The sequence below is a fragment of the Paraburkholderia adhaesiva genome (genome assembly GCF_021390575.1).
Classification (GTDB): Bacteria; Pseudomonadota; Gammaproteobacteria; order Burkholderiales; family Burkholderiaceae; genus Paraburkholderia; species Paraburkholderia adhaesiva.
In genome coordinates, this window is the sequence record NZ_JAJEJQ010000001.1 from 1,148,566 (window position 1) to 1,376,248 (window position 227,683).

Consider the following 227,683-nt stretch of genomic DNA (forward strand, 5'->3'; position numbering starts at 1 on the left):
ACGTGGCGCGCCCTGGATCGAATCGGCGACTTCGCCGTAGACCATCACCGTCGCGCCATTTTGCGCGAGCAGGTCGAGATGCTTGTCCACGGCGGCGATTTCCTCTTCGACGCTGCGGCGCGCAAGCATCCCCGAATACCAACCCGATACGAGCGCAAGCCCGTATTGCGCGAGCAGGGCCTTGAGCGCCTCGGGCTCGCGCGGAAACTTGTTGCCGAGTTCGAACCCCTCGTAGCCGATCTCACGGCCTTCGGTGAGGGCCACGGCCAGCGGTGTTTCGCCGCCGAGCGAAGGCAGGTCGTCGTTCATCCACGAAAGCGGATTGACGCCGATGCGTACTTCAAATGCGCTCATGTGGGCTCCTCGTTGCCAGGATCGTCTTGCGCCGCGTCGGCTGCGTCGTCCTCCGTACGCGTGGCTTCGTCAGCGCCATGCGCATGCTTGCGGCCCCCGCGCGCGGCGAGCGCCTCGTCGTAGCGCTCGCGTGCCACGCGCACCGTGGCGCGCGACGAGACTTCGGGCACTGCGACTTCCCACCACCAGCCACCGTCCTCGGTCGTGCGCGCCGGATCGGTGTCGATGCTGATGAGGTAGGTGCGCGTCGAGGCACGCGCGCGCTGCATCGCGATTTCGAGTTCCGCGATGTTGCCGACGTGCTCGGCCTGCGCCCCGAGGGAACGCGCGTGCGACGCGAAGTCGATGCGTGGCGCGCCGAGCGGGCCCTGTGCGCAGTCGTCGAAGAGGTTGTTGAACGGTGCGCCGCCGCACGCCTGCTGCAGGCGGTTGATGCACCCATAGCCGCGGTTGTCGAGCACGACGATGATGAGCTTCGCGCCGAGCATCACCGAAGTCGCAATTTCGCTGTTCATCATCAGATAGCTGCCGTCACCCACCATCACGATGACTTCGCGATCGGGCCGCGCGAGTTTCGCACCGAGCCCTCCCGCGATTTCGTAGCCCATGCACGAGTAGCCGTATTCGACGTGATACGCGCCCGGCCGGCCCGGGCGCCAGAGCTTGTGCAACTCTGCAGGCAGCGTGCCCGCGGCGCACACGACGATGTCGTCGGTCGGCGAGCGGCTCGACGAGCGTTGCACCGCGCCAATCACATCGGCGTCGTACGGCAGGCAGTTGCGGTCCTGCGGTGCGTGCGTCAAACGCTCGACGCCCTCGCGCCACGTGCTCGCGAGTTGCAGCGCGCGTGCGGTCCAGTTCGCGTCCGCGCGCCAGTTGCCGAGCTCGCTGCCGAGCACAACGAGCGCGAGACGCGCGTCGGCCTCGACGGCCAGGCCATCGTGCTTGATCGCATCGAAGCCGTTGGCGTTCACGCCCATCACGTGCGCGTGCCGGAACAGCGAATTCGAACCTGTCGTGAAGTCCTGCAGCCGCGTGCCGATCGCGAGAATGCAATCGGCGTCGGCGGCGAGCGCGTTGGCGGCGGGGGAGCCCGTCACGCCGATCGCGCCTACGTTAAGCGGATCGTCCCATGCAAGCGAGCCCTTGCCCGCCTGCGTTTCGGCGACCGGAATGCCGCGTGCGGCGGCGAGTGCCTGGAGCGCTTCCGATGCGCGCGAATACAGCACACCGCCGCCCGCAATGATCAGCGGACGTTTCGCGCGGAAGAGCTGCACGAGCGCGGCGTCGATGTCGGTCTGCGCCGGCGCGGCCGCGCGAGCGTTCACGAGGCGCGGTGTGAAGAAGCTGGCGGGGTAGTCCCACGCGGTTGCCTGCACGTCCTGCGGCAGCGCCAGCGTGACGGGGCCGCACAGCGCGGCGTCGGTCAGGACGCGCACCGCGCGCGGCAGCGCAGTGAGAAGCTGCGCGGGATGGACGATGCGGTCGAAGTAGCGCGACACGGGCTTAAGCGCGTCGTTGGCCGAGACGCCGCCGTCGTGCATGTCCTCGACCTGCTGCAACACCGGATCGGGTTCGCGCGAAACGAAGATGTCGCCCGGCAGGAGCAGGAGCGGCAGGCGGTTCACGTGCGCGAGTGCCGCGGCCGTAACGAGGTTCGTCGCGCCGGGTCCGATCGACGTGGTCACGGCCATCATGCGACGGCGCAAATGCGCCTTCGCAAAGGCGATCGCGCTGTGGGCCATCGCCTGTTCATTGTGCGCGCGCAGCGTGGGCAATTCGTGACGCCAGTGGTAGAGCGCCTCGCCGAGCCCGGCGACGTTGCCATGGCCGAAGATCGCGAAAACACCGCCGAAGAGCGGTTCGGTGCGGCCCGAACCGTCTTCGCAGGTGACGCGTTGTGCCGCGAGATAGCGCACCAGGGCCTGCGCAGCCGTGAGGCGCACGGTGGCTCCGTGTGCAGCGGCTGGCTGGTTTTCGTTCGCAGCGGGGGCAATGCGCTGGTTCATGCTGCTTTCTCCTCGTGCGCGTGCGTTGCGGCATCGCCCGCTTCGGGTGGCCGTGCATTGGCGCGCGCGGCGCGCCAGGCGGCGATCAGCGTTTCGAATGTGCGGCGCACGCGGGCGATCAGTTCGTCGTCGTCGATCTCGCCTGCCAGCCAGGCGAGGCTCGGATCGTGGTGGATCGTGCGGCCCACGGTGAAGCCACGGCAGGTGGACGATTGCGCCGCGTTGTGAAAGCCCTCCAGCAGTTGCTCGACGCTTGCAGCAAGGCCCAGCAGCACGACGCCGCGGCAGTACGGGTCGCGCTCGGCGATCAGTGCGTCGATGGCGCGCCATTGCGCGGCGTCCATCGGTTCGAGCTTCCACCACTCAGGATAGATGCCGATGTTGTAAATGCGCTTGAGTGCTCTGTAGACCGTATCGGGCGCGTTCGGTACGCCGCCCAGTTTCGGCGGGATCACTTCGAGCAGCAGTTCGTGGCCGCTCGCCTGCACCGTGTCGTAAAGCGCGTGCAATTGCGATTCCTGCTCGATGCGCTGTTCGACGGGTTCGTCGGGATGGAACTGCACGAGGCACTTCACGATGTGATCGCGAGGCCAGCTTGCGAGCGTCGTGCCGACGGACCGGCCATGATCAAACACTAGCGGAACCGAGCCTGGCAGTTCGACAGGGCGACCGATCCACCATCCGCGCCCGGTCGCGGCATTCAATGCGTCCTGTCCGTAGCGGTCATCGATCAGGATACCGATGCGTCCCTGCAGACCGCGTTCGCGTTCGGTCTGCGCGACGGCCTCGACGAAGAGATTCTTGAGCCGGACGATGCGCGACTCATCGGCGCCTGTCTGCTGGGCGAGTTCGAAGAACGGGTTGCGGTGGTCGAACGCGAAACCGAGCACTTCGTCGCGCGGTGTACGTGCGGGCGTGACGCGATGCAGGCGTGCGAGCGTCGCGTCGCGGTCCGGGCGACTCATGCGCACGGGATCGGCGGTGGCTTCACGCAGGAAGTAGTCGAGTTCGGCGGGTGTAGGCATGGCCGGTGCGCAGCCATGGCGCGATACGACGAGCGCGCCGCACGCGTTGGCGGCGCGCGCGCAGTCTTCGAGCGGCGCGTCGCGCAGCCAGCCCGAGAGGAACCCCGAGGCGAATGCATCGCCTGCGCCGAGCACGTTGAGCACTTCCACTTCGACCCCGCGTTGCATCGATAGCGCTTCGAGCGATGCGGGCACCGCGCCCTCGATGATCTGGCAGCCGAGCGGCCCGCGCTTGACGACAAGCGTGGCTTGCGTGACTTCGCGCACACGCGCGAGCGAATCGATCAGCGATGCGTTACCGCCTGCAATACGGAATTCCTCCTCGGTGCCGATCACGAGATCGAAGAGCGGCAGGATGCGCTGCAGATGCGCGGAAACACCTTCGCTCGCGACGAAGCGTGTTTCGCCATCGGCCTTGCCGGTGAGGCCCCAGAGCACCGGGCGATAGTCGATATCCAGCACCGTTCGCACATCGTTGCGGCGCGCGTAGTCGAGCGCGGTGAGGCTCGTGCGGTTGACCTGTTCGGTGGAGAAGTGCGTGCCGGTGATCAGGAGCGCTTTCGATGAAGCGATGAACGCCTCGTCGAAGTCGTGTGGATCGACGGCCATGTCGGCGCAGTTCTCGCGATAGAAGATGAGCGGGAACGTATCGCGGTCCCTGATGCCGAGCAGCACGAGCGCGGTGAGTCGCGCGGGGTCCACGCGCACGTGGCTCGTGTCGCAGCCTTCTTTCGCGAGCGTTTCGACGAGAAAACGGCCCATGTGGTCGTCGCCGACGCGCGTGAGCATTGCCGCGTCGAGCCCGAGCCGCGCGCAGCCGAACGCGATATTCGCCGACGAGCCGCCCAGATACTTCGCGAATGTCGAGACGTCTTCGAGTCGTGCGCCCACCTGTTGCGCGTAGAGGTCCACACCGAGGCGCCCGAGGCAGACGATGTCGCGCCGCTTGTCCGCAGCGAAGCGGGAGGCCGTGGCCGAAGGGGAACGGGTCATTGCCATATACATTCCTCGTGAATTCGATGCCTGCGTCTGAACGCGATCAGATAGTTGCGCCGTCGAGTTCCGCGATCAACTTTTGCATTTCTGCGCCGCCCGCCATCATGTCGAGTACCTCGTTCTTGCTGATGGTCTCTTTGGTGAAGGTGCCGAGCGAGCGTCCGCGATTGAGCAGCGTGAACGAATCGCCGATGGGGTAGGCATGGTGGACGTTGTGCGTGATGAAAATCACCGAGATGCCCTTCGCGCGCGCGTTGTGGATCAGCTTGAGCACGTTGAAGCTCTGCTTGACGCCGAGCGCGGCGGTCGGTTCGTCGAGGATCAGCACGCGCGCACCGAAGTGGATCGCGCGCGCAATCGCGAGACACTGGCGCTCGCCGCCCGACATCGTGCCGATGGCCTGATGCGGATCGCGAACGTTGATGCCCATTTCGGAGAGACGATCCTTCGCGATCGTCGCGCATGAATCGAGATCCATGACGTTCAGGAAACCGAACAGCTTTTTCTGCGGCTCACGGCCCATAAAGAAATTGCGCGCGACGGAAAGGAGCGGCACGAGCGCGAGATCCTGATAGACGGTCGCGATGCCGAGATCGAGCGCGTCTTTCGGCGATTCGAACTGCACGGGCTGGCCGTCCACCAAATACTGACCTGAGGAAGGCGCGTGCACGCCAGCGAGCGTTTTGATGAGCGTGGATTTGCCCGCGCCGTTGTCGCCCAGCAGGCAGTGCACTTCGCCGCGCTTCAGGCGCATCGTGACGCCGCTCAGCGCGATGACCTTGCCGAAAAACTTGCTGACGTTTTCGAGTGCGAGGATCGTGTCGGCGCCTTTATCGATGATCGGTTCTGACATGACAGTCTCCCGGTTACGACTGCGCGACGCGGCGGCGCACGTAGTGGTTGAACAGCACGGCCATCAGCAGCATCACGCCGAGGAATACGCGGAACCAGTCCGAGTCGATGTTCGTGTAGGTGATACCGATCTGCACGACGCCGAAGATCAGCGCGCCAAACGCGGCACCGATCACCGAGCCATAGCCGCCCGTGAGCAACGTGCCGCCGATCACTGCGGCGATGATCGCCTCGAATTCCTTCTGGATGCCACGGTCGGCGGCGGCCGAGCCGATGTCGCAGACCTGCAGCACGGCGAAGAGGCAGGAGCAGAACGCGGTCAGCATGAAGAGCGAGATCTTGACGCGCTTCACAGGTACGCCGACGTTCTTCGCGGCATTCGCATCGCCGCCCACGGCGAGAATCCAGTTGCCGTAGCGTGTTCTCGCGAGCACGAACGCGCCGATCGCGGTGAGCCCGAACCACCAGAGGATCACCTTCGGCACGCCGGGGACGAGCGGTTGGCCGTTGTCGAGCATCCTGCCGATGCCCATGTGCGCGAGCGCGACGAAGAGGCTCCTGAACGCGGTGCCGTGAAAGAGCAGGTTGGTGAGCCAGTCGGCTCGCGCGACGTCGCCGACGCCGGAGACGATCGTGCGGTTGGCGAACATGACCGACAAGGCGAGCGTGAGGCCGCGCAGGATGAAGAGGAACGCAAGCGTGACGATGAACGACGGCAGCCGCGTGCGCATCACGAGATAGCCGTTGAGCGCGCCGAGCGCGACACAGCACACGAACGCGAAGAGGATCGAGAGCCAGATCGGCAAGTGGAAGTACATGGTCGGGATCGCGACCATCATGCCCGCGAAGCCGATCATCGAGCCGATGGAGAGGTCGAACTCGCCGGCGATCATCAGAAGACACGCGCCCATGGCGAGGATGCCGAGGTAGGCTGCGACCTGCGACCAGTTCATCACGCCGTCGAGATCGAACATGCCGGAGCCGCCCGCGCCGATGGCGAACACGGCGAAGACGAGCACGGTGCCGGAAATCGCTGCGAATTCGGGGCGGCCGAGCAGATGCCCGAACCGCGATTCGCGGCGCACGCGTTCGTCGGCGGAGCCGGCTCCGGTCGGAGCCTGTGGTGCGGCGCTTGGGTCTTGCGCGTTGCCGTCGTGTCCGTGCGAGGGAAAGTGTTTGCCAGCTACACCCATGATGTCTCCTTACTTCGGTCCTGTCCCACTACGGATGCCCAATCCACACCGTGCGCGCGACAGCAACGTGGCACGCACGGCGGCAACGCACCAGTGAGTAACGCGCGGCGCGGTGGGCGAGGGGCGAAGCGGTGATCGCAAGGAGCGAACCGTCGCCGCGTGTCGGCCCGAGTTAGTGCTTTAGCACTTACTCGGGCCCCATGCAGAGCAGTCGGCCCGAGTTAATGCTTTACGGGCTCCATGCAGGGCACTCGGCATTGAGTCAGCGCTTCAGCACTCACTCAGGCCCCATGCAAAGCTGGTTGACGAAAACCAGCGAATCAGCGGTACTGACCCGCGTACTTCACGACCTTGTCGATGTTCTCCTTCGTGATGAAGCCCGGGCCCGATCGAATATCACGAGGCCCATACGACGGCTGCAGCCCATACGTCTCGAGCCGCTGCTTGAACTTCGGATTCGCCTCGAGGATCTGGCGGATCTTCACCGGATCGGTCGTGTGCTCCTTCCTCACGATCGCGAGCACGGCCACGGGGATGTACCCCTGCAGATACGGTTGCTGGTCGATCGCGAACTGGATCGTGCCCGCGCGGATCCCGCTCGCAATGTCCTCGGAAAAGTCGAACGTATAAAAGCGGATCTTGCCCGCGAGGCCCATCTGCTGCACGGCCTTCAGGGTCGGCGCGGCCGACAGCGGTCCGAGCGTGAGGATCGCATCGGTGTTCGGGTGATTGCGTAGATAGGCGCTGACCTTCGACTGGATCTCGGTCGGGTCGGTCCCGCTGTCGATCGTCGAGGTCTTGAAGTCGACGCCGATGGCCTCCGCGAAGCCGCGGCAGCGTTCGAACGACGCCGCGTTGGTCGCGTAGTGGTTCACGCACACGAACGATTTCACGCCCGCCGCCTTGGCCTTCTCGCCGGCCGCCTGTCCAGCGACGAATTCGGGCTGTCCGACGTGCATGATCGCGCCGAGCTTCGCGCTCTGCTCCTCGGTGCCGGAGTTCAGCGTGACGAGCGGAATCTTCTTTTCGGTGACCTTGCCGATGGAACTCTTGAGCACATCGAAGTCGGCGATTGTCGTGGCGACGCCGTCGTAGTTGCGTGCGGCGGCCTGTTCGATCAGGCGGGCCATATCGGCGATGTCGCCGTTCGGCGGATTGCGGTAATCGGTCTGGACGTTGAAGTCTTCGTCCGCTTGTTTGATGGCGTTCTTGATGGTGTTCCACCACGAATCCGAATCCGGCGCGTGGCTGATGAGTACGAAGTGCGCGTCGGCGGCCTGTGCCGCCGGCATGGCCAGCGAGCCCAGCCCGGCAGCGAGCGCGAGCGTCGCGGCGAACCGCCGGAGCGTTGCCTTGCCCTTGCGTTCAGTCATTGTCTCCACCTTTCTCGGTCTGTCGTTTTTGGGGATGAACCGGACGGTTTCGCGTTTTTCATGCCGTCCCGCTCATCGTCAAGAGTAGGTCACGGTCGCGCGACATGCAATGGATATTTCACCGTAAATAAAAATGGAAAATATGTTCCATTCACGCGTGGACCTTCCTATAATCGGCAGCGTCGGCATGTTCCGGATCCCTTGCCCGGCAAGGGTTTGCGGCACTGCGGCAACCAGCAAGGAAATGAGGCCATGGTGGAAGAGACAACGGATGCCGTTGCGGGCGTCGACGAATTGATGCAGCGCATCGCCCACGACTACGAGGCGTTGCCGCGGCAGTTGAAAAGCGTCGCGAGCTACATCGAACAGCACCGCGCGAGCGTGATGATGGACCGAACGAGCGACATTGCCGCGAGCTGCGGCGTGCATCCTTCGGCGGTGGTGCGCTTTGCGCAGCGTTTCGGCTTTTCGGGCTTCTCCGACCTGCAGGCCGTGTTTCGTCAGGCGTATGCGGGTCAGGGCGCCTCGGCGACGAGCTACCAGCAACGCATCCGCCAACTGATCGACGCGAAAGAAGGCAAGACGAGCCCGGAACTCGGCGGTGCGGTGGCTCGCGAGTTCATCGGCGCGTGCCGAAGCGGGCTCGACGAACTCGAAGCGGGACTCGACGACGCGCAGTTCGACGAAGCGGTAAAGATGCTGGAGCAGGCCGACAACATCTACGTGATCGGCGTGCGGCGCTCGTTTCCCGTGGCGAGCTACATCGTCTACGCGCTCCAGCACACGAGAAAGCGCGTGCATCTCGTCTCGGGGCTCGGCGGCATGTATCACGAGCAGATCCGAAGCGTGAAAAAGGGCGACGTGGTCATCGCGATCAGCTTTGCGCCCTATGGCAAGGAAACGCAATATTGCCTGCGCCTCGCGCAGCAGCATCACGCGAAGACGCTCGTCATCACGGACAGCCAGCTTTCGCCGCTCGCGCGCCACGCGAATGCGCAGCTCTACGTGAAAGAGGGGAGCGCGTTCGCGTTCCGCTCGCTCACCAGCACTTTCTGCCTGTGCCAGGCGCTCTTTATTGCGCTCGCGTACCGGCTCGAATTGAACGTCGAAGAATCGACCGACACTGGAGGATACGATGTCTGAAAAGTTGTCTGAAAGCGCAGGCAAGACGCTGGATGTCGCGGTATTCGGCGCGGGACGCATCGGCCGCATCCATGCGGCGAATCTCGCGCGCGCGAGCGGCGTGCGCCTCAAGTATGTGATCGACGTGAACCGCGAGGCCGCCGCTGCGCTCGCCGCGCAGCACGGCGCGCAGGTGGCCGACATCGACGTTGCGCTAGGCGACGCATCGATCGGCGCGACCATGATCTGTTCCAGCACCGATACGCACTCCGAACTGATCCTCAAATCGGCGGCGGCGGGCAAGCATATCTTCTGCGAAAAACCCGTGGATCTCACGCTCGACCGCGCACGCGAGTGCGCGCAGGCCGTGGAGCGTGCGGGCGTGGTCGCGATGATCGGATTCCAGCGCCGTTACGATCCCACGTTCGCGGCGCTCAAGGCGCGTCTCGATGCGGGCGAGATCGGCACGCCTGAGATGCTCGTCGTGACGAGCCGCGATCCGGGGGCGCCTCCCGTCGAGTACATCCGGCGCTCGGGCGGCATCTTCAAGGACATGCTGATCCACGACTTCGACATCTTCCGCTGGATCCTCGACGACGAAGCCGACACCGTGCACGCCACGGGCAGTTGCCTCTCCGATCCAGCGATCGCAGAAGCGGGCGACATCGATTCGACGGCGGTGACGATCCGCACGAAGCGCGGGCGTCTTTGCCAGATAAACACGGCGCGTCGTGCGGCCTATGGCTATGACCAGCGTTTCGAGATTCTCGGCAGCGACGGCATGTTCCAGGCGGGCAATATGAAGCCCACTGAAGTGGTCGCGTGGTCGAAGAACGCCGTGTCGCAGGACGTGCCGGAGGCGTTCTTCCTTGAACGCTACCGGGCGGCGTATGCGGCCGAGATGGCGCATTTCCACGACGCGGTGACAAACGGCACGCCGGTGCGCACGACGGTTGCGGACGGGTTGAAGGCGCTCGAACTCGCGGAGGCGGCGGCGTTGTCGTGGCGTGAAGGGCGCGTGGTGAAGCTCGGCGAGTGAGCCGGCGCCCACAAAAAACGCGACAGGGATCGCACAGACGACTCTTGCAGCAAAGGCAGCACGGGAAGGAGGCGAACGATGCAAACGACTGAAGGAGCCCGGCCGTTGCGCGTGGGCGTGGCGGGACTCGGGCGGCTTGGGCGGCGGCACGCGAAGAATCTCGCATACCGCGTGCCGGGCGCGACGCTAGCGGCGGCGTGCAGCCCGCTCGAAGACGATCTCGCATGGGCACGCGATGCATTGCCCGGCGCACGCCTGTACACGGACTACACGCAAATGCTGGCCGACGATGCGCTCGATGCCGTCTGGCTCGTCACGCCTTCGTCACTGCACGCGCAGCAGATCATCGACGCGTTGCGCGCGGGCAAGCACGTGTTCTGCGAAAAACCGCTTTCGCTCGACGTCGCCGAGTGCGAGCGCGTGGTGGCCGAGTCGCGCCGCTACGAGGGCCAGCAGGTAACGATCGGCTTCATGCGCCGCTTCGATCCGAGCTACCAGGACGCATTCGCGAAAGTGCAGGCGGGCGCGATTGGTCGTCCGTTCCTGGTGCGCTCCCAGACCAGCGACCTCAACGATCCGGAAGGCTTTTTTGTACGCTTCGCGCCCACCTCGGGCGGCCTCTTCCTCGACTGCACCGTGCACGACATCGACGTCGCGCGGTGGCTCCTCGGCAAGCCCCGCGCGACGCGCGTCTTTGCTAGCGGGACAATCGCGCTGCACGAAGGCCTGCGAGCGGCGGGCGACGTCGATAACGGCGTCGCGATCTGCGAATTCGAGGGCGGCGCGCTCGCGATGTTCTACGCGTCGCGCACGATGGCGCACGGCAACGATACGTCGAGCGAGGTGATCGGCACGGCAGGCGCGCTCGCGATCGGACATATTCCGCGCGCGAACCGCGTCGAGATCTACGATGCGCACGGCGTGCGCAGTGAATGCACGCCCACTTTCTTCGACCGCTTCGAGGAGGCGTTTCTCATCGAGGCCCACGCGTTCGTGGCGGCGGTGCGTGAGCGCATGGGCGAAGGCGCTGGCATGGTTGGGCAGGACGCGACGCTGGAAGACGCGCTGGAGGCGACGCGCATCGGCCAGGCGCTGCGCGAGTCGATGCACGCGGGGCAGGCCGTCGTACTGTGACCATCGTGCCGCAGAAAGCGGCGCGCGCCTGCGGTAAAATTGAGACTATTGTGTGCGCCGTGCCTGGCGTGCCACCCGAAGGATCCTACCCCGATGCAGATTCAGATTCACAAGGAAGTCGATGCGCGCGGGCTGAAGTGCCCGCTGCCGATCCTGCGCGCCAAGAAGGCGCTTGCCGATATGGAAAGCGGCCAGATTCTCAAGGTCAGTGCGACCGACCCCGGCTCGCAGCGCGATTTCGCCGCGTTCGCGAAGCAGACGGGCAACGAGATCGTCGAAAGCTCCCGGCAGGATGAGACGTTTGTATTCCTGATGCGCAGGCGCTGAAAGGCGCAGCGCCGCCGCTGCTTCGTCACCGTAAAAGCGGCACACAAAAAAATGGCCCGCGTTCATCGCGGGCCATTTTGCTTGCAGCGCTTGCCGAGCAATGCGCGGTGTTTAGCCTTCCATCACCGGCTTGCGCGTATGCAGATACTCGGAGAATTCGGTCCCCACTTCAGGGTGGCGCAGCGCGAATTCGACGGTCGCCTTCAGATAGCCGAGCTTGCTGCCGCAGTCGAAACGCGTGCCGTGGTACTTGTACGCGAGCACCTGCTCGTCGGCGAGCAGCGACTGGATTGCGTCCGTGAGCTGGATCTCACCACCGGCGCCGGGCTTGATCGAGCGCAGGTGATTGAAGATGCGCGGCTTGAGCACATACCGGCCGACCACACCGAGGTTCGACGGCGCGTCTTCCGGCGCCGGTTTCTCAACGATGCCCGAGAGCTTGACGATCGAATCTTCCCACTCCTTGCCTTCGACGATGCCGTACGAGCGCGTCTCCGACGGCGGAATCTCTTCCACGCCGAGCACCGAGCTATGGTAGTGGTCGAACACCTCCACCATCTGCTTCATGACGGGCGGCGTGCCATAGAGCAGGTCGTCGGCGAGGATCACAGCGAACGGATTGTCGCCCACGAGCTTCTCGGCGCAGAGCACCGCGTGGCCGAGGCCGAGTGCTTCCGGCTGGCGCACATAGAAGCAATCTACGTTGTGCGGCTTGATGCTGCGGACCACCTCGAGCAGTTTCGCCTTGCCGCGTGCTTCGAGTTCCGCTTCGATCTCGTAGGACTTGTCGAAATGGTCCTCGATCGCGCGCTTGCTGCGTCCGGTCACGAAGATCATTTCGGTGATTCCGGCCGCTACGGCCTCCTCAACGGCGTACTGGATCAGCGGCTTGTCAACGACCGGCAGCATCTCCTTCGGGCTGGCCTTCGTGGCCGGAAGAAAGCGCGTGCCGAGGCCCGCCACCGGAAATACCGCTTTTGTAACTTTTAGCATGTCTTTAGTCCTGGTCCTGGCGGCAGCGCGGTTCCCGCCTGGTTTCCTGCTTCGGTAGCCGCGCGTCGCATCCTGTTTGCCGGATTGGCTCTCAGGCCGGCAGCCGCTCGAGCTGCGCGGTCAGCTTGTCCAACGTAACCTTGAATTCTGCCAGTCTTTTCTGCTCCTGCTCAACGACCGCAGCGGGTGCCTTTGCGACGAAACTGTCGTTGCTCAGCTTGGCGGTGCATTTTGACACCTCGTTTGTCAGACGTGCGATCTCTTTTGACAATCTCTCACGTTCAGCGGCGACGTCGATTTCGACCTTCAGCACGAGCTTGTCCGTCCCGACGATCGCGACCGGTGCACCTTCCGATGCCGCGTCGAGCGTCGCTTCGTCGGCGATGATCTGGACTTCTGACAGACGCGCGAGCGCTTGTGCATACGGCGCGAAGGTGGCGAGCCGTGCGGCGTTTCCGGTAGCGAGCAGCGGCACCTTCGTGGCGGGCGAGAGGTTCATTTCGCCACGCAGGTTGCGGCACGCATCGATAACAGCCTTCAGGTCCGCGGCCCACGTTTCGGCGGCTTCGTCGATCTTCTTCGGCTGAGCGACAGGATACGCCTGCACCATGATCGACGCTTCGCCGGCGGCCACGTTCTGCGGATACGCATCGGTCAGCGGTGCGACCTTTTGCCAGAGCGCTTCCGTGATGAACGGAATGACCGGATGCGCGAGGCGCAACACCGTCTCCAGCACACGCAACAGCGTGCGGCGCGTGGCGCGCTGTTGCGCCGGCGTGCCGCTCTGGATCTGCACCTTCGCGAGTTCCAGATACCAGTCACAGTATTCGTCCCAGACGAACTTGTACAGGGCGTTGGCCACATTGTCGAAGCGATAGTCGGCGAAACCCTTCGCGACTTCCATTTCCACGCGCTGCAGCAGCGAGACGATCCAGCGGTCGGCCTGCGAGAAGTCCGTGTAGTCGCCCGGAGCGCAGTCGCCCGGCTCGCACGGACCGGGCTTCGAGAAGCCGCAGTCGTGACCTTCGCAGTTCATCAGCACGAAGCGCGTGGCGTTCCACAACTTGTTGCAGAAGTTGCGGTAGCCCTCGCAACGCGCGAGATCGAAATTGACATTGCGTCCGAGCGTGGCCATCGACGCCATCGTGAAGCGCAGCGCATCGGTGCCGAACGCGGCGATGCCGTCCGGGAACTCCTTGCGCGTCTTCTTTTCGATGGTGGCGGCCTGCTTCGGGTTCATGAGGCCCGTGGTGCGCTTGGCGACCAGCGCTTCGAGGTCGATGCCGTCGACGATATCGATCGGGTCGAGCGTGTTGCCCTTGCTCTTCGACATCTTCTGGCCTTCGGCGTCGCGCACGAGGCCGTGCACGTACACCGTCTCGAACGGCACCTTGCCGGTGAAGTGCGTGGTCATCATGACCATGCGCGCGACCCAGAAGAAGATGATGTCGAAGCCCGTCACGAGCACGGAGGAGGGCAGGAACGCCTTCAGTTCGGGCGTCTCGGCAGGCCAGCCCAGCGACGAGAACGGCACGAGCGCCGACGAGAACCACGTGTCGAGCACGTCTTCGTCGCGCTTCAGTGCGCCCTTGTAACCCTTGGCGTCGGCTTGCGCGCGGGCCTCTTCCTCGGTCTTCGCGACGAAGATCTCGCCGTTTTCGCCGTACCACGCCGGAATTTGATGGCCCCACCAGAGCTGGCGCGAGATGCACCAGTCCTGGATGTTTTCGAGCCACTGGTAGTAGGTCGTCGTCCAGTTTTCCGGCACGAATTTGATCTGACCGTTGCGCACGACGTCGAGTGCGGTTTCGGCGATCGACTTGCCTGGGTTGAACGTGCCTTCGGGCGCCGGCTTGCTCATCGCGACGAACCACTGGTCCGTCAGCATCGGCTCGATCACGACGCCCGTGCGGTCGCCGCGCGGCACCATCAGCTTGTGGGGCTGCACCGATTCGAGGAGGCCAAGCGCCTCGAAGTCGGCGACCACCTGCTTGCGTGCCTCGAAGCGATCGAGGCCGCGGTACTTTTGCGGCGCGTTGTTGTTGATCTTCGCGTCGAGCGTGAGGATCTCGATCATCGGCAGGCCATGGCGCTGGCCCACCTGGTAGTCGTTAAAGTCGTGCGCCGGCGTGACCTTCACGACGCCCGTGCCGAATTCGCGGTCGACGTATTCGTCGGCGATGATGGGGATCTCGCGGTCCGTCAGCGGCAGCTTCACCATCTTGCCGATCAGATGCGCGTAACGCTCGTCTTCGGGATGGACCATCACGGCCGTATCGCCGAGCATCGTTTCCGGACGCGTCGTCGCAACCGTAAGATGACCCGAGCCGTCCGCGAGCGGATAGCTCAGGTGCCACAGGTTGCCGTTTTCTTCTTCGCTCGCGACTTCGAGGTCCGAGACGGCGGTGAGCAGCACCGGGTCCCAGTTCACGAGGCGCTTGCCGCGGTAGATCAGGCCCTGTTCATAGAGGCGCACGAACACGTCGCGCACGGCGGCCGACATCTTGTCGTCCATCGTGAAGTACTCGCGCGACCAGTCGATCGACGCGCCGAGGCGGCGGACCTGGCCCGTAATCGTCGAGCCCGACTGCTGCTTCCATTCCCACACGCGTTCGACGAACTTCTCGCGGCCGAGGTCGTGGCGCGAAATCTTCTGCGCGTCGAGCTGGCGCTCCACGACGATTTGCGTCGCGATGCCCGCGTGGTCGGTGCCCGGAACCCACAGCGTGTTCTCGCCGAGCATGCGGTGATAGCGCGCGAGACCGTCCATGATCGTCTGGTTGAACGCGTGCCCCATGTGCAGCGTGCCGGTGACGTTGGGCGGCGGCAACTGGATCGAGAAGTTGTTGCGGCCGGGCGTGAAGGTCGCGGCGGCGTAGCCGCGGCGCTCCCATTCGGGGCCCCATTGGGCCTCGATCGTCTGGGGCTCGAAGCTTTTCGCTAGCGTGCTGTCGCTCATGGGTGGAATCTGCCGAAAAAGAATGCGGAAACCTTCGATTATAAGGGGAATGCCGCTCGCCTCGATGGTGGTGGCCGGTGCGCGAAGCGCCCGGTGTGGCGGATGAGGCGGACAACGGCGGCCGAACCCACCGCGCGGCAATGCGTCCGGAGCGGGCATTCGAGATACGGCGACGGTGCGGCGGCCGTGGGCGTGGCGGCCCGGGTGCGCGCGGCGTCGGCGACAGGCGGGACTTATAATGGCGCTCGGCCTTTCATCGGCGCGCGCTTCATTTACCCGCGCGCGCATCCTAACCGCCCGCGCCACATGCCCGATCTGCTTGCAAACCTGAACCCCGAACAACTGGCCGCCGTCACGTTGCCGAACGAACCGGCGCTGATCCTCGCCGGGGCCGGCAGCGGCAAGACGCGCGTCCTGATCACGCGCATTGCGTGGCTGATCCAGCAGGGGCTCGCGTCGCCCGCCACAATTCTCGCCGTGACCTTCACGAACAAGGCCGCGCGCGAAATGATGGGGCGTCTGCAGGCGCTTCTGCCCATCGACACGCGCGGCATGTGGATCGGCACCTTCCACGGCCTGTGCAACCGCATGCTGCGTGCGCATTTCCGTGACGCGGGCCTGCCGCAGACCTTCCAGATCCTCGACACGGCCGATCAGCTTTCCGCCATCAAGCGCCTGATGAAGGGCCTGAACGTCGACGACGAGAAGTACCCGCCGAAGAACCTCCAGTACTTCATCAACAACGCGAAAGAGCAGGGCTTGCGACCGAAGGACGTCGACGTCACGGACAACTTCAACCGCAAGTTCGTCGAACTCTACGAAGCCTACGACCAGCAGTGTCAGCGCGAGGGTGTCGTCGATTTTGCGGAGCTGCTGCTGCGCTGCTACGAACTGCTCGCGCACAATCCACCGCTGCGCGCGCACTATCAGGCGCGCTTTCGCGACATCCTCGTGGACGAGTTTCAGGACACCAACAAGCTCCAGTACGCGTGGCTGAAGCTGCTGGCGGGCGCGAACAACGCGATCTTCGCCGTGGGCGACGACGACCAGTCGATCTACGCGTTCCGCGGTGCGAATGTCGGCAACATGCGCGACTTCGAGAACGAGTTCCGCGTGAAGCACATGATCAAGCTCGAGCAGAACTACCGCTCGCACGGCCACATCCTCGACGCCGCGAACCATCTGATCGCGCATAACTCGCGCCGCCTCGGCAAGAACCTGCGCACCGACGCGGGCCACGGCGAGCCGGTGCGCGTCTACGAGGCGGCGACCGATTCGCAGGAAGCGGGCTGGATCGTTGAGGAAATTCGCGCGCTCATCAACCAGGGCCTCGCGCGCAACGAGGTCGCGGTGCTTTATCGCAGCAACGCCCAGTCGCGCACGATCGAGCACACGCTCGTGAATGCGGGCGTTCCGTACAAGGTGTACGGCGGCCTGCGCTTCTTCGAGCGTCAGGAAGTCAAGCACGCGCTCGCGTATCTGCGCCTCATCGACAACCCGAACGACGACACCGCGTTCGCGCGCGTCGTGAACTTCCCGACGCGTGGCATCGGCGCGCGCTCGATTGAACAGCTCGCCGACGCGGCGCGGCTCTACAACTGCTCGATGGCCTCGGCGATTCCGTATGTCACGGGCAAGGCCGGATCGAGCCTCGCGTCGTTCGCGAATCTCATCGCGAAGATGCGTGCGGAAACGGCGCAGATGAGCCTGCCGGAGACGGTCGAGTACACGGTGCGCATGAGCAGTCTCGCCGATTTCTATCAGAACGAGCGCGAAGGCCAGGACCGGCTGGAGAACCTGCAGGAACTCGTCAATGCGGCCACCGCATTTGTGAGCGAAGAGGGCTATGGGCTCGACACGCCTGCACGTTCGATTCCGCTGCGTCCGGGTGCATCGTCCGTGCCCGAGATCGTGTCGCAGGACGGCGAAATCGAAGTGCTCGACGCACCCGCCATCACGGATCCCGCGCAGAATCCCGACGTCATGACGCCGCTTGCGGGCTTTCTCTCGCACGCGTCGCTCGAAGCGGGCGACAACCAGGCGCAGGCGGGCCAGGACGCCGTTCAGCTGATGACCGTGCACGCGGCCAAGGGCCTTGAGTTCTCTGCTGTGTTCATCACCGGGCTCGAAGAGGGGCTTTTCCCGCACGAGAACAGCGCGATGGAAGCAGACGGCCTCGAAGAAGAGCGTCGCCTGATGTATGTCGCGATCACGCGCGCGAAGGAGCGGCTCTATCTCTCGTTTGCGCAGAGTCGCATGCTGCACGGCCAGACGCGCTACAACGTGCGCTCGCGCTTCTTCGACGAACTGCCGCAGGAGACGCTCAAGTGGCTCACGCCGAAGGTCGAGGCGGGCGCACGCTGGGGCGGCCGCTCCGACAACGCGGGCTGGGGTCGCGACTGGTTCGCGCGTCAGGGTGGGGGCAATGGCGGTGGTCGCGAGCGCGACGCCTACGTCGCGGACAACACGCCGTTGCCGTCGTTCGCCAACGAACAGCGTGCGGCCGAGACGGGCTTTCGCGTCGGTCAGCAGGTCTTCCACACGAAATTCGGCGAAGGTACGATCACGGCACTCGAAGGCAGCGGCACCGACGCGAAGGCGCAGGTCCGCTTCAAGCGCCACGGCGAGAAGTGGCTCGCGCTAGCAGTGGCGAAGCTGCAGCCGGTGGAATGACCGGGCATGGCCAGAACGCTCTGGCCTGACTGAATCTCACGGAAAAATACAACGATGAATACAACGTCCCGCGCCCCGGTGCGCTCGCTCGGTGTGCTCGCCGCACTGCCCCAGGAGCTCGGCGATCTCCTCGCTACGATGCAGGCCGGATCGGGTGTCGTGACGCGTACGCTCGGACAGCGCGACTATCACGTCGGCACCGTGCACGGTGTGCCCTGCGTCGTGACGCTCGCACGCGTCGGAAAGGTTGCGGCCGCGGCCACGGCGAGCGCGCTAATCCATGCATTCGATGTCGAGGCGATTGTGTTCACGGGCGTGGCGGGTGGTGTCGGGTCGTCGGTGCATATCGGCGACATCGTGGTCGGCGAGACGCTTTTGCAGCACGACATGAACGCCGAGCCGCTCTTCCCGCGCTTCGAAATCCCGTTGCTCGGGCGTTCGAACTTCGACGCGGACCGCGCGCTCGCAGCGATGCTCGCTGACGCGTGTGAGCGCTTCGTCGCCGAAGAGGGCACGGCGCTGGCGGCGCACTTCCGGACGGCGATGCCGCGCGTGCATCGCGGGCTTGTGATCAGCGGCGACCAGTTCGTTGCCAGTGCGCAGGCAGTGGGCACACTGCGCGAGGCACACCCCGAAGCGCTCGCGGTCGAAATGGAAGGGGCGGCGATCGCGCAGGTCTGTCACGAGTACGGCGTGCCGTGCACGGTGGTGCGCACGATTTCCGACACGGCAGATGAACACGCGAGCACCTCGTTCACGACGTTCCTCACCGATATCGCCGGTACCTATTCCACGGGCATTCTCAAGCGTTTCCTGGCTGCGTACGCGGCTCAGTCGCGCTGATCCGGCAGCGCCGCGTGAAGCCCTGAAGGGCGAAGCGGCGGGAACCGGTTGAAGCACCGACTGAGCGTCGCGAACGTGCGACGCTCAGCCGGCATTCAAGCGCAGATTAGGCCGCGCGATTCGCGACGGCTTCCCGGATCTGCTCCAGCGCCGAAGCGTCTTCGATCGTCGGCAGATCGCCCGGATCATGACCTTCGGCGAGTGCCGCGATCGCACGGCGCAGCAGCTTGCCCGAGCGGGTCTTCGGCAGCATCGCGACGAAGTGCACGCGTGCGGGCCGCCCGATGGCGCCGAGATTGCGATCGACGGTCGCCGCGATCGACGCTTCAAGCGTTTTGGCCGCTGCCGGATCGGCGGCGGCATTCGCATCGCGCAACACGACGAACGCCAGCGCCGCCTGGCCTTTCAGCGCGTCCTCCACGCCCACCACGGCCACTTCCGCGACCGACGCATGCGATGAAATCGCTTCCTCGATCTCGCGCGTGCCGAGGCGGTGACCGGCGACGTTGATGACGTCATCGGTGCGGCCGAGGATCGTCACGTAACCCTCGGTGTCCTGCACGCCCCAGTCGAACGTCGAGTAGACCTGATGGCCCGGCACGCTTTCCCAGTACGTCTTCACGAAACGCGCGTCGTCGCCCCAGACCGTCTGCATGCAGCCCGGCGGCAATGGGTAATCGATCGTGATCACACCTTTTTCGCCCGTCGCGCACGGCTCGCCTGTGTTCTCGTCGCGCAGCGTGAGCCCGTAGCCGTAGACGGGCACGCCCGGCGAGCCGAGCTTTTGCGGCAGCGCCTCGACACCGCGTTGAATCGCGAGCATCGGCCAGCCGGTTTCGGTCTGCCAGTAGTTATCGACAACGGGCTTGCCGAGCGCGTCCGAGATCCACGAGGCCGTCGGTTCGTCGAGCGGTTCGCCAGCAAGGAACAGCGTGCGCAGGCTCGACAGATCGGCGGCACGCAAGAGAGCCGGGTCCTGTTTCTTGAGCACGCGGATCGCCGTGGGCGCGGTGAACATGAGGTTGATGCGGTACTGCTCGACGAGACGCCACCAGATGCCGCCGTCGGGGCGGATCGGCGTGCCTTCGTACATGACGGTCGTCATGCCCGCGAGGAGCGGCGCATAGATGATGTAGCTGTGCCCGACCACCCAGCCGATATCCGATGCGGTGAACATTGTGTCGCCGGCGCGGCCTTCGAAGATGTATTCCATCGATGCCGCGAGCGCGACCGCATAGCCGCCGACGTCGCGCTGCACGCCCTTGGGCTTGCCGGTCGTGCCCGAGGTGTAGAGGATGTACGACGGTTCGTTCGATTCGAGCCATTCGCACGGGATCTGCGCGTCGGAATACTGCTCGCGCAGCGGTTCGTAATCGACGAAATAGCTCGCTTTCACGCGATTGGGCGCGAGCTTCCGGTCGATCAGCAGCACCTTCTGCGGGGCGTGTTGTGCGCGCGACATGGCTTCGTCGACGAGCGGCGTGTAGTCGATGACCCGGCCGCCGCGCGCGCCGGCGTCGGCGCTTACGATCAGCACGGGTTTCGCGTCGTCGATGCGCGCGGCAAGCGACGGCGCCGCAAACCCGCCGAACACCACCGAATGGATCGCGCCGAGCCGCGCGCACGCGAGCATGGCGAACACGGCTTCGGGGATCATCGGCAGATAGATCAGCACACGCTCGCCGCGTTTCACGCCGAGCGAGCGCATCACGGCAGCCATGCGATTCACTTCGGCGTGGAGTTCGGCGTAGGTGTACTGACTCTCGATGCCGGTCTCGGTCGAGACGTAGACGAGTGCGTTTTGCTGCGCACGCGTGGCGAGATGGCGATCGACCGCGTTGTAGCACAGGTTCGTGCGACCGCCGCAGAACCAGCGCGCGAAGGGCGGATTCGACCGGTCGAGCACAGTGTCGAACGGCGTTTCCCAATGGATGCGCGACGCTTCTCGCCGCCAGAAGTCTTCTGGGGCGTCAATCGATTCGCGGTGAAAGTCGCGGTAACTGCGCATGAAAACACTCCTCCTGTTGCCCGCACCTGGCGCTTCGGCGCCTGGTGCTGTCCCATGTAAAACGCGTGCGGCTGTATCGCCGTCGTGAATTTTTCAGGATAGTGCAGTGCAACGCAGGCGGACAACGCGGGTTCTCCATGATGCGCCCCGTATTTGTTTGACGTCGATCTATTCGACGTCAAACTCGGCGCATGAGGCCGCGGTGGGGGCTAGGCGGCGGTGCGCACGCCGGGCATCGGTGCTTCGCGCCGACGCGGGGCGGCTCGCCAGCGCCGTAACTGGCGGCAGGCCGCTTCGACGGCCGGCTCCAGCTTCGCACGCACGACGGGACCGAGGTCGGCGCCATAGGCGTCGAGTTTGAGCGGCTGTACGCCGATCAGCACGACCTGGCGCGGTGCGCGGCCCTTGAGTTGCGCGCAGGCAAGCACATCGGCGAAATCCATCAGACGTGGGCACACGCCGCGTGCGCGCAAGTGTTCAAGTGCGGTGTCGTTGATGCATAGACGCAGCGTGCCCGGTGCGACGTCGAAATCCGCGGTACTAAACACGATCAGCCTGTCGGCGGCTTCGACGAGCGGCAGCAATGCGCGCCCCTGCGTGCCGCCATCGACGACGTCAACGTTCGCCGCGCATTGCCAGTCCGCCTTGAGGCGCTCGACGGCGCGCACGCCGAAGCCCGCATCGCCCCACTGCGTGTTGCCGATGCCAAGGACGACGATGCGCTCGCGCGTGGGCGAGGCGGTGCGCCAGGCTACGTGGATACGGTTCAGGTTCACGCTGGAGGATCGGCATCGGATTCGGAAATGAGAATAATCTTGGGTCACTCCGAATTTAGGCTTGATTTAAATCAAATTTAAAGGGACTTAAAGATTATTTGAAGCATCCTGGCATTGCCTGTATTTGTTCTGTCGGGACAAGTTTGGCTGAAATTAAAAAAGAGCGCCCGAAGGCGCTCTTTGTCTTATTGCTGGTAGCCCCATCGCGTTTTGGGCGGCGCGTCAGGTTCCCGGTTTCACGATCACCGTGCAGGTCGTGCCCGCCGCGAGGATCATGTCGTCCGGCACCTTGTCGATGTGGATGCGCACCGGCACGCGCTGCGCGAGTCGCACCCAGTTGAACGTCGGGTTCACATCGGCCAGCAGTTCTCGGCTTTGCGGATTGTCGCGGTCGTAGATGCCGCGCGAGATGCTCTCGACGTGGCCCTCGAGCGTGCCGCCGCTCATCAGCTTGATCTCGGCCTTGTTGCCCAGCTTCACGTGCGGCAGCTTGGTTTCCTCGAAGTAGCCGTAGACCCAGAACGAGTGGCTGTCCACCACGGCAAGCTTCGCCTGGCCCGCGACTGCGTAGTCGCCCTTGAATACCTGGAGGTTCGTCACGTAGCCGTCCACGGGGGAGACGACGCGCGTGCGTTGCAGATTGAGCTTCGCGGCGTCGAGTGCAGCGAGTGCCTGCTGGTACTGCGCCTGCGCGGCGTTCGCGGTGTGCGACGCGTTTTCGCGGTTTTCCTTCGAGACGACGAGGCTGTCCATGTCGGCGCGGCGCTTCGCATCGTCCTGGCGCATCGTCAGTTCTGCCTTGCGCGCGGCCACGGCCGCCTGCGCTTCTTCCACGGCGATCTGGTAGTGCGATGGGTCGATCTGCATCAGCAGGTCGCCTTTGTGGACGAACTGATTGTCCTGCGCGGGCAAGTCGACCACCGCACCGGAGACGTCGGGCGCGATGTTGACCACTTCGGCGCGCACGCGGCCGTCGCGGGTCCACGGTTCGTCCATGTAGTGGACCCACAGCACGCGCCCGATCAGGATGGCGACGATGAAGATAATCGCCGTCGCGATAAAGCCAATGATGTTTCGGAGTGTCATGATTGTTCGGACTACTGGGCGGTTCAACGGTAGACGGCGAGGCCGAGCACGCAGCAGACGATCACGAGCAGGCTCACACGAAAGAGGGAGGGGTGCCAGACGACGCGGTAAATGCCCGTGCGGGCCAGTACGGAGTCGAGCACCCAGGTGATCGCCGAGCCGAGGATGAACAGCAGGACGATCGCCGGAATGTAGGCGTCGAGGAACGCGACGTCACGCGGCATGGTTGGCTCCTTGCGGCGCGCCTTCGTTCGCCGTGCGTGCCGGGTGTGCCTGTTGCGGCGACAGCGGCGATTGCGGGTCGATGAGCGCGGTACGGATGAAATGCAGATGGCTGAGAATGCGCTGCAGTTGATGGCGTTCTTCGCGTGGCGCTTCAATGCTTTGAAGCAACGCCTGGGCTGCGCCGATGGCCGCGTCGGTGGCGGCAAGCGCTTTCCGATAGCTGCGCTCGCCAGGGCGCGCGAAAAGCGCGCTCACTGCGCCGAGCATCGCGCGGATCGCTTCGCGCCATGCCGTGCCCGCTGCGTAGCAAGGTTGCGCCGGCAGCGTGGAGAGTTCGTTGCGCAGATCGATCACGGCGTTGCCCACTTCGAGCACCGAAAAGAGCCAGCGCAGCGTGTCGCGCTTGAGCGAGTGGTCGGCGCCCGCTAAAGCGTTGATCTGGTACATCAGATCGCGCGCGCCGCTCTCGAAGTGGTTGCGCAGGCCTTTCAGCCGCGTGCGGCAGGCATGCACGACCTGGCTGCGCAAATCCGCGAAGAGACGGTTTCGCAGCCACGGCGTGGAGGGCGGAAGGAACACGGCGAAGGCCGCTGCCGAAACTGCGATCCCCGCGACGAGTGCGAGCGCGTCGTTCATGTAGCTCATCGGGTTGTACTGGATCACGTTGTCCGGGCCCGCGAGAAAGCACAGGAAGATGCAGTAGCCCATGCCGATGCCCGCGTACTTGGGGCGCGTCGTGAGGAATACGCCGAACGCGAGCGCGGGCGCCAGCACGAGCGCCAGCAGCGGGAAGCCGTCGATGTGCGGAAACACGCCGAACGTGAGGACCATGCCGACGAACGAGGCGAGCACGGTGCCCACGGCCATCTGGTTCGCAGTGCGCGCCGGGAAAGGCGACGCCGCCGCTAGTGCGCTCGTTGCCGCCGCGTTGAGGACGAGATTCGTGCCGCTCGGCCAGGCTGTGGCGATCCAGAACGCGCCGAGCAGCATCATTACGACCGCCGCGCGCAGTCCTGCGACGCCCGCCGCGATCCAGTTCGTCTTCGGCACGTAGCGCGCGATCCACTTTTCGCGTGCGTGGGAGTCGACGGCGAGCGATGCGTAGGTCTCCGTGTACTCGTGCATCTCGTGGATGAAGCGATAGAGCAGCTCAGTCGCCGTGTCGAATTCGAGGAGATTCGCGGCGCCGTTCGCAACGAGCCCGGCGCGCGTGGCGCGCACTCGCTTGGGGAGCGTCGCGCGCCATGTTTCGAGCTGCTGCGAAACGTGCACGGCATCGGCGGCCGAGAGCACCGGCTCGCCGCCCCTCGCGAGCAGTGGCGGGATCTCATGGAAGTACGGCTCGAGCGCTTCGACAGTCGACGATGCGTTTTCGCCGCGCAGCCGGTTCATCAGTTGATGAAGCGCATGAAAACGCGTGGAAGCGGTCATGAACTCGCTGTTCAGGCGTGCAAATCGACCGGCCCTGCCGCGCGATTCGGGCGACTCGAAAATGGCGCCGCTGCGCGTTGCCTCGAAGTTGACCACGTCCGCGACGAAGCGCGCGTTGGTCGCCTCGATCTGCGAGCGCTGGACGCGTCCTGCGAGCACCCCCGACACGTAATCGACGAACGACGAGAAACGCTGGCGCACCGTCGAGCGCAGCAGGTTGCCCGAGTATTGCGGAAACACGACGGCGCTGACGAGGCCCGAGCACAGAATGCCGAGCGAGATTTCAGCGACGCGTGTGAGGGCCGACATGAACGCGGTGTCGGGATGCTGCGAGGCCGGGATGCCGATCAACGCGGCGGTGTAGCCCGCGAGCACGAAGCCATAAGAGCGGAAGTTACGGTTGCGCGCGGCGCCGGCCGTGCAGATGCCGACCCACAGCGCAGTCGATACGATGAACAGCTCCGGCTGCTGCGCGAACAGACCGATCAGCGCGAGCATCACGACGAGGCCGACGAGCGTGCCGCAGATCCGCCACGTGCTCTTCGCGAACACCATGCCGCTTTGCGGCTGCATCACGATGAAGACGGTGGTCATCGCGGTGCGCGGTTGCGGCAAGTCGAGCTTCATCGCGATCCAGAGCGCAAGTAGCGCCGCGATGATCGCCTTGAACAGATAGATCCAGACGAGACCGTCGGTGCGCGCCCAGTCGGCGACGGCAGTGGCAAAACGCGGGCCGGACGCACGCGTGGATGTCGAGGAGGAAGACTGCATGCGCGTGGCCTTACTCGTCGCGCTGGACCGGGCGACTGGACGGCGCGTCGGCGGCGGGGAGTCTCGGCGCGAGCAGTGCGGCGGGCGCGAGCGGCACGTCGCGTGTCTTTTTGCCGTGTGCCGGCAGTTGTTCGGCGTCGGTCGGCCCGAGCGCTGCAGGGCCATCCGACGGTGCGATCGCGCCGCCGCCCAGCGCCGCCACCAGCGTGGCCTGGGCGGTGAGGCGTTCCGCGCCGATGCGTGCGAGGCCTTCCTGCGCGCGCAACAACTGCGTCTGCGCGATCAGCACATTCACATAGTCGGTGAGACCGCGGCGAAAGCCTTCCCTCGCGAGATCGAAGTTGCGCTGTGCAGCCGCGACCGAACGATGCGCGTCGTCGTCCTGGGTCGCCAGCGACCGCATGCGCACGACCTGGTCGGCGATTTCCTTGAGCGCGGTGACGATGGTCTGGTTGTACTGTTCGACGGCGATATCGTAGGCCGCCGACTGCGCGCCGAGTTGCGCGCGCAGACGCCCGCCGTCGAAGATCGGCAGCGAGAACGCGGGGCCAGCGGTGTAGCCGCCGCTCATCGACTTGAGGAACTGGAACAGCGGGCCCGCTGCGGCATAGCCGCCCATCGAGAGGAGCAGGTTCACGTTCGGATAGAACCCGGCTTTCGCGACGTCGATACCGCGCGCCTGCGCGGCCACGACCCAGCGCGCCGCGACGATGTCGGGGCGATGGCCGATCAGCTCGGCAGGCAACGCCGAGGGAAGGCCCGCCGGGCTCGCGAGCGAGAGCGCCGGGCGCGTGATCGACTCGCCTGCGCCGGGTCCCTTTCCCGCGAGCGCGGCAAGCTGGTTCTTGCCGAGCGCGATCGCTTCTTCGAGCGCATCGACCTGGCGCTCGTATTCGGGCAGCGGCGTTTGCGCCTGACTGACTTCGAGCTGTGTGCCGATGCCACCCGCAAGGCGCTTTTGCGCGAGGGCGAGGATGTTCTGTTGCTCGCGAAGTGTTTGCTGCGCGATATCGAGCAACGCGTAGTTCATCGAGAGTTCGATGTACGCGCGCGTCACGTTGACTTCGAGTTCCAGCCGGGCAGCACGTGCATCGGCGGCGCTCGCGTGTGCGAGGTCGAGCGCGCGCTCGGCGCTGTTTTTGTCCTGACCCCACAGGTCAAGGTGGTAGGAGAGGCCGAGCGTTGCGGTGTTGTTCCAGGTATTCGTGCCGGCGAGCGGACCCGGGCCGTAGAAGACGTTATCGGGCCATTGCTTGCGCTCGATCGACATGTCGCCGTTGATCTGCGGAAGGAGGCCCGCTGCGGCGACGCCCGCCATCGAGCGCGCCTCGCGCACGCGCGCCTGCGCGGCTGCGAGCGATGGATTTCCGGCGACCGATGCGTCGATCCAGGCGTTGAGTTGCGGGTCGTTATAGCTTCGCCACCAGTCGCTGACGGGCCACTGGGCGTCGGTGTCGGCCGCGCGGATGGCGGAGCCGGCGTCGAGTTGCGACGCGTTGGTCCGCGTGGCCTGCGGGGCAATGCCCCCGGTACTGGCGCAACCCGCGATTATCAACGAGAACGTAAGAACTCCCCATGCTACGAGTCCTTGCGATGTCGAAGGGCGCACAATTTACTCCCGATCTTAACTATAGAACAATGAGCGCCATTATATTTTTTGATCTATTCCCGAATAACCGGTAAGAATGCAAGGCATTCTTGCCACAACTGAGACAATTGACCTTGCAAAATATGTAACAATCCTTCTATCAAAAAAGGATTGGTATGGACACGCTCCAAAACATGCGGGTATTTGTTCGGGTGGTCGAGGCGGGCAGCTTCACGGGCGCCGCGCAACACCTGAATACAACGACTGCATATGCTTCGCGCGCGGTGTCGGATCTGGAGGCGCATCTGCGCACGCGTCTTCTGAACCGTACGACACGCCGGATCGCGCTCACGGAGGCGGGGGAGCGCTACCTGCAGCGCTGCGAGCAGATCCTCGCGTATGTTGACGAGGCGGAAGCGGAAGCGGGTCACGCCCAGGCGCAGCCCGCGGGCAAGCTGAAGATCCACGCGATGACGAGCTTCGGCCAGCACTATGTCGTCCCGGCGGTGGGAGCGTACCAGCAGGTCTACCCGGACGTGAACGTGGAGCTGACGCTCGCGCAGCGCATGCCGGACCTGCTCGACGAGGGCTACGACGTGGCGCTCGTTCTCGCAACCGACCTGCCCGATTCGGGATTCGTCTCGCAGCGCATCGCGAGCGCGTTCAGTATCGCGTGCGCGTCGCCTGCGTATCTGGAGCGCCGCGGTGTGCCGAAGACACCCAGCGATCTCGCCAATCACACCTGCCTGCAACTCGTGACGCCGGTTTTCCCGACCTCGCAATGGCAGTTCAGCGGCCCCAAGGGCGAAGAGACGGTGAACCTCGGCACGGCAACGTTCCAGGTGAACGTCGCCGAGGCAATGGCGGTGGCGGTGCGCGAGGGCATGGGCGTCGGCCTCTTGCCGATCTATTCGGCTATCGGCGGGCTGCGAAGCGGCGAACTCGTCTGGATCCTGCCCGAATACAAGTCGCAGGAGATGAATGTGTACGCGATGTACCCGTCGCGTCAGTATCTTGACGCGAAGATCCGTACCTGGGTCGAACTGCTGCGCGAGAGACTGCCCGTCACTTTCGCGAACGATCAGACCGAACTGCGCAAGTTCGCGCGGACCTGAACCTGAACGCGGTGCCAGTGTGCGTGCCGGCGGTTCGGGCTGCTTCACAGGCTACCGGACTTGTGACAGGCCGTTACAGGCGATGCGTATCGCAACACTTCCTTACGCCCGGGCTTCCGGCGCTTTGCTAACGTAGCGGGACTCTTTGCCGCCAACGTTCAATTCGCCAGACCCGGAGGATTTCCATGGATACGCATCTGATGATCGGCATCGCCGTGATGATGGGCCTGATCGGCATCGCCGCGTCACGCGATCTTCTGAGCATGCGCCGCTCGCGGCTTCAGCCGGTGTCGCTGCGCGCACGGCGCGCAGACGATGCGCCGGCACGGTCGCGAGGCTTGCGCTGAGCGTGTCGCTGGCTCGGCGCGTTTCATTCGCGTGACGGCGGGAAGTACGGTGTCCGAAGCTTCACCCTGACACGCGCCAACATTCTTCTTTCTTTCAGCGAGCGTGGCTCGCACAGTGCGCTAACTCGATCAACGCGGATTTTCCGGTGGGTTCCCGCCCTGGTGGCGCCGACCCGCTGCGTCTGCGCCCGTCAAATCTCCACGACCTTGTCCCACGCGAACGCGGGGTTCTCCGGCAGCCCGGTGCGGCGGTCGCGATAGCCGCGCGGATTGCACACGACGCGTGTGCCGTTGATCGCGTAGTCGAAGCACGAGTGTGTGTGGCCGTGCACCCATAGCGCAACGGGTGCTCGAACCAGCGCATCGAGGTCGCTCACGAAGCCCGCCGACACCAGATCATCCGCGTAGCGCTCAGCCAGGCTCTGCCGGTGAGGCGCGTGGTGCGAGACGACAATCGTCTTGCCCGCGAACGGCTTCGCAAGCTCCTCTTTCAGCCACGCGAGTGCGTGCGCGTGCAGCGCGAGCGTGTCCTGCGGCGTGAAGTCGTGCGCAAGTGCCCCAGGGCTGTCCGGCCACGATACCTGGATCAATCCGCGAAAGTCGAGCATCACGCGCTGCGCGGCGGCAATCGACTTCGCGCGCGCCTCTTCGTCGGCGCCATAGAGCGCGAAGTCCGTCCACAGCGTCGTGCCGAGCACGCGCCAGCCGCCTGCCGGATCGACGAGCGTCGAGTTATTCAGGAAGTGGACGTGGTCGACGGTGGATGCGGCATCGCGCATCGCCGTTTCCAGCGCGCCGAACTCGCCGTCGTAGTACTCGTGGTTGCCCGGTACGTAGACGACCGGCACCTGCGGATCGAATGTTTCAGCCGCCCAGCGCAAGCCGAGCGCGTGGTTGTGGATGTCCCCCGCGAGCACGACGAGATCGGCCTCGGCATGCGGGATCGTGTCAGGCTCGTCGTTCTCGAGATGCAGGTCGGACAGCACGCGGATCTTCACGATGTCGTCTCCAGATTGACTCCACCAGCGCGCGCAATCAACGCAGCACCTTGCCCGGATTCATGAGGTTCAGCGGATCGAGCGCCGTTTTGATCGCACGCATCAACTTCAGTTCGACCGCGCTCTTGTAGTGCGCTGCCTCGTCGACTTTCAACTGCCCGAGGCCGTGTTCCGCGCTGATCGTTCCGCGATGGCGCTGCACGCTGTCGTAGACGATGCGGTTCAAGGTTTTCTCGTTTTCCGCGAGGAAACGCTTCGGATCGCCGCCTTCGGGCGCCTGTACGTTGTAGTGCAGGTTGCCGTCGCCGAGGTGGCCGAAGGTCACCATGCGGGCACCTGGCACCTCACGTGCGATCTCGGCGTCCGTCTCTTCGATGAACTGGCCGATACGCGAGATCGGCACGCCGACGTCGTGCTTCACGTTCAGCCCTTCCTGCGACTGGGCGAGAGAAATGTGTTCGCGCAGGTCCCAGAACGCCTGCGATTGCGCGAGGCTTTCGGCGACCACGGCGTCTTCCACAAGGCCCTCTTCGAGCGCCGTTTCCATCAGGCGCTCGAAGAGCGTGCGCGCGTGTTCCTCGCTCTCGTTGTCGGAGAGTTCGAGTAGCACGACCTGCGCATGCCGCGTCTGGAACGGATAGCGCAGCTGCGGGAAATGGCGCCCGACGAGCTGCATGCAGAAGTCCGACATCAGCTCGAAACCGGTCAGTAGCGGCCCGGCGTGGCGTTGTGCGAGCGCGAGGAAATCGAGCGCGGCGTACGCAGAGCCGAGTCCGGCGAGCGCGGTGACGCGCGCGGCCGGCTGCGGATGCAGTTTCATCACGGCGGCAGTGATGACGCCAAGCGTCCCTTCGGCGCCGATGAACAGGTCGCGCAGATCGTAGCCGGTGTTGTCCTTGCGCAGACCGCGCAGGCCGTCCCAGATCTCGCCTTCCGGCGTGACGACTTCGAGTCCGAGGCACAGCTCGCGCGTGTTGCCGTAGCGCAGTACGCCCGTGCCCCCGGCGTTCGTCGAGAGGTTGCCGCCGATCGTGCAACTGCCCTCCGACGCGAGCGACAGCGGGAACAGACGCCCGGTTTCGGCCGCGCGCGTCTGGACGTCGGCGAGGATCACGCCGGCTTCCGCGGTGATGGTGTTGTTGTGGGGATCGATCTCGCGTACGCGGTTCAGGCGCCGCAGGCTCAGCACGGCTTGCTGGCCGGACGCGTCGGGTGTCGCGCCGCCCGCGAGGCCGGTATTGCCGCCTTGCGGCACCAGCGCCACGCGGTGCTCGCGAGCGAGCTTCACGATGGCCGCGACTTCGCCGGTGTCAGCCGGGCACAGCACCGCGCGCGCTGCGCCTTGATAGCGGCGGCGCCAGTCGCCGAGGTAGGGCGCCGCGTCGTCGGCGTCGGTCAGGACGTGCTGCGTGCCGATCGCGGCGGCGCAGGCTTCGAGAAAGGCGGTGTTGCTCATGATGTCGGGGTGTGGGCGCGGGCGGGGAAACGCGAGCGTCGCTCGTAACTTTGGGCAGATGTTTCAGTGTGACACGGCTGACGTGACCGCGGTGCGCTCGCTCTCAGGCGGCTGCTGTGGCGTGACGGCGTCTGGGCGGTGTCGGCGGCGCGATCTGTGCGCCGCCTCGCCGGTTGGCGCGGCGGCCGTGCAGCTGACACACGTTTATGCCGCTTCCCGCTTGCGCCGCCGCGCCGCGCGCTTGAACGGCGCGACGTAGGCGAGTGCACACGCGAAGAAGCCGATCGCGAGTGCGACTTCGACCCACCCGAGCCGGTTGCCCGGCATCGGATCGGTCATGCCGCGCACGATGCCTTCCGCGAGATAGAGCAGCACCAGCATCGACGCCCACTGCAGCGTATAGATGCGCCGGCGCAGCACACCCGGCAGAGCGATGATGAGCGGTAGCGCCTTCAGCACGAGCGCGCTACCACCTGGGCGGAGCGGGGCAAGCCGCCATTCCCAGGCGACGCAAAAAAGTGCAAGTGCCGCGAGCGTGACGAAAGCGCCGAGCGCGGCGCGGCGGTTTGGCGTGATGGTGTCGGACATTTGGGTAGCGTCGCGCGTCGATTGCGTGGCGTGGGGTGCGGTGGCCGCGCGCGGCGAGTCGGCCGCAGGGGCGTCGTCGGGCGCGTATGTGTCGCCGCGCCCGCTCACGGTTGCTCACCCAGCGCGGTCGCCGTGCGCGCGAGCCGTGCACCGAGCGCGAACGCAAGCGCTTTTTCGTCGGCGGACAGGCCGTGGCCATGGCCGTCGGCGCGCGCGTGGTGCGACGCGCCGTAGGGCGTGCCGCCGCTTTGCGTGGTCGTGAGAGCGCTCTCGGTATAAGGGATGCCAAGGAGCAGCATGCCGTGATGCAGGAGCGGCAGCATCATCGAAAGCAGCGTGCTCTCCTGGCCGCCGTGGAGGCTTCCCGTCGACGTGAACACGCAGGCCGGCTTGCCCGCGAGCGCGCCGGAGAGCCACTGCGGCGTGGTGCCGTCGAGGAAGTACTTGAGCGGCGCGGCCATGTTGCCGAAGCGCGTCGGCGAGCCGAGCGCGAGGCCCGCGCATTCTTCGAGGTCGCGCAGTTCGGCGTAGGGCGGGCCATCGTCGGGGATATCGGGCTGGGTGGCTTCGCAGACCGTCGAAACGGGGGGCACGGTCCGCACGCGGGCCTCGGCGCCGGGGATGCTGTCGATGCCCTGGGCAATCGCGCGCGCCAGGTCGAGGGTCGCGCCGTGCCGGCTGTAATAAAGCACAAGGATGGGTTTCATAGGCCTCGTCGGTGGTCGCGATATTATATAAGGCTGGGTTGGCCGCTCATGCGGCGCATCGTTTCGGGAAGGTGGGCAGATGGACGTGTTGTCGAGAATTCGCATCGATCTGGACATCGTGAAGCGGCTCGCGCGCTTCGCCGTGCGGCGCAGCCGTGAAGATCGCATTCCGCAGGTCGCGGGCAGCCTCACGTTCACGACGATGCTCTCGATCGTGCCGCTCGCGACAGTCGCGTTCGCGCTTTTCACGGCGTTTCCGGACTTCGCGTCGTTCCAGAATTCACTGCAGGCTTTTCTGGCCGATCACCTGATGCCTGCGCAGATCAACAGCCAGATCTTCCGGTACCTCAATCAGTTCGCGTCGAAGGCCAAGGGCCTGACGACGATGGGCATGATCGTGCTGTTCGTCACGTCGGTGATGACGATGATGACGGTCGAGTCGGCGTTCAACCTGATCTGGCGCGTGCGCAAGTCGCGGCCTTTCGCGCAGCGCGTGCTCGTCTACTGGTCGATTCTCACGCTCGGTCCGATCCTCATCGGCGTGAGTCTCTCGATCTCGTCTTACTTCTTTACGCGTTCGCTCGCCATCGCGACCGAGCAGCACGTCTCCGGACTGATCGACTGGGTGCTGGCAATCGCGACGCTGCCGCTCACCGCCCTTGCGTTCACGATGCTCTATGTCTATATGCCGAACTGCCGCGTCGCGTGGCGCGATGCGCTGGTGGGCGGCATCGGCGCGGCCGTCGCGTTCGAATTCGCGAAGCGCGGCTTCGGCTTTTACGTGCGGCGCATTCCGACCTATACCGCTGTCTACGGCGCGTTTGCGGCCGCGCCGATGTTCCTGATCTGGATGTATCTGAGCTGGTTCATCACGCTCGTGGGCGCGATGATCACATCGGCCCTGCCGGAGATCCGCACGGGGCGCTTCGACCGTCCGCGCTTTGCCGGCAGTGACCTGCTCGATGCGCTCGAACTGCTGGCGCAACTTGCCCACTCGCGCGAGGCGGGGCAGCCCGGGCGTACGGCAGAGCAGCTTGCGCAGGTGCTACGGCGCGACCTCGCGACCGTGACGCGGCTCATCGACCGCATGGAGCAGGACTTGCTCGTCGGGCGTCTGGAAAATGACGGGGCGAAACCGCAGTACCTGCTGATCGCGAATCCCGCGGCCATTCCGGTGTCGAGACTCTTCGAGCGCTTCGTGATCGATCGAAAGGAACTCGCGTATCAGCTCAAGGCGAAGTCGAGCGGCCTCGATGCGCGCACGCTGCTCGACGCACTCGACAACGATAAGCTCGCAGTCTCGCTAGCCACGTTGCTGGCAGCATCGCGCGCCGAGGCGGACAGCGCGGTAGAGGAGAGTGGGCAACCGCGTCCATCGATGCCGCATCAGGCGGCTTGATGCGATTGCGGCGGTTGCGCGGCCGCAGTGCTTGCGGCCTGTCGATCTAGAGCGAAATCTTTCCGCGGCAGATATCCGCGAACATCACCCAGTCGCCCATCAAACTGTAGATGGGGTGACGAAAGGTGGCCGGGCGGTTCTTCTCGAACGCGAAGTGGCCCACCCAGGCGAACCCGTAGCCGCAAATGACTGCCGCCGGGAGCCAGAACCACATGCCGGTGGCGATGGCCATGGCAATGCAGCCGATCACGCCCAGCGAGCCGACGAAGTGCAGGCGCCGCGACGTGAGATTGCTATGTTCGCTCAGATAGTACGGATAGAACTCCGCAAAATTCGCGAAGTGCTCGGTGTGGGTTGCGTGGTTCATCGTCTCCTCCTTTGTTCGGTGGCGTGCTTCGCGCGCTGTCCAGACGCCGCGGCAACCGTCTTGTAAGGCAATCCCATTTTCCGGCGATCTGTCAGGCGGCGCAACCTGACCTGGCGGCTTGCTCGCCCCCATGTTTTCCCGCGTTTGACGGCCTATGGCTGCACGGCAAACGCGTAGAGCGCGTCGAGCGTCGCGTCCGGCTGCTCGGTCATCAGCGCGTGGCCTGCGTCGACCGTCACCGTGTCTACCGGTACGCCGGCTTGTTTGAGCGCATCGGCGAGCGCGCGCGTTGCGCGCGGCGGCGTCATCGCGTCGTTCCGTCCCACCACGAACCGCACCGGGCAGCGCACCTTCGCTGCGCTCGCGAGTCCGTCCGCGTAATCGTTGCAGGCCGCGAAATCGATATGGAAGAGTTGCGGCTCGCCACGCGCCGAAACGCGCTCCATCAGCCGCTGGTTCACGCCGCGCAGCCAGAAGCCCGGACCCGGACTCGATGGCTTCGCAGCAAGCGTCGAATGCGACCACTGGTTCACGAGCGCGATCGCTTCGGGCTCGCGCTCGCGGGCCGCGTCGAGCAGCATCGGCGATACCGTCATCGGGAACGCGGTGGCGAGTAGCGCCACGCGGCGCGCGCGCTCCGGATGGCGTGCCGCGAATTCGAGCGCGATGAGCGAGCCCATGCTGTGTCCCGCGACGAACGCCTCGCGCACGCCGAGCGCATCGAGCAGCGCGGCGAGCCAGTCGGCAAGCGCACCGATGCTCGCGAGCGCGGGACCCGCGCTGCGCATGTGGCCGGGCAGATCGACAGCGAGTACGGAAAAGCCGTGATGCGCGAAGTAGCGCGATTGCAGGCCCCAGACGCTGTGATCGTGCTCGGCGCCGTGGACGAACACGGCGACAGGCCGCGCCGGATCGAATGCTCGCGTGCCGGTGTAGGCGTAGACCGGCTTGCCTTGCACGTCGACGATCATGACGCCTCCTTGCCAGCCGTCTTCGCGCGAGCACCGGATGCGGCCTTTTGCGACGCCTTGAGCGCGCGTTTGAGGTCGTCGATGAGGTCGTCGGGATCTTCGAGGCCGATCGAGAGGCGGATCGTACCTTCCGTGATGCCTGCGGCAGCGAGGGCGGTCGCGTCCATGCGGAAATGCGTCGTCGAGGCGGGATGGATCACGAGCGAGCGCGCGTCGCCGACGTTCGCGAGATGCGAGAAAAGCGACAGCGATTCGATGAAGCGTTTGCCCGCTTCGCGTGTGCCACGCAGGTTGAAGCTGAACACTGCGCCCGCGCCGCGCGGCAGCAGACGTTGTGCGAGCGCGTGATCGGGGTGGTCGGGCAATTCCGGATACGCGACCGATTCGACGGCCTCGTTCGCGACGAGAAACTCGACGATGCGTCGCGTATTGGCGATGTGCCGTTCCATGCGCAGCGGCAGCGTCTCGATGCCCTGCAGCAATTGCCACGCCGCCTGCGGATGCAGGCACGCGCCGAAGTCGCGCAAGCCCTCGCGGCGCGCGCGCAGCAAGAAAGGCGCGACCGTGCTCTCTTCGGCGAAAACCATGCCGTGAAAGCCTGCGTACGGTTCGGTGAACTCCGGGAATCGACCCGACGCCTCGAAGTCGAACGTGCCGCCGTCCACGAGCACGCCGCCGATCGTCGTGCCGTGGCCGCCGAGGAATTTCGTCGCCGAGTGATAGACGAAGTCCGCCCCGTGTTCGAAGGGGCGCAGCAGCCAGGGTGTCGTGAACGTGGAATCGACGAGAAGCGGCACGCGATGATCGTGCGCGATCTGCGCGACGGCGGCGATGTCGAGCACGTCGAGGCCCGGATTGCCGAGCGTCTCGCCGAAGAGAAGCCGCGTGTTGGGCCGCAGCGCAGCGCGCCATGCGTCGAGATCGCCGGGTTTGACGAAGGTCGTCTCGATGCCGAAGCGTCGCAGCGTGTAGTCGAGCAGGTTGTGCGAGCCGCCGTACAGCGCCGCCGACGCGACGATATGCGAACCAGCGCCCATCAACGTGGCAATCGCGAGATGCAGCGCGGCCTGACCGCTCGCGGTGCCGATCGCGCCCGCGCCGCCTTCGAGCGCAGCGACGCGCTCCTCGAAAACGGCGACCGTGGGGTTCGAGATCCGCGAATAGACATGGCCCGCGCGCTCCATGTTGAAGAGGGCGGCGGCGTGATCGGTATCGCGGAAGCTGAACGAGGTGGTCTGGTAGATCGGCGTCGCACGGGCGCCGGTGGCGGGGTCGGGTGCCGCGCCGGCATGCAGCGCGAGCGTATCGAAACGGGTATCGGGCATCGTGGCAGCGCGGCCGGCGTGTGGCCGGCGTCGGAGATCAGGTAAGGCAATCGTAGCATTGCCGGGGGCGCGGCCAGGGGCTTTCCTCGCGCGGCGGCCCGCAGATGGGTTCCACTTGGCGGTTTTTTCGGGACGGATGGGCTCGTAGCGCGGTCCCGGATGCGTTTTGGGCTTGTTCCGGGCGCGGTTCTGATCGGGCTTGCATGCCGCAGTCCGTTTGCTTTCCTTTTGGCGGCCTTTCCGCTAGGATCGAAAACAGGTAGGTATCTATTCGGCATCTCCCCCCATATACGCGGCATTTTCAGGAGACACATCATGCGCGTGAGCGACATCCTCAAGGTCAAGGGCAACGCGCTCTTTACCGTCACGCCCGACACCTTGTTGAAGGACGCAGCCACGACCATGGCCGAGCATGACATCGGCTCGCTGGTCGTGATGGAGTATGGCGATCTTGTCGGCATGCTGACATTCCGCGAGGTTATCCTCACGTTGCGTACGAACGACGGCAGCGTCGGCACCTCGACGATCCGCAAGGTCATGGACGATCATCCCATCTCCTGCACGCCGGAAACCGATGTCGACGAAGTCCGCCGCATCATGCTCGAGCATCACGTGCGCTATCTGCCGGTGATGGAGAGCCGTACGCTGATGGGCGTGATTTCGTTTTACGATGTCGCGAAGGCGGTGGTGGAGGCGCAGGACTTCGAGAATCGTCTGCTGAAGGCGTATATTCGCGACTGGCCCGAGGAGGAGCGCCACGTGGCGCGATAATCGGCGTCAAGCGTCGACGTGAAGCGTTCTTCGCTTCGAACAGGAAAAAGCGCGCGTCAGGCGCGCTTTTTCGCGTCTGGACCCCTTAACCTCTGTCAGATCCGGGCTGCTTCCGATGAATGATCGTCCGATCCCTGCAACGAGCGACGCCGCGCGCGAACACACCGGTCATGCGTCGCAGTTCACGCTGCTGCGCGAGCGGCGCTTCGCGCCTTTCTTCTGGACACTGTTCCTCGGCGCGATGAACGACAACGTGTTCAAGATTGGTTTCACGTCCCTCGTCACGTATCAGGCGGCGCGATTTTCCGGCGTCGATCCGAAAACCGTCGCATTCCTCATTTCGGCGATCTTCATCACCCCATTCGTGCTCTTTTCCGCCACCGCGGGCCAGTTCGCCGACAAGTACGACAAAGCGATGCTCGCGCGCTGGGTCAAGACGTTCGAGATCGCCGTGATGCTGGTCGGCGCAACGGGTTTCTGGCTGCACAGTGCGCCGCTTCTCTACGTCTGCACGTTCCTGATGGGCGTCCATTCGACCGTGTTCGGGCCCGTCAAGTATGCGTATCTTCCGCAGAATCTCAGCACGGAGGAACTTGTCGGCGGCAACGGACTCGTTGAAATGGGCACGTTCGTCGCGATACTGATTGGGACGATTATCGGTGGCGTGTCGGCCGGAATCGGCGCGACGGATGCGGTCGCTGGCGGCGGCACACCCGCAGGTGCCGTGTGGCTGGGTGCGGTGTGCATCGCCGTGGCGCTCGTCGGGCGCGTGGCGTCGGCATTCGTGCCACCCTGCGCGCCTTCGCAGCCTGAACTGCGCATCAACTGGAATCCGGTCTCCGAAACCTGGCGTAACCTGCGGCTCGCCCACGGCAACCGCACGGTGTTTCTGAGCCTCCTCGGTATCTCGTGGCTGTGGTTCGTCGGCGCGACGTTTCTCTCGTCGTTCTTCAATTTCGCGAAGGACGTGTTGTCGGCCGACCCCGACGTCGTGACGGTGCTGCTCGCCATGTTCTCGCTGGGCATCGGCTTCGGCTCGCTGCTCTGCGAGCGGCTCTCGCGGCGGCGCATCGAGATCGGGCTCGTGCCGCTCGGGTCGATCGGCATGAGCGTGTTCGGCATCGATCTTTATTTCGCGAGTCATGCGGTGCCCGCGGCGCCGCATCTGCTGTCGGTCGGCGAATTTCTCGGCGTGGCGGCGCACTGGCGCGTGCTCGCGGATCTGTTCCTGCTCGCGATGTTCGGCGGCTTCTACAGCGTGCCGCTCTACGCGCTGATCCAGAGCCGCAGCGAGCCGAGCCATCGCGCACGCATCATCGCCGCGAACAACATTCTCAACGCGCTCTTCATGATCGTGTCCGCGCTCATGGCGATGACGCTCAGCAACGCGGGCGTCGGCATTCCGGGCATCTTTCTCACGACGGCGCTTCTGAACATCGTCGTCGCGGCGTATATCTACACGCTCGTGCCGGAGTTCCTGCTGCGCTTCATCGCGTGGGTGCTCGTGCATACGTTCTATCGCGTGCGGCTCGTTCACGTCGAGCGCATTCCTGTCACGGGTCCGGCCGTGCTGGTCTGCAATCACGTGAGCTACGTCGATGCGATCGTCATCATGGCCGAAAGCCCGCGTCCGATCCGCTTCGTGATGGATCACCAGATTTTCCGGAACCCGTTCCTCGGCTGGGTGTTCCGGCATGCAAAGGCAATTCCGATCGCGCCCGCGCACGAGGACGCCGCGAAACTCTCGGCCGCCTATGACGCGTGCGCTGCGGCACTAGCCGACGGTGACCTCGTCTGCATCTTTCCCGAGGGCAAGCTCACGAAGACGGGCGACATGAACCCGTTCCGCCATGGTGTGACGGAGATACTCAGGCGCTCGCCGGTGCCCGTCGTGCCGATGGCGCTGCGCGGGCTGTGGGGCAGCGTGTTTTCGCGCGAGGCGGGTTCGGGACAGCCGCCACCTGCGCGGCGCGCTTTGGCTAGCCGCCTCACGCTGGCCGTGGGCGAGCCGATTGCACCCGACGAGGTGACGCTCGACCGATTGCAGGAAACCGTCGCCGAATTGCGCGGGGCGCGGCGGTAGGGGGCTCAAGCGCCTTATGCCCGGACGGCGTGCGACTCGGGCTGGCATAATGTCAGATTCCCGAATTTTCTTTGGACGACTGCCATGTCCGGCAACACGCTCGGTACGCTTTTCACCGTCACCACCTTTGGCGAATCCCACGGTCCGGCCATCGGCTGCGTCATCGACGGCTGCCCGCCCGGCATGGCGCTAACCGAGGCCGACATCCAGCACGACCTGGACCGTCGCCGCCCCGGCACGTCGCGCCATGTCACGCAGCGTCAGGAAGAGGACAAGGTCGAGATCCTGTCGGGCGTGTTCGAAGGCACGACGACCGGTACGCCCATCGCGCTGGTGATCCGCAACACGGACCAGCGCAGTAAGGACTACGGCAATATCGTCGAAACCTTCCGGCCCGGCCACGCGGACTACACCTATTGGCAGAAGTACGGCATTCGCGACTATCGCGGCGGCGGCCGCTCGTCGGCGCGCCTGACGGCGCCGACCGTCGCGGCGGGCGCCGTGGCGAAGAAGTGGCTGCGCGAGCGCTTTGGCGTCGAAGTGCGTGGCTACATGGCGGCGCTCGGCGAAATCGACGTGCCGTTCGTTGACTGGAAGCACGTGCCCGAGAACCCGTTTTTCGTGCCGAATGCCGACATCGTTCCGCAGCTCGAAGACTACATGGACGCATTGCGCAAGGACGGCGATTCGATCGGCGCGCGCATTAACGTGGTGGCATCGGGCGTGCCGGTGGGCTGGGGCGAGCCGCTATTCGACCGCCTCGACGCCGACATCGCACACGCGATGATGGGCATTAACGCCGTGAAGGGCGTCGAGATTGGCGCAGGCTTTGCGAGCGTCGCGCAGCGCGGCTCGGTTCATGGCGACGAACTCACGCCGAACGGCTTCCACGGCAATCATGCCGGCGGCGTGCTCGGCGGCATTTCGACGGGGCAGGACATCACCGTATCGATCGCAATCAAGCCGACGTCGAGCATTCGCACGCCGCGTCGCTCGATCGACAAGGCGGGTACGGCTGCGACCGTCGAGACGTTCGGCCGCCACGATCCATGCGTGGGCATTCGTGCGACGCCGATCGCCGAGGCCATGCTCGCGCTCGTACTGATCGACCACGCGTTGCGCCATCGTGCGCAGTGCGGCGATGTCGTCGTGACGACGCCGAAGATCGCGGCCAGCGACGAATGAGTCGCGCTTGAGCCGATAATAAAAAAACGCCGCGTAATGCGGCGTTTTTTTTAGGGCATCGCGAAAGCGTCGATGCCTAAACTGCGGGCGAATTACATGTTCGGGTAGTTCGGCCCGCCACCGCCTTCCGGCGTGACCCACACGATGTTCTGTGTCGGGTCCTTGATATCGCACGTCTTGCAGTGCACGCAGTTCTGCGCGTTGATCTGCAGACGGTCGCTGCCGTCGTCGTTCTTCACGAACTCATACACCGCCGCCGGGCAGAATCGTGCCTCGGGGCCCGCATACGTGCGCAGGTTCACATCGACCGGCACGCTCGCATCCTTCAGCGTCAGGTGTGCGGGCTGGTTTTCCTCGTGATTCGTATTGGAAATGAATACCGAGGACAGGCGATCGAAGGTGAGCTTGCCATCAGGCTTCGGATACTCGATCGGCTTGCACTGCGAGGCCGGTTTCAGCATCTCGTTGTCGCGATGCTGGTGATGCAGCGTCCAGGGCACCTTGCCGCCGAACAGCTTCTGCTCGATGCCCACCATCAGCGTGCCGAGGTACAGGCCCTTGCTCATCCACTGCTTGAAGTTGCGCGCCTTGTACAGCTCTTCGTGCAGCCACGACTGCCTGAACGCTTCGGGGTACGCCGTGAGTTCATCGTTCTGGCGGCCGGCCTGCACGGCGTCGAACGCGGCCTCGGCGGCCAGCATGCCGGTCTTGATCGCGGCGTGGCTGCCCTTGATGCGCGAGGCGTTCAGGAAGCCCGCATCGTCACCGACGAGCGCGCCACCCGGGAACGTGAGCTTCGGCAGAGACATCAAGCCGCCTGCCGTGATCGCGCGCGCACCATAGGAAACGCGCTTGCCGCCTTCGAGGTACTTGCGGATTTCCGGGTGCGTCTTGTAGCGCTGGAATTCTTCGAACGGCGAGAGGTACGGATTCGTATACGCGAGGCCGACGACGAAACCGACCATCACCTGGTTGTTGTCGATGTGATAGAGGAACGAGCCGCCGTACGTGTCCGATTCCAGCGGCCAGCCTGCGGTGTGGACCACGAGGCCCGGCTGGTGCTTCGCCGGATCGATTTCCCAGAGTTCCTTGATACCGATGCCGTAGACCTGCGGATCGGAATCCTTGCCGAGCTTGAGCTTTTCGTTGAGCTGCCGGCCCAGATGTCCGCGGCAGCCTTCGCAGAACAGCGTGTACTTGGCGTGCAGTTCCATGCCGAGCTGGAAATTCTCGGTCGGCTCGCCGTCTTTGCCGATGCCCATGTTGCCGGTGGCGACACCCTTGACCGAGCCGTCGTCGTTATAGAGCACCTCGGCGGCCGGGAAGCCCGGGAAAATCTCCACGCCCAGCGCCTCGGCCTGCTGGCCCAGCCAGCGGGTAACGTTCGCGAGGCTGATGACGTAGTTGCCGTGGTTCTTGAAGTTCTCCGGCAGCGCCCAGTTGGGCACCGATTTCGCGCCGGTTTCCGAAAGGAAGAGGAACTTGTCTTCGGTCACCGGCACGTTCAGCGGTGCGCCCTGTTCCTTCCAGTCGGGGATCAGTTCGTTGAGCGCGCGCGGGTCCATGACCGCGCCGGAGAGGATATGCGCCCCGATTTCCGAGCCTTTTTCCAGGACACAGACGCCGATCTCGACGCCTTTTTCCTGAGCCAGCTGCTTCAGGCGGATCGCCGCCGACAGGCCCGCCGGGCCGCCGCCTACGATCACCACGTCGTATTCCATCGAGTCGCGCGGGCCGTATTGCTCCAAAAGACTTGCGGGGGTCATCAGTGCTCCTCTTCCCATTAGAATGCTTTTTTCGGGTTCGTATTGTCGGGTAAGGCACCCCGGGCTGCAACCGAATATACTGACATTAGCACGACCGTTCTATTTTTTCCAGAATCGCCCGCCTGGCGTCAGTAGCTGGCAAGGGCGTTTCTTCATACTTGAACAGGAATCGCAAATGGGCCGTTCGATCAATCTGGAAGGCAAGGTGGCGATGATCACCGGGGCGTCGAGTGGGCTCGGCAAGCGTTTTGCCCGGGTGCTCTCGCAAGCGGGCGCGAAGGTTGTGCTGGCGAGTCGGCGCGTCGAGCGGCTCAAGGAGCTACGCGCCGAGATCGAGGCGGACGGCGGTGCCGCGCACGTCGTTTCGCTCGACGTGACGGACTACCAGAGCATCCGGTCGGCCGTCGCGCACGCGGAGACCGAGGCGGGGACCATCGACATCCTCGTCAACAATTCCGGCGTCTCGACCACGCAGAAGCTGGCGGACGTGACGCCCGCCGATTTCGAGTACGTGTTCGATACGAATACCCGCGGCGCATTTTTCGTCGCGCAGGAAGTGGCGAAGCGCATGATCATGCGCGGTAACGTCGGCGGCCCGAAGCCGGCGTACCGGATCATCAATATCGCGTCCGTGGCGGGGTTGCGTGTGCTGCCGCAGATCGGGCTCTATTCGATCAGCAAGGCTGCTGTCGTGCATATGACGAAGTCGATGGCCCTCGAATGGGGCCGCTACGGGATCAACGTGAACGCGATCTGCCCCGGCTACATCGACACCGAAATCAACCATCATCACTGGGCGACCGAGCAGGGCCAGAAGCTCATCTCGATGCTGCCGCGTCATCGCGTCGGCATGCCCGAAGATCTGGACGGCCTGCTGCTGTTACTGGCCGCCGACGAGTCCTCTTTCATGAACGGCTCGATCATCACCGCCGACGACGGCTTCGGGCTCGCCTGACGAGCGAGCCCGGCGCCGGAATTCGGCGCCTCGTATTGACGCAAGAAGAAGTGCAATGAGTAATTACCACCCCGTTTTTGAAATGACCATGCCGATCCGCTGGGGCGACATGGATGCCTTCGGTCACGTGAACAACACCGTCTATTTTCGCTACATGGAGCAGGTGCGGATTTCGTGGTTCGAGCAGCTGGACATGGCCGGCCCCGACGCCAAAGGGCAGGGGCCAGTGATCGTCAATGCGTCGATGGAGTTTTTGAGGCAATTGCACTATCCGGGCGACATCGTTTGCACGATGACGGTCGGCGAGCCGGGCCGCAGCAGCTTCGACACCGGTTTCGAACTACGCCGCGCCGACGATCCCGAAACGCTCTACGCGCGAGGCAATGCGCGTTGCGTATGGATCGACTACGCGGCCGGCAAATCCGTGCCGATTCCCGACACGCTGCGCGTCACGATCGAGCAGGCTCCGCTCGTCAAGGCCAGCCGACCCGGCTGAGCCTCGCGGGCTGCGTTCACCGGCCGTCATTGGCCGAGCAGCCGTTGCAACAGTTCGGTTGCGTTGCCGGTGTCGTACTTGCGCATCAGCCGCGCACGGTAGACATCCACCGTGCGCGAGCTGATGTCGAGAATCCGGCCGATCTGCTTGCTCGTTTTTCCCGTCACCAGTTGCGCCGCGATTTCGCGCTCGCGCGGCGTCAATTCGATTGCTACGCGTCGTGTCGCGCTCAGATCCTCGAACGTCCAGATACCCGCCGCATGCGGCGTCGCGCGGTCGAGCGAGCGGCCGGTCACGTGGCACCAGAACAGGTCGCCGTCGGCCCGTTTCATGATGCGGTCGTCGGCGTAGCTGCCCTGGGCAGTCATGATCGGCAAAATTCGCGCGCCAATACGTTCGAATTCGTCCGCCGACGGATACAGCACCTGAAAGGACTGTCCGATCAGCGCTTCGCGCGGGCAGCGGAAGATTGCTGCGACCTGGTCGTTGCAGTCTTCGATCGTACGGTCGCGCGATAGCACGAGGCCGATCGGTGCAAGATGGAACGCGGTCTGGTAGTCGAGCGCAGAGTGGGCAGGGGTGTCGGACATGGCGGCGGTGCGGGTATTGCTTTATGTAGTTTTGCGTATTGTGCCGCATCAGCCCACCGGCGTACGCTTTGCACCCATCAGAGGGCCGGTTGCACGATCGTCCGGGGCGAACCGCTTGACAGCAGCGCCATCGGCACGTGGCTAAAATGAGGCTTTCCCGGGACCTGACGGGCACCCCCGCGCAAGACCGGAACAAGCTGCAACAAGCACCGGAATCCGGATTTCCATTCGAGGAAGGGACACACTGATGAACAAGGTCTATGGAAGCGCGGCTGCCGCGCTCGAAGGCATCGTCAAGGACGGCCAGACGTTTGCAGTCGGCGGTTTCGGGCTGTGCGGCATTCCCGAGGCGCTGATCGGCGCGCTGCGTGACACCGGCGTAAAGGGCATCACCTGCATCAGCAACAACGCGGGCGTGGACGGTTTCGGTCTCGGCCTGCTGCTCGAGACACGCCAGATCAAGAAGATGATTTCGTCCTATGTGGGCGAGAACAAGGAATTCGAGCGCCAGTACCTCTCGGGCGAACTCGAACTTGAATTCACGCCGCAGGGCACGCTGGCCGAGAAATTGCGCGCGGGCGGCGCCGGCATTCCGGCGTTCTTCACCAATACGGGTTACGGCACGCTGATCGCCGAAGGCAAGGAAACGCGCCAGTTCGGCGAGAACCACTACGTGCTTGAGCACTCGTTGACGGCCGATGTCGCGCTCGTCAAGGCGTGGAAGGCCGACAAGTCGGGCAACCTCATCTACCGCCGCACGGCGCGCAACTTCAATCCGATGTGCGCGATGGCGGGCAAGATCACGGTCGCCGAGGTCGAGGAGATCGTCGAGAACGGCGAACTCGATCCGGATGCAATCCATACGCCGGGCATCTTCGTGCAGCGCATCGTGCTCAATGCGCACCCGGAGAAGCGTATCGAACAACGTACCGTGCGCGCTGCAGCACGCGCCTGAGGGAGACCGATCATGGCATGGAATCGTGACGAAATGGCTGCGCGCGCGGCGCGGGAATTGAAGGACGGCTTTTATGTGAACCTCGGCATCGGCTTGCCGACACTCGTGGCCAATCACGTGCCCGCGGGCATGGAAGTGTGGCTGCAGTCGGAGAACGGCCTGCTGGGCATCGGTCCGTTCCCGACCGAAGACGAGGTCGACGCGGACATGATCAACGCCGGCAAGCAGACCGTGACGACGCTGCCGGGTTCGTCGATTTTCTCGTCGGCGGACTCGTTCGCGATGATTCGCGGCGGCCACATCAATCTCGCGATCCTCGGCGCGATGCAGGTGAGCGAAAAGGGCGACCTCGCGAACTGGATGATCCCGGGCAAGATGATCAAGGGCATGGGCGGCGCGATGGACCTCGTGGCGGGTGTCAAGCGCGTGGTCGTGCTCATGGAGCACGTCGCGAAGGGGGATCAGCACAAGATTCTCGATGCGTGCACGCTGCCGCTCACGGGTGTGGGCGTAGTGGACGTCATCATCACCGACCTTGGCGTGATCGAGGTGACGGACGCGGGCCTCGTGGTGACCGAACTGGCACCGGGGGTGACCGTGGACGAAATCAAGGCGAAGACGGGCGCGGCTCTCGATGTGAGCGCTGTCAACTGATCGCTGTAGCTGATTGAGCATGACCTGGGCGGGCGGGACTTCGGTCTCGCCCGTTTTGTTTGGGTACGTGTGCATTTTCGCGTTTCGCGGCGCGGCTGAAACGTCGTCCGGGCGGCATAGGCCGAAACGCCAGGTTTCGTACGTGCGCCGCCTTGCTGTGCGTGGTTTTCGGCTGCGTGCAGTGGATTGCCGGCACCGCAACGCCGCGCGGCGCGTGGCTATCCCGCAGCGCAAAGCCGATTACAATCGCCGGACAACCTTCCACGAGGAACCAGCGATGAGCCTGCCGTCCGCCGTGCCACGTCAACACTACGTTCAGTGTGTCAGCCCCTCGGGCCTGCATCGCATCGCTTACACCGAGTGGGGTGACGCTGGCAATCCGCGCGTACTCGTTTGCGTGCACGGGCTCACGCGTTCGGGCCGCGACTTCGACCGGCTCGCCGCCGCGTTGTCGGACACGTATCGCGTTGTATGTCCCGATGTCGTCGGACGGGGGCTGTCGTCGTGGCTCGTCGACTCTCGCGGCTATGGTGCCGCGCAGTATGTCGCCGATATGGTCACGCTGATCGCACGTACCGGTGTCGAGAAGGTGGACTGGTTCGGAACGTCAATGGGCGGGCTGATCGGCATGTCGCTCGCAGGTTTGCCCGATGCGCCGATTGGCCGCATGGTGGTGAATGACGTTGGCCCGCATATCGAGCCAGGTGCTCTCGCACGCATCGGCGATTACGTCGGGCGCGACGATCGATTCCCGTCGCTGCAGGCGGGCGTCGATTGTGCGGCTCGGCTCGCTGCCTCGTTCGGGGCACTCACGGATGACGAGTGGCGTGAGATCAACACGCCACTTCTGCGCGAAGTGGATGGCGAGTGGCGTTTCCGCTATGACCCGCGTATCGGCGAGCCGTTCAAGGCGGTCACGCCCGAACAGAGCGAACTGGGCGAGCAATTTTTGTGGCGTTCGCTGGCGGCGTTCAGGGGGCCGGTGCTTGTTGTGCGCGGCGAGCAATCGGACCTGCTTTCGCGCGAGACGGTCAGCAAAATGGTCAAAGCGGGGCATGACGTGTCGAGCGTCGAAATCCCGGGTGTTGGCCATGCGCCGGCGTTTCTGTCTGACGACCAGATCTCATTGGCACGGCGTTTCCTCTGCGCTCGGGACGGCGACGCGTCATAATATGAGATTGCCCGACGCGACTTGGCCAATGCCCGCGTCCAACTTCTACAGGAATCTTCATGGCAGTCATTCGTCACCACGTTGGTCCGCGCCTTTCGGAGATCGCAGTCCACAATGGCACGGTCTATCTCGCTGGCCAGATCGCGGACGACACGAAGCAGGACATCACGGGTCAGACGCGCGAAGTCCTCGGCCACATCGACCGTCTGCTCGGCGAAGCGAACAGCGACAAGTCGCTGATGCTCTCCGTGCAGATCTATCTGGCGGACATGAAAGATTTCCCCGGCATGAACGCCGTTTGGGATACGTGGGTCGTGCAGGGCGCCACGCCGCCGCGTGCGACGGTCGAAGCGAGGCTCGCGAATCCGGAATGCCTCGTCGAAATCGTCGTGGTGGCTGCCCAGCGCAGCTAACCCTCTGCAACGCGCCCAACGATTGTTTATTCCGTTTTGTTGTAGCCCGTCCGGCGCGCCGGCGGGCACCGTCTCATGAGTAACGAAAGCCCACCCTTGCCCGCCGTACCGGTTACGTTGCCGTCGATCGACGACACGCTTGCGTTCGTGCGCGAGCACGCGGGCGATGCGCGCCTGTCTACGGGCGAGATGCTCATCGAGCACGCGCAGGGCACGGCAGCGATCATGGGCGGACTGAACGTCGATCCGCCCGCGGTGCTTGCGGCGGCGCTCTTCAATATCGCGCCGCATCTCGACGACCCCGAAACGACGCTCGAAGCGCGATTCGGCCCGGATGTGACGAAGCTCGTCTTCGATGTGCGCAAGCTCCTGCGCCTTGGCACAGTGAGCCTGCGCGCGGCCCAGCACGCGGCGGTCGATACGGGCCGCGACGCGCAATCCGAGCGCCGCGCGCAGGTCGAATCGCTGCGCAAGATGCTGCTCGCGTTTGCTCACGATATTCGCGTCGTGCTGATCCGGCTCGCATCGCGGGTGCAGTCGCTGCGTTACTACGCTGCCGCGAAAATCACGCCCGCGCCGGAAGTGTCGCGTGAGACGCTCGAGATCTATGCGCCACTCGCCAACCGGCTCGGTATCTGGCAACTCAAGTGGGAGCTAGAAGACCTCGCATTTCGCTTCGAGGAACCCGTCACGTACAAGCGCATCGCGAAGCTCCTTGACGAGAAGCGCGCCGAGCGCGAGTCCTACGTTTCGTCGGCGATCGCGCGGCTGCAGAGCGAGATCGCGGCAGCACACATCGAGGCGGAAGTCAGCGGGCGGCCGAAGCACATCTACAGCATCTGGAAGAAGATGCGGGGCAAGGACCTCGACTTCTCCGAACTGTATGACGTTCGCGCGTTCCGCGTCATCGTGCCGGACATCAAGGATTGCTACACAGTGCTCGGCATCGTGCACAACCTGTGGCAACCGGTGCCGAAGGAATTCGATGACTACATCTCGCGGCCGAAGCCCAATGGCTACCGGTCGTTGCACACGGTCGTGATCGGCGATGACGCTCGCGCTTTCGAAGTGCAGATCCGTACGCGGGAGATGCACCAGTTCGCAGAGTACGGCGTGGCCGCTCACTGGCGTTACAAGGAAGCCGGGTCGAAGGGTTACGGCGGGCAGTTCAGTGCAAGCGGCAGCTATGACGAGAAGATCGCGTGGTTGAGGCAGTTGCTCGCATGGAAGGACGACGTTGCGGACAACCGCGAGCCTTGGGAGCAACTGCGCCAGACCACGCTCGACGACGACCACATCTACGTGTTGACGCCACAGGCGCGCGTGATCGCGCTGCCTGTGGGTGCGACGCCGCTCGACTTCGCCTATCACCTGCACAGTGAACTGGGGCATCGCTGTCGCGGAGCACGTGTGGACGGCGCGATGGTGCCGCTCAACACGCAGTTGCGTAACGGCCAGACCGTCGAGGTGGTCGCGGTGAAAGAGGGCGGTCCGTCGCGCGACTGGCTCAATCCGCAGCTCGGCTATCTGCAAAGCCACCGCGCGCGGCAGAAGGTGCGTGCGTGGTTCAACGCGATCGATGCGCAGGAAAACATCGCGAACGGCCGGGCGATGGTCGAAAAGACCTTGCAGCGCGAGGGCCGCACGTCGGTCAGCCTCGATCAGCTTGCGGCAAGGCTCGGCTTCAAGACGCCTGACGAACTCTTCGCGGTGGTGGGCAAGGAAGAGTTCAGCTTGCGCCAGGTCGAGCAGGCGTTGCATGACGCGCCCGCCGTCGAGCCGGAAGAAGAGACGCCCGAGCAGCTCACCAAGCGCGCGAGCGGGGCGAACGTGGCGCACGGGGCGTCGTCGGGTGTGCTGGTCGTGGGCGTCGATGCGCTTCTCACGCAGCTCGCACGCTGCTGTCGCCCGGCGCCACCGGATGAAATCAGCGGATTCATCACGCGCGGCAAGGGCATGTCGATCCATCGCAGCGACTGTCCAACGTTCCTGCGCATGGCGGGCCGCTCGCCCGAACGTGTGCTGCAGACCACCTGGTCCGCCGACGTAATCGGCGGGCGCGGACGGTCGGTCTACCCGGTGGACATCTCGATCGAGGCTACCGACCGCCAGGGACTTCTCCGAGATATTTCGGAGGTGTTCGCTCGCGAGAAGATGAACGTGATCGGTGTGAAGACGCAATCGCGGCGCAATGCGGCGTACATGATGTTTACGGTCGAGGTCTCGTCTTCCGCCCAGATCCAGCGCGCCTGTGTGCTGCTGGGCGAGGTGGGCGGTGTGGTGAAGGCGTCACGCAAGGCCTGACCCGGGCTTATTCGCGCAGCGTTTTTCCGCGCCGCAAAAAAACCGCTTGCCAAGTCAGCGAGTGCATCATACAATCTTGCTTCTTCAGGCTCGTAGCTCAGCTGGTTAGAGCACCACCTTGACATGGTGGGGGTCGTTGGTTCGAGTCCAATCGAGCCTACCAACGAAATCGAAGTTTGGGTGATGCTCTGGCATTGCCGAGGCTTCAAATGCAGTAAGGGCGCAAAGCGCTATAAGGCGAATACGGTTATGACACCGCGAACGTTCACCGAGACTACTCCGGAACGACGCTAGTCGAGGACCACTTTCGCCCTGCTGTCTGGTTTGATCATGTGAATGCGGCCCCTCGAAAGCGGGGCCGCATTTTTTTTCGCCGCAAGTTCGTCGCAAGCGCCGCGGGCTTGGGACGAGGGTCTGTTTGTACGACGTGCGACTGGCTCACATCGAGCCAGCCTCTTATGGAGAATGCAATGGTTGCGATACGTCTGCCTGACGGTTCGGTTCGACAGTACGATCATCCCGTGACGGTCGCCGAAGTGGCGGCCTCGATTGGCCCGGGTCTCGCCAAGGCGGCGCTCGGCGGCAAGCTCGACGGCGAACTGGTCGATACGTCGACGCTGATCGATCACGACGCATCGCTCGCCATCGTCACCGACAAGGACGCAGACGGCCTCGACATCATCCGTCACTCGACGGCGCACTTGCTCGCGTACGCGGTGAAGGATCTGTATCCGGAAGCGCAGGTCACGATCGGACCGGTCATCGACAACGGTTTCTACTACGACTTCGCCTACAGCCGTCCCTTTACGCCCGAAGATCTCGAAAAGATCGAAAAGCGCATGCAGGATCTCGCGAAGAAGGACGAGCTGGTCACGCGTCGCGTTGTCTCGCGCGGCGAGGCGGTCGATTATTTCCTGAGCATCGGCGAGAAGTACAAGGCCGAGATCATCGAGTCGATTCCCGGCGCGGAAGATATCAAGCTGTATGCGCACGGCGGTTTCACGGATCTGTGCCGCGGGCCGCACGTACCGTCGACGGGCAAGCTCAAGGTCTTCAAGCTGATGAAGGTCGCGGGCGCCTACTGGCGCGGCGATTCGAAGAACGAGCAGCTTCAGCGCATCTACGGTACGGCCTGGACGAAGAAGGAAGATCAGGACGCCTACCTGCACATGCTCGAAGAGGCGGAAAAGCGCGACCACCGCAAGCTCGGCAAGCAACTCGACCTGTTCCACATGCAGGACGAGTCGCCGGGCATGGTGTTCTGGCACCCGAAGGGCTGGACGCTCTGGCAGCAGGTCGAGCAGTACATGCGCGGCCGTCTGCGCGAAGCCGGCTACGACGAGATCAAGACGCCGATGATCATGGATCGCTCCCTCTGGGAAGCGTCGGGTCACTGGCAGAACTACCGTGAAAACATGTTCACGACGGAGTCGGAAAAGCGCGACTACGCCGTCAAGCCGATGAACTGCCCTGGCCACGTCCAGGTGTTCAACCACGGCCTGCGTTCGTACCGCGATCTGCCCCTGCGCTATGCGGAGTTCGGTTCGTGCCATCGCAACGAAGCGTCGGGCGCGCTGCACGGCCTGATGCGCGTGCGCGGCTTCGTCCAGGATGACGCGCACATCTTCTGTACGGAAGATCAGGTCATCAGCGAGTCGATCGCCTTCAACACGCTCGCGATGAGCGTCTACAAGGATTTCGGGTTCGATCACATCGACATCAAGCTGTCGCTGCGCCCGGACTCGCGCGCGGGGACGGATGAGACGTGGGACCGTGCCGAGCAGGGCCTGCGCGACGCATTGACGGCTTGCGGCCTGCAGTGGGAAGAGCTGCCGGGCGAGGGCGCGTTCTATGGCCCGAAGGTCGAGTACCACATCAAGGACGCGCTCGGCCGCTCGTGGCAGTGCGGCACGCTGCAGCTCGATATGGTGCTGCCAGAGCGCCTCGGCGCCGAGTATGTGGCGGAGGACAACAGCCGCCGTCGCCCGATCATGCTGCACCGTGCGATCCTCGGCTCGATGGAGCGTTTCCTCGGGATTCTGATCGAGCACCATGCTGGTGCGATGCCGTCGTGGCTCGCTCCGGTGCAGGCTGTCGTGATGAATATCGCGGAAAGTCAGGCCGAATATGCCGCCAATCTGGCCCAATCGTTGCAAAAACAAGGGGTTAGAGTGGAGGCCGATTTGCGCAACGAGAAAATTAGCTATAAAATACGCGAGCACACGCTCGAAAAGGTGCCGTACCTGCTTGTCGTCGGCGACAAGGAGCGTGAAGCACAAACGGTAGCCGTGCGTGCCCGTGGCGGTGTCGACCTGGGTGTCATGCCCGTCGATGCCTTCTCCGAGCGCCTGCGCGAAGACGTGCAGACGTTCCGGTAAGCCACTTCGGTACCCCGGCTCTTTTTAATTTTTAGAGGAAACGTAACATCGCTACTGAAAAGTCGCATCGCATCAACGGCGAAATTACTGCGCCTGAGGTGCGTCTCGTCGGAATCGAGAATGAGCCGCTCGGCATCGTGAAGCTCGCCGATGCGTTCCGGATGTCGGAACAACAGGACGTCGATCTGGTTGAAATTGCCCCGCAGGCGGTGCCCCCGGTCTGCCGTTTGATGGACTACGGCAAGTTCAAGTACCAGGAGGCGAAGAAGCAGCACGAGGCCAAGCTCAAGCAGAAGGTCATCCAGGTCAAGGAAGTCAAATTCCGCCCGGGTACCGACGACGGCGATTACAACGTCAAGCTGCGTAATCTCGTCCGCTTCCTCGAAGAAGGCGACAAAACGAAGATTACGTTGCGTTTCCGGGGCCGCGAAATGGCCCACCAGGAAATCGGCATGCGCATGCTCGAACGTCTGCGCACCGACCTCGACGAGGTTGGCCAGGTCGAGCAGATGCCGAAAATGGAAGGGCGCCAGATGATCATGGTGCTCTCTCCGAAGAAAAAGAAGTAAGCATACGTAGCGCCGCTCTTGCGGCGCGGCGAGTGTGAGCGGGTTTGAGAAGTGCGCTCCGGCGGCGTTTAAGGCCGGGGTGGAAAGCAGGTTCCGGAACGGCGCCCGCGCGCCGCACGAGAGTGCGCTCACGTGTGGCAGACGGGCGTTTTTCCTGAAAGCGGCGGTGAGCGAAGTCGGTCGAAAGAGTCGACTGAAGCAGCCAGCTGCGAAAACAAGTGGAGTGGGTTTCGAAGGGCGGTCAGAGGGCGAAACGCGTGGTGTTTCACACAATGCGCAAGAGCCAGCCGCACACCCATATCCATCAAATAATGGAGTTTCGTCATGCCCAAGATGAAGACCAAGAAGAGCGCTGCAAAGCGCTTCGTGGTGCGTCCGGGTGGTACCGTCAAGCGCGGTCAAGCCTTCAAGCGTCACATCCTGACCAAGAAGACCACCAAGAACAAGCGTCATCTGCGTGGTGCCACGGCCGTTCACGATTCTGATGTGAAGTCCGTCCGCGCAATGATGCCGTTCGCGTAATCCTCAACCGACAACTCATAGGAGCTAAACATGCCTCGAGTAAAACGTGGGGTTACCGCACGGGCCCGTCACAAGAAAATCATCAACCTGGCCAAGGGTTACCGCGGCCGTCGCAATAACGTCTATCGCATCGCCAAGCAGGCGGTCATGCGCGCAGGCCAATACGCCTACCGCGATCGCCGCAACAAGAAGCGTGTGTTCCGCGCACTGTGGATCACGCGTATCAACGCGGCGGTGCGTCAGCACGACATGACCTACAGCGTGTTCATCAACGGCCTGAAGAAGGCGTCGATCGAACTCGACCGCAAGGTCCTGGCCGATATGGCGGTGTTCGACAAGCCTGCATTTGCTGCGATCGTCAAGCAGGTGAAGGCCGCCGTCGCTGCCTGATTGAACAGGTATTGCGCAGGTTCGTTGCAGCAGACATTCCGGTTGTTTCGGTGATGCTGCAACAAAAACGGGGCTCCTCACCGAGCCCCGTTTTTGTTGGTACGCTCCGCGCACATGCTTCATGCCGTGTCGCCCGCCATGCGCGAGCGGTATCGCACAAGACTCAAACACTGACGCTGAAAAGATGGGATCAATGGATCTGGACCAGATTGTCGCCGACGCGCAAAGCGCCTTCGCTGCCGCCCCTGACGTCAACACGCTCGAAAACGAGAAAGCCCGCTTTCTCGGCAAGTCGGGCGCGCTGACCGAACTGCTGAAGGGTATGGGCAAGCTCGATCCCGAGACGCGCAAGACCGAAGGCGCGCGTATCAACGCCGTCAAGCAGCAGGTCGAGGCCGCGCTCACCGCGCGCCGCCAGGCGCTGGCCGACGCGCTCCTGAACCAGCGGCTCGCCGCCGAAGCGATCGACGTTACGTTGCCTGGCCGCGGACCCGGCACGGGCAGCCTGCACCCGGTGATGCAAACGTGGGAGCGCGTCGAGCAGATTTTCGGCTCGATCGGCTTCGACGTGGCAGACGGTCCCGAGATCGAGACCGACTGGTACAACTTCACGTCGCTCAACAGCCCGGAAAACCATCCGGCGCGTTCGATGCAGGACACGTTCTACGTCGACGGCAAGGATGCGGAAGGCCGGCCGCTGCTGCTGCGCACGCACACGAGCCCGATGCAGGTGCGCTACGCGCGCACGCACACGCCGCCGATCAAGGTGATCGTGCCGGGCCGCACGTATCGCGTGGACAGCGACGCGACCCACTCGCCGATGTTCAACCAGGTCGAAGGTCTCTGGATCGAGGAGAACATCAGCTTCGCGGACCTGAAGGGCGTCTACACCGATTTCCTGAAGAAATTCTTCGAACGTGACGATATCAAGGTGCGATTCCGTCCTTCGTATTTCCCGTTTACGGAACCATCGGCCGAAATCGACATGATGTTCGAGCAGGGCAAGAACGCGGGCAAGTGGCTCGAAATCTCGGGCTCGGGCCAGGTGCATCCGACCGTGATCCGCAACATGGGCCTCGACCCGGAGCGCTATATCGGCTTCGCGTTCGGCAGCGGTCTCGAACGCCTGACGATGCTGCGCTACGGCGTGCAGGATCTGCGTCTGTTCTTCGAAGGCGATCTGCGCTTCTTGCGCCAGTTCGCCTGACGCGCCGACCAAGCACTCGACGCATCTGCGCTTCACGAAACGGACGCGGCACCGAATAACGGTGCGCGAGAACCCGCTTCGTGACGGTCTCAATCTGTCTGGAACGTAAAACGAAATGCTATTCCCCGAATCCTGGCTGAGAAGCTTTGTCGATCCGAAGCTCACGACCGATGAACTGGCCCACGCGCTCACCATGGCGGGCCTCGAAGTCGAGGGCTTGAGCCCGGCTGCGCCGCCGACGTCGAAGATCGTCGTCGGCCGTGTGCTCGAAGTCGTCAAGCACCCGGACGCGGACAAGCTCAACGTGTGTCAGGTCGATGCCGGCACGGGAGCTACGCTGAACATCGTCTGCGGTGCGCCCAACGTTGCGCCCGGTATCAAGGTGCCGGTGGCGCTCGTCGGCGCTGAACTGCCGCCGGCCGAAGAGGGCGGCAAGCCGTTCGCGATCAAGCTCTCGAAGCTGCGCGGCGTGGAAAGCCAGGGCATGCTGTGCTCGGCGCGCGAACTGAAGCTCTCAGAGGACCACAGCGGTCTCTTGATCCTGCCCGAAGATACGCCGATCGGTCAGGACATTCGTGAAACGCTGAACCTCGACGACACCATTTTCGAAATCAAGCTCACGCCGAACAAAGCCGATTGCCTTTCGGTGTACGGTGTTGCGCGCGAGACCGCTGCGATCACCGGCGCGCCGCTCACGGCGCCCGTGTATCCGCAGGTCGAAGTGAAGCTCGACGAAAAGTTGCCCGTGAAGGTTTCGGCGCCCGATCTGTGCGGCCGCTTCTCGGGCCGCGTGATCCGCGGTGTGAACGCGCGCGCGAAGACGCCGCAATGGATGGTCCAGCGTCTCGAACGCTCGGGTCAGCGCAGCATCTCGGCGCTCGTCGACATCTCGAACTACGTGATGCTCGAACTCGGCCGTCCGTCGCACGTGTTCGATCTCGACAAGATCCACGGCTCGATGGACGTGCGCTGGGGCAAGAAGGGCGAAACGCTCAAGCTGCTCAACGGCAACACCGTCGAAGTCGATGAAACCGTTGGCGTGATCGCCGACGACCGCCACCTCGAAAGCCTCGCGGGCATCATGGGCGGCGACAGCACTGCCGTCTCGCTCGACACCACGAACATCTATGTCGAAGCCGCATTCTGGTGGCCGGACAGCATCCGTGGCCGCTCGCGCCGCTACAACTTCTCGACCGATGCGGGTCATCGTTTCGAGCGCGGCGTCGACTGGTCGACGACCGTGGAGCACCTCGAGCGCATCTCGCAACTGATCCTCGACATCTGCGGCGGTGCAGCCGGCCCGATCGACGATCAGACGGTCAACGTGCCGAAGCGCGAGCCGGTGAAGATGCGTGTGGCGCGTGCCGCGCGCATCATCGGCGTGAAGATCGGCGCCGACGAGATTGCGCAGATCTTCACGCGCCTTGGCCTCGCGTTCGAGCGCGATGGCGATACGTTTAGCGTGACGCCGCCGCCGTACCGCTTCGATATCGAAATCGAAGAAGACCTGATTGAAGAAGTCGCACGCATTTACGGCTTCGAAAAGATTCCGGCGAATCCGCCCGTCGCAAAGAGCGAGATGCGCGCGACCAACGAAACGCGCCGCTCGATTCATGCGATCCGTCACGCGCTCGCGGCGCGCGACTACGCTGAAACGGTCAACTTCAGCTTCGTCGATGCCGAGTGGGAGCAGGACTTTGCCGGCAACGATGCGCCTGTGCGACTCCTGAACCCGATCGCGAGCCAGCTGTCGGTCATGCGCACGACGCTCTTCGGCAGCCTCGTCAATGTGCTGCGCCACAACCTCAACCGCCGCGCCGACCGCGTGCGTGTGTTTGAGGCGGGCCGCGTGTTCCTGAACGATCCGTCGATCAAGGCGGGCGAGATGACGGTCGAAGGTTTCGTGCAGCCCAAGATGATCGGCGCGCTCGCCTATGGTCCCGCGCTCGAAGAGCAGTGGGGTGCGTCGGCGCGTGCCGTCGACTTCTTCGATGTGAAGGGCGACCTCGAAGCCATGTTCGCGTCGCTGGGTGCCGCCAATGCACCGCGCTTCGTGAAGGCCGAACACCCGGCACTGCATCCGGGACGCAGCGCGCGCGTCGAAGTGGGCGGCAAGGCTGTGGGCTGGATCGGTGAAATGCACCCGCGCTGGATGCAGAAATATGATCTGCCGCATGCGCCGATCCTGTTCGAGATCGAAGCCGACGCGCTGATGGCGCGCGATCTGCCGGCTCCGTCCGATGTCTCGAAATTCCCGCCTGTGCGACGTGACATCGCGCTGGTGGTGGATCAGAAAATCGAGGTTCAGGCGCTGCTGGACGAGTTCCAGAAGGGCATGCAAGACGACGCCTGCCGCATTGTTCAGAAGGTTGCACTTTTCGATGAATTTCGTGCAAAATCAAATACTTCCGGACTTGGCGCAGACGAGAAAAGCCTTGCCTTCCGGGTGACCCTGCAAGATACTGGCGGAACCCTGCAGGACGAGACGGTCGATGCGGCCATCAAGTCCCTGGTGGATCGCCTGGCTCGAGTGTATGGCGCCCGGCTGCGTGGATAAGACCCACAGCTTACGCGTAGCGTTGACAGACTTCCGGTTGCAGCGCGGTTGTAACCGGAAGCGCGCCATTTCATAGATAGATGAACGAAATGAACTCGAGTGATTTCGAAGCCCTTCTTGCGGCACAGCGTAGCCACATGACCCGCGATCTTCCTGCCTCCACGTCGAGCGCCACGACGGATACGCCGACGCTGACCAAAGCCGAGCTGGCGGAACTGCTGTTCGACAATGTCGGCCTCAACAAACGCGAGGCGAAGGACATGGTCGAAGCGTTCTTCGAGGTGATTCGCGATGCGCTCGAAAGCGGCGACAGCGTGAAGCTGTCGGGCTTCGGCAATTTCCAGTTGCGCGACAAGCCGCAACGACCTGGGCGCAATCCGAAGACGGGCGAAGCAATTCCGATCGCGGCGCGCCGCGTCGTGACGTTCCATGCGAGCCAGAAATTGAAGGCGCTGGTGGAAAGCGGCGCCGAAGCGAGCTTCAGCCGCTGACCCGATGCGACGCCCCTGCCGCGTTGGCACGCGGTGGCAATGAGGCGGGCAGCGCGGCGACACAATATTGCGCAACCATCACGACAGCACTCCGGCGATGACACAGACAATCGAGAAGGTCGTCTTGCCTCCGATTCCCGCCAAGCGCTACTTCACGATTGGCGAAGTAAGCGAGCTGTGCGGCGTGAAGCCTCACGTGCTGCGCTATTGGGAGCAGGAGTTCACGCAGTTGAAGCCGGTGAAGCGGCGGGGCAATCGCCGCTACTACCAGCATCACGAGGTGCTGTTGATCCGGCGCATTCGCGAGCTGCTGTATGAGCAGGGGTTCACGATCAATGGCGCACGCAACCGTCTGGATTCGCGCGGAGCGGTGATTGAAGACGCCGAACCGGTTGTGAGTGAAGAGACTGAGGTTGCGTCGCAAAGCACGATGGCATTGGTCGATGTCGATCAGATACGCAAGGAATTGCTGCATGTGCTCGATCTGCTCGGGCATTGACGGTGGCGCCGCAAATCTCCTCGCCAGCAGTTTGAAACGGGGCGCGGCTCTGTTATACTGTTTAGCTCTCGGGGCGTAGCGCAGCCTGGTAGCGTACCTGCATGGGGTGCAGGTGGTCGGAGGTTCAAATCCTCTCGCCCCGACCAGAGATATCAAGGACTTACGGTGAAAGCCGTAAGTCCTTTTTTCTTGCCTGCGCGCTGTACCCCCACTTTCCCCCCACTCCATCAGCCTGTACGGGTTGGAACCCCTCGTTACCCTGCGGAATAATGGTGCTGTGACTGCGACTCCGGAGTACCCATATGGCAGGCGGCGCTGACGACTATTTTTCGGATGCCCCGGCAGGTGACGAACACCCTGAGGAAGGGCGGTTCGACTGGGCTGAGCTTGAAAGCTTTGATTACGGGCACTACTTCGAGACCATAGGCGAAACCCCTGTCGATGACCCGCGCAGGGGCGAGTTCATGATGCGGACGATGGCCCTGTTCATTCGCGAGTGGGGTAGTGGTAGGGCACCCCCTGAATCGGTGATGGCGACTCTCGCGATGGCATTCACCGACATCCTCCTCTATGGCGCACAACCGAACGATCAGTTTTACCTCCCGTGGCGACCGTCTGCCACGGGCTTTAGCCGTACTGAAATCCGCGACATCGCGCTCTGCGCGGAGGTGCGGTCGATTCTGCATGCCACGCCCCACCGGGCGGTGACCAAAGTGCTGCAAGAGGTTGCAGACCGCAGGCACAAGACCTTCGAGACGGTGCGCGCCGCCTGGTACGCCCAGTCCAAGTCCGGGCGATGGACCGGGTAGGGGACGCGCATACGCACTTCACCGACCGATCAACCGACCGCCACCAGCAGCACCACGGCGCGGATTTCCGCCCGCGCTACCCGTTCTCAACGGAGGCAGCCATGCAGCAGATGGACCCCATCGAAACGCATATCCAGACAATCTGGTCCTTCGTCCGGCTTGCGGCACTCAAGCGGGTGCTGCACGAGGTGGTGCCAGAAACCAAGGTGGACTTCTGGCGGATCATGATGGGCGCATCGCTCGACTACGGCCTGATCGAGTGGTGCAAGATATTCGGACGCTGGAAGGACGACACGCATTGGACCAAGGTTGTGCCTGCCAGCCAGCACGACGCCTTCCGCACCGGACTGTATGCGGCAACAGGGATGAAAAATGCCGACGAGTGGGACGCGTACCACAAGAAGATGAAGGCATACCGCGATACGCTGGCTGCGCACATCGACTTCGGCAGCAAGTCGACGAACTACCCCGACTTCGGACCTGCACTTGCTGCCGCGTTCTACTATCACGCCACGTTCCTTTATCCCGCGTGGGTCGGAATGCACCCCCGCACGCGCTATCCCGCAGATATGGAAGCCTTCGCGGTGGACTACCACAAGCAGCTACTCGACGTGGCTAACGCCGCCGCCCAAGCCACGAAGCAGTTCGAGCCGTAAATGTTTAGCCTTACCTACCGGACAGAGCATCGAGCGAGTACGGCGCGGCCCGTGGCCGCCTCACCAGGTCGTGTAGGTGCAACACACCGACCGGGCAGCGTGAACCCGCTATGCGCCCGGATTGTGGCCTTGCGCTCGCGTCCGCTCATACCTCCCGCAGGCTTAGAAACTCAGAGACTTGGCTCGGTCTTCGGATCAGCCGCGAGTCCGGCATCTTCGCGTGCAGTTTCCAGTACCCGCCGACCCATTTCGATCTGGTCGGACGCGGCGAGTGTGGTGATGCCGGGAAACACTAGTTTGGCGTCTTCGAGTTTGGATTGCGCCACAGGGTCATCCTCGGTGACCTTTTCCGGGAACACTGCGATAAACCAAACCTGAAAAACCTGCGCCTCTACAGGACCGCCCTGCCGAAGCCGTATGTAATCTTCCACGGCCAGAAACAGGATGGCGGCAACGTTGGACTCGCGCAGTTCGACCGAGCTATCAGGATTCGGGTCCTGTGCGGCGTGCTTGAAGAAATTTCGACATGGCTCGTTAACGTAATACTTAAGCGTTTGTCCGGCTGGCAGGTTTTCGCGCGCCTGCTTGGAGAAGCTTTCCACGCCCGCGCTCGTGCAGAGCACGTCAATAACCTCCCAGGCGTTCGATGCCAGCGAGTAGACGGAAACGCCGTCGCCACCGTCGAAGAAAAGGCGGATGGCAGTAATGAGTTGCCTTCGGGCGGCATCAAGCTTTGTTACGCGCATGTTCGTTTACTCTTGCACGTGCAATTTGTGGAAAAGCTCGGCCATGGCCTGCTTGTAGGCCTCGGGGTCTTTCTCGGCGGCGTCGGGGTGTGCGTACCTGACCATGTAGCCGGTCATCATATGCGTTATCGCGTTTGCTTCGTTGCGCACCCGTTCGGCAAGCTCGATGACGGGCGCATAGTCGGCAGCGTTGTTTGTGTCAGGCCACGGCCATCCGTTCTGGAGAAACCAGCGGTGCATGAGCTGGTTGCGGTTCTCGATCAGCGCGTTGATGCGCGCTTCGAGATCGTCGGCAATGTCGCCTCGCGCCTTCAAATGCTTGACCACGTTGGCCGTCGCGTTCCTGTACTTCTCGGGCGTGATTAAGCCACCCGTCGCCTCGCGGTAGGTCTCGTCATTGATCATCCTGAAGCCTTCGTGGATCGACACGAAGGCCACCTCGAATATCTGCATCGCGAGTACCGCGCGCCCGATTGCCGCGTAAGCCTGCTCCATGTCTACCCTCCCTAGGGTTCCAGCATCGGAATTGTACAGAGGCTCGAACTCGGCATTCGGCACGGCGGCGACGCGTTGCGCGGTGCACGCGTCGCTCGTGGTCATCGAGCAACTGGCCCACGCCGACCCGTAGCAGCTCCTGCACGATGACGCTCGCGCGCTTCGCGGCGACCTCAACCTGCGTGAGCAGCGGGCCAGTGAGCGTGACCGTGACGCGGCGGCTGCGTGGAGGATCGGTTAATTCGCGCGACCGATCCTCAAGCCTGATGGCGTCGCCCATGCGTGTCTTCCCGTGTGATTGAACGCCGCGACGATAGGGGTAAGCGCGGCGCGCGTCGAGAGGACGATATGACGGCGGGAATACCAGGTAGGCAGAGCGGAGCAAAACGTCGGGAAAGTCCCGAAGCGGAGAGGACCGGCCCGCGCAGTGCTGCAGGTGGGCCGGTTTCGCTGCGCTATGAGTTCGGCGGTAGCATATCGCCGCATAGCTGCGAGAACGTCACGAAGTCAAGCCATTCGCGGTCGTTCGGGTCGTCATTGTGCAGGGCGGCCAGCACGGCCCAGTTGTGCCGTGCCGAGGCGAGCGAGATGAGCAACCGGCCGTCCGTTCCGCGCAGCATCTGCACATCGGATATCTGCTCCTGCCGGTGCAGGTCGAGCCATCTGAACGCCGCATGCCAGATCGGGTGTTCTGCTTCCGGTGGCAGCTCGACATTGGGCGCGACCCATACCCGCAACCGCCTTTTGCGTGGCATGTCGTCCGGCATGTTGCGGGCACGCTCCCATCCGCCCGCCACGATCTTTCCATTCCCCTTGTGGCCCATCATTCGCCTCCCGTCCGTTCGTCCACCACGTCCTGAACACCCTCGATGAACGCGCACACTTCACAGGCCTCCGGGTAGGGCTTGTCAAGGAACTTCTCTGCAAAGCACTCCACCTCGTCCCGGCAAATGTCACCGGGGTCCGTCAGGTCATTCACGGCTGCATACAGCGACACGGCCCAGCCATAGGCAGGCACCGGGTGCCAGTCATCGATGTACTGCAGATCGAGTTCCGCGATTGCACGGGCCTGCCGTGGTCCAAGCAGCGCGAGTGCAGCGTGCTGACCTATGGCGAAGTACTTGTCGTGCACGCGCTGCTCGTGCTCGGCCTCGTCGGCCTGCTCGATCTCGCGCACGAGTTGCAGATACGCCTCGCGCTTTTCGGGCGTTAGAAGGGAAAGACGGCGGGAGAGTGAAACGATAGACATAACGACCTCTCAATTGATAAGTTGCCTGCGCCTGGATCAGGCGCGTGCAACGATCACCCATGAGCGGATGCCCAAGGGCAAGCCCGACGCATTGCCGGGGTTGAGAGGTCTGTGTGCGGTGTATCCCGCTGCCCGCGCACACAAAACCGGTAAGAGTGAGAGTGAAGCGCTTCGGCCTCGCCCTGCCACACCTTGCCATACCTTGATTCGCCGCGACCGACTGGCCTGAGCTGCACCAGATTCCGGGCGGGATACGTATTCGACAGTGCGATATCTGGCGCACGAGGGAAATTGCCGTTTACCCTGGTCATCGCGCGAACGGCGCGATAATCGCGGCGTCACGTCACCACCGCGCGAGGTCATCATGGGCTCAGGGTTCGCAACACCGGTTGTCGTCTGGGTCGGCGACGACACGAGGCAGAAGTTGCAGGAGATGGCGGCGCGGCGCGATATGGCGGTTGAGCGCATCGGCGGCCGTCTGCTTGAACAGGCGGTGCGCGACTACACGCCGAGCGGGCCACAGGTGCAGCAGCAGGCCGAAGTGGAGATGGGCAGCGCTCCGGCCGCTGGCCACGGAGGCAAGAAAAAGCGTTCTTCACGGATTTGAGGGGAAAGGCGCTTGCCGGACCCTAGTCGGTCGCCCGATGCTGTGGCCGAGCAATCTCCGCCATAGCGCAACGGCCGGTACCGTTGGCCAATCGACCGGCTACGGATGGCCGAGCCTGCCGCTGAAGTCTGTCGGCCAGAAGCGGTGGGCAGTTTGCGACTAAAACGCCGGTTAATACAAAAAAAGGGCCGCCAACGTGGCGACCCTTTGAAGAGGCGGGGCGGTGAAAGCCGCAGAAACAAGTCCAAACACCAGCTAGCCCTGACCCCTTAGACGGTGCGCGATCCGTGATTGCGCGAGTAATTAGACTAGCACGCGCTGCCTTGCTTTGCAAACGCCGAACAATTGCTACGCTTCTTTCAACTGAAGCGTGTCGGGATCGACGCGGTCGGGATCAAACATAAGCACATTGCCTTCTGAGTCGTAAACGACGCCATCCCGTTGGCGATTCACAAGGCCTTCTTCGATAAGCTGTTCCACCGCCCCAAAGTACTCTGAAACAGTGCATCCCAGTTTGTCGCAAATCGGCTTGTGAATGCCGGGCTTCCAAGGTTGGTCGGGCAACAAGGCGTGAACCTTATTCGCAAAATCCCTGTCTACGCGCTGGGTTGGTTTGTGGTAGGGCTTTTGCGCAGCGCTTACTAGGTTCGGGGCGTTTTCGATTCGCTTCGAATTTTGAATACCGAGTTCAGTTTCCATTTTCAAGCAGAACGATGCGACGCTTTGCTTACTCGACCACGCCGCACGCGTCGATCCAAACGCAGCCATGCGAGACCAATTGTCGAGGATCGCCACGTCTGTGATTGCATCAACGTCGAGTTTTGCAATGTCCTGAGCAGAGAAATCAAACTTTCCTAGGTGTCTCGCGACCGATACGAGGCAGAGTAAATATCTGTTACTTTTGAGAAACCGCTCTGCAGACCCACCGCCCCGAGGGCGAACAGTTTCCAAAATTCGATCTGCATGTTTGAGTAATTTGGCTATTTTAGGCCAAACTTCAAGTGGCGAACGATCTGAAAATATCGCGCTATAGGCTTGAGGGGAGCGAATATATTTCGAGCGAAAACCTGCTGCAAGGTGCGGCAATTTCAGGACGAGAGCTGCATATCCGGCTGCAATATACAGCGGCGTTACGATCTCTCCTGCAGAATGCCCTTGGTTAACATAAAAATTCTTTCTTCTTTCGTAAAAAATTCCGCTACGGTGCAAAACCTCCTCAATATCACGCTGAATTCGATCTGTGGCGTGTAACGATACCTGCTCCACATCTGTCTGGTTATTCGTTGCGCGGATGATGGCATCGCGGACCGAATCGTCCCGAGATACTATTACTTTCACTAAGACGGCACGATTATCTTCAACGGAAGATGCGCCATTAAAATGACGGAAGATTGATTCGGTTGTCTGTAACCCGTTGACGATCTGTATGTCTTCCAAGTGAATCGAATTGCCTATAACGCTGGCTGCGGTCGCGAGGATTGTGACGCCGTTATTGAGCCACCAAAAATCCGGCGAAGCCGCATTATTCAATGTATCCCTAATGTCCTCGTTAACGCGATTTAGACCCATGAAGTCCCGAACGTTTGAGTCAAAAAGATATCGCCTTAGTTTCCCTTCGTTGTCTGAAATAAAGCGAAAGTATGCGCTGAGATTGGCGAGAAGAACATACGTTTCTCCTCGCGAAAATACTTCGACATATGGTAATTCTAGGGAAAAATTGGGCTTTTTCCGATTCAGGTCAATGAGTTCGGCCGAGCCAATGAAATTGAAGGAGGCTTCACATTTCGCAAAAGAGTCAGTGATTATTTTCTTTATTTGCTCGGAACGAGCACGGACTTCGACGCCGATGTCATTCGAATCCCCGCGCGACGCATATGCAACTTCAATTCTCATTTTGTTCAAACGAGGCGCCAATCTCCTATATGCAAAGAAAAGCTTTGTTCTCTGGCCGATTAAATCGGGAGAATAGGCGCCCTTGAGATCTTTCGATTCAATCGAAAAATCAAAGAACTCCGGGAGGGTTGCCGCCAGCGCGTCAATTGTGACCTGTTTGAACGAGTCGTGATGTTTGCAAGTTATCAGACTTACCACCAATTCTGCCCCGGCTTTGGGCCACATGAATTGCTCTGCATCAAGCAGCGGATGGCCGTTTACGAAAACGTAAAATGCATCAATGCCGCCGTCACCTCGCCCGTCGATCCACCCGCTCTTTAATTCGTCTTGCGACAAATCCCAATCTTTCAGTATCTCTTCGATGCAGAAATATTCAAACGCTTCGTCCCGTTTTTCGGACGGTAGTTTCTGACTAACGCGGTCGTCAATGATGCCGTCAATAAGCAAGCTGTCGTTTTTTGCCATGACCGAATTTGTACTGTGGTTTGGGTAGCATGCAATCGCGTCAGTCTACGATATTTCCGCGGCCTGGACGGGAACGAGCGAACGTCTGCGACGGGTTTCAGGCGCACGACCGTAGTTGGCTGACTAGAGCCTGTCCGTAAGCGGTTTCTCCGGAATGGGCGACGAACCTAAAGAAAGCCGGGAGCGGCTGTGGCCCAAGGCCAACGCGCACACGAACACCATACGGACAAAGGGTTGCCGGTGGTTCTCCGCACCAGCGATAGGTAGCGACACGCTGCCGGGGCGCTGTCCCGGCAACGCGCGCGCAACCTGTCAGAAGTAGTCGTGGTTCCTGGGCTCGTCCTCATCAACTAGCGGCGTGCTGATGCCCGCGCGGCTTGCTGGCGTCATGCCGAACTCGCGGCAGAGGCGCGCATAGGCCAGCATCGCCTTGTTCGCCACGCCCACAAGCGGATTCTGGATCACATTGCCGCCCACGGTCTTGACCATCAGAGCACGCGTCACCGCGTCGCGTTCTGCCATGCGGGCAAGCGCCCGCTCCGCCTGCACCCATCGCGAGTAGCACACGCACAGTGCGGCGAGCGGTACGCGGTCCAGCGCGGTGAGCATGCCAATCACTGCGAGTTCGGGCACAACGCGGTTCCATTCGCGCAGCGCGTCGGCATCGGCGCGCACATGCTCGGGCGGCGTCGGTGCTTTCGGCTTCGGCTTCGCCCCCTCGGCGAAGCGCCGGTGGTGCGCCCGCAGTGTGCCCTCGATGAGACGCAATGGTATCGGCGTTCTCAGCCTTGGCATGTGGCATGCCCCCTATGTCTCGAATCGGTTTTCTGCAAGAAAAGGAGAGGGAGGGGGTTTTGCAGCGAGGGCATTTTCTTCGCTCACGCCCCCCCGGCTCGGCCCCGCGCTCATTGTGCGCCTGCGGCGCGCGTGGCGGGTCCACGCGGTCGCGCCTGTGGTCCGGTGCCATGTGCGGGCTGCAGGACGGCCACGGACGGCGCACGTCGCTCACTTAAAGGCCGTGGCGGTGTATGACGTCTGCGTCGATGCTGTGCGCGACCACCGTGTCGCCGCGCAATTCGACCACCAACGTCTCGCGGCCCTCCTGCTGCGCGCGCTGCGCGATGTCATGCACCTGATCGGCGAAGCGACTGCCAAAGACCGCTCCGGCCGCAATGGGGCTGCCGCCGACGCGGGCGAGCAGCCAGGCGTTGAGTATGCGGTGCATCATTACCTCCGCTTCAGTTGAGCACGCGCGGCGACGCAGTACCAATGGTGACACCCGCGAGCTTGGCAGCGCGCTTGATGCTTTTGAAAGCATCGTTCATCACGTTCTGCGCTTCCTGCATGTCGCGGCGCAGGCTCGCCACGTTCGCGGCGATGTCGAATACCAGACCGCCGGTCGTCGATGCCATGATGCGTTCTTCCGGTTACGGAATGCGGCGCGCGCTGCCGATGCGCAGTTGCACCACCGGCTGCGGTTCGGTGTGGTGCCCGATCGCCTGTACCGGTCGTATCACCGGCAGCGCCCCATCGACAACTGCGCGCAAGCCGAGCGCGATCAGTTCGCGCAGGATCGCGCGCCGGTCCTTGCGGTACAGGTCAGCCAGAGCGTCAACACGCGGTACATCGCTGACCGCGATCCATGCGGTGATCGCCACCTCGTCCCGTTCGTCGTGGTGGTTCATGCTGCTACCCGGAGGGCTGGTTGCGAGTCAAGGCAGGCGGAATGCTGTACGCCGCCGAGCGTCCACCAGTAAAGGAGGCCGTTGCCGTACACCTGAATGTCGTCCAGGTCCGCCGGGTCGGCGTCGATCAACGCCGCCAGCCGACGCGCGAGAGGCGAGGCGGACGCCGTGGCATCACGCAGCAGTGCGAGCACGTCATGTTCAATGGCAGAACAGTGTGCGATCAAAGCCCGTTCCGAATCGAAATCCTTCTGCGAGGTGTAGCAGCCGCAGCCAGGTTCCCATCGTTCGTTGCACATCGATGCCTCCGTTACGTAGTACCGCAGTCCGGCCTGACTGTGACGGTCGGGTGGTCGTCAAAAACGAGCAGGGTGTGGCAGGCATCCCATTGCCGGTAGAACGTCACTTCGGTCAGCTTCGGCCGCATCTCGCGCACCGCGTTCGTCGCAACTGCCCCGGCGACTGCCGTCATCAGCGCTTCCTGCCCGGTCAACTGGCGTCCGACGGTACGCCGGAATTTCTGCGTGACCTTGTCGGCAAGCTGGTCCGCGTCGATTGCGGCCCAGTTGACGTTCATGCCACTGCCTTCGTGCGGCGCGCGGTGCGCTTCCCGTTGGCGGAGCCGTCCGGTTCACCGGGCAAGGTCGCATCGTTTATCCATACACCGCAGCCGTCGAGCGGTATCCAGTTGACGAACGTCTCGGTGCGCAAGCCGACCAGATTGTTCTGCCAGAGGCTCACGAGCTGCGTTGCGCCATCGGCGTCGGTGAACGTAACCGCCGACTGCTGCGACGCGCCCGGTACTGTTTCGCCCTCATACAGCACCACACGGCGCGCGTCGATCAACGCGAGTGTGCCGTCCGGCAAACCGGGTACGGTTACGAGCGGGATACCGGCGACGTAGCCACCGCGCGCACCTGCCGTCTGGTCGTGGCCGCTGAACGCGAAGCCGACGCCGGCACGCGGGCTGGCGAGCAGCACGGCACTCGAAAAGTCGCCGGGGAATGAGTCGACAAGTTGCTCCACGTCGCCGTCCAGCGTGCCGGTGCTGTCCAGCGGTTCGATACCCACGAACAAACCACCGGGCGAGGCGTTCGTGACCGTGTCGTTGCTGACGAGCGTGCGGTTGATTTCGTCGCTCACAGCGCGCGCCAGATCGGGCTGCAATGCGAGGTCGGTTGTTTCGTCGAGTTCTTTCACAAACTCGATGCTCGCGACGAGCATGGCCGCCAGCTTCTTCGGAATCAGGACCGACACGTCGAAGTTCGCATTTCCAACGAACTTGAGCGCGCCTTCCGGAACCCAACCAGCCGATGCGCCATTGAGTTGCAGCAACAGCGGAACGAATGGCGGTACGCGTCGCCACCCGTTGCCGCCACCGCCCAGTGCCTCGTCAACTAGCGCGATGACCGAGCGGCGCTGGATTAGACCAATGAATTCGGCGTCACGCAGCGAGGCTGGTGCGTCCGGGTCGTTGATTGAGGCGGAAGTGACCGGCTGGGCGGCTTTCGTCAGATACGCGGTCACTGCGGAGCGCGAGCCGTAGGCGTTCAGCGCCCAGTCTTTCGCGTTGAACACATCGCCCTTTTTGATCGCGATTGCCTTGCACGCCCGGACAAAATCGAGTCGAGCCACGATGCGCTCCTGCTGATTAAAACGGCAGATTGCGCGCGATGGCCGCGTCTATCAAACGCTGTGCGTTTTGCCTGTTTTGCGCGGCGTAGCGGGCGAGTTCGCGCAAATGGAACATGCAATGGCCGGTGGCGTCGCATGACGCTGGCTTTATCTTTCCGCTCTTGACGAAGTTCCGCAGCGTCGATTTGCTGCAGGCGACCAACTTCGCCGCCACGGTGGCGGACACGAGCCCGAGGCCCACCACGCGGTGCCCGTCACGCTCGCACTCCGCGCGCATGTCGGCCTCGGCTTCATCGGTCATGGCGTCGAGGCTATCCATGCGCACCACCGGTCAGAACGCGAGGTTGTCATCGGCCAGCACAGGGGTATCCACGCACCGCTCGCGCAACAGCGTGACGGTGCGGGAGTCGGCGGTGTAGAGGTCGGTCATGTGCGCCGCGTGTCAGAAATCGAACCTGGTCTGGCCGGTTGACAGCGCCACCGCGTCACGCTTCTGCTGCCGCGAGAGCGACGCATTCTTCGCATGGTGGTGCGCATCGTAGGTGTTGTGGCAGCGCTGGCACCATGCGCGCAGATTCGCCGGATCGCAGTTCGGCGGCCAGTGATCGAGATGCGCGATAGTGAGGACCACCCGCGAGCCAGTGACCGGATGCGGCTTACCGTTTTCGGCGCGGCAATCGGGATAGCGTGGCGAGCCTTCACAGCGGTTGCCCGCGCGCTTGAGGATCGCAGGCCGGATTTCGGTTTTCCAGTTCGCCGGATAGAGCTTGCGGTTTTCGGGCTTGATTGGCACGGTATCCACCCGTCAGAACGCGTCGTTGAGATCATCGTCGGGCACCGGCGCTGCGCTGCGCGACGAGGTTGTGCGCGAGCCGTTCGCGCGTTCCGCCCTGCGCTGCGCCGCGCCCTGCTGCGCGTTCTGCACCTCGCTGCGCTTGCGCTTCACGTGGTAGGGCGACACCACCGCGTGCGCCACCACCGACACCGAAGGACGCGTCTCGCCGTCATTGGCTTTCCAAACCCCGAGTTCGAGCGGGCCACTCACGCTCACAGCGTCGCCCTTCGCGAGCGCAAGCAATTCGTCCCGCACGTGCGCGTCAAACGCCATGACTCGCGCAAAGAGCACGGTGTCGCCACCAGCGGGCACCCGCAGTGTGGCGAGCGCGTACGCGTTGCCGGTCTTCGTGGTGCGGGCCTCCGGGTCTTTCGCGAGCGTGCCGCCAAGCAGTGCGTCGATCATGTGTGCTCCTTGTTCACCTGGTCAGGACCACCCGACGCGACTACATCGACGGGGTTCCTTATATGGTGCGTAGTTGTTGTAGTTGTCGATGTAGTCACTACATCGACAACTACAACAACTTCCACCCCTATACGCGCGCACGAGAGAGAGCTACTTCGGCAACGCCCACCACCACTTCGCGTAGCGTCCCTGCCCATGTGGCTTCTGTTTCTGCACGTTGAGGTGCTTGTCGTCTGCGGCCCGTTCAATCGCGCGCCACGGAATACCCGCACCGCGCGCGTCATGAAACAGGTCATCGCGCAGGCGCTTGCCGTCCGAGAGGTAGTCGCGGAGGAACCGTTCGGCCTGCGCGGTGGTGCTGCGATCCTCGCGGGCGTCGTCAAACGTGGTGTCCACGCTGTCCACGATTTCATCCGGCGACATGTCGAGGTAATCACCCCACGCGATGCCCTGCGCGGTGATACTTTTGTCTCCCGTTTCGCTGATCGTGGTAAAGGCGAACCCGCCGCGCTCCGGTGCGATGTTGGTTTTCGCCCGCGCCATCACCCGCGCGTCGGTGCGCTCGTTGTGGGCGAACAGCAGAACCATGCGCGCAACGTGAACGAAGGCACCGCTGCCGAGCACGCGTTCGATGGCCTTGCGGCTCCCTTCCTTCGAGGACTTCGAAAAGTGGGTGATGCCGAACACCGCCGCGCCGGTGCGCCTCGCGAGGTCGAGTACCGGCTGCAATTCGCGCCGCACCTCGTTCGCGCGGTATGCGTCGCCACGAATCATGTTCATGATCGGGTCGATGATGATGAGCCCCACGTCACGCCCCGCACATTGCTCGATGAGCGAGATCATGTGAACGGCCGGGTCGAACGCTGTCTCCTTTCCGTCCCGCGATTCGCCCACCGCGAGGAATACGCGTGACATGTCTGCACCCGCCACGCGCAGACGCGGCTTGAGGGTGTCACCCGCGTCGTCCTCGCCCGACCAGATCACCACGTCCTGCGCACGCTCGCACTGCGTGGTGTCCGGCCACGTGCCGCAGGTGGTAAGGATGCCCGCGAAGTCGAGCGCCGATGTCGTTTTGCCCGAACCGCCCATACCCGCACCGAGCGTGAGCTTACCGCGCGGCAACCAGCCGTTCCACAGCCAGTCAATCGCTTCCTCGTCAATGTCGCTGAACGACTTCAACCTGCACCGGGCGCTTTCAATGCCCGCCTCACTTCGCTTTTCATCGCGTTCCTCCTTCGCCGGTGCGACCTGCACCGCGTGGTCGAGCACTAGGCGCTTGAGTTCGTCCGGCTCGCCACCGTGGTTAAGCACAAAGTCCCACGCGTCAAAGCCATCCGGTGAGCCTTCCGGCATGGCGGCGAGCCAACCGTCACACGCCGCCGCTGCTGCATTCGCCGCCTTCACCTGACCCGCGTCCGCCACGACCACGACGCGGGCGTGCGGCCAACGTTGCCGCGCTGCCACCGCCACGTCATCGAGGTTGCCCACCGTGCCCGCTGACAGCGCCACGCACTGCGAATCGGCGAGCCAGCACACGTAAGCCGACGCGATCCCTTCGGCCACGAGTACGCCGCCGTCATAGCTCGCGTCCGGCTCGTCGCTGCCGATATTGAGCGCCGCGCCTGCCCACCGACTGCCCGCGAGGCTGTGCTTCTGCCACTTGTCGCCCTCGCGGTACACGCGCTGCACGGTGAGCAGTTCACCGCTGCAGACGTGGCGGTACGGGAGCGCGAGGTATTCGTGCTTCTTCCACACAACCACGCGCAGCCGCGCCAGCACGGCGGGGTTCGTGATGCCCTTGCTGTCCAGATAGTCGTGGCGGATAACGGGCACGCCCACGTCCCACGCCTTCAAGAACGCGGGCCTTTCGTCGCCGCCGGATTGCACCTCCGGCTGCGCGCTCATCGCGGCACCTGCCCGTCGAGCTTCATCACCTTTCTTGAACGGTAGCCGTACCTGCTCGCCGTCGCGTAGAGCAAGCGTGGGTCGATCTTGCCGGTCATGCCGATGGACTTCCATGTGCTTGTGAATCCGCTCGGGTCGTAGCCGTCGCCGTGCGAACTCCACTCGCGCGCCACCGCCTCGTCACCGCCCGCGCGCTTGAACGCCATGAGCAGGCGCACCCACGAGAAACGATCTTCCGGCACCGGGCAGTGCATCAGCGCACGCACCGGAGAATCCTCGACAATCCAGCCGTTGTGGACGTGGTTGTACATATCAGACCTCTCCGCGCGGACCTGCGAGCGCGACCTGCAGCAGTCCGAGATCGTTGCGGAGGTCGGCCGGGAGGTCCGGCCGGGAGAGGATGCTGGCGAACACGCGGGCGGCGTCACGGTCAAGGTCCAGCCGCAGGTCCAGCGCCTCGGACCAGCGCGCAACCCTTTCGTCATCAACCGGATCGAGTCCGCCGCCGCGCAGCCATGCGCGCAGTTCGAGAAGGACGTTCATGGCCGCCCTCACGCATCGGCGGCTTCGTTGTCGTGCGTAACCTGCGCGGCGGCGATTTGTTCATCAACCCACGCATCCACATCGGCCTCGATCCACGCGACCATGTTGGGACCGGTGTGTATCGGGCGCGGAAAGTCTCCCTGGCTCATCTTGGAGTACAGCGTGCTCACGGAGAAACCGCAGCGGCGCAGCACTTCGGGGCGGCGAATGAGGCGAGCGGTTTTATCGCTCATGGCGCATCTCCTTGTGTAATCGTTCGGTGTGGAATGGAACGGAACACACAATGGGTGAGACGCGACGCAAAGTCTTTATAAAAATCCGCCGCGAAAAATAAATAACCCGGCGCGAGGCCAGGTTTCATCATGCTGTGTACGTGTCGAGGATGACAACATTAGCGGGGTCGGGCCGCAAGAGCAGTTCTAACCGCTCACCCAAAAGTCGCCACGCTTCCCGCTGTTCTTCGGCGTAGTCGTATCGTTGATAGGTGCGTTTTATCCGGTTTTGCTCGCGATGGTTTAGGCAAGCGTCGATGACGACCGGCAGCACGCCGCACTTCTGCATTAGCGTCGCGCTTGTTCTTCGCAAATCGTGCGGACTCCATGAGTCTTCAGCGTCCGGCAGAAGCACAAGCGCGTTTTCCGTCGCCTTGCCCGCGCGCTTGGAGTGCGACTGACGCTCGAAGAACTTTAGTTGCCGGTCGCCAACCTGTTTCGAAATGCTTTTCAAATCGACGTGCGTTTCGCCGCCGTCACGCCTGCGGGCGGGCAATAGCCATTCGTCGGAGTAGGAAAGCTCCATCATGCGGTGCAAGTGGTGCGCGGCGAAGTCGCTGAGATAGACCGTGTGCGCGTCGCTGTTCTTCGAATTGCCGCTTGGAATGACCCATGTGCGCGCGTCAAGGTCGATATGTGACTTCTTCGCGCGGATGATTTCGCCCACACGCACACAGGTTCCCAAAATCAGCAAGATCGCGTGTTGTGTCGTGTCCTTTAGGTTTGCGTTCTTCAGCGCAACGGGCAGGGCGCGCAGTTCCTTATCGGACAGCACGCGGTCGCTTTCTTCTTCCGCGCCGCCGACCTTCTTCTTCGTAATGGTAGCGAGCGGGTTGACGGTGATGATGTCGCGATCAACGCACCACGCAAGCATCTGTTTCAAGTCGCCCAGCACTGCATTCGCAAGCCGGTTTGCGCCACGCGCGACGATTCCATCGAGTACCGCCATCAAGTCTGCCTTCATCACATCGGGCATCGCAGTCGCGCCGACTTTCGGAAAAACGTCCTTTTCAAACCGGCGGCGAGTTTCCGCGCCGCCGTCCTTGCGCTTGCTCAACGCGGCACGTTCCCATTCGCCAAAACGCGTTTCGAGGGACGGACGATTCAGCACGGTCTCGGCTTCCTCAATACGCGTCTCGACATCGACCTGCTGTTCCAGTTTCGTCGCCTTTCGTTCATCAACCGGGTCGGTGCCGCTATCGAGCAGGGCACGCGCCTTGTCCCGCACCGCACGAATATCCGCGAGCGAATCACGCGGCCATACACCGCACGAGAGATCACGCTGGCGACTGCGGAAGCGGAAGCGGAACATGAAACCCACTGTGATCGCCCCCACTTTCGAGACGCGCACCTCTCCGAACAGTCCACCTGTCTCTCGGACCTTTTTTCCTGCGTCCACTGGACGCAATGCCTGCAGTTCCTTGACCGTAATTTTCACCGCTCACGCTCCTGTACTTGGCCAGTACCCCCACTCTTACCCCCACTCCAAGCACATAACGGATAGGAATGGGCTAAAACGGTATGGTACGGAAAATCAACGTAGTGCGTTGATTATACGTGAGTTTATGGGGCGCGCTGGAATGCGCTGGAACGCGGCGGGATCACGGAAAACCTAAATGGGGTGCAGGTGGTCGGAGGTTCAAATCCTCTCGCCCCGACCAGACATATAAAGGACTTACGGTGAAAGCCGTAAGTCCTTTATTTTTTCCCGCGCGAAAAGTGTCGCTTCTTGGAGCGTTTGCTGCAAACCAACGGGCAACCGCAGGATGCCCCTGCGGCATTCCACGATCCGACCTAAAGGCACTTCGCCGGAAGCCCATCGGCCCTACCGAAGGGAGCAGGGCAGCGATCTATACGATAGCCCGACGCGTCCGGCCTCAATCAACGAGCAGCGTGCGGAATCACTCGCACCCGCAGCGATGCAATCTCGACCTCGCCAGGCTCCAGCCATCTGAGCCCAAGACGATGATGAATCGCATCGGGCAGCCCTAACCACGGCTCCACGCAGTAAAAATCCGACTGTTCGTTCTCGGTCCAACTGGTCACTGCATACCATGGCGCTGAACCTGGTCGCTGCAAGTCGATTTCGATGGTCCGCTGCAATTCCGGCATGACGATGCGTACCGGCCGTTCCGTCACTGCGCCAAGGCAATGGAAGCGGTCGACAATGTCCGGATCGTCGAATCGATACTCCACGTCGCCGATTGCTGCATCGGACATCTTGCCGTCCGCCGATTGATGCCGGTAGTGTGTGGCCGGCACTTCGAGCGTACTGACGCTGCGTTGCACGTGCGGCAGCGTGAAGTAGAAATGATGTCCCGCGTAATAGGGCATTCTCGAATCGCCCGTATTGGCCGTGACGAATTCCACCTCGAGTGTGCTTGCGTCGATCAACCGATAGACGACCTCGAAGCGAAACCCGAACGGGTAGCCTGCACGCGTGGCCGGCGTATCGACCAGCGTCATCCTCAGCCCCGTACCGCCATCGAGTTGTTCCGCGCTGAACGGCAGATCCCGCGCGAAGCCGTGCATCGGTACGTCGCGTACAACGCCGGCGTCATCGCGCCATCTTCCGATCACACCATCGACCCGGTGACGGGCGATAAACGGAAACAGGATCGGATTGCCCCCACGCAGTCCGGCGATCTTCGACCAGTCGGCCTCCTCGGGCCAATGGATGATCGACTCTCCATTTGAATGCCAGGAGAGGAGGCGTGCACCGAATTGCGGGGCGATGCGGACAAGCGAATCGCCGTTCCTGAGTTCGACGATTTCGTGGTCTTGAAAGACGGGCATAGGCTGAAGGCCGATAAGTGCAGGAAACGTGGCTAAAGGCGCCCGGTGGACGCGTAGACGCGAGCTGACCGGAAGGGAGGATCGGTATGGCGCATGACTTCAACCACACGAGCTACGCTCGCCTGCTTTGCCGGAAGGGCACAACTTTACGACGCGCCGACGCTGGCACACGGCACAGCACGATAAATGTCGCCGACGATCTTGACGCGCGGGCGTGATGGTATCGCTACCATTACGCTAATGTCCGTCCGGGATTACACCTAGGACGCGAAAATGCCACATTTCGGGCGATTAGAGGTAATCGTTTTCCCTGGAGACTCATCGGTGCCTTTTTTCGCTGTGCCGCAAAGAAAATCGCATTAATGCGTTTCGGGCGATCGCGTGAGCCCGAGCAATCGACGACTGCGAAGGCCTTTAACTGCACAGGAAACCGAAGGAAAACTGTTTCCTTAACTGGCGCGAACCACGCGCCAGTACGCTCCACTTTCACACCCGGAAAGCCCTTGCCAGAGCGGCGCCACGCGACTCGTGCGTGCAAATCAACCGGTTGACGCTGGTAACCCTACCAGTAAGATTCGCAGACCCAAAAAACAGGGATACCCGATGAAAAAGACCACCACTCGAATGACTACCCGCGTCACCGGCGCATTGATCGCCGCCGGCGCGATGATCGCAGCGGCCGACGCCTGTGCACAAAGCAGCGTGACGCTGTACGGTGCCGTTGACGATGCAGTTGCGTACGCAAACAACCAGAAGGGCAGCTCGAACGTGTACATGCGCCAGGGCAATCTGGCCGCGTCGAAGTGGGGCCTGAATGGCGTTGAAGATCTCGGCGGCGGTCTCGCAGCGATTTTCGATCTGCAGGCAGGTTTCGATCTGAACACCGGCGCTTCGTCGACGAGCGGCCTGCTCTTCAACCGTCAGGCTTACGTTGGTCTGCGCAGTAACGCGTACGGCCAGGTCACGATGGGCCGCCAGTACACGCCGTACCTGCTGTTCGTGGGCCCGCTTGCATCGAGCTGGGCGCTCACCGGCGCAACCGGCGCGCACCCGGGCGATATCGACGGTCTCGACACGACGATCCGCATCAATAACTCGATCACGTACAACACGCCGATTTTCGCTGGCCTGCAGGGAAGCGCGATGTACGCACTCGGTGGTCAGCCGGGCAGCACGGGCAAGGGACAGACGTTCAGCGGCGCACTGAAATACGCGTACGGTCCGATGTCTTTCGCGGCGGCCTACCTGCAAATGGATAACGCAGCGACGAACGTGACGTCGACGAACCCGACGCCGAATTTCGATTCGTCATCGACCGGCTCGTTCGGCATTTCGGCGCTGAACCAGGGCTATGCGTCGGCACGCAGCGTGCGTCACGCAGCATTGGCCGGCACCTATACGTTTGGCAATGCGATGGTCGGCCTGAACTACACGAACGTCCGCTATCTGCCGGGCGCGCACTCGATCCCCGCATTCACCGACACCGCCGTGTTCAACACGTACGCCGCGATCGGCACGTATCGCTTCACGCCGGCGTTCGATGTCGCAGCGGGCTACTCGTACACGATGGCATCGAAGGCCAACGGTATCGACGATGCAGCGCGCTATCAGCAGATCGCACTGAAGCAGGCGTATCACCTGTCGAAGCGCACGACGCTGTACGCGATCCAGGCTTACCAGCACGCAAACGGCAGCACGCTGAATGCGGCCGGCGCGATCGTCGATGCAGCGCCGTCGGTTGGCGATTCGCAGAACGGGACGCCGTCGTCGACGCGCAATCAGTTCGTCGGCATGCTCGGCATGACGGTGCTGTTCTGACCGCTGGACATGCATGATTCCCGGCCCACGGGTCGTCGATTGATTTTGTAGCCTCGGTTCGTTATCATCCCCGCGATGATAACGATACCATCAGAGTCTGAGAGGACGGAGACGAAACAATGAGTGTTAGCACCTCAGTCGCCGCCAGAGTGGCATCTGGCCGTTACCGGTGGACTATCTGCGCGATGATGTTTTTCGCGACCACCATCAATTACATGGACCGGCAGATGCTCGGTCTGCTCGCGCCGCTGCTGCAGAAGGACATCGGCTGGACCCAGGTTCAGTACGCGCAGACCGTGATGGTCTTCACCGTCACGTACGCGCTCGGTCTCGCGGTGTTCGGCCGTATCGCCGACAAGGTCGCAGAAAAGGGCGTGTACGGCACCGCAATGGCGTTGTGGAGCGTCGCGGCAATGCTGCACGCGGTCGCTGCGACCGTGCCTGGCTTCGCTGCCGTGCGGGGTTTCCTCGGTTTTTCCGAAGCGTCGAACTTCCCCGTCGCGATCCGCACGACGGCGCTCTGGTTCCCGAAGAAGGAGCGCGCACTCGCTACCAGCATCTGGAATATGGGTGCCACGGTTGGCGGCCTCGTCGCACCGGCGTTCGTGCCGATCGTCGCGGTGATGTGGGGCTGGCGCGCGGCGTTCATCATCGGTGGCGTGACCGGTTTCATCTGGCTCGCCGTGTGGATGGTGATCTATCGCCCCGCGAAGTCGCATCCGCGTGTGTCGGAAGAAGAACTCGCGTACATCAACTCGGACGCGGGCGAGACGGAACCGGTAGAGAAGAAGGTCAGCTGGCTGTCCGTGCTGCGCTACCGTGAGACGTGGGCGTTCATGGTCGGCAAGTTCATGACCGATCCGATCTGGTGGTTCTACCTGTTCTGGCTGCCGAAGTGGCTGAACGAGTCGAATCATATCGACATCCAGCACATGGGCGCGCCGCTCATGGTGATCTACGGCATGTCGTGTGTCGGCAGCGTGGCAGCGGGGTGGGTGTCGTCGCGACTGATGGCACGCACGCAGCGCGCGAACTTCGCACGCAAGGCGACGATGCTCGTTTGCGCCCTGTGCGTCATGCCGATCGCGCTCGTGTCCCAGTTCCAGACGCTGTGGTTCGCGGTGCTCGCAGTCGGTCTCGCTGCTGCCGCTCACCAAGGGTGGTCTGCGAATCTGGTCACGCTGGTGTCCGACGTGTTCCCGAAGCGTGCGATCGGCACGGTGATCGGTGTCGGCGGTGTGATGGGCATGCTCGGTTCGTTCCTGTTCTCCGGTGTGATCGGCGAAACGCTGCAGCGCACCGGTCAATACTGGGCACTGTTCGCAGCCGGCGCGCTCGCGTACATCATTGCACTCGCGATCATGCACCTGCTGATGCCGCGCATGACGCTGGTTAAGCTGCGTGAGGACTGATCGAGCGTTGACGTAAGGTACACTCCGCGTGGTGCACGACATCGACGTGCGGCACGCGGGGAACACCTCCGTCGCGCGTCGTCAAAGAACAGATTCGAGCGATGGAAAAACCGAAAGAAAAAGTTGTGCCGCACAACGGCAGACGTGCACGCGGTGGCATGCGCGATACGCGCATCACTGACGTTGCAGCACTCGCGCAGGTGTCGCCGATCACGGTGTCGCGCGCACTGAACAGCCCCGAAGTCGTCGCGCCTGAAACCTTGCAGCGCGTGCAGCAGGCAGTCCAGCAACTCGGCTATGTGCCGAACCGGCTCGCGGGCAGCCTGTCGTCGTCGAAGTCGCGGCTGATTGCGGCGATTGTGCCGACCGTCGCGCACTCTCTCTTTTCCACGTCTATTCAGACCTTCAGCGATGCGATGTCGCGTGCGGGCTATCAGGTGCTGCTCGGTCTCGCCGGCTACAGCGAAGACGACGAACTGCGCGTGCTCGATGCCGCGCTGAGCCGCCGTCCCGAAGGCGTGCTGCTCGTCGGCGTCGCGCGTACGGCGCCGCTGCGCGCGCGGCTTTTGAGTCTGCAACTGCCCACAGTCGAAACGTGGGACACCACCGATCTGCCCGTCGATATGCTGGTCGGCTTCTCGCACTACGACGTTGGCGTCGCGGTCGCGAAGCATTTCATCGAGCGCGGCAAGCGGCGACCCGCCATCGTGTCCGCGAATGACGCGCGCGCCCGCGCCCGTCACGACGGCTTCGTGCAGGCAATGGTGCAGCACGGCGTCCCCAATGTCGCGGACGTGAGCGTCGCGCCGCCCAGCTCGGTCGACCTTGGCCGCCAGAAGCTCGCAGAGATACTCGATGCGGGCAGCGACATCGATTGCGTGTTCTGCGGCTCCGACCTGCTCGCGCTCGGCGTGCTCTCAGAGGCGCGCGAGCGTGGCATCAAGGTGCCCGAGGATTTGTCCGTTTGCGGCTTCGGCGACCTCGAATTCGCGGCCGAAATGCGTCCTGCGCTAACGAGCGTGCGCGTTGACGGCGAGCGGATCGGCAGCACGGCCGCCGATTGCCTCATCGCGCGACTGCGTGGTGTGTCGGCGCAAAGCAACGTGGACGTTGGTTTCACGATCGTCGCACGCGATACCGCCTGATTCATCCCGCGGCCTGACGCGCTCAGGCCGCGGCCTTCCTCGCAGCACACAGCCCACCGTCCAGCCCTCCGCACCCGCCGTTACCTGGGGTTATCCCTTACCTCGCAAGTGCAATGGTAACGCTATCATTGAGCCCGCTGAACGGTCATGGATACCGTTTAACTACTACTCACTGCGCCAACACCGCCTTCATCGAGAAAGAGGAATTCGCTTGAACCCGACCCGCAAGAAGACCCCCGAGCAGCTTCGCAGTTACCGCTGGTATGGCGTGAACGATCTGCGTTCGTTCGGCCACCGCTCGCGCACCGCGCAGATGGGCTACCACTCGTCCGATTACATGGGCAAGCCGGTGATCGCGATCGTGAACACGTGGAGCGAGATCAACTCGTGCCACACGCACTTCAAGGCGCGCGTCGAGGAAGTGAAGCGCGGTATCTGGCAAGCGGGCGGCTTCCCGGTCGAAATGCCGGTGATGACGTTGGCCGAGCCGTTCCAGAAGCCGACGACGATGCTCTATCGCAACTTCCTCGCGATGGAAACCGAAGAGATCCTGCGCTCGTATCCGTTCGACGGCTGCGTGCTGATGGGCGGTTGCGACAAGACCACGCCGGGTCTTCTGATGGGCGCGCTCAGCATGAACCTGCCGGCGATCTTCGTGCCGGCCGGCCCGATGCTGCGCGGCAACTGGAATGGCCGCACGCTCGGCTCGGGTTCGGATACGTGGAAGTACTGGGCCGAGCTGCGCGCGGGCAACATCACGCAGGAAGAGTGGCAGGGCATCGAGAGCGGCATCGCGCGCTCGCCGGGCCACTGCATGACGATGGGCACCGCTTCGACGATGACGAGCGCCGCGGAAGCACTCGGCTTCACGCTGCCGGGCTTCTCGTCGATTCCGGCCGCCGACTCGCGTCATGCGCAGTTCGCGTCGCTGACGGGCCAGCGCATTGTCGAGATGGTGTGGCAAGACCTGAAGCCGTCCGATTTCCTTACGCCTAAGTCGTTTGATAACGCTATCACGACGGTGCTGGCGATGTCCGGCTCGACCAACGCGATCGTTCACCTGATCGCCGTTGCGCGCCGCGCCGGTATTCCGCTCACGACGTCGCGCTTCGATGAACTCGCGCGTGTGACGCCGGTGCTCGGTAACCTCCGGCCGGCCGGTGCTTACCTGATGGAAGACTTTTTCTATGCAGGCGGCCTGCGTGGGCTGCACGCGGAACTCGGCGACCTGATCGACGGTTCGCAGATGACCGTGAACGGCCAGACGATCGGCGAGAACACACGCGGCGCCGAAATCTACAACGACGACGTGATCCGCCGTCGCAGCAACCCGCTCGTCGAGCGCGACGGTCTTGCGGTGCTGACCGGCAACCTCGCGCCGTCGGGTGCAGTGATCAAGCCGGCGGCGATGGAGCAGCATCTGCTCACGCACCGCGGTCCGGCGATCGTGTTCAAGGACTACAACGACATGGCCGCACGGATCGACGATCCGGAGCTGCCGGTCACCGCCGACTCGGTGATCGTGCTGCAGCACGCGGGTCCGGTCGGCGCGCCTGGCATGCCCGAGTGGGGCCAGTTGCCGATTCCGCAAAAGCTCCTGAAAGAAGGCGTGCGCGACATGGTCCGCATCTCGGACGCGCGGATGAGCGGCACCAGCTACGGCGCGTGCGTGCTGCACGTCGCGCCTGAATCGTTCGTCGGCGGGCCGCTCGCGCTCGTGAAGGACGGCGACATCATCGAGCTGGACGTGCCGGGCCGCCGCCTGCACCTCGAAGTGAGCGACGAGGAACTCGCGGCACGCCACGCTGCATGGCAGCCGCCGAAGCCTGTGTTCGAGCGCGGCTATGGCGTGATTCACCAGATGCACGTGACGCAGGCCGACAAGGGCTGCGACTTCGACTTCCTCGAGGAGCCGCAGGCGCAGAACACCGACGAGCGTGAACAGGGCGAGCCCGAGATTCACTGATCGACTGTGCGGACCGCGTGATTCACGCGAAGTCCGCGAACACCTGAGGCCGCGCAACGCTGCGCGGCCATCGCATCCCACTGCATTTATCCGCATTCATCCGATACAGGACGAACGTATGACCACCACCGCCATTACCGTGAGCGACGCCGCACTCGAGCAGCTGCGCCACGTCAGCACCGCGACGATCACCACGCAACTGTTCAAGCGCGGGCTGCGCAATGTTTTCATCCAGAACGTGAAGCCGCTCGCAGCGGTAGCGCCTGGCACGCCTAACCTTGTCGGCCCGGCATTCACGCTGCGCAACATTCCCGCGCGCGAGGATCTCGACCACGTTGGCGCGTTCCAGGACCCGAACCACCCGCAGCGCAAAGCGATCGAAACCGCACCGGCAGGCAGCGTGCTCGTGCAGGACTGCCGTGAAGAGCGCAGCGTCGGCTCGGTCGGCTCGATTCTCGCGGCGCGCCTGAAGGTGCGTGGCGTCGCGGGCATGGTTTCGGACGGCCCGGTGCGCGACAGCGTATCGATTGCCGCGACCGGCCTGCCGATGTACTGCGCCGGCGCCGCCGCGCCGCTGAATCTCGCGAAGCACCACGCGATTGATATCAACGTGCCGATCGCGTGCGGCGGCGTTGCCGTCTATCCGGGCGACATCATTGTTGGTGACGCCGATGGCGTCGTGGTCGTGCCGAGCCATCTCGCGGAAGAAGTCGCCCGCGACGCGGCCGCTCAGGAGCTGCTCGAAGAGTACCTCACGACCTGCATCGAGTCGGGTCGCCCGTTGCCGGGCACGTATCCGCCGAACGAGGAAACGCTCGCCGGTTTCGAAGCCTGGCGCAAGAGCCGCGGCTGAACGCCATCACGAACATCGAACAGGGATTGAACATGAGCCAGTTTGCAAACTACATCGGCGGACAATGGGTTGAGAGCGACAAGCTTTCGCGCAACGTCAATCCGTCGAATCTCGACGACGTGATCGGCGAGTTCGCGCAGGCCGACGCCGCGCAGACGCATCAAGCCATCGCAGCCGCGCGCGCTGCGTTCCCGGCGTGGTCGCAATCGACGCCGCAGCAGCGTTTCGACGTGCTCGACCGCGTCGGCACGGTGATCCTCGAACGCAAGGCCGAACTCGGCAAGCTGCTCGCTCGCGAGGAAGGCAAGACGCTGCCCGAAGCGATCGGCGAAGTCGGCCGCGCTGGGCAGATCTTCAAGTTCTTCGCTGGCGAGACGCTGCGTGTTGGCGGCGAGATCGTGCCGTCGGTGCGTCCGGGCATGACCGTCGAGATCACCCGCGAGCCGCTCGGTGTGATCGGCATGATCACGCCGTGGAATTTCCCGATTGCGATTCCCGCGTGGAAGATCGCGCCGGCGCTCGCGTACGGCAACTGCGTGGTGATCAAGCCGGCGGACCTCGTGCCGGCTTCGACGTGGGAACTGGTGCGCATCATCGCCGAAGCAGGCGCGCCGGCTGGCGTGATCAATCTCGTGATGGGCCGTGGTTCGGTGGTCGGCGAAATTCTCGTGGAGTCCGAAGGAATCGATGCGATCAGCTTCACCGGGTCGGTTGCGACGGGTCGCGCGATCGGCGCGAAGTGCGTGCAGAAAGGCAAGAAATTCCAGCTCGAAATGGGCGGCAAGAATCCGATGGTCGTGCTCGATGATGCCGATCTCGATGTCGCCGTCGAAGCGTGCGTCAACGGCTCGTTCTATTCGACCGGTCAGCGTTGCACCGCGTCGAGCCGTCTGATCGTGACCGAAGGCATTCACGACCGCTTCGTTGAAGCCGTGAAGACGCGTCTTTCGAAGATCCGCGTTGGCGATGCGCTCGACGAATCGACGCAGATCGGCCCGGTGGTCGACGAGCGTCAACTCGAACAGGACGAGCGCTACATCGCGATCGCACGCGAAGAGGGCGGCACGGTATTCGGCGGCGAGCGCGTCGAGCGCGCGACGCGCGGTTTCTTCCTCGCGCCGGCGCTCGTGACCGGCACGACGCCGGACATGCGCATCAACCGCGAAGAAGTGTTCGGCCCGGTCGCTTCGGTGATCAAGGTGAAGGACTACAACGAGGCACTGGCCGTCGCGAACGATACGGAGTTCGGTCTGTCCGCAGGCATCTGCACGACGTCGCTGAAGTACGCAAATCACTTCAAGCGCAATGTGCAGGCCGGCATGGTGATGATCAACACGGCAACGGCCGGCGTCGATTATCACGTGCCGTTTGGCGGCCGCAAGGGATCGAGCTACGGCCCGCGCGAGCAGGGCAGCTATGCGCGTGAGTTCTACACGACCGTGAAGACGTCGTACGTGTTTTCGGGCGCGATCTAAACGGCTCTCGTTGCGGCGAGGGTGATGCAGCAGTCGTTTGCTGCAGCATCACCTCCGCAGTGTGTCGACGTGGCCGCTACGCAGCGCGCGATTTGTTGAGCGTGGATTCGCGCACGATCAGACGCGGTTCGAGGAGCTTGTTTTCGCCAGCGGGTTTGCCGGCGATGGCATCGAGCAGTCGCAGCATGGCGATTTCGCCGAGACGTTCGCTCTGGATGTCGACGGTCGTGAGTCCTGGCCACGCATATTCGCCATGCGAAATATTGTCGAAGCCGCACACCGCGACGTCGCCCGGCAGCGAAAAACCGAGGTTGCGGGCCTCCTTCAGGAAGCCGAGCGCGATCAGGTCGTTGTAGCAGATCAGCGCAGCCGGACGCTCGGGACCGAAGAGGATCGACGAACACGCTCGCTCGCCGGCCGCGGCGCTGGGTGCGTCCGCTTCGAACAGGCGTGGCGTGATGCCTGCACTCGCGAGGCACTCGGTCACGCCGGCGAGGCGCAGTGCGTTCGGCTGAGCGTGTGCGTAGCCGAGGTAGCCGATGTTGCGGTAGCCCTGGTTCAGCAGGTGCTGCGCGAGCATGAAACCGGCACGATGGTTGTCCGGGTTCACGCTCGCGATCTGCGGATTCGTCGACAGGCGGTTGAGCATCACAATCGGCTTGTCGAGCGGAGCGAGCTTGTCCGTCACATCGTCGGGCATACGCGTGTTGAGCAGCAGCCCGTCGACACGACGACCGAGCGCTTCGAGCAGCTGATACTCGCGCGCCGGATTCTCTTCGAGATCGACGAGCAGCAGTGTGTAGTCGAATTGCAGCGCGATGCGGTTTGCGCCTTTCACGAGGCTCGTAAAGTGCGGGTTGCGGATGTCGAGCACCGCGACGCCGATCGTGCGCGTTTCGCCGGTCACCATGTAGCGCGCGTGTGGATTCGACTGATAGCCGAGCCGTGCGATGGTCGCCTTCAGGCGCGCTTCGACCGGCGGCGAGAAGCGTTGTGTGCCGTTAATGAATTTGGACACCGTAGCGACTGACACACCAGCTGATGCGGCGACGTCGCGAATGGTAGGGGCGCGTTTTTTCATCAGCGAAGGATAACGTTTTCCCTGCAGTCTGGAAATCTGGAAATACAGGAACGCTGTCTGCCGGAGGCGGGCGCGACTGGTAATCAAACATGAGGTCAAGGATGGACAAGGGCAATAAACCATTCAAGCGTCTGCTGCTGACGGGTGCGGCGGGCAATCTCGGTCGGATCCTGCGTGTCGCCATGCGCGACTGGGCCGACATTGTGCGCTGCACCGATATCGCGCCGATGCAAGCGGCAGGGCCGGGCGAAGAAGTGATCCAGGCCGATCTCGCGGATCGCGCCGCGATGCTGGCGATCGCGGAAGGCGTGGATGCGATCGTGCACATGGGTGGCATTTCGGTCGAGGCGCCGTTCGACGACGTGATGCAGGCAAACATCCTCGGCACGTACAACCTGTATTCGGCCGCGCAGAAACAGGGCGTGCGCCGCGTGATTTACGCGAGCTCGAATCACGCGATCGGCTTCTACAAGACGACCGAGGTGATCGACGCGAACGACCCGGTGCGCCCGGACTCGATGTACGGCATCAGCAAGTGTTTCGGCGAGTCGATGTCACGCTACTACTTCGATCGCTTCGGGATCGAGACGGTCTGCATGCGGATCGGCTCCGCGTACGAGGCGCCGCAGAACACGCGAATGCTCGTGACGTACATCAGCTTCGCCGACCTGATCGAACTCGTGCGCTGCTCGCTGTTCGCGACGCGCGTCGATCATACGATCGTGTTCGGCATGTCCGACAATCCCGCGAAGTGGTGGGACAACACGAAGGCGGCCCATCTCGGCTTCGTCGCGAAGGACAGTTCGCGGCCGTTCGCTGACCGCTTCCCGATCGAAGGGCCGATCGATACGAGCGACATCACGCGTCTCCATCATGGCGGCCCATACGTGCTGCTAGGACCGATGGAGCCGAAGTCGTGAGTGTGACGCCGCAGCGGCTCAACGTCGAGCGCCTCGAGACGGAGCACGCGCGGCGCTGCAGTGTTGGCGAAAGTCCGGTGTGGCGCGCGGCGGAAAACGCGCTGTACTGGGTCGATATTCCGGCGCAGACCATCGTCCGATATTCGCTGGCCCATGCGCGGCGTACTGAATGGGCGTTGCCGGAGCGCGTCGGCTGCATCGCGTTCGACCGCAACGGTGTCGTGCTCGCCGCGATGGAAAGCGGTCTCTTCGCGGTGACGCTCGATGAACCGGCCGATGGCGTGCGGCATGGCACATCGACGGTGCGCCTCGTCGCCGCCGTCGAGCATGCGGCTGCGCGGATGCGCTTCAACGACGGCCGCTGCGATCGTCAAGGGCGGTTCTGGTCCGGCACGATGGTGCAGGACCCCGTTGGCCGCGAGGCCGCAGGCAAGCTTTATCGCTACGATGCTGGGGCAGGGTTGTCCGCACCGGTCGTCGATGGGCTTTGCACGCAGAATGGTCTCGCGTGGTCGCCGGACGGGCGCACGATGTACTTGTCGGACTCCTGGCCGACTGAGCGACTCGTGTGGGCGTTCGACTACGACGTCGACGATGGCATGCCGACCAACCGACGCCTGTTCGCGAACCTGCACGATCACTCGGGCCGCCCCGATGGCGCAGCGGTCGATGCGGACGGGTGCTACTGGATTTGTGCGAATGACGCGGGCCTGTTGCTGCGATTCACGCCAGACGGCCGGCTCGATCGCTCGATCGAACTGCCGGTGTCGAAGCCATCGATGTGCGCGTTCGGCGGCTCGAATCTCGACATGCTATTCGTCGCGTCAATCCAGCCGGCGGGTGGCGTCGGCGAGCATGACGGCTGTGTGCTCGTGTTGAACCCCGGTGTGAAGGGGCTCGCGGAGCCGGAGTTCGCTGGCGTGCTGTGACGCGGGCATTCGGCGGCTGCTTCGCGAGCGACCAACGAATGGATGTGCGCTCGGACCACGAGAAGCTGTGTGTAAAACACGCTTCTCGCGGCCGCGATCAGTTGAAGTTGATCAGTCGCGGATCGAGTTTTGTCTGTGACGTGCGTCGATGGAAAAGCGCAAATATCGTTGCGATCTTGCGCCGACGCCGAGCGCGAAACGACGGCTGAAACCGTCAACCGTTTATAAACACGTCACCACGGCATCATCCGCTGCAGCGTCTGGTCGCGAAGGACGAATCGATGCAGCAGGGCGGCCCCGACATGCAGGCAGATCAGGGAGAACAGTGCCCAGGCGAGGACGCCATGAACGTCGCCCATGGCGTGACCGAACGATGACCCGGCGGACGAAAGCGAAGGAAGCGGGATCGCACCGAACAAGGTCACGCGCCAGGCACGTGACGAAGCGTTGATCCAGCCGAGCACCGGGACGGCGACCAGCAACGCGTACAGCGCGTAATGCGTGAGGCCAGAGAGCGTGCGCAATGGCTGGGCCTGATCGTTGGCCGGCGCGCGATGCGTGGCGCGCCATAGAATGCGGCAGGCCATCGCGGCAAGCAACGCGGTGCCGACGACGAGATGCCAGGCGATCAGGCCTTCCGGGCGGGTGTCGCGATGCACGTCCGGCATGGTCCAGCCCAGCACGAACTGCACACCGACGAGTGACACGACGAGCCAATGAAGAAACCGTGAGACAGCGTCGTATTTTGACGTGACATTCATGGCGATCCCTGCCGAAGAAGGTTCGGTTTAAAACGGCCGATCCTACACAGGAATTCTTAACAAGACATTAAGCGGGCGGCCCGTCGCCTTGCGCATACTCATCGTCGCGAATGGCGGCGCGTTGCTGGTCGGGCGGGATGTTGTCCGCAGCAGGGAATTCAACGACAACGGCAAGTCCGCGGCCCTTCAACCCCGGCTCGAAGTGGACCGTACCGCTGAAGTACCGCGCGATGCGATCGACGATCGACAGCCCGAGCCCGCTGCCCGGAGCCTGCACGCTGGCGCCGCGATAAAAGCGGTCGGTTAGCCGCGCGCGCTCGTCGTCGTCGACGCCGGGCCCGTCGTCGCGGACTGCAAGGCATTGCATCGCGCCGCGCTTGAATAGCGAAATTTCGATGTGTCCGTCGTGCGTGCCGTATTTGATCGCGTTGTCGAGCAGGTTATCGAGCAGTATGGCAATGAGAACCGGATCGGCGTGAATGGTGTGCGCGCCATGACATTTGACGGCGATGGCGATCGACTTCTCGCGCGCATGGGCAACGTGGCGGCTGACTGCCTCTTCCACGATTCCGTTCAACGCAACGCTGCTGGCCGGAATGCGCTCGTGCTCGTCGAGCCGTGCGAGCAGAAGCAATTGCTCGGCTAGACGCGCGCTGCGGTCGACACCCTGAACGACCCGCTGCATGGCGAGTCGCTGCAGTGACGGATCGTTTGCCGCCAACGCGACCTGCGCCTGGATCTTGATGGCAGCAAGCGGCGTCTTCAGTTCATGGGCCGCATCGGACGTGAATGAGCGTTCGCGCACAAGCGATTGCCGGAGTTGAGAGAGCAGGCGGTTGATGGCATCGACGAGTGGTCGTACTTCGTCCGGTACGGCGGCAATGCCGATGGGCTCGAGAGAATCGGGGGCCCGCGCGCGAATGGACGCGGACAACGTCTTGAGCGGGGTGAGGCTTCGACCGATCGCGTACCAGAGCAGAATCGCGAGCACGGGCAGGGCGGCGAGCAACGGCCAGACGATTTGCCAGGCCGTGTCGGTCGCGAGATCGCTTTCCGTGTTGGACGCGACCATCACCCGAACCGTCCGGTCTGCTTCCGCATCACGCAGTTCATAGAGGCGCCACGGGACGCCATCGATCTTGAGCGTCCGGGGCCACGGACGCCCATCGTACCAGGCGCCCAGCGTGGCTGCGTCGCTCGGTACGCTCGACGCCAGGACGCGGCCGTCTGGTCCGAGCACCTCGAAGAGAACGTGTCGGGGCAGGAGATCGCTGTCCACCTCTTCGCTGTCCGGCTGCGCCGGGTCGGTCACCTCAAACCGGATGTCGATGGGAGTGCGCACGAACCGGTCCAGATCGGCATCGTCGAGGCGGGCGAAGAGCACCGCGTATTCGACGAGCCGCGCATCCTCGTATTCCTGAACCTCGCGCGACGCGTGCCGGAAACTGCTGAAAACCGCCACGATCCAGACGAGGGAAACACAGGACAGCAGCGTCAATGAGAGGCGGCGGCGGATCGAGTGCGACATCATGGCTTTTCGACAATGTACCCAATTCCGCGAATCGTCCGGATCAAATCGGCGCCGAGCTTCTTGCGCAAATTCGAAACGTGCACTTCGATGGCGTTGCTTTCGACGCCGTCCGACCAGCCGTATAGAAGATCTTCGAGACGCGTTCGCGATTGCGGCATGCCCTGATGCGTGATCAACTGGATCAGGATGGACCATTCTTTGGCGGTCAGTGCGACGCGGCTATCGTTGCGTGTGACGGTATGCGTTGCCAGGTCGACCGCGATGTCTCGCCAGACGATGGTTTCGCCGCTGCGTCCTTGCGAACGGCGCACCAGTGCGCGGCTGCGCGCGAGCATTTCAGAAAGCTCGAACGGCTTGGCCAGGTAATCGTCCGCACCGGCATCGAGACCCCGGACGCGGTCCGCCACCGTGCCGCGTGCGGTGAGCACCAGTACGGGCGTATCGTCGCCCGCTTCACGCATCGAGCGAAGGAGGTCGTTTCCCGACTTGCCTGGCAAGCCGAGATCGAGGACGACCAGCGCATAGCGCGTCGTGGCGAGCGCTATCGCGGCGTCGCGGCCGTCGCGCACCCACTCGACGTCATAATCCGCCTGACTCAAGCTGATTTCCACGCCGCTGCCAATCAGGTCGTCATCTTCAACGAGAAGAATTTTCATGAGCAAGTGACATCGCGTTGCATCGCGGACATCCCGCGAACCGCCACGCCGGCATGGGCCGGACGCCCGTCAGTCTGCTTCTTTGCGGCACAGGCAATAAATGAACTTCTGAACCGTCCCGAACGGAGTGTGGTGCTCTTCGCGCTCCTGTCTGAGAAGCGTGAACGGAGCGCCAAATTCGTCATGCAACGCGTCGGGGCTGTAGCGAACCACAGGCAGGCCGCTGCAGTGATCGGGGCCATCCTCCGCGAACGTCGCGACGATAACACTGCCGCCAGGTTTGACTGCCCGCAGCACCGTCCGGACGTAGGCTTCGCGTTCCTCTTTGGCGGTCAGGAAGTGAAAAACCGCCCTGTCGTGCCAGACGTCGTAGGCGTGGACGGGAAGCTCGATTTGCGTGATGTCGCCAGCGATCCACGCGACGCGATTTGCGCGCGCACCCAGGCGGGTCCTCGCCGCGGACAAGGCAGCCTCGGACAGGTCGAGCACGGTGAGGTTGAGATAGCCTTCACCGATCAGGTCATCGATCAACGTGGAGGCGCCGCCACCCACATCGATGATCGTGGCATCCTTTGCTACGCCGGTTTGCCGGATCAGTTCTACGGATTGGCGAGCATGCTCCTGGAACCAGCTCACGCCGGTCGGGGACTTTGTCGTGTAAACCCGCTCCCAGTGTTCCCTGGATTGCATAGTTTCCCCTGTATATGCAAAAAGCCACCGAGGTTTCAATTCACAACTATACATAAATTGCACCAGACCGTTCGGGTTGAAATCGGTGCACTTTGGTGATTTATCGGTGCGCGGCGCATGTTGCGGCGGTAGCGTTCGCGCATAAAGCGGCCCTTCCGGTGCACTGCTCGCAGCGCGGCGTTGTCTTGCCAGCGCGAGATAGTGAAATTGAATTGAAATTAACGCTTAATCTTTTCTTCAGGTACCGGCAGTAAAGTACTCCTTTAACGCGAATCCTGAGCGCGGATACGTGACGCGTCACCGCGAGCATTGTCATTGCCCAGCGCGTGACCGCGGCAGGAACGTTGCCTGTCTCGAGGTCGGGTGCTCAGGTCGCCTGGACGCAAATCCGCGGAGTCGGACGGGCGTTCCGGGTGCACAGCGTGGTCGAAAGCGCTGCTTTCACGCCGATCCGTATCGCCTAAGCGGTGGCGATCGTCATTTTCCGGCGTTCCGAAGAAATACTTACATCTTGCCAACGCCGTGCATCGCAGCACATCCGTTGTCGTGCGCGGTCAAGACAGGCACTAAATGCGCGCAACGCGTCTGACGCGGCGCTCAATCGACACATCGCCACGTCTATCTTTCATTCGTCAGTCATGCGAAACGAAAAGGTGGCAGCCATGGTCTTCCGGTTATTGACGTTCTCGCGACGTGTCTTCAATCCGCTGATCGTCGCGGCGTCCATGAGTATCGTCAGCGTCGCGGCCCACGCGGGTCTTGACCACAAACTGGCCTATGACCAAAGCGGAATCTGGAACCGGAACGTTCAGCTGGCCCTTGAGTATTCGGCCATTGCCATTACGACGGGTGGCGCGCTGTGGCTGGGCGATGGCACGGAACTCGGGCATACGTTCTGGCAAACCGCGGATGCGGTGGCCATATCCGCCGTTGCTGCGCAGGGCATGAAATATGCGTTCAGGCGTGCACGCCCCGATAGTGGATTGGGGCCGAACGCGTGGTTCGTGAAAGGTGGAGACAGCTTCCCGAGCGGAGAAGTCACCCTGCAGGCGAGCTTCGTCACGCCGTTTATCGTCAATTACGGGCGGCGTTATCCGTTGGTCTGGGCACTCGAATTACTGCCCGCCTATGATGCGGTGGCGCGGATGAAGGCGCAGGCGCACTGGCAAACGGACGTTCTCGCGGGGTGGGCGCTGGGCACGGCTGTCGGTTACCTGTCGACGACATGGAATACGTCGCTATTCGTCCAGATACTTCCACACGGTCTGACCGTTGGATTTTCTAAACGATTCTGACAAGTGCTTAGACGCTAGCGGTCAGTTCCTGGCCGTCCCACCGGAAACGCGCGCGGAAGCATCGTGGTCAGGACGTCGTCTTTGAGAACGATGTGGTGGAAAAGAGCCGCGAGTGCGAGAAATCCCGCGAGCCACACGAATCGTCTAACGAGGCCAGCAGGGCACGAAGAGTAGTGGAGTTAATCGCGCAGCCTGTTTTTTCATCGCGCGATGCTCTTCGTGCCGTCCGATCTGATCGAGTGAAACACGATGCGGCGCGGCGGAAAAGGACGGGCGGTGCGCCGTCCACCTTTCGACCGGCTATAGACGCGAACGTCATCAGCGCCGGTTATAGCAGCCCCGCGCACAGCCCCACGAGGATCGAGCCGATCAGCAGTACCGCACCGATCGTCTTGCGCTTGTTCAACTCGGTCCACAACAGCACGCCGGTCAGCGAAAGCAGAATCAGCGCGCCTGCAAACGTGTCGATGAACAGCACCCAGCCGACGCTCATCCCGACGCCTTTGTGCAGATTCGTGAGGGTCGCCATCAGCGAGCTGTTGGTGCGCTTGAGCGTCACGTAATCATTGCCGCTCCAGTATTCGACGTTCACGTTCTCGTTCGGTGCGGAAAACGCGAGCTGCCAATGTTCGGGTTGTAACGTCGTGCGATCGCCCCACGCCACCGTGTGCGCCGGCTCTTTCTGCACGCGGCCCATGCGCTCGGGCAGCTTGAGATCGGCTTGTGACTTCAGCCATTTCGCCAGCTCGCGTGGCGTTTCGGGTGCGGGATCGGGCAGCGCGAGTTGCATCGACGATACCTGTGGCGCGCCAGGCGTTATGCGCAGCGGTTCCATGCGGTGATTGAGCACGAAACCCGTGACGCCGAACAGCAGGCCGAGCACGGCGCCCCACAGGCCCAGCCAAACGTGCACCTTGCGCAGCCACTTGATGAATGTCGCGCGCCGCGAGCGCGTTGCGCGTTCGGCGCGTTGCTGGTCGTCCATGAGAACGGCCGAATCGGTAGAAGTCATGTCTCACTCCAAAGACGCAAAAGATTGTGATAACAGCCGACGAGACTGCGGCGCGCCTCAACGTCCGCATCGTTCGCGTTAAGGCGTTGAATGGCGGTGTCCATGTCGAAAAGCAGCGCGCGTTTGGTGTCGTCGCGCACGAGGCTCTGCACCCAGAAGAAGCTGCCGACGCGCTGGCCGCGCGTGACGGGGCGCACTTCGTGCAGGCTCGTCGCGGGGTAGACGACCATGGCGCCTGCGGGCAGCTTGACTTCCTGCGCGCCGTACGTGTCCTCGATCACGAGTTCGCCGCCGTCGTATTCGTCGGGCGACGAGAGAAACAACGTCGCCGAGACGTCCGTGCGCAACTTCACGCCGTTGGGCAGCACGCGCACCGCGCCATCGACGTGCGCGCCGAACGTCATCCCGCCTTCGTAGCGGTTGAAGAGCGGCGGATACACCTGATTCGGCAGCGCCGCGCTGATGAAGAGCGGATTGCGTTCGATCGCGGCAAGCACCATGTCGCCCAGTTCGCGTGCGATCGGCGAGTGTTCGGCGATCTGCTGATTGCGCTTGACCGGCGCGCCTTGCCAGCCCGCTGTCGCGCGACCGTCCACCCAGGCTTCGCCCGCGGCGTCGAGCCGCGCGCGCATCGCGCGCACCTGGTCGGGTGTGAGGACGTGGGGAATCTGAATCAGCATCGTCGTTTCCTTGTTGCACGCTATTTCGTAGCGGTCACACGCGAAAGCCGGCACTGCGCCGGCTTTGCGTGATACGCCGATAGGGTTGGCAGGCACGCCGGGCGTCGGCGCGCCTGCCGCGATTGCCTGCCGCCTTCGTCAGATCCGGTAACTGAACGTCGCGAGGAACGTTCGGCCGATGCCGGGCACCGCGCGGCCACCATCGGACGGAACGAGCGCGTCGTAGTAAAACTTGTTGGTCAGGTTGAGCAGGTTCAGGCGGACGTCCCACTTCTTCTGGTGATAGGCGGCCATCGCATCCCAGCGCGTGTAGCCACCCACCGAGACGTAATTCGTGTTTGCCGCGTAACGCCCGGACATATAGATCGGGCCGCCGCCCACCTCCCAGTGCGGGGTGAAGGCGTAGGTCGTCCAGAGCGTCAGCGTGTTGCGCGGCGTATTCGCCAGCGTGTTGCCCTGAGTGCCGTCCAGCGCCTTGATCACGGTGCCGTCCAAATAGGTGTAGGCGCCGAACATCTGCCACTTGTCCGTGATATGGCCGCTCACGCCGGCCTGAAAACCGCGAACGCGCACATCGCCTTCGAGCAGGTATTCGCCGGTCGATGTCTGCGTGCGCGCGTTGTTCTTCTCCTGCTGAAACAACGCTGAGGTTACCGAAAGATTGCCGCCCAGCAGATCCCACTTGCTGCCCACTTCATATGACTTCGTGCTCTCCGGCGCGAGGTTCTGCGTATTGTTCGTGACGGTGAGCGATTCGAGCGACGGATTGAACGAGGTGCCGTACGAGAAGTAGTACGACTGCCAGTCGGTGGGCTGATAGACCACGCCCGCACGCACGCTCGTAAAGGTATTGGTCTGGTCCGCGTAGGCCGGCGCACTGATGGTGTTCGCGATATGCGCCTGGAAGCGGTCCCAGCGCAACCCGCCGATCAGTTTCCAGTGCGGGCCTATCGACATCGTTTCGTTCATGTAGGCCGCAAGCGTCGTCGCGCCGGACTCCGCGTGGTTGTCGATGACCTGCGTGATGGTCGAGGGCGTAGGGATGTACACCGGATCGAGCAGCGAGACGATCGGCAGGTTGTTTCGTTTGTAGGCCTGGTTCGTATAGCTGTCGTGGCCCACTTCGACACCCGCGATCAGATCGTGCTTGAGAAAGCCCGTGTCGAACTTGTATTCGGCCATCGTGTCGTTGTAGATCGAGTGATTCTCGATCACACGGTCGTGGCTCGCGAGCTTGATATAGAGGTCGGAGAGCGGCAACGACGTGTGGTTGCCCGCCGAAAGCGCCGTGCTCGTGGCGAGCGGCCCGGTCAGCACCGCGCCCGGCGCGGTTTCGCGCGCGTCCGTGAGCGAATGCGAGAACATCGTCCGGTTGCTGATCGTGAACTGGTCGTTGAACTTGTGATCGATGCGCGCCGAGACCCGCTGTATGTCCTGAATCGTGCGGTCGTCGGTCAGGCCGTAGTACGTGCTCTTCGATGGCGCGAACGCATGGCCGTTGATCGATTGCACGCCGTAGTCCGGCATGTCGTAGTTGTGCTGGATCAGCGCCGAGAGCGTCACCTCGGTCGGCGTGCCGATCCCGAAGCGCAACTCGGGTGCAATGCCGTAGTCCTTGTTCTTCATCTCGTCGCGCGTTGAACCCAGCGACTGGCCGAACGCATTGATGCGGAACGCAGCCGTATCCCCGAGCGGACGGTTCAGGTCGACCGTCGTGCGATAGCGGTCGTCGGTGCCGAGGGTGGTCGACACTTCCGCCGACGGCGTGAGATTGGCTTTCTTCGACACCTGGTTGATCACGCCGCCCGTCGAGCCACGGCCGAACAGCATCGACGAAGGGCCATAGAGCACTTCGATGGCGTCGAGGTCGAATGTGTCGCGATAGTACTGGTTGCGGTCGCGAAAGCCGTCCAGGTAGATGTCGTTCTGTGCCGTGAAGCCGCGCAGGTTGATGTTGTTGCCGATCTGACCGCCTTCTGCGGCACCCAGCGTGACGCCGGGTGCGTTACGCAGTGCGTCCTGGAACGAGGTCACGCCCTGCGACTGCAACAGCGCCCGGTTGATGACGGTCACCGACTGCGGGATATCGCGCAGCGCCGTAGGTGTCTTGGCGCCGACAGTCGCAGTTTCGGCCTGAAAATCCTGCTGCGCGGCACTCGCCGATACGCTGATGGTGGGTAGCGTGGCGTTGTCGGCGGCCGGCGTGGTGGCGGCCGCGGGGGCAGTCTGGGCGACTGCGTGCGAAGCGAAAGGCACGGCAAAGGCCAACGCGAGGGAACTCGCGAGCGGCGTCCGGTTCAACATGGGGCTCCTTGGCGACAAAAATGAATCCGGCTGCCGGATGCGCGGAGAGTGCGCGATCGGCACGGACGTTTTTGGCTGGCAGGCCGCCCCGGTTGGCTAACCGTTCGGGTTCGACTTCGAGCTGGCTATCTGTTGTTGAAAGTGCGACAGCGCGTGGTTCTCTGTTCGCGAATGAGAATCGTTATCATCTCAGATGTTTCCCTTTCTTTCAATCGGATTTCGACGTGGATCAAGTCTGTCCTCGAACGGCGGGGTAGAGCGTGCCAGGCGGACGGTTTGCCGCGGCTACCGATGCTGCTGCACTCGCGCTACACAGGCCGGTGATGCCGTCGAGTGTGCCGAAGGACCTGGCGCATCTCGGCTGCCGAGCCGTGACCCGGGCGCATTCCCGACTTCCCGATGCAATGAATGAGCAAGATCCGGCTGTTATTTTTTCTCACATATCGGTGAAAATCCTTCATTAAGAGCCGCGCGCCGCACGGCTTACGATCAACAGGCGTTTGCGCCGCCGCGGCGAGGTCGTTCGCGCCTCGCTGGTTTTCACCGAGCCCTCCCATGAACCCGATCGAACTCGCTCAACTCCTCGTTCTCGCCGCCTTGTGGGGCGGGTCGTTTCTGTTTATCCGCGTCGGCGTGACCGATTTCGGGGTTGCGCCGCTGATGGCGCTGCGCGTCGGCATCGGCGCGCTATTTCTGTTGCTCGTGCTGTTCTCGCGCCGCCCGGCGCGCGAGGCAATCGGCACGCTGCGCGAGCGAGCTTTGCCGCTCTTCGTCGTCGGGATCCTCAATTCTGCTGCGCCGTTCTGTCTTTTCGCCTGGGCCGAGCTGACGCTATCCGCGGGCGTGACTTCGGTCATCAACGCGACGACCCCGCTTTGGGGTGCAGTCGTCGCGTATCTGTGGCTCAAGGACACATTGAGCGGGGCACGCGTAGTCGGACTCGCGATCGGGTTTGCGGGCGTGCTTGCGCTCGTCGGCGACCAGATCCTGACGCATGCGGGCGACGGCGCTTCATCTGCGACCACGGCGCTCGCGGCGGCGGCTGCGCTCGGCGCGACGCTGCTCTACGGCATCGCCGCGAGCTATACGAAGCGTCACCTGACCGGTGTCGATCCGCTCACTGTCGCTGCGGGCACGATGACGGCGGCCACCGTCGTGCTCGTGCCGTTTGCCGTCGCGACGTGGCCGTCGACGCCGATTTCCCTGAACGCGTGGGGCGCCGTGATAGGGCTCGGCATCGCCTGCACGGGTGTCGCCTATCTGCTGTTCTTCCGGCTGATCGCGGCCATTGGCCCTGCGCGTACGATTACCGTCACGTTCGTGATTCCCGTGTTCGGCATCCTGTGGGGCGCGCTCTTTCTTAACGAGCGCGTGTCGGCGAGCATGGTCGGCGCGTGTGCGACGATTCTCGTCGGTACGGCGCTGGCGACAGGCTTCGTCAAGCGACTGCCCGGTCTCGGTGCGCGACGCAGTGAGGCGCGCGCCGAACGATGAGCACTGCACGTTCAATGCAGTGACGCCATCGCGTTGTGCACGCATCCGGCGCGTGCACAACGCACTGTCACTGGCTCGCGCGCTGCGAGCCAGCCGCGCCTCACGCTGCCGCGCGGCGAATCACCTTGATTTCGCGACACCGCCCGGTGGGCAACGTCGCGACGATCATGAGCCGCATCGGCGCGATGCGGTGCCGCTCCTGTTTTTGCTAGCGTTTCTGGCGCCTCTCCACACGATCCGTTTCACTCATCCACCCGGGCGCGAACCCTTGTTTTAAGGGCTTGAACTTTCGAAGATCGGTAATGAGCAGCAGGCCCGCCGCATGAAAAATATATCGTCGAATTAATGATTAATCTGCGATTGCTTTTTTTATGTCAGGCAGTGAAAGCAATTGGTCAGTGATTCGTCTGCAATAGCGGCGCGGATTGTCGCAGCCAGCTATGTTCTGACGGCACATGTTCCAGCACGAATGCCTGTTCGCGCCTACACTGGCCCTGTTCGTTGGCCATTATCTAGTGGTCGTCAAGAAAGCCCAAAGCGAAGCGTTCGATTAGCAACTTAACCCGACTGGCCTGAATCGATTGCACGGTGCATGTCGTACCGGTGTCGATTGCGTAATTATGAATTACCGCTTTAACGGTTTATTCGCCTCTGAGGAAACGGTACCTTCTGGCCCCATGCGGCACCGGATTGGGTGCTGCCCGGCGCGCAGCACGAGACGGCACGTTTGCTGCGACGCCCAGAGGACTGTTTCGCCGTTGAGACGACGAGTGCTGGACCGACCCGCATATGCGCGGGGCGATGGCAGCACCGAGGCGGGTTTGAGCCAGCCTCGCGACACGTTGTCGTTCGCATCGCGGATTTGCATACATGGCAAAAAGAAGATCAATCTGGCAGGGTTGCGTCGTGGGCGGTGCGCTGACCGCGCTTCTCGCGCTCGGGTCCGCAAGCGCGCATGCGGACCAGTTCGGTATCCAGTTTGGCGCAGGCGTGGCTGATCACGACGTAAAGAAGCTAGACCTGGGCCTCGTCTGGGACCCCGGCTGGCAGTGGTGGCATTTCGGCGGCTTTCATTTCACCGTGGTCGGCGAAGGTCACGTCGCGTACTGGCATATCACCGAGCGGGCTGCTTCGCAGGCGCAGATCTGGGAGTTCGGAATTACGCCGATGTTTCGCATCATCAAGGACACAGGCTGGATCCGTCCGTTCTTCGAGGCGGGTGTGGGCGTGCGTGTGCTCTCACACGCGGCGCTGACACCTGATCGCACGCTGTCGTCTGGATTCCAGTTTGCCGATACGCTTGGCGTCGGCGCGCAGTTCGGCGAGCATCAGAACTATCAGGCTGGGGTCCGGTTCCAGCACGTCTCGAATGCGGAGATCAAGACGCCGAATCCGGGTCTCAACTTTACGCAGGTCTACCTGCAGTACAACTTCTAGACGGTTCGAGACGGCATACGGGGCCGCAACCTGCGCAGGAGTCTTTATGGCAACCGGCAGTCAGCTCACGCTCTACACAAACCGCAGTCTGAAGAAAGGCAGTCAGTCCGCGGTCGACTGGATACTCGATACCGCCAAAGCAGTCGGCGTGCGCGGCGCGACCGTGATGGAAGGCTGCGAGGGTGTCGACGTGCATGGCCGGCTACACGCCGCGCGCTTCTTCGAACTGGCCGACGAACCGGCCATGGTCGTAATCGTCGCCGACGATGCGTCGATCGATGCGCTGCTCGCGGCGCTCGAAGAGGGGCGAGTCAAGTTGTTCTATACCCGCACGCCGCTCCAGTTCGGCCATCTCGGCGACGATTGAGCATCTGCGGCCCGACGCGCCAGGATGGGCCGTTTCTCACAACCCGCTAAACTGTCGAACGTTGGTGCGGTGCATCAAGTGCGCCGCATCGCCGGTTTTTTTCGCGCGATGCGCCGGCGTCGCAGATCACGGAGTGAGGAGGAGACATGGCAATTGAATCGGTAGGGATTGTGGGTGCGGGCACGATGGGCAATGGCATCGCGCAGGCGGTAGCGGTCGCGGGTTTGAAGGCTGTCATGATCGACGTGAACGACGCGGCGCTCGCCAAAGGCGTGGCGACGCTCACGCACAGCCTCGAGCGGCTCGTTTCGAAGGGCAAGCTCGACGCGTCCGTGCGCGACGCGGCGCTCAAGCGCGTCGAGACCACCACCGACTATCAAGGCCTCGCAGGCGTGGACCTCGTGATCGAGGCTGCCACCGAGAACCTCGAACTCAAGACGCGGATCCTCAAACAGATCGATTCCGCCGCGCGGGCGGACGCGATCATCGCGTCGAACACCTCGTCGATTTCGATCACGTCGCTCGCCACGACGCTCGCCGATCCGTCGCGCTTCATCGGCATGCACTTTTTCAACCCGGTTCCGATGATGCCACTCGTGGAAGTCATCCGTGGCCTGCAGACGCGCGCGCAGGTGGCGCAGGACGTGCACGAACTCGCAAAGCGCCTCGAAAAGACGCCGATCGACGTGAAGAACGCGCCGGGCTTCGTGGTGAACCGTATCCTCGTGCCGATGATCAACGAAGCGTTTTTCGTGCTCGCGGAAGGCACCGCGAGCGCCGAGGAGATCGACGCGGGGATGAAGCTCGGTGCCAATCACCCGATCGGGCCGCTCGCGCTGGCCGATCTGATCGGTCTCGACGTTTGCCTGTCTGTGATGGACGTCTTCCTGAAAGACTTCGGCGATTCGAAGTACCGTGCGTGTCCGCTGCTGCGCGAGATGGTCGCGGCAGGCCACCTCGGCCGCAAGACCGGGCGCGGCGTCTATCAGTACGACAAGTGATCACGCGGTGACGATGCGGAGCCGGCGCACGCCGGCTCACATGGCGTGTCAGGTGCGCACGCTCACGCGGTATTGCGTCACCTGGTGGTAGGTCTCGCCGGGGTGCAGCACCACGGCGTCGCGCAGGGGCGGCTCCATATTGATCTGGTTCGGGAAGCCGCCCGCTTCGAGGCACAGGCCCGCGTAGCGCACGTACGACGCGCCGTGGCGCCCCGACATGCCCTCCAGATAATTCCCTGTATAGCACTGCAGGCCGCGTTGGTCAGTCGCGACGCTCAGTTCGCGACCGCTGCCTGGATCGTAGACACTTGCGACGCTGCGCACCGGCCACGCCGCGCCCGCCATCCCCGCTGCCCTGGCGGGTTCGCGTAGCACGTAGCAATGATCGAAGCCGCGCGCGCGCGCGAGCTGGGCGTGCGGCCAGTCGAGCCGCGCGCCAAGCGGCGCACCGTGACGGAAATCGAATGCACTGCCCGACACATCGGCGATGCCGACCGGGATCATCTGTTCATCGACTTCGAGAAACGCGTCGGCGTCGATCGTCAGCATGTGGCCGCGGACGTCCGAGCCGGGTTCGCCGCCCAGATTGAAGTACGGATGGCTGGTGAGATTGAGCGGCGTTGGCGCGTCGGTCACGCCTTCATAGTCGATGGTGAGCGTGCCGTCGTCGTCGAGCGTGTAGCGAACCTGCACGCTCACGTTGCCCGGAAATCCTCCATCGCCTTCAGGCGAGTCGAGGCGCAGCACGAGCGCTCCGTGATCGTCCTCTACTTGCCACATCTGGCGGTGAAAGCCGTTCGCGCCGCCATGCAGCAAGTTGCCGTTCTCGTTGCGGTCGAGTGCGTAGTCGATCCCGTCGAGCGTGAAGCGCGCACCGCCGATCCGGTTCGCCCAGCGCCCGACGAGGCCGCCCATGTAAGTGGGGGCCGCATAGTAATCGGCGGGCGTGTCGTGGCCGAGCAGGATATCGGCGAGCCGGCCGGCGCGATCTGGCGCGAACCAGGAGACGAGCGTCGCGCCGAGGTCGCTGATTAACACTTTCATGCCCTGGGCGTTGCGCAGCGTGTAGAGCCGGACAGGATCGCCACCGGGGAGGGTGCCCCAGCGTTCTACGGGCAGATGGGCGAAGCTGTTCATGGAGCGGTAGTCGGTTGATTGCATGGGCGGTCGAAGCCGCAGGATCTGGAATCAGGAACGGGGAGACGTTGAAGACGGTGCGGTGGCAACCACGACGCTGTCCTGATACTCGCGCGGCGTGCAACCGAGTTCGCGTTTGAACACGGCATACATGTACTGGAGTGAGGTAAACCCGCAGCGAATGGCGACCTCGGCGCTCGACGCATCGCGCTTCGCGAGCATGGCTTTCGCGGCGTCGAGTTTGTGGCGCAGGATTTCCTGGTGCACGGTGCACTGGCGTTCACGGCGGAAATATTCTTCGAGCGACGAGCGCGATATCCCGACGTAGTCGGCGACCTGTTCGGTCTTGATGCCCTGGCACGCGTACTGGCGGATGAAGTGTCGCGCACGCATGACGTAGGGACTCGACAGCGGTTCGTGTTTCGTCGATTCGAGCACATTGATGCCGACGGGTGGAACCAGAATGCGTCGTCCGGGAAAACGCGCACCGTGCAGCATCTGATGCAAAAGGTGCGCTGCCGTCCTGCCCATTTCCTCCGTGCCCTGAATGACGGACGACAGCGGAATGCGCGTGAGCGTGCGCGTGAGCGGATCGTTGTCGATGCCGATGATCGCGACCTGCTCCGGCACCGCGATGCCGTGGATCAGGCACGCCTGCAGCAAGTGCCGCGCGCGGGCATCGGTGACCGCGATGACGCCGACTGGTTTCGGCAGACTGTGCAGCCAGTCGCTCAATTGTTCGATGGCCTGATTCCACGAGGGCGCGCTCGTCGCGAGTCCGCGATAGACGGGAGCTGCGACGCCTTCGTCCTCAGCAAGCTTCTGGAAGGCGAGTTCGCGCTCCTGCGCCCAGCGGTTCTCCTGCGCGACAGGCAGGCTGTACATGGCGAGATGCGGCAGGCCCGCGCCGATCAGATGCGTCCACGCGAGCGAGACGAGCTTGCGGTTATCGGTCGCGATATAGGGCAGTTCGGGCGGGTAGTGGGCAGGGTCCTCGAACGAGGAGCCCACGGCGACCACCGGTAGCCGGCAGCCGCTGAGCGCTTCGGCGACGGCGGGGTCGTCGAAGTCGGCGATGATGCCGTCGCCGTCGAAGCGCTCGATGCCCGCGAGGCGGCACCGGAAGTCCTCTTCGAGAAACAGGTCCCAGGCGACGCGCGTCGAGTGCAGGTAATGGCCGATCCCGGCAATGATCTCGCGGTCGTAAACCTTGTTCGCGTTGAAGAGCAGCGCGATGCGGTTCGGCATCTGGGAAGCGGGGGCGCGGTTCATGGCGTGTCGGGCGCGACTCGGCGGCGGGCTCTGGCTGGCCCGGCCTCGTCAGGCCATCGTCTCCTTATCTGGCGCGGCGGTAAGACTCAGTCCGCGCTGACTTCCTGTTTTAAGCGCACGGTTAAGGTGCTCGAATATTCTAGGCCGACATTTTACGGTGCGCGCACGTCCGACTCGCGGCTGGCAGGAAACATTAACGGACTCCCTCAATTTCGCAATTGCCGCTCATCGCGCGGCGCGGGCAGTATGGCTGTCACATAGATTGGCGCGTGCCGTTGCGCCGCAACATAAAAGGAGACGCCATGTCGTACTTCGAACATGTCCCGGCGGTTCGCTACGAGGGCCCGCAGTCGGACAATCCTCTCGCTTTCCATTACTACGATCGCACGAAGAAGGTGCTCGGCAAGACGATCGAAGAACATTTGCGCGTTGCCGTGTGCTACTGGCACACCTTCGTGTGGCCCGGCATCGACATTTTCGGGCACGGGACGTTCCATCGTCCGTGGCAGCAGCCCGGTGACGCCATGGAGCGCGCGCGCCAGAAGGCCGATGCAGCATTCGAATTCTTCTCGAAGCTCGGCGCGCCTTTCTATACCTTCCACGACACCGATGTCGCGCCCGAAGGCAAGGACCTGAAGGACTACACCGAGAATTTCGCGCGCATGGTCGACTATCTCGGCGAGCGCCAGCAGGCGAGCGGCGTGAAGTTGCTGTGGGGCACGGCGAATCTCTTTTCGAATCCGCGCTATGCGGCAGGCGCCGCGACCAATCCGAACCCTGAAGTGTTCGCCTATGCGGCGACCCAGGTGTGTCACGCGCTCGACGCAACGCACAAGCTCGGCGGCGAGAACTACGTGCTGTGGGGTGGCCGCGAGGGCTACGACACGCTGCTCAACACCGACCTCGTGCGCGAGCGCGAGCAGTTCGCGCGCTTTCTTTCGATGGTGGTGGAGCACAAGCACCGCACGGGTTTCAAAGGCACGCTGTTGATCGAGCCGAAGCCGCAGGAGCCGACCAAGCATCAATACGACTACGACGTCGCGACGGTGTACGGCTTCCTCGCGCAATACGGCCTGCAAAACGAAATCCGCGTCAATATCGAGGCCAATCACGCGACGCTCGCGGGCCACTCGTTCCATCACGAGATTGCGACGGCCTTTGCGCTCGGCGTGTTCGGCAGCGTGGACGCGAATCGCGGTGACCAGCAAAACGGGTGGGACACCGACCAGTTTCCGAATAGCGTCGAAGAACTCACGCTCGCGTTCTACGAGATCCTGCGTCACGGCGGATTCACGACGGGCGGCATGAACTTCGATGCGAAGGTGCGGCGCCAGAGCGTCGATGCCGAAGATCTCTTCTACGGCCACGTGGGCGCGATGGACGTGCTGGCGCTCGCGCTGGAGCGCGCTGCGGTGCTCGTCGAAAACGACCGACTCGAGCAACTGCGCAGCCAGCGTTACGCGGGCTGGGATACGGAGTTCGGCCGCAAGATCCTGGCGGGCGGTTATTCGCTGTCGTCGCTCGCGGCTGACGCAACCGCGCACGGCATGAATCCGCACCATGTGAGCGGTCAGCAGGAGCGGCTCGAAAATATCGTCAATCAGGCGATTTACGGACTGCGATAAGCGGTTGGCGGACGTGCAACCCCGCCAAGAATAATGTGAACGCGCCGGTACCGATACACGATCGGATCCGCGCGTTTCGATAAGGACGGAGACATGTTCATCGGGATCGACCTCGGGACGTCGGGCGTCAAGGCCGTGCTGCTGGATCGCGCGGGCGAGGTGCTCGGCAGCGCGAGCGCGGCGCTCAACGTGAGCCGTCCGCAACCGCGCTGGTCCGAGCAGGCGCCGCAGGACTGGTGGCTCGCTACGCAGATGGCACTGCGCGCCCTGATCGCACAGGCAGCGGCTAAAGGCATCGACGCAGCTCGTATTGAAGCGCTCGGTCTGACCGGACAGATGCATGGCGCGACGCTGCTCGATGCAGAGGGCAACGTGTTGCGCCCCGCCATCCTGTGGAACGACGGTCGTTCCGATGTCGAATGTGTCGAACTCGAACACGCAGTGCCGCAACTGCATGACATCGCGGGCAATCTGGCAATGCCGGGATTTACGGCGCCCAAGCTGCTCTGGGTGCGCAAACATGAACCCGACGTGTTCGCACGCATCGCGCATGTGCTGTTGCCGAAGGATTATTTGCGTTATCTCTTGACCGGCGTATTTGCAACCGATGCGTCCGATGCCTCCGGCACGCTCTGGCTCGACATCGCGAAGCGCGACTACGACGATGCGTTGCTGGCCGCATGCGGGCTCGCACGCGAGCAGATGCCTGCTGTCTTCGAGGGTAATCAGATCACCGGTACGCTGCGCCCGGAACTGGCTCGCGAATTCGGCCTGCGCGAGATTCCCGTGGTCGCCGGTGGCGGCGACAACGCGGCGGGCGCAGTCGGCGTGGGGATTGTGCGCCCCGGCGATGCGATGCTTTCGCTCGGCACGTCCGGCGTTTATTTCGCCGTATCGGACGGATTTCGCGCGAACCCGGATTCGGCGGTCCACAGTTTTTGTCACGCGCTGCCGCAGACCTGGCATTTGATGTCGGTGATGCTCAACGCTGCGGGCTGCATCGATTTCACGGCGCAACTCACGGGTTACGAGAGCGTGGCGGCCTTGCTCGCCGACGCCGAGGCGAATTCGAACGAACAAGTCGATGCACGTCGCCCGTGGTTTCTCCCGTATCTGAGCGGCGAACGCACGCCGCATAACAACGTCAACGCGAAGGGTGTGTTTTACGGCATGACCGGGCAGACCACGCGAGCCGATCTCGCGAACGCGACGCTGGAAGGCGTGGGCTTTGCGCTGCTGGACGGCATCGATGCGCTGCACGCAGCCGGTCTCACGCCCGAATCGATCACCGTGATCGGCGGCGGTTCGCGCAGCGCGTGGTGGACCCAGATGCTCGCCGATATCAGCGGCCGTGCGCTCACGTTGCGTGCGGGCGGCGAAGTGGGTCCGGCGCTCGGCGCCGCACGTCTTGCGCATCTTGCATTAGAGCCGGCCGCAGCGCTGGACGCCGTATGTCCGCAGCCCCCCGTGCTGGCGGTCCGTGAGCCCAATGCTGCCCGCCACGCGTGGTATCGCGAGGCACGCAGGCCAACGTTTCGCGCGCTCTATGGCGCACTCAAACCGGTTTTTGCAACCGGCGCCTGAAGTGTGGCGTCGGTGAAGCAGAAAGCTGCGCGGCCAAGGTAGCCACGCGGCAATATAAGCAGTCCTGTGGTCATGTCGCCTCGCCCGTTCACGGGCGTGTGCGTCTCGCAACCATTGTCGCGCCGCTCCCGCGAATCAGCCGGGACGGCCATAGACCATCAAGAGGAGTTTGGAGACATGAAATTCGCTAAACGTCGTTCGGTTCTGAGTTCACTCGTCTGCGGTGCGGTGCTCGCGAGCATCTCGCTTGCCGCGCCGCTTGCTCACGCAAGCAAGGACCATCCGGAAATCGGCTTCTGTATCGACGATCTGCGCGTCGAGCGCTGGTCGCGCGATCGCGACTACTTCGTCGCAGCCGCCCAGCAACTGGGTGCGAAGGTGTCGGTGCAGTCGGCCGACGCCAGCGAAGAACGCCAGATTTCGCAGATCGAGAATCTCATCTCGCGCGGCGTGGATGTGATCGTGATCGTGCCGTTCAATTCGAAGACGCTTGGCAACGTGGTCGCAGAAGCGAAGAAGGCCGGCATCAAGGTCGTTTCGTATGACCGCCTGATCCTCGACGCCGACGTCGACGCGTACATCTCGTTCGACAACGAAAAGGTGGGTGAACTGCAGGCGCAAGGCGTCTTCAAGGCACAGCCGAAGGGCAACTACTTCCTGCTGGGCGGCGCGCCGACCGACAACAACGCCAAGATGCTGCGTGAAGGCCAGTTGAAGGTGCTCAAGCCCGCAATCGACCGTGGCGACATCAAGGTGGTCGGCCAGCAGTGGGTGCCGGAATGGAGCGCTTCGACGGCGCTGCGCATCATGGAAGACGCGCTCACGGCGAACAACAACAAGATCGACGCGGTCGTCGCATCGAACGACGGCACGGCAGGCGGCGCGATCCAGGCACTGGCTGCACAGCATCTGGCGGGCAAGGTGCCGGTATCGGGCCAGGACGCCGATCTTGCAGCGGTCAAGCGCGTGATTTCGGGCACGCAGACGATGACGGTCTACAAGCCGCTCAAGCTGATCGCAAGCTCGGCAGCGAAGCTCGCCGTCGATCTCGCGAAGGGCGACAAGCCCGCGTATAACGCGCAGTACGACAACGGCAAGAAGAAGGTCGATACGGTCCTGCTGCAGCCGACGCTGCTCACGAAGAGCAATGTGGACGTCGTGGTCAAGGACGGCTTCTACACGCAAGCGCAACTGGCTAGCCAGTAACGGCGGTTGGCCCGCGAACGCGCCGCTTGCCGCGGCGTCGTTCGCGGGCCTTTGCAGCGAGGCTCTACGAGTATGACCGAACCACTACTGACGATGCGCGGCATCGTCAAGTCCTTTGCGGGCGTGAAAGCGCTCGACGGCATCGACCTGACGGTGCAGCCCGGCGAATGCGTGGGCCTGTGCGGCGAAAACGGCGCTGGTAAATCGACGCTCATGAAGGTGCTCTCCGGCGTCTATCCGCACGGCACCTGGAGCGGCGAGATCCGCTGGGAAGGCGAGGTGCTGAAAGCCGCGAGCGTGCGCGACACGGAGCGCGCGGGCATCGTCATCATCCATCAGGAACTGATGCTCGTGCCGGAGCTTTCGGTTGCCGAAAACATTTTCCTTGGCAACGAGATCACGTTGCCGGGCGGCCGCATGAATTACGCGGCCATGTATCAGCGCGCCGACGAACTGCTGCGCGAACTGAACATCGACGCGATCAATGTCGCCGAGCCGGTGATGAATTACGGCGGCGGCCACCAGCAACTCATCGAAATTGCCAAGGCGCTCAACAAGCGCGCGAAGCTGCTGATTCTCGACGAGCCGTCGTCGTCGCTTACCGCCGCCGAAACGAAAATCCTGCTCGACATCGTGCGCGATCTGAAGCGGCGCGGCGTGGCATGTGTGTACATCTCGCACAAGCTCGAAGAAGTCGAGGCCGTGTGCGACACGGTGACGGTGATCCGCGACGGCAAGCACGTCGCCACCGAGCCGATGCAATCGCTCAACAAGGACCGCATCATTGCGATGATGGTGGGCCGCGAGATCCGCAACCTGTTTCCGCGCGAGCCGCACGACATCGGAGACGTCGTCTTCGAGGCGCGCAACGTGACCTGCTACGACGTGGCGAATCCGCGTCGCAAGCGCGTCGACGACGTGTCGTTCGCGGTGCGGCGCGGCGAGATTGTCGGCGTGGCCGGGCTCGTTGGGGCAGGGCGCACGGAAACGATGCAGGCGATCTTCGGCGCCTATCCGGGCGCATGCACGGCAACCGTGCTGCTCGACGGCAAGCCGTTGAAGATCCGCTCGCCGCTCGACGCGATTCGCGCCGGCATCGCGATGGTGCCCGAGGACCGCAAACGTCACGGCATCGTGCCGCAACTGGGCGTGGGCCACAACATCACGCTTTCGGTGCTGCAGCGTTTCGCGAAACACGGACGCATCGACACGGCCGCCGAACTCGACACCATTCGCAACGAAATGCAGCGCCTCTCGGTGCGCGCGGCCAATCCGATGCTTTCGATCGCGAGTCTCTCGGGCGGAAACCAGCAAAAAGCCGTACTGACGAAAATGCTGCTCACCGACCCGGTCGTGCTGATCCTCGACGAACCCACGCGCGGCGTCGACGTCGGGGCGAAGTACGAAATCTACAAGCTCATGTTCCAGCTTGCCAAACGCGGCGTGGCGATCGTGATGGTGTCGTCGGAGTTGCCCGAGGTGCTGGGCGTCAGCGACCGCGTGCTCGTGATCGGCGAGGGCGAGTTGCGCGGCGATTTCGTCAACGAAGGCCTGACGCAGGAACACATTCTCGGTGCCGCGATCCGCAGCACGCGCCACCACCCCAACGTTGAAACTGAAAGAGCGAGTGCAGCATGACCCCCGACGTCACTTCACAACCCGCGCGCGATGATGCCGCAAATGGCGGCAGCAGCTTCGGCATGCGTGCCCGGCAGCTCTTCGCGCGCTACAAGATACTCGCGCTCCTGCTCGCCGTCGCCGCGATCTGGGTGTTTTTCTCGGCGCTCACGCACGGCGCGTTTGTTACGCCGCGCAACGTGTCGAATCTGCTGCGGCAGATGTCGATCACCGGCATGCTCGCGTGCGGCATGGTGTTCGTCATCATCGCAGGCGAAATCGATCTCTCGGTTGGCTCGCTGCTCGGTTTGCTCGGCGGCGTGGCGGCGATTCTCGATGTGAACCGCGGCTGGCCCATCGGCGCGACGGTGCCCGTCGTGCTCGCGCTTGGCGTGCTCGTCGGCATCTTCAACGGCTGGTGGTCCACGTACCGGCGCGTGCCGTCGTTCATCGTCGGGCTTGGCGGCATGCTTGCGTATCGAGGCATCCTGCTCGGCATCACGGGCGGGTCCACGATTGCGCCCGTGTCGGACAACTTCGTCTTCCTCGGTCAGGGCTATCTGCCGCGGCTCGCGGGCGACGCGCTCGCGGTGGTTCTGTTCGCGCTGCTCGCGCTTCTCACGGTGCGCCAGCGCGCGAACCACCGGCGCTATCAACTGCCGGTCGCGCCGATGTGGCAGGACCGCGTGAAGATCGTCGGCGCGGGAGCCATCGTGCTCGCGTTCGTGGTGATGCTGGACAGCTACGGCGGCATTCCCGTACCGGTGCTGCTCCTGCTCGCGCTGCTCGGAATCTTCACCTGGATCGCCACGCAGACGGTGTTTGGCCGGCGCATCTATGCGGTCGGATCGAATCTCGAAGCGACCCGCCTTTCGGGCGTCAACACGAACCGCGTCAAGCTCGTGATTTTCGCGTTGATGGGACTCATGTGCGCGTTCGGCGGTATCGTCAACACGGCGCGTCTCGCTGCGGGCTCGCCCTCGGCCGGCAGCATGGGCGAGCTCGACGCGATCGCGGCGTGCTTCATTGGCGGCACGTCGATGCGCGGCGGCTCGGGCACGGTTTACGGCGCGCTGATCGGCGCACTCGTGATGGCGAGCCTCGACAACGGGATGTCGATGCTCGACGTCGATGCGTACTGGCAGATGATCGTGAAGGGCGGCATTCTCGTGCTCGCCGTGTGGATCGACGTGGTGTCGGGATCGAATCGACGTTGATTGGCGGCGGCTGAAAACCCGACCAGCCACAGCACTAGTTAGTTCTCCAGGGCGCGCCTGAACGCGCATTTGGGCGAGACGGATGTCTCGCCCTTTTTTCTTTTTGATCGCGCGTTGCAGGCAGCGCGCGGTTGTCTTCTGTTCCTGCCAACATCGTTTCGCCCTGTGCGGCAACGCGATGGTCATGCCGCGCGAAGCCTTCGCCGATTCTGTCTGCGCTTTGCCAGGGATGTTTCGTTTTCAGTGCCCACGCGTGTGACGAACGAGATCGAAGACTGCGTTCGCGCTTCGTTCGTGAATGCACCACGGGTTCGCGCGTCAAGCGTGTCAAACGAGCGAGCCGCCGCCGTCGCGCGAGGTCCCTCGGCCCTTGGGCTACAATTGCCGCAGCCTGAAAACGGAACAGTAATGAATACACGGAAAGCATGCTTCGCCGGCCTCATGGCCGCTGCCGCTCTGCTTGCAGGATGCGCCGCGCAGTACCGCAATACCGGCGCGTGCGAGCAGGAAATGCGTCGCCGCCTCGTCGATGCGTCGCAGGGCGAGCTTTCTGTCACGAATCGCGCGGTCGCTCATCGCGGCAGCCGCGTCGTTGTCGAAGGCCATCTCGACAAGGCACCCGATGCCGCCAAGGCCACCACTACGGCCACCGAGGCCGCAGCGGCCGCCGCAGTCAAACTGAAGCCCGCTACGCCGGCCGAAGCCGTTGCGCAGAAACTCGGCATCAAGAAGCCTGAGCGCACGCCCGCCGCCGCTGAGTGCACGTTCGACGAGGCCGCTCTCAAGTCGTTCCGCTGGCTCGCACCGGCGGCGCTCGCGAAGACTACGCCCGATCCGGGCGCCTCGGCGGACTGACGCCGCGCACGCCGCTCTATCGCAGCGGCGCGACGCTCGCAGCGTCAATGCACAGGCACATCGACACGCGACCGGCCACGCGCGGTCCGCGTGTCACTCGCCGCAAAAACACACCTCAAAACGCGAAGTACGGTCCGTTCCCTACGGACGTCAGTTGTCCCTCGATCGCCGTGAAAACGGTCTTTCCGAAGAAGAACGGCAAGCCCCATCCGAACGCGCTGCCGTTGTAGGCCGCGAGGTTGCTGTACGCCCAGTTGTTTGTGTTGAAGAGCGTCTGGGCGTTCGCGACAGTGAACGTCGTGGAAGCCGCCACGCCGTCCGTGCCATTGATCGTCGCCGAGAGGCTAAGCGGCGAACTCGGGCAGAGCCACCCGCCGCTGCATAGCGAAGCTGTCGAACTCGAAAAGAAGAAGGCGTTCGAGCCGCTGTCCAGATAGCTCCTCGTATAGACCGCGCCGTCCGAAGTGGTGGTCTTCACGTAGCCCGTCGACTTGTTCGTGCGCAGGACCGTCGCCGAGCCGAGCACGTTGTTGGCCTGGGTGCCGATGCCGAATGTGAGCGTGCCGGTGACGGCGGCCGCGCCGTTGCTTCCGACCGTGGGCAGGGTGATTTCGACACCGTTGTTGTCCGTGGCGAATGCGGCGACGGGATTGGCTACCTGATGCGCCAGCGGCTGGGCACTCGGGTTGCAGGTGCCCGAGGCGCACGCGTAGTACCACGGCGTTATCACCATGTTCGCGCAGCTCGTGCCGCAATCGGCGTTGAAGAGCCCCACGCCGAGGATGCCGTTCACGTGCAGCGTGGACGCGTCGTCCATCGCTATGGCGCTGGCGCTCGAGCAGGAACTGGGCGCGGTGGAGGGCACCGCAGGATCCGCGATCACCTGAATCGGCAGCGACGCCGCCGCTTCGCCCGCGAGCTTCACGTCCGCGAGACGCACGGCGCCCCACGTGTAGCCGGATCCGAACACGAGGCACTCGCCGGCCACGCTCGTGCCCGAGCCCGCGTTCACCGCGGGCAGCGTCATGCCGGACGGCAGCGCCGAAGCGAGCAGGCGAAGGCCCGCCGAACCCGTGTCGACCTGAACGTTGTCGATGGTCGTGCAGGTGGGCGTGTTCGGCACGCAGACGGTGACGCTCGTCGTGAGCATGTTGGGTGTCCGCGTCGCCAGCTGTCCGACGTTTACCGCTACCTGGTTGGGCGTCGTGGATTGCGCGACGGCGTACGTGGTCGGGTTGTTTGCGCCCGTGCTGGGCGTGACGTTAGACGACGAGCCGCCGCTCGTGGTGGCGGAGCCCGTCGAACTGTCGCCCGAGCCGCCGCCTCCGCAGGCGGCGAGCGTGGCGCAGAGCAGAAGGGCGAGCCACAGCGCGCGGGCAGGTGAGCCACGGCGACCGGTCATTGCAGGTCTCCTTCGCTCACGTGCGCGGGCAGCGCGGCCGGCAGCCATGCGCGGCCCACGTAGCTGCGCATCTGGCCGCCCGTTTCGACGATGACGTCGGTCTGATCCACGTGAGCGTTGTGCAGATTGCCGGGCTGTGTCGCAAGCACAGCGGCCGCGCCGCTGCGATACGACGCGTAATGACGGCCGAGCAGCGTCTGCAGGTTCGGCATCGTCGGCCCTTCCCACGAATACGCGAAGATCTCGTTGTTCGTCGGAGCGATGTACTCGTTGATCGTCGTGCCGCCCGCGTCGACGTAGCTGAGAACGCGTGCCGCACCGCTTGCGATCGTGCTCGTGGTCGCCCCTGCGATGGGTGTGGCGGTGTCGCCGAGCGCCGCGTGAGCGGGTGTGGCAAGCCACAGGCCCGCAGACAGGCAGGCGCAGACCGCCAGGTGGTCCGCCCGGCTGGATTTTCTGGTTGTCATGAAACTCTTCCGATTTGTTCTGCTTGTTGGCTTATTTTTGAGATTTGAGCCGAACAATAGCATCGGGACGTTTCGTGCAAACGAGGATTACGGCTCGCGTCGCACCACGCGGACGTTGGTCAGGCGCGATATTTTTTTAATGCATTGATGCAAAAGGGGAAATTCCATTTTCCAGTCGCGGCGTGGGCTTTCTTGAATTGTTGAATAACGTTAAAAGGGCGCTAACCAAGGCCTGTCAGACGCCGCCGCGGCTGCCGCGACAGCCCGCGGCGTCGCGGTTTTTGCACAGGGGCTTCCGGGACCGGTAGAATGTCTGGTTATTCCACGGAAACTGGCCGTGGTGTAGTCGCAGGATCGCCGAGGATCACCCCAGGATCACCCCAAGGATTACCCGAACATGAGTGAGTTTCATCAACGTCTTGCCACCCGTGGTGTCGCGCTCCTGATGGTGGGCGGGCTGGTCGCCGGCTGCAGCTCGCCGTCGCCGACGAAGATCGATTACCGCAGCGACGCGAAGGCGAAGCAGTCGTCGCTGGCCGTTCCGCCGAACATGCTGGACGAAACGTCGGACCAGCGCTCACTGCCGCCGCAGGGCGGCGAGACGTCGCTCTCGTCGCTCAAGCAGGTCCAGCAGGACGCACCGCCGTCCGACTCGACGCAGGTGCTCCCGCAGGTGCCGGGCATGCATATCCAGCGTGACGGCACGGAAAGCTGGCTCGTCATCGACAACAAGACGCCGGATCAGGTCTGGCCGCAGGTGCGCCGCTTCTGGCAGGAGCAAGGTTTCCTGCTGGTGGTCGATCAGCGCGACAAGGGCGTCATGGAGACCGACTGGAACGAAACGCACCAGAAGATCAGCGACGGCCTCATCCGCAACACGCTGTCGTGGGCCACGGGCAATTCGTATGTCTCGGCGGAGCGCAACAAGTACCGCACGCGTCTCGAAACGTCGTCGGCCGGCGGCACGTATATCTTCATCAGCCAGAAGGGCCTGAGCGAGCAGCTCAGCGGCACGAACAACGACAGCACCAAGTGGGTGCCGAAGCCCAACGATCCGGCGCTCGAGACCGAATATCTGAAGCGCCTCATGGTGACGCTCGCGCGCGCCAAGCCGGGCGTGCCCGATGCGCAGATCGCGGCCGAAGAGGACGCGAAGGCCAACCCCGCTGCGGCGAAGTCGAAGGGCACGGACGCGGCGGCTGCCGCCGTCGCGGCCCAGAACGTCGCGAATGCGGGTCAGCAGGCTGGGTCCGGCGACGCGGGCGGCCAGTACACGTCGACGGAACTCACGCTCAGCGAGCCGTATGACCGTGCGTGGCTGCGTGTGGGCGTTGCGCTCGACCGCGCGAACTTCACGGTGGACGATCGCGATCGCACGAAGGGCATCTACTACGTGCGCTACGTCGACCCGAAGGACATGACCTCCGACGAGCAGGGCTTCTGGAACCAGATATTCCATGGCCGCAAGGAGAAGGAGGCGAAGCAGTACAAGGTGAACGTGCGCGCCGTGACCGAGAACCAGACGCGCGTGGCGATCGTCGACGACAGCGGCCAGGTCGACCAGTCGCGACCGGCTCGCGAGATCATGGGCCTCGTCGTCGCGGAACTGCATTAACGTTCTTAGCGACTTCAACGCGTTCAAGGCCTTCGGAAACCGAACAGGTTTCTCCAGATCAGGCCTCCAAAGAAAAACCCGTCAGCGCATTGCGCCGGCGGGTTTTTTTACGCTTGCAGCGAGCCGCGATCGATCAGTGCGGAATCATCCAGGTGAACACGTTTTGCTGGAGCCACACGAGGATGCCGAGCAGCACGGTCAACAGGATCGAGTGCTTGAACGTCTTTGCGAACACGTGACCTTCCTTGCCCTTGAGGTCCGTGGTGGCCACGCCCGTCGAGATGTTCTGCGGCGAGATCATCTTGCCCATCACGCCACCGGACGAATTGGTTGCCGCCATCAGGATCGGGTTCAGGTTCAACTGCTTGGCGGCCACCACCTGCAGGTTGCCGAAGAGCGCGTTGCCCGAGGTGTCGCTGCCCGAGAGGAACACGGCCACCCAGCCAAGGAACGCCGACACGAGCGGGAAGAACGCCCCGACCGACGCGACTGCGAGACCGAGCGTATAGGTCATCCCGGCGTAGTTCATCAGGAAGGCGAGGCCCACGATCGTTGCCACCGTGAGGATAGCGATGCGCGTCTGCAGCCAGGTTTCGCCGATCGCAGCCACGTATTCAGACGGCTTGATCCGCACGACGAACGCCGTAATGATCCCGGCGACGAGAATGGCGGTGCCAGTTGCGAGCGGCTGGAAGTCCCAGATCGCGCCGTAAGGCGTGTTGTAGAGCGTGATGAACACGGCCTTGTCGAGGCCCGGCCAGGGGATCTTCACTTCGCCAATCGTGAACACCTTCAAGATGGTCCAGAGGATCACGACCACCGACACGATAATCCACGGATACCAGCCCTGGGCGTTCGAGACGTGATTGCGCACCTCCTTCGCGCGATCGACCTTGATCGCGAATTGCGGATCGGGGGCCGGCTTCCACACGCGCAGGAACACGATCGTGAGGATCAGCGAGACGAGCGACGAGAGCACGTCGGTGAGGCTGTAATTGATGAAGTTCGAGGTGACGAACTGCGTGAGCGCAAAGCTGCCGCCCGAGACGAGGAGCACCGGCCAGATGCGCAGCATGCCACGCACGCCAGCGTAGACGCCGATGACGTAGAACGGCAGCACCAGTGCGAAGAACGGGAGCTGGCGGCCGACCATTTGTCCGAGCACGTCGGAGGGCAGGTGCGTGACGGCGCCGAGCACGGTGATCGGCACGCCGAGCGCGCCGAACGCGACCGGTGCGGTGTTGAAGATTAGCGTGAACGTGAGCGCTTCGAGCGCCGGGAAGCCGAGCATGATGAGCAGCGAGCTCGTGATCGCGATCGGCGTACCGAAGCCTGAAATGCCTTCGAACAGCGCGCCGAACGAGAAGCCGACCACGACGAGCACGATGCGCCGGTCATTGGGCAGATTGTCGAGCAGCCACATGCGGAACGCCGCAAAGCGGCCTGAACGTAGCGCGATGTTGTAGAGCAGGAGCGCGGTGACGACGATCCACATGACGGGCCACAACGCGAACACAACCCCCGCGGCAACCGAGTTGAGTGCGAGGCTGACCGGGAACTGCCACGCGACGATGGCGACGATCAGGCCGACCACGAGGCCCGCGAGCGAGGCTTGCCACGCGGGGCGCCGCGCCCAGCCAAGCAGGGCGAGCACGGTGATGATCGGCAATGCGGCAACGATGAACGACAGAAATAGTGAATTGCCGACGGGAGTCAACAACTGGTGGAACATGGCATCTCCTTTTTTGTACTGGTTCGAATCAGTGCGCGAGATTCCACTTGGTGCGCCGTAGGGGCTGCAAGGACGGTGGTGTAAGTAATATGGTGCTTCAATCCCCGATACCCACAGGTAGCATATAAGGGACGGCCCAGGCGTCAAGCAGGGTAAGTACGGTCGTACACGAAACATGGCGCGGAACTGGCGGCTGCACCAGCGAGGCGGCCTCGTGGAGGAGGCATGCCGTTGTCAGTGATGCCAGCGTCCGCCGCCGCTCCGGTAACTGAAGCCGAAGGAGACGGCCGGCGAACCCCAGCCCCATCCCCAACCACCGCCCCATCCCCAACCCCAGGCTGGCCAGGGGTAGTACGCGGGCCAGGCAGACCAGACGGGGTACGCGGGCGCGGCGATCGCGACGGGTTGCGGCGAAAAAAGTGGCCCCGGGTATTGGGCATCGGGCACTGCGTTGGGTGCAGTGCTCATCGTCCCGGTCGCGACGGGCAGGGTGTCGGAATACGGTGGGGCGCTGAATCCGGCCGGGTAGAAATAGCAGCCCGATAGCGCCAGCCCAACACCGAGCGGGCAAGCCCATCCCGCGCTTCGGACCAGCGTGAGCGCTGTGCTCAGACGGTGTGCTGGAGCGGGGCAGGCGAAGACCACAGACGGGCGCGACATGACGGACTCCAAGAGCTGGCGGCGGTCGCCCGCGGTTGTGCGCGGGTTGAGTGCCAGCTGCGACGCTGGGCGCGAACGCTATCGATCGAGCTTACGCTGTACACCCCGCCTTTGTGTTGCGCAACCGTTACCGCAAGTTTCGTGCAATTGCATTGCCCAAAAGAAATGCGGCGCATCCCGTGAACCGGAGATGCGCCGCGCAGCCTCTCTGATGATGCTGTTATGGCCTGTCGTCGTGATGTTGTATCCGTCGTTATGCGGAAGTCCCGCGTGCGGTTACTTGCCGACCTGATTGCCGATGATGCCGCCCACCGCCGCGCCGCCGACCGTCGCGAGCGCACCGCCGCCGAGCACCGCGCCCGCCAGGCCGCCCGCACCTGCGCCGATGATCGTATCGCGGTCGCGTCTCGACATGTTGTCGCAAGCGGACAAGCTGGCGATCGCTGTAACGAGCGCGGTGAGGGTTACGAGAGTGCGTGCGCGTGCGAGGGTTTTCATTTTGGGCTCCGTGTTGATTGCTAGCGGTATGCCCTGCGCAGAACGCAGGGCGCACCTCCGATAGATCTATCGTATCGAGCAATCCCGTATCCGGATGTGCGCGTTTGTCAAAGAGCCGTTGGATTCGTAAAAGTATGTTTCGCGCCTTGAAGAAGCAAAACGGCGGGTGCGACGAAAGTCGCACCCGCCGTGGGTCTGTCATACAAGTCGAGGGCTATTACTGGCGATGGTAGATCTCGCCACCCTGCTTGATGAACTCGACAGCCTTCACTTCCATGCCCTTTTTCAAGGCCTCGTCGTCGCTCATGCCCTGTTTCGCAGCGAAGTCGCGCACGTCCTGCGTGATCTTCATCGAGCAGAAATGCGGACCGCACATCGAGCAGAAGTGCGCGACCTTCGCCGAGTCCTTCGGCAGCGTCTCGTCGTGGAATTCGCGCGCCTTGTCCGGGTCGAGGCCGAGGTTGAACTGATCTTCCCAGCGGAATTCGAAGCGCGCCTTCGACAGTGCGTTATCGCGCACCTGCGCGCCCGGATGACCCTTCGCGAGATCGGCCGCGTGCGCCGCGAGCTTGTACGTGATGATGCCTTCCTTCACGTCGGCCTTGTTCGGCAGGCCGAGGTGTTCCTTCGGCGTGACGTAGCAGAGCATCGCGGTGCCGAACCAGCCGATCATCGCGGCGCCGATGCCCGAGGTGATGTGGTCGTAGCCCGGCGCGATGTCGGTGGTGAGCGGCCCGAGCGTGTAGAAGGGCGCTTCCTTGCACCAGTCGAGCTGCAGGTCCATGTTCTCCTTGATGAGCTGCATCGGCACGTGGCCCGGACCTTCGATCATCACCTGCACGTCGTGCTTCCACGCGATCTGCGTGAGCTCGCCGAGCGTCTTCAGTTCGCCGAGCTGCGCTTCGTCGTTGGCGTCGTAGATCGAGCCCGGACGCAGGCCGTCGCCGAGCGAAAAGCTCACGTCGTAGGCCTTCATGATCTCGCAGATGTCTTCGAAGTGCTCGTAAAGGAAGGACTCCTTGTGATGAGCAAGACACCACTTGGCCATGATCGAACCGCCGCGCGAGACGATACCCGTCATGCGGTTGGCCGTGAGCGGCACGTACTGCAGGCGCACGCCCGCGTGGATCGTGAAGTAGTCGACGCCTTGCTCGGCCTGTTCGATCAGCGTGTCGCGGAAGATTTCCCACGTGAGGTCTTCGGCCTTGCCGTTGACCTTTTCGAGCGCTTGATAGATCGGCACCGTGCCGATCGGCACCGGCGAGTTGCGGATGATCCACTCGCGCGTCTCGTGAATGTGCTTGCCGGTCGAAAGATCCATGACCGTGTCGCCGCCCCAGCGGATCGCCCACGTCATTTTGTCGACTTCCTCGCCGATCGACGAGGTCACCGCCGAATTGCCGATGTTCGCGTTGATCTTCACGAGGAAGTTGCGGCCGATGATCATCGGCTCGCTTTCCGGGTGGTTGATGTTCGCGGGGATGATCGCGCGGCCGCATGCAATTTCATCGCGCACGAATTCGGGCGTGATCTCCTTGAGCGCGTTCGCGCCGAAGGCTGCTGCGCCAAACGCTTGGCCCGAGTGCTGGCGGCCCATCATCGCGGCGAGCTTCGCGCCGTTCGGGCCGCTCGATTTGAGGCTCTCCAGATACTCGGCGCGGCGCTGGTTTTCGCGGATCGCGATGAATTCCATTTCCGGCGTGACGATGCCCTGACGAGCGTAATGCATCTGCGTGACGTTCTTGCCGGCCACTGCGCGGCGCGGCGTGCGATGCAGGCCCGGGAAGCGCATTTCGGCGGTGGCCGCATCAGCGGCGCGCTCACGGCCGTATTGCGAGGTCAGGCCCGGCAACGCTTCCGTGTCGCCGCGCGACTCGATCCAGCGCTGGCGGAGGGCAGGCAAGCCCGCGCGAATATCGATCTTCGCTTCGGGATCCGTGTACGGACCGGACGTGTCGTAGACGTAGATCGGCGGATTTTTTTCGCCACCGAAGCTGTCGGGCGTGTCGGCCTGCGAGATTTCGCGCATCGGCACCCGGATATCGGGTTGCGAACCGGTCACGTAGATTTTGCGCGAATTGGGCAGCGGGGCCACCGCAGCTTCATCGACGTGCGCGTTGGCGGAAATGAATTTCGGGTTCGCGTTCATGCGACTTTCTCCTTTGTCGACCGGAGTAAGTGCTGTGAGATCTGAATTGATCGGGTCGCACTCGCTCTGGTCCCTTGCAAAGCTATGTGGGAACAGCGGCTTAGCAGGAGAAGAGACGGAACGTGGACGGAATTCGCAATGAAGAGGTGACGCCGGGGCGCTGCTGCGAATTCCGGACGCATCCCTGCGCTGGCATTATCCAGATCAGGTTCAAAGGGTATTTCTCACCCGCGTGACGCGCAGCCCGGCTTTCGCTCGTAGCAACGCATGACGCAGGACCCCCGCGTAAGCAGGCCAAACGATACACCGCACCCCGACGATCTGGCAAGGGCATCTTGATGTAGATCGTGTTTGCGGCGCGATGCATTACAGCGTGAAATCGTCGGATGCTTCAGGCTGGAACAGGATCTGGTCGATCCGGAGCTTTTGCTGCGCGCCGCTTGGCGGCATGAAGCGCACGGTGTCGCCGCGCTTGAGTCCGAGCAGTGCGAGACCTGCGGGTGAGAAAACGTTGAGCCGTCCGGCCTCGAAATCGGCGTTGCGCGGGTAGACGACGGTCCACGTAATCGCTTCGCCGGTTTCGTCGTTTCTCAGCGTGACTTGCGAATTCATCGTCACGATGTTCGCGGCGATTTCGCGCGACGTGACAATCTCCGAGTTTTCGAGCAACTCGCCGAGCATGGGTTGGCGCGTGTGCGCGGTGGCGGGCTCGGCGGCGCACTTTTCGAGGCGGGCGACGTCGAGTTCGGTGAGGTGGCGGATTTTCCTGGTCATCGCGGTTCTCCTTTGTCGGCCGGAGTTAGCGCTTTAGCGCTTACTCCGGCCCCATGCAAAGCGGTCGACCCGAGTTAGCGCTTCAGCGCTTACTCTGATCCCATAGCGTACGGCGCTTTGATCCTTCATTGGGGCGTGAGTGATCGGCCCGGAGCCTGACCGAACGGCTCCGCGTAGTAGAGAACTGTTCAGGCCGGACGCCGGGCGGCGATAAGCGGGGTGGCGGTGCGGGACGGGGACGGGCGCAACGCGACGGATGTGGCTTTCCGGACGTGCACGTTCGCGCTGCAGCGAGGGCGTGGCGGTACCGGCACAGCGGAGCACAACGTCGAGTAGGGCATAACCACTGAAAGCAAAAAGAAAGGTTTGCCCATGTTAGCACGTATGCCACCTCTCGGAGGAAGCGCGCCGTCGGGCGCGCTTTCGCTTCGCGGGAAGCACGAGCTTCGACGGTGACCGCATTGGCCGAAACGGTGTGTGGCGTGTTTGGCGGCGCGGCCGTCCGCCTTTTGGCCGCTATCGCAACACGGATTTTTCATTGCGGCATCATGCCAACGAGATTCATGCGTTCCGCCGCACGCGTGCCGGGATGCCGTGAGTTCGCGTCGTCGCTCTGGGCCGTGCCATGATCTCGCCTTCCCATCCGGTTTTTGGCCTCGCCCAGTCCGCGGCCAGCAAACTGTGGACGTTCTGTAGCTCGCTCCGGTTACCGCGCTCGCCCCGCGGTCGTATCACGCTATCGCTCGCGGTCGTTTATGTCGTCTGGGGTTCGACGTATCTGGGCGTGCACGTCGCGCTAGAGTCCTTTCCTCCGCTGCTGCTTTCAGGCTCGCGCAACCTGCTTGCGGGCATCGGTCTCTTCGTGTTCGCCATGCGCGGCAGGCCCGCCCGGCCGCCCCTTCTCCAGGTGCGCAACGCGGGTGTCGTCGGGGTGTTGCTAGTCGGTTTTTCAGGCGGCATGCTCGCCTACGGCATGCGCACCGTCGGCACCGGCACAGCGGCCATGATGGTCGCGACCGTGCCGCTCTTCGCCATGGTGATTGCTGCCGCCACGGGGCATCACATTGCGCGGGCCGAATGGGTGGCGGTGGCGCTTGGGCTCGTCGGCGTTGGTGTTCTGAGCCACGGCGGGACGAGCGGGACGGCGGGCGGTTCGCTCGCGGTCCTGTGCGGCGCGCTGTTCTGGGCGATCGGCGCGCATCTGGCCGGGCGGTTAGAACTGCCGTCTGATCTGTTCCTTGCCACTGCGGTGCAGATCGGCCTTGGCGGTGCCATCTCGACGCTCGTCGCCTGGGTCAGCGGCGAGCGCATGATGACGCTGCATTTCCTGCCGGCGCTCGCTTTTATTTACCTCACGCTGGCCGGCACCATGGCTGGGTTCGTCGCGTACGGTTACCTGATCCGGCACACGAGTCCGCTCATCGCGAGCAGTTGCATGTACGTGAATCCGGTTGTGGCGGTCGCGTTGGGAGCGTTGTTGTTGGGCGAGCCTGTGACGACGGGCACGGTCGTCGCGATGATCCTGATTCTCGGCAGCGTCGCGCTTTCGTTCCTGTTCGACGATCGCCGTCGCGGGGGCTGACGCCTCGTGCCTGATGCCGCTCGTGCGGTAAAACTGCGGGGCTGCAACAACGCTTCATAAGCAGCGCAGGTGCACGAGCGCGCCTGCACGCGCTATGCGGCTGGCTAATCCGTTGGCCGATAGCGCTTACGTTGCCTGCGCGCCTTGCCCGGCGTCGGGGCGCATGCCGAGGTGAACCACGCCCGCGAGCGCGGTGAACGCAAGCCCGGCTGCACAGACGCCGAGCCAGCCGAACGCATGCCACGTTGCCGCGCCGATCGCGGAGCCGATGGCGCCGCCGATGAAGTACGCGACCAGGTACACCGTATTGACCCGGCTGCGCGCCTCGGGGCGCAACGCGTAGATGCGCGACTGGTTCGATATCTGCGCGGCCTGCACGCCGACATCGAGCACGATCACGCCGATCGCGAGGCCGGCGAGGCTCTTGCCCGAAAACGAAAAGATGAGGAACGCGAGCACGACGAGCACGAGCGCGAACGTGATGATGGCGCGCGGGCCGCGCTTGTCGGCAAAACGTCCCGCGATCGGCGCCACGAGAGCGCCCCCGGCACCGACGATGCCAAAAAGCCCGGCCGCCTGCGGCCCCAGGTGGAACGGCGCGCCGGCGAGCAGCAGCGCGAGCACCGTCCAGAACATGCTGAATGCGCCGAACAGGAAGGCGCCGGTGGCCGCGGCTTCGCGCAGGCCGCGCAGCTCGACGGTGAGGTGCCACATCGAAACGAGCAGCTTGCCGTAGCTGAGCGTGGACGTGGGCCGGCTGCGTGGCAGCTTCAGAACGACGACTACCGCAAGCCCGAGCAGCACGACGATCGTGGAGCCGAACACGGCGCGCCAGCCGAAGTACTGACCGATGAAGCCGGCGGCCGTTCGCGCGAGCAGGATGCCGATCAGGAGGCCGCTCATGACGGTGCCCACGGCGTGGCCGCGCGCCTCGGGCGGCGCGAGTTCGGCGGCGAAGGGGACCGCCTGCTGCGCGATGGTCGAGAGCACGCCGATTGCGAGGCTCGCGCCGATCAGCACGGTGAGCGTCGGTGCCGTGGCCGCGACGAAGAGCGCGACACAGACGCCTGCGATCTGCAGCAGGATCAGGCGGCGGCGGTCGAAGCGGTCGCCGAGCGGCGCGAGCAACAGCATCCCGGAGGCGTAGCCGAGCTGGGTCGCGGCGGGCACTGCACCGATCCACGCGGCACCTGCGGGGAAGGTCTGGTGGAAGTCGTCGAGTAGCGGCTGGTTGTAGTAGATGCTCGCGACCGAAACGCCCGCGATGATCGCGAGCAGGATGAGGAGGCTTGAGAGCGACTGGCCGTTGCCGGCAGGCGCGGAATCGGATACGGACATGGAGTCTGGATGGAACGTGCGGCGCCCGGAGAGACGAAAGGCGGGAATCGAGGGAGCCGATCATACCGGAGCGAGGCCGATCGTGCTGGCGGGGGTGGGGGCAGCGGCGTGTGCAATGCGCGAACGGCGGCGTTCGCGCGCGTCAGGGCTGCCTCCGGCGCTCGCAGCCTGCTCAGACGATCAGTTCGCCCGAAGATTCGTGAAACGGGTATGGTCCATCGGATCCATCGACGTACGCGTGGTGCGTGACGACGCCGCTGTGCGAATCGTAGCGATGCAGTGCGAACGCGGGTGGTTCGAGCGTGAACGTGGACGGCGCGTCGGCCGAGAGATCGAGTGTCACCTGATGCGCGGGCGCCGGCACCGCCGAAGCGATCGTGCCGCCGAAGCGCGCGAACATCGGCCGATGCACGTGGCCGCAGATTACGCGCTCGACGTTCGGGTGTCGCGCGATCAGCGCTTCCAGTGCCTTGGCCGCGTGCGCGTCGAGCCGGATCGCGTCCATGTGGCCAATGCCGCAATCGAACGGCGGGTGATGCAACGCGACGATCACAGGACGCGTGCGCGCAGCGTCGAGTTGTGTCTCGAGCCACGCGAGTCGCGCCTCGCATAGCGTGCCTGCGCTTTGCCCCGGCTGCATGGAATCGAGCGCAATCAGGCGCACGTCACCAATGTCTGCGGTGTATTGCACGAACTCGCCGCCGACACGCAGTTCGGCGCGTTCCGGAAAAACTTCGCGCAGCGCTTCACGACCATCGTGGTTTCCGATCAGCAACCAGTACGGAATCTCCAGCGTGGCGAGCAGCGTTTTGAGGTGACGGTATTCGTCGGCATTGCCGCAATCGACGAGATCGCCGGTCATGACGACCGCGTCCGGGCGCGGCACGAGCGCGTTCAGCCGCGCGATCGTGCGCTCAAGGCTCGCGGCCGTATCTACGCGCCGGTAGGCAAGCGCGCCGGGTTGTTTGATGTGCAGGTCGCTGATCTGGGCGAGCAGCATGGGCGTCCTCTCAAAGTAAGCGTCGATAGCGGTGAAGGTTCAGGCGAGGGCAATCAGCGCGTCGGGGGCGATCGACAGGCCAACCGGCGTTCCTCGGGCCAGTTCGATACGGCCCGCCACGTCGACGATGAGCGCATCGGGTGCGGCGCCGCCAATCGTGAGCCGCGTGCGTTCGCCGAGGAATGTCGCTTGCTCGATCATCCCGCGCAGGTGCGCGGTGGCAGGCTCGGTGAGCGCGGCGTCCTCGGGGCGAAAGTACAGTTCGCTCGCGCCAGCCGTCCGCGCTGCTGTGGCGGGCACTGCGCCGCCAGTCGTATGCAGCATGCCGTCTTGCCATTGTCCTGCGATACGGTTCAGCGTGCCGACGAACTGGGCGACCGCGCGGCTCGCCGGACGATAGTAAATCTCGCGTGGTGTGCCGATCTGCTCGATGCGGCCCGCGCTCATCACAACGACGCGGTCGCCGAGTTCCATCGCTTCGGCCTGATCGTGCGTGACGTACACGGTCGTCACACCCAGCTCGCGCAGGAGTGTGTTCATTTCGCCGCGCAAGGCGTCGCGCAGGCGTGCGTCGAGGGCCGTGAGTGGCTCGTCGAGCAGCAGCACGCGCGGGCGCGGCGCAAGTGCGCGGGCGAGCGCGACGCGCTGGCGCTGACCGCCCGAAAGCTGGTCGATGGGTTTGTCGGCGTGCGCTTCGAGACGCATCATCGCCAGCAGTTCGTTCACGCGCTGGCGCGCCGCATCGGCGGCGACCTTCTGGATCTTGAGGCCATAGCCGATGTTGCCCCGCACCGTGAGATTCGGAAAGAGCGCGTAATTCTGAAACACCATGCCGACCTTGCGGCGCTCGATGGGCAGCGCAGTGACGTCGTCGTCGCCGAATGCCACGCGTCCGCCCGCATCGGGCGTCTCGAGCCCGGCGATCAATCGCAGCGTCGTGGTCTTGCCGCAGCCGGACGGCCCGAGCAGCACGAGCGTCTCGCTTGCGCCGATCGAAAGATCGACCGGCTCGACGACGCGTGTGCCGCGATACGTTTTCGCGCAGCGCGTGAGCGTGATCGGAATGGAATCGAATTTCATCGGGAATCCTTATGACGACGCGACTTGCTTTCGAATCTTCCGCCGGACGCGTCCACGCCGAGCCACTGCATCGCCACGAGCAACGGCATCGTCATGATGAAGAAGAGGATCGTGTAGGCGCTGCCGACCTCGATCCGGAGCGACGCGTAGGTATCGGCGAGGCCGACCGGCAGCGTCTTGGTGTCGGGCGTGTGCAGCATCCAGGTGAGATTGAATTCGCCGATGGAAAGCGTGAGCACCGCAAGCGCACCCGCGACAATGCCGGGCCGCGCGTTGGGCAGCACGATCGTGAAAAAGCGCTGGATAAAGCTCGCGCCGAGGCTCGCGGCCCCTTCCTCGAGCGTGCGCAGATTGGCCGACGCGCAAACGGCCGAAACGGGCCGCACCATGAAAGGCAGCGTGAACACCACGTGGCCGACCACGATGAACGCGGCGCTCATGCGAAACGCCGTGAAGCCGCCGTAGACCACGAGCAGCGCAAGTGCCGACGCGAGACCCGGTAGCGCGACGGGCATGACGAGCAGTTCCTCGATCCATCGCGAGGCGCGTGTGCGACTGCGCGCAAGTGCGTAGCCGGCGGGCACGCCTGCGAAGAGCGTAATGAGGAGCGTAGCGGCGGCGACTTCGAGCGACAGGAACACGGACCCGTGATATTGCGTCCACACCTGATCGAGCCAGCGCAACGTCAAGCCGCTCGCGATTCCGCGAAAGTAGTTGACCGTGAGGCCCGCGACGATCGACATCACGACAGGCACGATCAGAAACGCGCAGGTGGCGAGCGTGACGCACCATTGCGCGCACGCGATCCAGGCGCGGGCGGAGGGTAGTGCGAAGCGGGGCGAACGGGCAGCGGGCGGCTGTTCCTGCAAATCCGGCGCAGCGGGTGTGATGAGTGAATCCATGCTGGCGTCCTCGATTTCGCTTACGCGGTGGCTGCGACGGCCGCGCCGGTCAGGCTGCGCGCGACCGAAAGCACGGCCCACGTCACGAGCCCGAGCACAATCGACAGACCGGCTGCCGTCACCATGTTCGCGTTGAGCGTGAACTCGGAGTAGATGGTCATCGGCAGGACGTCGATGTCGGTAGCGAGCGTGAATGCCGTGCCGAACGCGCCCATTGCCGTCGCGAAGCACACGGCGCCTGCTGCGATCAGGCCGGGCGCGAGCGCGGGCAAAATGACGTCGCACAGAACGCGCCAGGACGAGGCGCCGAGCGAACGTGCCGCTTCCTCGAGCGACGTGTCGAGCTGCGTCGCGCAGGCCATCACGGTCACGATCACACGTGGAATGGAAAAGTACAGATAACCCGCGAAGAGTCCGGCCATCGAGTAGGCGAATACCCAGCGCTCGCCGGTCAGTCGCAGCGACAGGGCGCCGATCAACCCCTGGCGTCCCGCGAGCATGATCACCATGAAGCCGACTACAACACCCGGAAACGCGAGCGGAAACGTAAGCAGCGCAAGCAGCGCGCGGCGCCCGGCAAACTGGCGCCGTGCGAGCGGCAGCCCGCAGATCGTCGAGATCACCAGCGTCGCTGCCGTGACCGCTGCAGAAAGCAGGATCGTCGCGAAGAGGCTCCTCATATAACGGCCATTCGTGAGCAGAGCGCGATAAGTCTCAACGAAATGACCATCCGCGCTCACCTGGACGAGCGAGACCATCGGTAGCAGCCAGAACGCGAGGAAGATCGCGAGCGCGGGCGCGACGAGCGCCACGCGCCAGCGCAGCGGAAACGTGAGGTCGTGCATGAAGGTTCGCGGGATCAGTGCATGATCTGCAGGTAGCGTTCGCCGAATGCCTGCTGCTGCGCAGCCATCTTCGCAAAGTCGACCGGCTTCGCGCGCGCGTAGTCGCTTGCGGGCAGGAATTTCGTGGCGGCCTCGGGCGACAGTGCGCTCGCGCGAACCGGACGCAGATACGCGTTGGCCCACAGCTTCTGGCCTTCGTCGGAGAGCACGAAGTCGAGCACCTTCTTGCCGTTGTCGGCATGCGGGCCATTCTTCACGAGGCTCATCACGTACGGCACCGAAATCGTGCCTTCCTTCGGAATCACGAATTCGACGTTGGCGTGATCCTTGTACTTCGCGCGATAGGCGTCGAAGTCGTAGTCGAGCAGGATTGGAATCTCACCAGAGAGCACGCGCGCATAGGCGGTCTGCTTCGGCACGATCGGCTGGTTTGCCTTGAGTTTGCCGAACCACTCGAAGGCCGGCTGGAAGTTGTCGAGCGTGCCGCCGAGCGTGAGATTCACGGCCACTGCACCCGCATAGCCTACGAACGCGCTCGACGGATCGAGGTAGCCGATCATGCCTTTGTACTCGGGCTTGAGCAGGTCGGCCCACGAACGCGGCACCGGCTTGCCTTCGAGCGCATCTTTGTTCACGAAGAAGCCCAGCGTGCCCGAATGGATCGCAAACCAGTAACCCTGGGGGTCCTTAAGATCGGTCGGAATGTCGTCCCAGTGCGCGGGCTTGTATGGTGCGATCACGCCCTTGTCCTTCGCCTGGAACGCCGACGAGACACCCAGATACACGACGTCCGCGACCGGACTCTTCTCTTCGGCCATCAGTTGCGCGATTGACTGGCCCGAGTTCTTGTTGTCGAACGGCACGCGAATGCCGGTCTTCTGCTGGATCGCCTGGATCTGGCTCGCCCAGTCGGCCCATTCGGGCGGGCAGTTGTAGCAGATGGCGGTTTGCTCGGCGTGGGCCGTGGCGGGCACCACGAAGCCGGCGGCAAGCGAGATCGACACGGCAACTGCGAACGGCAGCGCACGCGATGCTCGCTTGAACGGGACCGCAAGCGCGCGCAGGGCGGCGCCAACAGAAGCGCCGGAAAGCGAACCGGCAAAAGCGAATCGTCGAGTCAAGGCGGGTCTCCAGACTGGTTGAAAAACGGTTGTGTGGGATGTGACTCCCGCTTTCTGGCTTGTGCGGCGTTTAAGGCGTCACGGGAAATCGACATCATCGCCGTCGCGTGCCTTGTTCGCGGCATGGACAGCGTGGACGAGCGGCGCGTTCGCGATCGCCGCGATCGTGCCGCCTTCGCGCAGCGTGTGCGGCAGCGTGAACCCGAGCGATGCGCTCGCATGCTCGCCACCGATGCGTGCCATCAACTGCTGCCACGCGGACCGCCCGATCGCGCGGTTCGGCGTGCAGATGCTCGCGAGCGGCGGCGCGAGCAACTCGCCTACGGTGAGGCCGTCGAAGCCGAGGATCGACATGTCGTGCGGCACGCGCATGTGTACGCGGCGCAGGCCGCGCATCACCACCATCGCCAGCAGGTCGTTGCTGCAGAAGAGGGCAGTGGGACGCTGCGGGCCGCTCGTCAGATGAGCGAGCACCGAGGGCGCGAGTTCGTCGGCGTTGAAGTCGATTTCGAGCGGGGGCGCGGGAATGAGTCCCGCCTGCCGCATCGCGAGCGAGTAGCCCGCGTGGCGCTGGCGCGCGCGGTCGGATGCCGACAGGCGGCCTGCCAGCATCAGAATGCGTCGATGGCCATGAGCAATCAGCATGCGCACGCCGTCGCTCGCGGCCTGATGGTTGTCGACCGACACCGATGGGCGGCGTTTCGTGTCGTTGTGCATCAGCACGTAGAGCGGGCCGTTGTCGTCGAGTTCGTCGAGCAGGGGATGCGTATCGGCATCGGTCACGGTCAGGATCAGGCCTTCGACGCGTTGCGCGCGCAACGTTTCTATCGCACGGCGTTCACGCTGCTCGTCATATAGCGTGGTCATCAGCATGAGCCGGAAGCCTTGCGCGGCGGCGAGTTCGTCGATCCCCTGCAGGCATTCCGTGAACACGGGATTCGCCAGCGTGGGCAGTACCACGCCGATGAGCCGCGTGCGCTCGCCGCGCAACTGGCGGCCGAGGGGGCTCGGGTGGAACTTGAGCGCGTCGATGGCTTCGCGCACCTTGGCGAGCGTGACGGGATTGACCGTGTGGGGCGCGTTGATCGCCCTTGACACGGTGGCGATCGAGAATCCGGCGTGTGCAGCGACATCCTTGATGGTTGGTGTCATGCGTGCGTCCCCGGGCGTTGAAAACGTTTTCGATGGCCGGATTATGGAAACCGCATGTTACGGTTCGATGACGGCTCGAGTTTGGGGAGGGAGTGGGGCAATGGTAGAATCGCGTCCGCCCTTGCCGGGGTGATGAAATTGGTAAACATAGCGGACTTAAAAACGATTGAGTGCCCGACCGGAAACGGCCGGTGCAGAACCCCTCAAATTCGGCGAACCCCCTGGGTCTATGCGCGTGAGCGCATGCGGCACCGAGGCAACGCCGAGCCAAGCCGGCTGCCGCGCGTGCGCGATGGCGCGGAAGGTGTAGAGACTAGACGGGGGGCGCCTAAGGCTACGCGCGGCGCGGAAGAAGCGGCGCGTGGCGACGGCGAAGGCATAGTCCAGCGCACGAACGCGCGCGAAATGACGCGCGCGGCGTCGAAAGACGTAGTGTGACGAAAATCCGCCGCCTCACGGCTTGCCGGTTCGAGTCCGGTCCCCGGCACCAAGTACTCTCCAAACGATACCAACGGTTCACAACAAAACCCCGCCAGATAAGCGCTTGCGGGGTTTTTTGTTGCTATAGTTCCCAAAGGTTTTCAAACGCCAGCGACCCCCAATCGGGGGTTTTATTGGGGGTTCCTTCGCCGAAAACTGCCAGTCAGCGAAAAAGAACCCCCGGCACACCGAAATCCACGGAGTACGCCATGGCCCTCACCGATATCTCGATCCGAAATGCGAAGCCGATTGACAGGCAGCAAAAGCTGTTCGACGGCGGCGGCCTCTTCCTTCTCGTCAAGCCATCGGGCAGTAGGCGATGGGTTCTCAAATACCGCTTCGCTGGCAAGGAAAAGAGTCTCGCGCTCGGCGTCTACCCGGAGGTGTCGTTGTCGGAGGCGCGCAAGCGGCGCGACGAGGCCCGCGACAAGCTGGCGGCAGGCACCGATCCGGGGGAGGCAAAGAAGACCGACAAGCGCGCCGCTCGCCTCGCTGCGTCCAATTCGTTTGAGGCGGTCGCGCTGGCATGGATGAAAGAGCGCGGTGAATTGGTCGAGGTCGGCCAGTATGAAAAGACCTTGGCCCGGTTTAAGAATGACGCGTTCCCGTGGCTCGGCAAGCGGCCCATTACCGAGATTGACGCGCCCGAAGTCTTGGCGGTCATCAAGCGCGTCGATAGCCGAGGCGCACGTTTTACCGCCCATCGGCTACGCAGCGAAGTCAGCCGGGTATTCCGCTACGCGATCAAGGAAGGGCATTGCAAGAGCGATCCGGCGCGAGACCTGATCGGCGCAATTCCGCCGGCACAAACCACCCACTTCGCCTCGATTACAGAACCGGCCAAGGTTGGCGAGATGCTGCGCGCGTTCGACGGCTTTACTGGCACGTTTCCAGTGCTGTGTGCGCTCAGGCTCGCGCCCATGCTATTCGTGCGGCCCGGCGAGCTCAGGCAGGCTGAATGGACGCAGATCGATCTGGACAGGGGAGAGTGGCGCTATCGCGTCACGAAGACGAACACAGACCATCTCGTGCCGCTTGCCGCGCAAGCCGTGACGATCCTGCGCGAGCTGCAAGCCCTCACCGGGTCAGGCCGCTACGTGTTCCCTGGCGCGCGCGATCGCAAGCGTCCCATGAGCGAAGCGGCAGTCAATGCGGCCTTGCGGCGGCTCGGTTACGACACGCGCACCGAGATAACCGGCCACGGTTTCCGCGCGATGGCGCGCACGATCTTGCACGAGGAGTTGGAGCAAAAACCGGAAGTGATCGAGCATCAGCTCGCGCACGCCGTCCCGGACAACCTTGGCGGCGCCTACAATCGCACGCGGTTCATCAAAGAGCGGCGCGCGATGATGCAGAAGTGGGCGGACTATCTCGACCGGCTCAAAGCCGGCGCCGAAGTCATCCAGCTCAACGCGGCACGATAACGGCTGGCGTATGCAGCCCGGCACCTGAACAAACCTGAACATTCCCGGCAAACGAAAAGCGCCCAAAGAAGGCGCTTTCGGTCCTACGGCTGGCGGCGTATCCGCTCCCAGCCTCACGTCTTTGGCGGCTCGCTCAGGGTCGCCAGTCGGCGGATTTTCAGCGCCATCACCAGATAACGTGCCGTCCATCCGGAGATCGGCGTGTGACCCTTGACCCAGCGGCTCGCGGTGAGAATCGAGGTACTATCCAAGCCGGCGGGCCCGAAACGTAGTACCCGCCTCCGCCATGGCGAAAACGGGATGGGCTGCTGATGCGGGGTTTCCGGTTTCCCGACACAACAAAACCGGCCAGACACGGTTTTCCTCTCTCTCGCTACTGCCTTCGCTCGGCCTCGGCGAGCCAATCCACTTGTCCATAGCGGTACCCGGGCCATTCATTCGCAACGGTCGTTTCGCGTTTCAGAAGCCGTCGTGCAATCGCTGCCAGCAATGCGATGTCATCACGGGAACGCACTTCAATGGGGGCGATCAGGTCTACAGCCGTCGCCCACCGGTACAAACTGACGCGCATCGATGGGCGAATGTCCAAGTCAATACCGCTCCGCGTCAGCTCATCCTCACGCGCCCGCAACGCGTCGAAGTAGTCAGACCACGCGGGAGGGGTCCGGCCGCCGGCAATCCCAATAACCTTCTTTCTCGACCGGCCCAGCTTGCGGTATTTCTTCTCGCCGCCCTCGTGCCGCCAGTGCGGTGCAGGCGGCGGAATCTCTGCCTGTGCACGGTCTTCTATCGCGTTGCTGTACACGTATCGCGGATGTACCCAATGTACGATCACACGGCGGTCGTTCAGGATGAAGCCAACGTCATCCCACCAGGACAGATCCTCCCTGCGTTCGTCCAAATAAGCGTGCGGAATACGCAGGCCGTTTTCAAGCCGCCATTGGTGGTTACGGTGATACTCGCGGGCCTTGTGCCGCAAGCTTTCGATGTGACGATTTTTCATTCGTGGAATTTACCGTGATTGGGCGGGGCCTCGGAATTGTGACCTTAGACATTAAGTCGTCCGATGCTGCGCCTTATCGAAACACGTGACCATATCGAAGGAACAGATGTCGCTGCGACGGCCGCATATGGGCGCACACCCTCCGAAAGCGGTTAGGAGCGCACCGCCGTACCCACTTTCCGGCACGCGGCTGAAAGTCCGGTGGGATGCTTGCAACGGCGTCAAACACCGATGGCTGGCGGCGCACGGTGGCCTCTGCGCGGGCGAGCCGCGCATCGAGTGTGGTCGGCTGGATTGCGAAATACCGGGCAATCGCGCCGCTGTCACCGTCGAATTGGTCGAACACGTGGTAATAGGCTACCGCTTCGGAAAACTGGCCCGCAACAACCCTCGCGATTTCCGAGGCGTCGTCCTTAAGCTGCGCAGCGATTTGTGGCTCGTATTGCAGAGGGCTGGCTAGTCGCGCTGAGATGGAGTTCTCATGGAACTCGCCGTTGTCGTCACGCTCGTCTTGATCCAGCCGTACCGCGAAGCGCATTACCCGATTCACGAAGCGTCCGAACAGCTTGTGTAGCCGTGCAACAACCGATTCCTGCAGTTCAGTATCCTCCGGCTCGATTGTGCCGCCGCGTTCCGAACTGATCTCGTCGGCGATGATCCATGCCTCGCTCTTCAGATCGTCCACCGTGTATTCGCCCCGACTGAGCTTGGCGATATACCGGAGATGCCGGAGTATCGGAGCGATGAAGCGATCGAAGGAGGACTCGTCGTTCCGCTGGGCCATGGCATCACCTTTCCGGAGAGAGGACCGAGAAGGTGAACTTTGCCGGTATACCGATCCGTATCCTCGGCGCGTGAGCCATAAACCTGAGCCCGATCAAAAAAGTCGCTCCGAGCGGAGCGGCTTCACGTGCCCGTCTTTCCGGGCTGCCAGTTCGTGCTGTAGTGCGCCGGTATTCCCGGCCCCGGCGCGGGCGAATTATCAACGGTCGCCGTTGCAGGCGTCGCGGCGCGATGATAGCGCACGTGCATGTGCGCAGTGTTGGCGGGTCCTCGCCGTGTGCGGCGGCCGGGTTTTTTCCCTCCGATCGCCTTTTTTATAGACGAAAAAAACCCCTGCTTTCGGTGCGAACCTGAGTGTGAACCTCGAAGGTGCGAACCAGCGCGCAAGCCTTGTCCAGCAAGGCGTTCAGCCCGCAGGGGGCCGCAGTGGAACAGGGCCGCCAGCACTCACCGCGGGGGAGTTTTTTCCGTTCCCTCTTTTCTGGAACCCCGTTTTCGGTGGTAACCAAGCTGGTAACTGTGCGAGTGGTAACCAGCCCCCCAGCCTTATGCGGTGGGCATTTGTGTCGCGTCAGGTTGTGACGACTGGCGCGTGAGGCCGGGGTTATTTCCGCCAGCAGCCCCTTTTTATAGACGAAAAAACCCCCGGTATCTGTACGTACTAGCGCCCGTGCGTACCGGCGTGCGAATCCACGACCATCGGGGCTTTCAGCCCGATTGGGGCAGTCATGGGAGAGGTCCGCCGGCACGGCCTGTGAGGGAGTTTTTTTCGTTCGCTGTTTCCGGAAAGCCCAATTTTCGTGGATACCGGCGTGGATACCAGACTAACGGATACCAGCCGCGCGGCCTTATCCCGTGGGCGTTTGCGCCGTTTCAGGCGGCGACGGCCGACGCGGGCGGCGGAGTTTCTTTCCTTTCCCGCCTTCTTTAATAGGGGAAAAAAACTCCCTCGGACCATCGCGCGGAATTAGCGAGCCGGTACAAATCAAGCGCGGCCGCTCGAACTTATTCGGCGTTTCTGCGGACTTTCGAATCCGCCTCAACCTTCGCGTGAGGCAAGTCCACCAAGGCTTTCGCGGATTTGTCCGCTGCGGATTTATTCGGCTTTATGCGGACTTATCTCGGCTGGCGGTTCGCACGTGGAAGGAGCGTTTTCCGTGGCAACCACATGGCAACCTCGGGCATGGCAACCAGCGCCCGGAAGGCCGTTTCCGTGGATACCTGAGCGGATACCACGTCCGCCAGCCGTTACCGATTCTGCAACAGTTGGAACAGGTACACGGCTATGGTGCGCGCCTACTGCGCACTTATTCTCGCGCTGCGCTTGCACCCGGTCGCACTCCGCGTAGTGGGCTTTCAGCCGTCGCCGTTTCTCTGTGTCAGTCGTCATGGTGTTCGCCTCAGTCTGCGCGCCCATGTCCGATGCGCTGCTCGCGCGCGCGTGATGGACTGCAAAATTCGGGGTGGCGGCCGAATCAGCCCGCCAGCCATGTCGCTAGCGTGCGCTCGTTCTCAGGTGATCCGTCGATTAGGCCCACATACATTCGGGGCCCGGCTGGGTGTTCGTGGCGGCGCACCGCTACCGGGAGACCGCGTAGGGGGGCGTGGGTGCGTACCGGGATTCGCAACCCGGCGGTGGGACTCGCGCCATCAGCCGATCAGGGCGGCGTCGAGCGAGCCATCGGCCAACGTGGCGAGCCCTCCGAGCAGTTGTCTCGGCCTACGAATTCGCGAATCGAACCATCGTCGCCGACGCTACACGGCACGGAGATTTGCTCATACCTCCACATCCCCAAGGTTCGGGGGTTGCCGCGCGTCTCGAAAGAGGAAAGGAAATTCAGCGGCTGATCCTGCCTGAAGTTTTTCGTAAAGGCGTTCATCACCATATGCCTTTGCTTCCTCATGGGTCGCCAGGTCAAGGCAATAGTTTGTGCCTTCGTGTACTGCATAGATTATCCAGTCGCCCGTCAGGCGGCGCTCGCTCGCGCGTTCTTTGTACGCTCCAAACGTCAGCCGGTGGGCGAGTACAGCTTGCCAGCGCGCTGGATGGTTGCCGTGCTCACGCGCAACTTCGTCGATTAACTGATCGAAGGCCTTGTTTCCGCCGCCCCTCACATTCCAACGAAGGTTAATGTTCCGCACCAAATGATGCGCAGAAAAGAAGTGCTTGTGCCAGAACCCGGACAAAGGAGCCTTCGTGAACGGGAGAGCGGCCTTAGTTAAAGTGTAGTCGCCGTTACCTTCGAGTTGATCGAGCTCGTGCAGCACTCCAAATGGGTCGAAGTGCCGGTCTGCCATGCTTAACAGTCTGAACGCGAGAGCAAGACTTACCCGATTGGCATAGGGGCGTCCCATCAATGCCTCTGCCTTTATTGCTGCAACCTTCTCTGGCGTCAGGCGAACCCAAATCCCTTGCTCTGACTTGTGTTCTTTCACTCCGTGTCCTCCATTAAGCGGCTGGCGATACACCACAATGTGACGGTGTTCTCTAGCAGTCAAAGCAAACGGCGATTCGGCATGACCACGCTACGTGAGGTCTGGTGATTTTCTAAGAGTCCGGCCGCCGCGAGCCTGCGTCCGATTGCATTCCACGCGGCCTGAGTCACGCCCAGCTCGCCGGTCTTGCTGTCTCCAGCCAGCGCCGGATGCTGGCGGCATTGCGGCTCACGGTGTGCGCGGGCACGTCGCAAAGCTCCGCGATATCAGCCAGGCTCCCGCGCGCACCGAACAGCTTCTTGATGATGGCCCGGCGTGCCTGCCGATGGGACAGCGTGTGCGAGTAGGTCACTGCGGCGTCGGTCAGCCATTCGACGGCAGCGCGCCATTTCGCGCTGGGCGTCGTGCCGAGGCAGCACGGCGCACCACACTTGCACGGCAACGTGCGCGGGGCGGCGCTCACGACAAGCACCGCGAGATGGATCTCGGGCAACGCTTCAATGTGCCAGCAGATGATTCCGGCCTGCGCTGCGCCGTCCATGTCGACTAGGCCCATGCCGCGACCAATGGGCGTTTCGTCGACGTGCTTCGCGAGCGGTGTCGTGCCGTACTGCTGCGACGAGTAACACAGGGCGAAGCGCACCGCGTCGAATGCACTGCGGAAACGCGGCTCGGCGTCGGTGAGTGGTGCGCGCGTGCTGGCGGCGCGTTGCATGATGGTGGCGTCCATAGGATCTACTCGGCGTAAACTGACGGGCGCGATTGGTTGTTTGTCTGGCCGCCCTTCATCATGGGGCGGCTTTTTTATGTGCCGATGCTACAGGCAATTCAGCGACTTTGATCCGCGTCAGGTTCGAGGCGTCTGCCAATGTGATTCAGTTGACGGGTCGCCGGTTCGAACCGAGCATCGGCGCTTCTGACCACAGGGAGACATCATGCTCAAACACGTTGCTATCGGGGTGTTGCTGGTCAGCATGGCCGCGTCGGTATCCGTTTCTGCGAACGCCCAAGAAACACGGTTTAAAACCGCAACTGAAGCACTTTCATGCATCGCTGCCACCGACGCAAACCCGGGCACGTGTCCTTATCCGAACGAGCTCATGAGATCCGATCCTGCCTTCAGGCGCGCTTTCAACGCGACCGTGAACCGAGACAAAATCGAATTCATCATTCGACACGAGCAGCAGGAGGTTCCCGTAACGCCGGTTTCGATTAGCGGGCGTCCGTATATCTCCGGTTACATGAATCAGCGCTACGAATCAAACTTCCTGCTCTACATTTACCAGCCATCGCAAGATCGCGTAGCCGGTGCCTATGGCTCGAATGCACCTAGCGTGCCAGACACCCAAATTCGTTGGGTTGGCGCGCCGTCCGAAGACGAAAAGCGATGGCTCAAAGGTCGCATCGCGAAAGGGTGGTGAACTTCAAGACGCCACCGCCGCCGCATTGGTACTCACGGCCACGCGTGCGGACGTGCTGTTCTCCACGACGACCTTTATTACCTGCTGCGTGGCCGCTCGCTGCTGCTGCCCGCTCATACCCTTCGTCTGCATGTTGAAGTTGTACTGGTTGCCAAAGCGATGAATGGCGAGCCGCTCCGCATCTGCAGGCGTCATGTTGTAGTCTCCGCGATCGTAGGAGTCAGCGAGCAGCGCACGCTTGAACTCCTCCTTAAGGATCGCTCTTGGCCGCTCGTAGAGCCCGGACATGACAGCGCCAGCGCCGGCGGCGCTCGTCTGCTGGTTCAATGTCCGACCGGCTGCAAGCTCCCCATGCGTCAACTCCCATAGCTGGAAATCGTACTGTTCGCGCAGGCTCGACCCTTTTATATCGTGGCCGAACAGTTTCTTGAATTCTGCTTGGCGTTTGGCGTGCCACTGTCCGGCTCCGTAGGCTGTCCCATCATCGCCTAGGATGTTGGCGTGCAGACCCGACTCAACCATATCGCCAGCTGCAATGCCTGCTGCTTGTGCTCTTGTCAGATTGCCGTGCTTCATGAAATACGCGATCGCATCCGCAGCATTTCCCGGGCGCGGATCGTCGCCATTGATCGCCGCAGCGTGCGACGCCAGCTTCTTCGGATCCTCGACACCCAACGCCGCGGCATGGGCGGGTGTCGAAACAGCACCCATGAAATACTTGCCGAGCGTTACCGCGCCCTGTGCGAGTCTGTGCGCTTCGCCGGCCACGGTCCAGTTCGGGTCGAGGACGATATGACTCTGATTGAAGAGGTTTCCGGTTTGAGGGGCACCGCTCGCGCTCGATGGTGAGGAGCTGCCAGGCTGTCCGTTCGTGCCCGGCTTGTCATCGCCCCCCATACCGAACCATTTCTTGATGTCAGCATCAAGGCCGTCGAAGATTCTCGATAGCTTGTCCGCCGATATGCCCAGATCATCCAGCGCTTTCGCCGCCCCGGCGGGTGCCTTGCCGCTGAACAGGTCTTCAAGCGCTTTGATGCCCTGACCCGCGCCCTCCTGCAACCCAGCCTTCGCGTGCATCGTCCTCTCGTCGACGCCGCGTGAGAGGTCGTTCAACGCATTGACGGCCGTGTCCGTCACGTTGAACGGGTTGATGTCCTTCGCGAAGTGGGCTTGCGTCTGGTCCCATTCTCCGCCGGTCATCGCTCGCAACCGGAGTGCCTCCCGGAAGTTGCTATTTACGTCGAAGCCCATCGCATGGAAATACTGCTGGTTGAACGTCTCGGGCGACGCGTTTTTCGCCCATTCGTGTTCACGCTGCAGGGACTTCATGGCGAGCTGCGCTGCGTCCATGCTCTGCGCCTGCGGCAACGACACACCCGCCGCGCGGGCCAGCATCGGTAGCCCGCTCAAATCATATTTCGCATCAGCCGTGCGATCGAGCATGGAGCTATCGACATAGCGCCCCGTGTTCAGGTCAAACGACCGAAGTTCGCCCGTCGACACGCCAAGGCCTCGCGCATCGCGCTGGTCGTAAACCGCATCGTCCGCGAGTTTTTTGGCTGCCACCATCGTCGCCGTGCCAATGCCTCCGATAATGGCAGCAACCTTGCCGAGGGGGCCCATCAGGCCCCCTAGCGTGCTGATCGCCGTTTCGATGCCTGCAACGCCATTTCCGCCCGCCACATGCCCGATCGCGCCGAAAGCGCCATCGCTGAGCTTTTTCGACGCGGCTACCATCTTGGACATCTCTTCGTTGCTCGTGCGCAGCGCACTCGTGAGTCTCGAGTGAGTTTCGAGGGCACCGTCAAAGGCCTTGCCGATGGCATCCGCCTGGATTGCCATCAGCATCATCTGTTCGCGCGCCCCCGACGACAGCTTTGCAACATCGCTCATCGATGCGCCTAGCGAGCCGGTTTCCCTTGCCATCTTTTTCCAGTCTTCGGGCATGTCCTCAAGGTCGGCGGCGTAGGCCTTGAAAATCGCGTAAAACTCGCGGAATTTCTCGTCGCTGACGTCGATCTCGATGATTGGTTTGTTGCTCATAGGTCCTCAATTCGTTTGGAGAAGCTACTGCCGTGTGCCCGATATGCGCGCTCCGGGCGGTCAATCAAACGCGGGTTGGTAGCGGGTTCCCTGTTGGGAGCGAGAGTGCGCTCAATGCACCATGCCGTCAAACCCCTGCCGCCTGCTGCGTGGGCGAAGGAGGAACCGTCGGCGTGCAGATCACCACCGTCGCCCATTCTTCGCCGCTGGCCGAACTGAAATGGCCGATGTGGCGAAGGGCTTGCACAATAAACGTGCCCGTGAACGTCACCTGGTAGTTGAGCCCCGAAACGCTTTTTTCGCTGCTACTGCTGAATATCATCGATCCCGGTCCAACGACAAAACCAGCAGGCATCCGGATCTGCGTGCCGACCTGGAGGTCACCACGCATCACCGTCATAAACTGCATGGTTCCGACGTCAAGCCATGTGGGCTGCCCGATCAGGTCCGTGAAATCGATTTGCACTGGCGCCGGCATTGTCTGCGTGCCGTCGAAGACAGAGAGCGTTCCCCGGTTGATCGCGATACTTACACCGGGATAGGTGTCACCGAGAAACTGGCTGGCTGTTATTTCCCTCACGTGCTGGGCTAGTTCCTCCAGCGTGCCGCAGAAATGTTGCTCGTCGAAATCCTGAATCAGGTTCGGGCTGATATTGATCGTCGGCGGCATTCCGGGATAGGCCACCGAGAGGCAGTTTTGAAGTGCCTGAGACAACTGTTGTCCCTTCTGCCAGTTCAGCACGAAGTTGCCGGGGTTGCCGGTAGTGAACTGTGCGGGATAGACCACGAAATCGAGGTGCATTTCCGTGCCCTGCCACGCACCAAACGAGTTCAGGATTGTCCCCTTGAGTAACACCCCTTGCTGCGACGAATTAGCCAGCGGGAGACCGGGGCCCATGCCGCCCTTTAGCTCAAGCAGCTTGCCGGGAACAGTCGTGTTATTCAGATATTGCACGCCGAATTGCTGAGACTGCGCGAGGTCTTTCAGTGCAATTCCGTGAATCGTGATCGTCGATCCCCCGGCCGGCGTGTCAAAGGGCATGACGGGAATGTCGAACTCGATATTCAGCGCGCCCGGATCGAACTTGCCGTTCGGGAATGATGTCCACGTGCGCCACGGCTTCGTCGTGTCGTCGGGCTGGTAGAGATTCAATTCATAAAAGCGCATGGCGTTTCCTCAAAGATCGTCGTCAAAATCCGCCGCGGTGCCGCTCGCGGCTGGCCGGCTGGCGGAACCCTCATCAGTTGGATCGTCGGCTAGCACGGCCTTGCGCTTGCGCCGCACGTGATACGCGGTCAATACCGCGTGCGCCACCATGTCGAGCGCGGGTCGCGCCTCACCGTGCCTGTCGGCCCAGACCTTCGGCGTGAGCGTGCCCGCCAGCGATACCGCGTCGCCGTCCTCGAGCGCGAGCAGTGCCGCCGCCGTGCTGTCCGAAAACGTGATGACGTTCACGAACAGGGCTTCGCCGTCGCTGGTGCTCGCGCGAACCTTGGCCGTCACGAATTCCCGGCCGCTCTGGCCGGTACGCGTTTGCGCGGTGCCGTAGAGCCTTCCCGCAATCAATCCGTCGATCATGCAATTCCCCCTTCGTTATTGAGCAACCGCCGCAATTCGACGGCCCGTGTCTGCGAGCACCCGAGATAGCGGCGAATTCCCGCGACTGTGGCGCGCAGCTCGCCCGCCGCGATCGCTTGTGTGACGCGCCCGATGTCCGGGTTCGTGCCCAGCGGGCGGTCCGGCTCAGCTGCTGCCAGTGCTGTTACTGGCGCAACTGCTGGCGCGGGCGGGGCCGTTACCGGGTCGGTGCGCGGATCGTTACTGACGGCGTTACCCGGCCCGGTAACGGCCTCAGGCGTGGCCGCGTGCTGCGGCGATCCCTGAAGCGCGAGCAGCCAGCAGAAGCACGCGACGCCCTCCAGCACCGCGGCGAACGCCAGGCCCGATAGCAGATCGAGTCGCGCGGCCGGAATGCCGAGCAGGGCGGCGAGCGGCATCGTTACCGGATCCGCACGTGCGGCGTTGAGTTCGGCCTCTGCGCGATCCTGCGCGGCTTGCTGGCGGTGTGCTTCGGAGGCCTCGGTGTCGAGCGCATCGACGCGCGCCGCCAGTGCCGTGCGCCTGGCGTCGAGGGCGGCGCACGAGGTCGGGCAGCGTCGCGCCTTGGCCTCGGCGAGTCGCGCGACCGCGGCGGCGCGATCGCGGGCAATCTCGGTGAGCGATCGCGAAGCGGTCGGCGTGCTACTTGGTGAAATCGGCGGCGTTTGCGCGGCGCGCTCGGCGCGGGCCTCGGCGGCGTGCCGCTGGGCCAGCGTGAAGAACACGGCGTGCCCGTAGCAGGCCGCGGCCATGCTGGCGGCCCACAGCAGCGCGCCGGGCATGAGCAAAGGCCACGGCTGCCGCCGGAGCAGCGCGGGCAACAGGTGCGCGGTGAGCACCAGCACCACGCCGATTGCGATCCACAGCACGCGCTCCGCGATCCATCCGCCGCGCTGCCAGCCCGCCAGCACGGACAGACATACTGCTGTCGCGCTCGCAAGCGTAGCGAGCGTCGTCGGAGCTTTCTGCGCAATGGGGGAGTACTGCGCTGCGTTCACTGCGCACCTCCTCGCACCAGCGCGCGCATGGCGTTCACTACCACGGGATCGGCCTTCGGCCACCACGCGCCCGTGCAACGGTACCGGCGGTCCAGCTCTTCGTCGGAGTAGCGTTGCTTTGGCTCGTGCCACGGATCGACCGCCGCGTGATGGGCTTCACGCCACCGCGCTACGTTCCCGCGCTTGTGGCGCGCCTTCTCCGAGTCGAGCAGTGGCAGCGGGGCATTTTCGCCGGGCCCGAAGCGGAAGACCCTCGCGTGATTTGCGCCGACATGGCCGCACACGTGGGCCTGCCCCGTCGCGACCATGTGTGAGAGTACGTCGCGCGCGAGCTTCACCCGGGCATTGAACAGCACGGCCACCTCGGCGGCTGTGCGCGGCTTGCCATCCGTCATCAGCGCGCGGATTCGGCCGGTCAGCGTTTGGGTCTCGCTCATCTCATCCTCCCGGCCCGCGTGCGTTTCTTCGTGGCCGCCGTGGCGGTGTGCTCGGGATATCCGCGATTCGTCAGGTCTTCGTTGGCCCGCCAGGTGCGATTTGCAACCTCGGCGCTCGTGGCGGCCTGAACGCGCATTGCCTTCAGGCGAGCACGGAAGTAGTGCAGGTTCGGCAGCAGGTCTGCCAGCGGCGCGCGGATCGCCCTCGCCATGGTGTCGTCGAGCAACTCGCGCGGCCAGCGCTCGAGCGTGGACAGCTCCTCGAGCATCGCAACGAGCTCGGCGCGCATCCGGCGCACATCGTCCGCCGAGAGGTACGGCCCCCACGGCAGATACAGCCCGCCACTGCGGCTTCGCAATGCGCCGTCCGACACTTCGCGCGGACTGGGTGTCGCGGACTCGCTGCGGGCCGTTTCTGGCGTCGTTGGCTGGACACCCGCTGCGCTGCTGCCGTCTCGCTGGCGCATGAATTCGTCGTAGGCCGCTTCGCCGGGGAGCGGGCAACCCGCCTTGGTCCACGCGATGACGCGTTGCGTACCGGGTTCAAGCGCCATGGCCGATCTCCGATTCCGTGAGACTGGATTGCACTTTGAGTTTTGTGGCGTAACTGGCGTTACCGCCGTAACACGCCCATCCTGCAAGGGTTTGATGGGTTACGCCGACGCCAGCGGCGCCGTAACTGGCGTTACTGGCTCCGCGAGCCGCATGGTGCGCGTTACGCCAGTTACGTCCTGTGCATGTGCTGCCGTAACTGGCTAAAGCCTTGGCTGGTGGGGCTGTTACGTCAGTTACGGCCGTTACGCCGCATACTGCAAAGGTCTTCACTTGTCGCCTCCGTTGAGCGCATCGGGGGCGACGTGATACAGGCGCTTCTTTCCCTCAGGTGTATGCGTCACTTTTGCGACTTCGGCTTTGCCTTTGTCGGTGAACGCTTTGGCTTCGTCGATGGCGCGCAGTACGCGGTTGAAGTCGTACCCCTTCGTCGCCTCGCGCAATCCGCCCGAAGTGAACAGGTAGAGGCGTCGCTCGCCATCGTCCTGTTTCCACCAGCCAGCGCGATCGCGGATCAGGTCCGCGCTGCCGTCGATGTTCGAGAAGCGCGCGCTGCCGTGACGGTCGATGAAGTCGGCCGCCGCGCGCAGGATGCCGGCGTGCTCGGCGCTACGGCCCGGCGCACCCCACTGCGAGCGCCAGAGCCGGAACGCATGAAGCGCCGCGCTGGCGGGTTCTCCGCCCGTCCACGGAACAACGCCCCATTCGATTGCCAGTTCGCCCGCCAGCGCGCACAGCGCGAACGCACGCGCTGCGCGTCGCTCCTGGTCGCCGAGCTTTCCGAAGCGATCCAGCAATGGCGTAAGCAGCTCCGTGAGCCTGAGGCCTCCAGCCAGATTGCGGATCAGCGCGTCGACGAAGCGCGGCCCGGCATGGCCGTAATTCGTTGCTGCCATGTTGCGGATCTCGTCGGACAGCACGCCGCCCGATTCACGGCCGTGCAACGTCTCGAATACGCCGTAAGCGCCTGTCACCGGAATGTCGAGGATGCGCACGAGCTGGCCCGCTTTCGCCTCGATGCCGCCCGCCGCCATGCGCGCGGCGACGGTCAGCTCACCGGTCGAGAACAGGAACACGCGCCAGCGCGCCGCCTGCCGGGCCTCACCGTGACGGTTTGCGCGCGTCTTGCCCATGCCGTTGATCAACGCATAGGCTGTTTCATAGAGGTCTTGCGGCTTGATCTCGCCAATCTCATCGAGCACGAGCAACGTGTCCGAATGCAGCGCTGCCGATCCCTCAAGCCCGTTCGAAGTTGCACGCCACTTGCGCTCGAATCGCGGGCTGCCCCATACGCTGATCGCCGCACGCGCCGCGGTGGTTTTGCCGCATGAAGAATCGCCGTAGAGGTGCGCGCCGCCGCCGTCGAGGTTCAGCGGCCCAAGCAGCGGGCCGGCAAATGCCGTTGACATGGCGAACATCAGCAGCGGGTTATCGTTGGCGAGGGCGGCCAGTTCGCGCCAGCCTTCGAACGTGCCCGCCACCGCGTAGGGCGCTTCGCGGCCCGTCGACTGGAACCAGATATCGTCCGCGCCGAGCACGTCATCTGGCAGCACGAAGGCATCGCCGCACCATCCGGTCGTGACGGCGGCGCGCATCTGCCGGGGCGGATACTGCCCGGCGATGTAATCGAGAATGCCGCCGCGGTTCTTCAGATCGAACATGACGCCCTCGGACAGCAGCACGCCGCGCACCTCGTTACCGTCGCCCGCGAGCATCAGCATCGGCATTGACCATTTCTTCCAGCGGCCCGCCGGCGAGACGTACTCAAGCAGACGGCCATAATCGCCGTCCTGCGGGTTGCGCGTTACGGCGCGCACGTAGAGCGGGCTGCATATCCATTGGTCCGTCAGCTCGGGCGGCGCGTCGCCCTTGGGCAGCTTCACGCCGTGGTGGTAGACACCGGGCTTGAATCGCTTGCCGTCTATCTCGATCCAATCGGAGTAGACGCGCCAGCATGGGCGGCCCTCGATGCCGGGAAACGATCCGGAATCGTCGGCGCTATCGCTCGAACTTGCCGCCGGCTGCGTAACGTCGCGGGCGGCCACCACGCAGGCGCGCACGGCGTCTACGCCGCGCAGCACGAAGAGGTCGTTGATATCCGTCGCGCCTTCGGGCCGGTTGTCGCCGAAGTCAGGCATCACGAGTCGGCCACCGACGGCCTGCGCTGCTTCCAGCGCCTTCGATGAGCCGTTGCCGATCTCGCCCAGAATCAGGATTGGCAGGTCCGGGTGTGCCTCACGCATTGCCTCGGCGGTTTTGCGCAAGTTCCCGGCAGTGAGCGATGCGACCGCTGCGTCGCCATCTGCTGCATATATCTCCTGGTGAGTCTGGGCGCTTGCGACGCCTTCCCCGATGGCAATGCGCCATGTGTCCGCGCCGGGCTGCGCCGCCATCCAGTAGCCGCCAGCCTTCGCGCCGCCGGCAAGGGCGGATTTGCGCCCGTCGCTGTCGATCATCTCCAGGCTCATGAGCTTGCCGTCGCGCTCAATGCGGGCGACCAGCACGCGGCCCGCGAGGTCCTTGCCTGATGCATTCGGTGCGTAGCCGATCAGTTTGCGCAGCGTCGCCGCGTCGAGCTCGCGCAACATCGGCGTGGCTTTCAGTCCCTTGCGCATCAGATAGGGGTGATCGTCGCGTGATGGATTCGCCTTAGTCCATACCGCCAGCGCCAAAGTGGAGGCCTCGCGTTGCTTCGTCACGCGCTCCATCGCAGCTTTTTTTGCCTGTGCCTCGCGTGCTGCGCGGCGCTCGACCTGCTGCGGCGATTCGAGAACGGGCCAGGTGTGGCTGGCGGGCTGGAAACCGTAGCGCCTTGCGATGCCGTAGAGCGTGCCGATGGTGATTCCGCCGTCCACTTTCAGCGATCGCCATGTGTCGCGCGCATTGGCGGCCACGTAGCTTTGCGCGCCGCGGCTCCACGCATCGAACACATCAAAGCCGCCGTCGCCCAGCTCGTGCTTGATGGCCGCGCCTACGCGCCACCATTCCTCGCGTTCGACATCGGGGGGAATGCAAGCGAGCGCAGCCTCAATGCGTTGTTGTTCGTCAATCATTGCGTTCATTGCGTGCTCGCTTTCCCGACGCGTTCAATCTCGCGCCTCAATGTCGAAAGGATGAATGCCGCGTCGCGCCGGATGCCTTGGGCATCGGTGCCGCGCGGATCGAAGGTGATGGCGACTAGGCCGGATAGCAGCACGTCGACCGTGTACGGCACGCGGAGTGCGCTGTAGTCGGAGTCCTTCAGGCGGAGGTGCTGGCGCTCTGCGAGCCATGCCAGCGCGTCGATAAGGCCCGTGGAGTCCTCGTCGACCAGCTCGGGCGTTACATGCTCTGGATTAACGATCAACGTGAAGCGATAGGGCCAGTCCGTCGACGAGTGGAGGCCGTAGCAGGTGATTTCAGGCATGGTTCGTCCCCTCTGAGGATTCCTCAGTGCTACGTGCACGCGAAGACTTGCGCAGCTTGCCGGCCTCATGGGCGCGAAGTTTCTGTGCACTCTGTGCGCTGGATGCGATTTCGCCCATCGTCGCGATCTTTTCGAGGCTGGCGGCCAGATGCATCGTGAACGCTGTGAACCGCTCGGTCGATTCCCACGGATGGCCTATTTCGTCGTCGTAGTCAGCGCACGCAATAGCGGTCAGCATCTCCGAAAGATCGGATGCATCAGCCATCGCCAGATCGCCTAGGCTTGTGAGCCATTCGAGTTCGGTGTCGTTGAAGGTGGGAATGGCGCGTTGCGCCAGCGCCTCGATCGCGTTACGCAACGAGCAGGGGTTCTGGGTGATGTCATTCATGGGACACCTCCGCTTGTGAGGCTGCGGCGTTGATATCTGCGCTGAGGTCCGACAGGATGGATTCGTGCGTGCCTTCGTGCTGAATCGCCATATCGAGGCAGACACGGGCGACACGTTGCGCGCTCGAACCCGCCGGCAACGAGTCGGCCAGCAGCTCCAGCGTCGCGCACAGGTCCGCCGTGTGGTTCTCGACCAGGTGCCCGATGCTCGTGATTGTGGTGAGCGCCGAGCGCAGGCTCGCGGCCGGGGCGATTACGGCGGCCTTCACCGTTGCGCTCTTGTCGGTGCCGTCCAGCTTGCTCTGCAGGAGGTCACCGACCACCGCGACGAAAACGACGGCGTCTTCGGCGTCGATCCGCAAATCGCCGTAGCTTGTCTGGATCGTGAAGCCGCGTTCCATCGCCGGAACCTGCTTTGCCAATGCGTAGTCGATGCGCTCGGCCTCGGTGGTCGACGGCGTGGTGTCGCCGGTTGCCAGCACCTTATTGACGCGCGCCGCGATGTTCGCAGGGGTGGTTGCAGATCGCTTACGCATGGTTGGCCTCCACATTACGATTCGACACGATCTGCCATTCGCAACCAATCGGTATGGCGATGGATTGCGCATCCGACGCCATACGGCGGCCCTCAAGGCGCACCGTTATGTAGTTGAGCAATTTGGCCAGCCACGCATCGCTATATGGCTCACTGTTGAGGTGCGAAATCAGGTCGCGCTCGATGTTCAGCACAGACTCGTTGTCGCCGACAGGCTGCGTGATGATTGTCCCGTCAGCGTTGATCCATGCGAGCACGGCGCGAGCGTTACCAGCGGTGTCGAGTGCTTCGCGGACAGTCATGTCCGGCGCTGCCTTTGTCGGGTTACGCATGGCGCACCTCCACCGTATAGGAGTACTCAGCGCCGTAGAAACGCCTAAACGCATCGGGGGTGTTCGCCTGCGATACGAGTGTAGAAATAGCGATGAGAGCCGTGCCGGTTATGTTGAGTGCGTCTTGATACGTGCCGGCAAGCGCGGCAGCGCGTAAAGCACCGGTAACGATTGAGGGGATGGAGAAAGGGAAAGTGCCCGGCAGGTTCGCCGGGTCGCCAGTAAAAGTTACTTCGGTTCGGTCAGGTCGATGGTCGCGCCCATTGAGCGCATCCGGTTCAAGACCTTCTCGATCATCTCTGGTGATAACTCCAACTGCGCAGCCATCGTGAACAACATGTGCGAACTCATTTGCCTCGCTGTCGCGGGGTTCGGGTTGGTGTACTTGCGCCAGTGCTGATCTCCCGCCAGCCAGGCAAGTTCGGCCATCTGTTTGCCGGTAAGACCAAGCTCCGATTTCAATTCGGCCAGATCCTCTGGCGAAGGTGGTGTGTATTTGATGGGCATGTGTAATCGCGCTGCACGCGCTGAACGTGTGCTTCATGGTTTCATCCTCACGGGATAAGCGGGACTCGCGGGTGCGTTTCCCAAGTGCGATTAAACTAGCTCCATTGGGGCTGATAGTCAAGTAGTAGGCCATGCTATCGCCCCTCCAGCACATACAGACCAACGCGGTGGCGCTCGCCGGCTTCGGTGACGCGCCATACCCACGACGTCGTGATGCAGTGGCCGAGCTTGCGCAGTTCGAAGACGCGGCGGGGCACGTGAAGAATGTCGAGCTTGCGATAGGCGCTCACGGTATCGACGGGGCCGCGTCGCAAGGCGCGCAGGAGGCGGGCGCGCTGGGCTTCGGCGCTGTTCTTATTCATCGTCGCCCTCCACCGGAAACAGTCCGAGCTGCGGCGCTTCGCCTTCGAGCTTCGTCGTGTTGCGCTCGATGCGCGTGAAGTCGCCGGGGGCGGCGCTGCCCGCAACGTAGCGAGCGCCGAAGCTGTCGGCGTTCGAAACATCGCCTTTGGACATGTGGGGCAAAGAACGCACGCCCGTGTAGCGGCTCATAGCCTTGTAGGCGCGTGGGATTGAAATCCCGCGGGAGGCATTCATATCCACGGCGCGGTGCAGAAGGCGGGAGCGGTCGCGAACCGTGCTCGGCGCGTCGGCAGGTTCGAGCGACGTCGCGCGCTGGCGGAAATAGCAGTCCTCGAGCGTTTCGAACACATCCCAGGCGGCGTCCGTTTCCAGCATCTTCGCGTGACGCATCGCGCCGCGCTCGGTCCAGAAAATCATGCTTCGAGCCTTTGGCGAGATTTGTGACTTACTCAAAGTGACCCGCAAATTTTTGAGATCGTCGCCGAACAGCTTGAAATAGTGTTTGCCCGCCTCGAATCGGTCTGCATTGCGGCTGTGGTTGACCTGAATGTTGATCGGCTCTGTGCCGTACAGCTTCGCCAGTCGCTCGGTCGTAATGACGCGTTCGCCCATCCAGATGATCGGAGTGAGCGTGGCGGCCGTGATCGCGTGGGTCGTCGCCATCGATCAGCCCTCCGCGCCGGTAGCGAGTGCCACGGCGGTGCGCTTGCGGGCTTTCGGGGGCGTTGCTGGCGGATTGCCTTGTGCATCAGCGGGCAGCCCGGGCGCACCCGGAGCGTGGTAGTCGTTCGGGCTTTCCATCCAGCGCAAAAGCTCGCGATTCGACCAGCCAACGCAACGCGGGCCACCGAGCTGGACGCGCTTCGGGAAGCGGCCCACCAGCTCGCGCTGGCGCACCCATTCGTGCGAGCAGGGGACGATGTGCTTGAGCTCAGCCCAACGTGTGTAGCCGTCAACCGGCAGTGTCAGACGGTCTGACTCTGCGCCAGCTTTCGCGGGGAGAGGGGCGCGCGCCGGATCGACTGAGGCAGCCTTGATGTGTGCGGATGCGTTGCCGGTCGGCGTCGCCTTCTTGAATTTCGCGGACATATTCAAACCTTTGGGGTTGGTTGAAATGTCCGCAGCGTAAAGACGGGCGAGACTATTGAAACGGGACGTAACTCCCGAATTTTTTCTCGTTATGTCCCGGCAGCGCGTTTCCGGAGTGGCCGCACATCGTCGCGCGTCAGTGGTTCCCTCAGGTCGAGAATCGCAGACACGAAGCAGGCGACGACATCGTCAAGCGGGCTTCCGTACCACCCGTGCATCCAATCCGATAGCGCCTTCGTCAACACCCGGACACGCGGGTCCCCGCTGCGCGGTCGAGCAATCTGCGGCGTTGCACTGGCCTGGCCGTCCATCTCATTAGCGAAAGCAGACAGCAGGTCGCACAAACTGGTATCCCGCACCTCGTCGCAAAGCCAACGCAACCGGTCCACCGCCGGCAGTTCGTTCCATGGCGGGGTGTCCAGCGGTTCGTCATCAGGATCGTCATAGCCTGATTCACGTTGGTCAGGCTCATAGGTCATCGATGGCCAGGAATAGGCCGGGACAAATGCGAGATACAGCGGTCGAGTCTCGCCATCCTTTGCCCGGAGGCTCAGGTTCCTCGCTGCGAAATGAGCGCACAGAAAATCGGCAGCCAGTCCCGGGCCGCCCTCGTGCCCATTAATCGCATCGATCAGTTGGCGCGCCAGCTTCGCCACGTGCTGCGCCGACTTCTTCGTCTGCGTGGCACTTTGCTTCGGGAGATAGGTAAAATCGCCTTTCAGTTGAGAGTCAATCTCGGTCAGCAGCAAACCGCATATGCTGTCGCCTTTCACGTTCTGCGCCCAACGCTTCTTGGTCAGCGGCCCGCGTCGGTCTTGGGTCGCGATGACCTTCCACGCGCGCCGCATGTCTGGATACGTTGCCAGCCGGAGCAGGCGCATCCGTTCGCGTTCCAGCCTCTGCAGTTGGTGATCAGTCGGCTTGCAGTGCGGGCATGATGGGTTCGAGCAATCTGGATGTGGTTGCGCGATCAGCTCATCAAGCCCGCTGTATTGGCGCGCCAAAGCGGTAGCGGACATGTTCTGCGCCAGCTTCCTCACAAGAGCATCGGGCACCCAGTCCGGCAGCTTCAACGCGGCCAAACGGCCGTACCGTCGGTTGCGCCGATCCAACAAGAGATTGGCGTGCTCGTCATTACCCATTGCATCCCTACATGCAAAGCCCCTCATGAGGAACCGCGCCAGCCGGGTAAGGGAGCCCGCTTTTGGGGGATCAGCCTAGGCGCGGTTTGATCGCAAACCATTGCGGACAATTGGCAACTAGTGGGCAAGATTCTAGACCGGAACCTGAATCCTTCTCATGTATTCCGATCAGCCATGTCGAAAGTGCGCGCCTGTGGATAACTCTCAGCGAGCCTCGGTTGGGGGTCTTTTTGGGGGTTCTTTTCGATTCGAGAAACGGCAGATTCCCGCCCATCAAGGCCGAACGGGCGCAATTCAATTACGGTCCCCGCACCACCATCGCGCAACGCAGCGCGTTGTGGCTATGCGGTAGCAGGTCAAAGCCAGCCAGGGCTTTCGTGGCAACCCGGGCTCTGTTAAAGGAAGGAAGCCGGAGCGCAGCCAGAACCGGCCGCTTTTGCGCCTGACTGTGCCACGGTTTGTACCGGCGGGCCGGTGACGAAGCGACGGCGCTCGGCGCAGTCGACGCGGCAACTGTTCTGCGCGAAATCAACCTCTACTTGCAAGTATTCGGAAATCCGTCTCCCCGGACGATACGTTTCTGCGCGTGCTGCTCGCTGCGACGCAGGTACGCCGTGCGTTCGGTCATTCGCCTGGTGAGCCTGGTGTAGTTCGGGGCACTGGTAGGGAGCGTACAGGTCGGTGAGCGTCGCACTGGATACCAGTCGCGCGCATCCAGATTATCCCGTCCAGTCGCCTTAACGGCGTCGGGAAGTTTGTCGCCCACCCTTGGCCACGGGAAATTGCTGTGGACGTTGGTCGCGGCGTCGCGATAGCGGCTTTTCAGTATCTCGCAAACTACTAGCATCCACTAGTTATGCGCCGTGCTGTTCACGATGACGAAACGGGAGGATATTCCGCCATACGGTGGCGAGCGGCGTCGGTATCGTCGTGCTGCCGCGCATCTCGGTGACCGGGATGAAGCCGCACACAGGCGGTATTGACTGTGGGCTGTTTCGCTACGTGCCTTTCGACGAACCCGTACCCGATCGCCTCATGGTGCTCGCGTGGCGCGAGAGCTTAATGCGAACGGCGACTATTGAGGTTGCCCACCGAGGCGGCCTGACCGGGTGCGAGCCGTGATGTGAATACAAAGGCCGGACATTTGTCTGGCCTTTGCGGTTGGGGGATTACTGGGCGTACCCGGTCAGCGTGAAGTTACTGTAACTGCCAGGGATCTTCGTTGGCATCGCGTTGAAGTAGTACGTTTTTCCAGCGACCACCGGTCTTACCATGGTAGGTCCTCCATCGGTGTCCATGTCTCCGCCGCTACCCTGCGGGTTTGTATACGACACCAGAGTGACGTCGCCAGTACCACCAGTGAGCGTTGCGGCGAGCTGCGTTGCGCCAGCTGGTACGTTGAAAGTAAACATCACATTTTCTAGCCACGGATTGCTCCCGCTGATTCCGTACATTGGCTCGCCGATATTGAGCGGGATGGAGCTGTTCGGCTACGGGCCAACATAGGTGTTCAGCGTGACGTTGCTATAGCCCGACCTTGTGCCGACCATAATGTAGATGGTTTTCGGCGCGGTGAGGGCGGGGAAAACCCATTGGCAGGTCCGGTCGCTTACGCACCTGTATGTACCATCAATAACCCCGAAAGTGGAGCTTGGGCTCAATGTCAGAACCGGGGTTCCCGTGCCACCTGCTGCTTCGACCTTTATGGCCGTTGATCCTGTTGGAAGCGTGAGCGCAAACCGCGGTTCCGTTTCTCCCGTGTTGAGCGTCAGGTTCGCTGCGGATTGCCCAGGCTGTATCGTTACATTGAAGGGGCTGTAGCTGGTCTTCGCTACCGATTGCGCCACTGAATTCACTGGATTCGAGCCGCCACCACAGGCTGTGACGGCCATGGCCCCGCAAATCGCCGCCGTAAGCGCCGCCATGCGAGCGCCGAATAAAAGGCCTTCTTTAACGTATATCATTAATAATCCTTATTAAATTATATTGACTCTCAGGTTCGTTTTCGCCTGTGAGGCGAGCGCTTAGCCATAGGGGTATCGAAAAAATATTCGTCAAACCTAAGGCTATTTTCGAACGTACTAAGGTTTGTGAAACATGTCAATCGGAGTGATAAGTTAATAGGGCGAAAGATAAGAAAAAAATAAGACGACAGATGAGGCGTCGCAACTCACTCGAGAAAATTTGCAGATTCCCATAAACAATGGAATGCTAAATTATGTGTATGGCATTTCATCTATCGACGAATGCGCAAGGCGGCCGGGCATGCAGTGTAAGATTCCAGTACACGTGTTCGATCTTCGATAACTAAGAATGCCTAAATTATGCGAATACGTGAATGATTTATCGTGAAACGACGATTGCGCCTAAAGTCGGATCCCGTTTCGCCTCTGGAGCGGAACGCTGCCGCACATCTCGGTGACCGGGATGAAGCCGCACACAGGCGGCTTTGACTGCGGGTTGTTTCGCTGCTTGCTTCTCGACGAACCCGTACCCGATCGCCTCATGGTGCTCATGTGGTGCAAGAGCTTTATGCGAATGCGGGTTATTGAGGTGCGTGCCGACGCCGCCTGACCGGGCGCGCGGCGTGATATGAGGCAAAGGCCGGACTTCTGTCTGGCCTTTGCGGTTGGGAGATTACTGAGCGGAGCCGGTCAGCGTGTAGTTGCTGTAACTGCCACCGTTCACTACTGCCATCGGGAAGAAGTAATACGTTTTCCCAGCGACCACTGTTCTTACAATGGTATTGCTTGGGTCGGCGTACATGCCGCTGAAATCAGTCAGGGACTCGTTCACCACCAACTGGCCGCCACCATTGCCGCCACTGAGCTTTGCGGCGAGCTGCGATGCGCCAGCTGGTACGTTGAAAGTAAAGTACACGTCAGTCGCGACCGGTTCGCTGAGTCCGGACAGCGGTTCGCCGATATTGAGCGGAATGACCTTGTTGGGCTGCGGACCAACATAGGTATTTAGCGTCACGTTGCTATAGGACGATCTTGTACCCACCATGATGTAGACGGTTTTCGGCTGGGTGAGGGCGGGAAAAGCCCATTGGCAGGTCCGGGCGCTTACGCACGTGAATTCCGACGTCGAAGTCGAGAAGTCGGAGGCTGGGCTCAAAGTCAGAATTGGGCTTCCCGTGCCGCCTGCCGCTTCGATTTTTACGACAGTTGATCCTGCTGGAAGCGTGAGCGCGAACCGCGGTTCCGTTTCCCCCGCGTTGAGCGTCAGGTTCGCAGCAGATTGCCCAGGCTGTATCGTTACATTCAAGGCGCTGTAGCTGCTTTTCGCTACCGATTGCGCCACCGAATCTACCGGATTCGAGCCGCCACAGGCTGTGACGGCTAAACTCCCGCAAATCGCTACCGTAAGCGCCGTCACACGAGCGCGGGACAAGAAGCCTTCTTTAGCGTATATCATTAATAATCCTTATTAAATTATATTGACTCTCAGGTTCATCTTCGCCTGCGAGGCGAGCACTTAGCCATTGGGGTGTCGCAAAAAATACGACTAAACCAAAGGCTGTTTTTGAAACTACTGAGATTTCGTAAGCGTGTCAATCGGAGTGCGAAATTAATAAGGCATCAGATAAAGAACGCGCCGGATAAAGTACGGCAGAGCAATCGAGAAAATGTGTAGATGACTATAAACAGTGGACTGGTAAATTATTCATGTAGAACTATTGCTATGCATATCGCATGGGACTTACTCGATTTGGTTGGCCTGCCTTACGTATCGACTGATGTTTATGTGCATGCAATTGTCGATCCAATAAGTACGTCGTTTCTGAAATGTGGTCTGGAAATGCCAATCTTCATGGAAGAATTAGATTTCAAGCAGGGCGATGACTACGCAACGTGGCCACGAATGCAATGTTTAACTCCGCCGAATTTGTCCAGCCTGCGATAACGCAGTAAGCCTAAGCTATGCGAACCAATGAATAATTTCGCGCGGAACGGCGTTTGCGCGTAAAGTCGGCTCCCTTTTCGCCTATGGAACGGGACGCTACCGCAGAGGCGATGACACGCGATGTTTCACCGCCGTGCGCGCTTGTACGTGCAGCACGACATACCTGACCAGGGCCAGAGATTAGGGCTGCCCGACGCGCTTGCACGAGGTTCACATTTGAGAACGACCCGGTCGCGTGACTGTTGCACGTACCACGAACGGGTAACTTTGCAAAAGCGTCGATGCTAGAGAGTGCACGCCGAATCAGCCGCGCAAAGGATTCCCCAGCAACGCAGAGAGAGGAAATGATGAAGCCGGGTTGACTGGCTGGGCCGGCCGAAGATTCGGACGGCAGGTGTCCAATCGATGAAACGGCAGAAATCAGCGGCCGCCGATCTGCCCGGTACGTGGATTGATCAGCCGGGCGAAACAGAAGAGTCCCACGATGCCAAGCGGGCAAGCAATCAAGAACACTGCCAGCATGATGCGAGTGTGACGAAACGTAACAAAATGTATCGTCAGTTTAACCGCATTTTTCAATTGAGTACTGCGGGAAAACGACACCCAGCTGGTGTGCAAGCGCAATATTTCGCGCTTCGAAAGTAGGTGCAGATCAACTGGAGCGCCAGATCGGCGGGCCGGGGCGGCCCACAGGGCTGGATTGGGCGCTGCCTGGAATCAGAAGCAATCGAATACTACATCTACCGACTGCGTCGTCACACCGCGTATGCCTTCGCTATGCACCTCGACGGTGTGCATTTCCTTTTTGTGTTTCTGGCAGTAGGTCCGTGCTTCATCGATACCCGCGTTTTTCACGCGATTCCAGGACACGATCTCCCAGCGCGCCCGGCTCGTCACCATCAGATGCCCATCCTGTCGCGAATTTACGTCGGTGACGGACGTGCATGCCGCCAACACGCCGACACCAGCCAACAGGATGCGTCCCTTCATAGATTCCCCTAAATGCCGGACCATTGTCGCCGCGCGACTGCTACGTTGGCAACCCAAAAACCCGGTGAGCGGCTAAACGCACGGGCCGACGGAATCTGGTAGTCAGAAGGCATTTACAGGCGGGGAATTGGGGTGGCCGTGCAGATCGTGGTCGGGGATTACGAGGGATTCTCTGACAGCAGCTGTCGGTGGATATTCCGGCTTCGATACCGGTTATTCGGGTGCGGTCTCTGTGGCTGGAAGAGCACCAGCACACCACTGTGCGGGCCGGACAAGCCTGTCAATCTGCTGCCCGCAGGCAGCCGGATGTTTTTGGGCGCCCCTGTCCTGTGGGCGCGTGGCGTGCGTTAGTCGTGGGCGACGAGGTTGCCGACCCGGCCCTGACCGGAAACGAGGCAGGACGAGAGGAAGTTCTCGCCTTGGCTACGCGCGCCGATTTCGGAGAAGCCGCGTGCGATCGCCTCGGCTTTCACGAGTGTCGCGCCCTGTGCGCACGTGAGCGAGCCACCTTCATGCGCTTGCACGTGGGTAACGGCCCGGTTCGCCAGCAGGAGTGCAAGGACGACGACGACGCCAACGTTAAATAATTGCCTCATGATTCGTTCTCCTTTCACAGTCAGACTATCTCAGCCATTCGAAGCACGAATCCAGGAGTTTCCCGGCGATGCAGTGCAGCACATGCGGCGCAAAAATGCGCCGGCAAACGGCGACCGCGTCATGCTTCAGCGGCCTGAGAATGCGACGTCCTGGCCGCTGGGCCTTGCGCGGCATGATGCGTTAGCTCGGCGGCGTTACGTGCAGCAGGGACATTGCGCCGCAGCAATGGCGCACCGCGTCACGTTGAACGTCTGCGAACGACTGTAGTCCTGTCGCGCGCGAAAGAGGAGGGGAGAACGCGCGACAGAACGACACGTCAGCTGGATCGCACCACGTCCGCCGTTTTTTCCTGCGATCCGAACTCTCGTGCACAGGTCGAGCCACCCAGCCGGACATCACGGCCGCTGTCGCGTGGCGGTATCCGTGGATGACTTTGCGGTCGGCGCGAGCGTAAGCGTCGACCTGGTTCGTTGCACCCCCCTTGTCCGGGCCGTGTGGCTTGCCGCGTGCCCTGCGCGGGCTATCGCGCCGATAGTCCATGCCGCTGCGCGTCACCACCGGCTTTCTGTCCTGCGTCGATTGTTCGCATCGCCTGACAAGTGACTTCGTATTCGGGACATTTATCGGCGAAAGCGCAATTCCTAGAATGACACTCATCGAATTGCCATGGCGTTCCACAGGAAGCGATGGCGAGCAGCGGGAGCTATCATGAAATCCTTCCTTGAGAGACAGCTTTATCAGCCCGCAGTGGTACTGCCCATGGTTGACCTGATGCAGATGATGGTTTTGGCCGACTTCAGTCTCAGCCAGGTTGGAATGATGGTGGCGACGCGCGGTGCGCGCGCTGCGGTCCAGCGTTCGCGTGAACTGATTTGCGCGGTACATGGCGAATGCGTCGGTTGAGCCGCCGGTTTCCGATTCGAAACATCTAGTCCCCTGACGCGCATCGGCATCGCCCGTTTGCCGTTGTGACGTCGACCTGTGAGCCGTCCCGCGTTCCGGGGCGGCTTCTTTTTCTCGTTTTCCTGTACGAAAAAATCGTTTCTCGACGCTGCCGGATGGCACCGACGCGCCAGCGCAGCGCGTCCCCAGTGTAGGCGTAAGATGGCACGACGCGCGAAGGCGGCGCACGTTCTCACGGCGTCAGGAAGGAGAGGCGGTATGGCTCAGCGTTTCGACGCGATTGTGATCGGCACGGGGCGGAGCCGACCGTCGCTTGCCGTGCGGCTCGGCATGAGCGGCCGCAAAACCGCGGTGATCGAGCGCGCTGCATTCGGCGGAACCTGTGTGAACGTGGGATGCACCCCAACCAAAGCCCATGTTGCTCGCGCTCGTGCCGCGCACGTTGTGCAGCATCCGGTGGACTTCGGCGTGCAGGTGGGCGGTGCGGTGCGCGAGAGCGGGCAGCCTGCGCTCATTTCGATCATGCCGATGTCGCGCGTGGGCCGCGCTCGCGAGCGCGGCGAGACCGACGGCTTAATGAAGGCGCTGGTGGATACGCAGACGAAGCGCATCCTGGGGGGCATCGATCTTCGGCATCGAGGGTGACGAAGCGACCCACACATTCATCGACACCATGGCCGCTGGCGCACCGTTCACGACGCCGCAGTTCGCAATGCGCATTCATCCGACGGTGAGCGACCTGGTGCCGACGCTGCTCGACGGACTGAGGCCACTTCAATGAGCACACTATCTGAACGCGCATTCGGCAACCTGTTCGTGGGGATTGACCACGAAGCGAAAGAAGAGCGGTTCGACCGGCTGGTTGAGCTGCGCGGTGTTGTTATCGAGCGGATCGTGTCCACGGGCCAGGTGAGCCCCGATGCGTTCTGGTACGACGATCCTCGCGACGAATGGGTGCTGTTGCTGACGGGCGGCGCAGCCCTGCAATTCGAAGAGGACGGTCCCGCGAGGCGGCAGCTGTTGCCGGGCGATTACGTGCATATTCCTGCGCGTTGCCGGCACCGCGTGGTGTGGACTGACGACACGGTCCCGACAGTGTGGCTTTCCGTGTATCTCCCGGCGGACGCGGGTACGGCCTGAAATCCGGATGGAGCGTTTCCGGTCGGCAACAGGGGCCCGCGTAAGGTTGTCGATTGTCTCCAATCGTCGAACACCATCGACGATAATCGCGCTTGAGCCACCTCAGCCGCCGTTTCGTCCGTTCGCCCACGCCTCGTCTGCCTATGCCGGCACTACTCACGTTCCGTGTTGGACTGGTTTCCGATACGCACAATCTGGTGCGACCGGAGCTGCTGCATTTTCTTGCCGGCTGCGAGGCGTTGGTTCACGCGGGCGACATCTGTGACCGATCCGTGCTCGACGCGCTGGCTGCCATCGCTCCGCTGACCGCCGTGCGCGGCAACAACGATCACGGCGCATGGGCCGAAGCGCTGCCGGTGCAAACGACGCTCGAGGTCGGTGGCGTGAAGATCGCGATCGTGCATGAACTTCGCGACCTGCCAGGCGACCCTGTGGCGGGCGGTATCGCGGTGGTGGTTAGCGGACATTCGCACAAGCCGTCCGTGGAGACGCACGATGGCGTGCTCTATGTGAATCCGGGCAGCGCGGGGCCGCGTCGTTTCAGATTGCCGGTCGCAGCGGCGATGTTGACGATCGGAAAATCGGGTGAACTGAGCGTGGAGCATTCACATCTGGTCCAGTAGGGACCAACGAGTGAACGACGAGGACAGCAAAGGCCAGTGTGCAACGGTGGCTTTTGCCGTCGCAAGAGCGAGCGACAGAAACGCGTGCGTCACGGTCGCACCTCTCGGTGGAACTGGCGCGAGTCGTCCCGCGAGGACGCTCGGGAAAGGCTGAGGGACTGCGATAAAAGCAAAAATCCGCGCCCTGGAGCGCGGATTGCGTGATGTCGTCGTCGGCGCGTCGTGTGCGCCCAGGGGACGCCGATCAGCCCTGCGTGGGCGGCACGTAGCCTGAAGCCTGGTCGGCGCCTTCACCGAAGAAGAACTTTTCCGTTTGCTTCATCAGATACTGGCGTGCACGCGGGTCGGCCATGTTCAGGCGATTCTCGTTGATCAGCATGGTTTGATGCTTGAGCCACATCTGCCACGCCTCCTTCGAGACGCTTTCATAGATGCGCTTGCCGAGTTCGCCCGGCAGCGGCGGAAAGTCGAGACCCTCGGCTTCCTTGCCGAGCTTCGAGCATTGAATCATACGGGCCATGCTGTGCTTCTCCTTGAGTCGTATGTGTGGGTGGCGTCACGTTCATCCGTAGATGGGGACGCTCAAAGCTGTTTCATCAGCACGAGCGACTTGCGCTGCCAGTTATAGAGCCGGCGGCGGTCTTCAGGCAGGTCGTCGACCGTTGCCTTCACGAAGCCGCGCTTGAGGAACCAGTGTTCGGTGCGCGTCGTCAGCACGAAGATGCGCGTGAGGCCGCGCGCTCGCGCGCGTTGTTCGACGCGGCGCAGGAGCCGTTCGCCGTCGCCGGCGCCTTGTGCCTCGGGCGACACGGTCAGGCATGCCATTTCGCCGATGCGCTCCTGCGGGTACGGGTAGAGTGCCGCGCAACCGAACAGCACGCCGTCGTGCTCGATCACGGAGAAGTGATCGATGTCGCGTTCGATCTGATGGCGGCCCCGGCGCACGAGCGTGCCGTCCATTTCGAGCGGTTCGATCAGCGTGAGGATGCCGCCGACGTCGTCCGGTGTTGCCTCGCGCAGGCTCTCCAGGTTCTCGTAAGAGATCATGGTGCCCACGCCGTCGTGCAGGAACAGTTCGAGCAGCACGCTGCCGTCGAGTGCGTACGGAATGATGTGCGCGCGGCCAACGCCGCCACGGCACGCGCGGATCGAATGCTTCAGATAGAACCCCGCGTCGCCGAGCATCGTGCCGCTTTCGTGCAGCTTGTAGGCTTCGTCGAGCGACAGTTCGCGGATCAGTTCGCCGTCTTCGTCGATAAGGCCCTGTGTTTCCGTCAGGAAAATGATCTTGTCGGCGCGCAGCGCGATGGCCGCCGCCGATGCGACGTCTTCCATCGACAGGTTGAATGCTTCACCCGTCGGCGAGAAGCCGAGCGGCGAGAGCAGCACGAGCTTGCGGCTCGCGAGCGAATGCCGGATCGAATCGGCGTCGATCTTGCGGACCACGCCCGTGTGCTGGAAGTCGACGCCGTCGAGAATCCCCACAGGCCGCGCCGTCACGAAGTTGCCCGACACGACGCTGATGTGCGCGTGCGCCATCGGCGTGTTCGGCAGACCCTGGCTGATCGCGGCCTCGATGTCGAGACGCACTTCGCCGGCGGCTTCCTTCGCCGATTCGAGCGCCCGCGCATTCGTGATGCGCATGCCGTGCGAGAACTCCGATTCGACGCCATGCAGGCTCATCTGCTCTTCGACCTGCGGGCGCGAGCCGTGCACGAGCACGATCTGGATACCCATCGCCTGCAGCAGCGCGATGTCGGCGACGAGCGCGTTGAGCAGGTTCTGGTGCACCACCTCGCCGCCGAAACCGACGACGAACGTCTTGCCCTGGAATGCGTGGATGTAGGGCGCGACCGATCGCATCCAGTCGACGAACTGTGCGTGCTGTTCGGTGAACTGCGAAGCGGAATCCGCGGCGCCGGAGGAAGCCGGCGCGCCTGCGGGCGCGGGGACGAGGTCGGTTTGGGAATTCATGCCGGGGATTATAATGCGCCCCCATGTCGAATGTACCCAAAAGACCTGCCGACGGGCAGGGCAGCAACACCCGCGACGAAGGCGGCGCGGCGCGCGGCGATGCGCACCAGAAACGCGGCGCGCAGCGCTATGCGGAGGCACCGAAGCCGGCATCGGCGGAACGGCTCGCGGCGCTCGTGCGCGGCGGCGCGCCCGGCAGCACGCGCAGCGGGCAAAAGCGCGAGGAAGAACCGGCCGCGCAGCCGCAGCAAGAGGGCGGCAAGCGTACAGGGGCGAGGCGGGAAAAGCGGCCCGAGATGCGCTCCGAAGTCATTCGCGAAGCCGAGGGCAAAGCAGAGCGCGCGCAACGTACTGAAGCACGTCGCGGCCAACCCGCGCACGCACGTGAGCCGCAGACGGCACCGCACGCGCACCGGGAATCCCAGTCGCAAGCCAGCCGCGAACCGGCTCGCGAGCAACGCGCCGAGTCGCGCCGCGAGCAGCCGCAGCCACCGAAACAGCCGCAGCAGCCGCAGCAGCCGCGCGGCGGGCACGCAGGACGGCCCGAAACGCAGCAGCCGAAACGATCGGGCGATCGGCCGATCACGCCTCAAAACGATCAGCAGGCTCGGCGCGAGGCGATACCCGGCAAGCCGCAGGCCAAGCCCAGGAAAACGTCAAAGCCGCCTCAGCCGCGCGAAGCACAGCCGCCGCAGGCAGGCAAGCCGGCGCCCGAGTCCGCGTCGCGCGGCGAAGAACGCAAGGAACGCGCAGAGCGCTCTGCACGCCGAATCGTCGAGCCGAACCCCATTCCACCCGTCACATTCCCCGAAGCGCTGCCGGTCTCCGGTCGCCGCGAGGAAATCGCGCGTGCGATTGCGGAAAACCAGGTCGTGATCGTGAGTGGCGAGACCGGCTCGGGCAAGACCACGCAATTACCGAAGATCGCGCTCGCGCTCGGGCGTGGCCTCGGCGCGGGCGGCTCGGGTCTCATCGGTCACACACAACCGCGCCGGATCGCGGCGTCGGCCACGGCACGCCGGATCGCCGACGAACTCGGCACGCCGTTTGGCGAGGTCGTGGGCTACAAGGTGCGTTTCACGGACAACCTGTCGCCAGGCGCATCGGTCAAGCTGATGACGGACGGTATCCTGCTCGCCGAAACGCAGACTGACCCGCTCCTCAAGGCTTACGACACGATCATCATCGACGAGGCGCACGAACGCAGCCTCAATATCGACTTCCTGCTCGGCTATCTGAAAGAGATCCTGCCACGCAGGCCGGAGCTGAAACTCATCGTCACCTCGGCGACCATCGACGCCGACCGCTTCGCACGCCACTTCGGCAGCGAGGACAAGCCCGCGCCCGTGATCGAGGTGAGCGGGCGACTGTATCCCGTCGAGGTGCGTTATCGGCCGGTGGCCGAGGATAGCCCGGCCGTGAAGGCCGCGCAGGGCACGACGGGGCGCGAAAGAGGCGAAAAAGGCAAATCGGCGCGCGACCGCGATCTGATGGACGCGATCGTCGATGCCGTCGACGAACTCTGCCGCGAAGGCTCAGGCGACGTGCTCGTGTTCCTGCCGGGTGAGCGCGAGATCCGCGACGCCGCCGAGGCGCTGCGCAAGCATCACCCGCCGCACACGGAAATCCTGCCGCTCTTCGCGCGTCTTTCGGCGCAGGAACAGGAGCGCGTTTTCAAACCGTCGAACGCGCGCCGCATCGTGCTCGCAACCAACGTTGCGGAAACGTCGCTCACCGTGCCGGGTATCCGCTACGTCGTCGATACGGGCCTCGCGCGCGTGAAGCGGTACTCGTACCGGAACAAGGTCGAGCAGTTGCAGATCGAATCGATTGCACAGGCGGCGGCGAACCAGCGCGCGGGCCGCTGCGGCCGTGTCGCCGACGGTATCTGTATCCGCCTGTACGAAGAGCAGGATTTCCTTTCGCGGCCAAAATTTTCCGATCCGGAAATCCTGCGCTCTTCGCTCGCGGCCGTGATTCTGCGCATGAAGTCGCTGCATCTCACGGCGATCGAGACATTTCCGTTTATCGAGCCGCCGCCGGGCCGCGCGATCGCCGATGGCTATCAACTGCTCGGCGAACTCGGCGCGGTCGACGACGACAACGCGCTTACGCCGCTCGGCCGCGAACTGGCACGTCTGCCGCTCGATCCGCGTGTCGGCCGCATGATTCTCGGCGCGCGCGACGAGCAGTCGCTGCGCGAAGTGCTCATCATCGCGAGCGCGCTTTCGGTGCAGGATCCGCGCGACCGGCCGATTGAAGCGCAGGAGCAGGCCGACCAGGCGCACCGCCGTTTCGCCGACGAGCGCTCCGAATTCCTCCAGTGGCTCAAGATCTGGGCGTGGTTCGAGGAGGCCGTCGCACACAAGAAGTCGAACCGGCAACTCGTTGACGCCTGTCGTGCGAACTTCCTTTCGCATCTGCGGCTGCGCGAATGGCGCGACGTCCATTCGCAACTGCTGACGGTCGTGCGCGAGCACGGCTGGCGGATCAACGAATCGGAGGCCACGTACGAGCAGATCCACCACGCGCTGCTCACGGGCTTGCTCGGCAATATCGGTCTGAAGGCCGACGACGAACCGCATTATCTCGGCGCCCGTGGCATCAAGTTTCATCTGTGGCCGGGTTCGGCGCTCGTGAAGAAAGCGGGGCGTTGGGTCGTGGCCGCCGAACTTGTCGAAACGACGCGGCTTTACGCGCGCTGTATAGCGAAGATCGAGCCCGAGTGGCTCGAAAGAGTCGGCGCGCATCTGCTGAAGAAGTCGCTGTCCGAGCCGCATTGGGAAAAGCGTGCAGCACAGGTGAGCGCCTACGAGCGGGGCGTGCTTTACGGCCTGCCCGTGTACCAGCGCCGCCGCGTGGCGTTCGGCAGGCAGGACCCGGCACGTGCACGCGAGCTCTTCATCCGCGGCGCGCTCGTGGAAGGCGAATTCGACACGAAGCTCGCGTTCTTCGCGCACAACCGCAAACTGCTCGCCGACATCGAGCAACTCGAGCACAAGTCGCGTCGCCAGGACGTCCTCGTGGACGACGAACTGATCTACGGCTTCTACGATCAGGCGATCCCCGAGGGCATCTATTCGGGCGCGTCGTTCGAACGCTGGTATCGCGACGAGGTGAGGAAGGGCGGTCAACCCGAAGACAAGCAGCGCCTGCTGTACCTCTCGCGCGACGATCTCATGCGTCACGAGGCGGCGGGCGTGACGACGGACCTCTTTCCGAAGCGCATGACGATGTCAGGCGTTGCGATGACGCTCACGTACCACTTCGAGCCGGGCTCGCCGCGCGACGGCGTGACGCTCGCGGTACCGCTTTACGCGCTCAATCAGGTCGACGCGCGGCGCTGCGAATGGCTCGTGCCGGGCATGCTCAAGGAAAAGGCGCAATTGCTGCTGAAGTCGCTTCCGCAGAAGTTGCGGCGCCATTGCGTACCGCTGCCGGAATACGCTGCGGGCTTCGCCGAGCGCGCGAGTGGCGAGCGTTTCGGAGCGGGTGGCCTGCTCGAAGCACTGATTGCGGACGTGCGAGAACAGAAGCAGATCGCGCTAAAGTCGGCGGACTTCAAGCTGGAAACGTTGCTCGCGCACCTGTTCATGAACTTCAAGGTGATCGACGAGCACGGGCGCCAGCTCGCGATGGGCCGCAATCTCGCGCAACTTCGTGCTGAACTGGGCGCGCAGGCGCAACAGCAGTTCCAGAAACTGGCGGCGAGCGCGACGGCGCAAATCGCGCAGACCGGCGGGGCTGCGGAGGGCGCGGAGCCTCAGCCGGGCAGAGCGGTGCAGGCGGGCGCGAGCACGTCGAAGAAGAGCGCCGCGCCGCACACGGCGGCGCCCTCCGATGCAACGGCGGCAGCCACCGCACTCTACGAGAACCTCACCACCTGGAATTTCGGCAAGCTCCCCGAGTTGCTCGAAATCCGCCGCGGGGGGCAGACGCTGTTCGGCTACCCGGCGCTCGTGGATCGCGCCACGCATTGCGACGTCGAAGTGTTCGATTCACCCGAGGAGGCCGCACGCATCCATCGCGCGGGGTTGCGGCGTTTGTTCGCGCTGCAGTTGCGCGAGCCAATCCGATACCTGGAAAAGAACCTGCCGGGTCTGCGCGAGATGGCGATGCATTTCATGGCGCGCGCGACGCAGGAGGAACTGCGCGACCAGCTTGTCGAACTCACGTTAGACCGTGCGTGCCTGCAGGACCCGCTCCCCGACGACGATGCGTCCTTCCACGCACGCCGCGACGAAGGCCGCGGACGGCTTTCGCTGCTCGCACAGGAGATCGCACGGCTTGCGGGCGTGATCCTCGCCGAGTACGCGACGGTGACGAAGAAGCTCGTGCAGGCGAAGGCGTTCGGCGCTGCCGCCGTCGATATGCAGTCGCAGCTCGACGCACTGGTCGGCAAGCGCTTCATCGTCGATACACCGTATGCGCAGCTCGTGCACTTTCCGCGCTACCTGAAGGGTATCGCGTTGCGCATCGACAAGCTGCGCGCCGACGCCGCCCGCGACGCCCGCCAGTTCGTAGAATTCCAGCCGCTGTTGCAGCAGTATCAGCGAGCGCTGTCGCAGCGCGGCGGCGTGTTCGATCCGCGTCTCACGGAGTTCCGCTGGCTGCTGGAGGAGTTGCGTATTTCGCTATTCGCGCAGGAATTGCGCACGCCGATGCCGGTGTCGGTCAAGCGGTTGTACAAGGTCTGGGAATCGATGCAGCGGTGACAAAAAAACCGGTTACCGCCTGCGCGGTAACCGGTTTGTGTGCACGCCACGCCTGGCTACACCAGGCAACGCGCGTCGTTCAAATAAGACCTTGCGCGAACATCGCATCGGCGACTTTGACGAAGCCGGCGATGTTGGCACCGTTGACGTAGTCGATGCGCCCGTTAGCACTACCGTGTTGCACACAGTTGGCGTGGATATCGAGCATGATGTGCTTGAGGCGCGCATCGACTTCATCGCGCGACCACGGCAGGCGTTGAGCGTTCTGCGTCATTTCAAGGCCTGAAGTGGCGACGCCTCCCGCATTGCTTGCCTTGCCCGGCGCATAGAGCACACCGGCTTCCCGGAATACGTTGACCGCACCTGGCGTGGACGGCATGTTCGCGCCTTCCGCCACGCATTTGACACCGTTCTTGACGAGGGTCCGCGCGTCGTCCTCGTCGAGTTCGTTTTGCGTTGCGTTCGGCAGCGCGACATCAACGGGGACGTGCCACGGACGTTTGCCCGCCAGGTACTGGAGGCCGAATTGACGGGCATATTCCTCGATGCGGCCATAGCGATGGTTTTTCAGCTCCATCAGTGCATCGAGCTTGACCGGCGTGAAGCCTTCGGGGTCATAGACCGTGCCGCCCGAGTCCGACGCGGTGACGACTTTGGCACCCATCGGCAAAAGGCGCTCGATCGTGTATTGCGCAACATTGCCCGAGCCCGATACGGCGACCGTCTTGCCTTCGAAGCCGGTGCCAGACGTCTTGAGCATCTGTTCCGCGAAATAGACGAGGCCGTAACCGGTAGCCTCGGGTCGGATCAGGCTGCCGCCGAAGGTCAAACCCTTGCCGGTGAACACACAGGCAGCGTTGTTCGTGAGTTTCTTGTGCATCCCGGCCATGAAGCCGACTTCGCGCCCGCCGACGCCGATGTCACCGGCCGGCACGTCGGTGTCCGGGCCCAGGTGCCGATGCAATTCGAGCATCAGCGCCTGGCAGAAACGCATGACCTCAGCCGGGCTCTTGCCTTTCGGATTGAAGTCGGCGCCGCCTTTGCCGCCACCCATCGGCAATGTCGTGAGCGCGTTCTTGAAAGTCTGTTCGAAGGCGAGAAATTTCAGGACCGACAGATTCACCGACGGATGGAAACGCATGCCGCCCTTATAAGGGCCGATGGCCGAACTGTGCTGAACCCGGAACGCCCGATTGACGTGCGTGGCGCCGCGGTCGTCGCTCCAGGAGACCCGGAACTGGATTGCGCGCTCCGGTTCGACCATGCGTTCGAGCAAGCCTGCGTCCGCATAACGGGGATTGGCAAGGATGAATGGCCAGATGCTTTCCATGACTTCATGGACGGCCTGGTGGAATTCGGGCTGGTGCGGGTCACGCGCAACGACGTGGCCGATGAAATCTTCAAGCTTCTGGTATTTCATGTCAGTTACTCCCGAAAACGCGAGGCCGCTCTACTTGTTACGTCCTTTCTGCGACAAGCTGTCGCGACGGACGTAATTCAGCGCATTGAGCCAATTTGAAAAGGGTGTATGCAGCGTTTGGCCGCATACAATGTGAGGCGCAGATGATCGATCTTGGGCGGCTGCGGAGACTGGCGAAATAGGACGGATCTCAAATACCGATGTGCTTGACGCAAATCAAGCGGTATTTGGGGCTGCAAAAGCGAAGATATTCTTTTGCGCGCCTGGCATTAAATCCGTAGTTCGGCGCAGGCGGAAAATATTCTGCGCTCGCACGCAAACCTCTGTTGCCGCCGCAGAGAAGGAGATGCAGAGAAGATGCAGTACCGATTCAAAGCAGGTCGCGGCTTTGAAGCGGGGAAGTCGCCGGCGTGTAAAGACACCCTGATTGATATCGTTGAATGTGACCGCAACGCCCAGGCAGACTGGACGTTTTACAATTACAAGCCTTCCGGAAAGTGATCCTTCATGAGTAAAACCGAATTTCGCCGTGCGGCTGGCCGCGCAGTTGGTCATATCGCCGCCGCTGGCGCGCTGGCGTGCGCTTCGCTCTTCTCGCTCGGCGCGCACGCGGACAACATCATCGTGCTCAATTCCGGCGAAGCGACGCTCAGCCTGATCGATCCCCAGACGCTGCAGGTCGTCGGCACGGTGCCCACGGGCAAGGAGCCGCATCACCTCTTTCCGACGCCCGACAACCAGTCGCTGATCGTTGCGAATTCGGTCTCGAACAACCTGATGTTCGTGGATCCGAAAACCGGCAAGGTGCAGCGCTGGGTCGAGAACATCGAAGACCCGTACCAGCTTGGTTTTTCGCCCGACCAGAAGTGGTTCGTTACGACGGGCCTGCGCCTCGACCGGCTCGACATCTATCACTACGCCGGCGGCAGCAACATGACGCTCGCGAAGCGTCTGCCACTGTCGGCCATGCCGAGTCACATGGCGTTCACGAAGGACAATCGCACGGTGTTCGTGTCGCTTCAGGTGTCGGGCGAGATCGCTGCGGTCGATCTGCCTACGCAGAAAGTGCTGTGGAAGATGCCGGTTGGCTCGGCACCGGCGGGTCTGTGGCTCACGCCTGGCGACAAGTACCTGCTCGTCGGCATGACGGGCGCCGACTACGTCGCCGTGGTCGACTGGCGTAACCAGAAGGTCATCAAGCAGATTCCGGCGGGCCAGGCAGCGCACAACTTCCGCTCGCTGACGGACGGCCGCCACGTGCTGGTGTCGAGCCGTGTCTCGAACACCATCAGCATCATCGACGAGGAAACGCTCGAGAAAACCGGCGAGATCAACGGACTGCTGCCGGGGCCGGACGACATGGAGCTCACCGCCGACAAGCGCTATCTGTGGGTGACGTTCCGCTTCGCGAAGAAAGTCGGCATCGTCGACATGCAGACGAAGAAGCTCATCAAGACGATTCCCGTCGGCCGCTCGCCGCACGGCATCTACTTCTACGACCGCGCTCCGGTGGCCGCACCGAACGGCGCTTAACGTCACTTAACGGCACGAGAGTCAGATCAGGGGCCAGGAGGGGTAGGGGGAATGCTCGAGTTGCTTTCGTCGATCATGCATGGCGTCGCGGCCGGCGCCGACGATTTCATTTCGTGGCTGCAGACGTTTGTCTTTGCGAACGCCCTGCAGCCGCTGCTCTATCGCATCGGCATGATGGACGTCGCCGAAGACACCTACGATGCGCTTTATTGGGTGATCGTCGGCGTGCTCGAGGTGGGGACGATGTATGCGATTCTGCGCCCGCTCGAGGTGCTCTTGCCCGCTGAGAAGTGGCGCGACCGCAAGGGCGTGGGCGTCGACGCGATCTACACCTGGGTCACGCGGCTCGGCATCCTGAATCTGCTGTTCTTCTTTACGCTCCAGCCGTTGTTCGACCGCCTGCAGGGCTGGCTGCACCTTCATGGCATGAGGACCGTCGAGATCGACGGTCTCTGGCCCGGCGTCACGACCCAGCCGCTCGTCACGTTCGCGATCTATCTGCTCGTACTCGACTTCACGAGCTACTGGTATCACCGGCTCGAACATCGCTTCGGCATCTGGTGGGAACTGCACGCGGTCCATCATGCCCAGCGCAAGATGTCGCTCTGGTGCGACGACCGCAATCACCTGCTCGACACCCTGTTGCAGGCGAGCGTGTTCGCGCTCATCGCGATCATTATCGGCGTGCCGCCCGCGCAATATGTCGTGCTCGTCGCGATCACGAATTTCGTGCAGAGCTTTCAGCACGCCAATATCCGCGTGCGTTTCGGGTGGCTCGGTGAGCGTCTTCTCGTGAGTCCGCGGTTTCACCGCCGCCATCACGCCATTGGCTACGGTCACGAAGGGACCACGTATGGCTGTAATTTCGGCGTCCTGTTTCCATGGTGGGACATGATGTTCCGCAGCGCATCGTTCAACCCTGCGATCGAACCCACCGGCATTCGTGACCAGCTCGAAGGCGTGGACTACGGCGAGGGCTACTGGGCGCAGCAATGGTTCGCCTTCGTCCGGATCGCGGAGCGTCTCACCGCACGCGGGCGCACGGCCGAGATCGAGACGCACGACGACGCAACCGTCGTCTGAGTCTCGCCGCGTTTACCCGTTCACCGCCTGGATAGCGCCGCAGCAGCGGCGCCGTTTCTTCCCGTTTTACCCGCCTGTGCGCGCGCTGGTTTATGCTTGCGGCTATAGTCGCAAGCATCCACGGTTTTCGTGTTCTCCACCCGACCTGTCGCCGTTCCCAGCCCGCATGAATGATCTGTTGCGCTCGTTCGGACGCGCGCTTGCCAGCGCGTTCCATCCCGTCATGCTGTTCCTCACGTTCGTCCCGTTCCTCGTGGCGGCGATCGTATGGGGCGGCCTGCTTTATGTCTTCTGGCAACCGCTGATCGACACAGCCCGCGTCTGGCTCGAAAGCTGGGCGTTCACGTCGACGCTCTATCATCTGTTCGACTGGCTCGGCTTCGGCCCGATGCGCGCCGTCATTGCCCCGCTCGTCGTGATTGCGGTTGCGATTCCACTGATCGTCGTGTCCGTGCTGCTGCTGATCGTTGCGCTCGCCATGCCGCGCGTGATGCGCTATCTGTCGAGCCGGCAGTACCCGTCGCTCGAAATGCGGCGCGGTGGAAGCTGGTACGGCAGCCTCGCGTATTCGCTCTGGACCACGCTCGTTTGCATCGTGCTCATGATCGTCACGCTGCCGCTGTGGCTTGTGCCGCCGTTCTTCGCGCTGATTCCGCCGCTCTTGTGGGGCTGGCTCACGTACCGCGTGATGACTTACGACGCGCTCGCGCTGCACGCGAGCGCCGAGGAGCGCCGCGCACTGATGCGGCGCTACCGGCTGCCGCTACTCACGATTGGCATCGTGTGCGGGCTCTTCGGCTCGCTGCCCACGGCGATCTGGGTTTCGTCGGCGTGGCTCGTGGTGCTGTTTCCGGTGGTCGCCGCGCTGACCATCTGGATTTACGCGTTCATCTTTGTGTTCACGGCGCTCTGGTTCGGCAACTACTGCCTGCGGGCGCTTGCCCGCATGCGCGCCGAAGAGTCGCACAATGTGCCGGCCACGCCCTGATCCTTCACATCAAGCTACTGCAACGAGGTCCCACATGGCATTTGGCGTCATCATCATCGGCGACGAGATCCTCTCGGGTCGCCGCACCGACAAGCATCTGCCGAAGATCATCGAACTGCTCGGTGCGCGCGGGCTCGCGCTCGAATGGGCCGAATACGTTGGCGATGATCCGAAGAGGATTACCGACACGTTGCGACGCAGCTTTGCGACTGGCGACATCGTATTCTCGACCGGCGGCATTGGCGCGACGCCGGACGACCATACGCGTCAGTGTGTGGCCGCTGCGCTCGGCGTGCCGCTCGCGCTGCATCCGGACGCGGAAGTGGCCATCCGCGAACGCATTCGCGACATGCATACAGGCAGCGATCCTGTGAATTTCGGCTCACCCGAGAACCAGCATCGCTTTCAGATGGGCACGTTCCCGGTGGGCTCGGAGATCATCCCGAACGGCTACAACAAGATCCCCGGCTTTTCGATTCGGGATCACCACTTCGTACCTGGGTTTCCCGTCATGGCCTGGCCAATGATCGAATGGGTGCTCGATACGAAATACGCGCATCTGCATCATCAGACGCCGCATGCGGAGAAGTCGCTGCTGGTGTTTGAACTGCCCGAATCGACGCTGACGCCGCTGATGGAGCGCATCGAGCAGGATTTTCCGGGCGTGCGCGTGTTCAGCCTGCCGAGCGTCGGCGACGCCGAGCGCGGCGGCATTTACGCGCGGCGGCATATCGATCTAGGTGTGAAGGGCGAACCCGAGGCGGTGGCGTCGGCGTTCGTGAAGCTGCGCGAGGGGGTGCATCTGCTGGGCGGTGACATCGTGGAGCCGCAGCAGGGCGCGTGATACACGTCAGGCGGGCGCGGGCGCCGCAACGTCCCGTGTAGAGGGATTCGGGCGGCACGACCTGCGCGTCCGGTGCGTGACTAGCGCTACGCGCTGGACTTGCCAATCGGCCCTGCTCATGCGCCGTGGCCCGGTCGCATCATCGGGCTGTCATGTGCGCCGCTCAGAGTGAGCCCATCGAGCGGCGCACGATCTCGGTGCAGTATTCAGGCGCCCATCCACGGAAGACCGCGGAAGCACCAGCCCGACACTGTCTTGCGATGGCCCTGGCTGTCCTTATCGCCTTCGAAACCTTCGAGCAGGTCATAGGCCTTCGTGAAGCCGACTTTCGCGGCTTCGACGGCGGCGAGCTTCGAGCGTGCCGCGCTGCGGCACAGGAACAGTACGGGGGCGTCGGGGTCGACAGCCGCGCGCACTTGAGCGAGAAACTCGGCGTTGGGTACGCCGCCCGGGTATCGGGTCCATTCCACATGGGCGTACTGGCCGTCGCCGATGACAGGGCGGCCCACCCAGTCGAGTTCCGCGCGCGTACGCACGTCGACGAGACGTGCTCGCGGGTCGAGCTGAAGAAGCTCGAACGCCTCGGCTGGCGACAGCGCACCCGCGTAGGGCAGTTGATTCTCGACGCGGCGCTTCTCGGCTTGGGCGTACAACTGTTCGAGCGTACTCATGACAACGGACTCCTGTTTCGCGTTGGACCAAAAGATCATTTTAGCGCGTCGCCCGGGGTGGGCAACCTCGTCCGGATGGAGTGAAGTCCACTAACGGTCTGGTCCTGGCTGCGATGCTGGGGGCGGAGGATCGGTGCCGGCCGGGGCGGGCGGGATGCCACACACGAGTTTCGTAACTCTCATCCGACTTCGGTGGATAATGACCCCCCGCAGCCAGAGTGACTGCCTCGAAAGCGCGCACTTCATCGGCTGAGGATGGCGCGAAGGCGTCGTTTGCATCCAGGTGGTGCATACTTGGCGTATTGCACCAGAATAGAGCCTGATTTACGCGCCAACATCGGGATTGCACAGAAGTGGTGCGTTCGACCGACGAGCGTACGGGATTCATCACATTCTTGCGCGCGGACTTTTTACGCCAGGTCCGCGTCGGTAAAGGGATTTGTTCCGTCGTAGCGCGTGGCTGGCACGGAAGCTGCTATATCCGTCGCCATCGACCCGCAGCCGGCCTTAAGAAACCGCAAGCGCACTGGCCGGCGGGGATCAGCAGAATCGGGAAGGCGGCAACGTTCGCCGAAATTGTTAATCAGGAGAATAGGTTATGAGCAAATCCGTGGCCGACGTCATGCAACTCGTCAAGGACGAAGACGTCAAGTTTGTCGACTTCCGTTTCACCGACACGCGCGGCAAAGAGCAGCACGTTTCGGTGCCGGTTTCGCACTTCGACGAAGACAAGTTCGAAAGCGGCCATGCGTTTGACGGTTCGTCGATTGCCGGCTGGAAGGGTATCGAAGCGTCGGACATGCTGCTCGTGCCGGACGCGAACACCGCCTTCATCGACCCGTTCTACGAAGAATCGACGCTCGTGCTGACCTGCGACGTGGTCGAACCGGCGGACGGCAAGGGCTACGAACGCGACCCGCGTTCGCTCGCAAAGCGCGCTGAAGCCTACCTGAAGAGCACCGGCCTCGGCGATACGGCGTTCTTCGGTCCGGAACCCGAATTCTTCATTTTCGACTCGGTCCAGTGGAACACGGACATGTCGGGCTGCTTCGTGAAGATCGGCTCGGATGAAGCACCGTGGTCGTCGGGCAAGGAAATCGAAGGCGGCAACACGGGTCACCGTCCGGGCGTGAAGGGCGGCTACTTCCCGGTCGCACCGGTCGACACGTTCCAGGACATCCGTTCGGAAATGTGCCTGCTGCTCGAGCAGATCGGCATTCCGGTCGAAGTGCACCACCACGAAGTGGCGGGCCAGGGCCAGAACGAAATCGGCACGAAGTTCTCGACGCTCGTCGAGCGCGCCGACTGGACGCAGCAGATGAAGTACATCATCCACAACGTCGCGCACACGTACGGCAAGACGGCGACGTTCATGCCGAAGCCGATCGTTGGCGACAACGGTTCGGGCATGCACGTTCACCAGTCGATCTGGAAGGACGGCCAGAACCTGTTCGCGGGTAACGGCTACGCTGGTCTCTCGGAATTCGCGCTGTTCTATATCGGCGGCATCATCAAGCACGCCCGTGCCCTGAACGCGATCACGAACCCGTCGACGAACTCGTACAAGCGTCTCGTGCCGCACTTCGAAGCACCGGTCAAGCTGGCCTACTCGGCACGCAACCGCTCGGCGTCGATCCGCATTCCGCACGTGAGCAACCCGAAGGGCCGCCGTATCGAAACGCGCTTCCCGGACCCGATGGCCAATCCGTACCTGTGCTTCTCGGCACTGATGATGGCAGGTCTCGACGGCGTGCAGAACAAGATCCACCCGGGCGAAGCCGCTGACAAGAACCTGTACGACCTGCCGCCGGAAGAGGATGCAAAGATCCCGACCGTTTGCGCGGGCCTCGACCAGGCGCTGGACGCGCTCGACAAGGATCGCGAGTTCCTGACGCGCGGTGGCGTGTTCACCGACAGCATGATCGACGCTTACCTCGATCTGAAGGAATCGGAACTGCAACGCGTGCGCATGACCACCCACCCGGTCGAGTTCGAGCTGTACTACTCGCTGTAATTCGACGATGGCGCTTCGCTTGCTACGAATGCGGCGAAGCGCTGTTTCGATGCGCGCGAGGGTCGCGATCGGTCAAAAGGGACGGCGGCGCCGTCCCTTTTTCGTTTCGCCGTTCGTCGTTCAAGTACCTCGCGCGGGCGAGGTACTTGAACGACATCGACATTGCCGGTGTGCGTAACGGGTGTAAGGGTGCACGGACAGCCACATGGTGCTCAAAAATCTGATCAGAGCCAGGAAGGGCCACGCGGAACCACTTTCGGACGACGCGCAACTCGTCGGCTCGGCGCTCTTGCCCGGCTTCGAGTCGCTGCCGACGGTCGTTCTCGTGCTCGAAAAGCGCACGCTGCGTGTCGCGTTTGCGAATCCGTCGGCCGAGGCGATGCTCGATCTCTCGCGCCGCCAGTTGACGCAGATGGCGTGGCCAGATCTGTTCGCGAATGCCGACGAACTGGTCTCGACGATCGCCGCGATTGCCGAGCACCGTTTTCACGCGACGCATCTCGACGCGACGTTCGAACGCCCGGGCCGCGAGCCGCTGCACGTGCATGTGATCGTCGGCTTTCTGGAGAGTGCGCCTGACTACGTGCTGCTCGAACTGTTCGAGATCGAGCGGCACCTGAAGAGCGACCGTGAGGAGCGCATCCACGACCTCACGACCGTCAACAAGCATCTGATCCGCAACCTTGCGCACGAGATCAAGAATCCGCTCGGCGGGATTCGCGGCGCCGCGCAGTTGCTCGAATTCGAACTGGGCACGCTCAATCGCGATGATTTGCGCGAGTACACGCAGGTCATCATCAAGGAGTCGGACCGGCTGCAGACGCTCGTCGACCGGCTGCTCGAGCCGCACCGGCATCCGCATATCGTCGGCGACGTGAACATTCACGAGGTGTGCGAACGCGTGCGCGCGCTGATCCTCGCGGAGTTCCCGCGCGGCCTCACGATCGAGCGCGACTACGACGTGAGCGTGCCCGACCTGCGCGGCGACAAGGAGCAGCTGATCCAGGCGCTGCTCAACATCATGCGCAACGCGGCACAGGCGCTGCGCGAACGCATCTCGCAGGGCGATGCGCGCATCGAGATCCGCACGCGCGTCGCGCGCAAGGTCACGATTGCGAAACGCCTCTGCAAGCTGGCACTGGACTTGCATATCACCGACAACGGGCCCGGCATTCCGGAGGACATCCGTGACCGTATCTTCTATCCGCTCGTGTCGGGGCGCGAGGATGGTACCGGTCTCGGTCTCACGCTCGCTCAGAACTTCGTGCAACAGCACGACGGGCTGATCGAAGTGGACAGCCGTCCGGGTCATACGGAGTTTCAGATCCTGCTGCCGCTCGACTACTGATCTACTGATACCGCTTGCACGCCAACAGGACTTCTCACCGATCTTATGAAGCCGATCTGGATAGTAGACGACGACCAATCGATTCGCTGGGTGCTGGAAAAGGCACTTGCCCGCGAGAATTTCGCTACCCGTAGCTTCTCGACGGTGCGCGAGGCCGCGAGCGCACTCGACCACGACAGTCCGCAAGTCCTCGTGTCCGATATCCGGATGCCGGGCGGCTCGGGGCTCGAATTGCTGCAGACGGTGCGCGAGCGCCAGCCGGGGCTGCCCGTCATCATCATGACCGCGTTCTCCGATCTCGATAGCGCGGTAGCGGCGTTCCAGGGCGGTGCGTTCGAATATCTCGCCAAACCGTTCGACGTCGACCGTGCGGTCGAGCTGATCCGCCGCGCCGTGGACGAGAGCGTGCGCGGCGAGCATCCGGTGGATGAGCGTCCCGCTGAAGCGCCCGAGATGCTCGGCCAGGCGCCGGCCATGCAGGACATGTTCCGGGCAATCGGGCGGCTCTCGCATTCGGCAGCGACCGTGCTCATCACAGGCGAATCTGGCACCGGAAAGGAGCTTGTGGCGCGCGCGCTGCACCGTCATAGCCCACGCGCGAATGGTCCGTTCATCGCGCTCAACACCGCGGCTATCCCGAAGGATCTTCTGGAATCCGAACTGTTCGGCCACGAGCGCGGCGCGTTCACGGGTGCTCAGGCGATGCGCCAGGGGCGCTTCGAGCAAGCCGAGAACGGCACGCTGTTTCTCGACGAAATCGGCGACATGCCTTTCGATCTGCAGACGCGTCTCTTGCGCGTCCTATCGGATGGGCAGTTCTATCGCGTGGGCGGACACAATCCGCTGCGCGCGAACGTGCGCGTGATCGCGGCGACGCACCAGAATCTCGAAACGCGCGTGCGCCAGGGACTGTTCCGCGAGGATCTGTATCACCGCCTCAACGTGATCCGTCTGCGTTTGCCGGCCCTGCGCGAGCGCAGCGAAGACATTCCGCTGCTCACGCGCCATTTCCTGCAGAAGAGTGCGCGCGAACTGGGCGTCGAACCCAAGCGCGTGTCCGAGGAAGCGCTCGCCTATATGTCGTCGCTGCCGTTTCCCGGCAACGTGCGGCAACTGGAGAATCTGGCGAACTGGCTGACCGTGATGGCGCCCGCGCAGACCATCGAGATCAAGGATCTGCCGCCGGACCTCGTGCCTGCGCACAACGCATCGGACGACGCTGGCGCCATGGTGCCGCATGGCGATGCCATCGGCCTCGCGGTGTCCGGCGGCGCATCGCCGGCCGGCATCGGTGCAAACGGAACCACGCCGTTCGCGCATGCGGCGTCGGGCGCGGTACCCCATGCGGCCGCTGTGGTCGCCGTGTGGGAGTCGGGTTTGCGTACCGAAGTCGCCAAGCTGTTGCGTGAAAACAGCGCGGACGTCATGGACGAACTCTCGCGCCGCTTCGAGGCCGCCGTGATCCGCGAGGCACTCGACTTCACGCGCGGTCGCAAGGTCGAGGCGGCGGAGCGCCTCGGTATTGGCCGCAACACCATCACGCGCAAGATCCAGGAACTGAATCTGGAGTGACTGGCGTGAAGAGGGCGCATCGGTCCGGCTCGACAACCGGATCGATGCGCCGATCGATGTGCGGTTGCGCGCTCAGGGCATAATCGACGCTGTTCCCCAGCTCGCAATCGACTATGTCCGTGAATTCCGTCTGGCCCGGCGAGGCCGATCCCTTTCTTTCACTCGAATCGCTCGACGACCCCGACGCAAGCGCATGGGTCGAGCAACAGAACGCGCGCACGCGTGCCGCGTGGCAGGGCGGCGCTCGCTTTGACGCGCTGCAGAAGCGTCTTGGCGAGGCCTATCTTCCGCGCGAGCGTCCTGTGATCCCGAGCCGCTGGCAACAGTGGGCCTACGATCTCTGGGAAGACGAAGACAACCCCAAGGGCCTGTGGCGCCGTGCGCCGTGGGCCGACTGGCGCGCGGGCAAACCGCAGTGGCAGACGCTGATCGATTTCGACGCGCTCGGCGATGCCGAGGGCGTGCCGTGGGTCTGCGCGGGCATCGACATCCTCTATCCGGACGGCGACCGCGCGCTGATCCAGCTCTCGGACGGCGGCGCCGATGCCGTGATCGTTCGCGAGTTCGACATCGAGCGGCGCGTGTTCCTGGATGGCGGTTTCGCGATTCCGAAAGAGGGCAAGCACACGATTTCGTGGATCGACCGCGATACCGTCTATGTCGGCTGGGACAACGGGCGCCGGACGCTTACGCGTTCGGGTTATCCGCGTGAAGTGCGGCGCTGGACGCGTGGTGCGCGGCTTGCCGATGCGCCCGTCGTATTCCGCGGCGAGTTTGGCGATATCAGCGTGGAAGCGGACTACGATCCCGTCGAGCGGCGTCACGACATCGTGCGCAGCGTCGACTTCTTCGATGCGTACAACTACTGGCTCGACGACAAGGGCGAATGGCAGCAGTACGACCTGCCGTCGCATGTCGCGGTCGGTGCGTGGCACGGCTGGTTGCTGCTCGAGCCGCGGCTCGACTGGACCTGTGCGGGGCTCACGCATCCGGGCGGCGCGCTGCTCGCGATCCGCGAGAGTGCGTTCCTCGCTGGCGATCGCACCATGACGGCGCTTTTCACACCGACGCCAGTCACCTCCGCGTGCGACTGGACCAACACGAAGAACTATCTCGTGGTCTCGTGGCTCGACGATGTGCAAAGCCGCACGATGTTGTGGGAGCCGCCGTCCGACGATGGTGTTCGCTCGTGGAGCTCGCGCGCATTTCCAGTTCGCGCGACATCGCAGGTGGACGTGTCGCCGGTTGAAGACACACTCGACGACGAAGTGTTCGTCGACGTCGACGATTACCTTCAGCCGCCCGAATACTGGTTCGCCGATATCGCGAAGGCTGATCTTCAGGACTGGGAATTAATCGACCGCTGGCCTACCCAGTTTGATGCCGCGCCGCTCGCCGTGATCCGCTCGCACGCGCAGTCGGCGGATGGCACACGTGTGCCGTTCACGGTGATCGGGCCGCGTGACGTGATCGAGGAGGGCGCTCGCAAGCGCGCACCGTGTCTCTTGACCGGTTACGGCGGCTTCGCTATCGCGCTTACGCCGCAGTATCTCGTGAGCTCGGGGATCGGCTGGCTGGAGCAGGGCGGGATCGTTGTGGTCGCGCATATCCGCGGTGGCGGCGAATACGGCACGGCCTGGCACGTCGAGGCGCAGCGCGAGCATCGGCAGCGCTCGTTCGACGATTTCATCGCCGTCGCAGAGCAACTCGTAGCGCAAGGCTTCACGAGCGCGGCGCAACTCGGCATCAAGGGTGGCAGTAACGGCGGGCTGCTTGTCGCTGCGTGCATGGTGCAGCGGCCCGAGTTGTTTGGCGCTGTGGTGTGTGAGGTGCCGCTGCTCGACATGCAGCGTTATCCGCTGTTGCACGCGGGTGCGTCGTGGATCGACGAATACGGCGATCCCGAGGACGAGGTGCAAGCACGTGCGCTGGCCGCGTACTCGCCGTATCAGCGCGTGAAGGACGGCGTGGCGTATCCGCCGTCACTCTTCACGACTTCGACCAGCGATGACCGGGTACATCCCGGCCACGCACGCAAGATGGTCGCACGCATGCAGGAACAGGGGCACGCGAACGTCTGGTATCTGGAGAATACAGAAGGCGGCCACGGGCCAGGCAGCGATGCGCTGGAACGCGCCGAATACGACGCGCTCGTGTTCCGTTTCCTGTGGACGACGCTCGCCGGAAGGTGGTGAGGCGCTCAGCTCACCACGTCGAGTTGGGCGATGACCGGCGTGTGATCCGAAGGCTGCTCCCACTTGCGTGGCGTCTTGTCGACTTCGACCGACTTGCACAGCGGCGCAAGCGCGGGTGAGAGCAGGATGTGATCGATCCGCATGCCGGCGTTGCGACGGAACGCGAACATGCGGTAATCCCACCACGTGAAGGTTTTTTCGGGCTGCTCGAACTGGCGGAAAGCATCGACGAAACCCAGTTCGATCAGCCGTGCGAACTGTGCACGCTCCTCCGGCGAGACGAGGTTCTGGCCTTCCCAGGCTTTTGGATCGTGTACGTCGCGATCTTCGGGGGCAATGTTGTAATCGCCTAGCAGCGCGAGCTTCGGATAGCGCTGCATTTCCTGCGCGAGCCAGTCGTGCATCGCGTTCAGCCAGTCCAGCTTGTAGGCGAACTTCTCGGTGCCAGGCGCCTGGCCGTTGGGAAAGTACGCGCTCACGACGCGCACGTCGCCGATCGTCGTGGCGATCACGCGCTGCTGCGGATCCTCGAAACCGGGGATGTTGCGCACGACCGTCGCTTCGTCGACGATGAGGCCGTCGCGCACGAGAATGCCCACGCCGTTATAGGTTTTCTGACCGGCGAACCAGCTGCGGTAGCCCGCTGCTTCGAGTTCGGCGCCCGGGAATTTTTCGTTGGGGAGCTTCAATTCCTGAAGGCACAGCACGTCGGTCTGGCTCTCCTTGAGCCAGTCGATGACGTGCTGCAGGCGGACCTTCAGCGAATTGACGTTCCAGGTGGCGATTTTCATATGAGGCTCGATCGGCTTGCGACAAAACGGGACGCGCGCCGCGACGAGGGGCGCGCACGACGCGTCATTATGAACCGCATCGCGCAGCCGAAGCGAGCCTCGTTTAAGCCTCAGCCGTAACGGCGACGACGCCGAGACGCGCGCGCGCAGCGTCGTACTCGCGTTTCAGGCGCGCGATCAACTCGGCCGCCGGCACGACGTCTTTGACCGCGCCGATACCCTGACCCGAGCCCCAGATGTCCTTCCACGGCTTCACGCGATTCGAGCCGAAGCTCATCGTGGATGGATCGGACACAGGCAGCGCGTCCGGGTCGAGCCCGCTCGCAACGATGCTCTGGCGCAGATAGTTGCCGTGCACGCCGGTGAAGAGATTCGAGTAGACGATATCGCCCGCATTGCTGTCGACGATCATCTGCTTGTACGCGTCGACGGCATTCGCTTCGTTCGTCGCGATGAACGCCGAACCGATATACGCGAGATCCGCGCCTGCGGCCTGCGCGGCCAGAATCGCGTTGCCGTTGCCGATCGCGCCCGAGAGCAGCAGCGGACCATCGAACCATTCGCGGATCTCGTGAATCAGCGCGAACGGCGAGAGTGTGCCAGCGTGGCCGCCTGCACCCGCAGCGACGGCGATGAGGCCGTCGGCCCCCTTTTCGATGGCCTTCTTCGCGAACCTGTTGTTGATGACGTCGTGCAGCACGATGCCGCCCCACGCATGCACGGCGTGATTGACTTCCTCGCGCGCACCGAGCGACGTGATGACGATGGGCACCTTGTACTCGGCGCAGACGCCCAGATCGTGCTCGAGACGGTCGTTCGACTTGTGGACGATCTGGTTCACCGCGAACGGTGCGGCGGGGTTGTCGGGGTGCTTCGCGTTGTATTGCGCGAGTTCGGTCGTGATGCGATCAAGCCATTCGCCGAGCACGTGCTCGGGCCGCGCGTTGAGCGCGGGGAATGAGCCGACCACACCCGCCTTGCACTGCGCGATGACGAGATCGGGATTCGAAATGATGAAGAGCGGCGAGCCGACGACCGGAATCGACAGACCGCGGCGCAGCACGGCGGGCAGGGACATTACTGACTCCTGTGTCGACCAGAGTCAATGCTTCAGCGCTTGCTCTGGTCACATGTTAAGTAGGCGGGACGGCGGCCGGATCCGGGCGCTGTCGTGTTTGGGGTTGCATCTGCTGGAAGCGAAACCGGGACGACGGTGCAGCGCACGGTGGCTCAGCAGGGCACAACATAACAAACCGGCTGACACTATGCAACCAGTTGCATAGTGTCAGCGTTCGGGTGATTCCAGCCGGCGTGGTACAGGCGTGGTTTAGAATCGCCGCATGTCGACACCCCATGCCATCCTGATTGCCCTGCTGGAGAAGCCGTCCAGCGGCTATGACCTCGCGCGGCGCTTCGATCGCGCAATCGGCTACTTCTGGCACGCCACACATCAGCAGATCTACCGTGAACTCGGCCGTATGGTGGAGGCGGGGTGGGTGGCTGTCGCGGAAGACGAGGCTGCAAGCGCGCAGCGCAAGAAGGTTTATTGCGTGCTGCCAGTCGGGCGGGAAGAGGTGAGGCGTTGGGCTCGCGAGACGCCGCTCGGACGCGACGACCGCAATGCGTTCTTGCTGAAGCTGCGCGCCGATGCGGTAGTGGGTCCGCTGGGGCTTGGCGACGAACTGCTGCGCCTGATCGAGGAGAACCGGGCACGGCTTGGCCTGTATCGCGAGATCGAGAAGCGCGACTTCGGCGCGCCGTCGCTCACGCATGGCCAGCAGTTGCAGTACGCGATCCTGAAGGCGGGGATACGCGGGCACGAGACGTGGCTCGAATGGGCCGAGGACGTGGCGCCGTTGCTCGCGGTCGATGCAACGCGGGGTCACGGTTCAATCTGTAGTGCTGATTAAAGCTCGTACGCGGTGGATGCAGGTTGATCGGTCACTTGATTGTCGCGCGCGTTCGCAGCATGTTGGCGCTTTTCCCCCGAATCGAGAAAAGTGTTTGACGTAAGCGCTGCAATACCCTATAATTCTTTTCTCTGACGGACGCGGGGTGGAGCAGTCTGGCAGCTCGTCGGGCTCATAACCCGAAGGTCGTAGGTTCAAATCCTACCCCCGCAACCAGCGAATCAAATCAAAGGGTTACAGTGCATTTGCCTGTAGCCCTTTGTGCTTTGTGGCGCTCGAATAACAGCTGAGGCTCGTCCGACGTCAATCGGCGAGCCGTCACAAGCCCGCACCTCACCCCGGCATCGCAAACCTCAACGAGCCAGCGATACGATTCCATGCATTGATCGTCGCAACGGCGGTCGTCAGCGCGGCCAGTTCGGTTTCTGAGAACTGTCGTCGCGCATGCTCAAATGCCTCGTCGTCCACGTGCTGCGACATCATGCAAGTGAGGCTCTCGGCCCAGGCAAGCGCCGCGCGCTCCCGCGTATCGAAACAGCCTGCGTCACGCCATGCTGCGACGAGATCGAGCCGCATCTGCGGTACGCCCGCTTGACGAGCCCAGTCCAGATGTAATTTGAGGCAATAAGCGCAGCCGTTGAGTTGCGACACGCGGACTTTGACCAGCTCGATCAGCCGTTTATCCAGCCCTGTATCGTGGACCGCCTGCCCCAGGCTGCGCAGCGCCGCGACTGCACCTGGAACGGACTTCTCGAAGGTCGTCCAGCTCATGCGGGGCGAAACCGCGTCGATGGACAGATTGCCTGAAGTGGACATGATGCCCTCGCATGCTGTTAACGAAACGGCGGCGCTTTAGTCCGCGTAACGCATCGCCGAGCGCCTTCCCGGGAAACCCAGCGGGCGCTCAAGCGTCATCGCGACACCAGTTGCGGACGTACGCAGGCGCATTCGCCGTCTCCCCATCGCGTTGCGGCGCTTGTGGCGTCATCGCGAGCGGCAATACCCCGGCCCAGACCGGACGATCCATATCTTCGGGATCATCTTCCGGACCACCAGTGCGGATCTTGCACGCGAATTCTTCGAGTGCGATACGCAGCACAGTGGTTGCCGCCAGTTCTTTTTCGTTGCCTCCGCGTACTTCGGCCGAACGCCCCGGCGCGATCGATTCCATGAATGCATCCAGTGCAGCAGCCTTTTCATGCTCTGGAACGCGTTCGAATTTGCCGTAGATCACGGCACTTCGATAGTTCATGGAATGATTAAACGCCGACCGGGCCAGTACCAGGCCATCCAGATGGGTCACACCGATGCAGACCTGCGCGCCTGCTGACGCCAACTTCAGCAGCCGGCTGCCGTTCGAGCCATGCACATAGAGATAATCACCCGTTCGCCAGCAGGCCATGGGAATGCAGTGCGCGCCTCGCTCATCGGCGAATGACAGGTGGCAGAGATGGGTTGCATCGAGAATGGTATCGAGCGTTTCCCTTTCGTACTGGCCACGTTCGGCAATACGGCGGATACGCGTTCGGTCACTGGCTGGCGTGGTTGTTTGCATGGTCTGATCTGGCGTTGAATTGACAGGCAGCATAGAACGCCCGTGGCCCCATGAGTAGATCCACCTGGTCATCAAATGATAGGGCCATGAATTGGGACGAATTCGTAACGACTTCTTCGAGAGCCAAATAGACTGCTGAGATACAGTGCCAGTGTCGTAAGCCGCCTACCCACAGTGGACCGATCTCGCTGTTGTCTCCTTCGAACCGGTTCCCCCCCTCAAAGCGTGAACGCTGACTGATCGACTAGTCAGGTTAGCCATGCTTCTCCGCGAATTCGGAAGAGTCCTATACCTCTTGGTACCACTGCAGCGAGAGTATATCTAGTGTGAGCTAAATATAGCTCAATCGCTCTCAAGCAGGATGACGGATTGGTCGTGCTTCCTGCGAAGTGGAGGCCGCGGGAAAGCGGAGCGCAATGGTAATTTCAATTTTGTAGCGAACAGCGTTCGAATGGAGTTTGTTCGAGGTAAATAAATCGGACTACGAAGTACTAAGTCGAGTAAAAAACTGAAGGAATGGACGTGATATCAATAACAGTACCAACACTCCTGCGTGGCGTCGTGTCGGTTATTTTGCCGCTGACTATTGCCGCTTGCGGAGCAAGTGGCGAAAACGGTGAAGCTCCCGGTGTAGATGTGGCAGGCGCTACCTCTGAAGCTAAGTCCGCGGAAGTAGTGGCGGCAACGAACGCCGCGGCATCGGAAAACGTCGCGCCGGAAATCGCAATGAAAATGCATGCGATCACAGTGAACGACGAGTCGACAACCGACCGCTTTATCGTCAAGTACAAGGCAAGCAGCGCTGAAGGCAAGGATACTTCCGCAGTGCGATCGAAACTGTCCAGACTGAGGTCGGCGTTTCCCGCCAAAGCGAATCACCATCGTCGCATGGGTATCGGTTCCGACGTCGTCACAACCGAGAGAAAGTTGAACGCCAGCGATGCCAACGCGTTCATGCGCGCCATCGCTTCGGATCCGGACGTCGAATATGTCGAACCGGACGTCGAGATGACGATCCAGTCGGCACCCAACGATCCCTACTATTTCAGACAGTGGTTTTTGAAGTCCAACCTGACCGACAACATAACCCCGGGCATTCGTGCGGAGGGAGCGTGGGAAATATCGAAAGGCCGCGGGTCGGTCATCGGAATTGTCGACACGGGTGTCACGAATCACAGCGATTTTAGTGCCAATCTGGTGCCTGGATACATGATCATGGGCGTTGCACCGGCGCCGGGCGGGTTCGACCCCGGCCTGACAAGCGGAAGTTGTGGACTTCCGTGGCACGGTACGCACGTCGCCGGTATTGCAGCGGCGCAGACGAACAACGGCGTTGGCGTCGCAGGCGTAGCACCCGAGGCAAAACTTCTGTCCGTGAGGTCGTTGGGTACATGCGGAACCGGTTCCCTGGCGGACGTGGCCGACGGCATCACGTGGGCCGTCGGCGGCACACTGCCTAATGTTCCGGTCAACGCTAATCCCGCGACCGTGATCAATCTCAGTCTGGCTCAGAAAAGTATGTGCTCGCAGACGATGCAGAACGCGATTGACTTCGCCACGAGTAAAGGTGCCATCGTGGTGACAGCGGCGGGCAACGACAGGGAGGATGTCGCACAGTGGCAGCCGGCCAATTGTCGAAACGTCATTGCCGTCAGTGGCAGCGATGGCACCTATGGAAGCTGGGTCTCCTCGAATTATGGAGCCGGCGTTGATATCGCGGCTCCGGCAGGCGACATCTGGTCGACTTACAACAGTGGAATCGGGTTGCCGGGCGCCGAAAGCTATGGGTATATGTCGGGTACGTCAATGTCGGTCCCGATGGTGAGCGGCGTCATCGCACTGGCACAGGCGGTGCTGCCAAAGTCGCTGAGCGTTGCGGAGTTCCGGGCGCTCCTGCAGCAGAGTGTGCAGCCGTTCGCCGCGCCTCCCGACCGCGTCCTGGGCCCAGGAATCCTGGATGCGCAAAAGACGGTCGCGGTGGCCAAAAGTGGTGTCATTCCGGTAGCGGCGGACTTTACATGCGAACAGGCGACGAACTCGATGCTTGTTACATGCACGGATCGATCGACAGCTAGAGGCGGTGTACCGATTAAAACCTGGTTGTGGAATTTGGGAGAGCCGACGGGTAACGGGGATATGGTGAGGGAAGTTTCTCTTAATCCTTACAGCAGTTACGAATACTCGGGGATACACACTGTCAAGCTTACAGTGACCGATACGAATGGCAAAACGAGTTCCTATGCTCGCCCAGTTAACGTTCAACCACCACCTGTCGTGGACCTCTCGGCAGGTGTGCCGAAAACGTTCGATAAATTCCCGAGCGATATGACTTATCTAAGAATCAAGCTCCCGTCTGGCGTAAAGAGCGTGACAATTAACACGACCTTCGCGACGCCTGATCAGGGTGCCTTCATGTATTTGAAGGATTCGCCAACCTCTTACCGACCTGATTGCAGGACAAATGGTCTCAGCTCACTGACTTGCACGGTCATTAATCCTCCCACAGGTGATTACTATGGAATCCTGACCGGGGTATCGAAAAACTCTGGTACGGTGACCATGAGCTATTCATCTTGACGTAGGCCGAACCGGAAGCATTCCCCCTGAAACGTACATTCGTTTCGGGGGGCTGCTCCTGAAAATCGCTGTCGTTGTGTCGTCGTCGATCCAACCGTTAAATTCATGTCTTGTTACGTGCCTCTGTGAATATGGCGGAATCAGATCAGCTACATCTGTTGGACTACGAGTCCTGCAAGGTAATCGCGCAGTCGGGTCGGTATCGCGAGGCACTGTCTCGCGTCACGACTCTTCTCATTTCGGAACCGTTGCACGTCGAGGCGCTGGAGCTTGCCGCCATCTGCCTGCATAACGTTCAGGAACAGGCAGAAGTGTCGATCGAGCGGACGGAAGGTGACGCAGGGATCGACCTGGCCGTCGCCTTCAACAACCTGGGCTGCTGGTTCTACGCCAGCGGCCAGGTTGTTCTGGCAGAGCACGCTTACTGGCGGGCTCTGAAGCTTAGACCAGATTCGCCGGACGTCATGACGAACCTCGGAATCGTCTTGAGAGATCAACGTCGCGACCCGGAGGCCGAAGCGATCTTGCTGGCGGCGCTTGATATTGCGCCAACTGATGCGCGTGCACATAACAGCTACGGCGTCGTACTCTGGAAGCTCAAGCGCGTTGCGGAGGCGGAAAAGGAATACCGCGCGGCGATTCGACTCAAACCCGACTTCAGGGACGCATATAACAACCTGGGTCTGCTATTGCTGGAACTGAACAGGCCAGTTGATGCAGAGGTCACGATCCGGCGCGCACTATCCCTCGACGATACGACCCCCGAGGCTCACAACAACCTGGGAAACGCACTGAGGCAACAAGGCCGCCAGTGGGAGTCTATTGCCGCATATCGTCGGGCGTTGGCATTACGGCCCGGCTATGTGGCCGCAAAGGCGAACCTGGCGCTGTCACTGTTGAGTATCGGTGAATACCAGGAAGGCTGGGCGTTGTATGAATCTCGTCATGATGCGGCTATGGGCACGCATTTTACTGACGCTCCTCACGTATCCTGGCCGAGATGGCGCGGTGAGCCGCTTGCCGGGAAATCGCTGCTCGTCTGGCCGGAGCAGGGCTACGGGGACGTCCTTCAATTCTGCCGTTATCTACCGCTGCTAAAAGCGAGCGGCGTAGATCAGTTAGGGATCGTTTGTCCGCCGGCGCTGCAGCGCTTGTTCGGTAGTCTCGAAGGCGTTGATGCCGTTTATCCGATGGACGGGAAGTCGCAAATTCCGCGGCACGACCATTGGTGTTTCGTCATGAGCCTGCCGTACTTCTTCGGTACGACCGTTGAGACCATCCCTGCAACGATGCCTTATCTTCGTCCTCCTGAGGGTCTGGCGGCAGAGTGGAGGGGGAGATTGCTCTCCGGGGGCTTCAAGGTCGGTCTGGTCTGGGCGGGAAATCCGCGTCTGCATACGCCTGCGTCAAATGCATTTGACCAGCGCCGATCCATGTCGTCGCGAATGTTCGTGCCCATCCTGCAGACGCCGGGTGTGACCTTCGTCAGCTTGCAGAAGGGGGAAACGACGCAGCGGCAGATTTACGAGCTTCCACCGGATCTACGGCCGCTCGACCTGATGGACGACGTGCAGGATTTCGCGGACACCGCAGCGATTGTCGAATGCCTCGATCTGGTGATTACCGTCGATACGTCGATAGCACACCTCGCAGGTGCGCTGAACAAGCCTGTCTGGATACTGTCGCGCTATGACGCGTGCTGGCGTTGGCTAGGCGACCGGGACGACTCTCCGTGGTATCCGAGCGCACGACTGTTCCGTCAAATCGAACCGGGTAACTGGGATGAGGTTGTAGGTCGCGTTGCCGAAGCGCTTGCGTGTCTTCCCAAACCCGTGGCGTGAGTTTGGACATGCGCGGCCGCGCAGCGCGACGCGTGGCGAAAAACCAGATGGGCCCGTGTTTTATCCGGCGAGTGCCCAATCGACTGCCGCCTGCGCGTGCAGCGCGGTGGTATCGAACACCGGCAACGCCGAATCGTCGGGGCCGATTAGCAGCGTGATTTCCGTGCAACCGAGGACTACGGCCTGCGCCCCTCGCGCCTTCAGGTCTTCGATTACGCGCTGATAAACGTTCCGCGACTGCGCCGTCACGACGCCGTGACAAAGTTCTTCGTAGATGATGCGATGCACGTCCGCGCGATCGCGCTCGCTGGGCACGACCGCTTCTATGCCGTGGTGGCTGCGCAGGCGTCCCACGTAGAAGTCCTGCTCCATCGTATAGTGTGTGCCGAGCAGGCCCGCACGCGTCACGCCGGCCGCCTTGAGTGCCGCACCGGTCGGATCGGCGATATGCAAAAACGGAATCGAAATCGTGGCTTCGATGGATGCGCACACGCGATGCATCGTATTCGTCGCAAGCAGCACGATTTGCGCGCCGCCGCGTTCGAGTTGCGTGGCGGCCTCGGCCATCTGTACGCCGAGCGCGTCCCACGTTCCCGCACGCTGTTGTTCCTCAACGTCCGCGAAATCGACCGTCAACATCAGGCTTCGCGCGTTGTGGTGCCCGCCGAGGCGCGTCTTGGCGTAGCGGTTCAGTAGCCGGTAATACTCGGCGGACGATTCCCAACTCATCCCGCCAATCACGCCTATCGTCTTCATGATCGCTCCCCGGTTCGCAAGTGTCGTCGATCGAACCAGTTTAGGCGCGCGTCCGGCCCTGTACAGGTACGGTATGCCGTCACCATGGCGGTACAGATCAGGGACGGATCACGGACAGTTCGCTTGAAAAGAATACTGTATTTTTGTACAGTATCGTCACTTTGAACGCGCCATCTTCCGCCTCGTCGAAGTCAGACGCAAACAGCGCCACTCGCAAGATCATTCACTGCGACTGCGACTGTTTCTACGCATCGGTCGAAATGCGCGACGATCCGTCGTTGCGCGGGCGTCCGATTGCCGTCGGCGGGCGGCCCGACCAACGGGGAGTCATCGCGACCTGCAATTACGAGGCGCGGCGCTTCGGCATTCATTCGGCGATGTCGTCGGCAATGGCGATGCGCAAGTGTCCGGATTTGCTGATCCTGCCCACGGCGATGGAAAAGTATCGCGTCGCATCGCGGCAAATCATGGCGATCTATCGCGACTACACACCTGACGTGGAGCCGCTCTCGCTCGACGAGGCCTATCTCGACGTCACGCACACCACGCGCTGCAAGGGCAGTGCGACGCTGATTGCGCAGGAGATCCGCGAACGCGTGCGCGCGACGGTGGGCGTGACGGTCTCGGCGGGCGTCGCGCCGAACAAGTTCATCGCAAAGATCGCCTCGGACTGGAATAAACCGGACGGCCTCTTCATCGTGCGTCCGCATGAGGTCGACGCGTTCGTGGCCGCGCTGCCGGTGCGCAAGATTCATGGCGTCGGCAAGGTCACTGCTGCGAAACTCGAAAAACTAGGGCTCTCGACGTGCGCGCAGTTGCGCACCTGGTCGCTAATCGATCTGCACCGCCAGTTCGGTGTGTTCGGCAAGCGGCTCTACGAACTGTCGCGCGGTCAGGATGAGCGCCCCGTGCTGGCGGACCAGGAGCGCAAATCGGTCAGCGTCGAGACGACCTACGTGAACGATCTGCTCACGCTCGAAGCGTGCAGCGATGCGCTCAAGCCGCTCGCGATGCAACTCGACGCGCGCATCGAACGGGCGGGCTGTGCACACGCGGTGCGCAAGCTTTTCGTGAAGGTCCGCTTCGCGAATTTCCAGCGCACGACGGTCGAGTGTGTCGGTGACGCGACCGATCTGCCGACGTTCCTCGCGCTGCTCGAAAAGGGCCTTGCGCGGCGCAAGCAGGCGGTGCGTCTGCTTGGCGTGGGAGTGCGGCTCGAGGAAGATAACCCCGCGCTGCGTGGTCAGTTTGCACTATTCGACAAGGATCCAGACGAGGACGCTCTCGAACCCGATGCATAGGCGGCGTTGCGCTGGCGTTGCTTTTCCGGCGCCGATAGAATCGGCGCAACGAGGAGGAGCCGTTCATGGACCTGATCATCCGCCACGCTGTGCTCGCGCATGGACATCCCGATAGCCATCCCACAGTCGACATCGGTATCGACGCGGGCCGTATCGCCGCCGTCGAGCCGCGACTCGCGGCGCAGGCGCGCGAGGAGATCGACGCTGCGGGCGCGCTCGTTACAGCGCCATTCGTGGACGCGCACTTTCACATGGACGCCACGCTCTCGTACGGCCTTCCGCGCGTGAACGCGTCGGGGACGCTGCTCGAGGGCATCGCGCTGTGGGGCGAACTCAAGCCGCATCTCACGCAGGAGGCGCTAGTCGATCGCGCGCTGGAGTACTGCGACTGGGCCGTCGCGCGCGGACTGCTCGCGATCCGCAGTCATGTGGATGTCTGCGACGAACGGCTTCTGGCCGTCGAGGCGCTGCTGGAGGTCAAACGCCGCGTCGCGCCGTATCTCGATCTTCAACTGGTGGCGTTTCCGCAAGACGGTTTGCTGCGCAGTGCCGGCGCGTTCGACAACCTCAAGCGCGCCATCGCGATGGGCGTCGATGTCGTGGGCGGGATTCCGCACTTCGAGCGCACGATGGCCGACGGCGCCGAATCCGTGCGGCTGCTCTGCGAATTCGCGGCCCAGAAGGGCCTGCGCGTAGACATGCATTGTGACGAGTCCGACGATCCGCTCTCGCGCCACATCGAAACGCTTGCCGCGCAAACACACCGGCTCGGCCTGGCTGGCCGCGTCGCGGGCTCGCATCTCACGTCGATGCATTCGATGGACAACTACTACGTGAGCAAGCTATTGCCGCTGATGCGTGAGGCTGGCGTTGCGGCAATCGCGAATCCGCTGATCAACATCACACTGCAAGGTCGTTCGGATACCTATCCAAAGCGGCGCGGTATGACGCGCGTCCCCGAGCTGATGGCCGCGGGCATAGACGTCGCATTCGGCCACGACTGCGTGATGGACCCGTGGTACAGCTTCGGTTCGGGCGACATGCTGGAGGTCGCACAGATGGGATTGCACGTCGCGCAGATGACCGGCGTGGCCGCATCGCGCGCATGCTTTGATGCGGTCACCGTGAATCCAGCGAAGATTCTCGGTCTTGAAGGGTATGGCATCGCACCCGGCTGCGCGGCGAATTGCGTCGTGCTCGATGCGCGCGATCCTGTCGAAGCGATCCGTTTGCGTGCGACGCGACTCGCGGTGGTGAGCCGGGGCAGGGTGGTGAGCCGTCAGCCCGCGCAGCGCTCGGCGCTCGCGCTTGAGGGGCGGCCCGCAAGCGTCGATTTCAGGTTGCATCGCTAGCGCGGCACGCAAAAAAACCGCGCACGGGACAAGTCCGTGCGCGGTTCGTTTTCAGGTCGAGCTACGCCCGATCAGTGCGCCGGCGGCTGCTCCATACCGTTGTGGCGCAGCAGTGCGTCGATGCTCGGCTCGCGTCCGCGGAACGCCTTGAACGATTCCATCGCGGGGCGGCTGCCGCCCACTTCCAGAATCTCCTTGCGATAGCGCGTGCCGGTAGCCGCATCGAGCACGCTCGACTTTGCCGCCTGCGCCGCTTCTTCGAAGGCGGCGTACGCATCGGCGGAAAGCACTTCGGCCCACTTGTAGCTGTAGTAACCCGCCGCGTAGCCACCCGCGAAAATATGGCTGAACGTGTTCGGCCAGCGCGAGAACGCAGCCTGCGGAATGACGTGATAGCGCCCGTTGATTTCGCGCGCGAGGTCGTTCACGCTCTTGCCCGCCGATGCTTCGAAGTCGACGTGCAGCGCCATATCGAACATCGAGAACACGATCTGGCGCAGTGTGCCGAGGCCGCTCTGGAAGTTCTTCGCTGCGAGCATCTTGTCGAACAATTCGCGCGGCAGCGGCTTCGCGGTATCGACGTGTGAGCTCATTTCGCGCAGCACGTCCCACTCCCAGCAGAAGTTTTCCATGAACTGCGAGGGCAGTTCGACGGCGTCCCACTCAACGCCGTTGATGCCCGACACGGCAAGTTCGTCCACGCGCGTGAGCATGTGATGCAGGCCGTGGCCGAATTCATGGAACAGCGTGATGACTTCGTCGTGCGTGAAGCACGCGGGCTTGCCACCGACCGGCGCGGAGAAATTGCAGGTGAGATACGCGACCGGCGTCTGCACCCCGTTGCCTTCGAGCTTGCGGCGCGAGCGCGCGTCGTCCATCCACGCGCCGCCGCGCTTGCCTTCGCGTGCGTAGAGGTCGAGATAGAACTGCGCGACGAGTGTGCCGTCGGTGTTTTCCACGCGGAAGAAGCGCACGTCCGGATGCCATACGGGTGCGCTGTCGTCGCGGATGCGAACGCCGAAGAGCGCCTCCGTGACCTTGAAGAGTCCCCGCAGCACGAAGTCCTCGGGGAAGTACTGCTTCACTTCGTTTTCGGAGAACGAGTAGCGCTTCTGGCGCAGGCGCTCGGCGGCGAAAGCCATGTCCCACGGCTCAATCTGAGCGAGACCCAGCTCGCTTGCCGCGAATTCGCGCAGCTCTTCCCAGTCCTTTTCGGCGTGCGGGCGCGCGCGCGTCGCGAGGTCTTCGAGGAAGCTCATCACCTGTTGCGGCGATTCCGCCATCTTCGGCGTGAGCGAGACTTCTGCGAAGTTGTCGTAGCCGAGCATCTTCGCTTCTTCTGCGCGCAGCTTCAATTGCTCGGCGACGATTTCCGTGTTGTCCCAGTCGGCATTGCCGCTGCCATAGACCGGGCCGAGTTCCGATGCGCGCGTGACATACGCGCGGTACATCGTTTCGCGCATCGCGCGGTTTTCCGAATACTGCAGCACCGGAAAATACGACGGGAAATGCAGCGTGAACTTCCAGCCTTCCTTGTCGTCGCGTTCGGCGGCTTCACGCGCGGCTGCGATCACGTCTTCGGGCAGGCCGACCAGTTCCGCCTCGCTCGTGGCGTAGAACGCGTAGCCGTTGGTCGCGTCGAGCACGTGATCGGAGAACGCCTTCGAGAGCGCTGCCTGGCGTTCCTGCAGTTCGGCGAAACGCGGCTTCTGGTTTTCGGGAAGCTCGGCGCCGGACAGGCGGAAGTCGCGCAACGCGTTGTCGAGAATCTTCTTGCGCTCGCCCGAAAGCAGTTCGAACGAGTTGTGCGTGGTGATGCCCTTGTACTTCTCGTAGAGCGCGAGATTCTGGCCGACGCTCGCCCAGAACTCGGTCACGCGCGGCAGGTTCTCGCCGTAGACGGCGCGCAGTTCCGGCGTATCGGCTACGGCATTCAGATGGCCGACGACGCCCCAGGCGCGAGAGAGCGGCTCGCTGGCGCGCTCGACGGGTTCGACCACATCGCTCCATTGCGCGGGCGTCATCGGCTGTGCGGCGCGGTCCACGGCGGCACGCGCATCGGCGAGCAGCACGTCGAGCGCGGGCGTCACGTGTTCGGGGCGAATTTCGCCGAAGCGCGGCAGGCCGGTGAAGTCGAGCAGCGGATTATCGGAGGGAGTAGTAGCCATGATGCGTCCTGTGTCCTGTCTGTCGCGGTTCGATGTGAAAGAGTCCGGCGGGTGTGCGTCGATGCGTCGATGCATCGCGCGGACCCCGATAGTTCGTTTATTGGGGCGCGGTGCGCACTTTCCAACCGGGCAACGCCTGCAAAATTAACAGATGTCGGCGTGCGACGGCGAATTGCTGTCTTAGCCGATCCTACTGCAACGCGTAGCGTTGAGTGCCGGACGTGGGCGTAAAAAAGCGGCCTCCGAAAGGCCGCTTGTTCTATGCCGCTGGCCGCGCGCGCGGCGCGGCGAGAGTCATGAAAGTGAAAGCGAGTCAGGCGTTCGCCGCGGCGCGCTCGGCTGCTTCGATCGTATTGACGAGCAGCATCGTGATGGTCATCGGGCCGACGCCGCCCGGCACCGGCGTGATGTGTCCGGCCACTTCCTTCACGCCTGCGAAGTCGACGTCGCCGCAGAGCTTGCCGTTGTCGTCGCGGTTCATGCCCACATCGATCACAGTCGCGCCCGGCTTCACCATGTCGGCGGTGAGGATGTTGCGCTTGCCCACGGCCGCCACGACGACGTCCGCCTCGCGCGTGTGCGCCGCGAGATCGCGCGTCTTGCTGTGGCAGACCGTGACGGTCGCTCCAGCTTCGAGCAGGAGCATGGCCATCGGCTTGCCGACGATATTCGAGCGGCCGATCACCACTGCATTCGCGCCCGTGAGAGCGATCTTGTACGCCTCGAACATCTTCATCACGCCATAGGGCGTGCACGGACGAAAGAGCGGCTGGCCCGTCATCAGCGCGCCCGCGTTGGCGACGTGAAAGCCGTCCACGTCCTTCTCGGGCGCGATGGCTTCGATCACCTTGTGGCTGTCGATGTGCTTCGGCAGCGGCAGTTGCACGAGGATGCCGTGGATCTTCGGGTCATTGTTCAGTTCGTCGATGCGCTTGAGCAGGTCGGTTTCGGAGAGCGTGGCGGGGTAGCGGTCGAGCGACGAGTAGAGGCCGTTGTCCTCGCAGGCCTTCACCTTGTTGCGCACGTAGACTTCGCTAGCCGGATTGTCGCCGACCAGCACGACGGCAAGACCCGGTCGATGGCCGCGGGCGGTGAGGGCGGCGGCGCGTGTGGCGACGTCGGTGCGCAGAAGCTTTGAGAGGGCGTTGCCGTCGATGAGGGTGGCTGTCATGGTCGGTCGAGGTCGAGAATGGGCAAGGCGGGAGCAACGGAAGTGCGCGGCGCGATCCGGGCGGGGCCGTTGCGAAGGCCGATATTATACCGTCGCCCAGCGGGCGCTTCGGCGTGCGGGGATGGCGCGGGGGAGTGCGCGGGCGAATGCAACGCGTGCGCCAATGCAAAGCGTCCCGCGAACCGGCCCGGCCACTGGGGCGGGCGGTTGCACGGGACGTGAGACCGCTGCGGCGGTGCCGCCGCTTACTGTTGCGGCTGCTGCGGCTTGTTGGAGAGCGCGAGACGCAACAGGTCGGCGACCGTGTTGACGTTCAGCTTCTCCATGATGTTCGCGCGGTGCGCTTCGACGGTCTTGATGCTGATGCCGAGATCGTCGGCGATCTGCTTGTTCAGACGACCTGCGATGATGCGCTCGAGCACCTGGTGCTCGCGTGCGGTCAGCTTGCCGAGGCGCTCGGCGGCAGCACGCTGCTGCTGCACGTTGCTGCTCTCGCTGCGCGCCTTGTCGAGCATGCGCTCGACGAGCTTGCGCAACTCGGCTTCGTCGAACGGCTTCTCGATGAAGTCCATCGCGCCTTTCTTCATCGTCGAGACGGCCATCGGCACATCGCCGTGGCCCGTCACGAAGATGATCGGCAGCGCGGCGTTCTCGGCGATCAGGCGCTCTTGCAGTTCGAGCCCGCTCATGCCGGGCATCCGAACGTCCAGAATGAGGCAGGCGATCTGCCCGGCTTGCTGCGCAGGCTGGTACGTCTCGATGAACTCTTCCGCGCTGTTGAAGCACTGCACACGGTAGCCGTTCGCTTCGAGCAGCCAGCGCAGGGAGTCTCGTACTGCCTCATCGTCGTCGACAACAAAGACAGTTTCCTGAGTGGTGACTGGGCTGTTCATGGCTCTCCCGTAACGGTTGTTGGAGTCGGTTCTTCGGTGCCGTCGCGTGACGGTGTGTCCGCTTCGCCGATCGGCAGACTGCAATGGAACGTGGCACCGCTGATGTGGCCGTCGGCTTCGACGTTGTTGACCACCCACAGGCGCCCGCGGTGCGATTCGATAATCGAACGGCAAATGTTCAGCCCCATGCCCATGCCATCGGACTTGGTGCTGTAGAACGGTTCGAAGAGGCGTTCGGCCGTGGCTTCGTCCACGCCGGGGCCCTGGTCCACGACGCTGATGCACACATTGCCGCCATCGCGCTTCACGACGACGCGGATCACCGGATCCATTGCGTTCGGACGGGCATCGGCCATGGCTTCAGCGGCGTTCTTCAAAAGATTGACGAGCACCTGCTCGATCAGCACCGGATCGACATATATCACAGGCATGCGCGAGCGCATGTCGGTCACGATGCGGATGCGGCGCTTGCGCGCTTCGATTTCGGCGAGGCCCACGGCGTCGGCAACGATGTCGGCGACGCGCGCGGCCTGGCGCTTCGGTTCGGAGCGCTTCACGAACTCACGGATGCGCTTGATGATCATGCCGGCGCGCACGGCCTGCTGCGCCGTTTTTTCGAGCGCGGGCAGCAAATTCTCGGGCGCGCCGCGTCCTGACTTCACGAGCGCGACGGTGCCTGACGCATAGTTGTTGATCGCGGCGAGCGGCTGGTTCAGCTCGTGCGCGAGCGAAGACGCCATTTCGCCCATCGTCATCAGGCGGCTCGTGAACTGCAGCTTTTCATCCTGCTGGCGGGCGAGTTCCTGGGCCTGCTTGCGCGTGGTGATGTCGGTTGCGATCTGCATCTGCGCGAGGTGACCGTCCACCCACTGAATGTACTGGCGCCGCACCTCGAACCACTTCTGAATGCTCTCTACGTACACTTCCTGCGCGTCGGCGGTGCTCTCGGTGAGCGCCGCGGCAGGCAGTCCCGCGAAGGCGTCGACCATGTCGATCGAGTCCGACGACGCGTTCGCCGAATCGAATCCGCCACCGCCTGCCAGTTCCAGATGACCGTCCGGCCGGATGCCGAACAGGTGACGGTAGTAGCGGTTCGCGAACAGCAGTTCGGCTTCGTCGGCGGCGAGCACGGACACGGCGGCGTCGAGGCTCTCCAGCACCGTGGTGAAACGCTCGTGCGCGGCGGCGAGTTCTTCGCGGGCGCGCTTCGGTTCGGTGATGTCCGTCATCGACGACATCCAGCCGGTTTGACGGCCCGAACTGTCGATGAGCGGAGAGACATAAAGCCGCGCATGGAACTGCGAGCCGTCCTTGCGGCGCACGCGCAATTCGAATCCGGAAGAGGGCGCCTTGCCGCGCAGTGTCATGTCGAGCTGGCGCTGCATTTCCGGGTACGCGTCGCGCGGCCAGTACGGGAACGGCGCGTTCTTGCCGACGAGGTCGCTTTCGTCCCATCCGGTCATGCGGCAGAACGCGGGGTTCACGTGCGTGATGCGGCCGTGCATGTCGAGCACCCGCATGCCGATCAGCACCGAATTTTCCATCGCGCGGCGGAAGAACGCTTCCGCATAGAGCGCCTGCTGCGCCTCGAAGCGCTGACGCGTGTGCTTCCACAGGCTCCAGAGGCTCCACAGCACGAAGCACGACAGACCCGCAACCAGCCACACGAGCGTGTTGTTCGTGAAGTTGGTCATCTGCGGGTACGAGTACACGCGCACGGAGAGGCCCTGGCCCGGCGGGTCGAGCGGCAGGTCGTAGTACACGTCACGCGGCAAACGCGGACGCGTCGAGGTGGTGGCGAGCTCGCGATTGTTCGCGTCGATGATCGAGATCTTGTACTTGGCCGACAGCTCGGGCGGGATGTCGCGCTTCAGTATGCCTTCGATCGAGAACACGGCCGCGATCGAGCCAAGAAATTCGCGGTCGCGGTATACAGGTGTCTGCAGCGTGATGTACCCGTTGCCGAGATCGTCGTAGATGATCGGTGAATAGACCTGGCGGCGCGTCGCCCGCGCCTCGGCGAAAGCAGCCTTGACCGCTTCATCCATCTGCTGGTCGCTTGGCTTCGCGAGCCGCTGGCCGAACATCGGCATGGCCGTGCTCGGCCAGCGCGGTTGTTCCTCGGTCGTATACCAGTTCAGGTAGAGAATCTCGGGATGCCCTTGCATGATGTCCGTGGTGGACACCTGGAAGGACTTCGGGTCGGCGTGGCCGGCGACGAGGTCGCGCGCGAGCGCCTGGAGCTGTTCTTGCGCGCCCGTCATCGAAAGACGGATCTGCTGCTGGGCCCACGCGACATTGCGGTACAGCGTGTCTTCCTGCTGCTGCTGCTCGCGGCGGTTGAGGCTCCACAGGATCAGGCTCATGACGACCAGGAACACCAGGATCGACAGGAGCGGCGTGAGCAAATAGGAATTGGACCACCAGGGTCCGTGGTGCCAGCGAGACGGCGTCGAGTCGCCGGGCGAACCGGGCGGCCGCGCCGAGCGTGCGAAAAGCCGTTCGGTCAACATGGCAAGGATTGTAGCTCAGCGTAAGACACGGAATTGCCGCTAAAAAAGCGGTATTTGGCCGATAAACGGGCGCAAACTGGCCGTTATCGCGGCAGGTTCGCGAACGATTAAGCGTGCACTGCAACATTTTTTCATATTATAAAATTACATCTCGCCATTCGAAAATTTTGTTGCGCTAGGCCGTGGGGGGTCATTACAATCGCCCGAAAGTAATTGCGGTTGGCCCTGGCTCGTGTCGGGCAAGTCGCCCGCATGGTCCGATCAACAGCCCTTTTCCGCCCTTATGGGCATGGGACCAGAGTAAGGCGCTAAAGCGCCAACTCTGTTCGACACAGGAGACGAGCATGTCCGCTGTACCCGACGAAGTCCTGAAGTACGTAGCCGCCGACAAGGACGAAGATCCCCAGGAAACCGCCGAATGGCTTGAAGCACTGGACGGCGTCATCTCGACGGTCGGTCCCGACCGCGCCCACTATTTGATCGAAAAGCAGATCGAGTTCGCCCGCGTGCATGGCGAGCATCTGCCGTTCTCGGCGAACACGCCGTACATCAACACCATCCCGGTCGCCGACCAGGCACAGAATCCCGGCGACCAGGACATCGAACACCGCATCCGTTCGTACACGCGCTGGAACGCCATGGCGATGGTGCTGCGCGCCGGCAAGCACACGAACGTCGGCGGCCACATCGCTTCGTTCGCCTCGGCCGCGACGCTCTATGACGTCGGCTATAACCACTTCTGGCGTGCGCCGTCCGCGGAACACGGCGGCGATCTCATCTTCGTGCAGGGCCACTCGTCGCCGGGCGTCTACTCGCGCGCGTTCCTGCTCGGCCGCCTGACGGTCAAGCAGCTCGACAACTTCCGTCAGGAAGTGGGCGGCGAGGGCATCCCGTCGTATCCGCACCCCTGGCTGATGCCGGACTTCTGGCAGTTCCCGACCGTCTCGATGGGCCTCGGCCCGATCATGGCGATCTACCAGGCGCGCTTCATGAAGTACCTGCATGCGCGCGGCATTGCGAACACCAACGGCCGCAAGGTCTGGGCCTTCCTCGGCGACGGCGAAACGGATGAGCCGGAATCGCTCGGCGCGATCGGCATGGCCGGCCGCGAGCGTCTCGACAACCTCGTGTTTGTCATCAACTGTAACCTGCAGCGTCTTGACGGCCCGGTGCGCGGCAACGGCAAGATCATCCAGGAACTGGAAGGCGAATTCCGCGGCGCCGGCTGGAACGTCGTCAAGGTCATCTGGGGCAGCCGCTGGGACGCGCTGTTCGCACGCGACAAATCGGGCGCGCTGATGCGCCGCATGATGGAAGTCGTCGACGGCGAGTACCAGACGTACAAGTCGGAGTCGGGCGCGTACGTGCGCGAGCACTTCTTCAACTCGCCGGAACTGAAGGCGCTCGTCGCCGACTGGTCCGACGACGACATCTGGAACCTGAACCGCGGCGGCCATGATCCGCACAAGATCTACGCGGCGTTCCAGCAAGCCAGCAACGCCAAGGGCCAACCGACCGTCATCCTCGCGAAGACGATCAAGGGCTACGGCATGGGCGAAGCCGGCCAGGCGATGAACATCACCCACCAGCAGAAGAAGATGCAGGTGGATCAGCTCAAGAAGTTCCGCGACCAGTTCCGTCTGCCGATCACCGACGAACAGATCGTCGACGTGCCTTACCTCACGTTCGAGGAAGGCTCGAAGGAACTCGATTACATGCGCCAGAAGCGCATGGACCTCGGCGGCTACCTGCCTGCGCGCCGCCAGAAGGCGGAGTCGCTGCCGGTGCCTGCGCTCGATGCATTCGAGCCGCTGCTCAAGGGCTCGGGCGAAGGCCGCGAGATCTCGACGACGATGGCGTTCGTGCGGATCCTGAACATCCTGCTGAAGGACAAGGCGCTCGGCAAGCGCGTCGTGCCGATCGTGCCGGACGAGTCGCGTACGTTCGGTATGGAAGGCCTCTTCCGCCAGATCGGCATCTGGAATCAGGACGGCCAGAAGTACGTGCCGGAAGACTCCGACCAGCTGATGTTCTACAAGGAATCGCAGACCGGCCAGATCCTGCAGGAAGGCATCAACGAAGCCGGCGGCATGGCCGACTGGATCGCCGCCGCGACGTCGTATTCGACGCACGGCGAGATCATGGTGCCGTTCTACATCTTCTACTCGATGTTCGGCATGCAGCGCATCGGCGACCTCGTGTGGGCGGCAGGCGACATGCGTTCGCGCGGCTTCCTGCTGGGCGGCACGGCAGGTCGTACGACGCTGAACGGCGAAGGCCTGCAGCACGAAGACGGCCACTCGCTGATGTGGGCAGCTTCGGTCCCGAACTGCGTGAGCTACGATCCGACGTTCGGCTATGAACTCGCCGTCATCATGCAGGACGGTCTGCGCCGCATGGTGCAGGACCAGGAAGACGTGTTCTATTACGTCACGGTGATGAACGAGAACTACGAGCACCCGGCGATTCCGCAGGGCGAGCAAGTGGCGGCGGACATCATCAAGGGCATGTACTCGTTCCGCAAGGGCGACGCGAACTCGAAGAATCCGCGCGTGCAACTGATGGGCGCGGGCACGATCCTGAACGAAGTGATCGCCGCCGCCGACCTGCTCAAGAACGAGTGGGGCGTCGAAGCCGATATCTGGAGCGTGCCGAGCTTCACGGAACTCGCGCGTGAAGGTCACGAAATCGAGCGCTGGAACCTGCTGCATCCGAGCGAGCCGCGTCGCGAATCGCACGTCGAGAAGCTGCTCAAGGACACGCAAGGTCCGGTCATCGCATCGACGGACTATGTGCGTGCCCTCGTTGACCAGATCCGCGGCCTCGTTCCGCGCAAGTTCGTGGTGCTCGGCACCGACGGTTTCGGCCGTTCGGATACGCGTGAAAAGCTGCGTCATTTCTTCGAAGTCGATCGTTACTGGACGACGGTTGCGGCGCTCAGCGCGCTCGCGGACGAAGGCAAGATCGAGCGCAAGGTTGTGGCAGACGCCATTGCGAAGTACAACCTCGATCCGTCCAAACCCAACCCGATGACCGTCTAACGCATCACCCCTGTGCATCGCATGCGCGGCCTCTCCGAAGCGGGGAGGCCTCTCGCATGCAGCCCCGGAGACACAACAATGAGTCAAACGATCGAAGTGAAGGTGCCGGACATCGGCGATTACAAGGACATTCCTGTGATCGAGGTGCTGGTCAAGGCGGGTGATACCGTCGAAAAAGAGCAGTCGCTCATCACGCTGGAGTCCGACAAGGCGACCATGGACGTGCCGAGCCCTGCATCGGGCACGGTCAAGGAAGTGCGAGTCAAAGTAGGCGATAACGTGTCGGAAGGCGTGCTCGTCCTGGTGCTGGATGGCGCAGGCGCTGCCGCCGCGCCTGCACCGGTTGCGGCGAGCGCTGCAGCACCCGCACCGGCTGCGCCTGCAGTACCTGCTGCTGCACCGGCCGCTGCGAGTGGCGGCGTGCAAACGGTCAAGGTGCCGGACATCGGCGATTACAAGGGTGTGCCGGTCATCGAAATCGGCGTGAAGGTGGGCGACCGCATCGAGAAGGAACAGTCGCTCGTCACGCTCGAATCGGACAAGGCGACCATGGACGTGCCGAGCCCGGTAGCCGGCGTCGTCAAGGAAATCCTGGTCAAGGTCGGCGATGAAGTTTCCGAAGGCACCGGTATCCTCGTGATCGAGGCCGAAGGTGCAGGCGCTCCCGCCGCCGCACCCGCGCCGAAGCAACCGGTCGAAGTGCCGTCGGACGCACCTGTGCCCGCAGCGGCCGCACCCGCGGCTGTCGCACCGTCGGCACTGGCGCAGGCGCCGATCATTCCGGCAGGTGAAGGCGGCACGCGCCGTCCGAGCCATGCGTCGCCGTCCGTGCGCAAGTTCGCGCGTGTACTCGGTGTCGATGTGTCGCGCGTGCAAGGTTCGGGTCCGAAGGGCCGCATTACCCAGGACGACGTCACCGCGTTCGTGAAGGGTGTCATGACGGGCGCGCTGGCTGCGCCGGCTGCCGCGGCTCCAGCCGGCGGCGCGGGCGGCGAGCTGAACCTGCTGCCCTGGCCGAAGGTCGATTTCACGAAGTTCGGTCCGATCGATCCGAAGCCGCTCTCGCGCATCAAGAAGATCTCGGGCGCGAACCTGCACCGCAACTGGGTCATGATTCCGCACGTCACGAACAACGACGAAGCGGACATCACCGACCTCGAAGCGCTGCGTGTGCAACTGAACAAGGAAAACGAGAAGTCGGGCGTGAAGTTCACGATGCTCGCGTTCGTCATCAAGGCCTGCGTCGGCGCGCTGAAGAAATTCCCGACTTTCAATGCGAGCCTCGACGGCGACAATCTCGTCTTCAAGCAGTACTACCACGTCGGTTTCGCAGCCGACACGCCGAACGGTCTCGTCGTTCCGGTGATCCGCGATGCGGACAAGAAGGGTCTCGTCGATATCGCGAAGGAAATGGCCGAACTGTCGAAGCTCGCGCGCGAAGGCAAGCTCAAGCCCGACCAGATGCAGGGCGGCTGCTTCTCGATCTCGTCGCTCGGCGGCATCGGTGGCACGAACTTCACGCCGATCATCAACGCGCCGGAAGTGGCCATTCTCGGCCTGTCGCGCAGCGCGATGAAGCCGGTGTGGGACGGCAAGCAGTTCGTGCCGCGCCTCACGCTGCCGCTGTCGCTGTCGTACGACCACCGTGTGATCGACGGCGCGGAAGCTGCACGCTTTAACGCGTACCTCGTCTCGATCCTCGGCGATTTCCGCCGCGTGATCCTGTAAAGCCGCTTCGCTGACCGGCTTGCCGCCCACTGCGTAGGGCGGCAAGCCGGTAGCTTCCGTCGATCTAGCAAAGTAATGGGACCGCAGTAAGCGCTAAAGCGCCGACTCCGGTCGACACAAGGGGACACTATGAGTCTCGTCGAAGTGAAAGTGCCGGACATCGGCGACTTCAAGGACATCGATGTCATCGAGGTCAATATCAAGGCCGGCGACGTCATCGAAAAAGAACAGACGCTGCTCGCGCTCGAGTCGGACAAGGCCACGATGGAAGTGCCGAGCGACGTCGCGGGCACCGTCAAGGAAGTGAAGATCAAGCAGGGCGACAAGGTCTCGCAAGGCACCGTGATCGCGCTGGTTGAGGTTTCCGCTGGCGCAGCTGCGGTCGCGGCTGCACCTGCTCCGAAGGCGGAAGCGCCGAAGCAGGAAACACCGAAGGCCGCGGCATCCGCACCCACACCCGCACCTGCGGCGGGCAGCTACAGCGGTGGCGCTGACATCGAATGCGACATGCTCGTACTGGGCGCTGGCCCTGGCGGCTACTCGGCTGCGTTCCGCGCAGCCGACCTCGGCATGAAGACCGTGCTGGTCGAGCGGTATTCGACACTCGGTGGCGTGTGCCTGAACGTCGGCTGCATTCCGTCGAAGGCGCTTCTGCACACGGCGCTCGTTGTTGAGGAAGCCGAAGCACTGGCCGCGCATGGCATCACGTTCGGCAAGCCGCAGGTCGATCTCGACAAACTCCGCGACTTCAAGTCCGGCGTCGTCAAGAAACTGACGAGCGGTCTCGCGGGCATGGCGAAGGCGCGCAAGGTCGAGGTCGTGACCGGCCTCGGTTCGTTCGTCGATCCGCACCACATGGAAGTGGTGGGCGAGGGCGGCAAGAAGGTCGTGAAGTTCGCGAAGGCGATCATCGCGGCCGGTTCGCAGGCGGTGAAGCTGCCGTTCATGCCCGAAGATCCGCGTGTGGTCGACTCGACCGGTGCGCTCGAACTGCGCCAGATCCCGCAGAAGATGCTCGTGATCGGCGGCGGCATCATCGGCCTCGAAATGGCGACGGTCTATTCGACGCTCGGCGCGCAGATCGATGTCGTGGAAATGCTCGACGGCCTGATGGCCGGTGCGGACCGCGATCTGGTGAAGGTCTGGGAAAAGTACAACGCGAATCGCTTCGCGAACGTCATGCTCAAGACGAAGACGACGAAGGCCGAGGCGAAAGCCGACGGCATCTACGTCACGTTCGAAGGCGAGAAGGCGCCCGCGGAGCCGCAGCGCTATGACCTCGTGCTGGTCGCCGTCGGACGCTCGCCGAACGGCAAGAAGATCGGCGCAGACAAGGCTGGCGTCGCGGTAACCGATCGTGGTTTCATCGACGTCGACAAGCAGATGCGCACCAACGTGCCGCACATCTTCGCGATCGGCGACGTCGTCGGGCAGCCGATGCTCGCGCACAAGGCCGTGCATGAGGGCCACGTGGCGGCGGAAGCGGCGCATGGCGAGAAGGCATACTTCGACGCGCTGCAGATTCCGTCGGTGGCCTACACCGATCCGGAAGTCGCCTGGGCCGGCAAGACCGAAGACCAGTGCAAGGCCGAAGGCATCAAGTACGGCAAGGCAGTGTTCCCGTGGGCCGCATCGGGCCGCGCGATCGCGAACGGCCGCGATGAAGGCTTCACGAAGCTGATCTTCGACGAAGAGACGCATCGCGTGATCGGCGGTGGCATCGTCGGCCTGAACGCCGGTGACCTCATCAGCGAAGTCTGTCTCGCCGTCGAGATGGGCGCGGACGCGGAGGACATCGGCAAGACGATCCACCCGCACCCGACGCTGGGCGAATCGATCGGCATGGCCGCCGAACTGTACGAAGGCGTCTGCACGGACCTTCCGCCGCAAAAGAAAAAGTAAGCGCGTTTTGCGGTGAACAAATGGAAACGGCGCACCCCGCGAGGGGTGCGCCGTTTTGTCATGGGTTCCGCTGGTGTGCTGCGAGAGGGCGGCCGCGTGCCAAAAATTCCCGGCCACTTAAGACCGGGCAAGCAGCGTGCCGTTTGCCGGCATGCTGGAGCGTCAGGTCCGGCGGTGGGCGCGCGTCACTTCACCTCGCGCGTGCCCGCTCTCGGCACAACCAGACGTTAAGCGGGCTTCTTGGCCGAAGCGGCAGCCGAGCGCGACGCTTGTGCGGCGGCCTTGCTGGCGGCAGCGGTGGCTGCGTTGAAATTGCTTTCGGCCATTTCCACGGCTTGCTTCGTGGCTTTTTGAACCGTTTCGTACGTCGTGTTAGCCGCGTTGATCGCGGACTTGATCACGGCGACAGCCGTCTCGGAACCGGCCGGGGCGTTCTTCGCGACGTTGTCGACGAGCGACTGCACCTTGCGGTTTTGCTCTTCATAGTGCGCTTCGGCGACCTTCGCGAATTCGGCTTGCGTGGCCGAGGCGATTTCGTAGACGTGACGGCCATACGAGAGCACCTTTTCAGCGAGCGGCTGGGCATAGCCGGCTTGGAGGGCCAGCAGCTCCTGCGCGTCCTTCGCGGACAGCGCGCGCTGTGCGTGCTCTTGCGTTTCCGACAGATTCGAGCGAACGGCCTGAAGATTCAATTCGACGAGTTTTTCCACACCCTCGAATGCCTTGCTGGTCAGACCGAAGAGGGTTTCGAGATTGGCCTTCTGGGCAGCGGCGAATTGCTCAGGGGTCAGCAGACTCATGTTTACGCTCCTGGATTGATGACGGGCCGTCTGATGCGGTCCGTGTAAGTAAGTGGCAAGACTCAGGTGGTCTGCTGCGCGCTTTGTGCGTCGCAGCATTGGTACCGATTTTAGGATGACGTCAAAGAAAGTCAAGAATTATTTGTGCGTCGCACAATGTCATTAATTTGTTATTAAACAGATACTTATGCGTGCTGATTGGGGCGCGATCGCTGCGCTTCGAGGGGCATAACAGGTGACGTCGAGGATCGCAATCGGCAAAACCCCGCTGCATCTGGCAAGATGTGTTATCGCGCTAACTGATGTGTGTTTCGGAATTACGGCAGACTGATGAGGGATTGTCCTGAGTGCGTCCACCAAATTCCGAGTTAGCACGTTAAGGACCCATCGCTCTCGAATCAGAATTCCCGACGCGATCGTTTCCCGGTATTTTTTCCCGAAATCAAGTTTGACTCCGCCGGTGCCGTTAACTCCGTGCAAACGAAGACGGTGCCGTGCTGGAAGGGTGGTCCGGCATTGCGATTGCTGTTTTGAATCGGGTATTTGAAAGCTATCGGTTGCTTAAATCGAAGGTCAGACTTCGGTTTAATGAGCGTAGATAAGTGCTTCAATTTGCGTAATTTTCGTTGTTTTACTACACTTGGCGAACGATCCTGTCGCTCCATCCAGAACACCAATGAAATCGGACAAGCTCCTGTCGTTCAAACTGATGCACGGTGCAATGGCCAGCACCGTGTTGTCGGTGGCTGTCTCCCTGGCCATCAGTGCAACGATTGCCGCGCCCATGAGCGCCTTCGCTGCAACGCAAGATGCCCCGGCAGCCAAAACCACGAAGGCGAAAAAGGCCGCCAAAAAGGTCGCGCCCGCTTCGGCGCCCGCAGCAACGGCGCCGGCCAAGGTCTCACAGAAGTCTGCCAAAGCGTCGGGCGCTGCCGCGTCCGGTGAGGACGCAGCGCGCCCGGTCGTGAAGAGAAAGCGGGTGACCTATACGATGAACGGCCACCACCACACGGCGATGCGCCGTGTGACGTTCGAGCCGCGTCAACCCAGCGTCGGCCAGGCGTTCGGCCTGCATGAATCGCCGGACGCGCTGGCGCTGCGTTCGGGCGTTGCCTACGTCGTCGACCAGAACACGCTCGAACCGCTCTTCGACAAGAACTCGCACGCCGTCGTGCCGATCGCCTCGATCTCGAAGCTGATGACCGCGATGGTCGTGCTCGATTCGAAGGAACCGCTCACGGATTCGATCGAAGTCTCGGACGAAGATCGCGACTACGAGAAGAACACCGGTTCGCGCCTCTCTGTGGGCTCGGTGCTGACGCGCGAGGACATGCTGCACATCGCGCTGATGGCATCGGAGAACCGCGCCGCGGCAGCGCTTTCCCGTTTCTACCCGGGTGGACGTCCGGCGTTCATCGCGGCGATGAACGCCAAGGCGAAGCAACTCGGCATGACGGATACGCACTTCGAGAACTCGACGGGCCTTTCCAGCCAGAACGTCTCGAGCGCGCGCGATCTCGTGAAGATGGCCAACGCCGCGTACCAGTACCCGATGATCCGGAAGTTCTCGACGGACCACAGCTACGATGTGTACACGGGCAAGCGCACGATCGCCTACAACAGCACGAATGCGCTGGTTCGCAATCCGTCGTGGGACATCGGTCTGCAGAAGACTGGCTTCATCAACGAAGCGGGTGAATGCCTCGTGATGCAGGCGACCATTCGCAACCGTCCGGTGATCATGGTGCTGCTCGATTCGAGCGGCAAATACTCGCGCTTTGCGGACGCGTCACGCGTGCGTGCGTGGCTTGACGCCGGCGGCGCCGACCAGCAGCCGCGTATCACCAGTGCGGACGCGGGTGGTCCGGGGACCTGATCGGCCCTGAGCCTGCCTCCAATGCGAAACGCCCCGTCATTGCGGGGCGTTTGCTTTTGTACCGTCGATGCGCGACGCGGCGCTTACGCAGTCTGCGAGGCGCCCTCGGCGGGCTCGGGGTGGTAGCCGAGCGATTCGGAGATGACCAGTGCGGTCTTGCTAAGCTGGCCGAGCCAGGAATCCTGCAGGCGGTCGGCGGGCGCCGACAACGAGAGTCCTGCGACCAGCTTGCCGGTGTCGTCGTAGATGCCCGCTGCGATGCAGCGCACACCCAGTTCCAGTTCTTCGTTGTCGCGCGCACACGACTGCTGGCGCACGTGAGCCAGCTCGCGCTCGAGTCGGCTCAGGTCGGTGATGCTGTTGCGCGTGTGACCCGAGAGGCCAGTGCGCGTGGCGTAAGCGCGTACGCGGTTGGCTTCGTCGGCGGCGAGAAAGAGCTTGCCGACCGATGTCAGATGCAGCGGCGCGCGTCCACCAATCGCCCGAACGACCTGCATGCCCGACCGCTCCGAGTAGGCCCGCTCGATGTAGACGATCTCGTCACCCTGGCGTACCGACAGATTCACGGTCTGGCCGGTGAGGCGGTGCAGCTCGCGCATCGGCGTGAGCGCGGCGTCACGCACCGAGAGGCGCGCTTTCACAAGATTGCCGAGTTCCAGCAGACGCATGCCGAGCCGGTAGGTGCCCGGATCTGAGCGGTCGACGAGTCGACAGCTCACCATGTCGTTGAGGATTCGGTGTGCGGTGGAGGGATGGAGTTCGGTGCGCTGCGCCAGTTCCTTGAGGCTGACTGGATCGCTGTGCGCGGCGAGTGCGTCCAGGAGGCGCATCATCCGCTCGATCACCTGAATGGACGTCTTCTGATCGGGCGTGTTGCCACTTTCGCTCATGGGTTCGTATTCGGTTGACGCGTGAAGCGGAAGCTCATTGTATCTCGTATGGTGAAAAAAGGAAGCATGAGGCGGCCCTATATGCTGCTACGCGTCATCACGGACGGCCTGCAATGATGCGTTGGTAGCGTGCGCGAAACGTCGCATAATCGGGGACGGTTTATGAGAGGAGCCGCCATGCGAGTTGGTTTGTTCGTCACCTGTCTGATCGACACAATGCGTCCCGAGATCGGTTTCTCGACGATCAAACTGCTGGAGCAGGCCGGCTACGAAGTGGTGGTGCCGTCCGCGCAGACCTGTTGCGGGCAGCCCGCCTACAACTCCGGCGAGCGCTCGCTCGCACGCGATCTCGCCGAGAAAACGCTGCGTGAATTCGAGCAGTTCGATTACGTCGTGGTGCCGTCGGGTTCGTGTGGCGGCATGATCCGCGTGCACTACGGAGATCTGTTCCGCGACGACCCCGAACTCATGGGCCGCTACGGCAAGCTGCGCGAGCGCGTCTACGAACTGACCGACTTCCTCGTCAACGTCGCGAAGGTCTCGCTGACGCCCGGTGAATTCGAGGGGCCGGTCACCTATCACGATTCCTGCTCGGGTTTGCGCGAGCTTGGCGTGAAGGCTCAGCCGCGCGCGTTGCTCGCGCAGCGTGGTGTCGAAGTCCGCGAGATGAAGGATTGCGAGCACTGCTGTGGCTTCGGCGGGACCTTCGCCGTGAAGTACGGGGCGATATCGACCGCCATCGCCGACGAGAAATGCGCGAATGTGCGGGCCAGCGGCACGGGCGCGGTGGTGCTCGGCGATCTCGGCTGCATGCTGAATATCGAAGGGCGCTTGCGCAGGACCGGCGATACCGCGACGCGCGTGCTCCATATCGCCCAGGTGCTGGCGGGCGACGTCTGACGCGCCACCACCTCTTTAGCCTGCCACTTTCGCCGCGGTCTAACGCCCAGGATCCCAAGCCATGCAAGTCCAGTCGATGCACTTCAAGGCGCGCGCCGGCCAGAAGCTGGCCGACCAGCGCCTCCAGCAGAACCTCACGAAGCTCTCGACGAAATTCGTCTCCGCGCGCGCCGAGGCGATCACGGCGATCGACTTTCCGGCGACGCGCGACGCGCTAAAGGCGCGGCGCAATCGTGCGCTGGAGAACCTCGATGTCTGGCTGGAGCAGTTCGAAACCGAGGCGGCGCGGCGCGGTGTCACGGTGCTCTACGCCGAGACAGCGCGCGATGCGGCGCAGCTCGTTGCCGACATCGCGCGCAAGCACGACGTGCGCAAGGTCATCAAGACGAAGTCGATGGTGTCCGAGGAGATGCGGCTGAACACGGTGCTCGAAGAGATGGGCGTCCAGTCGATCGAGACCGACCTCGGCGAATACATTCTGCAGATCAACAACAACGAACCGCCGAGCCACATCATTGCGCCCGTCGTCCACAAGGACAAGGACGAGATCGCCGATCTCTTCGCGAAGACGCACCACAAGCCGCGCCTGACCGAGATCCCCGACATGACCCGCGAGGCGCGCGAGATGCTGCGGCCGCATTTCCTGTCGGCGGACATGGGCGTGACGGGTGGCAACTTCCTCGTCGCGGAAACGGGCTCGGTCGTGCTGGTCACGAACGAGGGCAACGAGGGCATGTGCACGGTGATGCCACGCGTGCATGTTGCGGTGACCGGGATAGAGAAGGTGCTGCCGACGCTGGAGGATCTCGCGACGGCCATGCGCCTGTTGCCGCGCTCGGCGACGGGGCAGGCGACCTCCAACTACTTTTCCGTGCTGACCGGGCCGCGTGGCAAGGACGATCAGGATGGTCCGGAGCATATGTACGTGGTGATCGTCGACGGCGGCCGCACGGGGCTGATCGGCGGGGAGTTCCAGGAGATGCTGCGCTGCATCCGGTGCGGCGCCTGCATGAACCACTGTCCCGTCTACCAGAAGGTCGGCGGGCACACGTATGGATGGGTCTATCCGGGGCCGATGGGGTCCGTGCTGACGCCAAGCTATGTCGGTCTCGACAAGGCGCTCGATCTGCCGCAGGCCGCCACGCTTTGCGGCGAGTGCAACAGCGTCTGTCCGGTCGGAATTCCGCTCTCCGATCTGCTGCGCAAGCTGCGCGAGAAACAGATGGAGCGGCACCTGCGACCATGGCGCGAGCGTGCGGCGCTGGCCGTCTGGGGCTGGCTCGCGCTCAATCCGGGCGTGTATTCGCTGATGACGAAGCTCGGCGTGCGCGTGCTGGAACGCATGGGCGGGCAGGGGCGGCTGATCCACAGGCTGCCATTCGCGCGCGGCTGGACCGATGGACGCGATATGCCCGCGCCGGTCGGCCGGACGTTTCGCGAGCTGTACGCCGCGCGGCAGACACACCTCGACACGACGGGGCGTCGGTCGGAGGCAGGCTGAGCAAGTTTTTTCAAGCCTACCAGGCGTACTGTTTAACCTGGAGCAACAGTGTGTTTGTCGCAGCCGGGTTTTTCCTGATTGCGGATGTCTATATCATTTCGACTGGCGATAGTGTGTCCCGCGCGATCGCACCCCAGTCGAGAGATCCGCATCATGAAAAGGAAAATATTGGTGTACTGGCCCCTGGCCCTGATCGTGCCGTTGGCGACGATCGCATGGATACACGCGTGGCAAACGGCCCAGCAGGCGATGCCGCTCGCCGCTGACGAGTTGACCGCAGAACTGGCCCGCACCGTGTCGTATGGCCTCGTCGGCAGCGACGGGAAGGTGTCCGTCAGGGCGAATCGCGCTGACGTGCCGCGCTCGATCTGACGGACTGCTTTGTATAATCGCGCGCTGAATCGGTCTGCGCGACGCTTCGCGCGCCATCCTTCGTCACGATGAAAAACGTTTCAGTCTGTTTCGTCTGCCTCGGCAACATCTGTCGCTCACCCACGGCTGAGGCCGTGATGCTCCATCTGGTCGAGGAGGCGGGGCTGGCGGCACACATCGGCGTCGATTCGGCGGGGACCGGGGACTGGCACATCGGCGAGGCGCCCGATGCGCGTGCGCAGCGCGCCGGCGGTCGCCGTGGGTACGATCTGACGCCTTTGCGCGCGCGTCAGATTGGCGCAGACGACTTTCAGCGCTTCGATTTCGTCGTCGCGATGGACGAGGCGAACATGAGCGCGCTGCAGGATGTGTGTCCTGCGTCGATGCGTCACAAAATCCGTCTGCTGATGGAATTCGCACCCCAGTTGGGCACGCGCGTGGTCGCGGACCCCTATTTCGGCGGCGAGGCTGGCTTCGAGACGGTGCTCGATCAGTGCGAGGCGGCCTGCGCCGGGCTTCTCGCCGCGATGCGCGGCCACCTGGCTGACTAGCGCGAGCACGGAATGGCCGACGAACACTCCATTTCATGTTTTGCGACGTTTTTGGGTGTTAGTAGCCCACTTATTAACCCAATTGGCGTCCGGGATACTTGACGAAATTACTCATGTATTTATACTTGACGAAAATTGTCGAGAATTGTGGTCCCCTTACATCATGAGACTCACCACGAAAGGCCGTTTCGCCGTCACGGCGATGATTGACCTGGCCCTGCGCCAGGAGCAGGGCCCGGTGACGCTTGCGGGTATCAGCCAGCGCCAGCACATTTCGCTCTCTTACCTCGAACAGCTGTTCGGTAAGCTGCGCCGTCATGAAATCGTCGAATCGGTCCGCGGGCCGGGCGGCGGGTACAACCTCGCGCGTCGCGCGGAGGATGTGACGGTGGCGGACATCATCATTGCCGTCGATGAGCCGCTCGACGCCACGCAGTGTGGCGGCAAGGGCTCCTGCGAGGGCACCAAGCAGAACGACGGCCACTGCATGACGCACGAACTCTGGTCGACGCTGAACCAGAAGATGGTCGAGTACCTCGATTCCGTGTCGCTCAAGGATCTGGTGGAAAAGCAGCGCGAGCGCGACGGCGCCGCGCCCTCCGTGCTGCGCGACCGCCGCGCGGATACGCCCGCCCACGATCCGGTGCGCCCCGTCCCGCTGGGCCCGAACTCGATATTCAACATGGCCGGTTCATGATCGCGGATCACGGCCAGCGCAATACACAAAGCAGCACACAGAATTTCCGGAGCGATAGATGAATAACGACATTCCCCACCTGCCCATTTACATGGACTACAGCGCGACGACGCCCGTCGACCCGCGCGTGGTGGACAAGATGATTCCGTATCTGCGCGAGCAGTTCGGCAATCCGGCGTCGCGTAGCCACGCTTACGGCTGGGACGCGGAGCGTGCCGTCGAAGAGGCGCGCGAGCAGGTTGCTGCGCTCGTGAACGCTGATCCGCGCGAAATCATCTGGACTTCCGGCGCGACCGAATCGGACAACCTCGCGATCAAGGGTGCCGCGCACTTCTACAAGAGCAAGGGCAAGCACATCGTCACGGTGAAGACGGAGCACAAGGCCGTGCTCGACACTTGCCGCGAACTCGAGCGCGAAGGCTATGACGTGACGTATCTCGACGTGCTCGACAACGGTCTGCTCGATCTGGAAGTGTTCAAGGCCGCGCTGCGGCCCGACACGATTCTCGTCTCCGTCATGCACGTGAACAACGAGATCGGCGTGATTCAGGACATCGAGGCGATCGGTGAGATCTGCCGCGAGAAGGGCATCATTTTCCACGTCGACGCAGCGCAATCGACGGGCAAGGCGCCCATCGACCTGCAAAAGCTCAAGGTCGACCTGATGTCGTTCTCGGCGCACAAGACCTATGGCCCGAAGGGTATCGGTGCGCTCTACGTGCGACGCAAGCCGCGCGTGCGTATCGAGGCTCAGATGCACGGCGGCGGCCACGAGCGCGGTATGCGTTCGGGCACGCTGGCTACGCACCAGTGCGTCGGCATGGGCGAAGCGTTCCGCATCGCGCACGAAGAAATGGCGACGGAAAACGAGCGTGTCCGCATGTTGCGCGACAAGCTGCTGAACGGCCTGAAGGAAATCGACGAGACCTACGTGAACGGCGACATGGAACACCGTGTCCCGCACAACCTGAACATCAGCTTCAACTTCGTCGAAGGCGAGTCGATGATCATGGCCGTGAAGGACGTGGCGGTGTCGTCGGGTTCGGCGTGTACGTCGGCTTCGCTTGAGCCGTCGTATGTGCTGCGCGCGCTCGGCCGCAACGACGAACTGGCTCACAGCTCGATCCGTTTCACGGTGGGCCGCTTCACGACCGAAGAAGAAGTCGACTTTGTGATCAACCTGCTGAAGACGAAGATCGCCAAGCTGCGCGAACTCTCGCCGCTGTGGGAAATGCACCAGGACGGCATCGATCTGTCGACCATCCAGTGGGCCGCGCACTAAACGCGCGAGACCGAAAGCCGATACGGCCGCAGCGCAATCGCGACTAGACGCATGCAGCGCGGCCAACGAATAGAAGGAGTGTGATCATGGCATACAGCGAAAAGGTTCTGGACCACTACGAAAACCCGCGTAACGTTGGCTCGTTCGCGAAGGACGACGACGCGGTCGGTACTGGCATGGTCGGCGCGCCGGCCTGCGGCGACGTGATGAAGCTGCAGATTCGCGTGGGTACGGACGGCGTCATCGAAGACGCAAAGTTCAAGACGTACGGCTGCGGTTCGGCGATCGCATCGAGTTCGCTCGTGACCGAGTGGGTCAAGGGCAAGACCCTCGATCAGGCGCTCGCCATCAAGAACACGCATATCGCGGAGGAGCTCGCGCTGCCGCCGGTGAAGATTCACTGCTCGATTCTCGCGGAAGACGCGATCAAGGCAGCAGTGGCAGATTATCGCCAGCGTCATACCGATCAAGCGGACGCAGTGAAGGCGGACGCGGCTTAAGCGAGACGCTTGGCACGCGCCAAGGCAGGGGCGCAGCGGACGGAACACCGTCCGCCGCGGGATTAGGACTTTGAATGCAGGCAAGGGTTGCGCTGCGGCGTGAAGGGACGGTAGGTCCGGACCTTACGGCGCGAGTGCGCGGCGATGACGCTATGGCAATTACGTTGACGGAAAAAGCAGCACAGCACGTTCAGAAATACCTGGTGCGGCGTGGCAAGGGCATGGGCCTGCGCCTCGGCGTGCGCACGACGGGCTGTTCGGGGCTTGCGTACAAGCTCGAGTACGTGGATGAACTCGCGCCCGAGGACAACGTGTTCGAGAGCCATGGCGTGAAGGTCATCGTCGATCCGAAAAGTCTTTCGTACATCGACGGCACGCAACTCGACTTTGTGCGCGAAGGGCTCAACGAAGGCTTCAGATTCAATAATCCGAACGTAAAGGACGAGTGCGGCTGCGGCGAGTCCTTTCGCGTTTGAGCCCGCGCGATGCGGTGAAAAGGCGGCCTGTGCCGCCTTTTTGACTTTTGATGGGATGCGCGCGGCGCGCCCGATGGAGCCCCACCGGGGCAGCATAATTCAATGACTTCGCTTTCCTCGCTCTCCGATAGCCACTTCGTCCTGTTCGGTCTGCCCGAGCAGTTCGCGACCGACGCCAGTGCGCTCGATCACGCGTACCGCACGGTGCAGGCGCAGGTCCACCCCGACCGCTTTGCCGCGGCCGGCGACGCGCAAAAGCGCATTGCGATGCAGTGGGCCACGCGCACGAACGAGGCGTACCAGACGCTGCGCGATCCGCTCAAGCGTGCGAAGTATCTGCTGCATCTGCGCGGTATCGACGTCGGTGCCGAGAACAACACGGCGATGGAGCCCGCGTTCCTGATGCAGCAGATGGAGTGGCGCGAAGCGATCGAGGATGCGGTCGGTGCGAAGAACATTGATGCGCTCGACGCGCTTGCAGTGGAACTGCGCGACGACGAACGCGCGCGCTTCGCGAAGCTTGCGGCGCTGCTCGATAGCGGCTCGAACCAGCCGGCGGCCGAGGCGGTGCGCCAGTTGATGTTCATCGAGCGCGTGGCGGGCGAGATCGACGCGAAGATCGAGCGGCTGGAAGGCTGAACGCGGGACTGAATGCAGCGCTTGCCGGCCAGTGCGGCGGGCAGGGCGTCAACACGGATTAGAAGGGCCGCGAGGTCCGTACAAGATTACACAGATGGCATTACTGCAAATCTCCGAACCCGGCATGGCGCCGGCGCCGCATCAGCGGCGGCTAGCGGTCGGCATCGACCTCGGCACGACGAACTCGCTGGTCGCTGCCGTGCGCAGCGGCGTGCCCGATGTGCTGCCCGATGAGGCCGGTCACGTGCTGCTGCCGTCCGTGGTCCGCTATCTCGCGAACGGCGGACGCCGCATCGGCCGCACGGCGAAGGCGGAAGCGGCCACCGATCCGCGCAACACGATCGTTTCGGTCAAGCGCTTCATGGGCCGCGGCAAGACCGACGTCGAAGGTGCGGCGAACGCGCCGTACGAATTCGTCGACGCACCGGGCATGGTGCAGATCCAGACCGTCGATGGCGTGAAGAGCCCTGTCGAAGTGTCGGCGGAAATTCTCGCGACGCTGCGTCAGCGCGCCGAAGACACGCTCGGCGATGAACTCGTGGGCGCGGTCATCACGGTGCCCGCGTATTTCGACGAAGCGCAGCGTCAGGCGACGAAGGACGCCGCGCGTCTCGCCGGTCTTAACGTCCTGCGCCTCCTGAACGAACCGACCGCGGCGGCGATTGCCTATGGCCTCGACAACGGCGCGGAAGGCCTCTACGCGGTCTACGACCTCGGCGGCGGCACGTTCGACCTGTCGATCCTCAAGCTCACGAAGGGCGTATTCGAAGTGCTCGCAGCGGGCGGCGATTCGGCACTCGGGGGCGACGACTTCGATCACGCGCTCTACGCGTGGGTGCTGGAGCAGGCCGGTATCGAACCGGCGACGCTCGCGCCCGAAGACGTACGTCTCATGCTCGATCGCGTGCGCGACGCCAAGGAAGCGCTCTCGTCGGCGCACGAGGCGCGTGTCGAGGTCACGCTCTCGAACGGCAAGCAGATCGCGCTGACGATCGACGAACCGCGTTTCGAAGCGCTCACGCAAACGCTCGTGCAGCGCACGCTCACGCCGACGAAGAAGGCGCTGCGTGACGCCAAGGTCCCGGTTGCCGACGTGAAAGGCGTGGTGCTGGTGGGCGGCGCGACGCGCATGCCGGTGATTCGACGTGCCGTCGAGCAGTTCTTCGGCAAGGCACCGCTCACGAATCTGGACCCCGATCAGGTGGTGGCGCTAGGCGCTGCGGTCCAGGCCGACCTGCTCGCGGGCAACCGCGGCGGCGAGGACGACTGGCTGCTGCTCGACGTGATCCCGCTGTCGCTCGGCGTCGAGACGATGGGCGGCCTCGTGGAGAAGATCATCCCGCGCAATTCGACGATTCCCGTCGCACGCGCGCAGGACTTCACGACGTTCAAGGACGGCCAGACCGCGATGGCGATCCACGTCGTGCAGGGCGAGCGCGAACTCGTCTCCGACTGCCGCTCGCTCGCACGTTTCGAGCTTCGCGGCATTCCGCCGATGGCGGCTGGCGCGGCGCGCATCCGCGTGACCTACCAGGTCGACGCCGACGGTCTGCTTTCCGTGTTCGCGCGCGAGCAGCTTTCGGGTGTCGAGGCGTCGGTGGTGGTGAAGCCTTCCTACGGTCTCGCCGACGACGACATCGCGAAGATGCTCGAAGACAGCTTCAAGACCGCCGACATCGACATGCGCGCGCGGGCGCTGCGCGAAGCGCAGGTGGAGGCCGAGCGGATCATCGAGGCGACCGGAGCGGCGCTTGCCGCCGACGGCGAACTGCTCGACGCCGACGAGCGCAAAGACGTGGACGCCCTCATCGACGCGCTGCGCACGATTGTGCAAGGCGAGGACACGGATGCGATCGAAACGGCGACGAAGGCGCTCTCCGAGGGCACCGACGAGTTCGCCGCGCGCCGCATGGATAAGGGCATCAAGCGGGCGCTGGCGGGCAAACGGCTCGATGAAATCGGCTGAACGCAACGCGACAGCAGGTTTATAAGCGCCGGGCGCGGAAGTTTTCGCCCGCCGTGGCGTGTGCGTGGTTTCCCGATTCAGGAAAGCGCGCAGCGAAAGTAGAATGGGCGCAGGCCTCCGTCTGGGACGGAGGCACGGCGCCCGGTAAGAACGTTATTGGTTACGGAATTCTCAATGACTCAAATCGTGGTGCTGCCCCATGTCGAACTGTGCCCGGAGGGCGCGGTGATCGAAGCAAAGCCGGGCGAGAGTGTGTGCGACGCGCTGCTGGAACATGGCATCGAGATCGAACATGCATGCGAAAAGTCGTGTGCCTGCACGACCTGTCACGTGATCGTGCGGGAAGGCTTCAACGAACTCGAGCCGTCCGAGGAAGGCGAGGACGACCTGCTCGACAAGGCGTGGGGTCTGGAGCCGACTTCGCGCCTGTCGTGTCAGGCGATCGTGCCGGAAGAGGGCGACCTGGTGATCGAGATTCCGCGTTACTCGATCAACCACGCGAAGGAAAACCACTAAGCGAAAAGAGGAGCGTGCCGATATGAAATGGACCGATGTGCAGGACATCGCGATAGCGTTGACGGATACCCATCCGGAAGTCGATCCGCAGTACGTGCGCTTCACCGATCTGCATCGCTGGATCACGGAACTGGAAGGCTTCGACGACAACCCCGAGCACTCGAACGAGAAGATCCTGGAGGCGATCCAGGCCGCGTGGATCGAGGACGCGAGTTATTGAGTCTCCGGTCAGGCTTCAGGCTGTAAAAAAGGCGATTTGCCCGTTGGGCAAATCGCCTTTTTCATTGCGGCGGATTCTGCTCGCTTCGCGCTCAGGCGGCGACCAGCGCACCGTTCTCGACACGTACGCGCTGGCCTTGCTGGAAGGGCGGCGCCTGGTGGTAGGTGAAGTGGCGCGTCTTGCCGTCTTCCATGCGCACGCGCACCGAATAGTCCGTCGTGCTCCGGAGGTGCTTTTCGAGCGCGTTGCCGCCGACGCCACCACCGAGCGCGCCAAGCAGCGTCATCGCGACACGGCCGCCACCGGCACCGAACTGATTGCCGACCAGGCCGCCTGCGACGGCACCGCCCACTGCGCCGATACCGGTGCCATGGCCTTCGTGCTTGACTGCGGAAATCGATACGACTGTACCGCACGCGGCGCACGCGGCACCGGCTTGCGGCGATTCCTGGCCTGCCTGGCCTGCTTGGTCATACTGGCCCTGCTGCGCATACTGCTGCGGCTGCTGGCCGTACTGAGGCGGTGGCGCACCGGTCCCGGCGGCTTGCTGCTGCGCGCGCGGGTTGGTTGGCGCTTTGTTTGGCGCCATTTGCACGCTGTGGACCGATGGCGCCGGTTGCGTCGAATCGATGGTCGGTTGCGTCGAATCGATGACTGACGGTGGTGCCATCTCGGTCGTCTGGCCAGTCTGCGTCTGGTCGTTCTGCGACGAGGAACTGAACGCCGTTGGGAGGACGCCGGTAATGGCGGCGGTGGCCCCAAGGCTAGCGACGATGACTGCAGCAGCAGCGGTGGCGATCAGCGGATGGAGCCGACGCCGTGGTGCGATGTTCGGATCGGTCTGGTTCATGACAGGCTCCGTCTTTGGAGGCGTGGATTTTTATAAGACAGAGTGTGAGGGAGATCGATAACCGCGGAGTTTCAATTTGTAACCCACTCCATACGCCCAAATAGTGCGCGATCTCGCTGGATTCTGAAGCGGCGCATATACGCTCGTTCTGATCGTTGATGCGCGGCGCGGGGCAGGGGACGGATCGCAGAGGCTTTTACCGACGGTTACAAACAATCGGGGCGCAGGCGGCGTGAACCGCGTGCGCCCCGATGGCGTGATTGCAGACCCGAATGTGTCGCTTAGTCTTCGCGGCGCAGGTGCGGGAAGAGGATGACGTCGCGGATGCTCGGGCTATCGGTCAGCAGCATCACCAGACGGTCGATGCCGATGCCACAGCCGCCCGTCGGAGGCATGCCGTACTCGAGCGCGCGGATGTAGTCGGCGTCGTAGAACATCGCTTCTTCGTCGCCGGCGTCTTTCTGCTCGACCTGCTTCTTGAAGCGCGCGGCCTGGTCTTCCGGATCGTTCAGCTCCGAGAAGCCATTCGCGATCTCGCGGCCCGTGATGAAGAGTTCGAAGCGCTCGGTGATGCCCGGCTGCGTGTCCGAGGCGCGCGCGAGCGGCGACACTTCCACGGGGTAATCGATGATGTAGGTCGGTTCCCACAGTTGCGACTCGGCGGTCTCTTCGAACAGCGCGAGTTGCAGCGAACCGACACCGGCGTTCAGGAACGCGGGCTGGTTTGCATCGACGCCGAACTTCTTCAGTTCGGTGCGCAGGAAGGCGGCGTCGGCGAGTTGCGCGTCCGTGTACTGCGGCGCGTACTTCTGGATCGCCTGCGTGATCGTCAGGCGGTGGAACGGCTTCGACAGATCGAGTTCGCGGCCCTGGTAGGTCACGACGGCGCTGCCGAGCGCGTCGATTGCGGCCTGGCGGATCAGCGCTTCGGTGAAGTCCATGAGCCACGTGTAGTCCGTGTACGCGGCGTAGAACTCCATCATCGTGAATTCCGGATTGTGACGCGGCGACACGCCCTCGTTACGGAAATTCCGGTTGATCTCGAACACGCGCTCGAAGCCGCCGACGACCAGACGCTTCAGATACAGCTCAGGCGCGATGCGCATGAACATCTGCATGTCGAGCGCGTTGTGATGCGTGACGAACGGCTTGGCTGCCGCGCCGCCCGGGATCGGGTGGAGCATCGGCGTTTCGACTTCCATGAAGTTGGCGTCGGCCATGAAGCGGCGCACCGACGAGATCGCCTTCGTGCGCGCAACGAAAGTCTTGCGCGATTCGGGCGTGACGATCAGGTCGACGTAGCGCTGGCGATAACGCATTTCCTGGTCGGCGAGGCCGTGGAACTTGTCCGGCAGCGGACGCAGCGCCTTCGAGAGCAGGCGCAGTTCCGTGCAGCGAACCGACAACTCGCCCTTGTTCGTGCGGAACAGCACGCCGCGCGCAGCGACGATGTCACCGAGATCCCACTTTTTAAACGCGTCGTAGACGGCTTCGCCGACATCGGCGGGCGTGATGAAAAACTGGATCTGGCCCGAGCCGTCACGCACCGTCGCGAAGCTGGCCTTGCCCATCACGCGCTTGAGCATCATCCGGCCGGCGATCGAGACTTCCAGCGCCTGGGCCTCGAGCGCGTCTTTGTCGGTATCGGCGTAGTCGCGCTGCAGGTCGGCAGCCTGGTGGGTCGGGCGGAAGTCGTTCGGATAGGCGACACCGGCCTCGCGCAGCGCGCGCAGCTTTTCACGGCGCTCGGCGATGATCTGGTTGTCGTCCAGTTCGGGCGCGGGGCTTGCCGCAGTCGGCTGGGTCGGTTCGGTCATGATGGCTTGGGTTCGGTGATTCGGATTCTCTGGTCCACGGGGCGCGCCATGCTTCACGGCGCGCGACCGGCGGAAATGCTTTCGGGACTCTAGCGCGTTTTATCGCGCGCCGTGGTTTTCGCGCTGCGCTGCAGCGACCGCGGCGCGCTTGTCGCCTGGCGCCGCAGCGGGCAGAAGCTACGCGGGACAGAAGCGCCCGCGCGGCGCGGCTTAAACGCCCTGTTTCAGGCTCGCGCTGATGAAATCGTCGAGATCGCCGTCGAGCACGGCCTTCGTGTTGCTGATTTCGACGTTGGTGCGCAGGTCCTTGATACGGCTGTTGTCGAGCACATAGGAGCGGATCTGGTGGCCCCAGCCCACGTCCGACTTGCCCGCTTCGAGCTTGTCCTGTTCCGACTGGCGCTTGCGCATTTCGGCTTCGTAGAGACGCGATTTCAGCATCGCCATGGCTTCGGCGCGGTTGCGGTGCTGCGAGCGGTCGTTCTGGCACTGCACGACGATGCCCGACGGCATGTGCGTGATACGCACGGCGGAGTCGGTCTTGTTGATGTGCTGGCCGCCCGCGCCCGAAGCGCGGTACGTGTCGATGCGCAGATCGGCCGGATTGACTTCGATCTCGAACGAGTCGTCGATTTCCGGATACACGAACACCGACGAGAACGACGTATGGCGACCGCCCGACGAGTCGAACGGCGACTTGCGCACGAGGCGGTGAATGCCGGTTTCGGTGCGCAGGAAGCCGTAGGCGTATTCGCCTTCGACCTTGATCGTCGCGCTCTTGATGCCGGCGACGTCGCCCTCGGACTCTTCGAGCACTTCCGTCTTGAAGCCCTTGCGCTCGCAGTAGCGTACGTACTGGCGCAGCAGCATCGACGCCCAGTCGCACGCTTCGGTGCCGCCGGCGCCGGCCTGGATATCGATGAATGCGTTGTTGGGGTCGGCCGGGTTCGAGAACATGCGGCGGAATTCGACGTCTGCGACGCGCGTCTCGATTGCAGCGGCGTCGGCTTCGCAGGCGACGAGCGTGTCTTCGTCACCTTCTTCGCGCGCCATCTCGAAGAGATCCTGCGTGTCGCGCACGTCGTTTTCGATGCCGCCGAGTACGTTGACGACGCCCTCAAGCAGCTTCTTTTCCTTGCCGAGCGACTGGGCGTGCTTCGAGTCGTTCCAGACGTTGGGGTCTTCGAGTTCGCGGTTGACTTCGATCAGTCGCGTGGACTTGGCATCGTAGTCAAAGATACCCCCGTAGCTCGCCCGCGCGCGTGCGCAGGTCCGCCAAAGAGGCTTCGATCGCGTTAAGACGTTCCGCTTCCATTTGTTTCGTGATCCGGGGCGTAAAACATTGAATTATAGCCGATTAGCCCCTGATCAAGGGTGCGGCGGGCGCCGGGCGTGCCGTGTTTTCAGCGGCGTCAGTCGGCCGCGTGCTCCACGACGAGCTGCACGCGCGAGACGCCGTTCCACGTGTCGCGCACGAGTCGATAGGCGAGCGTCGTGCGTTGCGGCAGCGTTTCGGTGCGATTGAACCAGATCGCGTTGAAGCGCTGGCGGCCGCGCAGCAACTGCAGCTTCAGGTGCTTGTCCTTCACGAGCGCCTGTGACGCGACCTCGAATTCACCTGCGAATACGGGCGCCGGGAAGCCTTGGCCCCAGACCGCGGCATCGAGCATCTCGACGAAATCCGGCGTGAAGTAAGCCTCTTCGAGATCGCCGTCGGTTTCGACGGTGCGCGCGAGCGCTTCCGCCGAAAGCCACTCGCGGCCCACGCGCTCGAAGGCCGAGGCAAAGCGCGGCACGTCGGCGGCGGCGATCGTGAGGCCCGCCGCCATCGCATGGCCGCCGAACTTGAGGATGATGCCCGGCTCACGCTTGCTGATGAGATCCAGCGCGTCGCGCATGTGGAAACCAGGGATCGAGCGGCCCGAGCCTTTCACGAGTTCACCGTCGTCATCGGCGGGGGCGAACGTGAACGACGGGCGATTGAACTTCTCCTTGAGCCGTCCCGCGACAATCCCGATCACGCCCTGATGCCAGCCCGGATTGAACAGCGTGATCGTGGCGTTGCCTTCGGGATCGACGTCGGCGAGATCGGCGAGTGCCTGCTGCTGCATGCCGGCCTCAATTTCACGGCGCTCGCGGTTCATCGCGTCGAGCTGCTGCGCGAGTGCCCACGCGCGGCCGACGTCGTCGGTGGTCAGGCACTCGATGCCGAGCGACATGTCCGAGAGCCGTCCCGCTGCGTTCAGGCGCGGTCCGAGCGCAAAGCCGAGGTCGAAGCCCGACGCGCTCTTTGCGTCGCGTCCCGCCGCGCGAAAGAGCGCGGCGATGCCCGGCTGCATGCGGCCGTTGCGGATGCGCTGGAGCCCTTGCGCGACGAGCACGCGGTTGTTGCAGTCGAGGCGTACGACGTCGGCGACCGTGCCGAGCGCCACGAGATCGAGCAGGCCGTCGAGGCGCGGCTCGGGGCGCGCGTCGGTGAACGCGTTGCGACGGCGCAGTTCCGCGCGCAGTGCGAGCAGCACGTAGAACATCACGCCCACACCCGCGATGTGCTTGCTTTCGAACGTGCAGCCCGGCTGGTTCGGATTCACGATCGCGCGCGCAGCGGGCAGCGTATCGCCGGGGAGGTGGTGATCGGTGACAAGCACGTCGATGCCGAGCGCGTTGGCCGCTTCCACGCCCTCGACGCTCGCGATGCCGTTATCGACGGTGATCAGCAAGTCGGGTTTGCCGCCAGGACGCTGCGCCGCGAGCGCGACGATTTCCGGCGTGAGGCCGTAGCCGTACTCGAAGCGGTTCGGCACGAGGTAGTCGATCTGCGCGCCGAGCATGCGCAGCCCGCGCACGGCCACCGCGCAGGCGGTCGCGCCGTCGCAGTCGTAGTCCGCGACGACCAGCATGCGACGGTTCGCGGCGAGGGCGTCGGCGAGGAGTGTGACGGCGGCTTCGAGGCCCTTCATGCCGGCGGGCGGCAGGAGGCGCGCGAGGCCAGTCTCGATTTCGTCGGGCTGGCACACGCCGCGCGACGCATAGAGACGCGCCAGGACCGGATGCAGGCCGTGGCGGATGAGCACTTCGGCGTCGGCGGGAGAGCAGGCGCGGGTGACGATTCGGGTCATGCGGGGCGGCTTTTCGTTGAATTATTCGATGAACAGCGACGCAAACACGCGACGCCGCCAGAATTTGCGCAGGTCGCCGCGCGTAATCGTGAGATCGACCGAGCCGGTGTCGCCGCACAGGGTGAGGTCGAGCGCGCCGAGTTCGCCCGCCGCAAGCGCCGCGAGGGCGGGCGCGAACCAGTCGCGCTCCATGGCGGCGAACGCGGCGTTCCAGCGGTGCCAGTCCTGCTGGATGAACGGGGCCGAAAACGGGTCGAGCTCGATGAGTGTCGTGCCGGTGTGCGGCCCGCTCTGCTGTGCCGGGAGCGCGCCGGTGCTACTTGCGGCTGTGTAGGCGGCGAACGTGGACGGGGCGCTGCCCACATCGACACCCGCCGCGAGCGCGAGGCCGAGCGTGGCGGCCGCATCCGAGCGCACGCGCGAAAACGGGCTCTTTACCGGACGCAGCTTGCCCTGCGCGTGAAGCCAGATCGAATTGACGGCGGGCAGGCCGTGCGCTTCGCGAGCCTCGTTGACTGGGTGCTCGAACCAGGCCATCTGCACTTCGTTCTGCAGTTTCATCCACGCACGCGAACGCTGGCCGGAGCCTGCTTCGTGCGGCAGCCAGATCTCGATGCTGCGGCCGCTCGCGCGCAGCGGCGATGCGCCCGAGAGCGTGCCGAAGCTGTCGCTCGAGAGGTACCAGCGATGCGGCGTCGGCGCGGTGACCTGTACGCCCAGCTCTTCGATCAGCGGCTTCGCGACGGTATAGAGCGTGGCGGCGTCGGTGTCGGCGAGATCGAGCGATGCCGGGTCGATCAGCACAAGGTGGTCGTGCGCGATGCGCACATGCACCGGCTGGACGCATGCCCAGGTGGCGTCGCCGGGCGAGCCGCCGTCGGCGAGCAGCATGTACGGGGCGAGCGGGGCTTCGTCGTCGGCGGTGGACGTTTTCGCCGGGCCGCCTGCATTCGTGGCGGTGGCCCCGAACTGCCTGGCCACCCAGCGCTCGTGCGGCAGCGTGCGCTGGAAATCCTCGCCGATGACGGTCTCCCCGGCGCTCGCGCGGGCGACGAGCTTGTCGAGTGCCGGGGTGTCGAGGCCCGCGAGGGCGGTTGAGGCCGCTGCGGCAGAAGGTAGCGCGAAGGGAACGAGGAGATGGAGTCGGTCGGCGGGCATGATGGGGCGAATTGTACTTCGCCACCTCGACTGCCGGGCGCGTCGCGCGGCCTCTGGTGCGACGTGCTGCTCGTCGCCGTGCGCTTGCTGCCATAGGAATCAGGCACTTGTGCGCGAAACTGCGCTCGAAGGAAGATGGTGCAGGCCGTGCTGGCGGTGCCCCGTTGCCGTTCATGTCGATCGCGGTCGGGGTGCAAAGGGTATTTCGCTCCGCCAATGTGGCAAACTTCGCGCTTGATCGCCGCCGCGAAAGGGGCCCGGACCCCGGGTCAGAGCCCTGCGACCCGTACCCATCCGGACCTGGATGCGTCGTGCGGGCGAGCGACGATCCGTGACGCCGGCGGCGCACAATGAAGACGCAGATAAGGATTCGCTTGAAACTTCCCTATGAATGGCAGATAGGCTGGCGCTACACCCGCGCCGGCAAGCGCACGACAGGCAACGGGTTCATCTCGTTCATCGCGCTCGTTTCGATGTCGGGTATCGCCCTCGGCGTCGCGGCGCTCATCGTCGTGCTTTCGGTGATGAACGGCTTTCAGCGCGACGTGCGCGACCGCATGCTGTCGGTGCTCGCGCACATCGAAGTTTTTTCGCCGACGGGCTCGATGCCCGACTGGCAACTCACCGCGAAGGAAGCGAGGACCAACCCCTCGGTGATCGGCGCGGCGCCTTACGTTGATGCCCAGGCGCTCCTCACGCGCGGCGACAGCGTGAGCGGTGTCGCGCTGCGCGGCATCGAGCCGTCCGAAGAGCCGCAGGTCTCCGACATCGGCAAGGAAATGAAGGCGGGCAGCCTGAACGACCTCGCGCCGGGCGGCTTCGGCATCGTGCTCGGCGCCGATCTCGCGGGGAGCCTCGGCGTGCAGATGGGCGACAAGGTCACGCTCGTCGCCCCTGAAGGCACGATCACGCCGGCCGGCATGCTGCCGCGCCTGAAGCAGTTCACGGTAGTCGGCGTGTTCGAGTCGGGGCACTACGAGTACGACAGCACGCTCGCGCTAGTGCACATCCGCGATGCCGAAGTCCTCTACCGCCTGCAGGCGCCGACCGGCGTGCGCCTGCGCGTCAAGGACATGCAGCGCGCGCCCGAGGTTGCGCGCCAGCTCGTGCACACGCTTTCGGGCGACCTCTATATCCGCGACTGGACGCAGCAGAACAAAACGTGGTTCTCGGCCGTGCAGATCGAAAAGCGCATGATGTTCATCATTCTCACGCTTATCATCGCGGTCGCGGCGTTCAATCTCGTTTCGTCGCTCGTGATGACCGTCACCAACAAGCAAGCCGACATCGCCATCCTGCGCACGCTCGGCGCGCAGCCTTCGTCGATCATGAAGATCTTCGTCGTGCAGGGCGTGACGATCGGCTTCGCTGGCACCGCGATCGGCGTGGCGCTTGGCTGCCTGATCGCGTGGAGCATTCCGTGGCTCGTGCCGATGATCGAGCACCTGCTCGGCGTGCAGTTCCTTCCGCCGTCCGTCTATTTCATCAGTGAGCTGCCTTCGGAACTCGTCGCCTCCGACGTGATCCGCATCGGCTTGATTGCGTTCGTGCTGTCCGCGCTTGCGACGCTCTATCCGAGCTGGCGCGCGGCCAAGGTTCGTCCTGCGGAGGCACTGCGCTATGAATGACCGTCAATCGATGCTCGCCGCCGCGGGTGACTATCCGTGGGTGATCGAAGCCGTCGGCATCTCGAAGACATTCGCCCAGGGCGGTCTCGAAGTGCCGGTACTCAAGCACACCGAACTCAAGGTCCGGCGCGGCGAAAAGCTCGCGGTCGTGGGCGCGTCAGGCTCCGGCAAGAGCACGCTGCTGCATGTGCTGGGCGGACTCGACGAGCCGGGCACGGGCAAGGTTTCGGTGCTCGGCAAGCCGTTCACCGAACTCTCCGAGCGTGAGCGCAATGATTTGCGCAATCGCGCGCTCGGCTTCGTTTATCAGTTCCATCATCTGCTGCCCGAATTCACGGCGCTGGACAACGTGGCGATGCCGCTGCGCATCCGTCGCATGACGCAGGACGATGCGCGCCGCGAGGCGCTGGAAATGCTGGACCGCGTGGGCCTTGCGCATCGCGCGAAGCATCGTCCGGGACAGCTGTCGGGCGGCGAACGGCAGCGCGTGGCGATCGCGCGCGCGCTCGTGACGAAGCCCGCGTGCGTACTCGCCGACGAGCCGACCGGCAACCTCGACGGCAGCACCGCCGATACGGTGTTCAACCTGATGCTGGAACTCTCCGACACGTTCGACACGAGTTTCGTGATCGTGACGCACGATCCGGACCTGGCTGCGCGGTGCGATCGCATTGTGCGGCTGCGCGACGGCGTACTGCACGAGGAGCCGGTTGTGCCGGTGTGAGCCCGCCATGTGGATCGACACGCATTGCCATCTCGACGCCGCCGAATTCGACGCGGACCGCGACGCGGTAATCGAGGCCGCGCGTGCGGCGGGCGTGTCGCGCATCGTGATTCCGGCGGTCGCGCGCGAGAACTTTGCGACGGTTCGTGCGCTGGCGCATCGCGTGGAGGGTGCGGTGTACGCACTTGGCATCCATCCGCTCTATACGCCCCACGCGCGTGACGAAGATCTCGACGCGCTGCGCCGGGAGATAGAGTCGAGTCTCGACGATCCGCGTTTCGTGGGCGTTGGCGAGATCGGCCTCGACTATTTCGTGCCGTGCCTCGACGACGCCCGGCAGCAACACTTCTACGATGCCCAACTGAAGCTCGCGCGCGAATTCGACCTGCCTGCGATCTGCCACGTGCGCAAGTCGCAGGACCAGGTGCTGAAGGGACTGCGTCGTAATGGCGTGCATCGCGGCATCGCGCACGCGTTCAACGGCAGCTTCCAGCAGGCGCAAGCCTTCATCGATCACGGGATGCATCTGGGCTTCGGCGGCAACGTTACGTTCGAACGCGCGCTGCAAATCCGGCGACTCGCACAGCAACTGCCGCTTGAAGCGATCGTCATGGAAACCGACGCGCCCGACATCTCGCCCGCCTGGCTTTATCGCGAGCGCAATACGCCGGACCAGGTGCCGCGCATCGGCGCGGTGCTCGCAGGCTTGCGCGGACTGACGCCCGACGAACTCGCCCTTGGCACAACGGCTAACGTTGCGGCTGCGCTGCCGCGGCTCGCACTTTCGTCCGCATAATCGATTCGATGGCGGCGTGCGGCGCTTAGGTGCTGCACGGCTTGCGTTCGTGCAGTTCGCACCGCCTCGATTCGAGGAGTTCGGATGCGGGCAGTGTGGGGCGGATTTGCACTCGGCGTGTGGTGGCTTCAGCAGCAGGCGGCTTTGCCGGGGTGGGGCGGCTGGATTTCGCTCGTCATTGCGGCGGTAGCGGCGGGCGCGTGGAGTGTGTGGGCGCTGGCGGGTGAGTCGGTCGCTGAGTGCGATCAGCGTAGCGGTGACGATGAGCGCGCTCGTCCAGCTCCGGCAGCCGCGAGCAGGCCGTGGTCAACCCAGCGGTCAACCCGATACCTCGTTCGCTTCATACGCCCGAGCGGCTGGCTGGCGATCTGCGTTGCCGCGGCGTGCGCTGGATTTGGCTACGCGAGTTACCGCGCACAACTGCGCCTCGCCGATGCATTGCCTGCCCCCTGGCAGACACGCGATATCGAAGTCACGGGTTATGTGGCCGGGTTGCCGTCCCGGTCCGAAACCGGCGCGCGCTTTCCCTTCACTGTGGAATCATGGGGTGCGCCTGCTGGGGCGGCTCGTCTTCCGCACACGATCCAGCTCACGTGGGTTGCACGCGACACACCGCTTCCTACGCTCGTGCCCGGCGCACGCTGGCGTTTTGCGGTGCGCCTGAAACGACCGCACGGCGAGCGCAATTTCGGCCTGCGCGATGCAGAAGCGGCGATGCTTGCGCACGGCGTCCGCGCGACCGGTTACGTGAGCGATTTGCAGCGCGCGCAGCGCCTGGCCGACGACGCGG

The 227,683-nt window shown here is 63.1% G+C and carries 205 protein-coding genes, 3 tRNA genes, 2 pseudogenes and 1 riboswitch (2 of these 211 running past the window's edge); of the genes and pseudogenes, 97 read left to right on the plus strand and 113 right to left on the minus strand.

Annotated elements, in window-relative coordinates:
• The 6 genes from iolE to L0U80_RS05140 all read right to left on the minus strand — a co-directional run.
• Positions 1-354, minus strand: the 5' portion of a protein-coding gene (gene iolE / locus L0U80_RS05115; RefSeq protein ID WP_233862904.1) for a myo-inosose-2 dehydratase. 570 nt of this gene lie to the left of the window's left edge; only the first 354 of its 924 coding nucleotides appear in the window; the start codon lies at positions 352-354; its stop codon lies off the left edge, out of view.
• Positions 351-2,363: a 3D-(3,5/4)-trihydroxycyclohexane-1,2-dione acylhydrolase (decyclizing) gene (gene iolD / locus L0U80_RS05120; RefSeq protein ID WP_233862905.1), complete on the minus strand. Its 2,013-nt coding sequence runs from the start codon at positions 2,361-2,363 to the stop codon at positions 351-353. The genes iolE and iolD overlap by 4 nt, the downstream gene beginning before the upstream one ends.
• Positions 2,360-4,387 carry a bifunctional 5-dehydro-2-deoxygluconokinase/5-dehydro-2-deoxyphosphogluconate aldolase gene (locus tag L0U80_RS05125; RefSeq protein ID WP_233862906.1) on the minus strand — a complete coding sequence of 676 codons (2,028 nt, stop codon included), beginning with the start codon at positions 4,385-4,387 and terminating at the stop codon, positions 2,360-2,362. Before L0U80_RS05125 ends, iolD begins: the two co-directional genes overlap by 4 nt.
• 40 nt (positions 4,388-4,427) lie before the next feature.
• Positions 4,428-5,237 (minus strand): ATP-binding cassette domain-containing protein, encoded by an 810-nt coding sequence (locus tag L0U80_RS05130; RefSeq protein WP_233862907.1) that lies wholly within the window; start codon positions 5,235-5,237, stop codon positions 4,428-4,430.
• Between the two features lie 13 nt (positions 5,238-5,250).
• Entirely contained in the window at positions 5,251-6,429 is a 1,179-nt protein-coding gene (locus tag L0U80_RS05135; protein ID WP_233862908.1) for an ABC transporter permease, read from the minus strand.
• Between the two features lie 320 nt (positions 6,430-6,749).
• Positions 6,750-7,802 carry a sugar ABC transporter substrate-binding protein gene (locus L0U80_RS05140; RefSeq protein ID WP_233862909.1) on the minus strand — a complete coding sequence of 351 codons (1,053 nt, stop codon included), beginning with the start codon at positions 7,800-7,802 and terminating at the stop codon, positions 6,750-6,752.
• A gap of 252 nt (positions 7,803-8,054) precedes the next feature.
• On the opposite strand from L0U80_RS05140, the gene L0U80_RS05145 reads away from it, so the two are divergent.
• From L0U80_RS05145 to L0U80_RS05160, 4 genes are all read left to right on the plus strand, one after another.
• Positions 8,055-8,945 carry a MurR/RpiR family transcriptional regulator gene (locus L0U80_RS05145; RefSeq protein WP_233862910.1) on the plus strand — a complete coding sequence of 297 codons (891 nt, stop codon included), beginning with the start codon at positions 8,055-8,057 and terminating at the stop codon, positions 8,943-8,945.
• Positions 8,938-9,963: an inositol 2-dehydrogenase gene (iolG, locus tag L0U80_RS05150; RefSeq protein ID WP_233862911.1), complete on the plus strand. Its 1,026-nt coding sequence runs from the start codon at positions 8,938-8,940 to the stop codon at positions 9,961-9,963. Before L0U80_RS05145 ends, iolG begins: the two co-directional genes overlap by 8 nt.
• A gap of 78 nt (positions 9,964-10,041) precedes the next feature.
• Positions 10,042-11,097, plus strand: coding sequence for a Gfo/Idh/MocA family oxidoreductase (locus L0U80_RS05155; RefSeq protein WP_233862912.1), 1,056 nt, complete (start codon positions 10,042-10,044; stop codon positions 11,095-11,097).
• A 99-nt stretch (positions 11,098-11,196) separates the two neighbouring features.
• Entirely contained in the window at positions 11,197-11,424 is a 228-nt protein-coding gene (locus L0U80_RS05160) for a sulfurtransferase TusA family protein (protein ID WP_124153508.1), read from the plus strand.
• Between the two features lie 111 nt (positions 11,425-11,535).
• On the opposite strand, the gene galU is transcribed toward L0U80_RS05160, so the two are convergent.
• Both galU and L0U80_RS05170 read right to left on the minus strand, forming a co-directional pair.
• Complete coding sequence (gene galU / locus L0U80_RS05165) at positions 11,536-12,417, minus strand: UTP--glucose-1-phosphate uridylyltransferase GalU (RefSeq protein ID WP_233862913.1); 882 nt, start codon at positions 12,415-12,417, stop codon at positions 11,536-11,538.
• Between the two features lie 91 nt (positions 12,418-12,508).
• Positions 12,509-15,376 (minus strand): valine--tRNA ligase, encoded by a 2,868-nt coding sequence (locus L0U80_RS05170; protein WP_233862914.1) that lies wholly within the window; start codon positions 15,374-15,376, stop codon positions 12,509-12,511.
• A gap of 306 nt (positions 15,377-15,682) precedes the next feature.
• On the opposite strand from L0U80_RS05170, the gene L0U80_RS05175 reads away from it, so the two are divergent.
• Together L0U80_RS05175 and L0U80_RS05180 are read left to right on the plus strand one after the other, a co-directional pair.
• Positions 15,683-18,049: a UvrD-helicase domain-containing protein gene (locus tag L0U80_RS05175; protein ID WP_233862915.1), complete on the plus strand. Its 2,367-nt coding sequence runs from the start codon at positions 15,683-15,685 to the stop codon at positions 18,047-18,049.
• A gap of 54 nt (positions 18,050-18,103) precedes the next feature.
• A complete protein-coding gene (locus tag L0U80_RS05180; protein ID WP_233862916.1) occupies positions 18,104-18,892 on the plus strand; it encodes a 5'-methylthioadenosine/adenosylhomocysteine nucleosidase in 789 nt (262 codons plus the stop codon).
• Between the two features lie 106 nt (positions 18,893-18,998).
• On the opposite strand, the gene L0U80_RS05185 is transcribed toward L0U80_RS05180, so the two are convergent.
• From L0U80_RS05185 to L0U80_RS05210, 6 genes are all read right to left on the minus strand, one after another.
• On the minus strand, positions 18,999-20,900 hold the full coding sequence (locus L0U80_RS05185; protein WP_233862917.1) for a propionate--CoA ligase: 1,902 nt from the start codon (positions 20,898-20,900) through the stop codon (positions 18,999-19,001).
• A gap of 209 nt (positions 20,901-21,109) precedes the next feature.
• A complete protein-coding gene (locus L0U80_RS05190; protein WP_233862918.1) occupies positions 21,110-21,676 on the minus strand; it encodes a HyaD/HybD family hydrogenase maturation endopeptidase in 567 nt (188 codons plus the stop codon).
• A 222-nt stretch (positions 21,677-21,898) separates the two neighbouring features.
• Entirely contained in the window at positions 21,899-22,762 is an 864-nt protein-coding gene (locus L0U80_RS05195) for an efflux RND transporter periplasmic adaptor subunit (RefSeq protein ID WP_233862919.1), read from the minus strand.
• A 23-nt stretch (positions 22,763-22,785) separates the two neighbouring features.
• Positions 22,786-22,986, minus strand: coding sequence for a DUF1656 domain-containing protein (locus L0U80_RS05200; RefSeq protein WP_124153461.1), 201 nt, complete (start codon positions 22,984-22,986; stop codon positions 22,786-22,788).
• Positions 22,976-25,189, minus strand: a complete 2,214-nt coding sequence (locus tag L0U80_RS05205; protein ID WP_233862920.1) for an FUSC family protein — start codon at positions 25,187-25,189, stop codon at positions 22,976-22,978. Before L0U80_RS05205 ends, L0U80_RS05200 begins: the two co-directional genes overlap by 11 nt.
• 10 nt (positions 25,190-25,199) lie before the next feature.
• On the minus strand, positions 25,200-26,798 hold the full coding sequence (locus L0U80_RS05210; RefSeq protein ID WP_233862921.1) for an efflux transporter outer membrane subunit: 1,599 nt from the start codon (positions 26,796-26,798) through the stop codon (positions 25,200-25,202).
• A 155-nt stretch (positions 26,799-26,953) separates the two neighbouring features.
• Between L0U80_RS05210 and L0U80_RS05215 the strand changes: the two genes are divergently transcribed.
• Positions 26,954-27,892, plus strand: a complete 939-nt coding sequence (locus tag L0U80_RS05215; RefSeq protein ID WP_233862922.1) for a LysR family transcriptional regulator — start codon at positions 26,954-26,956, stop codon at positions 27,890-27,892.
• Between the two features lie 185 nt (positions 27,893-28,077).
• A complete protein-coding gene (locus L0U80_RS05220) occupies positions 28,078-28,239 on the plus strand; it encodes a hypothetical protein (protein ID WP_233862923.1) in 162 nt (53 codons plus the stop codon).
• Positions 28,240-28,430: 191 nt separating this feature from the next.
• Here the strand turns inward: L0U80_RS05220 and L0U80_RS05225 are convergent, their stop codons facing one another.
• The 4 genes from L0U80_RS05225 to wrbA all read right to left on the minus strand — a co-directional run bounded on the left by L0U80_RS05225 (position 28,431) and on the right by wrbA (position 31,988).
• On the minus strand, positions 28,431-29,237 hold the full coding sequence (locus L0U80_RS05225) for a metallophosphoesterase (protein ID WP_233862924.1): 807 nt from the start codon (positions 29,235-29,237) through the stop codon (positions 28,431-28,433).
• Between the two features lie 37 nt (positions 29,238-29,274).
• A complete protein-coding gene (locus L0U80_RS05230) occupies positions 29,275-30,693 on the minus strand; it encodes an FAD-binding oxidoreductase (protein ID WP_233862925.1) in 1,419 nt (472 codons plus the stop codon).
• Between the two features lie 204 nt (positions 30,694-30,897).
• Positions 30,898-31,281 carry a DUF2069 domain-containing protein gene (locus tag L0U80_RS05235; RefSeq protein WP_233862926.1) on the minus strand — a complete coding sequence of 128 codons (384 nt, stop codon included), beginning with the start codon at positions 31,279-31,281 and terminating at the stop codon, positions 30,898-30,900.
• 104 nt (positions 31,282-31,385) lie between these two features.
• Complete coding sequence (gene wrbA / locus L0U80_RS05240; protein WP_233862927.1) at positions 31,386-31,988, minus strand: NAD(P)H:quinone oxidoreductase; 603 nt, start codon at positions 31,986-31,988, stop codon at positions 31,386-31,388.
• 79 nt (positions 31,989-32,067) lie between these two features.
• Here wrbA and L0U80_RS05245 point away from each other — a divergent pair, with 79 nt between their 5' ends.
• A complete protein-coding gene (locus L0U80_RS05245) occupies positions 32,068-33,387 on the plus strand; it encodes a YihY family inner membrane protein (protein ID WP_233862928.1) in 1,320 nt (439 codons plus the stop codon).
• A gap of 46 nt (positions 33,388-33,433) precedes the next feature.
• On the opposite strand, the gene L0U80_RS05250 is transcribed toward L0U80_RS05245, so the two are convergent.
• The 3 genes from L0U80_RS05250 to L0U80_RS05260 form a co-directional block, all read right to left on the minus strand.
• On the minus strand, positions 33,434-33,754 hold the full coding sequence (locus L0U80_RS05250; RefSeq protein WP_233862929.1) for an Mpo1-like protein: 321 nt from the start codon (positions 33,752-33,754) through the stop codon (positions 33,434-33,436).
• 152 nt (positions 33,755-33,906) lie between these two features.
• Complete coding sequence (locus tag L0U80_RS05255; RefSeq protein ID WP_233862930.1) at positions 33,907-34,725, minus strand: alpha/beta fold hydrolase; 819 nt, start codon at positions 34,723-34,725, stop codon at positions 33,907-33,909.
• Positions 34,722-36,050 (minus strand): O-acetylhomoserine aminocarboxypropyltransferase, encoded by a 1,329-nt coding sequence (locus L0U80_RS05260; RefSeq protein WP_233862931.1) that lies wholly within the window; start codon positions 36,048-36,050, stop codon positions 34,722-34,724. The genes L0U80_RS05255 and L0U80_RS05260 overlap by 4 nt, the downstream gene beginning before the upstream one ends.
• 315 nt (positions 36,051-36,365) lie before the next feature.
• On the opposite strand from L0U80_RS05260, the gene L0U80_RS05265 reads away from it, so the two are divergent.
• The 3 genes from L0U80_RS05265 to aroC all read left to right on the plus strand — a co-directional run bounded on the left by L0U80_RS05265 (position 36,366) and on the right by aroC (position 40,089).
• Positions 36,366-36,821: a CBS domain-containing protein gene (locus L0U80_RS05265; RefSeq protein ID WP_233862932.1), complete on the plus strand. Its 456-nt coding sequence runs from the start codon at positions 36,366-36,368 to the stop codon at positions 36,819-36,821.
• Between the two features lie 115 nt (positions 36,822-36,936).
• Positions 36,937-38,904: an MFS transporter gene (locus L0U80_RS05270; protein ID WP_233862933.1), complete on the plus strand. Its 1,968-nt coding sequence runs from the start codon at positions 36,937-36,939 to the stop codon at positions 38,902-38,904.
• 84 nt (positions 38,905-38,988) lie between these two features.
• The gene (aroC, locus tag L0U80_RS05275) at positions 38,989-40,089 is read left to right on the plus strand and encodes a chorismate synthase (RefSeq protein ID WP_233862934.1); all 1,101 of its coding nucleotides are present in this window, start codon (positions 38,989-38,991) and stop codon (positions 40,087-40,089) included.
• 92 nt (positions 40,090-40,181) lie between these two features.
• Here the strand turns inward: aroC and L0U80_RS05280 are convergent, their stop codons facing one another.
• A complete protein-coding gene (locus tag L0U80_RS05280) occupies positions 40,182-41,855 on the minus strand; it encodes an electron transfer flavoprotein-ubiquinone oxidoreductase (protein ID WP_233862935.1) in 1,674 nt (557 codons plus the stop codon).
• Between the two features lie 175 nt (positions 41,856-42,030).
• Here L0U80_RS05280 and L0U80_RS05285 point away from each other — a divergent pair, with 175 nt between their 5' ends.
• Both L0U80_RS05285 and L0U80_RS05290 read left to right on the plus strand, forming a co-directional pair.
• Positions 42,031-42,810 carry an SDR family oxidoreductase gene (locus L0U80_RS05285; protein WP_233862936.1) on the plus strand — a complete coding sequence of 260 codons (780 nt, stop codon included), beginning with the start codon at positions 42,031-42,033 and terminating at the stop codon, positions 42,808-42,810.
• 55 nt (positions 42,811-42,865) lie between these two features.
• Positions 42,866-43,306 carry an acyl-CoA thioesterase gene (locus tag L0U80_RS05290; RefSeq protein WP_233862937.1) on the plus strand — a complete coding sequence of 147 codons (441 nt, stop codon included), beginning with the start codon at positions 42,866-42,868 and terminating at the stop codon, positions 43,304-43,306.
• A 26-nt stretch (positions 43,307-43,332) separates the two neighbouring features.
• On the opposite strand, the gene L0U80_RS05295 is transcribed toward L0U80_RS05290, so the two are convergent.
• Positions 43,333-43,896, minus strand: coding sequence for a LuxR C-terminal-related transcriptional regulator (locus L0U80_RS05295; protein ID WP_233862938.1), 564 nt, complete (start codon positions 43,894-43,896; stop codon positions 43,333-43,335).
• Positions 43,897-44,143: 247 nt separating this feature from the next.
• Between L0U80_RS05295 and L0U80_RS05300 the strand changes: the two genes are divergently transcribed.
• The 17 genes from L0U80_RS05300 (at position 44,144) to L0U80_RS05380 (ending at position 59,471) form a co-directional block, all read left to right on the plus strand.
• The gene (locus L0U80_RS05300; protein ID WP_233862939.1) at positions 44,144-44,851 is read left to right on the plus strand and encodes a CoA transferase subunit A; all 708 of its coding nucleotides are present in this window, start codon (positions 44,144-44,146) and stop codon (positions 44,849-44,851) included.
• A gap of 12 nt (positions 44,852-44,863) precedes the next feature.
• A complete protein-coding gene (locus L0U80_RS05305) occupies positions 44,864-45,505 on the plus strand; it encodes a CoA transferase subunit B (protein ID WP_233862940.1) in 642 nt (213 codons plus the stop codon).
• Between the two features lie 277 nt (positions 45,506-45,782).
• The gene (locus tag L0U80_RS05310; protein ID WP_233862941.1) at positions 45,783-46,676 is read left to right on the plus strand and encodes an alpha/beta fold hydrolase; all 894 of its coding nucleotides are present in this window, start codon (positions 45,783-45,785) and stop codon (positions 46,674-46,676) included.
• Between the two features lie 59 nt (positions 46,677-46,735).
• Positions 46,736-47,089, plus strand: coding sequence for a RidA family protein (locus L0U80_RS05315; protein WP_233862942.1), 354 nt, complete (start codon positions 46,736-46,738; stop codon positions 47,087-47,089).
• A gap of 75 nt (positions 47,090-47,164) precedes the next feature.
• On the plus strand, positions 47,165-49,393 hold the full coding sequence (locus tag L0U80_RS05320) for a RelA/SpoT family protein (RefSeq protein ID WP_233862943.1): 2,229 nt from the start codon (positions 47,165-47,167) through the stop codon (positions 49,391-49,393).
• An 86-nt stretch (positions 49,394-49,479) separates the two neighbouring features.
• Positions 49,480-49,556, plus strand: a tRNA-Val gene (locus L0U80_RS05325).
• A gap of 307 nt (positions 49,557-49,863) precedes the next feature.
• Positions 49,864-51,771 carry a threonine--tRNA ligase gene (gene thrS / locus L0U80_RS05330; RefSeq protein ID WP_233862944.1) on the plus strand — a complete coding sequence of 636 codons (1,908 nt, stop codon included), beginning with the start codon at positions 49,864-49,866 and terminating at the stop codon, positions 51,769-51,771.
• A gap of 47 nt (positions 51,772-51,818) precedes the next feature.
• Entirely contained in the window at positions 51,819-52,340 is a 522-nt protein-coding gene (gene infC, locus L0U80_RS05335) for a translation initiation factor IF-3 (protein WP_233865683.1), read from the plus strand.
• Positions 52,341-52,664: 324 nt separating this feature from the next.
• Positions 52,665-52,862, plus strand: coding sequence for a 50S ribosomal protein L35 (gene rpmI / locus L0U80_RS05340; protein WP_233862945.1), 198 nt, complete (start codon positions 52,665-52,667; stop codon positions 52,860-52,862).
• Between the two features lie 30 nt (positions 52,863-52,892).
• Entirely contained in the window at positions 52,893-53,252 is a 360-nt protein-coding gene (gene rplT / locus L0U80_RS05345) for a 50S ribosomal protein L20 (RefSeq protein WP_124153436.1), read from the plus strand.
• A gap of 193 nt (positions 53,253-53,445) precedes the next feature.
• Entirely contained in the window at positions 53,446-54,459 is a 1,014-nt protein-coding gene (gene pheS, locus L0U80_RS05350) for a phenylalanine--tRNA ligase subunit alpha (RefSeq protein WP_233862946.1), read from the plus strand.
• Positions 54,460-54,574: 115 nt separating this feature from the next.
• On the plus strand, positions 54,575-57,016 hold the full coding sequence (gene pheT, locus L0U80_RS05355) for a phenylalanine--tRNA ligase subunit beta (RefSeq protein ID WP_233862947.1): 2,442 nt from the start codon (positions 54,575-54,577) through the stop codon (positions 57,014-57,016).
• Positions 57,017-57,096: 80 nt separating this feature from the next.
• Entirely contained in the window at positions 57,097-57,507 is a 411-nt protein-coding gene (locus L0U80_RS05360; protein ID WP_233862948.1) for an integration host factor subunit alpha, read from the plus strand.
• Between the two features lie 97 nt (positions 57,508-57,604).
• Complete coding sequence (locus L0U80_RS05365; RefSeq protein WP_233862949.1) at positions 57,605-58,006, plus strand: MerR family transcriptional regulator; 402 nt, start codon at positions 57,605-57,607, stop codon at positions 58,004-58,006.
• A 69-nt stretch (positions 58,007-58,075) separates the two neighbouring features.
• A tRNA-Pro gene (locus L0U80_RS05370) sits at positions 58,076-58,152 on the plus strand.
• Positions 58,153-58,308: 156 nt separating this feature from the next.
• A complete protein-coding gene (locus L0U80_RS05375; protein ID WP_233862950.1) occupies positions 58,309-58,815 on the plus strand; it encodes a hypothetical protein in 507 nt (168 codons plus the stop codon).
• 101 nt (positions 58,816-58,916) lie between these two features.
• Positions 58,917-59,471, plus strand: a complete 555-nt coding sequence (locus tag L0U80_RS05380; protein ID WP_233862951.1) for a hypothetical protein — start codon at positions 58,917-58,919, stop codon at positions 59,469-59,471.
• 170 nt (positions 59,472-59,641) lie between these two features.
• On the opposite strand, the gene L0U80_RS05385 is transcribed toward L0U80_RS05380, so the two are convergent.
• From L0U80_RS05385 to L0U80_RS05400, 4 genes are all read right to left on the minus strand, one after another.
• Complete coding sequence (locus L0U80_RS05385) at positions 59,642-60,217, minus strand: hypothetical protein (RefSeq protein WP_233862952.1); 576 nt, start codon at positions 60,215-60,217, stop codon at positions 59,642-59,644.
• 6 nt (positions 60,218-60,223) lie between these two features.
• Complete coding sequence (locus L0U80_RS05390) at positions 60,224-60,817, minus strand: hypothetical protein (protein WP_233862953.1); 594 nt, start codon at positions 60,815-60,817, stop codon at positions 60,224-60,226.
• A gap of 350 nt (positions 60,818-61,167) precedes the next feature.
• Positions 61,168-61,539 (minus strand): hypothetical protein, encoded by a 372-nt coding sequence (locus L0U80_RS05395; RefSeq protein WP_233862954.1) that lies wholly within the window; start codon positions 61,537-61,539, stop codon positions 61,168-61,170.
• A complete protein-coding gene (locus L0U80_RS05400) occupies positions 61,536-61,961 on the minus strand; it encodes a hypothetical protein (protein WP_233862955.1) in 426 nt (141 codons plus the stop codon). The genes L0U80_RS05395 and L0U80_RS05400 overlap by 4 nt, the downstream gene beginning before the upstream one ends.
• Before the next feature lie 364 nt (positions 61,962-62,325).
• On the opposite strand from L0U80_RS05400, the gene L0U80_RS05405 reads away from it, so the two are divergent.
• Positions 62,326-62,568: a hypothetical protein gene (locus L0U80_RS05405; protein ID WP_233862956.1), complete on the plus strand. Its 243-nt coding sequence runs from the start codon at positions 62,326-62,328 to the stop codon at positions 62,566-62,568.
• Positions 62,569-62,916: 348 nt separating this feature from the next.
• Here L0U80_RS05405 and L0U80_RS05410 read toward each other — a convergent pair whose 3' ends face one another.
• From L0U80_RS05410 to L0U80_RS05490, 17 genes are all read right to left on the minus strand, one after another.
• Positions 62,917-64,926 carry an AIPR family protein gene (locus tag L0U80_RS05410; RefSeq protein ID WP_233862957.1) on the minus strand — a complete coding sequence of 670 codons (2,010 nt, stop codon included), beginning with the start codon at positions 64,924-64,926 and terminating at the stop codon, positions 62,917-62,919.
• Between the two features lie 312 nt (positions 64,927-65,238).
• Positions 65,239-65,721, minus strand: coding sequence for a phage terminase small subunit P27 family (locus L0U80_RS05415; RefSeq protein WP_233862958.1), 483 nt, complete (start codon positions 65,719-65,721; stop codon positions 65,239-65,241).
• 214 nt (positions 65,722-65,935) lie between these two features.
• On the minus strand, positions 65,936-66,154 hold the full coding sequence (locus L0U80_RS05420) for a hypothetical protein (protein WP_233862959.1): 219 nt from the start codon (positions 66,152-66,154) through the stop codon (positions 65,936-65,938).
• Positions 66,155-66,164: 10 nt separating this feature from the next.
• Positions 66,165-66,338: a hypothetical protein gene (locus L0U80_RS05425; RefSeq protein ID WP_233862960.1), complete on the minus strand. Its 174-nt coding sequence runs from the start codon at positions 66,336-66,338 to the stop codon at positions 66,165-66,167.
• Positions 66,339-66,353: 15 nt separating this feature from the next.
• The gene (locus tag L0U80_RS05430) at positions 66,354-66,611 is read right to left on the minus strand and encodes a hypothetical protein (protein WP_233862961.1); all 258 of its coding nucleotides are present in this window, start codon (positions 66,609-66,611) and stop codon (positions 66,354-66,356) included.
• On the minus strand, positions 66,608-66,910 hold the full coding sequence (locus L0U80_RS05435) for a hypothetical protein (RefSeq protein WP_233862962.1): 303 nt from the start codon (positions 66,908-66,910) through the stop codon (positions 66,608-66,610). The genes L0U80_RS05430 and L0U80_RS05435 overlap by 4 nt, the downstream gene beginning before the upstream one ends.
• Before the next feature lie 11 nt (positions 66,911-66,921).
• The gene (locus L0U80_RS05440; protein ID WP_233862963.1) at positions 66,922-67,188 is read right to left on the minus strand and encodes a hypothetical protein; all 267 of its coding nucleotides are present in this window, start codon (positions 67,186-67,188) and stop codon (positions 66,922-66,924) included.
• Positions 67,185-68,246 (minus strand): phage major capsid protein, encoded by a 1,062-nt coding sequence (locus L0U80_RS05445; RefSeq protein ID WP_233862964.1) that lies wholly within the window; start codon positions 68,244-68,246, stop codon positions 67,185-67,187. The genes L0U80_RS05440 and L0U80_RS05445 overlap by 4 nt, the downstream gene beginning before the upstream one ends.
• 16 nt (positions 68,247-68,262) lie before the next feature.
• Positions 68,263-68,565 carry a helix-turn-helix domain-containing protein gene (locus L0U80_RS05450; protein WP_233862965.1) on the minus strand — a complete coding sequence of 101 codons (303 nt, stop codon included), beginning with the start codon at positions 68,563-68,565 and terminating at the stop codon, positions 68,263-68,265.
• A gap of 123 nt (positions 68,566-68,688) precedes the next feature.
• Positions 68,689-69,048 carry a hypothetical protein gene (locus tag L0U80_RS05455; RefSeq protein WP_233862966.1) on the minus strand — a complete coding sequence of 120 codons (360 nt, stop codon included), beginning with the start codon at positions 69,046-69,048 and terminating at the stop codon, positions 68,689-68,691.
• Positions 69,049-69,051: 3 nt separating this feature from the next.
• Positions 69,052-69,486, minus strand: a complete 435-nt coding sequence (locus L0U80_RS05460) for a single-stranded DNA-binding protein (protein WP_233862967.1) — start codon at positions 69,484-69,486, stop codon at positions 69,052-69,054.
• Between the two features lie 150 nt (positions 69,487-69,636).
• The gene (locus L0U80_RS05465; RefSeq protein WP_233862968.1) at positions 69,637-71,391 is read right to left on the minus strand and encodes an AAA family ATPase; all 1,755 of its coding nucleotides are present in this window, start codon (positions 71,389-71,391) and stop codon (positions 69,637-69,639) included.
• Positions 71,388-71,702, minus strand: coding sequence for a PriCT-2 domain-containing protein (locus tag L0U80_RS05470; protein WP_233862969.1), 315 nt, complete (start codon positions 71,700-71,702; stop codon positions 71,388-71,390). The genes L0U80_RS05465 and L0U80_RS05470 overlap by 4 nt, the downstream gene beginning before the upstream one ends.
• Before the next feature lies 1 nt (position 71,703).
• The gene (locus tag L0U80_RS05475; RefSeq protein ID WP_233862970.1) at positions 71,704-71,934 is read right to left on the minus strand and encodes a hypothetical protein; all 231 of its coding nucleotides are present in this window, start codon (positions 71,932-71,934) and stop codon (positions 71,704-71,706) included.
• 8 nt (positions 71,935-71,942) lie between these two features.
• Positions 71,943-72,167, minus strand: coding sequence for a helix-turn-helix transcriptional regulator (locus L0U80_RS05480; protein WP_233862971.1), 225 nt, complete (start codon positions 72,165-72,167; stop codon positions 71,943-71,945).
• Between the two features lie 127 nt (positions 72,168-72,294).
• Positions 72,295-73,644, minus strand: coding sequence for a tyrosine-type recombinase/integrase (locus L0U80_RS05485; protein ID WP_233862972.1), 1,350 nt, complete (start codon positions 73,642-73,644; stop codon positions 72,295-72,297).
• Positions 73,645-74,087: 443 nt separating this feature from the next.
• Positions 74,088-75,002 (minus strand): aldose epimerase family protein, encoded by a 915-nt coding sequence (locus L0U80_RS05490; RefSeq protein ID WP_233862973.1) that lies wholly within the window; start codon positions 75,000-75,002, stop codon positions 74,088-74,090.
• 603 nt (positions 75,003-75,605) lie between these two features.
• Here L0U80_RS05490 and L0U80_RS05495 point away from each other — a divergent pair.
• The 6 genes from L0U80_RS05495 (at position 75,606) to L0U80_RS05520 (ending at position 83,671) form a co-directional block, all read left to right on the plus strand.
• Positions 75,606-76,820 carry a porin gene (locus tag L0U80_RS05495; RefSeq protein ID WP_373322106.1) on the plus strand — a complete coding sequence of 405 codons (1,215 nt, stop codon included), beginning with the start codon at positions 75,606-75,608 and terminating at the stop codon, positions 76,818-76,820.
• Between the two features lie 119 nt (positions 76,821-76,939).
• On the plus strand, positions 76,940-78,232 hold the full coding sequence (locus L0U80_RS05500; RefSeq protein WP_233862974.1) for an MFS transporter: 1,293 nt from the start codon (positions 76,940-76,942) through the stop codon (positions 78,230-78,232).
• A gap of 101 nt (positions 78,233-78,333) precedes the next feature.
• Positions 78,334-79,377, plus strand: coding sequence for a LacI family DNA-binding transcriptional regulator (locus tag L0U80_RS05505; protein ID WP_233862975.1), 1,044 nt, complete (start codon positions 78,334-78,336; stop codon positions 79,375-79,377).
• A gap of 211 nt (positions 79,378-79,588) precedes the next feature.
• Complete coding sequence (gene araD / locus L0U80_RS05510; protein WP_233862976.1) at positions 79,589-81,343, plus strand: L-arabinonate dehydratase; 1,755 nt, start codon at positions 79,589-79,591, stop codon at positions 81,341-81,343.
• A gap of 118 nt (positions 81,344-81,461) precedes the next feature.
• Positions 81,462-82,196: a ribonuclease activity regulator RraA gene (locus L0U80_RS05515; protein ID WP_233862977.1), complete on the plus strand. Its 735-nt coding sequence runs from the start codon at positions 81,462-81,464 to the stop codon at positions 82,194-82,196.
• 32 nt (positions 82,197-82,228) lie between these two features.
• On the plus strand, positions 82,229-83,671 hold the full coding sequence (locus tag L0U80_RS05520; protein WP_233862978.1) for an aldehyde dehydrogenase family protein: 1,443 nt from the start codon (positions 82,229-82,231) through the stop codon (positions 83,669-83,671).
• Positions 83,672-83,747: 76 nt separating this feature from the next.
• Here L0U80_RS05520 and L0U80_RS05525 read toward each other — a convergent pair whose 3' ends face one another.
• Entirely contained in the window at positions 83,748-84,752 is a 1,005-nt protein-coding gene (locus L0U80_RS05525; protein ID WP_233862979.1) for a LacI family DNA-binding transcriptional regulator, read from the minus strand.
• Positions 84,753-84,841: 89 nt separating this feature from the next.
• On the opposite strand from L0U80_RS05525, the gene L0U80_RS05530 reads away from it, so the two are divergent.
• Positions 84,842-85,672 (plus strand): NAD-dependent epimerase/dehydratase family protein, encoded by an 831-nt coding sequence (locus tag L0U80_RS05530; protein ID WP_373322107.1) that lies wholly within the window; start codon positions 84,842-84,844, stop codon positions 85,670-85,672.
• Positions 85,669-86,601 (plus strand): SMP-30/gluconolactonase/LRE family protein, encoded by a 933-nt coding sequence (locus L0U80_RS05535; protein WP_373322108.1) that lies wholly within the window; start codon positions 85,669-85,671, stop codon positions 86,599-86,601. The genes L0U80_RS05530 and L0U80_RS05535 overlap by 4 nt, the downstream gene beginning before the upstream one ends.
• A 233-nt stretch (positions 86,602-86,834) precedes the next feature.
• On the opposite strand, the gene L0U80_RS05540 is transcribed toward L0U80_RS05535, so the two are convergent.
• From L0U80_RS05540 to L0U80_RS05555, 4 genes are all read right to left on the minus strand, one after another.
• A complete protein-coding gene (locus L0U80_RS05540) occupies positions 86,835-87,362 on the minus strand; it encodes a cytochrome b (RefSeq protein WP_233862981.1) in 528 nt (175 codons plus the stop codon).
• 67 nt (positions 87,363-87,429) lie between these two features.
• Positions 87,430-88,893, minus strand: a complete 1,464-nt coding sequence (locus L0U80_RS05545; RefSeq protein WP_233862982.1) for an ATP-binding protein — start codon at positions 88,891-88,893, stop codon at positions 87,430-87,432.
• Entirely contained in the window at positions 88,890-89,549 is a 660-nt protein-coding gene (locus L0U80_RS05550) for a response regulator (RefSeq protein ID WP_233862983.1), read from the minus strand. Before L0U80_RS05550 ends, L0U80_RS05545 begins: the two co-directional genes overlap by 4 nt.
• Before the next feature lie 69 nt (positions 89,550-89,618).
• Positions 89,619-90,239 carry a class I SAM-dependent methyltransferase gene (locus L0U80_RS05555; RefSeq protein ID WP_233865689.1) on the minus strand — a complete coding sequence of 207 codons (621 nt, stop codon included), beginning with the start codon at positions 90,237-90,239 and terminating at the stop codon, positions 89,619-89,621.
• Positions 90,240-90,901: 662 nt separating this feature from the next.
• Between L0U80_RS05555 and L0U80_RS05560 the strand changes: the two genes are divergently transcribed.
• Positions 90,902-91,534, plus strand: coding sequence for a phosphatase PAP2 family protein (locus L0U80_RS05560; RefSeq protein WP_233865700.1), 633 nt, complete (start codon positions 90,902-90,904; stop codon positions 91,532-91,534).
• A 328-nt stretch (positions 91,535-91,862) separates the two neighbouring features.
• On the opposite strand, the gene L0U80_RS05565 is transcribed toward L0U80_RS05560, so the two are convergent.
• From L0U80_RS05565 to L0U80_RS05575, 3 genes are all read right to left on the minus strand, one after another.
• Complete coding sequence (locus L0U80_RS05565; protein ID WP_233862984.1) at positions 91,863-92,546, minus strand: PepSY-associated TM helix domain-containing protein; 684 nt, start codon at positions 92,544-92,546, stop codon at positions 91,863-91,865.
• On the minus strand, positions 92,543-93,226 hold the full coding sequence (locus tag L0U80_RS05570; RefSeq protein WP_233862985.1) for a Fe2+-dependent dioxygenase: 684 nt from the start codon (positions 93,224-93,226) through the stop codon (positions 92,543-92,545). Before L0U80_RS05570 ends, L0U80_RS05565 begins: the two co-directional genes overlap by 4 nt.
• Positions 93,227-93,364: 138 nt before the next feature.
• Complete coding sequence (locus L0U80_RS05575; RefSeq protein ID WP_233862986.1) at positions 93,365-95,530, minus strand: TonB-dependent receptor; 2,166 nt, start codon at positions 95,528-95,530, stop codon at positions 93,365-93,367.
• Positions 95,531-96,085: 555 nt separating this feature from the next.
• On the opposite strand from L0U80_RS05575, the gene L0U80_RS05580 reads away from it, so the two are divergent.
• From L0U80_RS05580 to L0U80_RS05595, 4 genes are all read left to right on the plus strand, one after another.
• On the plus strand, positions 96,086-97,024 hold the full coding sequence (locus tag L0U80_RS05580; protein WP_233862987.1) for a DMT family transporter: 939 nt from the start codon (positions 96,086-96,088) through the stop codon (positions 97,022-97,024).
• An 870-nt stretch (positions 97,025-97,894) separates the two neighbouring features.
• A complete protein-coding gene (locus tag L0U80_RS05585) occupies positions 97,895-98,461 on the plus strand; it encodes an acyloxyacyl hydrolase (protein WP_233862988.1) in 567 nt (188 codons plus the stop codon).
• A gap of 46 nt (positions 98,462-98,507) precedes the next feature.
• Positions 98,508-98,828 carry a DUF190 domain-containing protein gene (locus L0U80_RS05590; protein ID WP_233862989.1) on the plus strand — a complete coding sequence of 107 codons (321 nt, stop codon included), beginning with the start codon at positions 98,508-98,510 and terminating at the stop codon, positions 98,826-98,828.
• 146 nt (positions 98,829-98,974) lie between these two features.
• Positions 98,975-99,829 (plus strand): 3-hydroxybutyryl-CoA dehydrogenase, encoded by an 855-nt coding sequence (locus L0U80_RS05595; protein WP_233862990.1) that lies wholly within the window; start codon positions 98,975-98,977, stop codon positions 99,827-99,829.
• Positions 99,830-99,877: 48 nt separating this feature from the next.
• On the opposite strand, the gene L0U80_RS05600 is transcribed toward L0U80_RS05595, so the two are convergent.
• Both L0U80_RS05600 and L0U80_RS05605 read right to left on the minus strand, forming a co-directional pair.
• On the minus strand, positions 99,878-100,966 hold the full coding sequence (locus L0U80_RS05600; protein ID WP_373322183.1) for an aldose epimerase family protein: 1,089 nt from the start codon (positions 100,964-100,966) through the stop codon (positions 99,878-99,880).
• Positions 100,967-101,017: 51 nt separating this feature from the next.
• Positions 101,018-102,238 carry a XylR family transcriptional regulator gene (locus L0U80_RS05605; RefSeq protein WP_233862992.1) on the minus strand — a complete coding sequence of 407 codons (1,221 nt, stop codon included), beginning with the start codon at positions 102,236-102,238 and terminating at the stop codon, positions 101,018-101,020.
• Between the two features lie 302 nt (positions 102,239-102,540).
• Between L0U80_RS05605 and xylA the strand changes: the two genes are divergently transcribed.
• The 6 genes from xylA (at position 102,541) to L0U80_RS05635 (ending at position 110,342) form a co-directional block, all read left to right on the plus strand.
• Entirely contained in the window at positions 102,541-103,863 is a 1,323-nt protein-coding gene (xylA, locus tag L0U80_RS05610) for a xylose isomerase (protein ID WP_233862993.1), read from the plus strand.
• A 93-nt stretch (positions 103,864-103,956) separates the two neighbouring features.
• The gene (xylB, locus tag L0U80_RS05615) at positions 103,957-105,447 is read left to right on the plus strand and encodes a xylulokinase (protein ID WP_233862994.1); all 1,491 of its coding nucleotides are present in this window, start codon (positions 103,957-103,959) and stop codon (positions 105,445-105,447) included.
• A 177-nt stretch (positions 105,448-105,624) separates the two neighbouring features.
• On the plus strand, positions 105,625-106,653 hold the full coding sequence (gene xylF, locus L0U80_RS05620; RefSeq protein WP_124150225.1) for a D-xylose ABC transporter substrate-binding protein: 1,029 nt from the start codon (positions 105,625-105,627) through the stop codon (positions 106,651-106,653).
• A gap of 51 nt (positions 106,654-106,704) precedes the next feature.
• A complete protein-coding gene (gene xylG / locus L0U80_RS05625) occupies positions 106,705-108,291 on the plus strand; it encodes a D-xylose ABC transporter ATP-binding protein (protein WP_444544278.1) in 1,587 nt (528 codons plus the stop codon).
• Positions 108,288-109,487 (plus strand): sugar ABC transporter permease, encoded by a 1,200-nt coding sequence (locus L0U80_RS05630; RefSeq protein ID WP_233862996.1) that lies wholly within the window; start codon positions 108,288-108,290, stop codon positions 109,485-109,487. The genes xylG and L0U80_RS05630 overlap by 4 nt, the downstream gene beginning before the upstream one ends.
• A 408-nt stretch (positions 109,488-109,895) precedes the next feature.
• The gene (locus L0U80_RS05635; protein ID WP_233862997.1) at positions 109,896-110,342 is read left to right on the plus strand and encodes a hypothetical protein; all 447 of its coding nucleotides are present in this window, start codon (positions 109,896-109,898) and stop codon (positions 110,340-110,342) included.
• Between the two features lie 115 nt (positions 110,343-110,457).
• Here the strand turns inward: L0U80_RS05635 and L0U80_RS05640 are convergent, their stop codons facing one another.
• Both L0U80_RS05640 and L0U80_RS05645 read right to left on the minus strand, forming a co-directional pair.
• Positions 110,458-111,744 (minus strand): DUF3443 domain-containing protein, encoded by a 1,287-nt coding sequence (locus tag L0U80_RS05640; protein ID WP_233862998.1) that lies wholly within the window; start codon positions 111,742-111,744, stop codon positions 110,458-110,460.
• Positions 111,741-112,211 (minus strand): DUF2844 domain-containing protein, encoded by a 471-nt coding sequence (locus L0U80_RS05645; protein WP_233862999.1) that lies wholly within the window; start codon positions 112,209-112,211, stop codon positions 111,741-111,743. The genes L0U80_RS05640 and L0U80_RS05645 overlap by 4 nt, the downstream gene beginning before the upstream one ends.
• Before the next feature lie 397 nt (positions 112,212-112,608).
• Here L0U80_RS05645 and bamC point away from each other — a divergent pair, with 397 nt between their 5' ends.
• The gene (bamC, locus tag L0U80_RS05650; RefSeq protein ID WP_233863000.1) at positions 112,609-113,826 is read left to right on the plus strand and encodes an NlpB/DapX family lipoprotein; all 1,218 of its coding nucleotides are present in this window, start codon (positions 112,609-112,611) and stop codon (positions 113,824-113,826) included.
• Between the two features lie 133 nt (positions 113,827-113,959).
• Here the strand turns inward: bamC and L0U80_RS05655 are convergent, their stop codons facing one another.
• From L0U80_RS05655 to L0U80_RS05675, 5 genes are all read right to left on the minus strand, one after another.
• Positions 113,960-115,558, minus strand: coding sequence for an L-lactate permease (locus tag L0U80_RS05655; protein WP_233863001.1), 1,599 nt, complete (start codon positions 115,556-115,558; stop codon positions 113,960-113,962).
• A gap of 234 nt (positions 115,559-115,792) precedes the next feature.
• Positions 115,793-116,218 (minus strand): hypothetical protein, encoded by a 426-nt coding sequence (locus L0U80_RS05660; RefSeq protein WP_233863002.1) that lies wholly within the window; start codon positions 116,216-116,218, stop codon positions 115,793-115,795.
• Between the two features lie 276 nt (positions 116,219-116,494).
• A complete protein-coding gene (locus L0U80_RS05665; RefSeq protein ID WP_233863003.1) occupies positions 116,495-116,716 on the minus strand; it encodes a YMGG-like glycine zipper-containing protein in 222 nt (73 codons plus the stop codon).
• A 217-nt stretch (positions 116,717-116,933) separates the two neighbouring features.
• Entirely contained in the window at positions 116,934-118,865 is a 1,932-nt protein-coding gene (gene thiC / locus L0U80_RS05670; protein ID WP_233863004.1) for a phosphomethylpyrimidine synthase ThiC, read from the minus strand.
• A 163-nt stretch (positions 118,866-119,028) separates the two neighbouring features.
• Positions 119,029-119,158: riboswitch (TPP riboswitch) on the minus strand.
• Between the two features lie 73 nt (positions 119,159-119,231).
• Positions 119,232-119,639, minus strand: coding sequence for a GreA/GreB family elongation factor (locus L0U80_RS05675; RefSeq protein ID WP_233863005.1), 408 nt, complete (start codon positions 119,637-119,639; stop codon positions 119,232-119,234).
• A 625-nt stretch (positions 119,640-120,264) separates the two neighbouring features.
• Here L0U80_RS05675 and L0U80_RS05680 point away from each other — a divergent pair.
• Positions 120,265-121,221, plus strand: a complete 957-nt coding sequence (locus L0U80_RS05680) for an EamA family transporter (protein ID WP_233863006.1) — start codon at positions 120,265-120,267, stop codon at positions 121,219-121,221.
• 126 nt (positions 121,222-121,347) lie between these two features.
• Here the strand turns inward: L0U80_RS05680 and L0U80_RS05685 are convergent, their stop codons facing one another.
• From L0U80_RS05685 to L0U80_RS05715, 7 genes are all read right to left on the minus strand, one after another.
• Positions 121,348-122,559 (minus strand): MFS transporter, encoded by a 1,212-nt coding sequence (locus tag L0U80_RS05685; RefSeq protein ID WP_233863007.1) that lies wholly within the window; start codon positions 122,557-122,559, stop codon positions 121,348-121,350.
• A 172-nt stretch (positions 122,560-122,731) separates the two neighbouring features.
• Positions 122,732-123,559 (minus strand): phosphodiesterase, encoded by an 828-nt coding sequence (locus L0U80_RS05690; RefSeq protein WP_233863008.1) that lies wholly within the window; start codon positions 123,557-123,559, stop codon positions 122,732-122,734.
• A 39-nt stretch (positions 123,560-123,598) separates the two neighbouring features.
• Positions 123,599-124,639 (minus strand): ABC transporter ATP-binding protein, encoded by a 1,041-nt coding sequence (locus L0U80_RS05695; RefSeq protein WP_233863009.1) that lies wholly within the window; start codon positions 124,637-124,639, stop codon positions 123,599-123,601.
• Positions 124,636-125,541, minus strand: a complete 906-nt coding sequence (locus L0U80_RS05700; RefSeq protein ID WP_233863010.1) for an ABC transporter permease — start codon at positions 125,539-125,541, stop codon at positions 124,636-124,638. The genes L0U80_RS05695 and L0U80_RS05700 overlap by 4 nt, the downstream gene beginning before the upstream one ends.
• Positions 125,542-125,561: 20 nt before the next feature.
• Positions 125,562-126,386 (minus strand): ABC transporter permease, encoded by an 825-nt coding sequence (locus L0U80_RS05705; RefSeq protein ID WP_233863011.1) that lies wholly within the window; start codon positions 126,384-126,386, stop codon positions 125,562-125,564.
• Positions 126,387-126,400: 14 nt separating this feature from the next.
• Entirely contained in the window at positions 126,401-127,408 is a 1,008-nt protein-coding gene (locus tag L0U80_RS05710; protein WP_233865702.1) for an ABC transporter substrate-binding protein, read from the minus strand.
• Between the two features lie 177 nt (positions 127,409-127,585).
• Positions 127,586-128,659: a substrate-binding domain-containing protein gene (locus tag L0U80_RS05715; protein ID WP_233863012.1), complete on the minus strand. Its 1,074-nt coding sequence runs from the start codon at positions 128,657-128,659 to the stop codon at positions 127,586-127,588.
• 689 nt (positions 128,660-129,348) lie between these two features.
• Here L0U80_RS05715 and L0U80_RS05720 point away from each other — a divergent pair.
• Complete coding sequence (locus L0U80_RS05720) at positions 129,349-130,563, plus strand: tyrosine-type recombinase/integrase (protein ID WP_233863013.1); 1,215 nt, start codon at positions 129,349-129,351, stop codon at positions 130,561-130,563.
• A gap of 373 nt (positions 130,564-130,936) precedes the next feature.
• Here the strand turns inward: L0U80_RS05720 and L0U80_RS05725 are convergent, their stop codons facing one another.
• From L0U80_RS05725 to L0U80_RS05740, 4 genes are all read right to left on the minus strand, one after another.
• The gene (locus tag L0U80_RS05725) at positions 130,937-131,566 is read right to left on the minus strand and encodes a hypothetical protein (protein WP_233863014.1); all 630 of its coding nucleotides are present in this window, start codon (positions 131,564-131,566) and stop codon (positions 130,937-130,939) included.
• 73 nt (positions 131,567-131,639) lie between these two features.
• On the minus strand, positions 131,640-132,350 hold the full coding sequence (locus tag L0U80_RS05730) for a hypothetical protein (RefSeq protein ID WP_233863015.1): 711 nt from the start codon (positions 132,348-132,350) through the stop codon (positions 131,640-131,642).
• A gap of 1,775 nt (positions 132,351-134,125) precedes the next feature.
• A complete protein-coding gene (locus L0U80_RS05735; RefSeq protein ID WP_233863016.1) occupies positions 134,126-134,785 on the minus strand; it encodes a hypothetical protein in 660 nt (219 codons plus the stop codon).
• Between the two features lie 166 nt (positions 134,786-134,951).
• On the minus strand, positions 134,952-135,515 hold the full coding sequence (locus L0U80_RS05740) for a DNA-binding protein (RefSeq protein ID WP_233863017.1): 564 nt from the start codon (positions 135,513-135,515) through the stop codon (positions 134,952-134,954).
• Positions 135,516-135,720: 205 nt separating this feature from the next.
• On the opposite strand from L0U80_RS05740, the gene L0U80_RS05745 reads away from it, so the two are divergent.
• Entirely contained in the window at positions 135,721-136,206 is a 486-nt protein-coding gene (locus tag L0U80_RS05745; protein ID WP_233863018.1) for a hypothetical protein, read from the plus strand.
• A 3-nt stretch (positions 136,207-136,209) separates the two neighbouring features.
• Here the strand turns inward: L0U80_RS05745 and L0U80_RS05750 are convergent, their stop codons facing one another.
• From L0U80_RS05750 to L0U80_RS05825, 16 genes are all read right to left on the minus strand, one after another.
• Complete coding sequence (locus L0U80_RS05750) at positions 136,210-138,249, minus strand: phage tail tip lysozyme (protein ID WP_233863019.1); 2,040 nt, start codon at positions 138,247-138,249, stop codon at positions 136,210-136,212.
• A 127-nt stretch (positions 138,250-138,376) separates the two neighbouring features.
• Positions 138,377-139,417: a hypothetical protein gene (locus L0U80_RS05755; RefSeq protein ID WP_233863020.1), complete on the minus strand. Its 1,041-nt coding sequence runs from the start codon at positions 139,415-139,417 to the stop codon at positions 138,377-138,379.
• 9 nt (positions 139,418-139,426) lie between these two features.
• Positions 139,427-139,828 carry a single-stranded DNA-binding protein gene (locus L0U80_RS05760; RefSeq protein ID WP_233863021.1) on the minus strand — a complete coding sequence of 134 codons (402 nt, stop codon included), beginning with the start codon at positions 139,826-139,828 and terminating at the stop codon, positions 139,427-139,429.
• The gene (locus L0U80_RS05765; RefSeq protein ID WP_233863022.1) at positions 139,825-140,847 is read right to left on the minus strand and encodes a hypothetical protein; all 1,023 of its coding nucleotides are present in this window, start codon (positions 140,845-140,847) and stop codon (positions 139,825-139,827) included. Before L0U80_RS05765 ends, L0U80_RS05760 begins: the two co-directional genes overlap by 4 nt.
• Positions 140,844-141,284: a hypothetical protein gene (locus L0U80_RS05770; protein ID WP_233863023.1), complete on the minus strand. Its 441-nt coding sequence runs from the start codon at positions 141,282-141,284 to the stop codon at positions 140,844-140,846. The genes L0U80_RS05765 and L0U80_RS05770 overlap by 4 nt, the downstream gene beginning before the upstream one ends.
• Positions 141,281-141,838: a hypothetical protein gene (locus tag L0U80_RS05775; RefSeq protein ID WP_233863024.1), complete on the minus strand. Its 558-nt coding sequence runs from the start codon at positions 141,836-141,838 to the stop codon at positions 141,281-141,283. The genes L0U80_RS05770 and L0U80_RS05775 overlap by 4 nt, the downstream gene beginning before the upstream one ends.
• A gap of 267 nt (positions 141,839-142,105) precedes the next feature.
• On the minus strand, positions 142,106-144,898 hold the full coding sequence (locus tag L0U80_RS05780) for a DUF927 domain-containing protein (protein WP_233863025.1): 2,793 nt from the start codon (positions 144,896-144,898) through the stop codon (positions 142,106-142,108).
• On the minus strand, positions 144,895-145,242 hold the full coding sequence (locus L0U80_RS05785) for a hypothetical protein (protein WP_233863026.1): 348 nt from the start codon (positions 145,240-145,242) through the stop codon (positions 144,895-144,897). Before L0U80_RS05785 ends, L0U80_RS05780 begins: the two co-directional genes overlap by 4 nt.
• Positions 145,235-145,630 (minus strand): hypothetical protein, encoded by a 396-nt coding sequence (locus tag L0U80_RS05790; protein WP_233863027.1) that lies wholly within the window; start codon positions 145,628-145,630, stop codon positions 145,235-145,237. Before L0U80_RS05790 ends, L0U80_RS05785 begins: the two co-directional genes overlap by 8 nt.
• On the minus strand, positions 145,623-146,165 hold the full coding sequence (locus tag L0U80_RS05795) for a hypothetical protein (RefSeq protein ID WP_233863028.1): 543 nt from the start codon (positions 146,163-146,165) through the stop codon (positions 145,623-145,625). Before L0U80_RS05795 ends, L0U80_RS05790 begins: the two co-directional genes overlap by 8 nt.
• Complete coding sequence (locus tag L0U80_RS05800; protein ID WP_233863029.1) at positions 146,158-146,496, minus strand: hypothetical protein; 339 nt, start codon at positions 146,494-146,496, stop codon at positions 146,158-146,160. The genes L0U80_RS05795 and L0U80_RS05800 overlap by 8 nt, the downstream gene beginning before the upstream one ends.
• A gap of 228 nt (positions 146,497-146,724) precedes the next feature.
• On the minus strand, positions 146,725-147,003 hold the full coding sequence (locus L0U80_RS05805) for an XRE family transcriptional regulator (RefSeq protein ID WP_233863030.1): 279 nt from the start codon (positions 147,001-147,003) through the stop codon (positions 146,725-146,727).
• A gap of 134 nt (positions 147,004-147,137) precedes the next feature.
• The gene (locus L0U80_RS05810; RefSeq protein ID WP_233863031.1) at positions 147,138-147,365 is read right to left on the minus strand and encodes a helix-turn-helix domain-containing protein; all 228 of its coding nucleotides are present in this window, start codon (positions 147,363-147,365) and stop codon (positions 147,138-147,140) included.
• Positions 147,358-148,029, minus strand: coding sequence for an ORF6N domain-containing protein (locus tag L0U80_RS05815; protein ID WP_233863032.1), 672 nt, complete (start codon positions 148,027-148,029; stop codon positions 147,358-147,360). Before L0U80_RS05815 ends, L0U80_RS05810 begins: the two co-directional genes overlap by 8 nt.
• A gap of 3 nt (positions 148,030-148,032) precedes the next feature.
• Positions 148,033-148,455, minus strand: coding sequence for a helix-turn-helix transcriptional regulator (locus tag L0U80_RS05820; protein WP_233863033.1), 423 nt, complete (start codon positions 148,453-148,455; stop codon positions 148,033-148,035).
• An 89-nt stretch (positions 148,456-148,544) separates the two neighbouring features.
• Entirely contained in the window at positions 148,545-149,597 is a 1,053-nt protein-coding gene (locus tag L0U80_RS05825; protein ID WP_233863034.1) for a hypothetical protein, read from the minus strand.
• Positions 149,598-150,494: 897 nt separating this feature from the next.
• Between L0U80_RS05825 and L0U80_RS05830 the strand changes: the two are divergent.
• Positions 150,495-150,680: pseudogene (locus tag L0U80_RS05830) on the plus strand (hydrogen peroxide-inducible genes activator); the annotation flags it as partial.
• Positions 150,681-150,766: 86 nt separating this feature from the next.
• Here L0U80_RS05830 and L0U80_RS05835 read toward each other — a convergent pair.
• From L0U80_RS05835 to L0U80_RS05845, 3 genes are all read right to left on the minus strand, one after another.
• The gene (locus L0U80_RS05835; RefSeq protein WP_233863035.1) at positions 150,767-151,051 is read right to left on the minus strand and encodes a hypothetical protein; all 285 of its coding nucleotides are present in this window, start codon (positions 151,049-151,051) and stop codon (positions 150,767-150,769) included.
• A gap of 36 nt (positions 151,052-151,087) precedes the next feature.
• Positions 151,088-151,561 carry a hypothetical protein gene (locus L0U80_RS05840; RefSeq protein WP_233863036.1) on the minus strand — a complete coding sequence of 158 codons (474 nt, stop codon included), beginning with the start codon at positions 151,559-151,561 and terminating at the stop codon, positions 151,088-151,090.
• 673 nt (positions 151,562-152,234) lie between these two features.
• A complete protein-coding gene (locus tag L0U80_RS05845; RefSeq protein WP_233863037.1) occupies positions 152,235-153,017 on the minus strand; it encodes a hypothetical protein in 783 nt (260 codons plus the stop codon).
• An 894-nt stretch (positions 153,018-153,911) separates the two neighbouring features.
• On the opposite strand from L0U80_RS05845, the gene L0U80_RS05850 reads away from it, so the two are divergent.
• Positions 153,912-154,151, plus strand: a complete 240-nt coding sequence (locus L0U80_RS05850; RefSeq protein WP_233863038.1) for a hypothetical protein — start codon at positions 153,912-153,914, stop codon at positions 154,149-154,151.
• A gap of 72 nt (positions 154,152-154,223) precedes the next feature.
• Here the strand turns inward: L0U80_RS05850 and L0U80_RS05855 are convergent, their stop codons facing one another.
• Positions 154,224-154,496 (minus strand): hypothetical protein, encoded by a 273-nt coding sequence (locus L0U80_RS05855; protein WP_233863039.1) that lies wholly within the window; start codon positions 154,494-154,496, stop codon positions 154,224-154,226.
• 347 nt (positions 154,497-154,843) lie between these two features.
• Positions 154,844-155,092, minus strand: a complete 249-nt coding sequence (locus L0U80_RS05860) for a hypothetical protein (protein WP_233863040.1) — start codon at positions 155,090-155,092, stop codon at positions 154,844-154,846.
• Between the two features lie 709 nt (positions 155,093-155,801).
• Here L0U80_RS05860 and L0U80_RS05865 point away from each other — a divergent pair.
• The 4 genes and pseudogenes from L0U80_RS05865 (at position 155,802) to L0U80_RS05880 (ending at position 157,759) form a co-directional block, all read left to right on the plus strand.
• Complete coding sequence (locus L0U80_RS05865; protein ID WP_233863041.1) at positions 155,802-155,996, plus strand: hypothetical protein; 195 nt, start codon at positions 155,802-155,804, stop codon at positions 155,994-155,996.
• Positions 155,997-156,482: 486 nt separating this feature from the next.
• A pseudogene (locus L0U80_RS31790) lies at positions 156,483-156,777 on the plus strand (oxidoreductase dimerization domain-containing protein); the annotation flags it as partial.
• Positions 156,774-157,136, plus strand: coding sequence for a cupin domain-containing protein (locus L0U80_RS05875; protein ID WP_233863042.1), 363 nt, complete (start codon positions 156,774-156,776; stop codon positions 157,134-157,136). The pseudogene L0U80_RS31790 and the gene L0U80_RS05875, both read left to right, overlap by 4 nt.
• Before the next feature lie 143 nt (positions 157,137-157,279).
• The gene (locus L0U80_RS05880) at positions 157,280-157,759 is read left to right on the plus strand and encodes a metallophosphoesterase family protein (protein ID WP_233865704.1); all 480 of its coding nucleotides are present in this window, start codon (positions 157,280-157,282) and stop codon (positions 157,757-157,759) included.
• Positions 157,760-158,003: 244 nt separating this feature from the next.
• Here the strand turns inward: L0U80_RS05880 and L0U80_RS05885 are convergent, their stop codons facing one another.
• A complete protein-coding gene (locus tag L0U80_RS05885; protein ID WP_124150247.1) occupies positions 158,004-158,279 on the minus strand; it encodes an oxidative damage protection protein in 276 nt (91 codons plus the stop codon).
• A 62-nt stretch (positions 158,280-158,341) separates the two neighbouring features.
• Positions 158,342-159,733 (minus strand): amino-acid N-acetyltransferase, encoded by a 1,392-nt coding sequence (gene argA / locus L0U80_RS05890; RefSeq protein WP_233863043.1) that lies wholly within the window; start codon positions 159,731-159,733, stop codon positions 158,342-158,344.
• A gap of 23 nt (positions 159,734-159,756) precedes the next feature.
• On the opposite strand from argA, the gene hrpA reads away from it, so the two are divergent.
• Entirely contained in the window at positions 159,757-164,448 is a 4,692-nt protein-coding gene (gene hrpA / locus L0U80_RS05895) for an ATP-dependent RNA helicase HrpA (protein WP_233863044.1), read from the plus strand.
• Positions 164,449-164,527: 79 nt separating this feature from the next.
• Here hrpA and gdhA read toward each other — a convergent pair whose 3' ends face one another.
• Entirely contained in the window at positions 164,528-165,868 is a 1,341-nt protein-coding gene (gene gdhA, locus L0U80_RS05900; protein ID WP_233863045.1) for an NADP-specific glutamate dehydrogenase, read from the minus strand.
• A 357-nt stretch (positions 165,869-166,225) separates the two neighbouring features.
• On the opposite strand from gdhA, the gene L0U80_RS05905 reads away from it, so the two are divergent.
• From L0U80_RS05905 to L0U80_RS05925, 5 genes are all read left to right on the plus strand, one after another.
• On the plus strand, positions 166,226-166,369 hold the full coding sequence (locus L0U80_RS05905; protein WP_233863046.1) for a hypothetical protein: 144 nt from the start codon (positions 166,226-166,228) through the stop codon (positions 166,367-166,369).
• Between the two features lie 6 nt (positions 166,370-166,375).
• On the plus strand, positions 166,376-167,401 hold the full coding sequence (locus L0U80_RS05910) for a YVTN family beta-propeller repeat protein (protein ID WP_233863047.1): 1,026 nt from the start codon (positions 166,376-166,378) through the stop codon (positions 167,399-167,401).
• A gap of 51 nt (positions 167,402-167,452) precedes the next feature.
• On the plus strand, positions 167,453-168,484 hold the full coding sequence (locus L0U80_RS05915) for a sterol desaturase family protein (protein ID WP_233863048.1): 1,032 nt from the start codon (positions 167,453-167,455) through the stop codon (positions 168,482-168,484).
• Positions 168,485-168,650: 166 nt separating this feature from the next.
• The gene (locus tag L0U80_RS05920) at positions 168,651-169,472 is read left to right on the plus strand and encodes an EI24 domain-containing protein (protein ID WP_233863049.1); all 822 of its coding nucleotides are present in this window, start codon (positions 168,651-168,653) and stop codon (positions 169,470-169,472) included.
• Positions 169,473-169,506: 34 nt separating this feature from the next.
• Entirely contained in the window at positions 169,507-170,316 is an 810-nt protein-coding gene (locus L0U80_RS05925) for a competence/damage-inducible protein A (protein ID WP_233863050.1), read from the plus strand.
• 206 nt (positions 170,317-170,522) lie between these two features.
• On the opposite strand, the gene L0U80_RS05930 is transcribed toward L0U80_RS05925, so the two are convergent.
• Positions 170,523-170,987 carry a rhodanese-like domain-containing protein gene (locus L0U80_RS05930; protein WP_233863051.1) on the minus strand — a complete coding sequence of 155 codons (465 nt, stop codon included), beginning with the start codon at positions 170,985-170,987 and terminating at the stop codon, positions 170,523-170,525.
• A 598-nt stretch (positions 170,988-171,585) separates the two neighbouring features.
• On the opposite strand from L0U80_RS05930, the gene glnA reads away from it, so the two are divergent.
• The 4 genes from glnA to L0U80_RS05950 all read left to right on the plus strand — a co-directional run bounded on the left by glnA (position 171,586) and on the right by L0U80_RS05950 (position 178,116).
• Positions 171,586-173,001 carry a type I glutamate--ammonia ligase gene (glnA, locus tag L0U80_RS05935; protein WP_233863052.1) on the plus strand — a complete coding sequence of 472 codons (1,416 nt, stop codon included), beginning with the start codon at positions 171,586-171,588 and terminating at the stop codon, positions 172,999-173,001.
• Between the two features lie 205 nt (positions 173,002-173,206).
• Positions 173,207-174,349 (plus strand): nitrogen regulation protein NR(II), encoded by a 1,143-nt coding sequence (gene glnL, locus L0U80_RS05940; RefSeq protein ID WP_233863053.1) that lies wholly within the window; start codon positions 173,207-173,209, stop codon positions 174,347-174,349.
• A gap of 45 nt (positions 174,350-174,394) precedes the next feature.
• Positions 174,395-175,921, plus strand: a complete 1,527-nt coding sequence (gene ntrC / locus L0U80_RS05945; protein WP_233863054.1) for a nitrogen regulation protein NR(I) — start codon at positions 174,395-174,397, stop codon at positions 175,919-175,921.
• A 113-nt stretch (positions 175,922-176,034) separates the two neighbouring features.
• Complete coding sequence (locus L0U80_RS05950) at positions 176,035-178,116, plus strand: prolyl oligopeptidase family serine peptidase (protein WP_233863055.1); 2,082 nt, start codon at positions 176,035-176,037, stop codon at positions 178,114-178,116.
• Between the two features lie 5 nt (positions 178,117-178,121).
• Here the strand turns inward: L0U80_RS05950 and xth are convergent, their stop codons facing one another.
• Positions 178,122-178,907 (minus strand): exodeoxyribonuclease III, encoded by a 786-nt coding sequence (gene xth / locus L0U80_RS05955; protein WP_233863056.1) that lies wholly within the window; start codon positions 178,905-178,907, stop codon positions 178,122-178,124.
• Between the two features lie 103 nt (positions 178,908-179,010).
• The gene (locus tag L0U80_RS05960; protein ID WP_233863057.1) at positions 179,011-179,985 is read right to left on the minus strand and encodes an NAD(P)H-dependent flavin oxidoreductase; all 975 of its coding nucleotides are present in this window, start codon (positions 179,983-179,985) and stop codon (positions 179,011-179,013) included.
• Between the two features lie 262 nt (positions 179,986-180,247).
• Between L0U80_RS05960 and L0U80_RS05965 the strand changes: the two genes are divergently transcribed.
• Positions 180,248-180,817, plus strand: coding sequence for a PadR family transcriptional regulator (locus L0U80_RS05965; RefSeq protein WP_233863058.1), 570 nt, complete (start codon positions 180,248-180,250; stop codon positions 180,815-180,817).
• Positions 180,818-180,956: 139 nt separating this feature from the next.
• A tRNA-Met gene (locus tag L0U80_RS05970) sits at positions 180,957-181,033 on the plus strand.
• Between the two features lie 117 nt (positions 181,034-181,150).
• On the opposite strand, the gene L0U80_RS05975 is transcribed toward L0U80_RS05970, so the two are convergent.
• Positions 181,151-181,633, minus strand: coding sequence for a carboxymuconolactone decarboxylase family protein (locus L0U80_RS05975; protein ID WP_233863059.1), 483 nt, complete (start codon positions 181,631-181,633; stop codon positions 181,151-181,153).
• An 88-nt stretch (positions 181,634-181,721) separates the two neighbouring features.
• Positions 181,722-182,372 (minus strand): pyridoxamine 5'-phosphate oxidase family protein, encoded by a 651-nt coding sequence (locus L0U80_RS05980; protein ID WP_233863060.1) that lies wholly within the window; start codon positions 182,370-182,372, stop codon positions 181,722-181,724.
• Positions 182,373-182,894: 522 nt separating this feature from the next.
• On the opposite strand from L0U80_RS05980, the gene L0U80_RS05985 reads away from it, so the two are divergent.
• Positions 182,895-184,949 (plus strand): S8 family serine peptidase, encoded by a 2,055-nt coding sequence (locus L0U80_RS05985; RefSeq protein ID WP_233863061.1) that lies wholly within the window; start codon positions 182,895-182,897, stop codon positions 184,947-184,949.
• A gap of 158 nt (positions 184,950-185,107) precedes the next feature.
• Positions 185,108-186,790 carry a tetratricopeptide repeat-containing glycosyltransferase family protein gene (locus L0U80_RS05990; protein ID WP_233863062.1) on the plus strand — a complete coding sequence of 561 codons (1,683 nt, stop codon included), beginning with the start codon at positions 185,108-185,110 and terminating at the stop codon, positions 186,788-186,790.
• 60 nt (positions 186,791-186,850) lie between these two features.
• Here L0U80_RS05990 and L0U80_RS05995 read toward each other — a convergent pair whose 3' ends face one another.
• A complete protein-coding gene (locus L0U80_RS05995) occupies positions 186,851-187,546 on the minus strand; it encodes an aspartate/glutamate racemase family protein (protein ID WP_233863063.1) in 696 nt (231 codons plus the stop codon).
• Between the two features lie 143 nt (positions 187,547-187,689).
• On the opposite strand from L0U80_RS05995, the gene dinB reads away from it, so the two are divergent.
• The gene (dinB, locus tag L0U80_RS06000; protein ID WP_444544279.1) at positions 187,690-188,847 is read left to right on the plus strand and encodes a DNA polymerase IV; all 1,158 of its coding nucleotides are present in this window, start codon (positions 187,690-187,692) and stop codon (positions 188,845-188,847) included.
• A gap of 65 nt (positions 188,848-188,912) precedes the next feature.
• On the plus strand, positions 188,913-190,199 hold the full coding sequence (locus L0U80_RS06005; RefSeq protein WP_233863064.1) for an amidohydrolase family protein: 1,287 nt from the start codon (positions 188,913-188,915) through the stop codon (positions 190,197-190,199).
• 71 nt (positions 190,200-190,270) lie between these two features.
• On the opposite strand, the gene L0U80_RS06010 is transcribed toward L0U80_RS06005, so the two are convergent.
• The 4 genes from L0U80_RS06010 to fixL all read right to left on the minus strand — a co-directional run bounded on the left by L0U80_RS06010 (position 190,271) and on the right by fixL (position 196,944).
• Positions 190,271-192,367, minus strand: a complete 2,097-nt coding sequence (locus L0U80_RS06010) for a M3 family metallopeptidase (RefSeq protein ID WP_233863065.1) — start codon at positions 192,365-192,367, stop codon at positions 190,271-190,273.
• 313 nt (positions 192,368-192,680) lie between these two features.
• Positions 192,681-193,538 carry a bifunctional methylenetetrahydrofolate dehydrogenase/methenyltetrahydrofolate cyclohydrolase FolD gene (folD, locus tag L0U80_RS06015; protein ID WP_233863066.1) on the minus strand — a complete coding sequence of 286 codons (858 nt, stop codon included), beginning with the start codon at positions 193,536-193,538 and terminating at the stop codon, positions 192,681-192,683.
• A gap of 245 nt (positions 193,539-193,783) precedes the next feature.
• A complete protein-coding gene (fixJ, locus tag L0U80_RS06020; protein ID WP_233863067.1) occupies positions 193,784-194,431 on the minus strand; it encodes an oxygen response regulator transcription factor FixJ in 648 nt (215 codons plus the stop codon).
• Positions 194,428-196,944 carry an oxygen sensor histidine kinase FixL gene (fixL, locus tag L0U80_RS06025; protein ID WP_233863068.1) on the minus strand — a complete coding sequence of 839 codons (2,517 nt, stop codon included), beginning with the start codon at positions 196,942-196,944 and terminating at the stop codon, positions 194,428-194,430. Before fixL ends, fixJ begins: the two co-directional genes overlap by 4 nt.
• A gap of 344 nt (positions 196,945-197,288) precedes the next feature.
• Between fixL and aceE the strand changes: the two genes are divergently transcribed.
• The 3 genes from aceE (at position 197,289) to lpdA (ending at position 203,615) form a co-directional block, all read left to right on the plus strand.
• On the plus strand, positions 197,289-199,985 hold the full coding sequence (aceE, locus tag L0U80_RS06030) for a pyruvate dehydrogenase (acetyl-transferring), homodimeric type (RefSeq protein WP_233863069.1): 2,697 nt from the start codon (positions 197,289-197,291) through the stop codon (positions 199,983-199,985).
• Positions 199,986-200,063: 78 nt separating this feature from the next.
• Positions 200,064-201,713: a dihydrolipoyllysine-residue acetyltransferase gene (aceF, locus tag L0U80_RS06035; RefSeq protein WP_233863070.1), complete on the plus strand. Its 1,650-nt coding sequence runs from the start codon at positions 200,064-200,066 to the stop codon at positions 201,711-201,713.
• A gap of 129 nt (positions 201,714-201,842) precedes the next feature.
• Positions 201,843-203,615 carry a dihydrolipoyl dehydrogenase gene (lpdA, locus tag L0U80_RS06040; RefSeq protein ID WP_233863071.1) on the plus strand — a complete coding sequence of 591 codons (1,773 nt, stop codon included), beginning with the start codon at positions 201,843-201,845 and terminating at the stop codon, positions 203,613-203,615.
• A 227-nt stretch (positions 203,616-203,842) separates the two neighbouring features.
• Here the strand turns inward: lpdA and L0U80_RS06045 are convergent, their stop codons facing one another.
• Complete coding sequence (locus tag L0U80_RS06045; RefSeq protein WP_233863072.1) at positions 203,843-204,415, minus strand: phasin family protein; 573 nt, start codon at positions 204,413-204,415, stop codon at positions 203,843-203,845.
• A 676-nt stretch (positions 204,416-205,091) separates the two neighbouring features.
• On the opposite strand from L0U80_RS06045, the gene pbpG reads away from it, so the two are divergent.
• Positions 205,092-206,291: a D-alanyl-D-alanine endopeptidase gene (gene pbpG, locus L0U80_RS06050; RefSeq protein WP_233863073.1), complete on the plus strand. Its 1,200-nt coding sequence runs from the start codon at positions 205,092-205,094 to the stop codon at positions 206,289-206,291.
• Between the two features lie 83 nt (positions 206,292-206,374).
• On the opposite strand, the gene L0U80_RS06055 is transcribed toward pbpG, so the two are convergent.
• Complete coding sequence (locus tag L0U80_RS06055; protein ID WP_233863074.1) at positions 206,375-207,181, minus strand: IclR family transcriptional regulator; 807 nt, start codon at positions 207,179-207,181, stop codon at positions 206,375-206,377.
• Positions 207,182-207,358: 177 nt separating this feature from the next.
• Between L0U80_RS06055 and L0U80_RS06060 the strand changes: the two genes are divergently transcribed.
• The 12 genes from L0U80_RS06060 (at position 207,359) to iscX (ending at position 216,801) form a co-directional block, all read left to right on the plus strand.
• Complete coding sequence (locus L0U80_RS06060) at positions 207,359-208,081, plus strand: (Fe-S)-binding protein (RefSeq protein WP_233863075.1); 723 nt, start codon at positions 207,359-207,361, stop codon at positions 208,079-208,081.
• A 61-nt stretch (positions 208,082-208,142) separates the two neighbouring features.
• Complete coding sequence (locus L0U80_RS06065) at positions 208,143-209,582, plus strand: lactate utilization protein B (RefSeq protein WP_233863076.1); 1,440 nt, start codon at positions 208,143-208,145, stop codon at positions 209,580-209,582.
• Between the two features lie 171 nt (positions 209,583-209,753).
• Positions 209,754-209,954 (plus strand): hypothetical protein, encoded by a 201-nt coding sequence (locus L0U80_RS06070; protein WP_308444842.1) that lies wholly within the window; start codon positions 209,754-209,756, stop codon positions 209,952-209,954.
• A gap of 68 nt (positions 209,955-210,022) precedes the next feature.
• The gene (locus L0U80_RS06075; protein WP_233863078.1) at positions 210,023-210,505 is read left to right on the plus strand and encodes a low molecular weight protein-tyrosine-phosphatase; all 483 of its coding nucleotides are present in this window, start codon (positions 210,023-210,025) and stop codon (positions 210,503-210,505) included.
• A 163-nt stretch (positions 210,506-210,668) separates the two neighbouring features.
• Positions 210,669-211,202, plus strand: a complete 534-nt coding sequence (gene iscR, locus L0U80_RS06080) for a Fe-S cluster assembly transcriptional regulator IscR (protein WP_124150280.1) — start codon at positions 210,669-210,671, stop codon at positions 211,200-211,202.
• A 58-nt stretch (positions 211,203-211,260) separates the two neighbouring features.
• Positions 211,261-212,484, plus strand: coding sequence for an IscS subfamily cysteine desulfurase (locus L0U80_RS06085; RefSeq protein WP_233863079.1), 1,224 nt, complete (start codon positions 211,261-211,263; stop codon positions 212,482-212,484).
• 86 nt (positions 212,485-212,570) lie between these two features.
• Positions 212,571-212,984, plus strand: coding sequence for a Fe-S cluster assembly scaffold IscU (gene iscU / locus L0U80_RS06090; protein ID WP_233863080.1), 414 nt, complete (start codon positions 212,571-212,573; stop codon positions 212,982-212,984).
• Between the two features lie 152 nt (positions 212,985-213,136).
• Positions 213,137-213,460, plus strand: coding sequence for an iron-sulfur cluster assembly protein IscA (iscA, locus tag L0U80_RS06095; protein ID WP_233863081.1), 324 nt, complete (start codon positions 213,137-213,139; stop codon positions 213,458-213,460).
• Between the two features lie 102 nt (positions 213,461-213,562).
• A complete protein-coding gene (gene hscB, locus L0U80_RS06100) occupies positions 213,563-214,099 on the plus strand; it encodes a Fe-S protein assembly co-chaperone HscB (protein ID WP_233863082.1) in 537 nt (178 codons plus the stop codon).
• 94 nt (positions 214,100-214,193) lie between these two features.
• Positions 214,194-216,065 carry a Fe-S protein assembly chaperone HscA gene (hscA, locus tag L0U80_RS06105; RefSeq protein ID WP_233863083.1) on the plus strand — a complete coding sequence of 624 codons (1,872 nt, stop codon included), beginning with the start codon at positions 214,194-214,196 and terminating at the stop codon, positions 216,063-216,065.
• 174 nt (positions 216,066-216,239) lie between these two features.
• On the plus strand, positions 216,240-216,581 hold the full coding sequence (fdx, locus tag L0U80_RS06110) for an ISC system 2Fe-2S type ferredoxin (RefSeq protein ID WP_233863084.1): 342 nt from the start codon (positions 216,240-216,242) through the stop codon (positions 216,579-216,581).
• Between the two features lie 22 nt (positions 216,582-216,603).
• Positions 216,604-216,801 carry a Fe-S cluster assembly protein IscX gene (gene iscX / locus L0U80_RS06115; protein ID WP_233863085.1) on the plus strand — a complete coding sequence of 66 codons (198 nt, stop codon included), beginning with the start codon at positions 216,604-216,606 and terminating at the stop codon, positions 216,799-216,801.
• Positions 216,802-216,892: 91 nt separating this feature from the next.
• Here the strand turns inward: iscX and L0U80_RS06120 are convergent, their stop codons facing one another.
• The 5 genes from L0U80_RS06120 to L0U80_RS06140 form a co-directional block, all read right to left on the minus strand.
• Positions 216,893-217,651 (minus strand): glycine zipper 2TM domain-containing protein, encoded by a 759-nt coding sequence (locus L0U80_RS06120; protein WP_233863086.1) that lies wholly within the window; start codon positions 217,649-217,651, stop codon positions 216,893-216,895.
• A 281-nt stretch (positions 217,652-217,932) separates the two neighbouring features.
• Positions 217,933-219,468 (minus strand): lysine--tRNA ligase, encoded by a 1,536-nt coding sequence (gene lysS, locus L0U80_RS06125; protein ID WP_233863087.1) that lies wholly within the window; start codon positions 219,466-219,468, stop codon positions 217,933-217,935.
• Between the two features lie 210 nt (positions 219,469-219,678).
• Positions 219,679-220,783 (minus strand): peptide chain release factor 2 gene (gene prfB, locus L0U80_RS06130; protein ID WP_233863088.1). Its coding sequence is split into 2 segments (ribosomal slippage): positions 219,679-220,701 and positions 220,703-220,783, totalling 1,104 coding nucleotides; the frame shifts between segments, so codons are not numbered across the junction.
• 97 nt (positions 220,784-220,880) lie between these two features.
• Positions 220,881-222,587: a single-stranded-DNA-specific exonuclease RecJ gene (gene recJ, locus L0U80_RS06135; protein WP_233863089.1), complete on the minus strand. Its 1,707-nt coding sequence runs from the start codon at positions 222,585-222,587 to the stop codon at positions 220,881-220,883.
• A 21-nt stretch (positions 222,588-222,608) separates the two neighbouring features.
• Positions 222,609-223,757, minus strand: a complete 1,149-nt coding sequence (locus tag L0U80_RS06140) for a regulator (protein WP_233865715.1) — start codon at positions 223,755-223,757, stop codon at positions 222,609-222,611.
• A gap of 362 nt (positions 223,758-224,119) precedes the next feature.
• Between L0U80_RS06140 and L0U80_RS06145 the strand changes: the two genes are divergently transcribed.
• The 4 genes from L0U80_RS06145 to L0U80_RS06160 all read left to right on the plus strand — a co-directional run.
• On the plus strand, positions 224,120-225,373 hold the full coding sequence (locus L0U80_RS06145) for a lipoprotein-releasing ABC transporter permease subunit (protein WP_233863090.1): 1,254 nt from the start codon (positions 224,120-224,122) through the stop codon (positions 225,371-225,373).
• On the plus strand, positions 225,366-226,097 hold the full coding sequence (lolD, locus tag L0U80_RS06150) for a lipoprotein-releasing ABC transporter ATP-binding protein LolD (protein ID WP_233863091.1): 732 nt from the start codon (positions 225,366-225,368) through the stop codon (positions 226,095-226,097). Before L0U80_RS06145 ends, lolD begins: the two co-directional genes overlap by 8 nt.
• Positions 226,098-226,104: 7 nt before the next feature.
• Positions 226,105-226,893 (plus strand): TatD family hydrolase, encoded by a 789-nt coding sequence (locus L0U80_RS06155; protein WP_233863092.1) that lies wholly within the window; start codon positions 226,105-226,107, stop codon positions 226,891-226,893.
• 84 nt (positions 226,894-226,977) lie between these two features.
• A protein-coding gene (locus tag L0U80_RS06160; RefSeq protein ID WP_233863093.1) for a DNA internalization-related competence protein ComEC/Rec2 crosses the window boundary here: on the plus strand, positions 226,978-227,683 show its start. Its footprint extends 1,928 nt past the window's final position; only the first 706 of its 2,634 coding nucleotides appear in the window; it begins with the start codon at positions 226,978-226,980; the stop codon falls past the right edge of the window.

Excerpts from the sequence above, each read along its gene's own strand:
- iolD (WP_233862905.1), bottom strand. The coding sequence starts at position 2,363 with ATGAACCAGCGCATTGCCCCCGCTGCGAACGAAAACCAGCCAGCCGCT.
- L0U80_RS05125 (WP_233862906.1), bottom strand. The coding sequence starts at position 4,387 with ATGGCAATGACCCGTTCCCCTTCGGCCACGGCCTCCCGCTTCGCTGCG.
- L0U80_RS05130 (WP_233862907.1), bottom strand. The coding sequence starts at position 5,237 with ATGTCAGAACCGATCATCGATAAAGGCGCCGACACGATCCTCGCACTC.
- L0U80_RS05135 (WP_233862908.1), bottom strand. The coding sequence starts at position 6,429 with ATGGGTGTAGCTGGCAAACACTTTCCCTCGCACGGACACGACGGCAAC.
- L0U80_RS05140 (WP_233862909.1), bottom strand. The coding sequence starts at position 7,802 with ATGACTGAACGCAAGGGCAAGGCAACGCTCCGGCGGTTCGCCGCGACG.
- L0U80_RS05145 (WP_233862910.1), top strand. The coding sequence starts at position 8,055 with ATGGTGGAAGAGACAACGGATGCCGTTGCGGGCGTCGACGAATTGATG.
- iolG (WP_233862911.1), top strand. The coding sequence starts at position 8,938 with ATGTCTGAAAAGTTGTCTGAAAGCGCAGGCAAGACGCTGGATGTCGCG.
- L0U80_RS05155 (WP_233862912.1), top strand. The coding sequence starts at position 10,042 with ATGCAAACGACTGAAGGAGCCCGGCCGTTGCGCGTGGGCGTGGCGGGA.
- galU (WP_233862913.1), bottom strand. The coding sequence starts at position 12,417 with ATGCTAAAAGTTACAAAAGCGGTATTTCCGGTGGCGGGCCTCGGCACG.
- L0U80_RS05170 (WP_233862914.1), bottom strand. The coding sequence starts at position 15,376 with ATGAGCGACAGCACGCTAGCGAAAAGCTTCGAGCCCCAGACGATCGAG.
- L0U80_RS05175 (WP_233862915.1), top strand. The coding sequence starts at position 15,683 with ATGCCCGATCTGCTTGCAAACCTGAACCCCGAACAACTGGCCGCCGTC.
- L0U80_RS05180 (WP_233862916.1), top strand. The coding sequence starts at position 18,104 with ATGAATACAACGTCCCGCGCCCCGGTGCGCTCGCTCGGTGTGCTCGCC.
- L0U80_RS05185 (WP_233862917.1), bottom strand. The coding sequence starts at position 20,900 with ATGCGCAGTTACCGCGACTTTCACCGCGAATCGATTGACGCCCCAGAA.
- L0U80_RS05195 (WP_233862919.1), bottom strand. The coding sequence starts at position 22,762 with ATGACACTCCGAAACATCATTGGCTTTATCGCGACGGCGATTATCTTC.
- L0U80_RS05200 (WP_124153461.1), bottom strand. The coding sequence starts at position 22,986 with ATGCCGCGTGACGTCGCGTTCCTCGACGCCTACATTCCGGCGATCGTC.
- L0U80_RS05205 (WP_233862920.1), bottom strand. The coding sequence starts at position 25,189 with ATGCAGTCTTCCTCCTCGACATCCACGCGTGCGTCCGGCCCGCGTTTT.
- L0U80_RS05215 (WP_233862922.1), top strand. The coding sequence starts at position 26,954 with ATGGACACGCTCCAAAACATGCGGGTATTTGTTCGGGTGGTCGAGGCG.
- L0U80_RS05220 (WP_233862923.1), top strand. The coding sequence starts at position 28,078 with ATGGATACGCATCTGATGATCGGCATCGCCGTGATGATGGGCCTGATC.
- L0U80_RS05230 (WP_233862925.1), bottom strand. The coding sequence starts at position 30,693 with ATGAGCAACACCGCCTTTCTCGAAGCCTGCGCCGCCGCGATCGGCACG.
- L0U80_RS05235 (WP_233862926.1), bottom strand. The coding sequence starts at position 31,281 with ATGTCCGACACCATCACGCCAAACCGCCGCGCCGCGCTCGGCGCTTTC.
- wrbA (WP_233862927.1), bottom strand. The coding sequence starts at position 31,988 with ATGAAACCCATCCTTGTGCTTTATTACAGCCGGCACGGCGCGACCCTC.
- L0U80_RS05245 (WP_233862928.1), top strand. The coding sequence starts at position 32,068 with ATGGACGTGTTGTCGAGAATTCGCATCGATCTGGACATCGTGAAGCGG.
- L0U80_RS05250 (WP_233862929.1), bottom strand. The coding sequence starts at position 33,754 with ATGAACCACGCAACCCACACCGAGCACTTCGCGAATTTTGCGGAGTTC.
- L0U80_RS05255 (WP_233862930.1), bottom strand. The coding sequence starts at position 34,725 with ATGATCGTCGACGTGCAAGGCAAGCCGGTCTACGCCTACACCGGCACG.
- L0U80_RS05260 (WP_233862931.1), bottom strand. The coding sequence starts at position 36,050 with ATGCCCGATACCCGTTTCGATACGCTCGCGCTGCATGCCGGCGCGGCA.
- L0U80_RS05265 (WP_233862932.1), top strand. The coding sequence starts at position 36,366 with ATGCGCGTGAGCGACATCCTCAAGGTCAAGGGCAACGCGCTCTTTACC.
- L0U80_RS05270 (WP_233862933.1), top strand. The coding sequence starts at position 36,937 with ATGAATGATCGTCCGATCCCTGCAACGAGCGACGCCGCGCGCGAACAC.
- aroC (WP_233862934.1), top strand. The coding sequence starts at position 38,989 with ATGTCCGGCAACACGCTCGGTACGCTTTTCACCGTCACCACCTTTGGC.
- L0U80_RS05280 (WP_233862935.1), bottom strand. The coding sequence starts at position 41,855 with ATGACCCCCGCAAGTCTTTTGGAGCAATACGGCCCGCGCGACTCGATG.
- L0U80_RS05285 (WP_233862936.1), top strand. The coding sequence starts at position 42,031 with ATGGGCCGTTCGATCAATCTGGAAGGCAAGGTGGCGATGATCACCGGG.
- L0U80_RS05290 (WP_233862937.1), top strand. The coding sequence starts at position 42,866 with ATGAGTAATTACCACCCCGTTTTTGAAATGACCATGCCGATCCGCTGG.
- L0U80_RS05295 (WP_233862938.1), bottom strand. The coding sequence starts at position 43,896 with ATGTCCGACACCCCTGCCCACTCTGCGCTCGACTACCAGACCGCGTTC.
- L0U80_RS05300 (WP_233862939.1), top strand. The coding sequence starts at position 44,144 with ATGAACAAGGTCTATGGAAGCGCGGCTGCCGCGCTCGAAGGCATCGTC.
- L0U80_RS05305 (WP_233862940.1), top strand. The coding sequence starts at position 44,864 with ATGGCATGGAATCGTGACGAAATGGCTGCGCGCGCGGCGCGGGAATTG.
- L0U80_RS05310 (WP_233862941.1), top strand. The coding sequence starts at position 45,783 with ATGAGCCTGCCGTCCGCCGTGCCACGTCAACACTACGTTCAGTGTGTC.
- L0U80_RS05315 (WP_233862942.1), top strand. The coding sequence starts at position 46,736 with ATGGCAGTCATTCGTCACCACGTTGGTCCGCGCCTTTCGGAGATCGCA.
- L0U80_RS05320 (WP_233862943.1), top strand. The coding sequence starts at position 47,165 with ATGAGTAACGAAAGCCCACCCTTGCCCGCCGTACCGGTTACGTTGCCG.
- thrS (WP_233862944.1), top strand. The coding sequence starts at position 49,864 with ATGGTTGCGATACGTCTGCCTGACGGTTCGGTTCGACAGTACGATCAT.
- rpmI (WP_233862945.1), top strand. The coding sequence starts at position 52,665 with ATGCCCAAGATGAAGACCAAGAAGAGCGCTGCAAAGCGCTTCGTGGTG.
- rplT (WP_124153436.1), top strand. The coding sequence starts at position 52,893 with ATGCCTCGAGTAAAACGTGGGGTTACCGCACGGGCCCGTCACAAGAAA.
- pheS (WP_233862946.1), top strand. The coding sequence starts at position 53,446 with ATGGATCTGGACCAGATTGTCGCCGACGCGCAAAGCGCCTTCGCTGCC.
- pheT (WP_233862947.1), top strand. The coding sequence starts at position 54,575 with ATGCTATTCCCCGAATCCTGGCTGAGAAGCTTTGTCGATCCGAAGCTC.
- L0U80_RS05360 (WP_233862948.1), top strand. The coding sequence starts at position 57,097 with ATGAACGAAATGAACTCGAGTGATTTCGAAGCCCTTCTTGCGGCACAG.
- L0U80_RS05365 (WP_233862949.1), top strand. The coding sequence starts at position 57,605 with ATGACACAGACAATCGAGAAGGTCGTCTTGCCTCCGATTCCCGCCAAG.
- L0U80_RS05375 (WP_233862950.1), top strand. The coding sequence starts at position 58,309 with ATGGCAGGCGGCGCTGACGACTATTTTTCGGATGCCCCGGCAGGTGAC.
- L0U80_RS05380 (WP_233862951.1), top strand. The coding sequence starts at position 58,917 with ATGCAGCAGATGGACCCCATCGAAACGCATATCCAGACAATCTGGTCC.
- L0U80_RS05385 (WP_233862952.1), bottom strand. The coding sequence starts at position 60,217 with ATGCGCGTAACAAAGCTTGATGCCGCCCGAAGGCAACTCATTACTGCC.
- L0U80_RS05390 (WP_233862953.1), bottom strand. The coding sequence starts at position 60,817 with ATGACCACGAGCGACGCGTGCACCGCGCAACGCGTCGCCGCCGTGCCG.
- L0U80_RS05395 (WP_233862954.1), bottom strand. The coding sequence starts at position 61,539 with ATGATGGGCCACAAGGGGAATGGAAAGATCGTGGCGGGCGGATGGGAG.
- L0U80_RS05400 (WP_233862955.1), bottom strand. The coding sequence starts at position 61,961 with ATGTCTATCGTTTCACTCTCCCGCCGTCTTTCCCTTCTAACGCCCGAA.
- L0U80_RS05405 (WP_233862956.1), top strand. The coding sequence starts at position 62,326 with ATGGGCTCAGGGTTCGCAACACCGGTTGTCGTCTGGGTCGGCGACGAC.
- L0U80_RS05410 (WP_233862957.1), bottom strand. The coding sequence starts at position 64,926 with ATGGCAAAAAACGACAGCTTGCTTATTGACGGCATCATTGACGACCGC.
- L0U80_RS05415 (WP_233862958.1), bottom strand. The coding sequence starts at position 65,721 with ATGCCAAGGCTGAGAACGCCGATACCATTGCGTCTCATCGAGGGCACA.
- L0U80_RS05420 (WP_233862959.1), bottom strand. The coding sequence starts at position 66,154 with ATGATGCACCGCATACTCAACGCCTGGCTGCTCGCCCGCGTCGGCGGC.
- L0U80_RS05425 (WP_233862960.1), bottom strand. The coding sequence starts at position 66,338 with ATGGCATCGACGACCGGCGGTCTGGTATTCGACATCGCCGCGAACGTG.
- L0U80_RS05430 (WP_233862961.1), bottom strand. The coding sequence starts at position 66,611 with ATGAACCACCACGACGAACGGGACGAGGTGGCGATCACCGCATGGATC.
- L0U80_RS05435 (WP_233862962.1), bottom strand. The coding sequence starts at position 66,910 with ATGTGCAACGAACGATGGGAACCTGGCTGCGGCTGCTACACCTCGCAG.
- L0U80_RS05440 (WP_233862963.1), bottom strand. The coding sequence starts at position 67,188 with ATGAACGTCAACTGGGCCGCAATCGACGCGGACCAGCTTGCCGACAAG.
- L0U80_RS05450 (WP_233862965.1), bottom strand. The coding sequence starts at position 68,565 with ATGGATAGCCTCGACGCCATGACCGATGAAGCCGAGGCCGACATGCGC.
- L0U80_RS05460 (WP_233862967.1), bottom strand. The coding sequence starts at position 69,486 with ATGATCGACGCACTGCTTGGCGGCACGCTCGCGAAAGACCCGGAGGCC.
- L0U80_RS05465 (WP_233862968.1), bottom strand. The coding sequence starts at position 71,391 with ATGAGCGCGCAGCCGGAGGTGCAATCCGGCGGCGACGAAAGGCCCGCG.
- L0U80_RS05470 (WP_233862969.1), bottom strand. The coding sequence starts at position 71,702 with ATGTACAACCACGTCCACAACGGCTGGATTGTCGAGGATTCTCCGGTG.
- L0U80_RS05475 (WP_233862970.1), bottom strand. The coding sequence starts at position 71,934 with ATGAACGTCCTTCTCGAACTGCGCGCATGGCTGCGCGGCGGCGGACTC.
- L0U80_RS05480 (WP_233862971.1), bottom strand. The coding sequence starts at position 72,167 with ATGAGCGATAAAACCGCTCGCCTCATTCGCCGCCCCGAAGTGCTGCGC.
- L0U80_RS05490 (WP_233862973.1), bottom strand. The coding sequence starts at position 75,002 with ATGCCCGTCTTTCAAGACCACGAAATCGTCGAACTCAGGAACGGCGAT.
- L0U80_RS05495 (WP_373322106.1), top strand. The coding sequence starts at position 75,606 with ATGAAAAAGACCACCACTCGAATGACTACCCGCGTCACCGGCGCATTG.
- L0U80_RS05500 (WP_233862974.1), top strand. The coding sequence starts at position 76,940 with ATGAGTGTTAGCACCTCAGTCGCCGCCAGAGTGGCATCTGGCCGTTAC.
- L0U80_RS05505 (WP_233862975.1), top strand. The coding sequence starts at position 78,334 with ATGGAAAAACCGAAAGAAAAAGTTGTGCCGCACAACGGCAGACGTGCA.
- L0U80_RS05515 (WP_233862977.1), top strand. The coding sequence starts at position 81,462 with ATGACCACCACCGCCATTACCGTGAGCGACGCCGCACTCGAGCAGCTG.
- L0U80_RS05520 (WP_233862978.1), top strand. The coding sequence starts at position 82,229 with ATGAGCCAGTTTGCAAACTACATCGGCGGACAATGGGTTGAGAGCGAC.
- L0U80_RS05525 (WP_233862979.1), bottom strand. The coding sequence starts at position 84,752 with ATGAAAAAACGCGCCCCTACCATTCGCGACGTCGCCGCATCAGCTGGT.
- L0U80_RS05530 (WP_373322107.1), top strand. The coding sequence starts at position 84,842 with ATGAGGTCAAGGATGGACAAGGGCAATAAACCATTCAAGCGTCTGCTG.
- L0U80_RS05540 (WP_233862981.1), bottom strand. The coding sequence starts at position 87,362 with ATGAATGTCACGTCAAAATACGACGCTGTCTCACGGTTTCTTCATTGG.
- L0U80_RS05545 (WP_233862982.1), bottom strand. The coding sequence starts at position 88,893 with ATGATGTCGCACTCGATCCGCCGCCGCCTCTCATTGACGCTGCTGTCC.
- L0U80_RS05550 (WP_233862983.1), bottom strand. The coding sequence starts at position 89,549 with ATGAAAATTCTTCTCGTTGAAGATGACGACCTGATTGGCAGCGGCGTG.
- L0U80_RS05555 (WP_233865689.1), bottom strand. The coding sequence starts at position 90,239 with ATGCAATCCAGGGAACACTGGGAGCGGGTTTACACGACAAAGTCCCCG.
- L0U80_RS05560 (WP_233865700.1), top strand. The coding sequence starts at position 90,902 with ATGGTCTTCCGGTTATTGACGTTCTCGCGACGTGTCTTCAATCCGCTG.
- L0U80_RS05565 (WP_233862984.1), bottom strand. The coding sequence starts at position 92,546 with ATGACTTCTACCGATTCGGCCGTTCTCATGGACGACCAGCAACGCGCC.
- L0U80_RS05570 (WP_233862985.1), bottom strand. The coding sequence starts at position 93,226 with ATGCTGATTCAGATTCCCCACGTCCTCACACCCGACCAGGTGCGCGCG.
- L0U80_RS05575 (WP_233862986.1), bottom strand. The coding sequence starts at position 95,530 with ATGTTGAACCGGACGCCGCTCGCGAGTTCCCTCGCGTTGGCCTTTGCC.
- L0U80_RS05580 (WP_233862987.1), top strand. The coding sequence starts at position 96,086 with ATGAACCCGATCGAACTCGCTCAACTCCTCGTTCTCGCCGCCTTGTGG.
- L0U80_RS05585 (WP_233862988.1), top strand. The coding sequence starts at position 97,895 with ATGGCAAAAAGAAGATCAATCTGGCAGGGTTGCGTCGTGGGCGGTGCG.
- L0U80_RS05590 (WP_233862989.1), top strand. The coding sequence starts at position 98,508 with ATGGCAACCGGCAGTCAGCTCACGCTCTACACAAACCGCAGTCTGAAG.
- L0U80_RS05595 (WP_233862990.1), top strand. The coding sequence starts at position 98,975 with ATGGCAATTGAATCGGTAGGGATTGTGGGTGCGGGCACGATGGGCAAT.
- L0U80_RS05600 (WP_373322183.1), bottom strand. The coding sequence starts at position 100,966 with ATGAACAGCTTCGCCCATCTGCCCGTAGAACGCTGGGGCACCCTCCCC.
- L0U80_RS05605 (WP_233862992.1), bottom strand. The coding sequence starts at position 102,238 with ATGAACCGCGCCCCCGCTTCCCAGATGCCGAACCGCATCGCGCTGCTC.
- xylA (WP_233862993.1), top strand. The coding sequence starts at position 102,541 with ATGTCGTACTTCGAACATGTCCCGGCGGTTCGCTACGAGGGCCCGCAG.
- xylB (WP_233862994.1), top strand. The coding sequence starts at position 103,957 with ATGTTCATCGGGATCGACCTCGGGACGTCGGGCGTCAAGGCCGTGCTG.
- xylF (WP_124150225.1), top strand. The coding sequence starts at position 105,625 with ATGAAATTCGCTAAACGTCGTTCGGTTCTGAGTTCACTCGTCTGCGGT.
- L0U80_RS05630 (WP_233862996.1), top strand. The coding sequence starts at position 108,288 with ATGACCCCCGACGTCACTTCACAACCCGCGCGCGATGATGCCGCAAAT.
- L0U80_RS05635 (WP_233862997.1), top strand. The coding sequence starts at position 109,896 with ATGAATACACGGAAAGCATGCTTCGCCGGCCTCATGGCCGCTGCCGCT.
- L0U80_RS05640 (WP_233862998.1), bottom strand. The coding sequence starts at position 111,744 with ATGACCGGTCGCCGTGGCTCACCTGCCCGCGCGCTGTGGCTCGCCCTT.
- L0U80_RS05645 (WP_233862999.1), bottom strand. The coding sequence starts at position 112,211 with ATGACAACCAGAAAATCCAGCCGGGCGGACCACCTGGCGGTCTGCGCC.
- bamC (WP_233863000.1), top strand. The coding sequence starts at position 112,609 with ATGAGTGAGTTTCATCAACGTCTTGCCACCCGTGGTGTCGCGCTCCTG.
- L0U80_RS05655 (WP_233863001.1), bottom strand. The coding sequence starts at position 115,558 with ATGTTCCACCAGTTGTTGACTCCCGTCGGCAATTCACTATTTCTGTCG.
- L0U80_RS05660 (WP_233863002.1), bottom strand. The coding sequence starts at position 116,218 with ATGTCGCGCCCGTCTGTGGTCTTCGCCTGCCCCGCTCCAGCACACCGT.
- L0U80_RS05665 (WP_233863003.1), bottom strand. The coding sequence starts at position 116,716 with ATGAAAACCCTCGCACGCGCACGCACTCTCGTAACCCTCACCGCGCTC.
- thiC (WP_233863004.1), bottom strand. The coding sequence starts at position 118,865 with ATGAACGCGAACCCGAAATTCATTTCCGCCAACGCGCACGTCGATGAA.
- L0U80_RS05675 (WP_233863005.1), bottom strand. The coding sequence starts at position 119,639 with ATGACCAGGAAAATCCGCCACCTCACCGAACTCGACGTCGCCCGCCTC.
- L0U80_RS05680 (WP_233863006.1), top strand. The coding sequence starts at position 120,265 with ATGATCTCGCCTTCCCATCCGGTTTTTGGCCTCGCCCAGTCCGCGGCC.
- L0U80_RS05685 (WP_233863007.1), bottom strand. The coding sequence starts at position 122,559 with ATGTCCGTATCCGATTCCGCGCCTGCCGGCAACGGCCAGTCGCTCTCA.
- L0U80_RS05690 (WP_233863008.1), bottom strand. The coding sequence starts at position 123,559 with ATGCTGCTCGCCCAGATCAGCGACCTGCACATCAAACAACCCGGCGCG.
- L0U80_RS05695 (WP_233863009.1), bottom strand. The coding sequence starts at position 124,639 with ATGAAATTCGATTCCATTCCGATCACGCTCACGCGCTGCGCGAAAACG.
- L0U80_RS05700 (WP_233863010.1), bottom strand. The coding sequence starts at position 125,541 with ATGGATTCACTCATCACACCCGCTGCGCCGGATTTGCAGGAACAGCCG.
- L0U80_RS05705 (WP_233863011.1), bottom strand. The coding sequence starts at position 126,386 with ATGCACGACCTCACGTTTCCGCTGCGCTGGCGCGTGGCGCTCGTCGCG.
- L0U80_RS05715 (WP_233863012.1), bottom strand. The coding sequence starts at position 128,659 with ATGACACCAACCATCAAGGATGTCGCTGCACACGCCGGATTCTCGATC.
- L0U80_RS05720 (WP_233863013.1), top strand. The coding sequence starts at position 129,349 with ATGGCCCTCACCGATATCTCGATCCGAAATGCGAAGCCGATTGACAGG.
- L0U80_RS05725 (WP_233863014.1), bottom strand. The coding sequence starts at position 131,566 with ATGAAAAATCGTCACATCGAAAGCTTGCGGCACAAGGCCCGCGAGTAT.
- L0U80_RS05730 (WP_233863015.1), bottom strand. The coding sequence starts at position 132,350 with ATGGCCCAGCGGAACGACGAGTCCTCCTTCGATCGCTTCATCGCTCCG.
- L0U80_RS05740 (WP_233863017.1), bottom strand. The coding sequence starts at position 135,515 with ATGGACGCCACCATCATGCAACGCGCCGCCAGCACGCGCGCACCACTC.
- L0U80_RS05745 (WP_233863018.1), top strand. The coding sequence starts at position 135,721 with ATGCTCAAACACGTTGCTATCGGGGTGTTGCTGGTCAGCATGGCCGCG.
- L0U80_RS05750 (WP_233863019.1), bottom strand. The coding sequence starts at position 138,249 with ATGAGCAACAAACCAATCATCGAGATCGACGTCAGCGACGAGAAATTC.
- L0U80_RS05755 (WP_233863020.1), bottom strand. The coding sequence starts at position 139,417 with ATGCGCTTTTATGAATTGAATCTCTACCAGCCCGACGACACGACGAAG.
- L0U80_RS05760 (WP_233863021.1), bottom strand. The coding sequence starts at position 139,828 with ATGATCGACGGATTGATTGCGGGAAGGCTCTACGGCACCGCGCAAACG.
- L0U80_RS05770 (WP_233863023.1), bottom strand. The coding sequence starts at position 141,284 with ATGAGCGAGACCCAAACGCTGACCGGCCGAATCCGCGCGCTGATGACG.
- L0U80_RS05775 (WP_233863024.1), bottom strand. The coding sequence starts at position 141,838 with ATGGCGCTTGAACCCGGTACGCAACGCGTCATCGCGTGGACCAAGGCG.
- L0U80_RS05780 (WP_233863025.1), bottom strand. The coding sequence starts at position 144,898 with ATGAACGCAATGATTGACGAACAACAACGCATTGAGGCTGCGCTCGCT.
- L0U80_RS05785 (WP_233863026.1), bottom strand. The coding sequence starts at position 145,242 with ATGCCTGAAATCACCTGCTACGGCCTCCACTCGTCGACGGACTGGCCC.
- L0U80_RS05790 (WP_233863027.1), bottom strand. The coding sequence starts at position 145,630 with ATGAATGACATCACCCAGAACCCCTGCTCGTTGCGTAACGCGATCGAG.
- L0U80_RS05795 (WP_233863028.1), bottom strand. The coding sequence starts at position 146,165 with ATGCGTAAGCGATCTGCAACCACCCCTGCGAACATCGCGGCGCGCGTC.
- L0U80_RS05800 (WP_233863029.1), bottom strand. The coding sequence starts at position 146,496 with ATGCGTAACCCGACAAAGGCAGCGCCGGACATGACTGTCCGCGAAGCA.
- L0U80_RS05805 (WP_233863030.1), bottom strand. The coding sequence starts at position 147,003 with ATGCCCATCAAATACACACCACCTTCGCCAGAGGATCTGGCCGAATTG.
- L0U80_RS05810 (WP_233863031.1), bottom strand. The coding sequence starts at position 147,365 with ATGAATAAGAACAGCGCCGAAGCCCAGCGCGCCCGCCTCCTGCGCGCC.
- L0U80_RS05815 (WP_233863032.1), bottom strand. The coding sequence starts at position 148,029 with ATGGCGACGACCCACGCGATCACGGCCGCCACGCTCACTCCGATCATC.
- L0U80_RS05820 (WP_233863033.1), bottom strand. The coding sequence starts at position 148,455 with ATGTCCGCGAAATTCAAGAAGGCGACGCCGACCGGCAACGCATCCGCA.
- L0U80_RS05825 (WP_233863034.1), bottom strand. The coding sequence starts at position 149,597 with ATGGGTAATGACGAGCACGCCAATCTCTTGTTGGATCGGCGCAACCGA.
- L0U80_RS05835 (WP_233863035.1), bottom strand. The coding sequence starts at position 151,051 with ATGTACGGAATCAGCGGGAGCAATCCGTGGCTAGAAAATGTGATGTTT.
- L0U80_RS05840 (WP_233863036.1), bottom strand. The coding sequence starts at position 151,561 with ATGATATACGTTAAAGAAGGCCTTTTATTCGGCGCTCGCATGGCGGCG.
- L0U80_RS05845 (WP_233863037.1), bottom strand. The coding sequence starts at position 153,017 with ATGATATACGCTAAAGAAGGCTTCTTGTCCCGCGCTCGTGTGACGGCG.
- L0U80_RS05850 (WP_233863038.1), top strand. The coding sequence starts at position 153,912 with ATGAAACGGCAGAAATCAGCGGCCGCCGATCTGCCCGGTACGTGGATT.
- L0U80_RS05855 (WP_233863039.1), bottom strand. The coding sequence starts at position 154,496 with ATGAAGGGACGCATCCTGTTGGCTGGTGTCGGCGTGTTGGCGGCATGC.
- L0U80_RS05860 (WP_233863040.1), bottom strand. The coding sequence starts at position 155,092 with ATGAGGCAATTATTTAACGTTGGCGTCGTCGTCGTCCTTGCACTCCTG.
- L0U80_RS05865 (WP_233863041.1), top strand. The coding sequence starts at position 155,802 with ATGAAATCCTTCCTTGAGAGACAGCTTTATCAGCCCGCAGTGGTACTG.
- L0U80_RS05875 (WP_233863042.1), top strand. The coding sequence starts at position 156,774 with ATGAGCACACTATCTGAACGCGCATTCGGCAACCTGTTCGTGGGGATT.
- L0U80_RS05880 (WP_233865704.1), top strand. The coding sequence starts at position 157,280 with ATGCCGGCACTACTCACGTTCCGTGTTGGACTGGTTTCCGATACGCAC.
- L0U80_RS05885 (WP_124150247.1), bottom strand. The coding sequence starts at position 158,279 with ATGGCCCGTATGATTCAATGCTCGAAGCTCGGCAAGGAAGCCGAGGGT.
- argA (WP_233863043.1), bottom strand. The coding sequence starts at position 159,733 with ATGAATTCCCAAACCGACCTCGTCCCCGCGCCCGCAGGCGCGCCGGCT.
- hrpA (WP_233863044.1), top strand. The coding sequence starts at position 159,757 with ATGTCGAATGTACCCAAAAGACCTGCCGACGGGCAGGGCAGCAACACC.
- gdhA (WP_233863045.1), bottom strand. The coding sequence starts at position 165,868 with ATGAAATACCAGAAGCTTGAAGATTTCATCGGCCACGTCGTTGCGCGT.
- L0U80_RS05905 (WP_233863046.1), top strand. The coding sequence starts at position 166,226 with ATGCAGTACCGATTCAAAGCAGGTCGCGGCTTTGAAGCGGGGAAGTCG.
- L0U80_RS05910 (WP_233863047.1), top strand. The coding sequence starts at position 166,376 with ATGAGTAAAACCGAATTTCGCCGTGCGGCTGGCCGCGCAGTTGGTCAT.
- L0U80_RS05915 (WP_233863048.1), top strand. The coding sequence starts at position 167,453 with ATGCTCGAGTTGCTTTCGTCGATCATGCATGGCGTCGCGGCCGGCGCC.
- L0U80_RS05920 (WP_233863049.1), top strand. The coding sequence starts at position 168,651 with ATGAATGATCTGTTGCGCTCGTTCGGACGCGCGCTTGCCAGCGCGTTC.
- L0U80_RS05925 (WP_233863050.1), top strand. The coding sequence starts at position 169,507 with ATGGCATTTGGCGTCATCATCATCGGCGACGAGATCCTCTCGGGTCGC.
- L0U80_RS05930 (WP_233863051.1), bottom strand. The coding sequence starts at position 170,987 with ATGAGTACGCTCGAACAGTTGTACGCCCAAGCCGAGAAGCGCCGCGTC.
- glnA (WP_233863052.1), top strand. The coding sequence starts at position 171,586 with ATGAGCAAATCCGTGGCCGACGTCATGCAACTCGTCAAGGACGAAGAC.
- glnL (WP_233863053.1), top strand. The coding sequence starts at position 173,207 with ATGGTGCTCAAAAATCTGATCAGAGCCAGGAAGGGCCACGCGGAACCA.
- ntrC (WP_233863054.1), top strand. The coding sequence starts at position 174,395 with ATGAAGCCGATCTGGATAGTAGACGACGACCAATCGATTCGCTGGGTG.
- L0U80_RS05950 (WP_233863055.1), top strand. The coding sequence starts at position 176,035 with ATGTCCGTGAATTCCGTCTGGCCCGGCGAGGCCGATCCCTTTCTTTCA.
- xth (WP_233863056.1), bottom strand. The coding sequence starts at position 178,907 with ATGAAAATCGCCACCTGGAACGTCAATTCGCTGAAGGTCCGCCTGCAG.
- L0U80_RS05960 (WP_233863057.1), bottom strand. The coding sequence starts at position 179,985 with ATGTCCCTGCCCGCCGTGCTGCGCCGCGGTCTGTCGATTCCGGTCGTC.
- L0U80_RS05965 (WP_233863058.1), top strand. The coding sequence starts at position 180,248 with ATGTCGACACCCCATGCCATCCTGATTGCCCTGCTGGAGAAGCCGTCC.
- L0U80_RS05975 (WP_233863059.1), bottom strand. The coding sequence starts at position 181,633 with ATGTCCACTTCAGGCAATCTGTCCATCGACGCGGTTTCGCCCCGCATG.
- L0U80_RS05980 (WP_233863060.1), bottom strand. The coding sequence starts at position 182,372 with ATGCAAACAACCACGCCAGCCAGTGACCGAACGCGTATCCGCCGTATT.
- L0U80_RS05995 (WP_233863063.1), bottom strand. The coding sequence starts at position 187,546 with ATGAAGACGATAGGCGTGATTGGCGGGATGAGTTGGGAATCGTCCGCC.
- L0U80_RS06005 (WP_233863064.1), top strand. The coding sequence starts at position 188,913 with ATGGACCTGATCATCCGCCACGCTGTGCTCGCGCATGGACATCCCGAT.
- L0U80_RS06010 (WP_233863065.1), bottom strand. The coding sequence starts at position 192,367 with ATGGCTACTACTCCCTCCGATAATCCGCTGCTCGACTTCACCGGCCTG.
- folD (WP_233863066.1), bottom strand. The coding sequence starts at position 193,538 with ATGACAGCCACCCTCATCGACGGCAACGCCCTCTCAAAGCTTCTGCGC.
- fixJ (WP_233863067.1), bottom strand. The coding sequence starts at position 194,431 with ATGAACAGCCCAGTCACCACTCAGGAAACTGTCTTTGTTGTCGACGAC.
- fixL (WP_233863068.1), bottom strand. The coding sequence starts at position 196,944 with ATGTTGACCGAACGGCTTTTCGCACGCTCGGCGCGGCCGCCCGGTTCG.
- aceE (WP_233863069.1), top strand. The coding sequence starts at position 197,289 with ATGTCCGCTGTACCCGACGAAGTCCTGAAGTACGTAGCCGCCGACAAG.
- aceF (WP_233863070.1), top strand. The coding sequence starts at position 200,064 with ATGAGTCAAACGATCGAAGTGAAGGTGCCGGACATCGGCGATTACAAG.
- lpdA (WP_233863071.1), top strand. The coding sequence starts at position 201,843 with ATGAGTCTCGTCGAAGTGAAAGTGCCGGACATCGGCGACTTCAAGGAC.
- L0U80_RS06045 (WP_233863072.1), bottom strand. The coding sequence starts at position 204,415 with ATGAGTCTGCTGACCCCTGAGCAATTCGCCGCTGCCCAGAAGGCCAAT.
- pbpG (WP_233863073.1), top strand. The coding sequence starts at position 205,092 with ATGAAATCGGACAAGCTCCTGTCGTTCAAACTGATGCACGGTGCAATG.
- L0U80_RS06055 (WP_233863074.1), bottom strand. The coding sequence starts at position 207,181 with ATGAGCGAAAGTGGCAACACGCCCGATCAGAAGACGTCCATTCAGGTG.
- L0U80_RS06060 (WP_233863075.1), top strand. The coding sequence starts at position 207,359 with ATGCGAGTTGGTTTGTTCGTCACCTGTCTGATCGACACAATGCGTCCC.
- L0U80_RS06065 (WP_233863076.1), top strand. The coding sequence starts at position 208,143 with ATGCAAGTCCAGTCGATGCACTTCAAGGCGCGCGCCGGCCAGAAGCTG.
- L0U80_RS06075 (WP_233863078.1), top strand. The coding sequence starts at position 210,023 with ATGAAAAACGTTTCAGTCTGTTTCGTCTGCCTCGGCAACATCTGTCGC.
- iscR (WP_124150280.1), top strand. The coding sequence starts at position 210,669 with ATGAGACTCACCACGAAAGGCCGTTTCGCCGTCACGGCGATGATTGAC.
- L0U80_RS06085 (WP_233863079.1), top strand. The coding sequence starts at position 211,261 with ATGAATAACGACATTCCCCACCTGCCCATTTACATGGACTACAGCGCG.
- iscU (WP_233863080.1), top strand. The coding sequence starts at position 212,571 with ATGGCATACAGCGAAAAGGTTCTGGACCACTACGAAAACCCGCGTAAC.
- iscA (WP_233863081.1), top strand. The coding sequence starts at position 213,137 with ATGGCAATTACGTTGACGGAAAAAGCAGCACAGCACGTTCAGAAATAC.
- hscB (WP_233863082.1), top strand. The coding sequence starts at position 213,563 with ATGACTTCGCTTTCCTCGCTCTCCGATAGCCACTTCGTCCTGTTCGGT.
- hscA (WP_233863083.1), top strand. The coding sequence starts at position 214,194 with ATGGCATTACTGCAAATCTCCGAACCCGGCATGGCGCCGGCGCCGCAT.
- fdx (WP_233863084.1), top strand. The coding sequence starts at position 216,240 with ATGACTCAAATCGTGGTGCTGCCCCATGTCGAACTGTGCCCGGAGGGC.
- iscX (WP_233863085.1), top strand. The coding sequence starts at position 216,604 with ATGAAATGGACCGATGTGCAGGACATCGCGATAGCGTTGACGGATACC.
- L0U80_RS06120 (WP_233863086.1), bottom strand. The coding sequence starts at position 217,651 with ATGAACCAGACCGATCCGAACATCGCACCACGGCGTCGGCTCCATCCG.
- lysS (WP_233863087.1), bottom strand. The coding sequence starts at position 219,468 with ATGACCGAACCGACCCAGCCGACTGCGGCAAGCCCCGCGCCCGAACTG.
- recJ (WP_233863089.1), bottom strand. The coding sequence starts at position 222,587 with ATGACCCGAATCGTCACCCGCGCCTGCTCTCCCGCCGACGCCGAAGTG.
- lolD (WP_233863091.1), top strand. The coding sequence starts at position 225,366 with ATGAATGACCGTCAATCGATGCTCGCCGCCGCGGGTGACTATCCGTGG.
- L0U80_RS06155 (WP_233863092.1), top strand. The coding sequence starts at position 226,105 with ATGTGGATCGACACGCATTGCCATCTCGACGCCGCCGAATTCGACGCG.